General features: G+C 61.7%; 195 protein-coding genes, 2 tRNA genes, 1 pseudogene and 1 other annotated feature (2 of these 199 only partly in view). Of the genes and pseudogenes, 82 read left to right on the top strand and 116 right to left on the bottom strand.

Features of this window, described 5'->3' with window-relative positions; genetic code table 11:
- On the bottom strand, positions 1-1,513 hold part of the coding region annotated (locus tag KUW18_RS09805; RefSeq protein ID WP_222561278.1) for a retention module-containing protein (this coding region is incomplete at its 3' end). Its footprint begins 1,024 nt before the window's first position; 1,513 of 2,537 annotated nt are visible.
- A gap of 970 nt (positions 1,514-2,483) precedes the next feature.
- Between KUW18_RS09805 and KUW18_RS09800 the strand changes: the two genes are divergently transcribed.
- The 6 genes from KUW18_RS09800 to KUW18_RS09775 all read left to right on the top strand — a co-directional run bounded on the left by KUW18_RS09800 (position 2,484) and on the right by KUW18_RS09775 (position 12,167).
- A complete protein-coding gene (locus KUW18_RS09800) occupies positions 2,484-3,830 on the top strand; it encodes a UDP-glucose dehydrogenase family protein (RefSeq protein ID WP_222164288.1) in 1,347 nt (448 codons plus the stop codon).
- A gap of 10 nt (positions 3,831-3,840) precedes the next feature.
- Positions 3,841-5,430, top strand: coding sequence for a glycosyltransferase (locus tag KUW18_RS09795; RefSeq protein WP_224908328.1), 1,590 nt, complete (start codon positions 3,841-3,843; stop codon positions 5,428-5,430).
- Positions 5,431-5,535: 105 nt separating this feature from the next.
- Positions 5,536-7,101: a PilZ domain-containing protein gene (locus KUW18_RS09790; protein WP_222164289.1), complete on the top strand. Its 1,566-nt coding sequence runs from the start codon at positions 5,536-5,538 to the stop codon at positions 7,099-7,101.
- Between the two features lie 73 nt (positions 7,102-7,174).
- Complete coding sequence (locus KUW18_RS09785; RefSeq protein ID WP_206944776.1) at positions 7,175-8,026, top strand: polysaccharide lyase; 852 nt, start codon at positions 7,175-7,177, stop codon at positions 8,024-8,026.
- A gap of 38 nt (positions 8,027-8,064) precedes the next feature.
- Positions 8,065-9,339 (top strand): alginate lyase family protein, encoded by a 1,275-nt coding sequence (locus tag KUW18_RS09780; RefSeq protein WP_206944777.1) that lies wholly within the window; start codon positions 8,065-8,067, stop codon positions 9,337-9,339.
- Between the two features lie 29 nt (positions 9,340-9,368).
- Complete coding sequence (locus tag KUW18_RS09775; protein WP_261396595.1) at positions 9,369-12,167, top strand: SEL1-like repeat protein; 2,799 nt, start codon at positions 9,369-9,371, stop codon at positions 12,165-12,167.
- A 123-nt stretch (positions 12,168-12,290) separates the two neighbouring features.
- On the opposite strand, the gene KUW18_RS09770 is transcribed toward KUW18_RS09775, so the two are convergent.
- Entirely contained in the window at positions 12,291-13,172 is an 882-nt protein-coding gene (locus tag KUW18_RS09770; protein WP_222561277.1) for a LysR family transcriptional regulator, read from the bottom strand.
- A gap of 313 nt (positions 13,173-13,485) precedes the next feature.
- On the opposite strand from KUW18_RS09770, the gene mgrA reads away from it, so the two are divergent.
- The 5 genes from mgrA (at position 13,486) to KUW18_RS09745 (ending at position 18,831) form a co-directional block, all read left to right on the top strand.
- Positions 13,486-14,514 carry an L-glyceraldehyde 3-phosphate reductase gene (gene mgrA / locus KUW18_RS09765; RefSeq protein WP_222561276.1) on the top strand — a complete coding sequence of 343 codons (1,029 nt, stop codon included), beginning with the start codon at positions 13,486-13,488 and terminating at the stop codon, positions 14,512-14,514.
- Positions 14,515-14,743: 229 nt separating this feature from the next.
- Positions 14,744-15,043: a hypothetical protein gene (locus KUW18_RS09760; protein ID WP_222164292.1), complete on the top strand. Its 300-nt coding sequence runs from the start codon at positions 14,744-14,746 to the stop codon at positions 15,041-15,043.
- A 216-nt stretch (positions 15,044-15,259) separates the two neighbouring features.
- Positions 15,260-16,678, top strand: coding sequence for a DUF1800 family protein (locus tag KUW18_RS09755; protein ID WP_222561275.1), 1,419 nt, complete (start codon positions 15,260-15,262; stop codon positions 16,676-16,678).
- 96 nt (positions 16,679-16,774) lie between these two features.
- A complete protein-coding gene (locus KUW18_RS09750) occupies positions 16,775-17,920 on the top strand; it encodes a DUF1501 domain-containing protein (RefSeq protein WP_222561274.1) in 1,146 nt (381 codons plus the stop codon).
- A gap of 182 nt (positions 17,921-18,102) precedes the next feature.
- Positions 18,103-18,831, top strand: a complete 729-nt coding sequence (locus tag KUW18_RS09745) for a DUF1826 domain-containing protein (protein ID WP_222561273.1) — start codon at positions 18,103-18,105, stop codon at positions 18,829-18,831.
- A gap of 12 nt (positions 18,832-18,843) precedes the next feature.
- On the opposite strand, the gene KUW18_RS09740 is transcribed toward KUW18_RS09745, so the two are convergent.
- Positions 18,844-20,115: an NAD(P)/FAD-dependent oxidoreductase gene (locus tag KUW18_RS09740; protein WP_222561272.1), complete on the bottom strand. Its 1,272-nt coding sequence runs from the start codon at positions 20,113-20,115 to the stop codon at positions 18,844-18,846.
- A gap of 279 nt (positions 20,116-20,394) precedes the next feature.
- Between KUW18_RS09740 and KUW18_RS09735 the strand changes: the two genes are divergently transcribed.
- From KUW18_RS09735 to KUW18_RS09720, 4 genes are all read left to right on the top strand, one after another.
- Complete coding sequence (locus tag KUW18_RS09735; protein WP_206944785.1) at positions 20,395-22,524, top strand: putative bifunctional diguanylate cyclase/phosphodiesterase; 2,130 nt, start codon at positions 20,395-20,397, stop codon at positions 22,522-22,524.
- Between the two features lie 83 nt (positions 22,525-22,607).
- On the top strand, positions 22,608-23,204 hold the full coding sequence (locus tag KUW18_RS09730; RefSeq protein WP_222561271.1) for a sigma-70 family RNA polymerase sigma factor: 597 nt from the start codon (positions 22,608-22,610) through the stop codon (positions 23,202-23,204).
- Positions 23,201-23,941, top strand: a complete 741-nt coding sequence (locus KUW18_RS09725) for an anti-sigma factor domain-containing protein (RefSeq protein WP_222561270.1) — start codon at positions 23,201-23,203, stop codon at positions 23,939-23,941. The genes KUW18_RS09730 and KUW18_RS09725 overlap by 4 nt, the downstream gene beginning before the upstream one ends.
- Positions 23,942-24,535: 594 nt before the next feature.
- Entirely contained in the window at positions 24,536-24,976 is a 441-nt protein-coding gene (locus tag KUW18_RS09720) for a hypothetical protein (protein ID WP_206944788.1), read from the top strand.
- A 226-nt stretch (positions 24,977-25,202) separates the two neighbouring features.
- Here the strand turns inward: KUW18_RS09720 and KUW18_RS09715 are convergent, their stop codons facing one another.
- The 8 genes from KUW18_RS09715 to KUW18_RS09680 form a co-directional block, all read right to left on the bottom strand.
- A complete protein-coding gene (locus KUW18_RS09715) occupies positions 25,203-26,546 on the bottom strand; it encodes a YjiH family protein (protein WP_222561269.1) in 1,344 nt (447 codons plus the stop codon).
- Between the two features lie 116 nt (positions 26,547-26,662).
- Positions 26,663-27,622, bottom strand: a complete 960-nt coding sequence (locus KUW18_RS09710; protein ID WP_222561268.1) for an electron transfer flavoprotein subunit alpha/FixB family protein — start codon at positions 27,620-27,622, stop codon at positions 26,663-26,665.
- Positions 27,619-28,371, bottom strand: a complete 753-nt coding sequence (locus tag KUW18_RS09705; protein WP_222164302.1) for an electron transfer flavoprotein subunit beta/FixA family protein — start codon at positions 28,369-28,371, stop codon at positions 27,619-27,621. The genes KUW18_RS09710 and KUW18_RS09705 overlap by 4 nt, the downstream gene beginning before the upstream one ends.
- A 23-nt stretch (positions 28,372-28,394) precedes the next feature.
- A complete protein-coding gene (locus KUW18_RS09700) occupies positions 28,395-29,528 on the bottom strand; it encodes an acyl-CoA dehydrogenase family protein (protein ID WP_222561267.1) in 1,134 nt (377 codons plus the stop codon).
- Complete coding sequence (locus KUW18_RS09695; RefSeq protein WP_222561266.1) at positions 29,525-30,652, bottom strand: CaiB/BaiF CoA transferase family protein; 1,128 nt, start codon at positions 30,650-30,652, stop codon at positions 29,525-29,527. The genes KUW18_RS09700 and KUW18_RS09695 overlap by 4 nt, the downstream gene beginning before the upstream one ends.
- Before the next feature lie 398 nt (positions 30,653-31,050).
- Entirely contained in the window at positions 31,051-31,758 is a 708-nt protein-coding gene (hutC, locus tag KUW18_RS09690) for a histidine utilization repressor (RefSeq protein ID WP_222239443.1), read from the bottom strand.
- Between the two features lie 112 nt (positions 31,759-31,870).
- Positions 31,871-32,437, bottom strand: a complete 567-nt coding sequence (locus tag KUW18_RS09685; RefSeq protein WP_222561265.1) for a hypothetical protein — start codon at positions 32,435-32,437, stop codon at positions 31,871-31,873.
- A gap of 229 nt (positions 32,438-32,666) precedes the next feature.
- Positions 32,667-33,521, bottom strand: a complete 855-nt coding sequence (locus tag KUW18_RS09680) for an alpha/beta hydrolase fold domain-containing protein (protein ID WP_222561264.1) — start codon at positions 33,519-33,521, stop codon at positions 32,667-32,669.
- Between the two features lie 162 nt (positions 33,522-33,683).
- Here KUW18_RS09680 and KUW18_RS09675 point away from each other — a divergent pair, with 162 nt between their 5' ends.
- Together KUW18_RS09675 and KUW18_RS09670 are read left to right on the top strand one after the other, a co-directional pair.
- A complete protein-coding gene (locus tag KUW18_RS09675; RefSeq protein ID WP_222239445.1) occupies positions 33,684-34,580 on the top strand; it encodes a glycine betaine ABC transporter substrate-binding protein in 897 nt (298 codons plus the stop codon).
- Positions 34,581-34,793: 213 nt separating this feature from the next.
- Positions 34,794-35,807 carry a zinc-binding alcohol dehydrogenase family protein gene (locus tag KUW18_RS09670; RefSeq protein ID WP_222561263.1) on the top strand — a complete coding sequence of 338 codons (1,014 nt, stop codon included), beginning with the start codon at positions 34,794-34,796 and terminating at the stop codon, positions 35,805-35,807.
- 209 nt (positions 35,808-36,016) lie between these two features.
- Here the strand turns inward: KUW18_RS09670 and nspC are convergent, their stop codons facing one another.
- Both nspC and KUW18_RS09660 read right to left on the bottom strand, forming a co-directional pair.
- Positions 36,017-37,192: a carboxynorspermidine decarboxylase gene (gene nspC / locus KUW18_RS09665; RefSeq protein WP_315900659.1), complete on the bottom strand. Its 1,176-nt coding sequence runs from the start codon at positions 37,190-37,192 to the stop codon at positions 36,017-36,019.
- 3 nt (positions 37,193-37,195) lie between these two features.
- Positions 37,196-38,416: a saccharopine dehydrogenase family protein gene (locus KUW18_RS09660; RefSeq protein ID WP_222561262.1), complete on the bottom strand. Its 1,221-nt coding sequence runs from the start codon at positions 38,414-38,416 to the stop codon at positions 37,196-37,198.
- 729 nt (positions 38,417-39,145) lie between these two features.
- Here KUW18_RS09660 and KUW18_RS09655 point away from each other — a divergent pair.
- The 8 genes from KUW18_RS09655 (at position 39,146) to KUW18_RS09620 (ending at position 46,346) form a co-directional block, all read left to right on the top strand.
- The gene (locus KUW18_RS09655) at positions 39,146-40,138 is read left to right on the top strand and encodes a DctP family TRAP transporter solute-binding subunit (protein ID WP_222561261.1); all 993 of its coding nucleotides are present in this window, start codon (positions 39,146-39,148) and stop codon (positions 40,136-40,138) included.
- A gap of 59 nt (positions 40,139-40,197) precedes the next feature.
- The gene (locus KUW18_RS09650; protein ID WP_222164311.1) at positions 40,198-40,710 is read left to right on the top strand and encodes a TRAP transporter small permease; all 513 of its coding nucleotides are present in this window, start codon (positions 40,198-40,200) and stop codon (positions 40,708-40,710) included.
- Between the two features lie 2 nt (positions 40,711-40,712).
- On the top strand, positions 40,713-41,981 hold the full coding sequence (locus KUW18_RS09645) for a TRAP transporter large permease (protein WP_222164312.1): 1,269 nt from the start codon (positions 40,713-40,715) through the stop codon (positions 41,979-41,981).
- A gap of 19 nt (positions 41,982-42,000) precedes the next feature.
- Positions 42,001-42,774, top strand: a complete 774-nt coding sequence (locus KUW18_RS09640) for an SDR family oxidoreductase (RefSeq protein ID WP_222561260.1) — start codon at positions 42,001-42,003, stop codon at positions 42,772-42,774.
- Positions 42,775-42,789: 15 nt separating this feature from the next.
- Positions 42,790-43,725 carry a 3-hydroxyacyl-CoA dehydrogenase gene (locus KUW18_RS09635; RefSeq protein ID WP_222164313.1) on the top strand — a complete coding sequence of 312 codons (936 nt, stop codon included), beginning with the start codon at positions 42,790-42,792 and terminating at the stop codon, positions 43,723-43,725.
- Positions 43,726-43,789: 64 nt separating this feature from the next.
- Complete coding sequence (locus tag KUW18_RS09630; protein ID WP_222164314.1) at positions 43,790-44,722, top strand: 3-keto-5-aminohexanoate cleavage protein; 933 nt, start codon at positions 43,790-43,792, stop codon at positions 44,720-44,722.
- Between the two features lie 54 nt (positions 44,723-44,776).
- Positions 44,777-45,304 carry a gamma carbonic anhydrase family protein gene (locus KUW18_RS09625; RefSeq protein ID WP_206944806.1) on the top strand — a complete coding sequence of 176 codons (528 nt, stop codon included), beginning with the start codon at positions 44,777-44,779 and terminating at the stop codon, positions 45,302-45,304.
- Between the two features lie 37 nt (positions 45,305-45,341).
- Positions 45,342-46,346, top strand: a complete 1,005-nt coding sequence (locus KUW18_RS09620) for a LacI family DNA-binding transcriptional regulator (protein ID WP_222164315.1) — start codon at positions 45,342-45,344, stop codon at positions 46,344-46,346.
- 31 nt (positions 46,347-46,377) lie between these two features.
- Here the strand turns inward: KUW18_RS09620 and KUW18_RS09615 are convergent, their stop codons facing one another.
- Positions 46,378-46,842 carry an Lrp/AsnC family transcriptional regulator gene (locus KUW18_RS09615; RefSeq protein WP_222561259.1) on the bottom strand — a complete coding sequence of 155 codons (465 nt, stop codon included), beginning with the start codon at positions 46,840-46,842 and terminating at the stop codon, positions 46,378-46,380.
- 136 nt (positions 46,843-46,978) lie between these two features.
- Between KUW18_RS09615 and KUW18_RS09610 the strand changes: the two genes are divergently transcribed.
- From KUW18_RS09610 to KUW18_RS09600, 3 genes are all read left to right on the top strand, one after another.
- Positions 46,979-48,019 carry a zinc-dependent alcohol dehydrogenase family protein gene (locus tag KUW18_RS09610; protein ID WP_222239449.1) on the top strand — a complete coding sequence of 347 codons (1,041 nt, stop codon included), beginning with the start codon at positions 46,979-46,981 and terminating at the stop codon, positions 48,017-48,019.
- Between the two features lie 136 nt (positions 48,020-48,155).
- Positions 48,156-49,310 carry a M20 family metallopeptidase gene (locus KUW18_RS09605; protein ID WP_222239450.1) on the top strand — a complete coding sequence of 385 codons (1,155 nt, stop codon included), beginning with the start codon at positions 48,156-48,158 and terminating at the stop codon, positions 49,308-49,310.
- Positions 49,311-49,420: 110 nt separating this feature from the next.
- The gene (locus KUW18_RS09600) at positions 49,421-50,926 is read left to right on the top strand and encodes an AbgT family transporter (RefSeq protein ID WP_222239451.1); all 1,506 of its coding nucleotides are present in this window, start codon (positions 49,421-49,423) and stop codon (positions 50,924-50,926) included.
- On the opposite strand, the gene KUW18_RS09595 is transcribed toward KUW18_RS09600, so the two are convergent.
- The 5 genes from KUW18_RS09595 to KUW18_RS09575 all read right to left on the bottom strand — a co-directional run bounded on the left by KUW18_RS09595 (position 50,927) and on the right by KUW18_RS09575 (position 56,084).
- Positions 50,927-51,823 (bottom strand): LysR family transcriptional regulator, encoded by an 897-nt coding sequence (locus tag KUW18_RS09595; protein WP_222239452.1) that lies wholly within the window; start codon positions 51,821-51,823, stop codon positions 50,927-50,929.
- Between the two features lie 203 nt (positions 51,824-52,026).
- A complete protein-coding gene (locus KUW18_RS09590) occupies positions 52,027-53,061 on the bottom strand; it encodes an Ldh family oxidoreductase (protein ID WP_315857951.1) in 1,035 nt (344 codons plus the stop codon).
- A 28-nt stretch (positions 53,062-53,089) separates the two neighbouring features.
- Positions 53,090-54,421, bottom strand: coding sequence for a TRAP transporter large permease subunit (locus KUW18_RS09585; RefSeq protein ID WP_222164318.1), 1,332 nt, complete (start codon positions 54,419-54,421; stop codon positions 53,090-53,092).
- Positions 54,418-54,933 carry a TRAP transporter small permease subunit gene (locus KUW18_RS09580; RefSeq protein ID WP_222239453.1) on the bottom strand — a complete coding sequence of 172 codons (516 nt, stop codon included), beginning with the start codon at positions 54,931-54,933 and terminating at the stop codon, positions 54,418-54,420. Before KUW18_RS09580 ends, KUW18_RS09585 begins: the two co-directional genes overlap by 4 nt.
- Before the next feature lie 86 nt (positions 54,934-55,019).
- Positions 55,020-56,084, bottom strand: a complete 1,065-nt coding sequence (locus tag KUW18_RS09575; RefSeq protein WP_206944814.1) for a C4-dicarboxylate ABC transporter substrate-binding protein — start codon at positions 56,082-56,084, stop codon at positions 55,020-55,022.
- Positions 56,085-56,295: 211 nt separating this feature from the next.
- Between KUW18_RS09575 and KUW18_RS19890 the strand changes: the two genes are divergently transcribed.
- Positions 56,296-56,895, top strand: coding sequence for a helix-turn-helix domain-containing protein (locus KUW18_RS19890; protein ID WP_222239454.1), 600 nt, complete (start codon positions 56,296-56,298; stop codon positions 56,893-56,895).
- Positions 56,896-57,037: 142 nt separating this feature from the next.
- Here KUW18_RS19890 and KUW18_RS09565 read toward each other — a convergent pair whose 3' ends face one another.
- The 5 genes from KUW18_RS09565 to KUW18_RS09545 form a co-directional block, all read right to left on the bottom strand.
- Positions 57,038-58,342, bottom strand: coding sequence for an amidase (locus KUW18_RS09565; RefSeq protein WP_222561258.1), 1,305 nt, complete (start codon positions 58,340-58,342; stop codon positions 57,038-57,040).
- Positions 58,343-58,380: 38 nt separating this feature from the next.
- Positions 58,381-59,169 (bottom strand): sulfite exporter TauE/SafE family protein, encoded by a 789-nt coding sequence (locus tag KUW18_RS09560; protein ID WP_222561257.1) that lies wholly within the window; start codon positions 59,167-59,169, stop codon positions 58,381-58,383.
- Between the two features lie 72 nt (positions 59,170-59,241).
- Entirely contained in the window at positions 59,242-60,135 is an 894-nt protein-coding gene (locus KUW18_RS09555; RefSeq protein ID WP_224851999.1) for an ABC transporter substrate-binding protein, read from the bottom strand.
- A 161-nt stretch (positions 60,136-60,296) separates the two neighbouring features.
- Positions 60,297-61,130 carry an ABC transporter permease gene (locus tag KUW18_RS09550; RefSeq protein WP_206944818.1) on the bottom strand — a complete coding sequence of 278 codons (834 nt, stop codon included), beginning with the start codon at positions 61,128-61,130 and terminating at the stop codon, positions 60,297-60,299.
- Positions 61,127-61,969 (bottom strand): ABC transporter ATP-binding protein, encoded by an 843-nt coding sequence (locus tag KUW18_RS09545; protein ID WP_206944819.1) that lies wholly within the window; start codon positions 61,967-61,969, stop codon positions 61,127-61,129. The genes KUW18_RS09550 and KUW18_RS09545 overlap by 4 nt, the downstream gene beginning before the upstream one ends.
- Positions 61,970-62,347: 378 nt before the next feature.
- On the opposite strand from KUW18_RS09545, the gene KUW18_RS09540 reads away from it, so the two are divergent.
- From KUW18_RS09540 to KUW18_RS09520, 5 genes are all read left to right on the top strand, one after another.
- Positions 62,348-63,058, top strand: coding sequence for an IclR family transcriptional regulator (locus KUW18_RS09540; protein WP_206944820.1), 711 nt, complete (start codon positions 62,348-62,350; stop codon positions 63,056-63,058).
- The gene (gene hutG / locus KUW18_RS09535; RefSeq protein ID WP_222164322.1) at positions 63,055-64,005 is read left to right on the top strand and encodes a formimidoylglutamase; all 951 of its coding nucleotides are present in this window, start codon (positions 63,055-63,057) and stop codon (positions 64,003-64,005) included. Before KUW18_RS09540 ends, hutG begins: the two co-directional genes overlap by 4 nt.
- A gap of 174 nt (positions 64,006-64,179) precedes the next feature.
- Complete coding sequence (gene gltS, locus KUW18_RS09530) at positions 64,180-65,385, top strand: sodium/glutamate symporter (RefSeq protein ID WP_206944822.1); 1,206 nt, start codon at positions 64,180-64,182, stop codon at positions 65,383-65,385.
- 208 nt (positions 65,386-65,593) lie between these two features.
- Positions 65,594-65,785 (top strand): hypothetical protein, encoded by a 192-nt coding sequence (locus KUW18_RS09525; protein WP_206944823.1) that lies wholly within the window; start codon positions 65,594-65,596, stop codon positions 65,783-65,785.
- A gap of 226 nt (positions 65,786-66,011) precedes the next feature.
- Positions 66,012-66,977 carry an AEC family transporter gene (locus KUW18_RS09520; protein WP_261396564.1) on the top strand — a complete coding sequence of 322 codons (966 nt, stop codon included), beginning with the start codon at positions 66,012-66,014 and terminating at the stop codon, positions 66,975-66,977.
- Between the two features lie 247 nt (positions 66,978-67,224).
- Here the strand turns inward: KUW18_RS09520 and KUW18_RS09515 are convergent, their stop codons facing one another.
- The 7 genes from KUW18_RS09515 to kdgD all read right to left on the bottom strand — a co-directional run bounded on the left by KUW18_RS09515 (position 67,225) and on the right by kdgD (position 75,990).
- Complete coding sequence (locus KUW18_RS09515) at positions 67,225-68,802, bottom strand: aldehyde dehydrogenase (NADP(+)) (RefSeq protein WP_222561255.1); 1,578 nt, start codon at positions 68,800-68,802, stop codon at positions 67,225-67,227.
- A gap of 79 nt (positions 68,803-68,881) precedes the next feature.
- Positions 68,882-70,207 (bottom strand): enolase C-terminal domain-like protein, encoded by a 1,326-nt coding sequence (locus KUW18_RS09510; RefSeq protein ID WP_222485013.1) that lies wholly within the window; start codon positions 70,205-70,207, stop codon positions 68,882-68,884.
- A 45-nt stretch (positions 70,208-70,252) separates the two neighbouring features.
- Entirely contained in the window at positions 70,253-71,845 is a 1,593-nt protein-coding gene (garD, locus tag KUW18_RS09505) for a galactarate dehydratase (protein ID WP_222561254.1), read from the bottom strand.
- Positions 71,835-73,382: a tripartite tricarboxylate transporter permease gene (locus KUW18_RS09500; RefSeq protein WP_222561253.1), complete on the bottom strand. Its 1,548-nt coding sequence runs from the start codon at positions 73,380-73,382 to the stop codon at positions 71,835-71,837. Before KUW18_RS09500 ends, garD begins: the two co-directional genes overlap by 11 nt.
- Before the next feature lie 14 nt (positions 73,383-73,396).
- The gene (locus KUW18_RS09495; protein WP_222162874.1) at positions 73,397-73,831 is read right to left on the bottom strand and encodes a tripartite tricarboxylate transporter TctB family protein; all 435 of its coding nucleotides are present in this window, start codon (positions 73,829-73,831) and stop codon (positions 73,397-73,399) included.
- A 101-nt stretch (positions 73,832-73,932) separates the two neighbouring features.
- Positions 73,933-74,988 carry an ABC transporter substrate-binding protein gene (locus tag KUW18_RS09490; RefSeq protein ID WP_222162873.1) on the bottom strand — a complete coding sequence of 352 codons (1,056 nt, stop codon included), beginning with the start codon at positions 74,986-74,988 and terminating at the stop codon, positions 73,933-73,935.
- An 84-nt stretch (positions 74,989-75,072) separates the two neighbouring features.
- Positions 75,073-75,990 (bottom strand): 5-dehydro-4-deoxyglucarate dehydratase, encoded by a 918-nt coding sequence (kdgD, locus tag KUW18_RS09485; protein ID WP_206940901.1) that lies wholly within the window; start codon positions 75,988-75,990, stop codon positions 75,073-75,075.
- Between the two features lie 252 nt (positions 75,991-76,242).
- On the opposite strand from kdgD, the gene KUW18_RS09480 reads away from it, so the two are divergent.
- A complete protein-coding gene (locus tag KUW18_RS09480; protein WP_222162872.1) occupies positions 76,243-77,205 on the top strand; it encodes an AEC family transporter in 963 nt (320 codons plus the stop codon).
- Between the two features lie 25 nt (positions 77,206-77,230).
- Here KUW18_RS09480 and KUW18_RS09475 read toward each other — a convergent pair whose 3' ends face one another.
- The 12 genes from KUW18_RS09475 to KUW18_RS09420 all read right to left on the bottom strand — a co-directional run bounded on the left by KUW18_RS09475 (position 77,231) and on the right by KUW18_RS09420 (position 89,368).
- Positions 77,231-77,545 (bottom strand): antibiotic biosynthesis monooxygenase family protein, encoded by a 315-nt coding sequence (locus tag KUW18_RS09475; protein WP_222561252.1) that lies wholly within the window; start codon positions 77,543-77,545, stop codon positions 77,231-77,233.
- Positions 77,546-77,602: 57 nt separating this feature from the next.
- Entirely contained in the window at positions 77,603-78,088 is a 486-nt protein-coding gene (gene sixA / locus KUW18_RS09470) for a phosphohistidine phosphatase SixA (protein WP_222561251.1), read from the bottom strand.
- The gene (locus KUW18_RS09465) at positions 78,081-79,148 is read right to left on the bottom strand and encodes an NAD(P)H-dependent glycerol-3-phosphate dehydrogenase (RefSeq protein WP_222162869.1); all 1,068 of its coding nucleotides are present in this window, start codon (positions 79,146-79,148) and stop codon (positions 78,081-78,083) included. Before KUW18_RS09465 ends, sixA begins: the two co-directional genes overlap by 8 nt.
- Positions 79,149-79,421: 273 nt before the next feature.
- Positions 79,422-80,864: an NAD(P)(+) transhydrogenase (Re/Si-specific) subunit beta gene (locus KUW18_RS09460; protein ID WP_206940911.1), complete on the bottom strand. Its 1,443-nt coding sequence runs from the start codon at positions 80,862-80,864 to the stop codon at positions 79,422-79,424.
- A gap of 16 nt (positions 80,865-80,880) precedes the next feature.
- Positions 80,881-82,452, bottom strand: coding sequence for a Re/Si-specific NAD(P)(+) transhydrogenase subunit alpha (locus KUW18_RS09455; RefSeq protein ID WP_222162868.1), 1,572 nt, complete (start codon positions 82,450-82,452; stop codon positions 80,881-80,883).
- 336 nt (positions 82,453-82,788) lie between these two features.
- Positions 82,789-83,775, bottom strand: a complete 987-nt coding sequence (locus tag KUW18_RS09450; RefSeq protein WP_222561250.1) for an alcohol dehydrogenase catalytic domain-containing protein — start codon at positions 83,773-83,775, stop codon at positions 82,789-82,791.
- Between the two features lie 15 nt (positions 83,776-83,790).
- A complete protein-coding gene (locus KUW18_RS09445; RefSeq protein ID WP_206940917.1) occupies positions 83,791-84,558 on the bottom strand; it encodes an SDR family NAD(P)-dependent oxidoreductase in 768 nt (255 codons plus the stop codon).
- Positions 84,555-85,868 carry a histidinol dehydrogenase gene (hisD, locus tag KUW18_RS09440; protein ID WP_222561249.1) on the bottom strand — a complete coding sequence of 438 codons (1,314 nt, stop codon included), beginning with the start codon at positions 85,866-85,868 and terminating at the stop codon, positions 84,555-84,557. The genes KUW18_RS09445 and hisD overlap by 4 nt, the downstream gene beginning before the upstream one ends.
- A 228-nt stretch (positions 85,869-86,096) precedes the next feature.
- Positions 86,097-87,407, bottom strand: a complete 1,311-nt coding sequence (locus KUW18_RS09435; RefSeq protein ID WP_222561248.1) for a TRAP transporter large permease — start codon at positions 87,405-87,407, stop codon at positions 86,097-86,099.
- Between the two features lie 11 nt (positions 87,408-87,418).
- Positions 87,419-87,982 (bottom strand): TRAP transporter small permease, encoded by a 564-nt coding sequence (locus tag KUW18_RS09430; RefSeq protein ID WP_222162865.1) that lies wholly within the window; start codon positions 87,980-87,982, stop codon positions 87,419-87,421.
- Positions 87,954-89,126 carry a TRAP transporter substrate-binding protein gene (locus KUW18_RS09425; RefSeq protein WP_222561247.1) on the bottom strand — a complete coding sequence of 391 codons (1,173 nt, stop codon included), beginning with the start codon at positions 89,124-89,126 and terminating at the stop codon, positions 87,954-87,956. Before KUW18_RS09425 ends, KUW18_RS09430 begins: the two co-directional genes overlap by 29 nt.
- Positions 89,127-89,128: 2 nt before the next feature.
- Positions 89,129-89,368: a hypothetical protein gene (locus KUW18_RS09420; RefSeq protein WP_222561246.1), complete on the bottom strand. Its 240-nt coding sequence runs from the start codon at positions 89,366-89,368 to the stop codon at positions 89,129-89,131.
- Between the two features lie 225 nt (positions 89,369-89,593).
- Here KUW18_RS09420 and KUW18_RS09415 point away from each other — a divergent pair, with 225 nt between their 5' ends.
- Positions 89,594-90,610, top strand: a complete 1,017-nt coding sequence (locus KUW18_RS09415; RefSeq protein ID WP_222561245.1) for a LacI family DNA-binding transcriptional regulator — start codon at positions 89,594-89,596, stop codon at positions 90,608-90,610.
- 7 nt (positions 90,611-90,617) lie between these two features.
- Here the strand turns inward: KUW18_RS09415 and KUW18_RS09410 are convergent, their stop codons facing one another.
- The 7 genes from KUW18_RS09410 to KUW18_RS09380 all read right to left on the bottom strand — a co-directional run bounded on the left by KUW18_RS09410 (position 90,618) and on the right by KUW18_RS09380 (position 97,273).
- Complete coding sequence (locus tag KUW18_RS09410) at positions 90,618-91,664, bottom strand: Ldh family oxidoreductase (RefSeq protein WP_222561244.1); 1,047 nt, start codon at positions 91,662-91,664, stop codon at positions 90,618-90,620.
- Complete coding sequence (locus KUW18_RS09405; protein ID WP_222561243.1) at positions 91,661-92,596, bottom strand: hydroxyacid dehydrogenase; 936 nt, start codon at positions 92,594-92,596, stop codon at positions 91,661-91,663. Before KUW18_RS09405 ends, KUW18_RS09410 begins: the two co-directional genes overlap by 4 nt.
- Positions 92,597-92,676: 80 nt before the next feature.
- The gene (locus KUW18_RS09400; RefSeq protein ID WP_206940934.1) at positions 92,677-93,168 is read right to left on the bottom strand and encodes a tripartite tricarboxylate transporter TctB family protein; all 492 of its coding nucleotides are present in this window, start codon (positions 93,166-93,168) and stop codon (positions 92,677-92,679) included.
- Positions 93,165-94,691: a tripartite tricarboxylate transporter permease gene (locus KUW18_RS09395; RefSeq protein WP_222561242.1), complete on the bottom strand. Its 1,527-nt coding sequence runs from the start codon at positions 94,689-94,691 to the stop codon at positions 93,165-93,167. Before KUW18_RS09395 ends, KUW18_RS09400 begins: the two co-directional genes overlap by 4 nt.
- 10 nt (positions 94,692-94,701) lie before the next feature.
- Complete coding sequence (locus tag KUW18_RS09390; protein WP_222561241.1) at positions 94,702-95,667, bottom strand: tripartite tricarboxylate transporter substrate binding protein; 966 nt, start codon at positions 95,665-95,667, stop codon at positions 94,702-94,704.
- A 149-nt stretch (positions 95,668-95,816) separates the two neighbouring features.
- The gene (locus KUW18_RS09385) at positions 95,817-96,986 is read right to left on the bottom strand and encodes a UxaA family hydrolase (protein WP_206940942.1); all 1,170 of its coding nucleotides are present in this window, start codon (positions 96,984-96,986) and stop codon (positions 95,817-95,819) included.
- Between the two features lie 2 nt (positions 96,987-96,988).
- Entirely contained in the window at positions 96,989-97,273 is a 285-nt protein-coding gene (locus KUW18_RS09380) for a UxaA family hydrolase (protein WP_206940944.1), read from the bottom strand.
- A gap of 213 nt (positions 97,274-97,486) precedes the next feature.
- On the opposite strand from KUW18_RS09380, the gene KUW18_RS09375 reads away from it, so the two are divergent.
- Positions 97,487-98,209: a GntR family transcriptional regulator gene (locus KUW18_RS09375; RefSeq protein WP_222561240.1), complete on the top strand. Its 723-nt coding sequence runs from the start codon at positions 97,487-97,489 to the stop codon at positions 98,207-98,209.
- Between the two features lie 79 nt (positions 98,210-98,288).
- On the opposite strand, the gene KUW18_RS09370 is transcribed toward KUW18_RS09375, so the two are convergent.
- From KUW18_RS09370 to KUW18_RS09320, 11 genes are all read right to left on the bottom strand, one after another.
- Positions 98,289-99,584, bottom strand: coding sequence for an adenylosuccinate synthase (locus KUW18_RS09370; RefSeq protein ID WP_206940948.1), 1,296 nt, complete (start codon positions 99,582-99,584; stop codon positions 98,289-98,291).
- A 158-nt stretch (positions 99,585-99,742) separates the two neighbouring features.
- The gene (locus KUW18_RS09365) at positions 99,743-100,924 is read right to left on the bottom strand and encodes an ATP phosphoribosyltransferase regulatory subunit (RefSeq protein ID WP_222237500.1); all 1,182 of its coding nucleotides are present in this window, start codon (positions 100,922-100,924) and stop codon (positions 99,743-99,745) included.
- 271 nt (positions 100,925-101,195) lie between these two features.
- A complete protein-coding gene (gene hflC, locus KUW18_RS09360) occupies positions 101,196-102,101 on the bottom strand; it encodes a protease modulator HflC (protein ID WP_222237501.1) in 906 nt (301 codons plus the stop codon).
- Entirely contained in the window at positions 102,102-103,355 is a 1,254-nt protein-coding gene (gene hflK, locus KUW18_RS09355; RefSeq protein WP_222561239.1) for an FtsH protease activity modulator HflK, read from the bottom strand.
- Positions 103,356-103,511: 156 nt separating this feature from the next.
- Complete coding sequence (hflX, locus tag KUW18_RS09350) at positions 103,512-104,828, bottom strand: ribosome rescue GTPase HflX (RefSeq protein WP_206940964.1); 1,317 nt, start codon at positions 104,826-104,828, stop codon at positions 103,512-103,514.
- Between the two features lie 18 nt (positions 104,829-104,846).
- A complete protein-coding gene (gene hfq / locus KUW18_RS09345; RefSeq protein ID WP_045993095.1) occupies positions 104,847-105,092 on the bottom strand; it encodes an RNA chaperone Hfq in 246 nt (81 codons plus the stop codon).
- Positions 105,093-105,218: 126 nt separating this feature from the next.
- Positions 105,219-106,190: a tRNA (adenosine(37)-N6)-dimethylallyltransferase MiaA gene (miaA, locus tag KUW18_RS09340; protein WP_261396550.1), complete on the bottom strand. Its 972-nt coding sequence runs from the start codon at positions 106,188-106,190 to the stop codon at positions 105,219-105,221.
- Complete coding sequence (gene mutL, locus KUW18_RS09335; RefSeq protein ID WP_222561238.1) at positions 106,190-108,325, bottom strand: DNA mismatch repair endonuclease MutL; 2,136 nt, start codon at positions 108,323-108,325, stop codon at positions 106,190-106,192. The genes miaA and mutL overlap by 1 nt, the downstream gene beginning before the upstream one ends.
- Positions 108,322-109,758, bottom strand: a complete 1,437-nt coding sequence (locus tag KUW18_RS09330) for an N-acetylmuramoyl-L-alanine amidase (RefSeq protein ID WP_409995516.1) — start codon at positions 109,756-109,758, stop codon at positions 108,322-108,324. Before KUW18_RS09330 ends, mutL begins: the two co-directional genes overlap by 4 nt.
- A complete protein-coding gene (gene tsaE / locus KUW18_RS09325; RefSeq protein WP_222561237.1) occupies positions 109,758-110,264 on the bottom strand; it encodes a tRNA (adenosine(37)-N6)-threonylcarbamoyltransferase complex ATPase subunit type 1 TsaE in 507 nt (168 codons plus the stop codon). The genes KUW18_RS09330 and tsaE overlap by 1 nt, the downstream gene beginning before the upstream one ends.
- The gene (locus KUW18_RS09320; protein ID WP_222561236.1) at positions 110,245-111,795 is read right to left on the bottom strand and encodes an NAD(P)H-hydrate dehydratase; all 1,551 of its coding nucleotides are present in this window, start codon (positions 111,793-111,795) and stop codon (positions 110,245-110,247) included. The genes tsaE and KUW18_RS09320 overlap by 20 nt, the downstream gene beginning before the upstream one ends.
- A 123-nt stretch (positions 111,796-111,918) precedes the next feature.
- On the opposite strand from KUW18_RS09320, the gene queG reads away from it, so the two are divergent.
- Positions 111,919-113,019, top strand: a complete 1,101-nt coding sequence (gene queG, locus KUW18_RS09315; protein ID WP_222237503.1) for a tRNA epoxyqueuosine(34) reductase QueG — start codon at positions 111,919-111,921, stop codon at positions 113,017-113,019.
- Positions 113,020-113,099: 80 nt separating this feature from the next.
- On the opposite strand, the gene orn is transcribed toward queG, so the two are convergent.
- The gene (orn, locus tag KUW18_RS09310) at positions 113,100-113,687 is read right to left on the bottom strand and encodes an oligoribonuclease (RefSeq protein ID WP_222237504.1); all 588 of its coding nucleotides are present in this window, start codon (positions 113,685-113,687) and stop codon (positions 113,100-113,102) included.
- Between the two features lie 93 nt (positions 113,688-113,780).
- On the opposite strand from orn, the gene rsgA reads away from it, so the two are divergent.
- The 3 genes from rsgA to asd all read left to right on the top strand — a co-directional run bounded on the left by rsgA (position 113,781) and on the right by asd (position 116,726).
- The gene (rsgA, locus tag KUW18_RS09305; RefSeq protein ID WP_206940990.1) at positions 113,781-114,815 is read left to right on the top strand and encodes a small ribosomal subunit biogenesis GTPase RsgA; all 1,035 of its coding nucleotides are present in this window, start codon (positions 113,781-113,783) and stop codon (positions 114,813-114,815) included.
- Between the two features lie 43 nt (positions 114,816-114,858).
- Positions 114,859-115,689 (top strand): sulfurtransferase, encoded by an 831-nt coding sequence (locus KUW18_RS09300; protein WP_222483929.1) that lies wholly within the window; start codon positions 114,859-114,861, stop codon positions 115,687-115,689.
- A 107-nt stretch (positions 115,690-115,796) separates the two neighbouring features.
- Entirely contained in the window at positions 115,797-116,726 is a 930-nt protein-coding gene (asd, locus tag KUW18_RS09295) for an archaetidylserine decarboxylase (RefSeq protein ID WP_222561235.1), read from the top strand.
- 27 nt (positions 116,727-116,753) lie between these two features.
- Here asd and epmA read toward each other — a convergent pair whose 3' ends face one another.
- Positions 116,754-117,725, bottom strand: coding sequence for an EF-P lysine aminoacylase EpmA (gene epmA / locus KUW18_RS09290; protein WP_222561234.1), 972 nt, complete (start codon positions 117,723-117,725; stop codon positions 116,754-116,756).
- Between the two features lie 123 nt (positions 117,726-117,848).
- On the bottom strand, positions 117,849-118,415 hold the full coding sequence (efp, locus tag KUW18_RS09285) for an elongation factor P (RefSeq protein ID WP_206940998.1): 567 nt from the start codon (positions 118,413-118,415) through the stop codon (positions 117,849-117,851).
- A gap of 105 nt (positions 118,416-118,520) precedes the next feature.
- Here efp and epmB point away from each other — a divergent pair, with 105 nt between their 5' ends.
- Positions 118,521-119,558 (top strand): EF-P beta-lysylation protein EpmB, encoded by a 1,038-nt coding sequence (gene epmB / locus KUW18_RS09280; RefSeq protein WP_222561233.1) that lies wholly within the window; start codon positions 118,521-118,523, stop codon positions 119,556-119,558.
- A gap of 199 nt (positions 119,559-119,757) precedes the next feature.
- Here the strand turns inward: epmB and leuA are convergent, their stop codons facing one another.
- On the bottom strand, positions 119,758-121,464 hold the full coding sequence (gene leuA / locus KUW18_RS09275) for a 2-isopropylmalate synthase (protein WP_222162845.1): 1,707 nt from the start codon (positions 121,462-121,464) through the stop codon (positions 119,758-119,760).
- Positions 121,465-122,446: 982 nt separating this feature from the next.
- Here leuA and KUW18_RS09270 point away from each other — a divergent pair.
- The gene (locus tag KUW18_RS09270) at positions 122,447-123,721 is read left to right on the top strand and encodes a glycerophosphodiester phosphodiesterase family protein (RefSeq protein ID WP_261396532.1); all 1,275 of its coding nucleotides are present in this window, start codon (positions 122,447-122,449) and stop codon (positions 123,719-123,721) included.
- A 247-nt stretch (positions 123,722-123,968) separates the two neighbouring features.
- On the opposite strand, the gene arcC is transcribed toward KUW18_RS09270, so the two are convergent.
- From arcC to pgi, 9 genes are all read right to left on the bottom strand, one after another.
- Entirely contained in the window at positions 123,969-124,898 is a 930-nt protein-coding gene (arcC, locus tag KUW18_RS09265; RefSeq protein WP_222561232.1) for a carbamate kinase, read from the bottom strand.
- Between the two features lie 77 nt (positions 124,899-124,975).
- Entirely contained in the window at positions 124,976-125,986 is a 1,011-nt protein-coding gene (locus KUW18_RS09260; protein WP_206941006.1) for an ornithine carbamoyltransferase, read from the bottom strand.
- Between the two features lie 98 nt (positions 125,987-126,084).
- On the bottom strand, positions 126,085-127,341 hold the full coding sequence (gene arcA / locus KUW18_RS09255) for an arginine deiminase (protein WP_222162843.1): 1,257 nt from the start codon (positions 127,339-127,341) through the stop codon (positions 126,085-126,087).
- An 87-nt stretch (positions 127,342-127,428) separates the two neighbouring features.
- Entirely contained in the window at positions 127,429-129,060 is a 1,632-nt protein-coding gene (arcD, locus tag KUW18_RS09250) for an arginine-ornithine antiporter (RefSeq protein WP_315900658.1), read from the bottom strand.
- Positions 129,061-129,371: 311 nt separating this feature from the next.
- Positions 129,372-130,580 (bottom strand): phosphoserine phosphatase SerB, encoded by a 1,209-nt coding sequence (gene serB / locus KUW18_RS09245; RefSeq protein ID WP_222162841.1) that lies wholly within the window; start codon positions 130,578-130,580, stop codon positions 129,372-129,374.
- Positions 130,581-130,644: 64 nt separating this feature from the next.
- On the bottom strand, positions 130,645-132,906 hold the full coding sequence (gene parC, locus KUW18_RS09240; protein ID WP_222561231.1) for a DNA topoisomerase IV subunit A: 2,262 nt from the start codon (positions 132,904-132,906) through the stop codon (positions 130,645-130,647).
- 86 nt (positions 132,907-132,992) lie between these two features.
- Positions 132,993-134,873: a DNA topoisomerase IV subunit B gene (gene parE, locus KUW18_RS09235; RefSeq protein ID WP_206941016.1), complete on the bottom strand. Its 1,881-nt coding sequence runs from the start codon at positions 134,871-134,873 to the stop codon at positions 132,993-132,995.
- A 70-nt stretch (positions 134,874-134,943) separates the two neighbouring features.
- Positions 134,944-135,579, bottom strand: coding sequence for a YqiA/YcfP family alpha/beta fold hydrolase (locus tag KUW18_RS09230; RefSeq protein ID WP_222483947.1), 636 nt, complete (start codon positions 135,577-135,579; stop codon positions 134,944-134,946).
- Between the two features lie 93 nt (positions 135,580-135,672).
- Positions 135,673-137,343: a glucose-6-phosphate isomerase gene (gene pgi, locus KUW18_RS09225; protein ID WP_222484962.1), complete on the bottom strand. Its 1,671-nt coding sequence runs from the start codon at positions 137,341-137,343 to the stop codon at positions 135,673-135,675.
- A gap of 178 nt (positions 137,344-137,521) precedes the next feature.
- Here pgi and cmoA point away from each other — a divergent pair, with 178 nt between their 5' ends.
- Positions 137,522-138,265 carry a carboxy-S-adenosyl-L-methionine synthase CmoA gene (gene cmoA, locus KUW18_RS09220; protein WP_206941022.1) on the top strand — a complete coding sequence of 248 codons (744 nt, stop codon included), beginning with the start codon at positions 137,522-137,524 and terminating at the stop codon, positions 138,263-138,265.
- Positions 138,266-139,270, top strand: a complete 1,005-nt coding sequence (cmoB, locus tag KUW18_RS09215; RefSeq protein ID WP_222561230.1) for a tRNA 5-methoxyuridine(34)/uridine 5-oxyacetic acid(34) synthase CmoB — start codon at positions 138,266-138,268, stop codon at positions 139,268-139,270.
- Between the two features lie 72 nt (positions 139,271-139,342).
- Here cmoB and KUW18_RS09210 read toward each other — a convergent pair whose 3' ends face one another.
- From KUW18_RS09210 to KUW18_RS09180, 7 genes are all read right to left on the bottom strand, one after another.
- On the bottom strand, positions 139,343-139,594 hold the full coding sequence (locus tag KUW18_RS09210; RefSeq protein WP_224851996.1) for a Rho-binding antiterminator: 252 nt from the start codon (positions 139,592-139,594) through the stop codon (positions 139,343-139,345).
- A 414-nt stretch (positions 139,595-140,008) separates the two neighbouring features.
- The gene (cysN, locus tag KUW18_RS09205) at positions 140,009-141,436 is read right to left on the bottom strand and encodes a sulfate adenylyltransferase subunit CysN (RefSeq protein ID WP_206941025.1); all 1,428 of its coding nucleotides are present in this window, start codon (positions 141,434-141,436) and stop codon (positions 140,009-140,011) included.
- Between the two features lie 126 nt (positions 141,437-141,562).
- A complete protein-coding gene (gene cysD / locus KUW18_RS09200; RefSeq protein ID WP_206941027.1) occupies positions 141,563-142,519 on the bottom strand; it encodes a sulfate adenylyltransferase subunit CysD in 957 nt (318 codons plus the stop codon).
- Positions 142,520-142,726: 207 nt separating this feature from the next.
- Positions 142,727-143,464 (bottom strand): metallophosphoesterase, encoded by a 738-nt coding sequence (locus KUW18_RS09195; RefSeq protein WP_206941029.1) that lies wholly within the window; start codon positions 143,462-143,464, stop codon positions 142,727-142,729.
- Between the two features lie 124 nt (positions 143,465-143,588).
- Positions 143,589-144,038, bottom strand: a complete 450-nt coding sequence (locus KUW18_RS09190) for a DUF1249 domain-containing protein (protein ID WP_206941031.1) — start codon at positions 144,036-144,038, stop codon at positions 143,589-143,591.
- Between the two features lies 1 nt (position 144,039).
- Entirely contained in the window at positions 144,040-144,666 is a 627-nt protein-coding gene (locus tag KUW18_RS09185; RefSeq protein WP_206941033.1) for an NUDIX domain-containing protein, read from the bottom strand.
- Positions 144,667-144,780: 114 nt separating this feature from the next.
- On the bottom strand, positions 144,781-145,479 hold the full coding sequence (locus KUW18_RS09180) for a hypothetical protein (RefSeq protein ID WP_261396531.1): 699 nt from the start codon (positions 145,477-145,479) through the stop codon (positions 144,781-144,783).
- Positions 145,480-145,837: 358 nt separating this feature from the next.
- Here KUW18_RS09180 and greB point away from each other — a divergent pair, with 358 nt between their 5' ends.
- Positions 145,838-146,389: a transcription elongation factor GreB gene (gene greB / locus KUW18_RS09175; protein WP_206941035.1), complete on the top strand. Its 552-nt coding sequence runs from the start codon at positions 145,838-145,840 to the stop codon at positions 146,387-146,389.
- Positions 146,390-146,407: 18 nt separating this feature from the next.
- Here greB and KUW18_RS09170 read toward each other — a convergent pair whose 3' ends face one another.
- Together KUW18_RS09170 and KUW18_RS09165 are read right to left on the bottom strand one after the other, a co-directional pair.
- The gene (locus tag KUW18_RS09170; protein WP_222484954.1) at positions 146,408-147,394 is read right to left on the bottom strand and encodes a methyltransferase; all 987 of its coding nucleotides are present in this window, start codon (positions 147,392-147,394) and stop codon (positions 146,408-146,410) included.
- Complete coding sequence (locus KUW18_RS09165) at positions 147,391-148,305, bottom strand: methyltransferase domain-containing protein (RefSeq protein ID WP_222561229.1); 915 nt, start codon at positions 148,303-148,305, stop codon at positions 147,391-147,393. The genes KUW18_RS09170 and KUW18_RS09165 overlap by 4 nt, the downstream gene beginning before the upstream one ends.
- 133 nt (positions 148,306-148,438) lie before the next feature.
- Between KUW18_RS09165 and KUW18_RS09160 the strand changes: the two genes are divergently transcribed.
- Together KUW18_RS09160 and KUW18_RS09155 are read left to right on the top strand one after the other, a co-directional pair.
- Positions 148,439-148,515 (top strand) — tRNA-Arg (locus tag KUW18_RS09160).
- A 164-nt stretch (positions 148,516-148,679) separates the two neighbouring features.
- The gene (locus tag KUW18_RS09155) at positions 148,680-149,861 is read left to right on the top strand and encodes a tyrosine-type recombinase/integrase (protein ID WP_222561228.1); all 1,182 of its coding nucleotides are present in this window, start codon (positions 148,680-148,682) and stop codon (positions 149,859-149,861) included.
- Here the strand turns inward: KUW18_RS09155 and KUW18_RS09150 are convergent.
- The gene (locus KUW18_RS09150; RefSeq protein ID WP_222561227.1) at positions 149,847-150,599 is read right to left on the bottom strand and encodes a hypothetical protein; all 753 of its coding nucleotides are present in this window, start codon (positions 150,597-150,599) and stop codon (positions 149,847-149,849) included. The genes KUW18_RS09155 and KUW18_RS09150 overlap by 15 nt on opposite strands.
- A 553-nt stretch (positions 150,600-151,152) precedes the next feature.
- On the opposite strand from KUW18_RS09150, the gene KUW18_RS09145 reads away from it, so the two are divergent.
- From KUW18_RS09145 to KUW18_RS09095, 11 genes and pseudogenes are all read left to right on the top strand, one after another.
- The gene (locus tag KUW18_RS09145) at positions 151,153-151,446 is read left to right on the top strand and encodes a helix-turn-helix transcriptional regulator (protein ID WP_222484951.1); all 294 of its coding nucleotides are present in this window, start codon (positions 151,153-151,155) and stop codon (positions 151,444-151,446) included.
- Positions 151,443-151,664 carry a hypothetical protein gene (locus tag KUW18_RS09140; RefSeq protein ID WP_222561226.1) on the top strand — a complete coding sequence of 74 codons (222 nt, stop codon included), beginning with the start codon at positions 151,443-151,445 and terminating at the stop codon, positions 151,662-151,664. Before KUW18_RS09145 ends, KUW18_RS09140 begins: the two co-directional genes overlap by 4 nt.
- A 444-nt stretch (positions 151,665-152,108) precedes the next feature.
- Positions 152,109-152,282 (top strand): hypothetical protein, encoded by a 174-nt coding sequence (locus KUW18_RS09135; protein ID WP_222561225.1) that lies wholly within the window; start codon positions 152,109-152,111, stop codon positions 152,280-152,282.
- Complete coding sequence (locus KUW18_RS09130; protein WP_222561224.1) at positions 152,275-152,574, top strand: hypothetical protein; 300 nt, start codon at positions 152,275-152,277, stop codon at positions 152,572-152,574. Before KUW18_RS09135 ends, KUW18_RS09130 begins: the two co-directional genes overlap by 8 nt.
- Entirely contained in the window at positions 152,567-153,589 is a 1,023-nt protein-coding gene (locus KUW18_RS09125) for a toprim domain-containing protein (RefSeq protein WP_222561223.1), read from the top strand. The genes KUW18_RS09130 and KUW18_RS09125 overlap by 8 nt, the downstream gene beginning before the upstream one ends.
- On the top strand, positions 153,582-155,360 hold the full coding sequence (locus KUW18_RS09120; protein WP_222561222.1) for a DUF927 domain-containing protein: 1,779 nt from the start codon (positions 153,582-153,584) through the stop codon (positions 155,358-155,360). The genes KUW18_RS09125 and KUW18_RS09120 overlap by 8 nt, the downstream gene beginning before the upstream one ends.
- Positions 155,357-155,770: a hypothetical protein gene (locus KUW18_RS09115; RefSeq protein WP_222561221.1), complete on the top strand. Its 414-nt coding sequence runs from the start codon at positions 155,357-155,359 to the stop codon at positions 155,768-155,770. The genes KUW18_RS09120 and KUW18_RS09115 overlap by 4 nt, the downstream gene beginning before the upstream one ends.
- 70 nt (positions 155,771-155,840) lie before the next feature.
- Positions 155,841-156,707 (top strand): hypothetical protein, encoded by an 867-nt coding sequence (locus tag KUW18_RS09110; RefSeq protein WP_222561220.1) that lies wholly within the window; start codon positions 155,841-155,843, stop codon positions 156,705-156,707.
- A gap of 603 nt (positions 156,708-157,310) precedes the next feature.
- Positions 157,311-158,648: a cyclic GMP-AMP synthase DncV-like nucleotidyltransferase gene (locus KUW18_RS19885; protein WP_222561219.1), complete on the top strand. Its 1,338-nt coding sequence runs from the start codon at positions 157,311-157,313 to the stop codon at positions 158,646-158,648.
- A 2-nt stretch (positions 158,649-158,650) separates the two neighbouring features.
- Positions 158,651-159,229: a hypothetical protein gene (locus tag KUW18_RS09100; RefSeq protein WP_222561218.1), complete on the top strand. Its 579-nt coding sequence runs from the start codon at positions 158,651-158,653 to the stop codon at positions 159,227-159,229.
- A 239-nt stretch (positions 159,230-159,468) separates the two neighbouring features.
- Positions 159,469-160,302, top strand: a pseudogene (locus KUW18_RS09095) (IS3 family transposase); the annotation flags it as partial.
- Positions 159,742-159,848 (top strand) — a sequence feature (AL1L pseudoknot). It overlaps the preceding pseudogene by 107 nt.
- Before the next feature lie 1,468 nt (positions 160,303-161,770).
- Here the strand turns inward: KUW18_RS09095 and KUW18_RS09090 are convergent.
- Positions 161,771-162,763, bottom strand: coding sequence for a GlxA family transcriptional regulator (locus KUW18_RS09090; protein ID WP_222561217.1), 993 nt, complete (start codon positions 162,761-162,763; stop codon positions 161,771-161,773).
- A 117-nt stretch (positions 162,764-162,880) separates the two neighbouring features.
- Here KUW18_RS09090 and KUW18_RS09085 point away from each other — a divergent pair, with 117 nt between their 5' ends.
- Positions 162,881-163,603: an enoyl-CoA hydratase/isomerase family protein gene (locus KUW18_RS09085; RefSeq protein ID WP_222561216.1), complete on the top strand. Its 723-nt coding sequence runs from the start codon at positions 162,881-162,883 to the stop codon at positions 163,601-163,603.
- 229 nt (positions 163,604-163,832) lie between these two features.
- Here the strand turns inward: KUW18_RS09085 and KUW18_RS09080 are convergent, their stop codons facing one another.
- The gene (locus KUW18_RS09080) at positions 163,833-164,255 is read right to left on the bottom strand and encodes a DUF3617 domain-containing protein (RefSeq protein ID WP_222162823.1); all 423 of its coding nucleotides are present in this window, start codon (positions 164,253-164,255) and stop codon (positions 163,833-163,835) included.
- 359 nt (positions 164,256-164,614) lie between these two features.
- On the bottom strand, positions 164,615-165,328 hold the full coding sequence (locus KUW18_RS09075) for an enoyl-CoA hydratase/isomerase family protein (protein WP_222561215.1): 714 nt from the start codon (positions 165,326-165,328) through the stop codon (positions 164,615-164,617).
- Between the two features lie 218 nt (positions 165,329-165,546).
- On the opposite strand from KUW18_RS09075, the gene KUW18_RS09070 reads away from it, so the two are divergent.
- Positions 165,547-166,455: a LysR family transcriptional regulator gene (locus tag KUW18_RS09070; protein ID WP_206941053.1), complete on the top strand. Its 909-nt coding sequence runs from the start codon at positions 165,547-165,549 to the stop codon at positions 166,453-166,455.
- A 135-nt stretch (positions 166,456-166,590) separates the two neighbouring features.
- Positions 166,591-167,658, top strand: coding sequence for a zinc-dependent alcohol dehydrogenase family protein (locus tag KUW18_RS09065; RefSeq protein WP_261396522.1), 1,068 nt, complete (start codon positions 166,591-166,593; stop codon positions 167,656-167,658).
- Positions 167,659-167,838: 180 nt separating this feature from the next.
- On the opposite strand, the gene KUW18_RS09060 is transcribed toward KUW18_RS09065, so the two are convergent.
- Entirely contained in the window at positions 167,839-168,210 is a 372-nt protein-coding gene (locus KUW18_RS09060; protein ID WP_222561214.1) for a YkvA family protein, read from the bottom strand.
- A 447-nt stretch (positions 168,211-168,657) separates the two neighbouring features.
- On the opposite strand from KUW18_RS09060, the gene KUW18_RS09055 reads away from it, so the two are divergent.
- A complete protein-coding gene (locus KUW18_RS09055) occupies positions 168,658-169,629 on the top strand; it encodes a TIGR03571 family LLM class oxidoreductase (RefSeq protein WP_222484934.1) in 972 nt (323 codons plus the stop codon).
- Positions 169,616-170,587 carry an alcohol dehydrogenase catalytic domain-containing protein gene (locus tag KUW18_RS09050; RefSeq protein ID WP_222561213.1) on the top strand — a complete coding sequence of 324 codons (972 nt, stop codon included), beginning with the start codon at positions 169,616-169,618 and terminating at the stop codon, positions 170,585-170,587. The genes KUW18_RS09055 and KUW18_RS09050 overlap by 14 nt, the downstream gene beginning before the upstream one ends.
- Before the next feature lie 93 nt (positions 170,588-170,680).
- Here the strand turns inward: KUW18_RS09050 and KUW18_RS09045 are convergent, their stop codons facing one another.
- A complete protein-coding gene (locus KUW18_RS09045; protein ID WP_222561212.1) occupies positions 170,681-171,661 on the bottom strand; it encodes a LysR family transcriptional regulator in 981 nt (326 codons plus the stop codon).
- 215 nt (positions 171,662-171,876) lie between these two features.
- On the opposite strand from KUW18_RS09045, the gene KUW18_RS09040 reads away from it, so the two are divergent.
- Both KUW18_RS09040 and KUW18_RS09035 read left to right on the top strand, forming a co-directional pair.
- Positions 171,877-173,259, top strand: a complete 1,383-nt coding sequence (locus tag KUW18_RS09040) for an efflux RND transporter periplasmic adaptor subunit (RefSeq protein ID WP_222483978.1) — start codon at positions 171,877-171,879, stop codon at positions 173,257-173,259.
- A complete protein-coding gene (locus KUW18_RS09035; protein ID WP_222561211.1) occupies positions 173,256-176,444 on the top strand; it encodes an efflux RND transporter permease subunit in 3,189 nt (1,062 codons plus the stop codon). Before KUW18_RS09040 ends, KUW18_RS09035 begins: the two co-directional genes overlap by 4 nt.
- Positions 176,445-176,708: 264 nt before the next feature.
- Here KUW18_RS09035 and KUW18_RS09030 read toward each other — a convergent pair whose 3' ends face one another.
- Positions 176,709-177,314 (bottom strand): TetR/AcrR family transcriptional regulator, encoded by a 606-nt coding sequence (locus KUW18_RS09030; RefSeq protein WP_206941066.1) that lies wholly within the window; start codon positions 177,312-177,314, stop codon positions 176,709-176,711.
- Between the two features lie 236 nt (positions 177,315-177,550).
- Between KUW18_RS09030 and KUW18_RS09025 the strand changes: the two genes are divergently transcribed.
- The 12 genes from KUW18_RS09025 to KUW18_RS08970 all read left to right on the top strand — a co-directional run bounded on the left by KUW18_RS09025 (position 177,551) and on the right by KUW18_RS08970 (position 192,953).
- Positions 177,551-178,105, top strand: coding sequence for a carboxymuconolactone decarboxylase family protein (locus tag KUW18_RS09025; RefSeq protein ID WP_222561210.1), 555 nt, complete (start codon positions 177,551-177,553; stop codon positions 178,103-178,105).
- 194 nt (positions 178,106-178,299) lie between these two features.
- On the top strand, positions 178,300-178,983 hold the full coding sequence (locus KUW18_RS09020; RefSeq protein WP_222561209.1) for a haloacid dehalogenase type II: 684 nt from the start codon (positions 178,300-178,302) through the stop codon (positions 178,981-178,983).
- 900 nt (positions 178,984-179,883) lie between these two features.
- Positions 179,884-181,509: an arylsulfatase gene (locus tag KUW18_RS09015; RefSeq protein WP_222483991.1), complete on the top strand. Its 1,626-nt coding sequence runs from the start codon at positions 179,884-179,886 to the stop codon at positions 181,507-181,509.
- Between the two features lie 101 nt (positions 181,510-181,610).
- Positions 181,611-182,591: an HAD family hydrolase gene (locus KUW18_RS09010; protein WP_222561208.1), complete on the top strand. Its 981-nt coding sequence runs from the start codon at positions 181,611-181,613 to the stop codon at positions 182,589-182,591.
- A gap of 144 nt (positions 182,592-182,735) precedes the next feature.
- Positions 182,736-182,812 (top strand) — tRNA-Arg (locus KUW18_RS09005).
- Positions 182,813-183,726: 914 nt separating this feature from the next.
- Positions 183,727-184,728, top strand: a complete 1,002-nt coding sequence (locus tag KUW18_RS09000) for an AAA family ATPase (RefSeq protein ID WP_222561207.1) — start codon at positions 183,727-183,729, stop codon at positions 184,726-184,728.
- A gap of 20 nt (positions 184,729-184,748) precedes the next feature.
- Positions 184,749-185,750 carry a DUF58 domain-containing protein gene (locus KUW18_RS08995; protein ID WP_222561206.1) on the top strand — a complete coding sequence of 334 codons (1,002 nt, stop codon included), beginning with the start codon at positions 184,749-184,751 and terminating at the stop codon, positions 185,748-185,750.
- The gene (locus KUW18_RS08990; RefSeq protein WP_222561205.1) at positions 185,747-186,286 is read left to right on the top strand and encodes a DUF4381 domain-containing protein; all 540 of its coding nucleotides are present in this window, start codon (positions 185,747-185,749) and stop codon (positions 186,284-186,286) included. The genes KUW18_RS08995 and KUW18_RS08990 overlap by 4 nt, the downstream gene beginning before the upstream one ends.
- Positions 186,283-187,290 (top strand): vWA domain-containing protein, encoded by a 1,008-nt coding sequence (locus KUW18_RS08985; protein WP_222561204.1) that lies wholly within the window; start codon positions 186,283-186,285, stop codon positions 187,288-187,290. Before KUW18_RS08990 ends, KUW18_RS08985 begins: the two co-directional genes overlap by 4 nt.
- Complete coding sequence (locus tag KUW18_RS08980; RefSeq protein ID WP_222561203.1) at positions 187,287-188,954, top strand: VWA domain-containing protein; 1,668 nt, start codon at positions 187,287-187,289, stop codon at positions 188,952-188,954. Before KUW18_RS08985 ends, KUW18_RS08980 begins: the two co-directional genes overlap by 4 nt.
- Positions 188,951-190,555, top strand: coding sequence for a BatD family protein (locus tag KUW18_RS08975; protein ID WP_222561202.1), 1,605 nt, complete (start codon positions 188,951-188,953; stop codon positions 190,553-190,555). The genes KUW18_RS08980 and KUW18_RS08975 overlap by 4 nt, the downstream gene beginning before the upstream one ends.
- On the top strand, positions 190,548-192,953 hold the full coding sequence (locus tag KUW18_RS08970; RefSeq protein ID WP_222561201.1) for a tetratricopeptide repeat protein: 2,406 nt from the start codon (positions 190,548-190,550) through the stop codon (positions 192,951-192,953). Before KUW18_RS08975 ends, KUW18_RS08970 begins: the two co-directional genes overlap by 8 nt.
- A gap of 101 nt (positions 192,954-193,054) precedes the next feature.
- On the opposite strand, the gene KUW18_RS08965 is transcribed toward KUW18_RS08970, so the two are convergent.
- The gene (locus KUW18_RS08965) at positions 193,055-195,043 is read right to left on the bottom strand and encodes a diguanylate cyclase domain-containing protein (RefSeq protein WP_315900657.1); all 1,989 of its coding nucleotides are present in this window, start codon (positions 195,041-195,043) and stop codon (positions 193,055-193,057) included.
- 176 nt (positions 195,044-195,219) lie between these two features.
- Here KUW18_RS08965 and KUW18_RS08960 point away from each other — a divergent pair, with 176 nt between their 5' ends.
- Positions 195,220-196,665, top strand: a complete 1,446-nt coding sequence (locus tag KUW18_RS08960; RefSeq protein WP_222561200.1) for a catalase — start codon at positions 195,220-195,222, stop codon at positions 196,663-196,665.
- 93 nt (positions 196,666-196,758) lie between these two features.
- On the opposite strand, the gene KUW18_RS08955 is transcribed toward KUW18_RS08960, so the two are convergent.
- The 8 genes from KUW18_RS08955 to KUW18_RS08920 form a co-directional block, all read right to left on the bottom strand.
- The gene (locus KUW18_RS08955) at positions 196,759-197,871 is read right to left on the bottom strand and encodes a hypothetical protein (protein WP_222561199.1); all 1,113 of its coding nucleotides are present in this window, start codon (positions 197,869-197,871) and stop codon (positions 196,759-196,761) included.
- A 101-nt stretch (positions 197,872-197,972) separates the two neighbouring features.
- Entirely contained in the window at positions 197,973-199,130 is a 1,158-nt protein-coding gene (locus KUW18_RS08950) for a porin (RefSeq protein WP_222162803.1), read from the bottom strand.
- Positions 199,131-199,708: 578 nt separating this feature from the next.
- Positions 199,709-201,205 (bottom strand): ProQ/FINO family protein, encoded by a 1,497-nt coding sequence (locus tag KUW18_RS19880; protein WP_315900655.1) that lies wholly within the window; start codon positions 201,203-201,205, stop codon positions 199,709-199,711.
- A 158-nt stretch (positions 201,206-201,363) separates the two neighbouring features.
- Complete coding sequence (locus tag KUW18_RS08940; RefSeq protein ID WP_261396606.1) at positions 201,364-201,945, bottom strand: dihydrofolate reductase; 582 nt, start codon at positions 201,943-201,945, stop codon at positions 201,364-201,366.
- Positions 201,946-201,956: 11 nt separating this feature from the next.
- On the bottom strand, positions 201,957-202,793 hold the full coding sequence (locus tag KUW18_RS08935; protein WP_206941097.1) for a thymidylate synthase: 837 nt from the start codon (positions 202,791-202,793) through the stop codon (positions 201,957-201,959).
- Between the two features lie 137 nt (positions 202,794-202,930).
- The gene (lgt, locus tag KUW18_RS08930) at positions 202,931-203,734 is read right to left on the bottom strand and encodes a prolipoprotein diacylglyceryl transferase (protein ID WP_206941099.1); all 804 of its coding nucleotides are present in this window, start codon (positions 203,732-203,734) and stop codon (positions 202,931-202,933) included.
- 83 nt (positions 203,735-203,817) lie between these two features.
- Positions 203,818-204,606 carry a sulfite exporter TauE/SafE family protein gene (locus KUW18_RS08925; RefSeq protein ID WP_206941101.1) on the bottom strand — a complete coding sequence of 263 codons (789 nt, stop codon included), beginning with the start codon at positions 204,604-204,606 and terminating at the stop codon, positions 203,818-203,820.
- The gene (locus KUW18_RS08920; RefSeq protein ID WP_222237550.1) at positions 204,606-205,802 is read right to left on the bottom strand and encodes a response regulator; all 1,197 of its coding nucleotides are present in this window, start codon (positions 205,800-205,802) and stop codon (positions 204,606-204,608) included. Before KUW18_RS08920 ends, KUW18_RS08925 begins: the two co-directional genes overlap by 1 nt.
- A 131-nt stretch (positions 205,803-205,933) precedes the next feature.
- Here KUW18_RS08920 and KUW18_RS08915 point away from each other — a divergent pair, with 131 nt between their 5' ends.
- Positions 205,934-206,752, top strand: a complete 819-nt coding sequence (locus KUW18_RS08915; protein WP_222561197.1) for an NRDE family protein — start codon at positions 205,934-205,936, stop codon at positions 206,750-206,752.
- Positions 206,753-206,812: 60 nt separating this feature from the next.
- On the opposite strand, the gene ptsP is transcribed toward KUW18_RS08915, so the two are convergent.
- Together ptsP and KUW18_RS08905 are read right to left on the bottom strand one after the other, a co-directional pair.
- On the bottom strand, positions 206,813-209,074 hold the full coding sequence (gene ptsP / locus KUW18_RS08910) for a phosphoenolpyruvate--protein phosphotransferase (protein WP_206941114.1): 2,262 nt from the start codon (positions 209,072-209,074) through the stop codon (positions 206,813-206,815).
- Between the two features lie 115 nt (positions 209,075-209,189).
- On the bottom strand, positions 209,190-209,681 hold the full coding sequence (locus KUW18_RS08905) for an RNA pyrophosphohydrolase (protein ID WP_206941116.1): 492 nt from the start codon (positions 209,679-209,681) through the stop codon (positions 209,190-209,192).
- Positions 209,682-209,903: 222 nt separating this feature from the next.
- Here KUW18_RS08905 and KUW18_RS08900 point away from each other — a divergent pair, with 222 nt between their 5' ends.
- Positions 209,904-210,560: an HAD family hydrolase gene (locus KUW18_RS08900; protein ID WP_206941118.1), complete on the top strand. Its 657-nt coding sequence runs from the start codon at positions 209,904-209,906 to the stop codon at positions 210,558-210,560.
- A gap of 215 nt (positions 210,561-210,775) precedes the next feature.
- Here KUW18_RS08900 and KUW18_RS08895 read toward each other — a convergent pair whose 3' ends face one another.
- The 10 genes from KUW18_RS08895 to yrfG all read right to left on the bottom strand — a co-directional run bounded on the left by KUW18_RS08895 (position 210,776) and on the right by yrfG (position 222,111).
- Positions 210,776-211,750, bottom strand: a complete 975-nt coding sequence (locus tag KUW18_RS08895; RefSeq protein ID WP_206941120.1) for a malate dehydrogenase — start codon at positions 211,748-211,750, stop codon at positions 210,776-210,778.
- A 274-nt stretch (positions 211,751-212,024) separates the two neighbouring features.
- Positions 212,025-212,507 (bottom strand): sigma D regulator, encoded by a 483-nt coding sequence (gene rsd, locus KUW18_RS08890; RefSeq protein ID WP_206941122.1) that lies wholly within the window; start codon positions 212,505-212,507, stop codon positions 212,025-212,027.
- Positions 212,508-212,683: 176 nt separating this feature from the next.
- Positions 212,684-213,208 carry a disulfide bond formation protein B gene (locus KUW18_RS08885; RefSeq protein WP_222561196.1) on the bottom strand — a complete coding sequence of 175 codons (525 nt, stop codon included), beginning with the start codon at positions 213,206-213,208 and terminating at the stop codon, positions 212,684-212,686.
- On the bottom strand, positions 213,205-214,851 hold the full coding sequence (gene gshA / locus KUW18_RS08880) for a glutamate--cysteine ligase (RefSeq protein WP_409995826.1): 1,647 nt from the start codon (positions 214,849-214,851) through the stop codon (positions 213,205-213,207). Before gshA ends, KUW18_RS08885 begins: the two co-directional genes overlap by 4 nt.
- A 109-nt stretch (positions 214,852-214,960) precedes the next feature.
- The gene (locus tag KUW18_RS08875; RefSeq protein ID WP_222561194.1) at positions 214,961-217,327 is read right to left on the bottom strand and encodes a Tex family protein; all 2,367 of its coding nucleotides are present in this window, start codon (positions 217,325-217,327) and stop codon (positions 214,961-214,963) included.
- 191 nt (positions 217,328-217,518) lie between these two features.
- Complete coding sequence (gene msrB / locus KUW18_RS08870; protein WP_206941131.1) at positions 217,519-218,016, bottom strand: peptide-methionine (R)-S-oxide reductase MsrB; 498 nt, start codon at positions 218,014-218,016, stop codon at positions 217,519-217,521.
- Positions 218,017-218,209: 193 nt separating this feature from the next.
- Positions 218,210-219,766, bottom strand: a complete 1,557-nt coding sequence (locus KUW18_RS08865; protein WP_206941133.1) for a phosphoenolpyruvate carboxykinase — start codon at positions 219,764-219,766, stop codon at positions 218,210-218,212.
- A gap of 316 nt (positions 219,767-220,082) precedes the next feature.
- Complete coding sequence (gene hslO, locus KUW18_RS08860; protein ID WP_222561193.1) at positions 220,083-220,958, bottom strand: Hsp33 family molecular chaperone HslO; 876 nt, start codon at positions 220,956-220,958, stop codon at positions 220,083-220,085.
- 99 nt (positions 220,959-221,057) lie between these two features.
- Complete coding sequence (locus tag KUW18_RS08855; protein ID WP_206941138.1) at positions 221,058-221,444, bottom strand: RNA-binding S4 domain-containing protein; 387 nt, start codon at positions 221,442-221,444, stop codon at positions 221,058-221,060.
- On the bottom strand, positions 221,437-222,111 hold the full coding sequence (gene yrfG, locus KUW18_RS08850) for a GMP/IMP nucleotidase (RefSeq protein ID WP_222162794.1): 675 nt from the start codon (positions 222,109-222,111) through the stop codon (positions 221,437-221,439). Before yrfG ends, KUW18_RS08855 begins: the two co-directional genes overlap by 8 nt.
- 239 nt (positions 222,112-222,350) lie before the next feature.
- Here yrfG and nudE point away from each other — a divergent pair, with 239 nt between their 5' ends.
- Entirely contained in the window at positions 222,351-222,935 is a 585-nt protein-coding gene (gene nudE, locus KUW18_RS08845) for an ADP compounds hydrolase NudE (RefSeq protein ID WP_222162793.1), read from the top strand.
- Between the two features lie 18 nt (positions 222,936-222,953).
- On the opposite strand, the gene KUW18_RS08840 is transcribed toward nudE, so the two are convergent.
- The 5 genes from KUW18_RS08840 to KUW18_RS08820 all read right to left on the bottom strand — a co-directional run.
- On the bottom strand, positions 222,954-224,045 hold the full coding sequence (locus KUW18_RS08840; protein ID WP_222561192.1) for an oxidoreductase: 1,092 nt from the start codon (positions 224,043-224,045) through the stop codon (positions 222,954-222,956).
- Positions 224,046-224,293: 248 nt separating this feature from the next.
- Positions 224,294-226,141 (bottom strand): dihydroxy-acid dehydratase, encoded by a 1,848-nt coding sequence (gene ilvD / locus KUW18_RS08835; RefSeq protein ID WP_206941146.1) that lies wholly within the window; start codon positions 226,139-226,141, stop codon positions 224,294-224,296.
- A 272-nt stretch (positions 226,142-226,413) separates the two neighbouring features.
- The gene (gene lon, locus KUW18_RS08830; RefSeq protein WP_206941148.1) at positions 226,414-228,861 is read right to left on the bottom strand and encodes an endopeptidase La; all 2,448 of its coding nucleotides are present in this window, start codon (positions 228,859-228,861) and stop codon (positions 226,414-226,416) included.
- Positions 228,862-229,002: 141 nt separating this feature from the next.
- Complete coding sequence (locus tag KUW18_RS08825; RefSeq protein WP_206941150.1) at positions 229,003-230,259, bottom strand: DUF945 family protein; 1,257 nt, start codon at positions 230,257-230,259, stop codon at positions 229,003-229,005.
- 48 nt (positions 230,260-230,307) lie between these two features.
- Positions 230,308-230,686 carry the 3' portion of a phosphatidylglycerophosphatase A gene (locus KUW18_RS08820; protein ID WP_206941153.1) on the bottom strand. Its footprint extends 95 nt past the window's final position, so only the last 379 of its 474 coding nucleotides appear in the window; the start codon falls outside the window, past its right edge — the gene reads right to left on this strand; it ends in the stop codon at positions 230,308-230,310.

Here is a 230,686-nt window from a genome sequence, read left to right as displayed (position 1 = left end):
CCTCAACAACCACCCGCCAGGTGGCCTGGCTGGTGTCGCCGTCATTGTCGGTAAGGGTGTAGCGGATCTCAGCGGTGCCTTCGAATCCAGGGGCTGGGGTATAGGTAATAGTGCCATCGGCATTGAACACCAGACTGCCGGCATCGGCGTCGACCAGCTCGGCCGCGGTGAGGCTGGCGCCATCGGCCCCGAGGGTATCGGCACCGGTGGCATTGGTGACAACGTTGAGCGTGACCGCAGCATCGTCTGTCGTTTCGACAGTGGCATCGTCCACCGCAACAGGCGCATCATCGATGATCAGAATATCCAGTGAACCACCGGCACTACTGCCATCGACGTCCACTGCGCGAACCGCCAGGCTGTCCAGGAAGCCACCGTCTGTGGCACCCGCTTCGGCATCGTTATCCACGTTATTGGTCAACTGATAGGTGTAGCTGACCGTGCCACCGGCTGCGCTACCGGAAAAACCGGTCAACGTAAGAAGCCCGTGCTTGGTAACGATAGTGACCGGCGAGGTTCCCAGCGCACTCAGCTGAGCAAAGGTGAGCGTAACAGAGCCAACGGACAGCGTTGACAAGCCATCTGGAGAGGTAAAGCCAAAGGAACCGCTGCGAATCAGCTGCGTGCTATCTCCGCGGGTGCCGCCACTCAGGTCGGCCTCGTAGAGGACCTGTTCTGCGCTGGACGCGCCCACCGGCAGATCGCCGGATCCCCCGGGGGTCCCGGGACCGCCAGGCCCTCCCGGGTTACCGGGACTGCCAGGGCCTCCCGGATTACCGGGGCCACCAGATCCCGGCGTGCCGCCGTCTCCAGGGCCATCGAGCCCTGTCAGTGTCACACCTTCGTCATCGTCACCAGGATCGACGGCATCGACGCCGGTGAAGTCACGGTCGATGAGCTCGTCACGTCCACCAAGATCAAACTGGAACGCCAGAGGGTCCACCAGCTCCACGATGCGCAGCAGACGGACAAAATTGCTACCTTCATCATCGCCGCCGCCAGCGCCACCGGCAGCCGGATCTTCGAGGTTATCAAAAAGATCACCATCTCCAGCATCGATCGCCGCGAGCAGGTCATTGAGCTCTGCGTCCCCCAACACGTTATCGGCCTGATCAGCAAGCTCAGCGAGTTCGGCAAGCTCCTCACCCTCACCCGTGGAAGCCGCCTGTGTACCGTCGGGTACAGGGGCGTCAATCAAGGCAGCACTGCCTGCGGCAAGCGGAACACCGAGTGACTCCAGCGCACCGTCGTCCGCACTGTCTCCGGCTTCAGTGGTGTGCAGCACCGCATCGACGGCCCCCTGGGGGGATTGCCAAAGGCTTACCTGCCCGCTCCCCGTCAGCGCCTGAGGAGCACCGGTACCGCCAGGAGCAATGGACACCTCACCACCCTGGGATGTCACCAGTCTCTCGCCGTCTTGGATCTGGTCTCCAGGACGAAGCTCTCGAAGCGTCCCGTCTTCGCTTTGAATCCACGCTTGCCCTTGAACCGCCACCACTGTCGCTGTGCTCATTATCGAGTCCCTGCCCCTGTCTCGCGGTGTGCCTCGCCGTCCCGGGTACCGTGGCCACAATGACCCCGCCAAGACTCAGCGCATCCCGCTAGTTATCTCCAGATAGCTGTCGGTGCGTTCCGTTGTTGCACATATCTGCAGTCTGCAAACAACCCGCACATCCAGCACAATTTGGAAGCAGTATTAGCGAAGCACCTTATGTCTCGGCATTGGACTCAAGTACAGGCACAAAGAGCATTCCGTTGCAGAACGCTCAGTTTGGTCAATTTTATAAGCATCAATCTTAGATTAGAGATGCATTTTCACACATCAAAATCATATAGAACTCACATTACCTAAGATTAAAATACTGGTACTCACTGCCGTGACCATATCTATCTGAGGCACACCTTCTAACACTAGTTATCTAGTAATTTTCTGCTAACTCGTTAAATCATCTATCTTTTGTGGTCCTGCTTCCGAGAGGGCGACGCCCAAGACGTGCCTCACTCTTTTGGGAGGCACGCCGGACAGCCGGCTCCCACCGTCTCTTCTCCTCCCCCCAGGCATGACGTTGCTAAGTCGTCAAAAACCGTCTTTAGCACCAGCGCGCCGTTCGCAGCGCCGGGGAGCATTCGTCACGCCTTCCTGGTTTATAAAAAAACCTATTATTTTCAATAATTTATAACAGAAAAAACACAAGGCGTATCTAATGAGCAACATCTAGGGTGTTGATTTTTAAGGACTTATACAAAGGTCACACACATACGTCTCTTTAGAGAGACACTTTTGTCTTTCACCGAGCCCGAACGGCTAGGCACGCCAAAGACGAAACGCTATAGGTATCTGTTTTTTCTACAAACCACTGAAACATGGCCCAAACTTTGCGCACCAGAACACCCAGTACAAGGCTTGACCCGCGCCACAGCACCACAGCGTGAGTGCACCAGGGCAGCCGCCACTACCACAGACGTTCGCAAGGAGAGGGTTCATGAAGATCACCATTCACGGTTCTGGTTACGTGGGTCTCGTCACCGGCGCCTGCCTCGCTGACGTAGGACACGATGTCATGTGTGTGGACGTCGACCAGGTCAAGGTCGCCCGACTCAAGCGAGGCGAAGTCCCTATCTACGAACCAGGATTGGAAGAGCTGATCCGCCACAACATGGATGACGGTCGTTTGCGCTTTTCCGACAGCCCACAAGAGGGTGTCGCGCATGGTCTGCTTCAGTTCATCGCGGTCGGAACTCCGCCTGACGAAGATGGCAGTGCTGACCTGACCCATGTGCTGGGTGTGGCGCAGACCATTGGCCAGTACATGGATGACTATCGAGTGGTGATCAACAAGTCCACCGTGCCGGTGGGTACAGCCGACAAGGTCACTCAAGCCGTTGCCAACGCACTGGAAGGTCGTCAGCTGGATGTCGATTTCGATGTCTGCTCAAACCCGGAATTCCTGAAGGAAGGGGCCGCCATCGAGGACTTCTCGCGTGGTGCTCGTATCGTGGTAGGAACCGACAGCGATCGAGTACGCCGCCTGATGCGCGAATGCTATGCGCCCTATAGCCGCCAGCGCGACAAGCTGATGTTCATGGAAGTCCGTAGTGCCGAACTGACCAAGTACGCAGCGAACGCCATGCTTGCGACAAAAATTAGCTTCATCAATGAAATCGCCAACCTGGCAGAGCATCTGGGAGCGGATGTCGAACAGGTGAGGCACGGTATCGGCAGTGATCCTCGCATCGGCTATCACTTCATCTACCCGGGATGTGGCTACGGTGGCTCCTGCTTCCCCAAGGACGTCAAGGCACTGGCGCGCACGGCCAGTGAAGTGGGAGCACCAGCGCGCATGCTTCAGGCGGTGGAAACCGTCAACAACAACCAGAAGACGCGACTGTTCGACAAGCTGGAACTTGCGCTGCATGGCAACCTGGAAGGACGCACCATCGCCATCTGGGGCCTGGCATTCAAGCCCAACACCGACGACATGCGCGAAGCCCCCAGTCGCGTGCTGATGGAGCAACTGTGGCAAGCCGGCGCACGGGTCCAGGCCTTCGACCCCGAAGCCGCTGCCGAGTGTCATCGCATCTACGGTGAGCGCCCGGACCTGTGCCTGTCAAAACAGCGCGATGCCGCCCTCGAAGGCGCCGACGCGCTGGTCATCTGCACCGAATGGAAAGCCTTCCGCACGGTGGACTTCGACAAGATCGCTCGCACGCTTAACCATCCGTTGGTCATCGATGGCCGCAACCTCTATTCCCCCGAGGATGTGGAACAAGCTGGGCTCGAGTACTACGCCATGGGCCGTGGAGCGTCTCTCCAGCAACCCAGGGTGTGAGGGCTCGACCATGTCATCACTTCCCAAGCACACCTCCGTGGCCAGCAAGGCCACGGAGTTGACCACCCTGGCTCTGCTGCTCGCCCTGCTCGTCGTGCTGGTCAGTGAACTCCCATCAGAGGTGTTCTCTCCGGCGTCGAAGAGCTTCTTTTTTGCCATCGGTGCCGTGGGTGCCTGGCGCTACTCCTGGTGGTTCGTCCAGGCCCTGCGCTCGGTGTGGTACAACCGCCGCATCTTCCCGCGGATGCGGGCACAGGCCGATGCCTTGGGTGACGCCGGCAGGCCGTCGGAGCTGTACGTGCTGTGCACCTCGTTTCGGATCGATCCGGACGTCTGCTATCGCGTCTACGATGCGCTGATCCGTGAAACCCGCAGCTACGGCGTGCCGACGACGGTGTTCGCCTCGGTGTCGGACCAGACCGACGTGGACATCATCTCCCACGTCCTGCAGGAGCATGGCTGGCCCGGGCATATCGAAGTCAGATACATGTTCCAGAAGGGCGACGGCAAGCGCTCCGCCATGGCCGAGGTGCTACGTGCGATCTCCCGTCGTGCACCGGCACCGGACGCGCTATTGGTGTCCATGGACGGTGACATTCTGCTGGAACCCGGCACCCTGGAGCGCTCGCTGTCGTTCTTTGCGCTGCGTGATGACCTTGGCGCTTTGACGACCAACAACAGTGCGATCGTCACTGGCAACGATGCCACCAAGGAGTGGTACGACCTGCGCTACGCGCAACGCCACCTGGTGATGAGTTCGATGTCTGTGTCAGAGCGCCTGCTGGTGCTCACTGGGCGCTACAGTGCCTTTCGTGCAGACCTCGCTACCCACCCTGACTTCATTGACATGGTCGAGAACGACCACGTGGATCACTGGCGCTTCGGCACCTTCAAGTTCCTGTCCGGCGACGACAAGTCGACCTGGTACTGGCTGCTGAAAAATGGCTGGAAGATGCTCTACCTGCCGGACGTCTACGTCTCTGGCTTCGAGGAGCTACCTGATCGCACGCGCTTTTTCGCCTCTACCACCGATCTGATGCGCCGCTGGTACGGCAACATGCTGCGCACCAGTGGCCGAGCCATCGCCCTGGGACCGCGCCCTATGGGGCTATTCACCTGGTGGAGCCTGATCGACCAGCGTCTCTCCATGTGGACGACCCTGATCGGGCCGACGGTGGCGATACTGGTGTCCTTGTTCGTGCGCCCGTCGTTCATCTTCGCCTATGCCCTGTGGATTCTGTTCACCAGGGGCATCTCGACGTTGATTCTTGCCTGGCAGCGCGGTCGCTTCAGCCTGCTGTGGATTCCGCTGATCTACTACAACCAGGTCTACGGCGCCCTGCTCAAGACCTACGTGAGCTTTCGCTTCAATCGGCAGAAGTGGTCGCGCCAGGGAATCTCTGCGGGTGAACCGGACAACCCCAAGGCGGTTCGTCGACAGCGGCGGATGGGGCATCTGCTGCATGCCTTCCACGTCTGCCTGATGCTGTTCGTGCTGACCCTGGCAACCGGTGTGCTGAAGATCCCGGACGCCACATCCCTCGACATTCTTGGTCAGTCAGGAGCCGCCGCTAGCCCCGCCACTGTTGCGCCTCCCTAGGGGCTCTACGCCGCGCCATTCAAGCGTCCCACGATACCCGATCGATACGCACGACCAGATACGTCCCGACACGGCCAACTTCGACACAGGATCTCAGATACCGCCATGAGCGATTACTTCGACCACCACGATCAAGAGACACCTTCGTCACGTCCTGCCTCTTCGCCCTCTCAACAGCGGGCAGAGCCTAGCCTCGGGCAGGCTGGCCATGACGCCAGTACCAGCAACGGTGACAGCCGCCCAGGCCTCGCCCACGAGCGACGCGATGAACGCCGCTATATCCGCGTCACGCCGACCTTTGAAGTGCGCTTCGAGGATGGCAACCGTTTTCGCGGCGTCGACCTGTCACAGGGTGGGTTCGCGATCGAAAGCCCGAAAGCCATGCGCAAGGATGCGCGCATTCGCGGCGAGATCGCCATCCAGACCGCCAGCGGGGAACTGCTGGTGCCGGTCGGCGCCAGCTGCCGCCACAGCCTCGCACAGGAGGGGCGCGCCGGTACGCATCACGCTGGCTTCGAGATTACCGACATTTCCCCCTCCCACCTGGAGCTGCTGCGCCAGGTCGTGCGAGCCCATCTGGCAGGACGGCCGCTGAACGTCGAACAGCTGTTGCAGGGTGAAGACAGCCAGACTCCCCGCAAGCGACGTGGAGCGGGCAGTGCACCGCAACCGGCGGCGCGTCCCCCCAAGCCCTTGGGTCGTTACGTGGCGCTGTTCATGGGCTTTGCGGTTCTGGCCATCGTGGCGGCGGCCACGGCCTACCGCAACTTCATGCTGATTGAACCCAGCTTTGCCGCAGTCACCGCACCACGCATCGATATCCGAGCCCCTAGCCCCGGTATCTTGATGGCCCATGAGCTGGAAGCCGGCGATCGCGTCACCCGCGACGAAGCACTCACGCGGGTCAAGGACGTAGACCTGGAGTCCGACCTCATTCTGGCCGAGGCGGCTCAGCGCTATAACAGCCAACTGATCGAGAATCTTCAGGAAAGCCTGGATAGCGCCAACGGCGGTCAGGTCAGCCTGGCCAACTCCGCTGAGCCGGGCAACGGCGAAGCCGTCAGCTTCGAGACGGTGTCACCCGCCATTGCCGAGGCCCGGATCGACCAGTTCGAGACGGCCAGGGACTTCCAGGCGTCCCGCGTCACCGCACTGCAGGCACGCCAGTCCCAGAACGAGATTTACAGCCCCTGCGACTGCCTGGTCGCCTGGGCCCTGTCCAGTTCTGACGGCACCTACATCAATGAAAGCGAAAAGATCATGACCTTGATGCGCACCGGTCAGGACGAGGTCATGGTCGAAGCTCTGGTCCATATGGACGACATCGACCGCATCGAGCCGGATCAGTTGGCCTACCTATCACTGCCCAATGCCTCAGGCACGATCAGCGCCAGGGTGCGCAGTGTGGCTCTCGACATCGAGCGCCAGCCCCGCGCGGGCTTCCCCAGCTGGGTGCGCCAGCAGCAGAACGTCGCCAGCGTGCTGCTGGTACCGGAAAAGCCGTTGCCCGTCGAAAGCGTCGGCACCCCGGTGGACGTGCGCTTCACCGAACAGGCGCTGCTGGGCGCCACCGCCGAGTGGATCTGGCAGAGCGGCCGCGGCATCTACCAGCAGGCCAGTCGACTGTTTTCTTCCGCCGAGGAAAGCCCTGAGGCCAACCAGGCAGGCTGATGCCCTCGCCATCGACGCGTCAGGGGAGCGCCTCCCCTGAGCGCTGCATGACAGTGATCAAGGAGAACACGCCATGACCAACACGACGCGCCTGACCGCTTCTGTCCTCGCCGTACTGGCCGCACAACCGCTGCTGGTCCAGGCCGCTGACGAGCCAGGACGGCCCGATGTTGCTGCCTGCTCCACCCGCCTTCCGCTGGTAGCGTCTCCGGCGCCGATGCTTGGCGAGTCGAGCGCTCACGATGCGATTCGAGAGGGCTTTGACACCACCCGAACCTGGGGCACCGAGGAAAACGTCGAACTGCTCGCCGGACACGCCGAGACGCCCGCCCTGCGCGTGCATTATCCGCAAGGAACGTCCTCACCGGGAGACACCGACGTCGGTGGTGCCGGCTTCTACGCCGAGCCCGCCGAACTGTCAGGCAGCGACCACGCCTGCCTCAGCTATCGGGTCCGTTTCGAACAGGGTTTCGACTTCGTCAAGGGCGGCAAGCTGCCGGGTCTGTTCGGCGGTGAAGCCCCCAGTGGCGGCGATGACGTCACCGGCGAAAACGGTTTTTCGATGCGCTACATGTGGCGCGAGAACGGTCAAGGCGAGCTCTACGAATACGTGGTGGGCGGTGACAACGACTACGGTGACTCCATTGCCCGGGGGCGCTTCAGCTTTCCATCCGGACAGTGGGTCACGCTGGAACAGGAAATCATCCTCAATGATCCCGGCCAGGCCAATGGCGTCGCTCGCGTCTGGGTCAATGGCCAGCCGCTGATCGAGCAGACCGATATCACCTATCGCACCAGCGACAGCGTTCACATCGACGGCCTCATGTTCTCCACCTTCTTTGGTGGACATGGCAAGGACTGGCGCACGCCGCGGGACCAGCACGTCGACTTCGCCGACTTTCACTTCTACGCACCACGTTCATGAGTGTGACGGCCCACGGGCCGTCAACAAGGAGACCCTGCATGCCTGACTTGCGCGGATCATCGCCTCGCATCATCGCCTCGGCCTGGACAGCGCTACCTGCCGTGCTGGCGGGCAGCCTTGCACTGGCCGCCGTATCGACAGCGGCCCAGGCCATGACCCTGGAAGAGCGAGCCGAACTCGACCTCAGCGACTACCGCGTGACGCGACCTGACGCTTCCTACTTCGATGTGGACAGCCGCATGCAGATGCTGGCAAGCACCGATAACTCCATCTTGCTGCAGGAAATCGACCAGCTCTCCAACGGGCCGAGCTGCCAGCAGCTGCTGGCACAGGAACCGATCACGACCCGGCTGCGTATTCCAGGCTACTACCCCAGCCCCAAGGAGTGGGAGCTGGCCTCCCAGCCGCTGTTCGACTTTGAAGACAGCGTATCGATGCTGGCTGGCTCCTTCGTCGCCACAGCCGACGACTACTATGCACAGTGCCTGGTGTCGTTCCTTGATCAATGGGCGCAGCACGATGCCTTGACCGACTTCCACTACGATCCCATGGAGCCCCAGGCGTGGTTCGCCACCGAATCGATGATCTTTGCCGCCGGCATGGCCTATTCGGTGGTGCGGCCCGAGGTCGAGGGCCACACCCAGGCCAAGCAACGCATCGAAGAGTGGCTGAACCGGCTGGCGCACAAGCACGCCAAGATTCCCGGGCAGCCCGGTAACAGCTGCTGCAACAACCACTTCTACCGGCGAGCCCTCTACGCCAGCGTGATCGGGGTGGTGACCGAGGATGACGAACTGTTTCGCTTCGGTGTCAGCGCCATCTATTCGGCACTGTCCGACATGACCGATCAGGGCGCCTTCCCGCTGGAAATCGACCGGGGTCGTCGCGCCACTCACTACCAGAACTATGCCCTGCTCTACCTGATCACCAACATGCAGGTCATCGCCCGTCAGGGCTACGACATCTTCGATCTCGAGATAGACGGCCACAGCATCCACGATGCGGTGGACTTCGCCCTGACCATCTTCAATAACCCGGAAGCTCTTGGAGACCTTGCTCCTCGCGAGCAGTACACCGGTTTTCTCAAGGACAACCAGTATTTTGCCTGGATGGAGATCTACCAGAACCACTTCGATGATCCCCGCATCGAGGAATTTCTGACTCAGGTCCGTCCGGTCTACAACCGCAGCGCCGGCGGCTACCAGACGCTCTACTTCATGTCACCGCAGGCGCAACAGCACCTGGTCATCGACGAAAGCCGGCGCGAGACGACCGCCTTCGAAGGCCTTGCCGATGACGCTGTGTCGCAGTGACCGATAAAAAAGCCCCAGGAGGCCTGCCCATGATGCTCCCCCACTTTCGCTCCTTTACTCCTCAAGGCCTGCGCTGGTCGAAGGCCTTTCCGCTGACCGCATCCGCCGCCATGGCCCTGTGGCTGGGCGGCTGCGCCGCGCCGGGTTCCCAGTTCCAGTCGACCGGGGTCGACCCGTTGCCGGCGCAGTACCAGGACTTCTTTGATGGCGAACAGCCGCGCAATCCCGAATGGATGCATGACAACGCGCTCGACAAAGCCGAGCAGCTGGTCGCCGCGGGACAGACCCGCGAGGCGATCCTCGAACTGAAGGCCGTGGCGGCCCAGGACATACCCAAGGCGTACTACGAACTGGGCAAGATCTGGGACCAGGGTAAAGGCATCCAGGCAGACCCCGCCAAGGCGGCCACCTACTATGAAGACGCCGTGCGCACCCCTTCCTACATACTGGGCCACGCATCGCTGAATCTGGCCAAGCTGAGCCTTGAGCAGGAAGGTGCCCCCTACCGCCCGGTACTCGCCTACTACCTGCTCGAACAGGCCATGGAGGAGCAGATTGGCCGTGACGAGGGGGTGGTCATGGCATCGCTACTGGCTCGCGGTGCCGACGGCGTTGCCGCCGACCCTCAGCGTGCCCTGGCGCTTTACCGTCAAGCGGCTGACACCGGCAATGCCGATGCCACTCTGGCCTTGGCCCAGGCTTACGCTGAAGGCGGCTGGCTGGACAACGACCCCGAGCGCTCACGCCAGTATGCGCAGCGCTATGCCGAAGGCCTGCGCGAGCGAGCCGGTGGCGGCGACGTCAAGGCCATGACCGAGCTGGCCGAGCTGTACGCCGCGGATGGCCTGCTTGCCGGCAACGATGAGCAGCGCCTGCATTGGCTGAGTCAGGCTGCCCAGGCGGGTGATCCTGGCGCTGTCGCCAAGGCCGGCCGTGAGATGCTCGAAAGCGGCCGCGCCGATCAGGGCGCTGAGCTGCTGAGTGAGGCGGCCAAGACGGGCGATGTCGATGCCATGGAGCGCCTGGGCAAACTGCTGCTCGAGGGAGACGGGCTCAGAGCGCGTCCCATGGAAGCCCGCTCATGGCTTGAAAAGGCCATCGCCGAAGACTCCGTGACGGCGCGTGTCACGCTGGGCCGTGCCCTGCTGGAAGGGGATGCATTGCCGGCCGAGCCGCAGCGAGGCATTCGCCTGCTCGAGGAAGCGGCCAACCGCGATGACGCTCTGGCCCTCGCGGTTCTCGGCCAGGTCTACCTGTCTGACGACCGGGTGCCGTCACAGCCGATCATGGCCGCTCGCTATCTTGAGCGTGGCCATGAACTGGGGCACCCCTTCGCCACCGAGCAGCTGGGACAGCTGTATCTCGAAGGCCGTGGCGTAGCCGCCAACCCGGCCCGCGCCGAACGCCTGCTGCGCGAGGCCATCGAGCAGGGCCAGACCGGCGCCTTGCGGGTACTGGGTGAGGCCTACCTGCAGCAGGACGGCCCGCTGGCCTACCAGCCCAATGAAGCAGAGCGCCTGCTGTCCCAGGCCGTCGAGGCGGGCGACACCAGCGCGGCCACTCGCTTGGGTGAAGCCTACCTGACTGGCGACCTGGCCGGTGGTCAAGGCCTCCAGCAGGCCTCTGTACCCTTACAGCCGCAGACGCCAGCCGCGTCCTCGACCATGTCATCAACCACGTCATCAACCAGGCTTCCCACCCCATCGGCGCAGCCGGAGGTCAGCCCCAGAGTCGAGGCGGGTCGTCGTCTGCTGACAGAAGCTGCCGAGCAGGGCGACGCCTATGCCATGGTGGTGCTGGGCCGAGCCTATCGCGATGGTACCGGTGTCGAGCGCGACCTGACCGCGGCGACAGACTGGCTTGAACGGGCCGAGCAAGCGGGCCACCCCTCCGCGGCTGAAGCCCTGCTGCGCACCCAACGGGATCGCGGCAAGGCCGGCGATATCCAGGCCCTGATCGCTTCTGCGCGCCAGGGAAACGTCAACTCCATGGCGGATCTCGGTCGCGCCTATCGTGATGGTCAGGGCATTGGCCAGAACAACGCCGAGGCCAGTCGCTGGCTGGAACAGGCCGCTCGTCAGGGTCACCCTGGCGCCGCCGCCGCCCTGGGCCGGATGTACCTGGACGGTGATGGGGTCAGCAGGGATCCCGCCAAGGGCGCCGAATTGCTTAAGATGGCGGTGGCGGGAGGCCACGCCGGCGCGCGAGCAGACCTTGGCGAGCTGCTGCTGAGCGGTAATGGGGTCGACGCTGACCCTGAGCGAGGCCGTCAGCTGCTGCAACAGGCTGCAGAAGCAGGCAACCAGTACGCTGCCCAGACTCTGGGTGAGGCCTATCTGGATGGCCAGGGTGTCACCGCCGATGGAGAGCAGGCCGAACGCTGGCTCAGCCAGGCCAGCGAGGCCGGCAACCTGTCGGCTCGCTCCGCCCTGGGCACGGCGCTGATTCGCGGCGACCAGCAACTGGCCCAGGACGTACAGCGAGGAGAGCAGCTTTTGACCAGCGCAGCCGACCAGGGGCATGCCGGCGCCCAGGCCAACCTTGGACGCGAATATCTGCGCGGTGACAACCTGGAGCGTGATACTCGGCAGGGAGCCGACTATCTGCTGCAAGCCGCTCGCCAAGGGCACGAGACCGCGCGGCTGGCCCTGGCCAAGGCCTACCTTGCCGCCAACGGCCTGGAAAACGCCAACCGGGAACAAGCGCTGGTATGGCTGGATGGAGTGATGGACGGCAACTCGCAGCTGGCCTCCCAGACCCTGCATGACCTGCTGTCTGACGAAGCCACCCTGGCCGCCATGCCCGCTGCCATGGAGGCAGACAGCTAATGTCCTGGCCGGCCGGGGCCCACGCCCTGGCCGACCCAGCCATCTCTCCCACCCTATCTCTCCCCCCTATCTCTCCCCCTCTATCTCTCCATCCCCGCCAGTGTCGCGAGAGCGCGGCGCTGGCTAGCTCTCTAGACGCTCACTCAGGGCCTCGATAAAGGCACGCAGCTTGGCCGACTGGCGAAGTCTGGGCGGGTAGATCATCTGAATGGTACGCGTGCGCTCAGCATACGTCGGCAACACCTCCACCAGCTCCCCCCTGGCCAGATCGTCGGCCACCAGATAGTCTGCCACTCGCACGATTCCCCGACCTGCCAACGCCTGCTGACGCAGCAGTCGATGATCATTGATGCTCAAGCATCCCTCCAGGGTGACGTCCTCCGCATCGAACGACCACAGCTGTTGCTGGGTGAAGGTCAGGCAACGATGCTCGCGCAATTCCGCCGTGGATTGGGGCTGACCATGGCGCGCCAGATAGGAAGGTGCCGCGCAGCAAACCGCGCGGTAGCGCATCAGCGGACGCGCGATCATGCGCTCCGGTGGAACCAGGGTCGAGCGAAACGCCAGATCAAAGCGCTCTCGTGTCAGGTCATGGTTGCGATAGCTGACGTCCAGGCGCAGGCGAAGTTCGGGATGGGTGCGCTGAAAGTCGTCACAGATGTCCATCAGATAGTGCTCGGCAAACAGCACCGGCGCCGTAATGCGCAGCTCGCCCGATAATCGCCCGCCAGCGTGCTCGAGCTCTCTTCCCAGCTCTATCAGGCTATCCTGCACCTGGTCCATGCGCCGCAGCACGCGCTCACCATCTTCAGTGAGCCGCACGCTCCGGGTCGAACGAATCAACAGACTGACGTTGAGGTCACGCTCCAGGCGCCGGACCTGCTCGGACAAATAGCTTTTCGACACACCGGATTGTTCGGCAGCACGGGTAAAACTCAGCGTGCGGGCGACATCGGCGAACAGTGCCATCCGCTCCAATGTCTTGTGATCAGGACTTGCCATCATCAGATTCCTGCCAATAAAGGACGGTCCGCACCACGAATGACGCCGTGATTGCAGTAAAACTCTACCCTTGCTGAATGATCGGTGACAGGCCTTACTGTTCACCTAAACGAACAATGTTTTCTCGCTACTGACTTCTAGCGAACGCTAGCGCTAGCTAGAGTGTGGGCAGCCAGAGTGAGGTCGGCCAGGGTGAGGGCAGCCAGAGTGTAGCTTCCCGGCACGCGTCATCACCCAGGAACCCTGGGCATGCTCCAGGTCCTGGCGCTCCCCCCTTGGCCCCTCATGTCCGCCCCTTGTCACGGAGGAAATCAGCATGACCTACCATCCTGCAGCAGACCGCTATGAACGTATGCGCTACCAGCGCTGTGGTCGAAGTGGTCTGAAGCTACCTTCACTGTCGCTCGGCCTGTGGCACAACTTCGGCCACAACGCCGACGAGCACAACGCACGCGACATCTGCCGCACGGCGTTCGATCACGGCATCACCCACTTTGACCTGGCCAACAATTATGGCCCGCCCCCCGGCAGTGCCGAACAGATGTTTGGACGCATTCTGCACTCGGATTTTGCCGGCCATCGCGATGAGCTGGTGATTTCCACCAAGGCGGGCTACCACATGTGGCCTGGGCCCTACGGTGAATGGGGTAGCCGCAAGTACCTGCTGTCGAGCCTCGATCAGAGCCTTGCGCGAATGGGCATCGACTACGTCGACATCTTCTATTCCCACCGCTTCGACCCCGAGACGCCGCTGGAAGAAACCATGGGAGCGCTCGACCACGCCGTGCGCTCCGGCAAGGCGCTCTATGCCGGCATTTCCTCTTACAGCCCAGAACGCACTCGCGAGGCCGCCAGACTGCTGCGCGACATGGGCACACCATGCCTCATCCATCAGCCCAGCTACTCGATGATCAATCGCTGGATCGAAGATGACGGCTTGCTCGACGTTCTCGACGAGGAAGGCATCGGCTCAATCGTCTTCTCGCCCCTCGCCCAGGGACTGTTGACCAGCAAGTATCTCGATGGTGTGCCCCAGGACAGCCGTCTGGCCAAGGGCGGCGCCATCCGCGAGGACCACCTGTCGGACGACAACCTGAGGCGGGTAAGGGCGCTCAACGATATCGCCGCGCAACGGGGCCAGACCTTGGCCCAAATGGCGATTGCCTGGGTCCTGCGCCAGGGCCGAGTTACCACCGCATTGATTGGCGCCAGCCGGTCGGAACAGGTCGTCGACTGCGTCAGAGCACTGGACAACCCAGAATTCAGCGACGCAGAGCTCGCAGAGATCGACCGCTACGCGGTGGATGGCGGCATCAATCTTTGGGCGCAGTCATCCAAGGCCTGAAAGCACGCGCCTCGTCATGAGGCGCATGTGCCAATACTGCTGCGTCAGCACGATTCCATGGTAACGCTCGGCCGCATGCCGCGTAGCGCTGCTCGGCTTTGCGGCTCTGTGCCTCCACCCTGCCGTCAACTGAGGTCATGGCAGCTGCAAAAAGAATTTGAGTGATTGCTCAAGATGCGTTTGAATAGCCTCCTAAATACCGGCTGGACAGCCAATGAGGAGCATCACCATGGCACGCGTCATCAACCGCACCCTGCTGGACTGGGGGCGACTGACCGCCAATCTGGTCACCTACCCGGAGGGTCATAGCGTCTATCGTCATAATGACCCCATGGGCGGCGGCCGGTACTTCAAGCTGAACATGATTCTCAAGGCGCCCAAGGCAGGAGGCGTGTTCGAGACGGAGCGAGTGATCTTCAACCTGTTCGACCGGGTCATCCTGTTCCGGCCTGACCTTTACCAGCACAGCGTGTCGCGGATCGAGAAAGGCCAACGGGTGCTGCTGAGCCTGGCCCTGCATACCCCGTAGCAAGCGACTATCAGAGAAGCGTTCACCAACGTTTCTCGCCGGCCCTCTCGCTCTTCTCTCGCTCTTCTCTCGCCCTTCTCTCACCCTTCTCTCCACCCCGCCGCACGCGAAAACCTCGATACCTTGCCGAATCAGCCGCCACTCAAGGGATAAGGGAACCTGGCGCCTCCTCCCCGGCCAAAGCCAGCATGGCCTTCGTCTTCAGGAGTCGCTGTGGTGTCTGATGCTCTGGTATTGGCGGAAATCGCTGCCAGTCGGTTCGGCCTGGGTCCCCGGCCAGGTGAGCTCGAGCAGATTGCTCACGATCCCCAAGGCTGGGTGCTGGCCCAGCTGGAAGCGCCCCAAGAGGCCCTGCTAGGCCCCGGAGGGACGCCACTGCCCTCCACGCTCGACTATCTGGAGCGCTTCGCCCAGTTTCAGCGCGACCATGCCGAGGCACGGCGACGCATGGCCCGGCAGACGGCAGCTGGCGGGGCCTCGCTACCGCGCCTGTCCCAGCGCTTTGGTCGCGATATGCAGGCGGAACGACAAGCTCGGGCACGACAGCAGTGCCTGACGGGTGCCCCGGTGCTGGAACGCTGGGTGATGTTCTGGAGCAACCACTTCTGTGTTTCCGCTGATCGCGGCAAGGTCGTGATGCTACCCGGTGCCTACGAGCGCGAGGCCATCCGCCCCAACATCACCTCCCGCTTCAGCGACCTGCTGCTGGCAGTGGAGCAGCACCCGACCATGCTGCTGTACCTGGAAAACGCAGACTCTGTCGGTCCTTCCTCGGCCGTTGCTCGCGCCGCTCGCCGACGGGCCTCACCCCAATCTCTGGGGCTCAACGAAAACCTGGCCCGGGAAATCCTCGAGCTTCACACCCTGAGCGTCGACGGGCCATACGACCAAGCTGATGTCGTCGCCCTGGCCCAGGCGCTTACCGGCTGGCGCACCCCGCTGGAGATTCCGCCGGCCGCGACCCCACCTGAACTGGGCTCCCATGGCAGTGTCTTTCACGAAGCGGCCCATGAACCAGGTCCACGAACCCTGCTGGGGCAACGTTTCTCTGCAGATGGCGCCGGTCAGGGTCAAGCCATGCTGCGCCTGCTGGCACAGCATGAATCGACAGCTACCTTCATCGCGCGCAAGCTTGCCCGCCATTTCGTGGCAGACCATCCTCGGGCAGAGCTGGTCAGCGCCTTGGCCAGGAGCTTTCGCGACCATGACGGCGACCTTGCCGAACTCTACCGTACCCTCTTCCGTCATCCTCTTGCCTGGCAGCCCGGGGCACACAAATTTCGCCGGCCAGAGGAGTTCCTGGTGGCCCTTTATCGCGCCTTGGACAAGACCCCACCTGCGACCGGCAACCAGTGGGAGCAGGAGCTGCGCCTACTCGGCCAGCGCCCCTTCTGGCCGGGCTCTCCCGCCGGCTGGAGTGACGACAGCCGTGACTGGATCGGCGCGGATGCGCTGTATCGACGCGTTGCACTGGCACGCCGCCATGGACGCGACAGTACGGTGGAACCGCTGGCTCTGGCGGAGCACTGCCTGGGACCCAGGTTACGCGAGGAGACTGCCGTCGCGATCAGCCAGCAGCCCCCTGGGATGGGCCGAGCCATGGTGCTGGCAAGCCCGGAATTCCAGTGGCGCTAGTCCCCCGACATCCTCCTTTTCGACCTTCTCATTTTCGACCTTCTCATTCCCGACACTCTCGATCCTGAACCCTGGGGATTCGCTACGGAGGCTGCCATGCTGAATCGACGTGATTTTCTCGGACGCCTGGCGCTGGGATGCAGCATGTGGCTATGGCCACCCCTCGCCAGGGCCGAGACACTCCAGACGCGTCCTCGTCTGGTGGTGGTATTGCTGCGTGGTGCCCTCGATGGTCTGACGGCACTTCCTTGCCCCGGTGATCCGGCATACGCCAGCTTGCGCGGAGACCTTGCGGCGGCACTGCAGTCGTCAGCCCCTATGCTGAATGACACCTTTGCGCTGCATCCTGCGCTGTCATTCTGTCATCAACGCTTCCTGGCCGGTGACATGGCCGCCATACACGCCTGCGGCCAGGCCTATCGGGGGCGCTCACACTTCAGTGCCCAGGACTGCCTGGAGAACGGCACCGACCATCCGGGTGGCAGTCGCACCGGCTGGCTAAATCGAGCCGTTGGCGAACAGGCTCACACCCAAGGCGTCAGCCTCACGGATGACCGCCCTTTGATGATTCGAGGGCCCGCCCCCATCACCAGTTGGGTCCCCGCCCCCACCTCGGACGCTACCCGAGTGCTGGCCGCCAGAATGAACGCGCTCTATCGACACGACGAGCGGCTGGGTCCGGCCTTCGCCAGAGCCCTGGAGATGCAGCGCATCGTTTCTGATGACGTGGTGGGCGGTTCCCGCCTGGAGGACATCATGCCGGCGGCGGGACGCTTTCTGGCACCTGCCGAGGGAGCCAGTGTGGCGCTGATCGATGACCAGGGCTGGGATACGCATGCGCGCCAGAACGCCGTACTGGCGCGCAAACTTGCCGACCTGGATCACGGCCTGTCAGCGCTGCATCGGCAGCTCGGCGCTAGCTGGCGGCATACAGCCGTGGTGGTAATGACCGAGTTCGGTCGCACCGTTCGCGTCAACGGCAGCGGTGGCACCGACCACGGCACCGCCAGCTGCGTGCTGCTGGCTGGCGGCGCCATCCGAGGGGGCAAGGTCCACGGCGACTGGCCGGGGCTCGCTCGCCTTCGCGACAATAGAGACCTTGTCGCCGCGCAGGATATTCGCAGCGTGCTGAAGGGAGTGCTGCGAGATCATCTGGGGCTGCAGCGTGCCGCACTGGATACCACCGTCTTCCCGGACAGCAGGACCATCGCCCCTTTTGAAGGGCTGATCAGAGCCACCTGACACCGTCGTCTCTCCCCCAATACTCGCTCAGGGTTCCTCACTCAGGGACCACGTCACCGCTGGGTGCTTATATCAGAGACGAGATCCTGTCGGCTGCGCCAATGCAGGGGGATAAGGGGGGGCTTTCATCAGGCATATTGTTACGATATAACATATAAAAATCTCCCAGGAGCCTTCCTTCCATGTCGCTTTCTCAGCCGCGCTCCGTCGCGCCCTCCCTCTCTCTTGGCTCAAGCAGCGCGCTGGTCGACTCTTCCCTGGCCGCCGCAGCGCCCCTGCAGGCTCACAGCAGCGTGCCACACTGGGCGATGGGTACCGAGGCCAGCGTGTTGCCCCGAATTTATGAAGACACTATCACCATCTCCGTGCTCCAACGGGCCCTGCCTGCCGTTCTGGCAAGCAGCGCTCAAGCCCAATGCCACAGCGAGCGACTGTGGAGCTTTCAGTGGCTGGGTCCCGCCAATACGGACATGAAGCAGGCCCTGCTGCGCAGCTTGCCTGCGGCTGAGCAAGCGACAGCACTGATCGACGACGTCCTGCTGCTGACGGAGGCCATGGGAATGCTGTTCGACACTGACAGCCTGGGGGTCAGACTGCGCCTGATGAATGCCGCGATGTGCCCACGCTTCCATTGTGACAAGCTGCCTGTGCGCATGGTCACGACCTATGTCGGCGCAGGCAGCGAATGGCTTCCGGAGTTTGCCGTCAATCGTCAGGGACTGGGCGCTCCGACCCCGGACAAGCCCGACGTGCTGCGCGAGCCAAGCGCGATTCGGGAGCTGGCACCAGGGGACCTGGCGCTGTTGAAGGGAGATGGCTGGGCCGGCAATGAAGGGCGGGGCCTGGTCCATCGCAGCCCCGCCATGGCGTCGGGCGGTCGACGCCTGCTGCTGACGATTGATCCGGCCTGAGCCGGCTTGGGCTCAGTGGACCTTGAGACGGGGGCCTACTGAGCGACCGAAGGCATCGCTCACCGCTTCGGCAGCGCCCTTCCAGGGGCCCAGCAAGAGGAACTGATGCTGTCGCTGCAGGCCCTGATACGCGGCTCGGGCCAGGCGCCCGCGCAGCGTGATGTCATCAGCAAAGACGCCGCGCAGGGTACCCACGCTGCCCGCCTCGCCCAAGGACAGCAGGGTCCCCTTGTCCTCGTAGCGGAAGGGGGCCGGGTCATCTCCTGCCAGAAAACGCGGCAGTTCTCGGGCCAGGTGTTCGGCCTGCTCGCTGGCGGCCTGAGCGGTAGGAGGCACCGGGCTTTCCTCGATCCAGGAGCAATCCCCCAGTGCAAACACCGCGTCATTGTCCATGGCCTGGAGGCTCGGCCTAACGATCCACTGGCGCTTGTCATTGACCGCAAGCCCCTTCATTCGACTCGCCAGCGATGGGCCAACCCGTCCGGCCGCCCAGATGGTCATGTCGGCGGGGAAGGACTGACCACCCTCGGTGGTGACACGCTGGGCGCTGACCGCGTTGACCTGCTGCGCGGTATGGATGTCGACCCCGGCCTCCTGCAGACGAGCCTGCACGACGTGCCGTACTTCGTCGTCCATGCCAGGCATAAAGGTGTCGGTTGCCTCCAGCAAGGTGACCTTGACCTCGGGCTGGATCTCCTTGGGCGCCATGCTGGATGCCCTGGCCTCGGTAGCCAGCAGGCCAGCCAGTTCGACGCCGGTCGCCCCTGTTCCCACGATGGCGACATGATAGGGATCGCTGCACCCTTGGGAGCGGCGCGCCAGCAGACCGGCCGAGAAATGGCGATACAGTCGTTCTGCGTCTCGCTCGCTATCGAGCAGGAAGGCATTGTCGAGAACGCCGTCGACCCCCATGTCCGGGGTCACGCCCCCCAGTGCCAGCACCAGTGCGTCAAACGACAGCTGTCGCTCGGCGACCAGTACACGCCCGTTGTCGTCCTTCCATGGCGCCAGGGTAAGACGCTTGTGGCCAGCGTCCACGTCAACCAATTCGCCCTGTTCGAAACGAAATCCCCACTGCTGCGCCAAACCAGCGTAATCCAGCTCATCAACGCTTGCCCGGGTGAAACCCGCCGCCAGCTCGTGCAGACGAGGCTTCCACACATGGGTCGCATCGCGATCCATCAGCAACACGTCCTTGTGCCCGGCCTTGGCCAAACGAATGGCCAGTTCCAGGCCGCCGGCTCCACCACCAACAATCACGATGCCTTCACTGCGAGTGTTCATGGGACCTCCTGTCGATGGCCTCCCGGACGATCCGGCAGGCCTTGGATCAGGACTACCCTAACATCGCTCACTGATGCTTGCGCCCTGATACGTCGGTCGCCACGGCCTCCGACATGTACAAAGGCAGTTAGAGCATTACCGCTATACCGCTGACATACCGAAGAAAAATAAGAAACAGAAGACATGAAGTTAAGTTAAACCAGCGCGGAGTTTCTTCTAAAGGTATGGTAGGTGCCTTTACGGCCAACACCGCTATCACTCCTTGAGGATCTCTCCTGCATGGACCATACCGTTGCGTCCTATCATCCCGCGCTCGTCGTGTTGAGTCTCGCTATCGCCGCCATTGCCTCATTGACCGCGCTGGACCTGGCAGGCCGGGTCAAGTCCAGTCGCGGACTGGCTCGGCAGCTTTGGCTAGCCGGAGGCGCCTTTGCCATGGGCACCGGCATCTGGTCGATGCACTTTGTCGGCATGCTGGCCATGGATACGGCTTCCCGTTCCGCCTACAACATCCCGCTGACGCTTGTCTCACTGCTGGCCGCCCTGCTCGCCTCGGCGCTGGCCCTGGCGACCGTGCAGGGAGGCCGGCTCACCTGGCCCAGGCTGACATCCGGTGCCATCATCATGGGCACTGGCGTGTGCCTGATGCACTACATCGGCATGGAAGCCATGCTGTCGATCACCGAGCTGCGCTATCGCATCGATCTGTTTCTGGCCTCGGTCGCCGTTGCCGTTGTCGCCTCAGCCCTCGCCCTCACCCTGGCCTTTCGACTGAACCGTGAAGGCATACGATCTCCGCTATGGCAGCGGGGTCTTGCTGCGCTGATCATGGCCGTCGGCATCGCTGGCATGCACTACACCGGCATGGCTGCTACCAGCTATCAGCGCGTGCCCATGGCCGTCGATGCCGGCGGCCTGGGCAACGGTCAGCTCGCCTTCCTTGTGGCATTGGCATCGATCTTCATCATGGTGACGGCGCTGCTCATTTCCATCTACGACGCCCACCTGTCGTCGCGCAATGCGCTGCTGGCCGACTCGCTGCAACGCGCCAATCAAGAGTTGAAGGATCTGGTCCACCAGGACGCGCTGACGCAGCTTCCCAACCGGCTCAAGCTCGAAGAGCACCTGGACGCGATGATTGCCACCGAGTCTGCGAGCTTCGCGGTATTTTTCGTCGACCTGGATCGCTTCAAGCAGGTCAACGATTCGCTGGGACACCATGCCGGTGACGAACTGATCAAGGGAGCCGCCGCCCGGTTGAAGTCTGCGGTGCGCGATGGCGACCTGGTCGCCCGGGTCGGTGGCGACGAGTTCATGATCGTGGCGGGCCCCAACATCACACATGGCGATGCAGAGGCCATGGCGCGCCGAATTCTCAGCGCGCTGGACAAGCCCTTCCAGATTCACAAGAGCATGGTGAAGGTTTCCACCAGCCTGGGGATCAGCCTGCACCCGGAACACGGCAGGTCCCGCCACGACTTGATGGTGCATGCCGACGCCGCCATGTACAGCGCCAAGCAGAACGGCCGCAACACCTACCAGTTTTTTGCGCCTGACATGACCCACGCGGCGGACCGCCGCAGCATCCTCGAACAGCGCCTACGCCATGCCCTCGACAACGACGGTCTGACCCTGGCCTACCAACCCAAGATCAATGTGCACAGCGGCCAGGTGGCGGGAGTAGAAGCCCTCTTGCGCTGGCACGATGAGGAGCTCGGCCAGATTGCCCCCGATGAAGCGATTCCTCTGGCGGAAGACTGCGGGCTGATACTGCCACTGGGTGAATGGGTCCTGCGCACGGCCTGTCGCTTTTCCTGTCAGTGGATGGAGGAAACCGGCCAGGCCCTGCCGGTAGCCGTCAATATCTCGGCAATTCAGCTGAACCACCGAGGTTTCGTCGACACCATCAAGACCGTGCTCACCGATACCGGCCTTCCGCCCAACCTGCTGGAACTTGAGTTGACCGAGACCTGCCTGGTGCAGAACCCGGATCGCGCCATGGAAGTCCTGGGCACCCTGCGGGAGCTTGGGGTACTGATGTCCATTGACGATTTCGGTACCGGATACTCGAACCTTACCCAGTTGAAGAACCTGCCCGTCGATCGCCTGAAGATCGATCGCAGCTTCATGGAAGACATCGCCAACAACAGCCAGGACGCGGCGATCGTCCGGGCCGTCATCTCACTGGCCCGAAGCCTTGGGCTGCATATCATCGCCGAGGGGATCGAGAACTCGGAGCAGCTGGCGTTTATCAGCAAGCTTCAAGGGCATGAGTACCAGGGATACCTGTTCAGCAAGCCCGTCCCTGCAGCCGAATTAAGGCGCCTTCTGGAGGAACGTGCCACGCAGGTGCTGGTCGATCAGCCGCTACGCGCTCACGGCATCCCGCCAGACCAGCTACCGGCCTGAATCGCCCCGTCCTGTGCCACTTGACCCGAACCGGCCGGCCGCGTCACGCTGCCCAACACGCCCCCGTCACAGAGATCCCATGAATGACGCATGTCCAACGCCTGGAAACTGACACGTCCGCGCCGAGTGATGCGCAGTCTCCTCAAGACAGGCTGGTGATGCTGTTGGCTCGAGTGGAAAAGGGCGACCGAGAGGCATTTGCCGAACTGTACCAGGCAACCTCGGCGAAACTTTTCGGCACCGTGCTGCGTATCCTCAAGGACACAACGTGGGCAGACGATGTCATTCAGGACGTTTACGTGACCATTTGGCAAAAGGCAGATCGCTTCGATCAACAGCGCGGCTCCGTCATCGGCTGGATGGCGACCATCGCCCGCAATGCGGCCATCGATGACCTGCGCAGAGCACCCCGCCACCAGAGTGAGGACGACAGTCACCTGGAGAACGCCGCAGCTACCCAGGCCTCGGCCTTCGAGCAGCGAGACCAGGACGAGTCCTCCGACCGCCTGTCGCAGTGCCTGGAGGAACTGGAGGAGACACGCAGCCAGATGGTCCGGCTGGCCTATCTGGACGGCTGGTCGAGGGCCGACCTGGCCACCCATTTCGGGCAGCCCGTCAACACCGTCAAGACCTGGTTGCATCGCGCTCTCAAGCAATTGAAAGGATGCTTGTCGACATGAGCGATCTTACTGACAAGGACCTCCTTGCCGCCGAGTTTGTACTCGGCACACTCGACGATTCCGAGCGCCAGCAGGTCCACCGGCAACGCCAGCAAGATGGCGAGCTTGAGCAGCTGATCCAGGCCTGGGAGGCACGGCTCGCGCCCCTCGGTGATGAGGTCAAGTCCATTGCTCCTGGCCCTCACCTGCTGGCGCGTATCGAGCGACGTATCGACGCTGTCGAAGCTCGGGCCGCGTTGCAGCATAGCGATGATCGGGTTACCCGGCTGCGCCGTCGTATAACCATCTGGCGAGGGATGGCTGGGGTCTCTTCTGCCGCAGCGTTGATACTGGCGGCCTTGCTGGTGGGTGCACCGACGTCATCTCCCGACCAGTCCCAGTTTGTCGCGGTGTTCCAGCAGGACGACCAGCAACCCGCCTTCATGTTGAGCGTCAATCTTGAACAGCGCCGCCTGCACGTCATGCCCGTTACCGCCAAGCCGATGGAAGATCGCTCTTACCAGCTATGGATCAAGGAAGCCTCCCTTGGGCCGACGCCACAGTCGGTGGGGGTCCTGGACGACGACCTGAGCATCGACCAGAGCGCTCTGCAGCAGTACTCGCCCGAGCTGCTGAAACGGGCCACCTTTGGTATCAGTGTCGAGCCTTCAGGAGGCTCACCCACCGGCCAGCCCACGGGCCCCGCCATTCATGGGTATCTGTATCCCACCCAGGCCCCCGGCAACCAGCGTCTCTAGCCATGACCGCAGAGAGGAGGCCTTCCTCTCTGCCGCGTCGGCTTTGTCAGCACCAGCTCAGGCCCCGTGGATTCCTCTGATCTATTGCCAAGGGGTCCTGCGAAGTGCCTCCTTCAGCGTTCTCCCAACGTCAGTCGCCGGGACAGCAGCGCCTTAAGCGAACTTCAACAGTGCGCTGTTTTCCCAGTCTCTGACTGAAACCTTTGTCGTTCATGAAACCTTTGCCTTTCATGACACGTATCTGTTGCTGGCGAGCGAGCAGCCAACGGCATACCAGCGTGCCCCCGCTGCAGTGCCCCACGCCATAGGGCGCGGTCATAGTGGCGCGACCATAGCGGCGCGAGGGCGTCTTCCGCGAGGGTGAGCGTTGCATGCCTGCCACCTGTTCGCCTCACCACTTCCCTGCTTGGCCGCCCTCCCGGCGGCCTTTTTTATCAAAGGTACAACGATCAAAGGCACAGCGATCAAAGGCACAGCGATCAAAAAAACCTCGCCACTGAAACTTTGTGCCCAGAGGCTACGTATCTGACAGTGACTCGGCGCCACACCACGGGCCCGAGAGCCAAAGCCAGTCAACTGCACCAGGAGAGAATGATGTTCAAACAACTGACAGCAAGCATCCTCGTCAGCTCAGCAGTTTTCCTCACCGCTGGCGCCCATGCCGACCATCATGCGGACATGGAAGGATCCCATGATCTTGGCGTGTGGGCAGACGACCAGTCCGTTGCCGAGGGCACCGTGACGGCAGAACGCATCGTTGCCGAAAACAACGGCTGGATGGTCGTTCACCGCACCGATGACAGCCACAAGCCGGGTCCGGTAGTCGGCTACGCTCCGCTCAAGGCTGGCGAGAACACTGACATTGCCGCGATCCTGACAGAGGAAGTGGCCAATGGTGACATGCTGATGCTGATGCTCCACGGCGAAGATGGCGGCAACCAGACCGGCGTCTTCGAGTACACCCTTGGCGCCAGCGAAGATGGCCCGGTCAAGGTAGATGGCAACCTGGTGATGGCCGTCATCACGGCTCAGTAAGCCATCTCGCCAAGGTTCTTGCCCCTACGTAACGCAAGTGTTGGCTTGAACCTGACAACGACGTGCATCAGCCAGCGCCCCGCTCTTGTCGAGCGGGGCGCTGGCGTGTTGTGCCAGGCAGGCGCAACGGAAAAAAGGCACCACGGTGATCACCCGTGATGCCAATGGGCACAGCCTATGAGGAGTGACCAAGGTCCAGCGAGACGCCGGACCTCGAAGACCAGGCTTAGAACAACAGGTGAGTGGCCAGCGCCACCATCGGCAAGGCCACCAGGGTACGCAACAGAAACACGACGACCAGATCCAGCACCGTCAGCGGAATCTTGGACTCGAGCATGGCATTGGCACTTTCGGTGAAGAAGATGATCTGCACCGTCGACAGCGTGCAGACAAAGAACACCGCCATGGGGTCGACCTCTGCCCCAGAGATGATGATGGCCGGCAGAGCAATCTCGGCGATCGCCACCAGTACGGTAGGCGCAATGGCGCTGGCATCTGGCAGTTGCAGCGCTGAAATCAGCGGCTCAACCACGCTGCCAAGCATGTCGAAGACAGGCGTATAGGTGGCCAGTAGCAGCGCCAGTGTGGCGATGGCCAGAATGTAGGCGACGATTTTCTGGGCGAAGGTAATGGCTTCCCAAAACCCCTTGTAGAACACATCCAGACGGGTCTGTGCGGCGCGCTCGGCTGCCGCGGCACAGGCACGAGCGATAATAGGGGTGTCACTGGTGCTCTGAAGATCTTCAGCCGTCTGCGGGTTACCCGCGAAGTAGACATCGCGCTTGCGCGACAGCGGCGGAATCCTGACCATCAACGCCGCCACGGTGAAGTTGATGACAAAGGACACCAGGATCATGTGGGGCAGATACGCCATGATGCCGCCAATGGAGGCCAGCAAGGCAAAGAAGCCCAGGCTGCAGATGCTGAAGTTGGTGGCAATGGCCGCAGATTCACGCTCGGTATAGTGGCCTTCCATGTACAGCTTGTTGGTGATGAAGATGCCCACCGCGGGTGCCGCCACGAAAGACGCCACCGCATCCACCGCAGACTTTCCAGGCAAGCGATAGAGGGGGCGCATCAAGGGTTCCATCAGCGTGCCGACGAACTCCAGAAAACCGAACTCAGTCAGGAAGATGACAAAGAAGCCGGCGATGGTCACAGTCAGGAAGACGCTGCCGCCAAGGTACAAGGCAAGCCCGCCGACGTCCTCATGCAAAAGCCACTGTGGGCCGACCCCAAACGCCAGCAGCCCAGCGAACACCGCCGCCAGCAGGAAGGTGATGCCGGTCATGGTGCCGTCCTGACGATGATAACGCCGGAGTCCTTCATGCCCGGAAATACGTGACATCAGCCATGTCACACACAGCAGTACGATCAGTCCGAGCGTGATGAAATTCAGCGCTCCCCCCAGGGTCTGCTTCAGCAGGTTGATCATGATGACCAGGGGGATGGTCATCTGTCCGTCACCGTCAGGAAGCGGTAGAAAGAAGATGCCCAGACCGATCAAGCTGCCTGCCAGCGAGATCAGTCCAGCGCTAGATGATGTGGATGCCACCTTGGGATTATTCATGTTGTGTCTCCAGTGGAGGCTGGCAATCAAAAGGTGTCACGGTATGCGCCCGTGACAGGGCCGGACGACCATGCTCCGGCCCGTCGCTTGGTGTCTGCGTCGTCTGCGCAGGCTGTCTAGCGGTGTTGCAAAGCGCTCTCCAACTCCGGCAAGGCCTGGAACAGATCGGCTACCAGGCCGTAGTCGGCCACCTGGAAGATCGGCGCCTCCTCGTCCTTGTTGATGGCCACGATGACCTTGGAATCCTTCATTCCCGCCAGGTGCTGGATCGCCCCACTGATGCCGACGGCGATATAGAGCTCGGGCGCGACGATCTTGCCGGTCTGCCCCACCTGCAGGTCGTTGGCCACATAGCCGGCGTCGACCGCGGCCCGCGAAGCACCAATGGCCCCGCCAAGGGCGTCGGCGATACCGTCGAGCAGAGCGAAGTTGTCGCCACTTCCCATTCCACGACCGCCGGAAATGACGACCCTGGCCGAGCCCAGCTCCGGCCGGTCACTGGCGGCCTGGGACTCACTGACAAAGAGCGAGTGCTCGTTATGAGCCGTGACAGGCAGCACCGATACTGGAGCGGTCTGGTCGCGATTGCCCGCTGCCTCAAAGGCGGTGACCCTGACGGTGATGACCTTGATGGGGTCTAGGCTCTGGACAGTGGCAATGGCATTGCCTGCATAGATCGGCCGCTTGAACGTGTCCTCGTCTATCACCGCCACGATCTCTGAAAGCTGTGCCACGTCCTTGAGCGCCGCCAAACGCGGCAACACGTTCTTGCCCGTGGTCGAGGCCGCTGCCAGCACGTGGGTGTAGCCGTCGGCAAGGGTGACAAGTAGCTCGCCCATAGGCTCGGCGAGTTGATGGTCAAGGACGGATGAATCTGCCAACAGGACCCGACTCACGCCCTCGATGCCGGCAGCGCCTTGCGCCACTTCAGTGACCTGAAGGCCTGCTACCAGAACGTCGATCTCGACGTTGGCGTCCTGCTGGCAGTCCGCGATCTGCCTGGCGGCACCCACCACCTTGGCAGTGGCCGCAGCGAGTTGTCCCTGATGATGTTCGGCCAGTACGAGTAGCTTCATGAGATCACCTTGGCGTCGTTTCTGAGTCGCTCCACGAGCTCGCTGACCGAGCTCACCTTGATGCCTCCCTGTCGCTCGGCGGGGGGCTCTACCTTGAGCAGCCGCTGGTGAGCCGTCACGACGACCTCCAGCTCCTCCGGCGTCCAGCGATCCAGCGGCTTCTTCTTGGCCTTCATGATGTCCGGAAGCTTGGCGTAGCGTGGCTCATTCAGGCGCAGATCCGCAGTGATGACCGCCGGCAGCGTCAGCTCCAGTGTCTCAAGCCCACCATCGATCTCGCGGGTGACCCGCAGCGCATCACCCTCAACGCTCAGCTGGGAGGCAAAGGTGCCCTGGGGTACGCCCATCAGCGCAGCCAGCATCTGCCCGGTCTGATTGTTGTCTGAGTCGATCGCTTGCTTGCCCAGCAGCACCAGCCCAGGTTTTTCCGCTGCGACCACCGCCTGCAGCAGCTTGGCGATGACCAACGCATCAAGCGCCGCCGGGGCATCGACGTGGATGGCTCTGTCGGCTCCCAGCGCCAGTGCGGTACGTAACTGCTCCTGGACGGCCTGGGGGCCAATGCTTGCCACCACGACCTCACTGGCGACTCCCGCTTCCTTGAGACGAACGGCCTCTTCCACCGCAATTTCACAGAAGGGATTCAAGGCCATCTTGACGTTGCTGAGGTCAACATCGGAGTGGTCCGGTTTGACCCGGATCTTGACGTTGTAATCGATGACGCGTTTCACCGCGACGAGGATTTTCATGGTGATATCTCCTTGTTCGGGTGTTACGCCGTGATGGCTCGACCGATGATGATCTTCTGGATTTCCGAGGTGCCCTCGAAGATCCGCGTGATGCGCGCATCGCGGTAATAGCGCTCGATCGGCAGATCGCTGATGTAGCCATACCCGCCATGTACCTGCACCGCGGCATCGGTCACCTTGGCCGCAGCCTCGGACGCCACCAGTTTGGCTACCGCGGACTCTAGGCTGAAGCGCTGCCCGGAATCACGTGCATCCGCCGCCTTGTAGGTGACCAGCCGTGCCGCCTCTAACTGGGCATGCATCTCGGCCAACATCCACTGAATGCCCTGGTGTCGGCCCAGCGGCTTGCCTGCGATGATGCGTTCCTTCGACCAGGCGATGGAGGCGTCATAGGCAGCTCGGGCAATCCCCACGCTCATCGCCGCCACTTCGACACGTCCTCGGTCCAGCACTTCCATGGCGGTCGCGAACCCCGCGCCCTCCTCCCCCATCAGGGCGTCATCGGGAAGCACACAGTCAAAGCCGATCTCGTAGATGTGGCTGCCACGCAGACCAAGGGTCTTTTCTGGGCTGGAGAAGCTGATCCCGGGCGTATGACGATCCACCAGGAAGGCCGAGATACCGCGATGTCCCTGGTCAGGGTCGGTCTTGGCGTAGACCACCAGGAAGTCGGCGAAGGCGCCATTGGTGATGTAGTGCTTGGTGCCAGTCAGATGCCAGCCGTCAGCGGCGCGCACCGCGCGGGTTCGCATCTCGGCAGGGTTGGAACCGGCACCAGGTTCGGTCAGCGCGAAAGCGCCGAGTTTCTCACCGCTTGCGCACAGCGGCAGCAGCGCCTGCCGCTGTGCCTCGGTGGCACCGATCAGTACCGAGTCGGTGGCGAGAAAGTGCGCCGTCAGCGACGAGCAGGTCGCCGCACAGTGGTAGGCAATTTCTTCCACTGCCAGGGACATGCCAATACTGGAGATATCGACACCACCGTACTCGGAAGGCAGGTTCATGCTCCAGAAGCCCAGCTCGCCCAGGGCACGCAGGCTCTCCTGGCAGAATTCCCGGGTCTCGTCGTAATGGGCTGCATGGGTCTTCAGCACATCGGCGCAGACGCGATGGGCGGCATCCTGAAACGCGATATCGTCTTCATTGAAGGTAAAGTTCATGCGTCAATCTCCTGATCGAGGTCCACGGTGTGCTGACCGAGCGTCGGCGCGGGGCGATGGCAGACGACCCGCTGACCATTGAAGAAAACCGGCTGGGCGGGGGACTTCCACTGCCCCATGTCGAGTAACAGCTGGCGATCCTCGGCATGCTGTGATTCGGCAAGCTGGGCAATGTCCCAGATGGGGGAAGCGGGAACCCCTGCTTCATCTAGACGCGAACAGACGTCTTTCACCGAGTAGTGACGTGTCCAGCGTTCGATCTCGGCCTTGAGTGCGGCCTGATGGATGCAACGCTGCTCGTCATTGGCAAAGCGCGGATCGGTCAACAGCTCAGGGGCTTCCATGCACTCGGCAAGGCGGGCAAACAGCGGGTTATTGATGACGGCGATAATCACCTGGCCATCGCTGGCCTCGAAGCTATCGAACGGAGCGGACAGCGGATGACGGTTGCCGATAGGCGCAGGCGTGGGGCCACCAGCGATGAACTGCGCCAGATTGGTGACCTGCATGGCGAACAGACAATCGAGCATCGACACGTCAAGGTGACAGCCAGGGCGCTCTCCATCCCGCTCCCGTGCAAACAGGGCGGCACAGATTGACCAGCTCGCAAACATGCCAGCACAGACATCTCCCAGCGATTCGCCAATCCGCGTGGGGTGCCCTCCCTCGGGACCGGTGGCAGCCATCAGTCCCGACAGTGCTTGCGCAATGATGTCGTAGGCGGGCTTTGACCGCATGCTGCCCGTCTGACCAAAGCCCGAGATCGAGCAGTAGATCAGCGACGGAAAGCGCTCACCCAGGCTCTTCTCGTCAATACCCAGGCGCTCGGTCACGCCCGGACGGAAGTTTTCCACCAGTACGTCCGCCCCTTCGCACAGAGTGAAGAAACGCTCGCGATCGGTGGCATCCTTGAGGTCCAGACATACACTCTTCTTGCCGCGATTGAGCATCGAGAAGTACAGGCTTTCCCCCTGGACATAAGGTGCAATGTGGCGACTGTCATCACCATGGTCCGACTCGACCTTGATGACGTCCGCCCCCAGGTCCGCCAGCATCGCGGTGCAATAGGGCCCCGCCAGCACCCTCGACAGATCAAGAATGGTGACCCCTTCCAATGGCTTCATCGTGCCAGTCCTCCAGCGTCTTGTTATTGAGACGTGGCACGACGATCTCGACGAGCCACACAATATGTATATACATATCTTGGTCGTCATAAAAGCCTGAGGCAAAGCGACAATATTTTGCTCATTCGAAAAAAATCACAGAAACCCTTGTTTTACTAACCAAACTGATATTCAGGCAGGAGCAAAAAGTAGACTAAAGTCAAAGGAAGAACAGGCGAAGATGGCTTGGCGGGCATAAATTGGTATATACATCTTGATGTGCCGACCCATCCTGCACCGAGACGCCATCACCTGGACGCTACCCATGAAGGGCGAGCGTGAAACGAGCGCGTGGCGGGACAACCGGCACGGCGGATGAGGACGCAGCGCAGAGCAGCATCAAAGGTTTGGCCGTGCCATCAACCGTGGCGGGAGGTGTTCAGCTTGTAGCGATGTCCAGGATGGAGAAGCTGGGTATAGCTGATAAGAAGCTCTCCTGACCAGGTACGACGCACGACCAGCAGGCAGGCCTGATGAGGCGGGATCTCGAGTAGACGCGTTTCTTCAGCCGTCGGATTGATCGCTTCGACGCTGTTTTCCACGTCGGTGACGGGGTAGCGCGCGACCAGGATGGCGTTTGGGGTCTGCCGCGTGAAATCGTGCTTGAGGTAGTCCGGTGCCAGTCGAGGATTGACGTGGCGTCGCTCGAGCTGAATGGCCACGCCATCTTCCCGATGCAGAATCTCGGAGTAGAACACCATGGTCCCGGTCTTCACGCCAAGGAAGACCGCCACCTCCTCAGACGCCTCCACCTCCTCGAGCGCGATGATGTCACTGGAGTGCTCGCCACCTCGCGAGCGAATCTCGTCAGCAATATTGCGAATATCGAACAAGGACGACTCGGACTTGCGCTGGCTGACATAGGTGCCAGAGCCGACGCGCCTGACCAGCAGACCGCTCTGCACCAGGTCCCTGATGGCCTTGTTGGCGGTCATCCGGCTGACACCGAACTCCCGAGCGAGCGCATTTTCGGCGGGAATGCGATCGCCAGCAGAAAAGGTCCCTTCTTCGATATGAGATAGCAAATGCTCCTTGATTCTGGCGTAACCAGGCCGCTTGCTGACCATGAGGGATCCTTTTACTGGCACAAGGGCCCAAGTGTAGCCACGGCCCGTACCCCAGGGAAGCAGGTAAACGACACCTCACTCGATAAAGCCCGCCACGGCACCGAGAATTCCGTTACAGCATCGCCCCGCGTTCGGTGGCCTCTTCGGCATCGGCCGGCTCCGATCTCGTCGATGGCGGACAGGTATCGACGATAACGTCGATTCCGGCCCACACCCCTTGCCAGGAGTATGTCATGACGCCCTGATACCCCGTCGTACCATCGCAAAAACGGATATCAAAATCGGCGATGTGCTGCTCGACATATAGCCTGAGCTGTTCCGAGCCAAAGCTTCCGGAATCGTCATGATTCTCTAGAAAATAGGCGGTTCCAGCACCGCCAAACAGCGACAACACGCCATTGTCCGTGTACTCGTAGAAGAGCAGGGAATAGGGGCTACTGCGGTAAGCGTGCTCGTTGCCGACAAACTCGACCGACATCCTTTCCATGGCCTTGTGGCGCACACTTTGATAGAGCGCCTGCCGGTCGCTGACCGGATGTCTGACCAGGTAGAGATTGGGAGTGACCTTGGACTGGACAAAGGTCATCGGACGAACGGTATCGACCGCCCTCGGGCCCACTACCGCCAGCACGCCCAGTCCGACCAGGCCAGCGACCAACCACAGTCTTGTCCTCTTCACGCGGCACTTACCTCGACATCACCAGAGCGACAAGCTCGAATTAGAAGAAAGGTCTGTCGAAGCGATGTTGCGCACCTTGCCTTGCGCTCGAGCGCTTCTCATAGGCACCCGTTCAACCCTACACCCATTTCGCCCTATGTCTCTTCCATCCTACCCCCATTCAAACCCGCGGCGGATACCCGCCCGGACGAGGCTTCCGCCGGAGTTGTCGCGCTCCCGCGCGCGCTCCTTACCGGCCGCTCCCGTCGGCCTCGATGGATTCACCGAGCCTGGAGCAGAAACGCCCCCAGACCAGCTGCAGGGACGGCAGCCAGGGAAGGCCATGCAACGCGCTGTGCACCATGCCGTCAGCGACTTCCAGCGATACCTGCGCCGAGCTGCGGGACCATTGCGCTACGGCGTCTTCAATCATTGCCGTCAGCGGATCATGCTCGGCCGCCAGCACATGCATATGCTGCGATGGCGGCAGGTACCCATCATGGGCGGGAACCGTTGCCGCGACCGTCGCCCACAATGCCAGGACGTCATCGCGGCTCAGCAGCGGCGCGTCTGCCCCCAACAGCGACGCCTGCGGCGTGCCGACCACCGGATAGATCAACCCCAGCGGCGGCACGCCAGTGCCCTCCCGAGCCAGCATCGCCGCCGCATCCAGAACCAGCCGACCTCCAGCGCTGTCCCCCACCGCGGCGACAGGATCACAGGCCTGCCACACGCCGAGCACGTCCGATAGAGCGTCACTGTAGGACGACTCGGGCAACAGGCGGTAGTCAACGCTGACCACTTCCCGGCTCAGGGCCTGCACCAGGGCTTCAGCGACGCCACGGTGGCTGCGGCTGGACCCCAGCGTCCAGCCGCCACCATGGGCGTACACTACGACGCCACCGCCCTGGCGCGGGCCGTCCCGTGGCCATAGCCTGGTCACCGGCACCCCGGCAATGGTGGTGGCCTCGTCGGCGATGGTGGCACTGTTCAGCTGAAAGCTCTGGCACAGACGCTCGTAGCCGCGCCGGGCGTCAACGGGAGTCATCCCTTCGAGTCCGTGGAGTCCCTGCCGATAGCGGTTGATGAACGCTTCAATTTCCATAAGGCCTTCCGTAGGCAGATGTGCCACATCATGGTAGCGATGTCTCGGCGCGCCAGGCATTTACATCGGCAATCGCCCCCATTGCGAAGACTCGTACCCAGTCCCTTGGCAGCCTGTCGACTTGGGCTAGAATCAAGGCTCAATTTCCAGCCGGACGTCAGAATGCCGTTACAACACTTCGCTAAAACAACAATTACCACGGGCCTGTTCGCCCTCCTGACCGCCACCGCCCAGGCCGACGATGAGATCGTGGTCGGCGGCAAGAACTTCACCGAACAGCAGATCATCTCGAGCATGACCGCCCAGTACCTGGAGCATCTGGGTTACGACGTGGACAAACGCGCCGGCATGGGATCCGCGGTGCTGCGGCAGGCACAGGAAAACGGCCAGGTGGACGTCTACTGGGAGTACACCGGCACCTCGCTGATCGTCTTCAATGGCGTTGACGAAAAGCTGGACGCCCAGGCGACCTATGATCGCGTCAAGGCCCTGGACGCCGACAAGGGGCTGGCCTGGCTTGAGCCTTCCGGCGTCAACAACACCTATGCCATCGCCATGCGTGAGGCCGATGCCGAGGCCATGGACATCACCAGCATTTCGGACATGGCGTCGGCGATCAACGCCGGCGAAGAGCTGCTGTTTGCCTCCAATGCCGAATTCTATGCGCGCCCCGATGGACTGCGTCCGATGCAGGACATCTACGGCTTTCAGTTCGACCGCTCCGATATCAAGCGCATGGATACGGGCCTGACCTATACCGCCCTCAGAGACGACCAGGTCGACATCGCCATGGTCACGACTACCGATGGACGAGTGTCGGCCTTCGACCTGCGCATTCTCGAAGACGACAAGGGCTTCTTCCCGCCCTACGCCATGACCCCCGTGGTGCGCCAGGAGGCGCTGGACACCCACCCAGAGCTGGCGGCCCAGCTGAATGCACTTGCCGCCACGCTAGACGATGACGTCATGACGCGGCTCAACGAGCAGGTGGACGTCAACCGCGACGTCGTGGAAACCGTCGCCGAGCAGTTTCTCGCCGACCAGGGGTTGATCGACTGATCGCATCTCCCGGCCACCGTGCCGATCGGGGCCGCCGCACTGCCAAGATGCCCCCTGCTTCTCACGTCGTGAAGCAGGGGGCACCGCCAGACTGTCGTTGCGTCGATTGTCCTGACATCCCGAAAAGAGTGTTTAGCGTTTGACGGTGTTCGGAATATCCATAGCAGGCTAAGGTGTTGCTCATATCCCAATCGCCACTGCCATGGAGATCCCATGAAAGCTATCGGTTACTACGCCCCAGGTCCCATCGATCGCGACGACGCCCTGGTGGATCTCGCGCAAGAGGTGCCTCAGGCCAGCGGACACGACGTGCTGGTCAAGGTCGAGGCCGTTTCGGTCAATCCCGTCGACGTCAAAATCCGCCAGTCACGAGCGCCCGAGCAAGGCCTGGCCGCGGTGATCGGCTGGGATGCCGTCGGAGAGGTGGAGGCTGTCGGCGACAGGGCAACCTCTGCCCAAGTGGGCGACCGAGTGTGGTACGCCGGGGATATTTCTCGCCCGGGCACGAACAGTGAGTACCATCTGGTAGACGCACGCATCGTCAGCAAGGCACCCGGCTCCATCGACAACGCGGCCGCCGCCGCCCTGCCCCTCACCGCTCTGACCGCCTTTGAAATGCTGTTTGATCGGCTCAAGATCAACGACCCGGTCCCCGGCGCCGCTCGCGCAGTGCTGGTCATCGGCGGGGGCGGCGGCGTCGGCTCGATCACTATCCAGCTGCTGCGCGCACTGACCGACTACACCGTCATTGCCACGGCGTCACGGCCAGAGACCCAGGAGTGGGTGAAGGAGCTGGGGGCCCACCATGTCATCGATCACCATCAACCGCTGCCGGCACAGATCGATGCCCTTGGCCTCGGTGCTCCCGCTTTTGTGTTCTCGACCAATGCCTCAGAGGGCTACGCGCCCCAGATAGCAGAACTGATTGCGCCCCAGGGTCGCTTTGGCTTGATCGACGATCCGGCCTCCCTCGACGTGGTGCCGTTCAAGCCCAAGGCGGTGTCCATCCACTGGGAGCTGATGTTCACCCGCCCGCTGTTTTCCACGGCCGACATCGCCCGCCAGGGAGAAATTCTCGCCAAGGTGGCGCACCTGATCGATACCGGGCACCTTCGCTCCACCGCTACTGAGTCCTTTGGCACCATCAACGCCGCCAACCTCAAACGTGCCCATGCCCTGATCGAGAGCGGCCGGGCCAAGGGCAAGGTCGTGCTCGAAGGTTTCTAGGCGGTCCCTCTAGATAGCCACCCTGGCCTAGCTGCCCTGACCTAGCCGCCCTGGCCTAGCTGGCCATCAAGGCGCCAACAGAAAACGCCCGCCCCGCTCGGTCTTGCCGAACGGGGCGGGCGTCATGTGGGGCGACGACGCTGCGATCGAGACGGCGCAGCTTACGTCGTCAACTCAGCATCGCCAGCTCAGCCTTTCCTGTTTGAACCTCAGGACAGGCGTTCGCGGAAGTCCTGGTAGCCAAACTCGCGGATGACCTGCAGGGCTCCGGTGTCCGAGTTCCACACTGCGATGGCCGGCAGACGCGTGCCATTGAAGGTGGTGGTCTTGACCATGGTGTAGTGCGCCATGTCCTTGAACACCAGCTTCTGCCCTATCTCGAGAGGGGCATCGAAGCTGTAGTCACCGATCACATCACCGGCCAGGCAGGTCAAGCCTCCCAAACGATAGGTGTGAGCCCGCTCACCAGGTTCCCCTGCCCCCAGCAGACCAGGCCGATAGGGCATTTCCAGCACGTCCGGCATGTGACAGGTGGCAGAGGTATCGAGAATCGCCTGATCGAGAGTATTGAAGGTGGTATCCAGTACCGTGGTGACCAGCACGCCGGACCCAATCGCCACCGCTTCGCCTGGCTCAAGGTACACCTGAACCTGATGACGCTCTGCGAATGAGCGAATGCAGCGCACCAGGTCGTCGCGCTGGTAGTCGGGCCGGGTGATGTGGTGGCCACCACCGAAGTTCACCCACTCCATGCGACCAAGCAGGTGGCCGAAGCGCTCTTCCACCGCCGCCAGCGTTCGCTCAAGCGGCGGGAAATCCTGCTCGCACAGGGTGTGAAAATGCAGACCGGTGATGCCATCCAGGGTCGCTTCATCCAGCTCCGACAGCACAATACCCAGACGCGAGCCGGGAGCGCAGGGATCATAGATCGGCACATCGCCCTCGGAGTGCTCCGGGTTGATGCGCAAGCCGAACTTGATCCCAGGCCGCTGCTCCAGCGCTGCCTGCACCAGCGGCTGCGCGCGCTGCCACTGCGCGCAGCTGTTGAACACCACATGATCAGCGATCTTCAGGATCTCGATCAGATCGGCCTCGCTGTAGGCAGCACCAAAGACATGCACTTCGCCTTCGTAGTGCTCATGGCCCAGCAGGGCTTCATGCAGACCACTGGCACAGGTGCCGCTCAGGTAGCGCGACACCAGCGGCGCGAAATGCCACATGCTGAAGGCCTTGAGCGCTGACAGCACCTTGGCCCCGCTGGCGTCGGCCACCTCGGCGAGAATCCGCAGGTTGCGCTCCACCGCCACCTCATCCACCACATAGCAGGGAGATGGCAGCGCGCGGGTATCGAGCCGCGAGATATCCGTGAACTGAAGGATCTCCACGCCTTACAGGTCCTCGCCCTTCTGTACGTCAAGACGGAAGGAGGGATCCAGCTCGACCACTTTCCACGGCAGACCGTAGGCATTCATGTCGGCCATGAACGGATCGGGATCGCACTGTTCCATGTTCCACACACCGGGACGCTTCCAGTGACCCTCGAGGATCATCTTGGCGCCAATCATCGCGGGCACGCCGGTGGTGTAGGAAATGGCCTGGGACTGGACTTCGGCATAGCATGCCTCGTGGTCACAGATGTTATACAGGTACATGACCTTTTCCTGGCCGTCCTTCTTGCCGCGGACGACGGTGCCGATGCAGGTCTTGCCTTTGGTGCGCGGTCCCAGGGTGGAAGGGTCGGGCAGCAGCTTGGCAAGGAACTGGATAGGCACAATTTCCTGGCCGTTATAGTCGACCGGCTCGATCCCCGTCATACCGACGTTCTTCAGCACTTCAAGGTGCTTGAGATAGCTGTCACCAAAGCTCATCCAGAACTGAGCCCGCTTGAGGCTCGGGAAGTGCTTCGAGAGCGACTCAAGCTCCTCGTGATAGAGACGGTAGATGTTGTAGTCACCGACCTCTTCAGGGCAGCTGAAACGCGCCATCTTGGACATCGGCGGGGTAGTGACGAACTCGCCATTCTCATAGTGACGACACTCGGCACTGACCTCCCGGATGTTGATCTCCGGGTTGAAGTTGGTGGCGAAGGGATAACCATGATCGCCGCCATTGACATCGATGATGTCCAGCTCTTCGATCTCGTCGAAATAGTGCTTGGCGAGATAGGCGGTGAACATGTTGGTGGCGCCCGGATCGAAGCCGCTGCCCAGCAGAGCCGTCAGCCCCGCCTGCTGGAAGTGCTCCTGGTAGGCCCACTGCCACTTGTACTCGAACTTGGCGGTATCAAGGGGTTCGTAATTGGCCGTGTCGAGGTAGTGAACACCCGCTGCCAGGCAGGCATCCATGATGCTCAGGTCCTGATAAGGCAGGGCGACATTGATGACCAGCTCGGGCTTTTCTGCCTCGAGCAACGCCGTCAGTTCAGCCACGTTGTCGGCATCGACCTGGGCCGTGCGAATGGGGCGCGGCAGCTGCTCGGCGATAGCCTTGCACTTGGACTCGGTGCGACTGGCCAACAGGATATCGGTAAACACCGAGTCCAGCTGGGCACACTTGTGGGCGACGACACTGCCGACACCGCCGGCACCAATGATGATCACTTTCGACATGTTGATACGCTCCCGCCTGAATACAACGATCCATCCACAGACAATAGAGAGGATGGATAGACCTGTTGAGCAGCCCTTCTCGACAGACTCCCTGACTCGCTCCTCCGAGCAAGCCAGCGGGCCCGACCCGTGACGTGGACTCGCTTAATGGGCCCGGTTGAGGTGCTTGGCGCCTCGCCCACAGGGCACGTCCTCGAGACATGCCCCTACCCTACTACCGGACGGCGCATGCTAACCACATTTGCCAGCTCATGCCACGGCTTTTCGCACCGAAAAGTGCCCCCCGCCAGGGCCGTCCTCAGTGTAGTCAATCAGCACCACATGACAGCTTGACGGTGGCTTCGCATTTCCCTTCTTCCACCACCCCGAACCGCCCCTTGCCAGCGCCTGTCTATCCCCCGGTCTGATCGGCCGGACTGACCGCCCTGACTGACCATCCTGGGCGACCGTCATCGGCCCCTTCCATAGCCCACACCCAATGCCTTCATCCGCGACATTCGCATCTTGATTCCGAATAATTAAAGACTACGTATTCACTCGACACTACTAAAGTATATTTACTTTATTTTCATATGCTTAAAAACAAAAAACAAAGGCATAAAAACTTTAATGTTGAATACGTATTCCCAAGCCTTTAAAAGTGATTCCCCTTGCTGCCCGTCACACAGACACGCCTCCCGGCAGCGGCCGCCCCACCCCAGGGCATCACAACGATAACAGGAGAGCATCATGCGCCAATTCAACTCCCTTCCTTTCCGCCTCACCGTCCTGACCGCCGCCATCGGGCTGTCCAGCGCAGCCTTCGCCCAGCAGGAGCGGACCATCGATGTCAGCCTGCCGCTGGGACCCGACTCCCAGCAGGGCATCGGCGTGCTCAAGTTCGGAGAGGAGCTGGAGCGTCTGTCGGAAGGCCGGCTGACCATCGAGCCCCACTATGACAATGCGCTGGGGGCCGAGCGTGAAGTCATCGAAGGGATGGGGCTTGGCATCATCGATGCAGGCATCGCGTCGACCGGCCCCATGGGCGGCTTTGTCGATGAATTCCTGCTGTTCGACCTGCCCTACATCTTTGAGGATCACGGGCATGCTTATGCCTTCCTCGACAGCGAATACGGTGGCCAGCTGGCCCAACTCGCCGAAGACCAGATGAACGTCAAGTTCCTAGCGTGGATGGAGAATGGCTTCCGTCACAACACCAATTCCGTGCGCGCGCTGGAGCAGCCCAGCGACCTGGAAGGTATCAACCACCGCACGCAGGAAAGCCGCGTGCAGGTTGATACCTGGGAAGCGCTGGGCGCCAACGCCACGCCAATGGCGTGGACCGAGGTCTACACAGCGCTGCAACAGGGCGTCATGGACAGCCAGGAAAACCCTCTGGCCACCATCTACGACGTCAATTTCTACGAGGTTCAGGATTACCTGAACATCACCCAGCACGTCTATTCACCGGCGCCGCTGATGATGAGCCTGGACCTGTTCAACTCCTTCAGCGAAGACGACCAGGCCCTGATTCTGGAGGCCGCTCAAATCGCACTGCCGGTTCAGCGGGAAGCCAGCCAGGAGCTGGAACAACGCTACAAGGGCGAGTTGGCTGACCTGGGCATGACGGTCACCGAACCTGACCTGGCGCCCTTCCGCGAGGCCGTGCGTCCGGTTATCGCCAAGTGGGGCCCGACCGTCGGCGAAGACCTGGTCGACGCGGCCATCAACTTCGAGCACTGAGTACCCGGCCCCCTGTCCAGCCAGCTGGTCAGGGGGCACTGCATTCTGCGAGGCCCTTCATGCACTCCTTTCTGCGTGTCGCCAACACGGCGATCTGGCACTTCAATCGGTTGATCGGCTGGGGGCTCGCCCTGCTTTTGCTGATCATGACCGTACTGATCTTTTGGCAGGTGTTCGCTCGCTTCGTGGTGGGCAGCCCGCTGTTCTTCTCCGATGAAATCGCTCGCTTTTCGATGCTCTGGCTAACCTTTATCGGTGCCGGCTATGCCTATCGTCATGGCGCCCTGATCTCCGTCGACATCGTGCTCGAATATGCAGGAGAGCGCCTGGCTCGGCTTTTGCGGATCGTGATCGTGCTGTGCTCGGCACTGTTTGCGTTCGTCATGATCAAGTATGGCCTCGAGCTGGTCGGCCGAGTGGCCAGCCAGACGGCGCCAAGCACGCGCATTTCCATGATGTGGCCATACCTGGCCATTCCTGCCGGCGGCGTCGTGATTCTGATCAATAGCCTGGGGCTGTTGATTGATGAAGCCCTCGGACAACCCGTCCAGCGACTGCAGGAGGTCAGCTGATCATGGCCCTCATGCTGTTCTTGACCCTTATCTCTCTTTTCGTGGTGGGTGTTCCCATTGCCTTCTCGCTGGGACTGGCGTCTGCCCTGACGGTGTGGCAAGGCGACCTGATGCCGATGCTGATCGTGGCACAACAGCTGATTGCCTCGGTCAACTCCTTCCCGCTGATGGCGATTCCGTTCTTCATCCTCGCAGGCTACCTGATGCAGGGCGGCGGCATCTCGAAGCGCCTGGTCGATTTCTCCAATACCCTGGTCGGCAGCATGACGGGCGGGCTGGCCATGGTCGCCATCGTCACGTCGCTGTTCTTTGCTGCGATTTCCGGATCCGGGGCAGCCACCACGGCGGCCATCGGCTCTATCCTGATTCCCGCGATGCTGGCCAAGGGCTATCCCGGTGGCTATGCGGCGGCCAATCAGGCGGCGTCGGGCGCTCTGGGGGTCATTATCCCTCCCAGTATTCCCTTGATCCTCTATGCCATCGCGGCCAACGTGTCCGTTGGCGACATGTTCATTGCCGGCATCCTGCCTGGCATTCTGGTTACCCTGACCCTCCTGGTCTTTGCCTACTTCTTTGCCCGCGCCAACGGTCTTGGCGGTGGCGAGAAAAGCTCACTGAGCGACGTCTGGCGCGCCGGCAAGAAAGCCATCCTCGCCATCCTCATGCCGGTCATCATCCTTGGCGGCATCTACGGTGGGGTGTTTACACCGACCGAGGCAGCGGTGATCGCGGTGGCCTATTCCTTTGTCATCGGCACGGTGATCTATCGAGAGATCAAGCTCGACAGTCTGGTGGGCATTCTGCGTCAATCCGCAGTAACCACAGCGGTGGTTCTCAGCATCATCGCTGCCGCCGGACTGTATGGACGCATTCTGCAAAGCCTCAGAGTGCCGGACATGATCTCCGACTTCGTGATCTCGGCCATCGACAGCCCGCTGCTGTTTATCCTGCTGGCCAACCTGCTGCTGTTGCTCGCCGGCATGTTCATCGAGGCGGCGGCCGCCATCCTGATCTTCGTGCCCATCCTGCTGCCCATTGCCGTGAGCTACGGCTTCGACCCGATTCACTTCGGCATCATCATGGTGGTCAACCTGGCCATGGGCATGTTTACCCCACCGGTCGGGCTCAACCTGTTCGTGGCCTCTCAGATCACCAATATCGGCATTGCGCGGCTGACCTGGGCCGTCATGCCCTTCGTCGCCATCGTGCTGATCAACCTACTCATCATCAGTCTGCTGCCGGCCCTGTCGACCTGGCTGCCGTCGCTGTAACCCTACAAGGAGAGACCCCATGAGTGTTGTAGAAAGCCTTCGCCCCCGCCAGGGACTGCGCGTACTGGTGACCGCCGGCGCGTCGGGCATTGGCCTTGCCATTGCTACCGCCTTTGCCGAAGCCGGTGCTCGGGTTCACGTCTGCGACATCGATGACAAGGCGCTGGATGCCCTGCCGCCACACATCACACGCACCCATTGCGATGTCAGCAACGACGAGGATGTCGCTCGCCTGTTCGACGATGCATCGGCCCTGGGGGGCCTGGACGTGGTCGTCAATAACGCCGGTATTGCTGGCCCGACGGCAGGCATCGAGGACATCGACCACGCCAGCTGGACCCAGACCATCGATATCAACCTCAACGGACAGTACCGGGTCGCACATCGTGCAGCGCCCTTGCTGCGTGATAGTCAGGGACTGCTGGTCAATCTGGCCTCCGTGGCTGGCCGCCTGGGGTTCGCCTATCGCACCCCCTATGCCGCCAGCAAATGGGCCGTGGTCGGCCTGACCAAGAGCCTGGCCTGCGAGCTTGGTCCGGAAGGCGTGCGTGTGAATGCCATTCTTCCGGGCATCGTGCGCGGCCCACGGATCACCAAGGTCATTGAGGATCGAGCGGCCAAGCGTGGGATCAGCTACGAGGAGATGGAGACCGAGAACCTCTCAAAGATATCGATGCGCCGCATGGTAGACCCGACGGATATCGCCGCCATGGCGCTGTTCCTCGCTGCACCAGGCGGATCCAACATCTCGGGGCAGGCGCTCAGTGTCTGTGCCAACGTCGAATCCCTCTGACCTCAGGACGCTCTCATGACGACTTCCATCGGTGTGGTCGGCGCAGGACTCATTGGTCGCGCCTGGGCCATCGTATTCGCTCGAGCAGAGCTGCCCGTCACCTTGTTTGATGTAGATGCAGATGCCCTGGACAGGGCATCTGCAGCGATCCAGCAGTCGCTGACGGACCTGGCTGACGCCGGGCTGATCGATGATCCAGTCGCGATCATGGCCAGAATTCGTTTTGACAGCCACCTCGTCTCGGCCATGCAGGATGCCATCTACATCCAGGAGTGCGGGCCGGAGGACGTGACCGCGAAACGTCAGATCTACCGCGATCTGGAGGCGGTGGTCAGCAGTGACTGCGTGCTGGCCAGCTCCACCTCGGGGATCGCCGCCTCGCGCTTTACCGATCACCTGGAGCACCCTCAGCGCTGCCTCGTGGCACATCCGGTCAACCCGCCCTACCTGATTCCTCTGGTAGAGGTGGTACCGACGCCAGCCACCAGTGAACAGAGTGTTCAGCGGGCCATGGCCCTGATGGAACAAGCGCGCCAGGTCCCGATTCTGGTCCACCAGGAGGTGGCAGGCTTTGTCCTCAACCGCCTGCAAGGGGCGCTGCTCAACGAAGCCCTGCGGCTGTTCCGGGATGGCGTGGTGTCCGCCGAGGACCTCGACAAGACCATGAAACACGGGCTTGGCCTGCGCTGGTCCTTCATGGGCCCCTTCGAGACCATCGACCTCAATGCGCCTGCGGGCATTGCCGACTACGGCAAGCGCTACGGCCCGCTGTATCGCGATATCGATCGCGAGCGCGGACAGGAAGACCCCTGGCTCGACGCCACCCTGGAGGCACTGGACGAGCAGCGCCGCGCCTTGCTCCCCACACACGAACTGGGTGAACGCCAGGCCTGGCGTGATCGCCGCTTGATGGCACTGCTCGCCCATCAGCAGGCTACGACACCACGCTAAACCGCACACGTCATGCGGCAACGTTCACGCCGCTGTGCTCACTTTGCTAAAGGACTTCACGGAAATGGCTACAAAACGCAAGGTCATCATCACCTGCGCCGTCACCGGCGCCATTCACACCCCGTCCATGTCTCGCTACCTTCCCGTCACCCCCGAGGAGATTGCCGAGGCAGGTATCGCCGCCGCCGAGGCTGGCGCTTCGGTGCTTCATTTGCATGCCCGGGACCCCAAGGATGGCAGGCCGACCCAGGATCCGGCGATGTTCGAGCGCTTCCTGCCGCGGATCAAGAGCTCCTGCGACGCGGTGATCAATCTGACCACCGGCGGCAGCCCCCATATGACGGTGGAAGAACGTATGCGCCCCGCCATGGAGTTCAAGCCTGAGCTGGCGTCCATGAACATGGGATCGATCAACTTCGGCCTGTTCCCGATGCTGGATCGCTACAACGAGCTGACCCATCAGTGGGAGCGCGATCACCTGGCCAATAGCCGTGACCTGGTGTTCAAGAACACCTTCGCTGATATCGAAAAAGCCATGACGCTTGGCGATGCCAATGGCACCCGCTTTGAATGCGAGTGCTACGACATCGGCCACCTGTATTCGCTGCGCAATCTACTCGACCGTGGTGTCGCCAAGGGCCGCGTCTTCGTCCAGAGCGTGTTCGGTATCCTGGGTGGCATCGGGCCGCATCCTGAAGACGTCATGCACATGCGCCGCACCGCAGACCGCCTGTTCGGCGATGACTATGAATGGTCTGTGCTGGGGGCCGGCAGCAGCCAGATGCGCATTGCAGCGCAAGCCGCTGCCATGGGTGGACACGTGCGCGTCGGTCTCGAGGACTCGCTGTGGCTTGGGCCGGGCAAGCTGGCCGAGACCAATGCAAGCCAGGTGACCAAGGTCCGCGAGATCCTGGAAGGCCTGTCTCTCGAGGTGGCCACACCCGACGAGGCGCGCCAGATGCTTGGACTAAAGGGCGGGGATCAGGTCGGGTTCTAGGCTTGGCCCGCCGTTAATTGCGACAGTATCAGCACCCGCATAAGGAGATGGGTTGTGACGCTTTATCGACTCGGGGGCGCGTCCCCCGATATCGCCGCCGACGCCATGGTGATGGACGAGGCGACCCTGATCGGTGACGTGCAGCTGGGAGCAGACGTGAGTGTCTGGCCAGGCGCCGTCCTGCGTGGCGACAATGCCCCCATCCTGGTAGGCGCCGGCAGCAACCTGCAGGATGGCTGCGTGGTCCACACAGACCCCGGTGAGCCGGTGACCATTGGCCAGCGTGTCACCATTGGTCACCTGGCCATGTTGCACGGCTGCCGAATTGGCGACGAGGTGCTGGTCGGCATGAATGCTACCATCCTCAACGCAGCGGTGATCGGGGAGCAGAGTATCGTTGGCGCCGGAGCCCTGATTACCTCCGGCAAACGTTTTCCCCCACGATCGCTCATCCTCGGCAGTCCCGCCAAACGCGTGCGTGAGCTGACCGAGGAAGAGGTCGAGTCGGTGAAGACCAATGCTCAGGTCTATATCGACAAGATCGCCACCTATGCTTCTCTGGAGCGTATTGAGCCGGCGTGAGCGCCGGCAATACAGTCACCCGACAAGATATGCCTCGATGAAAAAGAAATCCGTCACCTCCCGCGATGTTGCCCGCCTGGCCGGTGTCTCGCAGTCTGCCGTCAGTCGCACCTTCTCTCCCGAGGCGAAGGTATCGGAAAAGACGCGCCGGAAGGTCATGGAAGCCGCTCGAGAGCTCGGCTATCGCCCCAATACCATCGCGCGCTCACTGATCACTCGCTCCAGCAGGACCATCGCCGTCGTGGTGTATAGCCTGGAGAATCCGTTCTACAGCTTTATGCTCGAACAGGCATCACGGTTCTTTCGGCAGCAGGGCTATCACCTGCTGCTGTTTTCTGCCCCCGCCAGCGATGGCTTCGATGCCGTGCTGGAAGACATTCTGCGCAGTCAGGTGGAAGGCATTCTCATGCTTGCCATCACCATGACGGAGGAGCAAGCCGCCGTGGTGTCCGACTACGAAATCCCCGTGGTCATCATCAACCGTACCGTGGACTATGCCGGCATCAGTCAGGTGGCCTGCGACAACTATCAAGGGGGCTACTGGGCGGGCCGACACCTCGCTTCACAAGGCCACCGTCGCGTGGCGTACCTGGCGGGTCTTCCCGCCACGTCTACCAGCTGCCAACGGCAGGCGGGACTGGAAGAGGGTCTGGCAGCGGCAGGCCAGACACTGCATGCCTGCGACGTGGGCAACTATCAGTACGCTGACGCCTGTCAGGCGACTCGCCGCCTGTTTACCCACCCCACTCCGCCCGACGCCCTGTTTGCCGCCAACGACCTGATGGCCATCGCTGCCATGGAGGTGCTGCAGAGCGAATTTCAGCTGCGCATCCCACAGGACGTATCGATCATCGGCTTCGATGATGTGCCCATGGCCGCCTGGCCCAGTCACTCTCTGACCACTCTGCAGCAACCGGTACAGACCATGATCATGCGCGCCACCGAACTCCTGATGGCCCAGATCGATCACCCGGACACCCCTCCGCAGCAGCTGACCCTGCCGGTGACGCCGATGCTCCGCAGCAGCGTCCGGCGCGCATGACGCGCCCGGTCGCCAGTGCACTCCGCCGTGTCTAGCCCAGCGGCAGCCGGTTGGTGGACTTGATTTCCCGCAGGGACAGACTGGAGCGAATGTTGGTGACGCCCGGCAAGCGCCGCAACACGCGCTCGATGAAGTCACTGTAGTCCTCCAGATCTCGAGCGACGACCATCAGCAGGAAGTCATCATCTCCGGTCGTATTGTGGCATGACAGAATATTCGGGCTGTCGATCACCACCTTCTCGAACGCCGCCACCGTGGTGGCGTCATGGGCCATGCAATTGAGTTGAACGAACGCCATCACCCCTAGCCCGAGACGCTTGCGATCAAGCGTTGCCTGATAGCCTGAGATAACGCCGTCCTGCTCAAGACGCTTCAACCGTCGCCAGCATGGTGTCTCGCTCAATGACAGCGCCTCGGCAAGACGCGCATTGGAGATTCGACCGTCCTGCTGCAACAGATCAAGCAGCTGTAGATTTTTCCTGTCCAGCCCACTCACGCAATGTCCTCCCAATAAACATCGTGAAAATAAAAGATACTTTCCACATTGCGGGCTCTCAAGAAAATATAGCAAAGCAATTCCTGGCCAACGCTCTAGCATGGAACGACACATTCAGCCTTTGCGAGAGTCGATCATGCGTGCCGTTGTCATTGAAAAGTTCCAGCAGTTACCCAGTGTTCGGGTGGTGAAGGATCCTGCACCAGAGCCCCACGGCGTGGTCGTCAAGGTCGAAGCGGCTGGGCTATGTCGCAGTGACTGGCATGGCTGGATGGGCCACGATGCGGATATCACCCTCCCCCATGTCCCCGGCCACGAGATGGCGGGTGTCGTGGTCGCCGCCGGCAAGGACGTCACGCAATGGAAAGAGGGCGACCGTGTCACAGTGCCCTTCGTCAGCGGCTGCGGACGCTGCCACGAGTGTCGTGCAGGCCATCAGCAAGTCTGCCACTCGCAGTTTCAACCGGGCTTCACTCACTGGGGGGCCTTTGCCGAATACACCAGCCTGCATCACGCCGACCTCAACCTCGTTGCGCTGCCAGAGGACATGTCATTTTCCACCGCCGCCAGTCTCGGCTGCCGTTTTGCCACAGCCTTCCGCGCAGTGGTGGATCAGGGGCGCGTGTCTGCCGGTGCGTGGGTCAGCGTGCATGGCTGTGGTGGCGTCGGCCTGTCTGCGATCATGATCGCCTCGGCGCTTGGCGCCCGAGTCATCGCCATCGACATCACGGACGGCGCACTGGCGATGGCCAAGAAACTGGGCGCCGTTGCCACGATCAATGCCTCGCAAAGATCGGATGTGGTGGAAGCGATTCAAGACATCAGTGCCGGCGGCGCTCACCTTTCCTTTGATGCCCTGGGCACTCAGGTCACCTGCAGCAACTCGATCATGGGACTACGTACCCGAGGCCGGCACGTACAGATTGGGCTGCTGGCTGGGGAGCACCGGGCACCGGCGATCCCCATGCACAAGGTGATCGCCGAGGAGCTTGAACTTGTCGGCAGCCACGGCATGCAGGCTCACCGCTATGACGCCATGCTGGGGATGATCCAGCAGGGGCAGCTGAATCCATCGCTGCTGGTGGGTGATCGCATTACGCTGGATGACACTCCCGCCCGGCTCACCAGCATGGATCAGTTCAAGGGGGTGGGCGCTACGGTGATTGATCGTTTCTGACACGCCACAACTGTTGACCACCAAGCAACAATTGCATGCCTGTTGACCGCTGCATCCGTGACGCTGATTCCCCTACCTTGGCACTGCTCAGCGACGTCAAGCGTCCATGGATCATCGTCAACAACAAGGACCCAGCATGTTCACCGCGCAACAGGTCAACGAGAGTGTGGCACTGCGACAGGATCTGCATCGCCATCCCGAGCTCAAGTTCGAGGAGCACCGCACCGCCGCGATCGTGGCATCGCGACTCAAGGAGCTCGGCTACACGGTCACCGAGAACATCGCCGGGACGGGCGTCCTGGCGGAACTGGATACCGGGCGCATCGGGCCAGTGATCGCCTTTCGGGCCGACATGGATGCACTGCCCATCCAGGAGGCCAACACCTTTGACCACGGTTCACGCCATCCGGGCCTCATGCATGCCTGCGGCCATGACGGCCACACCGCCGCCCTGCTGCTGGCGGCCGAAGCCATCATCCAGCGTCGAGACGCTCTGTGCGGCCACCTCAAGCTGATCTTTCAGCCGGCCGAGGAAGGTGGCAATGGTGCCGCGCGCATGATCGAGGAAGGAGTCCTCGACAATCCCCGCGTGTCCGCCATCTTCGGCTATCACAATCGCCCCGGCTTCCCCGCTGGCCAAGTCTTCGTCAAGCCAGGACCGGCGATGGGGGGCAATGACACCTTCCGCGTGACCATCAAGGGACGTTTCGGGCATGCCGCCATGCCGCACCTCGCAGTGGACCCGATCTACGTCGGCGCCAGTGTTGTCCAGCAGCTGCAGGGCCTGGTGGGACGTCACAAGTCTCCGCTCGAGGCCGGGGTCATCACCGTCGCGGCCTTTCATGCTGGAGAGGCCGCCAATGTGATTCCCGGCGAAGCCGAACTGGTCGTCAATATCCGCAGCGATCGCGCCTCATCCCGCGAGGCCTTGGCCGGACAGCTCGAACGGGTGGTCGACGGAGTCTGCAGCGCCCACGGCGCCAGCTTCAAGATGTTCCACGAGCACCAGATTCCGCCGTTGGTCAATGACCCGGAATGGGCTGAGAAGGTTCTTACTGCGGCAAAGGAAGCGCAGGTCAGTGACGACATTCAGCAACTGGACTACATGCCTACCATGGGGGCAGAGGACTTTGCGTTCTATCTCCAGCAGGTCCCTGGCTGCTTCTTCTTTGTCGGTAACGGTGACAGTGCCTACCTGCACAACGAGCACTACGACTTCAACGACCAGATCCTGCCGGTCGCAGGCGGCACCTTCGTGGCGTTGGCGCAACACCTGATGCAAGCGAACTGACGGCGGCCCCTACCGGTGCCGGCGGTAGCAGAACAGACACCATCGACAACATTCTGTTGCTGTGTCCGCGAGTGAACGTTTCAGACAACCTCATAACAAGGTCAAGAGCCATGCAAGCCGTCCTCAGCTCCATTGAGCGTGTAGGCAACAAACTGCCTCATCCCTTCATTCTGTTCACCATCCTGGCTGCCGTGGTGGTGGTGGTTTCTGCCATTCTCGCCACCTTGGGCGTGTCGGCGGTCAACCCGCAGACGGATGCCGTGGTCCACGTGCGAAGCCTGATCTCTGCAGATGGACTGGAGTTCATGCTGACCAGCGTCGTCAGCAACTTTGTCAACTTCCCGCCCCTGGGCCTGATCCTGGTGGTGATGTTCGGTATCGGTCTCGCCGACAAGGTGGGCTTGATGTCCACCCTGATGCAGGTCAGCGTGGCCAAGGCGCCGCCGTCGCTGCTCACCTTCTGCGTGTTTCTGGCGGGCATCTGCGGCAGCATCGCCTCGGATGCCAACTACCTGATCCTGATTCCCCTGGCCGCCATGGTCTACTACTCCGTCGGTCGGCATCCGATTGCCGGTGCGGCCGCCGCCTATGCAGCGGCTGGGGCGGGCTTCGACGCCAGCCTCTTCATCACGGTCGGGGATGCGCTGTTCGCCGGTATTACCACCGATGCGGCGAGACTGGTGGATCCACAGGCGTACATCTCTCCAGTGGACAACTACTACTTCGTGGCCTGCTCCGTGTTCGTACTTGCCACGGTAGGCACCTTGGTGATCGACAAGGTGATCGAACCGCGGCTGCAACGGACCCTGCCGCTTGGCAAGGACTTTACCGCTGAGGTGGAGACCCACGAACTGAGCGCCGACGAGAAGCGCGGTCTCAAGCGTGTGGGACTGACGACGCTGGTCTATCTGGCCTTGGTACTGCTGGCCGTGCTGCCAGAGGCATCGCCTCTGCGCAACGATGAGGGAGGACTGATCCCGTCACCGTTCTTGAAGTCTCTGGTACCACTGATGTTCGGCTACTTCGTCGCCATCGGTCTGGTCTACGGCATCGCGGTGGGCAAGATCAAGACCAGCCGTGACGTCCCGCAGCGCATGGCCGAGGCGGCCAGCGAGCTGGCCCCCACACTGGTGCTGTTCTTCGCCATCTCGCAGTTCATTGCCTACTTCAAGTGGTCAGAGCTGGGGCAGTTCATTGCCATTGAAGGCTCCAACATCCTGCAGAGCACAGGCTTCACCGGCCTGCCTCTGGTTGGCGCCTTCATCCTGATGAGTGCCGTGCTCAACGTCTTCATGACCAGCGGCTCGGCCCAGTGGGCACTGATGGCACCGGTGTTCGTGCCGATGCTGATGATGATCGACTTTGACCCGGCCTTCGTGCTGGCGATGTTCCGGATTGGCGACTCAAGCACCAACATCATCTCGCCGATGAGTCCCTACTTTTCGGTCGCCCTGGTCTACATGCAGCGCTACAAACCGGATATGGGGCTGGGAACCCTGATTGCCACGATGTTGCCCATGGCGATCACCTTCCTGCTGACCTGGAGCGCCTTCCTGATGTTCTGGCTGACCATGGGCTGGCCGATCGGACCGGGGGTCTACATGATGGCAAGCTGATCACTGCATCGCCAACATCACCTTCCACAGATAGCTGGCAGCCGGCGACAGCCGCCTGCCGGCTCTGCGCACCAGATTCCCCTGACTCGCCCTGGCCATGGGGTGGTCAATGGGAATGGCGACCAGCTCTCCCGCTCGCACTTCTCGGCCTGCTGCCGCAGCGGTCATGAATGCGACACCAATCCCGGCACAGGCCAGGCGTCGAGAGATCGAATGCAGATTGCAGCGGTATGAGGGCGTGGCCAGCAATCCTGACGCACGAAAAATCGCATCGACAAAACGCTGGGACCCGGACTCGTCCGGCAGGAAGATCAACTTGTGCTGAAGCAGCTGTGTGACGCTGACAGCATCGTACTGCGCCAGCGCATGCTTTGGAGCCACCAGGGCGCACAACGCCCCTCGCTCGAAAGAGTGCACCACAAGCCTGGGGTCGGATACCGGCCCATAGGTGACCGCAATGTCGACTTCATCATTGGCGACCATTTCATGTGGTTCTCGGGGGTAGTAGATGCCCGTGCGAATATCGATCAACACATCGGGAAACTGCGCCGCCACCCGCTGCATGACATGGCGAATGAAGCTATCGACGAAGCCATCTCCCACCGACACCACCACCTTGCCACGCTGAAGGTTGCGCAGCCGGGACAGCGTATCACCGAGTTCCGAATGCAGCCGACGCTGGGCCAGGTAGCTCTCTTCCACAAGCTTGCCGGCCTCTGTCGGCACCACGTGGCGGCCCTGCTTTTCCAGCAGGGCCATGCCTAACTCCTGCTCGAGGCTTCGCACCTGGCGGCTGATCACAGAAGGATTGACATGCAGATGCTCAGCCGCTGCGCGAATACCCCCGCAACTGCAGACCTCGTGCAGATATAGCGCTCGCTTGTCCAGTAGATTCATAGGTGTCAGTCGGAAGGTGGGCAGGCATGCGGGCTACCGCATGCCTGGTGGCTTAGGCTTTGTCCGAACAGTCGACGAGCGAAGGTTAGACAAGGCAAAAATCGGTGAGAAAGCGCAGTTTACGAGGTGTAAATGAGCACTTTGAGCCGATTTTTAACGCCGTATCACCAAGCGCAGGCACTTTTCGTACAAGCCCTAGTTCATCAAGAGTTCATCAAGGCATGGATATCGTCGAGCAGTGCCTGGGACACCCAAGCACCGCGTTGGGCGCTGCGTGCACGCTCCTGATAGCGGCGCTGGGCAGGCAACCGAGCCCCCTGTCCCAACATCTGCTCGAACAGTTGCTCTGCCCTGCCCATGTCAGCGGCTCCCGCTCCTGTTCGGGCCGGATCAATGGCGATGATCAACTCCCCGTGGAAGGGCAACCCACCACGCCCATCGTCGTGATCCGTTGACTCAAGGCTCATCAAGTCACCAATCATCGGCCCGGCGATCAGCTCGACCATCAGTGCCAGCGCCGACCCCTTGTGGCCACCGAAGGGCAGCATCGCACCATGATCCAGCACTTCCGCCGGATCGGTACATGGCTGGCCATGCCGGTCTACGCCCCAGCCTTCCGGAATCGTATCGCCGGAGCGACGGTGAAGCTCAATGTCCCCCCGGGCAATGGCACTGGTGGCAAAGTCGAAGATCAGCGGTGGCTGCCCCTGCCGCGGCCAGCCAAACGCCAGCGGGTTGGTGCCGAACAGGGGACGCTTGCCTCCATGGGGAGCCATGTACGCCTGGGTCGGGTTGCAGGCAATGGCCACCAGCCCTGCCTCGGTCAGTTGCTCGAGCTCTACCCACAGGGCGGTGGCATGGACGCAACGCTGAATGGCCATTACCGCGATGCCACCCTGCCTGGCCTTGTCGATCAGAGGCGGCAGACCCAGGTTGAAGGCTGCCGGCGAAAATCCACCGTCAGCATCCACCCTGACTACCGCCGGGGCCAGGTCCTCGACACGCGGCTGTGCATCCGCGACAGCTGCGCCTTCACGTACCGTCGCGGCGATGCCGAGCAAGCGGTAAAGCCCATGGGACTGGCAAGCGTCCCATTGCGCCGCGACCAGAGTGGCCCCCAAGGCCTCGGCCTGGGCGGCGCTGAAGCCATGCTGGGCCAACACGCTGCGACATAGCGACATCATGGCCTCCCGCGTCAGGTAGGTCCCCTCTGAACTGGCGGCGTTAGTGTCCTGCATCAGCGACTCTCCTTGGAACATGATCGGCCTACTTCCATGACGGCCCACTCAGCTGATCAGGCAACCACAGCGCCAAGGAAGGGAAGGCCAGAACCAGCGCCAACACGATCAACTGTACAACGATAAAAGGAATGACCCCGGTGTACATATGCTTGAGCGTAACCTCGGGTGGCGTGATCGCCCTGAGATAAAAGATGGAAGGAGCCAGAGGCGGCGTCAGGTAACTTGTCTGCATGACCACCAGGAAGGCAACACAGAACCATATCTCATCGAACCCCAGTGCCCGCACGATCGGCATGGCCACCGGTATCACGATCAGTACCACTGAGATCATGTCCAGCACGAACCCTGCCAGGAAGGCGATCAGCAGAATCATGCCGAGGATCATCCAGGGGCTCAGCCCGGTATCCATCAGCAGCGACTGCACCGTGGCCATGCCACCGGCGGCGAAGAACACACCGGCGAACATGTTGCCCCCCAGCACGATCAGCAGAATCATCGCCGAAATATTCAAGGTCCGCTTGGCCGAGTTCCACAGCACGTCCAGGGTCAGGTTGCGATAGGCCAGCGCCAGCACCACCGAACCCAGCGCGCCACAGGCTGCCGCTTCGGTGGGGGTCGCGATACCCAGCAGGATCGTGCCAAGCACAGTCACGATCAGTGCCATCGTCGGCAGCAGCGCGCCAAAGGTGACCTTGAGCTTCTCTCCCAGGGTCGCGCTCTCACCCTCTGTTGCCGACATGCGAGGCGCCATTTCTGGCTTGAGGTACGCCACCAGCACGATGTACAGCAGGAACAGCAATGCCATCAGGAATCCGGGAAACATCAGCCCACTGAACAGTGATCCCACCGACACGCTGGCCACAGGCCCCAGTACCACCACAGTGATGGAGGGAGGGATCGCGGTGCCCAGGGAGCCACTGGCGCAGATGGTGCCCGACATCAGCGATTTGCTGTACTGATGCTTGAGCATCACCGGGATGGCCAGCAGGCCGATCACCGCCTCGGTCGCGCCCACTACCCCACTCGCTGCTGCAAACAGCGTGCCCATGATGACCGCGCCCACGCCGAGTCCGCCAGGCAGGCGCCGGGTCCAGAAATGAATGGCGGTGAACAGCCGCTCCGCGATGCCTGAACGCTCGAGCATCGCACCCATGAAGATAAACAGCGGGACCGCTGCGAGAATCGAGTTGGACGCCGTGTCTTCGATCTTGGTCAACAGCTGGTAGGCAGCAGCATCGCCAAACTGCATTACCCCGAACAGCGTCGCTACCACAATCATCGAGAAGGCAATCGGGAAGCCGGCAATGATGAAGCCAATCAGCGCCGGAAACATCACCAGGGCAAGATAATCACTCATTGGGCGCCCTCACTCTCGGTTGCCTGACCTTTCCATGCAGCAATCGCCTTGAACACTTCGGCCACGACCTGCAGCGCCAGCAGCAGAAAGCCGAGCCACCAGGTCAGGAACACCGGCCAGATCACCGGGTTCCAGGCCGACCTGCCTGAGCGTTCATTGGATAAAAGCGCTTCGTGAGCGTATTGGCCAAGCTCCCACACCAGCCAGGCCAGAACCGGCAAGAACACGGCATAGCCGATCAGTTGCACCAGGGCATTGGTGCGCCTCGACCAACGCAGCGTCATCAGATCAACGCTGACGTGCTGCCCCTGTCGCAGCGTATCGGCCATGCCCAGCATGAAGATGGCCCCCATGACCATGTAGCTGACCTCGAAGGCCCACAAGGTAGGTTGTCCCAACACATAGCGGCTGAAGACCTCGTAGACCAGCGCCGCTATCAGCGGAAAGGTCAGCAGAGCACCCAGCCCTCCTGCCCAGCGCGTCAGCCGCTCGATCGCGTGAATAAGCGTCATCTTGAATTGCCCGAAAGTAGGAAGTCAGAACAGGAAACGGCCCGGAGGAAGGGACCATCCCCTCCTCCGGGCCGCCAGCAACGATGTCAGTCCCGAGCCATGGCACCGATCGGCAGACGGTACTGCTGCCAGTTGGTCATGCTGGCCTTGAACTCACGCTGAGATTCAAGCACTCGAGCAAACCATTCGTTGCTCTCGGCGTACTCATCTTCCCACTTGCGGGTCTCCGCGTAGATGGCGTCGATAAAGTCTTGATCCAGCTGCACGATCTCGTTCGGACCGTCCACCAGTTCCTGGTAGGCCTCCAGGTCTGCATAGGAGCTCGCGAGCCAGGAGTCGAACACACTGAGCTTGCCGGCCAGACGCAGCAGCTCCTGCTGTTCGGCGCTCAGCGCGTCCCACGCCTCCTGGTTTACCTGACATTCCAGGAAGCCACCAGACTGGTGAACGCCCGGCAGCACCACGTACTGAGCCACATCCTGGAAGCCCGTTGGCTTGTTCATTTCCGGACTGCCCCACTCGGCAGCATCAATCACGCCGCGATCCAGGGCGTTGTAGATCTCACTGCCGGCCATGACCACCGTCGAGGCACCCAGGCGTGAGGCGATCTCAGCCCAGGCCCCTGACGTGCGCAGGCGCAGGCCCTGGAAATCCTCCAGCGTTTCGACCTTCTTGTTGGAGTGAAGGAAGATCTCGGTGCCAAGAATGGAGCACGGGAAGGCCACCACATCGAAGACATCACGGCGAAACTCTTCATAGAGTTCCACGCCGCCGCCCTCGTACATCCACATCATGAATTCTTCCGGCGTGAGGCCGCTGGAGTGACCGGCCAACAACGCCGCCGTCGGATCTGTGCCGTAGTCATAGTTGACGTAATTATGGCTGACCTCGGCGACCCCGGCCTTGACGGTATTGGTCACCCGCAGCGCGCCACCCAGGGTGCCACCAGGAAACACCTCGATGGAAACATCACCCGCCGTCAGCTGATTGACATAGTCGGCGAAGGTCTGGGCGTCCCGCTCCAACCACGGCCCGCCACCCCATGGGGTGGCCATTTTCCACTCCATCGGTTCGGCAGTCGCAGACAGGGAGACACTCGCGAGGGCGGCGGCAACAGTCACGCTGCCAGCCAGTCGGTTCAACTTATACATTGTTATCCTCGTTGGATTTCTTATAGGCGTACAGGAGCGCAAGGCAATGCCCAGCCGGCGTTGTTATCGATCGGCAGACACTGCGTATTAAGCATCACTATCGTGATTGAGCATTGCATATACGCAATTTTCAGTCAAAATAAATGAAAAAGACCAACAATCAACGCTCCTCCCCCATCATCAAGGACGGCAGGAGCCGCCGGAGACCTGCATGAGCGAGACCTCCACGCCACCCCGGCCCCATGAGAAAGCGCGCAAGGCCGGATCCATCGGTGACAACCTGAAAGCCCTGCGCGGCGAACGCCAGCTGACCATCGCTCAGATGGCCCAGGTATCCGGCACATCCGCCGCCAGCATCTCGCGGATCGAGAACGGCAGGCTTTCGCCCACCTACGAAGTCATCGTCAAGCTGGCCAATGCACTAAATGTGGATGTCGGCGAACTCTTCTACTACCGCGAGCGCCGTGCGCTCAGTGGCTGGCGTACGCTGACTCGCTCAGGCCAGGGAGACATTGTCGAGACTCCCAACTATCGTTTTGAATTGCTTTGCAGCGACATGGTGTCGAAGGACTTTCTGGTGTTCTCGACCACGGTGTTGAACACCAGCATTGATGAGTTTGGTGAGCTTCAACGCCACGCCGGGCATGAACAGATCGTGGTCCAGGAAGGCGAGGTCGAGGTGTGGACCGAACACTACGCCCCGGCACGCCTCAAACCAGGAGACAGCATGTCCTTTGATAGCCAGATGGGACACGCCGTCATCTCGACAAGCCCCGCCCCCGCCCGCATCCTGTGGATCTGCAGCACCTGACCCAAGGCATCGTCCGTTCGGCGCATCGCGGGGCAAGCGTTTTTCTCCCGTTGCGATAACGGCCTGGCAGACATGTACCCGCTGACAATGTCCGCCAGAGAGACGGCCGCTGTGGTAAAGCCGTTGACCTCGTCAGCCACCGTCAGACTGGCGCGATGCCCTCAAGCGCATGGGGCTGACCCGCACTGGCTTGCGCTACCAACGCACCAGCCATGGCCAGCAGCTTCTCATCCGCCCAGCGGTCCGTGATCAACTGCACCCCGATCGGCATGCCCTGGCTACCCTGTCCGATGGGCAGGTTCAGGCAAGGGACGCCCAATAGCGTCCAGGCGCGGCAGTAAAGGGGGTCCCCTGTCGCGTCGATGCCCAACGGCGCTTCGCCTGTAGCACTGGCTGCCAAAATGCCGTCGACCTGAGTCGTCAACACCCGCGACAATGACTGGCGAGCCGCAGCCGCGCGGCGCATGGCATCACGGTAGCGCGACCAGCCGATAGCTCGGCCTTCCTCGATCAATTCGACCAGCTTGGGCCCCATCTGGTCCGCAAAGGCGGCATACTCACTTGCCAGCGTCCTGGCTGACTCGTAAGCCATCACCACCTTCTGCTCCTCCACCAAGCATTCGATATCGCTGCCCAGCGCCAGAGGAACGATCTCTGCCCCTGCGTGCCTCGCCATGGCTTCTGCCTCAGCGAGTACCCGCTGAACATCCGTGCTCATGGTCGTGGCCGAGGGCAAACTGAACACCCCGAGGCGCAGCCCCTTCAGGCTGCTCGCCGGGCGGATGCTGTCCGCTCCCGTCAAACTCGAGAACACCGTGCTGACATCCTCGACGCTACGCGCGAACCAGCCGATGGTGTCCAAAGATGGCGCGAAGCCGCGGACACCGGCGGTGCTGAGCGTGTTGAAGGTGGGCTTGAAGCCGTAGACACCGCAATAACTCGCAGGTCGAATCATGCTGCCAGCCGTCTGTGTACCAAACGCGACGGGCACCATACCGGCGGCCACCGCCGCTGCCGAGCCACTGGAAGACCCTCCTGGCGTGCGCGAGGTGTCATGGGGATTGCGTGTCTTGCCCGGGGTGAAATACGCGAATTCGGTAGACACTGTCTTGCCCATGATCAGCGCACCCTGCTGCTTGAGCAGCGACACCAGAGACGCGTCAACCAGCGATTCAGACGAACGAAGATACCCCCCCGTGCCCCATGCCGTAGGGTGGTCCCTCGTATCAATGATGTCCTTGATGCCCACCGGGACACCGAACAAAGGCCGGTCAGACAGCGTAGGGTCGAGTGTGGGAGGTTCTGTGGCCAGCGCCTCCCAGGCCCTTACCTCGGGCTCGACACGCTCAATCTGCGCTACGCACTGATGCCACCAGTCCAGTCCGCTCGCCGCAGCTCCCCGGTGGTTCTGGTGAAACGCGGTAATGCTCTTCGGTGCAGTCGGCATCCGATATTCCTTAGTGTAAGTCACTCGTTGAGGCATGGTCAGAGCACCAGGGTGATCCCCACCACCACCATGGCCAGGGCAAATAGCGTTCGCAGTCGCTCAGGCGACAGGTAATGCGCCAGCTTGGCGCCGCACCTGGCGGCCGGCACACTGAACATGGCAACTCCTGCAAAGGCAGGCCAATAGAGATAGCCGAGACTTCCTTCGGGTAGGCCAGCATGGCCAAGACCCGTCATCATGAAGGTCAAGGCGCCGACGAGGGCAATGGGCAGCCCGCAGGCGGCCGAGGTACCAATCGCATGGGTCAGCCCTGCGCCATTGCGGGCAAGCCAAGGCACACTCAGGACACCGCCACCCACGCCAAACAGTGCGGAGAAGGTACCGATGGTGGTGCCGGCAGCAAACATTGCCGGCCTCCCCGAGACATGGGCTTTCTCGCTTACCCTCTTGGAAAGCAGCATGTGCGCTGCAAGCAGGAGCATGAATACACCGAAAAAGCGCTCCAGCTGACGACCATCCAAGTGATCGGCGACCAAACCGCCAAGTACCGCACCGCACATCAGCCCAGGTAGCATCAGCACCAGCAGGTCCCGCGACACAGCTCCTTTTTTCCAGTGTCCAAACGCTGAAGAGGCACCAGTCACCACGATGATGGCCAGCGATGTGCCAATCGCGAGATGCATGATGAGAGCCTCATCAACGCCCTTGAACGCCAGTGCCGAGGCAAGTGCAGGCACGATGATGACGCCTCCACCGATGCCAAAGAGTCCCGCGGCAAGCCCAGCAACCCCACCCACTGCACAGAAGAACAACAAGGCCGCCAGCATGATGTCACCCTCCTCTGTCTCAGCGCGGGTCGCAGCGCGGGCTTTTGCGATCCGCGCTGCGACACGCTGGTCCTAGTTCACGACCTTGGCGGCGAAGGAGTCATCCACGATATCTTCGTAGTACATCTCGCCTTCGATGTTGCCAACGAACTGCTGCATCTCGATGGCGTTGGTAAAGGCGTCTTCGGTAATCGTCACGCTTTCCGGATAGACGTTGTTGTCGATCATGCGCTGCACCGCCGCGTCGACCACCTCGCCGGACAGGTCACCGAACTCCTCGCGCGCCACGGCCTTGGCCACGTCAGCGTCGGTATGAATCAAGGCCAGCGAATCATTGATCGCATTGACGAAGCGCAAGACAAGATCTGGATTATCATCAATCATTTCCTGGGAGGTATTGATGGTCGAGAACGCATACTCGGGATAGTCATCAGTGAAGGCATGGATAATCTCCAGTCCCTGGGAAATACCCTGCTCGACCTGGGGCTGGTACGCCACGGCGATGTCGCCGCGTCCGGACAGCACCGGCCCAAGCTCAGAGCCATTCTGTACTTCTGTTATCTGGACCTCGCCGTCCACCCCGGCATCTTCGATCAGACGCTTGATGAGCGTATTCGACGTACCTGGCGCCAACCCGACCACGACCTCCTTGCCGGCCAAGTCTGCGGGCGAGCTATAGTCGAGGTCGGGACTTGCCAGTACCCACACCGGTGCACTGTTGGCTACCGCACTGATGGCTTTGCCGCTCCCTCCCTGTTCCTGGGCAAAGCCAACATGCTCTGGACCGTGAACAGAAAACTGAGACTCCCCCGCCAGTACCGATGCCAATGCCGCTGGCCCCGATCCGGCTGAGCGCACGACAGGCACGTCAATGTTGTACTCATTGAAAAGTCCTTCGTGCTTGGCCACATATACCGGCAAGTAGAGTAGGGAGTGGAAGGCTTCGTTGATGAGGATTGTGTCCATCTCCTGAGCGTGTGCCTGGAAAGAGGACATACCAGCAACAAGACCGAGACCCACCATCATTTTCTTGGAGCAGAAGAAAGCATTCATACTGATTTCATTCCTTGTCGTTATTTTTTCAACAGTATCACTGCAGCATCAACGACCTGCGTCGTTATCACACCTCACCTCGCGTGGTCCCAGGGAAGCAACCGCTTTTCCACTTTGGACACCACCACATAAAGAGCAATGGCGACCATCATGAGCACGATAACGCCTACCCAGACCACGTTGAGATTAAAGAGATTTCCCGCTACAAAAATCATTCGACCCAATCCACGGTCCGATGAGATAAACTCACCACCAATCTCGGCGATTAGGGCAAAACCAATATTCAAGCGGAAGGCAGAGATGATCCACGGCAACGTTGCCGGAGCCACGACTTTCGTGAACACTTCCCGCCGGGAACCTCCTAGCGATCTCATCAGATTAATCATATTTCCATCAATCTGATGGGTTCCCTGATAAGCGGACAGCAGAGCCACGACAAAGGTGGCTACGAATGCCAGCATGATCTTTGAAAACATGCCGGAGCCAAACCAGATGATGATCATCGGGGCCAAGGCGATTTTAGGCAGCCCATTCAGCGCAACCATAAACGGGTCAATGATTCGGGCAGTGGTACGCGAGAACCAGAGCAACAAGCCACAGATCGAGCCAAGCACGCTACCCAGCAAGAACCCCGCAATCGTGGCAGACACGGTCGCCAGGGTATCGTCCAGTAGCTGACCTGACTGAAGCAGACGAAGCGCTTCTTCGGCAATCCCGGATGGCGACCCCATCAAGAAGGGATTGATCCAGCCAACGCTGACTCCCACTTGCCACAGCGCAACGAGCAGAGCTATCCCTGCACCACGCCATAGATTGTCCGTCAGCAGCACCGATCTCTTCGATGCTTCACTGATGTCTTTGTTGCTACCTGCCTGAATCCTATGGGTAAAGGTCTGAGCATCGCTCATGCGGCACCTCCCGCGACCTGGATGTCCAAATCCTCCCAGATCTGATCGAAAAGGGTCTGGTATCGAACATCACTGCGAGCCTTGAGGCACGAGCCAAGCTCACGGGACAACCCAACGTCATACACCTTTTTTACGGATGTTGGGCGCTTGGTCATCACTGCGACGCGGTCCGACATGGCGATAGCTTCGCCAATATCATGGGTAATCAGGACCACGGTTTTCTTGTGTTCCTTTAGAATCGATACGATCTCTTCCTCCAGAACAAGCCGCGTCTGGTAGTCGAGTGCCGAAAAGGGTTCATCCAGAAGAATGAGGTCAGGCTCGGTAATGAGCGTGCGGATCAACGCCACCCTCTGACGCATCCCCCCAGAAAGCGTACCCGGATATTGATCAGCAAAGTCCGCCAGACCATAACGAGACAAGTGATCCTTGGCCATTTCATAGCGACGCGACTTTGACACTCCGCGAACTTCCAATCCAAGACATACGTTATCGATGATAGTTCGCCATGGAAACAGAAGATCACGTTGCAGCATGTAGCCGATTCGTGCGCCACAATGAGGGTCTCGCCCACTGAGTTCAATGACACCATCCGTGGGCTCAAGCAGGCTGGATATAATATTGAACATCGTGCTTTTCCCACACCCACTCGGGCCCACGATGCTGACAAACTCCTCCTTTTTTATATCCAGAGTAATATCTCGGATCACTTCGACAGCGCCACCGTCAGAGCTGTGAAATGTCTTCCTCACACCTTGAAGGGAAATCACACTTTCTCGACTTGGCGGGGTCGACTCAAGGTCTTCCGTAGAAAAAGCACGCACAGCTGGGGCGTTCATCTACTACCTCCTGAGCAAGGGCAGAGTCTTGAATTATGTATTTCTTATTAGGCATTTACGGTGCCACCCGGAAATTTTCCTTTTTCAATCAAAGCAATAATTAGCATCAGGGCACAGCAAATGTCAGACAAAGCAGGTGAAATGTTCACCTGTGGTGCACTGCAGCGCTGGCATTGCACCAGATCTGCCAATACCGGTGGCGACACCTCGCGCTCCTCTTCGTTGCGCTGCGTCGCTGCTCCTAGAAGGCGTTTCGCCTCGCTCCTGCACGCCCTAAGTCAAACTAAAGTCTAGGGCTTGTCATTCTCATAAATTGATAACAGTGTTTCTTCAGTAATCCTTTTGCCATATACCATTTATCAAAATACGAGGTACGCCATGACTCCTTCCGACCGCATGCTGGCACTGCTTTGCTGCCTCGCCAATCAAGGCGGTGCCATGACGGTGAAGGCGCTAGCCGCTCAAACTCAGCAACCCACGTCCACCGCTTATCGTCACCTGCGTCAGTTGCTGGCCTGGGGAATGGTCAGTGAGCGGGAAGGTGGGACCTATGCCCCAGGCCCGCAGGCTGTGCGGCTGCAGCAAGGCTTTGAGCGCAGCAACGACTTGCTCAAGTGGGCGCGTCCCGTGCTGATGGAGCTGACCGACCTGACTGAGGAAGGGTCGGCCCTGCTGGTGCCCGTGCGCGATCACGCGCTGTGCGTCGACATGATCGACAGCTCACAGCCATTGCGCTGCTGCTACCACCGCGGCCAGGTTCAGCCCCTGCTGAAAGGCGCCAGTGCCCGTGCACTGCTTGCGTTCATGAGTGACGAGGAAAGAGCCATGGCGCTGGCGTTACGAACGCCAAAGGAACAGAGCGACGCGCTCACAGGACTCGAGCAGATACGTGCCCAGGGGGTCGCCACCAGCCTAGGTGAGATCGACGGAGGCATCTGGGGTGCCAGCGCCCCAGTCTTCTCCGCTCGCGGCAAGCTCAAGGCTGTCGTCAGTCTGATGGCACCAGAGGCTCGAGTTCGCCATAAGACCGCCTGGTTGGCAGACCAGGCCCGCAATAGTGCGCTTCGACTAGGAGAACTACTGGAGTGACGAGTAGCAGCAAGTGTTCACAGGCCCCATGGTCATGGCATGGGCGAATCGACAGCGAAGAGATTGGCCAGTCACTACGCTGGCATCAAGTCGTGCGTCCCGTCGCCGAGGCCTCAGCACCTGGCCGAGTACTGGTGGGCTTCTGCTCGGATGCGGGAGTTGCCCGCAACAAGGGTCGCACTGGAGCAAGTGAGGGCCCCCTGGCCATCCGGCGTCAGCTGTCCAACCTGGCCTTTCATCTCCACACTCCGGTGTACGATGCGGGCGACATCAGCTGCCACGGTGATGAACTGGAACATGCCCAGCGGGCCTTCGCTGATCAAGTGACGGAGTTGCTGGACCAAGGGCATCGGGTCATTGGCCTCGGCGGAGGACACGAAATCGCCTTTGCCAGCTTTTCCGGACTCCTGCAGCATGCCCAACAGCGTCAGTCCCCCCCGTGGATCGGCATCGTCAACCTGGACGCACACCTCGACTTGCGCCAGTCCAGCGTCGCCAGCTCCGGTACGCCGTTTCGACAGTGCGCAGAGCTATGTGCCGAGCAGGGCGTCGAGTTCCGCTATACCTGCCTGGGAGTGAGCCGTGCGAGCAACACTCAGGCGCTGTTTGATCGTGCCGAGGCGCTGGGCGTCGATTGGGTCCTGGATGAGGACTGCCGTTCTATCAGTAGCCCTAGCGTCATGGACGCACTGGATCGACTGCTGGCCCAGGTAGACATGGTCTATCTGACCATTTGTCTGGACGCTCTTCCCGCCTGGGTCGCTCCTGGCGTCAGCGCGCCATCCGCCAGAGGTATCGAACTGTCCTTCATCGAGGACGTCATCGATCACCTGTCGTCCCGCACTGAGCTGCCGGTCGTGGATGTCGCCGAAATGAACCCGAGCCTGGATAACGACTCCCGCACCGCTCGAGTCGCCGCGCGGTTGATCGAGCGACTGGCCCGCTGATCTCAGCGCCGATCCTGCATGGCGCAACGACGCCATACCGAAACGACAAACGACAAGACAACACCCTGCCATGGTGGACGTCCTGCCAGCCGCCCCGGCAGACGCTGACAAGGGAACGCCACCGGCCTTCACTCCGCTGCCTCGAAGCAGCACAAAAACCGCTGGAGCACACTCATGCACATTACTCTCGATGCTGTGGCCACCACAGCATTGGCCTTGCTGTTACTTGCCACAGGCGCTGGGCTGAAGCGTCGTCTGAACTGGCTAGAGCATTTTTGCGTTCCCACGCCGGTCATCGGTGGCTTTGGCTTCGCCCTTCTCGCGTGGCTGCTGCGTGACATGGGGATCGTCACCTTCGAGCTCGATACCGCCATGCAGAGCCCACTGATGATTGCCTTTTTCACCACCGTAGGACTGGGCGGCAGCCTTGCGCTACTGAAAAAGGGGGGCAAGGCGCTAGGTGTCTATCTGGTGGCTTGCTGGCTACTGGCGCTGATGCAAAATGGGGTGGGTATTGGCATGGCCAGCCTGCTCGGCCTGGACCCTCTGATCGGGCTTATGGCCGGCGCCACTTCGCTTGAGGGCGGGTTCGGTGCTGCCGCTGCCTTCGGTCCCGAAGCCGAAGCCCTGGGTGCACAGGGCGCTGCCACTGCGGCGATTGTGTCGGCGACCTTCGGGATGATCGTCGGTGGCGTGATCGGCGCCCCTATCGCCCGCTGGATCATTGACCGTCGCCAACTGCCGCTGGTCAGCGAAGACGTCCATGACCTCGAGCGTCTTGCCGAAGCTGAGCGCCCGACCCAGGGACAGCTTGACGGCCGTGTCCTGTTGAACGTGCTGGCCGTGGTCGTACCGGTCATGGTGCTGGGAGTCTGGTTCAAGGGTCTGCTGTCCAGTCAGCTCGGTATCATCTTGCCAAGCTACGTCGGCGCCATGTTTGTGGCGATCCTGCTGCGTAACCTCAACGATCGCTTTCAATGGATCAGCCTCCCGGACAATGCCCTGTCCAGCGTAGGGGACGTCGCACTGGGCATTTTCCTGACCATGGCGATGATGAACCTGAAAATCTGGCAGCTGCAGGAGATGGGCGGGCCGTTGCTGCTGATACTTCTGGTCCAGACGCTGGCCATTGTCATGCTGGCGATCTTTGTCCTGTTCCGCCTGCTTGGACGCAACTATGACGCGGCCGTGCTGACGGCAGGCTTCATCGGTCATGGCCTCGGGGCCACCCCAAACGCGGTCGCCAACATGAGCGCCGTCTGCGATCACTATCGCGTCATTTCCCATAAGGCCTTCATCATCGTTCCCTTATGCGGAGCGGTACTGATCGATATCGTGGCCATTCCGGCCATCACCTGGTGCCTGAATGCCTTTGCCTGATCAGCTACAGCAGGCGCCTGGGCTGACCATGTCGAACAGGGGCTGGCCAACGGCCCCGTAAGACCAAGGCACCCAAGGGATCAAGAGGCTCAAGGGGCTGAAGAGGTTTAAGAGAGCCGAGAGACCAGGAGAGCTAGAGATAGCAGCAGCGATGGCGGCCAAAGTCGTGTTAAATTTACCTTATATGGTTTCTCAGGACTGACGCCCCATGTTCAAGCCCCTTCTGATCTGCTTCACGGCGCTGTTTGCACAACTTGCCCTGCTCCACTGGGTCGACGTGCGAACCACCCAGGCTCCGCCAGCAGCCACCCCGGTGGCGACGGTAACCACCGTCACCACCCGGGATGATGACCTCAGCGAAAAAAGTGACGAAAAAGCGACTGACACCCACGACGCTTGAAGCGCCTTGATCCGGCCTGCCAGGCACCTTATCTGGATGCCTCGGCGGGCTCCTGCCAGCGGCTTGACGCTCGCCCTGGCGACCCGCTCTCATGGGACGCCCAAACAATCAGCCCGCTCTAACGACACGCCCTAACGACCACCCTGCCCTGCAAGGTCTCCAGAAGACTCAGGACGATATCCTCTTTTCCCGAGACAATTAATCATACATAGTATCTAAAAGCACTTTGTCGACGAGGAGTCCTGTCATCGATCTGCCACTACTGTCCAGCACCCTCGGCGTCAGTCTTCCGGTCTTTACCATGGTATTCATCGGCGCAGCCCTCAGGCGCCTGGGTTGGATCGACCAATCCTTCGTGAACACCGCGTCAAGCCTGGTATTTCGGGTCACCATGCCGACCCTGCTGTTCCTGAGTCTGTTGCGGGCCACCCCGGGGGATGACCTCAAGCTCGGGCTGGTAGCGTTTTATCTGGGCATCTCTGCGGTCATCTTCTTTATCATCTGGGCCTGGGCCCTGTGGCGCTGCCCCAGGGAGGACCGCGGGGTCTATGTACAAGGCGCCTTTCGCGGCAACTGCGGTATCGTCGGTCTTGCCCTGTCGGCCAACATGTACGGCAGCACCGGCCTATCACTGGGCAGCATCATGGCCGGCGGCATCATTATCGTAAACCTGGTCATGTCAGCTATCGTGCTGTCCGTCTACAGCCCCGTCGTCAGCTCGCGTCCGCTGGATATCCTCAAGGACGTCGCCACCAATCCGCTGATCATCGGTATCGCCGCAGCTCTGCCGCTGACCTACCTGCACGTCGATCTGCCAAGCTGGCTGATGACGTCAGGCGACTACCTGGCCTCTCTATCGCTGCCGCTGGCCTTGATCTGCATTGGCGGAAGCCTGAGCATCAAGGCCGCCAGGGAAAGCGGAGCCCTGGCCCTATCCGCAAGCCTGTGGAAACTTGTACTGATGCCAGCCATCGGCGTTGGCCTGGCCTTGGCAGCAGGCTATCGAGATACCGAACTTGGCATGCTGTTCCTGTTTCTGGGCAGTCCTACCGCCGCCGTTGCCTATGTGATGGCTCGCGGCGCGGGTGCCAATGAACACCTCGCTGCCAATATCATCATGCTCAGCACCCTATTGAGCATCGTCACCATCAGCCTGGGGTTGCTGCTGCTGAGTGTTTGGCGCTTGATCTAGACGCTCAGCACATGCCAGTGGCACGCAATTGGTCGCTCGCGATGAATTGACGCCACACTTGCCATAAGAAGGGGCACCAGAAGAGCCGCAATCTGGTGCACGACACCCCAGGCAACCTCACTGAATGAGACACTTCTGGCGCTTCACAAGATGGCTCCTATGCCAAGGCCATGAAAAAGCCCGGTGATAGTATCACCGGGCCTTGGTTACCTCTTGAGGGATAGGGATAGTGCCAGCTAGATCCGCATCAGGACTCGCGCTTGCCATCCACCAGACGACGGAGCTTGAGCGGATTGCCGTCTTTCAGCGCGTCAGGCAGCAGGCTGTCGGGCAGGTTCTGGTAGCACACCGGACGCAGGAAGCGGTGAATGGCAGCGCTGCCTACAGAGGTGGTACGCGAGTCCGAGGTCGCCGGGTAAGGGCCACCGTGAACCATGGCGTGGCATACCTCGACACCGGTCGGCCAGCCGTTGGCCATCACTCGGCCAGCACAACGCTCGAGGATCGGCAGCAGACCACGGGCGGCGTCGACGTCGCCATCGTCCATCTGCAGGGTGGCGGTCAGCTGGCCTTCCAGACCCTCGGCCAGGGCCTTGACCTCATCGAGGTCGGCACACTGCACCACCAGGGAGGTGGAGCCAAACACTTCCGCCTGCAGGGCGTCATCCTTGAGGAAGTCCTGGGCGTCGGCCACGAACAGCCCTGCCTGACACTGGTTGGGACCGTCGCCTGCCGGGCCGCGCGCCACTTCCCGGGCACTCTGGCTATCCGCCAGGGTCTTCACGCCCTGGGTGTAGGCGTCATGAATGCCGGGGGTCAGCATGGTCTGGGCGGACGCCGACCGGATCGTCTCGGCGGCGGCCTCGACGAAGCCGTCCAGCGCCTCGCCCTTGACCGCAATGACCAGGCCCGGATTGGTGCAGAACTGGCCGGCGCCCATGGTCAGTGAACCGATAAAGGCCTCGCCCAGCTCCCGGCCACGGGCCTTGAGGGCCTCGGGCAGCAGGAATACCGGATTGATCGAGCTCATCTCGGCGTAGACGGGAATCGGCTCGGGGCGTGCCTGCGCGGTCTGCATCAGCGCGGTACCGCCACTGCGGGAACCGGTGAAGCCCACGGCCTTGATCCGCGGATCGCTGACCAGGCCCTGACCCACTTCACGACCGGAGCCATAGAGCAGCGAGAACACGCCTTCGGGCAGCTCGCAGCGGGCCACCGCCTTTTGCACCGCGCGACCGACCAGCTCGGAGGTGCCGGGGTGGGCCGAGTGGGCCTTGACGATGACCGGGCAGCCGGCGGCCAGGGCCGAGGCGGTATCACCACCGGCCACCGAGAAGGCCAGGGGGAAGTTGGAGGCGCCGAATACTGCCACCGGCCCCAGCGGGATCTGACGTTGACGCAGGTCGACCCGGGGCAGCGGCTGACGCTCGGGCAGGGCCGGATCATGGCGCACGTCCAGCCATTCGCCGGCACGCACGACGGAGGCGAACAGCCTGAGCTGGCCGCAGGTGCGTCCGCGCTCGCCGTTCAGGCGCGCCTGGGGCAGGCCGGACTCCTGCATGGCGCGTTCGATCAGGGCATCGCCGAGGGCTTCGATTTCATCGGCGACGGTCTCGAGGAAGGTCGCACGGGCCTCGAGGCTGGTCTCGCGATAGCGATCGAAGGCGGCCCAGGCCAGCTCGCAGGCCTGGTCGACTTCGGCCTTAGAGCCGGCGGCGTAGCCGGGCTCCAGGGTCTCGCCGGTGGCCGGATTGATGGCATGGATGGCCTTGCCGCTGGCCGCCACGGCCTGGCTGCCAATGAGTTGCTTGCCTTGCAGAGTCATGAAAAGGTCTCCTGTGATGGGTCGCGTGCGCGCTGACAGCGGACTATCAACGTGCTGTCAGCGCGCTATCAACGCGCTATCAGCGGACTAAGGCCGGGCGCTTGGGATCAAACTCCCAGCCGTCGATCAGATACTGCATGGCCATGGCATCGTTACGGCTGGTGACATCCAGACGCTGGTACTTTTGGTGGGCTTCCATCAGCTTGTCATCATCAATCTCGACGCCAAGGCCAGGGGTGGTCGGGACCTTCAGCTTGCCGCCCTCGATCTTGAACGGTTCCCTGGTGATACGCTGCCCGTCCTGCCAGATCCAGTGTGTATCAATGGCCGTGATGTTGCCGGGGCACGCCGCCGCAACGTGGGTCATCATGGCCAGCGAGATATCGAAATGGTTGTTGCTGTGGGAGCCCCAGGTCATGCCCCACTCATGGCACAGCTCACCCACCGCCACCGCTCCCTGCATGGTCCAGAAGTGGCAGTCCGCCAGCGGAATGTCGACCGCGTTCAGCTGCACCGCCAGCTTCAATTGGCGATAGTCGGTGGCGATCATGTTGGTCGCGGTGGCAAGGCCGGTACGACGCTTGAACTCGGCCATGGTCTCGCGCCCGGAGTAGCTGCCTTCCTGACCGCAGGGGTCTTCAGCATAGCTCAGGATATCCTTGATCGGCTCAAGCACGCGTACCGCCTCCTCCAGCGACCAGGCACCGTTGGGGTCCAGGGTCAGACGTGCGTCAGGGAAGGCCTCGTGCAGGGCTCGGATGCAGTCGGCCTCTTCTTCGCCGCGCAGTACCCCGCCCTTCAGCTTGAAGTCCTTGAAGCCGTAGCGGTCGTAAGCCGCCTTGGCCAGATTCGCCACCGCCTCAGGGGTCATCGCCTTCTGATAGCGCACCTCATCCCAGGCGTCTACCGGGTCAGCCACCTTGGGATAGGGCAAGTCGGTCTTGTCTGGGTCCCCCAGCAGGAACAGATAGCCCAGTGCCTCGACCTCATCACGCTGGCGTCCGTACTGGCCCAGCAGATCCGCGACCGGCATCCCGAGTGCCTGACCGAACAGGTCATAGAGCGCCGACTCGATGGCGGTGATCACATGCACTGCCACCCGCAGATCGAAGGTCTGGCGACCGCGCTCTTCCGGGCCATTGCGTGACAGCACCTGGCGAGCCTGGCTCAGTACCTGCTTGACCTCGTTGACTCGGGCCCCTTCCACCAGGGAGCGACACTGCTCGAGCCCCTTGAGGATACCGTCGCTGGAGGGAATCTCCCCCACCCCGCGATTGCCTGAGGCGTCTTCCAGCACCAGCACGCAGCGAATGAACCAGGGCGCATGTCCGCCGCTCAGGTTCAGCAAAAAACCGTCTTCACCGGCAACCGGCACGATGTTCATCTTGGTGATCTTGGGGAACATGAATACATGGCCTCTTGGTCGTTCGAATCGAAAAGGATGAAGCGCTCAGGTCACCGGCGCAGGGTTGAACAGCACCAGGTCGTTGTAGAGTCCCAGGCGGTCAGCGGCGACCTGGTGGCGGCCGCTGGCGACCTCGAGGATCAACTCGAACAGCTCCCAGCCGATGTCCTCGATGCTGGCCTCGCCGGTGGCAATGCGCCCGGCATCCAGGTCAATCAGGTCGTGCCAGCGCCGTCCCAGCGTGGAGTTGGTGGACACCTTGATCACCGGCGTCATCGCCAGGTTGTAGGGCGTTCCACGCCCGGTGGTGAACACCTGAAGATTCATGCCTGCCGCCGCCTGCAGGGTGCCGCAGATAAAATCGCTGGCGGGAGTGGCGGCAAAGGTCAGGCCGCGCTTGCGCAGGCGCTCGCCTGGGCCGATGACGTCCACAATGGGGGAGTTTCCGGACTTGATCACCGATCCCAGCGCCTTCTCGACGATGTTACTGAGCCCACCTTTCTTGTTGCCCGGTGATGGGTTGGCGCTGCGGTCTGCCTGGCCTTGGGCGAGATAGTCGTCGTACCAAGCCATCTGGTCGATCAGCGCCTGGCCAACCTGGCGGTCGACGGCTCTCGGCGTCAACAGGTGGATGGCATCACGCACCTCGGTTACTTCGGAGAACATCACACTACCGCCGGCCCTTACGATCAGGTCCGTGGCAAAGCCTACCGCCGGATTGGCGGTCACCCCGGAAAACGCATCACTGCCGCCACACTGCATGCCCACCGTCAGCTCGGACACCGGGCAGGTTTCGCGACGACGCCGGTTCAAGCGTTCAAGGTGGCGCTCGGCCATTTCCATGATGCCTTCGACCATCTCGCCGAAGCCCTCGAAGGACTCGTGCTGCAGGCTAAGCACATTGGCATCGTCGTTGGTCTCGTCGTGCGTCAAGGCATCGGCGCTGCGCTCGAAGATCTTGACCGGCGCATCGTCGATCAGGGTCGAGGGCTGAAGCTTCTCGCAGCCCAGGCCGATGACCATCACCTCGCCACCAAAATTGGGGTTGCGCGCCAGGTTCTTGAGCGTGCGAATCGGCACTATCGCGGCAGGCGCGCCAATGGCAACGCCACAGCCGTAGCTGTGGTTAAGCCCGACCACGTCATCGACATGGGGAAAGCGCGGCAACAGTTCGCGCTTGATCCTGGCCACCACGTGATCCACCGTTCCCGCCACGCACTGCACGCTGGTGGTGATTCCCAGCACATTGCGTGTGCCGACGCTGCCATCGGGATTGCGAAACCCTTCGAAGGTATAGCCTTCCAGGGGCTCCACAGGGGGCGCTTCACGGGTCGCCAGCGGCAGTTCGTCAAGGGTTGGCGGGATCGGCAGGCGGACGTTGTTCTCGTTGACATGGCCACCACGAGCAATGGCGGACAGCGCCGTGCCGATGACCTCGTTGTAGCGAATGATCCGCTCGCCCTCGCCGATGTCGGTCAGCGCCACCTTGTGGCCCTGGGGGATATCCACCCCCAGCACCACTCCGTCGTCCAGCCGCGTACCGGCAGGCAAGCCGCCCTGGCCGACCACAATCGCTACGTTATCGCTGGGATGGACGCGGATGACACGGCTTTGATTCGCCTGGTTGTTAGCCGTCATGGCGATCTCCTTGCTGGGTGCTGCCGGTGACCTGGCTCAGCTCCATCTTCTGGCGCGCACGACTCTTCAGTCCGAGCACGATGGAGAAGCCAATCGACGCCGCGATCAACAGCCACAGCACGACCGCAATGGGGCTCTTGGTAAAGAAGATGGAGTAGGTGCCGAAGGACTCGAGGCTCTTGACGAAGTAGACCTCGGCGGAGCTACCCAGGATAAAGCCGATGATCAGCGGCGCGACCTCCAGTCCAATCTTCTCGATCAGATAGCCAAAGATGCCGAAGATCAGCAGCGTCCAGACATCGAACATGATGCCGTAGTTGATCGCGTAAGCGCCCACCACACACATCATCACGATAATGGGATACAGGATGTACTTGGGCACCAGTACCACCCTGGCGATGTACTTGATGGCGTAGAACATCAGGAAAAACATGACGACGTTGGCAAACACCAGCGCGATCATCATCACCGTCCAGGTATCCTGGTTTTCAGGAATGAACAGCGGCCCGACCTGGATCCCCTGAAGGGTGAAGGCACCAATCAGCACCGCCGTAGTGGAGTCACCGGGAATCCCCAGGGACAACAGCGGTATCAGTGCGCCACCAGTGAGTGCATTGTTGGCCGACTCCGAGGCAATCAACCCTTGGGGCGCCCCCTTGCCCATCTCGCTCGAGTCCCGAGACAGGTTCTTTTCCTGGGTGTAGGCCAGTACCGAAGCAGCGCTGCCGCCGACTCCCGGCAGCATGCCAACGAAGGTGCCGATAAACGATGAGCGTGTCAGGTTGGTAAGGCGCCCCTTGAACAGCCCAAAGGAAAAACCACCGCCTTTGCCCATGTCGAGCTTGGCGCCGGACAGGCCGCTTTTCACGCCCTTTTCCGCTTCCAGCAGGATCGTCGAGATACCAAAGATCCCGATCAATACCGGCAGCAGCGAGAAGCCATCCACCAGGTAGGGCTCAAGAGCATCAAACATCAAGCGGGTCTTGCCGTTGCCGCCATCAGACAGGCTGTAGGTACCGATCAGACTGAGCCAGATACCGATAACGCCGCTGAAGATGCCAATCAGCATGTTGCTCGACATCGACGCAATCACCGTCAGCGCCAGCAAGATAATCAGAAACTTCTCGACATAGGAGAACTTGATCGAGAATTCCGCCAGCAGCGGGGCAAAGAAGAACAGCACCATCGCACTGATCAGCCCCCCCACCAGGGAAGACACCACGCAGACGCGCAACGCCATTTCCCCCAGCCCCTTCTGGGCCATGGGATAACCATCGAACGTCGTGGTGATGGAGGACGGCGTTCCCGGAATATTGAGCAGCACGGCAGGTACCATGCCGCCGGAAATGCCGCCGACATAGAGACCAAGCAACAGCGCCAGGCCGTGCTCCAGTCCGAGGGCATAGGTCAGTGGCAGGCACACCGCCACCGCCATGGTCGCGGTCATGCCGGGTATGGCGCCGAAGATGATACCAATCAGCGTGCCGATCGATGCTAGCAAGAAAAAGGTGATATCGAGGTAGGACAGGATTTCCATGGGTCAACGCTCCCCTACGGCAAGGTGATGTAGAACAGCTTGGCGAAGATCAGCCAGGCCAGGGATGGCGCCACCACGGCATTGATGGCAGCGGTGATCACCTTGCGGCGGGTTCGGGTATGCATGTACATCATCGACATCAAAAACAGAAAGACGATGGACACGAACAAGAAGCCATAGCCGGTGTAGGGAAACAGGTTGCCCACCACTGACATCAGCGCGAAATAGCCGACAATCAGCACCAGCGTGCCGAAGAAACGAACTCCATCCATGGACTCGCCGATGATCGGCAGCGTCTTTTCTCCGCGCTTGACCGCGGCGAGAAAGGGCACAAGACGAAACACCACGACCAGGGCAAACAGCAGTGCCAGCGCCCAATGAATGATCGTGGGAAAAAACAGATGAGACGAGTCGAAGTCGATCGACACACTCAGCGGGGAGGTTTCCATAGCGGCTCCGTGAAGGCCTGTCGGGAGAGCCTTGCAAGATGAGGTGACAGTGAAGGCGCCGGCGACGGGTCGCCGCCGGCCCTTCTCGATCGGTCAGCAGATCACGGCTTGATGCTGTCGATGATCTCGGCGTAACGATCTGCCTTTTCGCGCAGGTGAGCCTGGGCTTCGTCGGACGGCATGAAGTCGGGGATAAAGAACGACTGCTTTTGGGTTTCCTGGATCTCGCCCTCGGCGTAGATCTCGGCCAGGGTGGCGTCGATCTGCTCGACGATCTCGGGATTCATGTCCTTGTTGTAAAGGAAGAAGAATTCCTTATCGAAGGCGAAGTTCCCGGCGTCGCCCATGGTCACTTCGACGTTGGGCTCGACGAACTGAAGCAGGGTCTCGCGATCGGTCTGACCCAGTCCCTCTTCATGGGCTTGCTGCAGCGTGTCGTGACGCGCCGTCAGCCAGACAAAGCGCATCGCCTTCTGGTCATCTTCTGGCAGGCGGGTGTACTGCTCGTTGGCCTGCACCGAGCCATTGATCAGGTCAGCCTGGTCATCAAACAACAGCTGGTTCTTGTCTGCCTGGGAGCCGGTGTTCACCGCTACCAGGTTCTCCTCACTGCCAGGGTGCTCGATGCGAATCGCATTCTTCAGCGCGGTGTAGCCGATCTCCGAGACGCCACCCGGTTGAATGGCCACACGTACCGTCTCGCCGCTGCCTACCGCCTCGATGATGTCGTCCAGGCTTTGGTACGGCGAATCCTTCGGTACCAGATAGGCGTTGCCGGGATTGATGGCGATGGTCGGCCCGATGATGTAGTTCTCGAACGGATCCTTGTAGCCCTCGACACCATATTGATTACCCAGATAGGCCTGATCGTGGAAGATCATCAGGGTATTGCCACGGGGGTCACGATCCAGGGCTCGATAGGCGGCGCTGACACCCACCGCGTCAACCTTCATGTTCAGGTCCAGCGCCTCGGACAGCTGGTCGACCACGATGGCGGAATTCTGGTAGGTATCGCCCCCGGTGGAGCTCGAGCCGATGACCACGCGAATGTTGCCGCGCAGCGGGCCGTCAGCGGCCAGTGCCACGCTGCTCGACAGGGCCATAGAGGCCGCCAGAGCGGTGGTGGCCAGGGTAATGGAGAGTCTTGGCATGCTCATGGAGTCACCTGATTGAAATGGTTGTGGGTGGCTTCGTGCTTGGCCCTGCAAGCAGGGCCGGGGGCGGATATTCCGCCAGGAGAATCAGAAGGAACGGGCGCGCTCGATCAGCTGTTCGAGCTGCTTGCGCTCGTCCGCCGTCGGCATCTCGAGCGGCGCACGCACAGAGCCGGACGAACGGCCGATCAGGTCGGTGCCGGCCTTGATCAGGCTGACCGCGTAGCCAGCCTTGTTGTCACGCAGGGCAACGAATGGCAGGAAGAACTCGCGGGAGATCTTGCGCACGGTGTCGGTATCACCGCCGCGCAGTGCCTTGTAGAAGGTCACCGCCATGTCCGGCACGAAGTTGAACACCGCACTGGAATAGGTATTCACCCCCATGGCCAGGTAAGACTCGGCGATGATCTCGGCAGTCGGCACTCCGCCCACGTAGGCCAGGCGTTCGCCGACGGTCTTGATCACCCGGTTGAGCGCCTGCATGTCGCCCTTGCCGTCCTTGAGCCCTACCAGATTGGGATGGGCATCGGCCAGACGCTTCACCGACTGAGGGTTCAGCACCCCATTGCCACGGTTGTAGTAGATCACGCTGATGCTGGTAGACGCACAAATCTGTCCGGCATACTCCACCAGGCCGTCCTGGGGACACTCGGTCAGGTAAGGAGGCATCAGCAGAATGCCGTCGGCTCCCTCTTCTTCTGCAATGCGGGCGAATTCACTCCCGGTCGCCACGCTGAGGCCTGCGCTGGCAATCACCGGCAGCTTGCCGTCAACCACTTCCACTGCCAGACGCACAATCTCACGAAACTCCTGGATCGAGAGATTGAAGAACTCTCCCGTGCCGCCAGCCACGAATACCGCCGAAATCTCATGGCTGATAAACCACTCAAGGCGCTGACGATAGCTGTCGGCATCAAAGCGGCCCTGGTCATCAAAATCGGTGACGGGAAATGACAGCAGACCATCGCTGATCGCCTGCTTGACCTGTGCATGGGTAAATTTCACCGGGACGTCCTCCTGTCTTCATGTCGTTGCGTCTTCGCAACACCTGTCGCATCACACTTCACATGGCGAGACGTGAGGGTCTCGACGCCCTCAAGTCATACATCATACAAAGTACAAGCTAGACACTTGCGTCCTGACTGACAAGAGGCGTTATGGTAGATTGAGACCAAAGTTCAAGGCGCGCACCTAGCTCCGTCGTGGGACATCTCATGGACGAATCAGCGCCTGACACGGAGGCTTTCAAGCGCACCCATGACCCTGCTCGACGTCTTTGTCTCGACGCTGAACATCAGCCTGCCGGTATTCGCCATGGTGTTTATCGGTATCGGCCTGAAGCGCCTGGGCTGGATCGACCAGTCCTTCGTCAACACCGCCTCTCGGCTGGTCTTCCGCGGCACCCTGCCGGTCATGCTGTTTCTCAGCCTGATTCATACCGACATCGCCCAGACCCTCAACCCCTGGATGCTGCTCTATTTCGGCCTGGCCACCTTGGCGAGCTTCATCCTCAGCTGGGGCTATGCCGCGCTCAAGGTCAAGCGCCATCGGCGTGGCGTCTACGTGCAAGGCGCCTTCCGCGGCAACTGCGGGGTAGTGGGGCTCGCGCTTGCCGCCGGCATGTACGGTGATGTCGGGCTGTCGTTGGGCAGCTTGCTGCTGAGCGTGGTGATCTTGAGCTACAACATCCTGTCGGTCGTGGTACTGGCTGCCTACCAGCTGGATGAGCATGGCGAGCGTCGGGCCATCGACTGGAAAAGCATCCTCCGCCACATCCTGACCAACCCACTGATCCTGGCCGTGGTGGCGGCATTACCGCTGGCGGCCCTGGGCATTCAATTGCCCGCCTGGCTCGAAACCAGCGGTGACTACTTTGCTTCCTTGACGCTGCCCCTGGCCCTGATCTGTATCGGCGCCACCATCTCGACCCGAGCGCTGAAAAACAGTTACCGCACCGCCGTCAGCGCGAGCCTGGCGAAGATGGTGGTGATTCCGCTCTTGGCAACTCTGGGGGCCATGGCGGCAGGGTTTCGCGGGCCAGAGCTCGGCGTGCTGTTTCTGTACTTCGCCAGCCCCACCGCCGCCGCCGCCTTCGTCATGGCCAAGGCCATGGGCGGCGACGAGACGCTGACCGCCAACATCATTGCCTTGACCACTCTGATGGCCAGCATCAGCGTGACGCTAGGCGTGTTTATCCTGCGGATCAATGGGCTGATCTAATTCAGAGGCTGGCTCAGGGGCTGGCTTAGCGGCTGGCCTGCGTGCCCTCGACCACCTCGAACTGCTCGATGCCGCCGCCCTCGCGGGTCGCTTCTGCGGGCAGCGGATTGGCGTGGGCGCGCTTGAAGTCATCGCTGCCGACCCAGGCACGAAAGGCGGCCTGGCTTTCCCACTCGGTTTCTACCACGTATGGCGCCTGGTTACCGAGTGGGCGCAGCACACGCATGGCAATGAAGCCTGGCTGCGCGTCGATCTCACCGGCTCGACGGCGAAAGCGCTCTTCAAACTCCACCTCGAAACCCTCGTTGACATAGATACGATTGTTGACGATAAAACTCATGGTCATTCCTGTGGCGAGAAAGTGAGCCGCCCAAGGCGGCAGACGTACGCAAGGACATCAGGCAAGCGAAGCCGGGTGGGTCATGGACACCAAGCGCGCACAGCCCGCGGCATAGATATCCGCCTCCAGCTCCGCTATGGCGGCAGTGGCAAAGCCCACTCCGGCCTGCTCTCGACCCTCGACCAGCAGCCCCGTCAGGCATGCCACCAGCGGCATATGGCTGACCAGCAACAGCGGCGCCTCACCGGCATTGAGGGTCAGCCAGTCCACCGCTGCCTCGGGCGGATCATCCGGCGTGATGATCTCCAGGGTATCCATGCTGATGTTGCCCGGTAGCATCTCCATCACCAGCGCCGCCGTCTGCTGGGCGCGGACGAACGGGCTCGCCAGGATCCGCAGGTTCGCCACATCGATATCGCTGCGGTCAGCCAGCCAGCGACCCATGGCACGTGCTTCATCTTCTCCGCGCTCGGTCAGACGTCGCTCGTTATCAGGATAGCCAGGGGCGGCCTCACCGTGACGCATGATCAACAGCTCAGCCATGACGAGCCTCCGTGTCACGACGGTCCTGCTTGACGTCTTCCCGCGGAAGCACAAACTCGACGTCGCTGCTCTGCTCGTTGCGCATCAAGAGCTTGGCCATGTCTCTGGCCGGGACACCGCGGAACAACACCTGGTACAGGCCCTCCGCCAACGGCATGTAGACCCCTTCGGCATCGGCCTTGTCACGTACCAGCTTCACGGTATTGACGCCTTCGGCCACCTGGCCAAGGGATGCCACCGCATCATCGAGGGACTGCCCCTTGCCCAGGGCAAAGCCGACGCGATAGTTGCGCGACAGCTCCGATGAACAGGTCACGATCAGGTCACCCACTCCAGCGAGTCCCAGGAACGTCATGGGATTAGCCCCCTGAGACACCGCGAAGCGGCTCATCTCGGCCAGCGCCCGGGTCATCAGCATGCTGCGGGTGTTTTCCCCCATGCCCAGCGCCGCGGCCATGCCGGCGGCGATGGCATAGATGTTTTTCAGCGCGCCGCCAAGCTCCACCCCATAGCGATCATTGCTGGCATAGACACGGAAGTAGTCGCAGCCAAGCACCGCTTGAACACGGGCACGGGTCTCGGCGTCGTGGCTGGCAATCACGGTGGCGGTCAGCTGTTTCTGAGCCACCTCCGATGCCAGATTGGGTCCAGACAGGACGCCTACATGGGTAAAGCCGGTCTCATCCTCGAGAATCTGGCTCATCAGCTTGAAGCCTTCTTCCTGGATGCCCTTGGTGGTGCTGACCAGGATCTGCTCCGGCGTCAGAAAGGTGCGAGCTTGTCTCACGACGTCGGCAAACGCCTTGGAAGGAATCGCTACCAGCACCAGGGAGGCCCCCTCCAGCACCCACTCAAGCTGCGTGGACGCCTCTACCCGAGGATTGATGGCATAGTCGGGCAAGTAGCGGGGATTGCGATGATCGCGGTTGATGCTGTCTACCAGCGAGGCATCCCTAAGCCACTGGCGCACCTGACAGCCGTTGTCGGCCGCGATACTGGCCAGCGCCGTGCCAAAACTGCCCCCTCCCAGCACCGCTACCCGGGTGTCCTTGTCGGTCATGCTCGCTCCGCAGTCGATGAGTCCACAAGGATTGTACCGAATAATAGACCCGCAGCGAGACGCATCATCCAGACCTTGCCTACCCCATACCGAAAAACGACAACGCCCCTTCAACAGGGGCGTCGGCGGGCCCCTCAAACAAAGAGGGGCGGCATCGGGCCCCTCAAACAAACAGGGGCGGCAGCGGGCCCCTCAAACAAAGAGGGGCGGCAGCGGGCCCCTCAAACAAACAGGGGCGTCGGCGGGCCCCTGAAGCAGCAGGGGCCTCTCAGATCAATCGATCAACGGTACCAGCGAATCAATGCTGGCTCGTGCATCGCCGTAGAACATCCGCGTGTTTTCCTTGTAGAACAGCGGATTCTCGATACCGGAATAGCCGGTACCCTGGCCACGCTTGCACACGAACACCTGCTTGGCTTCCCACACCCTGAGTACCGGCATGCCGGCAATGGGGCTATTGGGATCTTCCTGAGCCGCCGGGTTCACGATGTCGTTGGAGCCAATGATGATCACCACATCGGTAGAAGCGAAGTCGTCATTGATTTCGTCCATCTCCAGCACGATGTCGTAAGGCACCTTGGCCTCGGCCAGCAGCACGTTCATGTGGCCAGGCAGACGTCCGGCTACCGGGTGGATGCCAAAGCGCACTTCCTTGCCGGCAGCACGCAGCTTGCGCACCAACTCGCTGACAGCATTCTGCGCCTGGGCCACCGCCATGCCGTAGCCCGGCACGATGATGACGCTGTCGGCATCATTGAGGGCACTACCCACGCCGCCCGCATCAATGGCGATCTGCTCGCCCTCGATCTCCTGAGCCGGCCCCTGAGTGCCACCGAAGCCACCCAGAATGACGCTGACGAAGTTGCGGTTCATCGCCTTGCACATGATGTACGAGAGGATGGCACCGGAAGAGCCGACCAGGGCACCGGTAACGATCAGCAGATCATTGGACAGGGTGAAGCCGATGGCGGCCGCGGCCCAGCCCGAGTAGCTGTTGAGCATCGACACCACCACCGGCATGTCCGCACCGCCGATCCCGAGGATCAGGTGCCAGCCGATGAAGAACGCCAGGGCAGCGATCAGCAGCAGCGTCCAGAAGCCCGCACCATTGAGGTAGGCAATGGCCAGTACCAGCGAGAGTGCAGCAGCACCGGCGTTAAGCGCATGGCCGCCGGGGTACTTCTTGGGCTTGCCGTCGATCTTGCCGGACAGCTTGCCAAAGGCGATCACCGAGCCGGTAAAGGTTACCGCACCGATAAACACCCCCAGCACCACCTCAACCTGGAGGAAGGTCAGCTCCGCCGCGGTCTTGTGGGCCAGGGTGGCAGCAAAGGCGGACAGACCGTCGAGGGACTCGCCTGCGGCCTTGAGATCCAGCACCCGGGCGCGCTCCATTTCGGCGTTCCAGCCGACGAACACCGCCGCCAGACCGACGAAGGAGTGAAGAGCCGCCACCAGCTGCGGCATCTGTGTCATCTCGACCCGCTTGGCCACCAGCGTGCCGACGACGGCACCGATGATCATCATCGGAATCATCAGCCAATAGTTGCCGATGTTCGGGCCCAGCATGACCGAAAACACGGCCAGCGCCATGCCGACGATGCCATACCACACCGCGCGCTTGGCCTTCTCCTGGTTGCTGAGTCCCCCCAGCGAAAGGATAAACAGCACACTCGCCGCGATCGCCGCGGCGGTTACGAATTGTTGTCCTAGCATTTCGTCTCTCCGCGGTTCAGGACTTCTGGAACATGGCCAGCATCCGGCGTGTCACCAGAAAGCCACCCACGACGTTGATGGAAGCGATCAATACCGAGATGGCTGCCAGCAGGGCGACCAGCCAGCTGCCGGATCCCACCTGAAGCACGGCGCCGAGAATGATGATCCCGGAGATCGCGTTGGTCACCGCCATCAGCGGCGTGTGCAGAGAATGACTGACGTTCCAGATCACCTGGAAACCGACGAAACACGACAGCGCGAAGACGATGAAGTGCTGCATGAAAGAGGCCGGTGCCACCAGACCCAGCAAGCCCATGATGACGCCGCCGACCACCAGCATGGTGACCTGGCTCTTGGTCTGCTTCATGAAGGCAGCGTGCTCAGCAGCCTTGCGCTCTTCCGGAGTCGGCTCCTTTTCCTTCGGCTTGGGCTTGGCCGCAGCAATCGCCTTGACCTTGGGCGGCGGCGGCGGAAAGGTGACCTCGCCCTGGTGGGTCACGGTGGCCCCACGGATGACATCATCTTCCATGTCATGAACGATCTGCCCGTCCTTCTCCGGGGTCAGGTCGGTCAGCATGTGGCGGATGTTGGTGGCGTACAGCAGCGATGACTGGGTGGCCATGCGCGACGGGAAGTCGGTATAACCGACCACGATAACGCCGTTATCGGTGACAACGCGCTCGTCGGCCACGGTCAGGTCACAGTTGCCCCCCTTCTCGGCGGCCAGATCGACCACCACCGAGCCGGGCTTCATGGCCTTGACCATATCCTCGAGCCACAGCTTGGGCGCTGGGCGTCCAGGAATCAGGGCGGTGGTGATGACGATGTCCACCTCGGGTGCCTGCGCCCGGAACAGCTCCAGCTGCTTCTCGCGGAACTCGGGGCTCGAGGGGGCAGCGTAGCCACCGCTTTCGGAGCCATCCTGGGAGTCCTCGAAGTCGAGAAACAGGAATTCCGCGCCCATGGACTCGATCTGCTCGGACACTTCCGGACGGACGTCGAACGCGCGCACCACGGCACCCAGGCTGGTAGCGGTACCGATGGCAGCAAGACCCGCGACACCGGCACCGATGATCAGCACCTTGGCCGGCGGCACCTTGCCGGCGGCGGTCACCTGGCCGGTAAAGAAGCGGCCAAACTGATTGCCCGCCTCGATCACTGCGCGATAACCCGCGATGTTGGCCGTGGAAGACAGGGCATCCATCTTCTGGGCGCGGGAAATCCGCGGCACCATGTCCATGGCAATGACGCTGGCGCCCTTGTCCTTGCAGGTGTTCAGCATGTCTTCGTTCTGGGCCGGCCAGAAGAAGCTGATCAGCGTCTGGCCAGAGCGCAGCAGATCGGATTCCTGCTGCTGAGGCTCCCTCACCTTGACGACCACATCGGCCTGCTCGAACACCGCCTCCATGCTGTCGACGATGGTGACGCCAGCCGCTTCATAGGCCGCATCATTGAATCCGGCCAGCTCACCCGCGCCTGTCTCGATCAGGCATTCGTGCCCCAGCTTCTGAATGTGTCCGGCGCTTTCGGGCGTCAGCGCTACCCGCGCCTCGCCCTTGTGCCGTTCCCTCGGTGCTCCAATCTTCACAATGGATCTCCCATGTGGCCAACGTTATAGCGATTGCTTGTTATGGGTTCTTGTTATTGTCGTTTGCACCAGTGTTACCTCTACTGGCCGGTCTGCACAAGAGGGCAACGACAGTAAATTGTGCAGTGCAGCGTTAAAGCAAGCACCTGAATCCATTAAGAGAACCGGCGGCATGCGGGGTGTAAGCTTATGCCCTGCCGAGCGTCGAAGCCCGCCCTGTTCGGCGGCGTGGCGTGATCACACCACCTGTTGCGACAGTGCCTGCTACCCCGCGGGAGGTACCCTCATCACCACGATGCGACTTTCGTCGCATGCCCCGCACCGAGTCGGAACGGCTCAGGGATGCAGGATGATCTTGGCGGCACCGGTGCGCCCATTGGCCAGTGCATGGAAGGCGTCGCCCCCCTCGCTGAGGGACCGATGCTCCACCCAGCTCAGCTCTCCCAGCGCCGACGCGTTCAACAGCGCTACCGCAGCATGCAGATCCTCGAGGCTATAGGTGTAGGCGCCCAGAAAGCTGAGTTCCTTCAGGGTGATGGCACGGGTGTCGGTGACGCCTGCGTTATCCTGAAGCCCCAGGTGCATGATCGCTCCGCCAGGACGGGTACAGGCCACCGCCATCTGGCGAGTCGGCCCCGCCCCCACGCAGTCGAAGACGGCCTCCACAGAGTTTTCGCCTGGCGCGGCTGAGAGTGGATCTAGCGCCTCGAGCCCCGCTCTTTCCGCCGTCTCGCGCCGCAGCGGGTTGAGGTCAGCGATGCGCAGGGAGCGCACCCCACGTCCGCGCAGTACCAGTGCGGTGATCAGCCCGATGGCTCCGGCACCGATGACCAGTACGCTGGACTCGGCCAACGGCCGATCGAGCACTCGCTCAAGACGGTGAATGCCGTGCAATGCCGTTGCCACGGGCTCGGTCATGGCCGCCACCTCGGCACTCAAGGTGGCAGGCAGCTCGATCAGGCTGCTGTCGGCAATAGTGACCGACTCGGCAAAGCTTCCCGGCCGGTTCATGCCAATCATGCTGCGGTTCTCGCACAGATTCTGGCGCCCAGAGCGACAGTAGCGACAATGTCCGCACACGATCAGCGGATTCATGGTAACTCGTCGCCCCTTCCAGGCACCTTCGACCACCCTTCCGGCCGCCTCGTGGCCCAGAATCATCGGCGGAACACGGCGCGGATCATGGCCATGGTAAGCATGCAGGTCCGACCCGCAGATACCGGTTGCTTCAACCTGCACCCGTGACTCGCCCGGCGCCAGGGGCTGAGGTTCCGCCTGCTGCAGCGCCATGCGCTCATGCCCGGTATAGAACAAGGCTTGCATCCTGTTTCTCCTGGTTTACTTGGCGGTGAAACCGCCGTCGACATGCAAGATCTGCCCGGTGACATAGGCCGATGCCGGTGATGCCAGAAAGACTGCCGGCCCCGCGATGTCCTCGAGCCGCCCGTTGCGTCCAATGGCGGTCTGGCGTGCCAACGCCTCGGATCGTTCAGCGTCGCCGAATACCGGCGAGGTGAGTTCGGTGGGGAAGAAGCCAGGCGCCAGCGCGTTGGCGTTGACCCCATGCCGCGACCAGGCCTCCGCCATGGCGCGCGTCAGCTGGGCAATTCCCCCCTTGGCCGCGCCATAGGGGGCGCTGTCGGGAAAGGCGCGACTCGACTGCAACGAGGCCAGATTGATGATGCGGCCGTAGCCTGCCCGGCGCATGCCAGGCACCAGGGCTCGGGACAGGAAGAACGGGGTTCCCAGGTGCAACTGCAGCGTCAGTTCCCAGGCGGCAAGATCGACCTCGCCCATCGGCTGGCGCAGATTGACCCCTGCCGCATTGACCAGAATGGTGGGCTCGCCGAAGGGTTCAGCGGCACGCCGCGCCACCTCGTCAAGCCCATGCGGGTCGGCCAGATCGGCAGCAAGAGCGGCCGCCTGGCCGCCCTCCCGACAGATCACATCAACGCCGTCGGCCAGCGCCTCTGCTCGCCTGGCCGTCAACACGACCCGAGCACCACTCGCCGCCAGTGCTTCACCGATGGCGCGCCCCAGACCACTGCTGCCCCCAGTGACCAGCGCCACCCGACCGGCTAGATGAAAGTCAGGACGCATGCTCATACCTCGTCTTCTACCGCCAGCTGGAAAGTCTCGTCGGGATAGTACTTGGCCAGACGGATGTCGCCGGTACGCGCGTGCCCCTCCATGCCCTCACAGCGGGAAAGTCGCGCGGCGGTGGCGGCAACGGTACGCGTGGCCTCACGGCTCTGACGCTGGTAGGTCACGATCTTGAGGAACTTCTGGGCGCACAGCCCGCCGGTGTAGCGCGCAGCACCCTTCGTCGGCAGGATGTGGTTGGTGCCAGAACACTTGTCACCAAAGGCCACCGACGCTTCCTCCCCCACGAACAGCGACCCGTAGCTGTTCAACCTCGCCATCCACCAGTCCAGGTCCTCGACCTGCAGCTCCAGGTGCTCGGAGGCATAGCGATCGCTGACCTCGACCGCCTCTTCACGGCTGTCGCATATGATGATTTCGCCGTAGTCGCGCCAGGCGGCGTCCGCGGCCTTGCGTTGGGTGTCAGGCAATGCATCGATACGTGTCTGGATCCGCGCATCCACCGCTTCGGCCAGACGTCGGGACGTCGTGAACAGCCAGGCGGGGGAATCCGGGCCATGCTCTGCCTGGCCCACCAGGTCCTCCACCACGATGTCGGGGTCGGCGCTGTCATCGGCGATGATGCCGATCTCGGTAGGCCCGGCAAACATGTCGATGCCACAGCGGCCAAACAGCTGGCGCTTGGACTCTGCCACGAAGCGATTGCCGGGACCGACAAGGATGTCGGCAGGCTTGCAAGTGAACAGACCAAAGGCCATGGAGGCAATGCCTTGAACGCCCCCCATCTGCAGAATGACGTCCGCCCCGGCCAGATCCATGGCATACAGAATCGCCGGATGAATGCCGTTCTCGTCACGAGGCACCGAACAGGCCACCACATTCTTGACGCCAGCCACCTTGGCCGTCGCCACGCTCATGATCGCCGAGGCGATATGGGCGTAACGTCCCCCGGGTACGTAGCAACCGGCCGTTTCCATGGGAATCAGCTTCTGGCCGGCAAACAAGCCGGGCGACAACTCGGTCTCGAACCCTTGAATGCTGTCACGCTGGGCAGCGGCGAAGCGGCTGACTCGCTCGTAGGCGAAGTGAATATCCTGCTTGAGCTGTTCTGGCACCTTTTCCTTGGCTGCTTCGATCTGGTCACGGCCGACGATCACATCACCGCTCCAACCATCCAGTTCGCGACAGTACTCCCGCGCCTTGTCCTCTCCTCCCGCTTCAATCTCGGCGAGCATGCGCGACACCACCTCACGGGTCTGGTCGTCGTTGCTGGAGGCATTCTTGTCGGCTTGCTTGTAGTAATGAATTGCCATGATGTTTCTCCTAGAGGTGATCGGCCAATGTGGATCACCGCGCCTGCCTGGGCACGCGCAGCTCCAAGTAGGTGCCACCGGCTCGGCCGTCTAAGCCAGTGGCGTTGCTCACGTTGTGACGCATCAAGTCGTTGCGCTGCGCTACGTTGCATCCAATGTAAGCGCTTACAAATGACGCCTTAAAAGAGGGAGGCACAGGCGTCCTCCCTCGTCCATTTCGCTGTACCGTTATCCCAGCGCCCAGGTGGACAGCCACGGCAGATAGGCAATCATCAACACGACGATCAACATGCCGAGCACGAAGGGCACCGCGTAACGGGCAATCGCCAGCACCGAGCAGCGGGTCAGTCCTGACACCACGAACAGGTTGAGCCCCAGCGGTGGCGTGATAAAGCCAAGCCCCAGGGTGGTGACCATCAAGATGGCAAAGTGGAAGTCGTTCATACCGGCCTCCTGAGCGACCGGCAACAGCAGCGGCGCCAGGATGACGATGTTGGGAGTGGTCTCCATGACGCATCCCGCCAGTACCAGAATGCCGATCATCAGCAGGATCATCAGCCATGGTGCATCGGTGAGTCCGCTGATGCCGCTTACCAGCGTCTGGGGAATATCGAGGCTGGCCAGGCTCTGCGCCAGCGGCAGCGATACCGCGATGATGGGCACGATGACGCCGCACACCCTGGCCGAGCTTTCCAGCATGCGCGGGATATCTCCCAGCGTCAGCCGTCCCTGGCGCAGACCGATGATGACCACTACCACCACGGCCACCGCGGCCGCTTCGGTAGGGGTGAAGATACCGGTATAGATGCCGCCCAGAATCACCACCGGCACAAACAGTGCCCAACGGGCATCCCATACGGTGTCGAGCCAGCGCTTCCAGGAAAATCGCTCTCGATCGCCTTCGAAGCCATAGCGCCGATTGAGCACCATATTGGCCGCCATGACCGAGATCATGACCATAACCCCGGGAATGGCCGCAGCCAGAAACAGCGTCGACGCCGACATGCCAAGTACCAGCCCCATGACGATGTAGGCAATCGAGGGAGGAATCAAAATGCCGGTACAGGCTCCCGAGGCGACCAGCGCACAGGCCGCCGGGAGCGGGTAGCCCCGCTCCACCAGGCGAGGAATGGTCATGCGGCCAACCGCCGCCGCGCCTGCCGCATCGGAGCCTGAGATACAGGCGAAAAAGCCGCAGCCCAGGGTGGTGGAGTTGCCAAGGCCCGTCTTGAGCCCTCCGACACTGGCCTCCGCCACATCGAGCAGCTTGCCGGACAGCCCTGAGCGCACCAAGGCGTCACCGGTGAGGATAAACAGCGGCACCGCAATCAGCGCGAAGGCATTGATCCCCTCGAACAGTGACTCACCGAAGACGGACAGTGGCAATGCCTCGGTGAAGGTCAACATGCCAAGCGTCCCGAGCCCTATGGCCACCCAGATGGGCACGCCAACCAGAATCATCACGACCAGGGCGGTCAGCGGAGCGTAGAAGGTCCAGTCAAGCGAGGCCGCAGCCTGCTGAAGTTCCATGAATTCCATGACGCATCACCTCAGTCGAAGAGCTTCTGGCCATCGAACACGGGATCACCGCGCTGCATCCGACGGACATCGGCCAGCATGCACTGGATCACCCGCCAGGCGATCAGCAGAAAGCCCATGGGAATGGCGGCGAGAAACAGCGCCTGGGACACCCGCAGGCCCGGCGTCACCGATCCGAAATGGATGGACGTCAGGACCGGTGCGACAGACAGGTAGAGCGCCCATACGGCCAGTACCAGCGTGCACACGTCGGTGATCCACCATCCCAATCGCTTCATCCTTGGGCCGCCCAGGTTGATCAAGACGTCGATGCGAATATGGGCACGGTCACGCACCGCCGCCGCTGCGGCCAGCCAAGCAAGATAGATGAAGGCATAGCGGGCCAGCTCTTCGCCCCACACCGAGGAGTAGTTGAGGACGAAGCGGCGGATGACTTCCACCGCGATGGTCAGGATGATCAGCGCATAAAAGGTCAGCAGCAGCCAGCGCTCAGTGCGCCGATCGACAGCATCCCAGCGCAGTCTGAGCGCGTGCCAGCGGTTGTCCTTAGGCGTTGCTGTCGACGTAATAGCCATTTGACACCTCCGCAGCTTCCAGCAATGAATCAAAGGCCTCCAGTGAACCGGCCAGCTCGCGCTTGGTCGCATCCCAGGCCGCCAGCTGGTGGCCACACTTCTCCTTCCACTGGCTGCGCTCATCCTCATCCGGGATATAGACCTCTACTCCCGCCTGGCGCATCTGGTCGTAGGCATAGGCTCGCGCCGCCGGCACCTTTGCCAGATTCTCGCGGAAGGTCACATCGGCTGCCGCCAGCACGCTTTCCTGCAGTGCCGCATCCAGCCCATCGAACCAGGCCTTGTTGCAGGTGTAGACCTGGGCGTCGGGTACCGACTGAATAGTGGAGATGCTCGACAGCACATCGGTAAACCCGAATACCAGCAATGCCTGCACACTGGGATCCAGGGCATCGGCCACGCCCTGCTTGATGGCAGAGGAAGTTTCGCCCCAGGCCACTGGCGTGGGGTTGGCACCGGCCAGACGATAGACCTGCTGAAGAATCTGGGAAGACGGCACGCGGAACTTGATACCGGCAATGTCGTCGGGTACGCGCACGGGACCCTCGAGCAAGCCCTCACGCACGGCAACGGTGCGCGGGTCGATACAGATGTACGACAGCACCTTGAAACCGCGCGCCTCCACCTTGTGATGGACCACCTCACGCCATGCATCAGAAGTGACCAGGTTGACCAGCCGCTGGTTGTCACCGCACCAGTAGGGGATATTGATCAGGTCGACCTCGGGGGCAAAGGCGGAGAGGTTGGACAGCGAATGCTGGGCCATGGCGATGGTGCCATTCTGGACCTTGGTGATCAGACCTCCCCCGGCGCCCAGCTGACCACCTGGCGCCAACTTCACGTACAGGCGACCGCCGGAGAAGTTCTGCAGGTTCTCCTTGAGGTTGAGTTGCATGATGGGATATGCCCGGGATGCCCCCAGCGTGTAGCCGGTGGCCATGACCAGGGTCATCTCCGCGGCAGACTCACGCTCGGACTCTTCCTTGGCGGTGGCCGCCATGGCGCGCTCGGAGAACAGCGTTCCTCCCACCGCGCCGACAATGGCAGCAGTGAAGCCGAAACGCGCAACGCTGCCGAGGAAGTGGCGTCGTTCCGGCTGGCTGGGCGCTCCGTCGGCCGTGGTGTCGAAGTGGCGTGCAAGCATGATTATTGTCCTTGTTGTGCGGTAGACGTCGCCTCCGCCTCCGCCTTCATGCCAGCCTCGAACTTGAGGCAGGCCGAGACGAAGGTGGCGGTGGCAGCAGCGAGCAGAATGCCCTCCTCCGCCGCCCCCATGGTCCATAGGCCCGGCAGATAGCGTTGGATGGCAACGTTGATGAAGAACGCGGCGAATAAAAGAATGGCTAGCCAAAGCAGTGGCTTGGCAGCAGATGACGACCTGGACATAAGAGGCGGCTCCGGTCTTTCGTTGGCATTGTGTCGAGTGTTGGCCAGCGCTCCAAACGACGTCAGCAGGCATGGACACTCGGTGCTACACTTTGATCAGATTATTTTTGTAAGCGCTTACAAAGCGTACTACTCAAGGTAGATTCCTCTATAGGACCTGTCCAGAAAAAAGTCCTCTATAGGACTAAAGGCCAAACCGGCTGTACCACCGAGCGAGGACACCAGATGAGTGAGCGCCAGCGAAGAACCCTATTGGAAGACGTCGCCCGGGAAGCCGGCGTGTCCACCGCGTCGGTATCGCGCGTGCTCAACCAGGCCCCCCACGTCAGCGAGCGACTCAAGGCCAAGGTCGAGTCCGCAGTGGCTCGGCTGGGTTACGTGCCGGATGGCTCGGCCCGGGCGCTGGCATCGCGGCGCATAGGGGCAATCGGCGCGCTGGTGCCCACGCTCGACAACCCGATCTTCGGCACCATGGCCGACAACCTCGAGCGCCAGCTCAAGGGACATGACTGTCGCCTGCTGCTGGCGACCTATCGTTACGACCTGGATGACGAGCTGCAGGCACTGCGCACGCTGGTCCAGCATGGGGTCGACGGCATTGTGCTGATTGGCCACGAGCATCACGATCAGACATATGCACTGCTACAGCAACGACAGCTGCCCTTCGTGACCTCCTGGCAGACCTCAAGCACGGCCCAGGGGCCGTGTATCGGCTTTGACAATGCCGCAGCCGCCCGCCAGCTGGTCCAGCATCTGCTTGGCCTGGGCCACCGACGCTTTGGCATTATCACGGCCCCCTTCGGCCAGAACGACCGCGCCAGGGCACGTCTTCAGGGGTTTACCGACACCCTGACCGCCGCGGGATGCCCGGCACCTCAGATAGAGGTCGTGGACTATGGCATTGCTGAGGGCGCGGCGGCCTGCGCGCGTTTGCTGACGTCCGACCGCCCACCCAGCGCCCTGCTGTGTGGCAACGACACCCTGGCGTTAGGGGCCTTGCTGGAAGCACAGCGCCGTGGTGTCAGGGTGCCCAATGCCTTCTCCGTCACCGGCTTTGATGACCTGCCCCAGGCGGCGTTCATGACGCCCGCCTTGACCACCGTCTCGGTTCCCGCCAAGGACATCGGCATCCAGGCGGCCGATGCGCTGATGGGGTGGATACGCCACGGACATCGACCAGCGGATATCACCCTGGAGGCGCAGGTGAAGCTGCGCCAATCCACGGGGCCTGTTCCTGACTAGTACATCCCTAGCCCCCGGAGAAGCTCCTGGCGATGTCTGAAAGCTCTGCCACCAACCCGGCGGGCAAGGAAATGCGGTCTCCACCCTGCTGCCGAAGCTGGCGGCGGCGGTCACCTGGCAAGCGCACCCCCGGCTGGTCGAGCATCGCCGCAAACAGGGTTTCACAACGCGACAGCACGTTGGGCGCAAAGCGAGCCGCATCGAACAGCAGGATCAGGTGGCCCACTTCGGGGGGCTCACCTTCGGCTTCAAAGAACGACCCCGCCTCAAACCCGAAGCGACTGCCGGATAGGCCCGCGCAGAGCAGTTCGACCATCATCGCCAGGGCTGCACCCTTGGCATCTCCGGCGGGCACCATGCTGCCCTGAATGGCCAGGTCCGGGTCCGTGGTCGGCAGGCCATCGGGCCCGACCGCCCAGCCCTCGGGGATAGGTTGCCCGGCCTTGCGGGCCAGCATGACCTTGCCTCTGGCCACCTTGGACAGGGACAGGTCGAGCACCATCGGTGGGCCAGAGCATCGCGGACAGGCGAAGGCAATCGGGTTGGTGCCAAACAGTGGCTTGTGACCGCCCCAGGGCGCCATGGCCGAAGGTGCGTTGCTGAAGGCCAGTGCCATGAAGCCGTCCATGGCAGCGCTCTCCACCGGAGCGCCAGCGACGCCGAAATGGTGTGAGCGTCCGACGGAGACAGCGCAGACCCCCAACTCGGCAGCCACCTTCTGGCCTGCTTCAAGGCCGCGAGCCACCGCAGGAAAGGCGAGCCCCTGATCAGCATCTACCCGCACGACGGCTCCGTCTCGCGTCACCCGGGGCACCGCCCTGGCATTGACCTTGCCGGTGGCGGCTTGATCGAGATAGAACGGCAGTCGCGACAGGCCGTGAGACGGCAAGCCATCGCGCTCAGCGTCCAGCAATGCTGTTACCGTCAGCGTCGCCTCGCGCTCGGCGAAGCCCCTGGCCAGCATTGCCTGCATGGCGAGGTGGCCGGCCTGCTCCCGGCTCAGCGCGGTGGTCTGCGGCAGCGCTCCCTCGCTGGGTTGTTCAGCTTGCTTCATGACACCTCCTCAGACGTCAGCATGATGGCCACGTTCTCTGCCGTCATCTGACTGATACGCTGATTGGATTCCTCCGTCACTCCGGCAATGTGCGGTGTCAGGATCAGGTTGGGCGCCCCCTCCAGCACCGATCCCGCCGCCAGAGGTTCCTGTTCGAAGACGTCCAGCATGGCGCCCGCCAGATGACCGCTCGTCAGCGCTTCCGCCAGGGCCGCTTCGTCGACCACGCCACCCCGCGCCGCATTGATCAGCACGGACTGGGGTTTCATGCAGAAAAGCCGCTCGCGATCCAGCAGGTGGCGCGTCTGATCCACCAGCGGTACATGCAGACTGAGCACATCGGCACGCCCGAGCAGATCGTTCAGCGTGTCGCACCGATCTATCGTCTGCCACACGGGGTCACTGGCCGGCACATGCGGATCGTAAGCCTGTACCTGCATGCCCAATCCCATGGCGAGTCGCGCGGTCGCCCGGGCAATCACTCCAAGCCCGACCAACCCCAGTACCGCGCCCTTCACCTCGCAGCCCATCAGTGCCTGACGGGGCCACTGTCCTTGCAGCATCGCCTCAGTGGACGCGTACGCCCGGCGTCTCAACATCAAGGCGCCGGTCACCACGTACTCGGCCACCGAATCGGCGTTTCCGCCCTGGGCGGGCTTGACCTCGATCCCGCGCCTTGCGCACTCGTCCAGGGCGATGTTGTCGAGTCCCACCCCGAGGCGTCCCACCACCTTGAGATGGGGGGCTGCCGCCAGCAGCGCACTATCCACCTGGGTGCGGTTGCGAACGATCAGCGCCTTGCACTGGCTGACGGCTTCCCGCAGTCGCTCGGGCTGATCGACCAGCTGAGGGTCCATCACCACGTCATGCTGTTGAGCGAGCCAGGCCACCGCCCGCTCGTCCATGAACTCCGAAATCACGATCCTGGCCATGACGATCTTCTCCTTGTTGCCTGCCCACCCCTGCTGCGGACATCTCGCCCGCCACAGGGGACGACAGGGTGTGGGTGGGGTCATGCCGCAAGCCAGCGTCCCGTAGGTAGCGGCACGTTGAGTACCACGGCGAAGAGCACGTAGAAGAACGCCACCAGCAGACAGCCGGCCAACAGGTGTCCGGCCAAGCGCTTGCGCGTCCATTGCTGATACTGCGCTACCGCCATCAAGGCCACGAAGCTGCCAAGGCCGGTCAGCACAAACCCGAGCCATGGCAGAGCCAGGGCCCACACCGACATGACCCCGACCAGCGCCAGGCGTCGAGGCCTGGAACCTCCCCCCGCCGGGCTTCCCGCGATCACCCCGCGCAGCAGTAGCTGCGCCAGCCGCAGTGCTGCGGCTACCATCACCCCTGCGGAGATGACCGCAGGAAACACTGCGCCCAACTGGCTCATCTGGCGGGTTTCCCACAGGCAAAGGCCAGCGCCCACCATAAACAGCACGGGCAACAGCACCTCACTGGCGCGAGAGCGGGCGGCCGGTACGGCACGCATCGACTTGTCAGCCGTCATGACGACACCTCCTCGTTAAGGCTGTTGTTGCCCTGCCGCTTGGCGACGCGGCGCGCCTTGACCAACGGGTAGAAGACGCTCAACAGCGATAGCGCGATGATGGTCAGGCTGATCGGCCCTCCGAAGAAGGTGCCGACCACGGAGCCGCTGGCACGTCCCATCAAGAACCCCTGGACGAAACCCTGCTCGGCGATGGGGCCCAGAATCAGTCCCAGCACAATGGGTGAGGGCCGAAAGCCATAGCGGTTCAGCACCCACCCCACCACGCCCAGGGAAAGCATGATCATGACGTCGCTGGCGCTGTTGCGTATGGCGTAGGTCCCGATCACCGTCATGAAGGCAATCGTAGGTACCAGCAGCGCCTTGGGAATGGCGATGATCGACTTGAAGGCGTAGCGCCCGATCAACAGGCCCAATGGCAGCAACAGGCAGGTCGCCAGGAACAGCCCCGCCACAAAGGTGTAGGTGATGCCGGCGTTGGTGGTGAACAGCTCCGGCCCGGTGCGAAATCCCTGCACCAGCAAGGCCCCCAGGATCACCGCATCCGGCGGCGTGCCGGGAATGCCCAGGACCAGCGTAGGAATGAACCCTCCGCCCACGGTGGCATTGTTGGCAGACTCGGTCGCCAGCACGCCCTGTGGGTTGCCCTTGCCGAAGGAGCCTGGGTCCCTGGCCACGCGACGCGCCTCGGAGTAGGACACCAGACTGGCGATGGAGCCGCCGGCACCAGGCAGGATCGCCACGCCGGTGCCGATGGTCGCAGAGCGCAGCAGGTTCCACTTGCCCCTGATCGCCTCACCCAGGCCCTCGCGGAAGCGTACGCCGCGGGATGCGTCGTCGACTTTGAGGTGAGCGGCTGGGGTCGCCACCAGGTCGATCAGTACCGGAATACAGTAGAGTCCGATCAGCGCCGACACGGTCTCAATGCCGCCGAGCAACACTGGCATCCCGTAGGTGTAGCGGATATCACCACCAATCACCGCGACGCCGACCGTGGACAGCAATAGTCCCAGGCCAGCGCCCATGAAGCCCTTCAGGGTCGAGTCCTCGGACAGCGCAGAGATCAGGGTGAGCCCGAAGATCGCCAGCCAGAAGTACTCGACCGGGCCAAAGCTGAGAGCCACCTGGGCCAGCAAGGGGGCCAGCAGCAATAGCGCCAGCACCCCCACCAGCCCCCCCACCACCGAGGCAATGGTCGACAGGGTGACGGCCAGATCGCCATCACCCCGCTGCGCCATGGGATAGCCGTCGAAAGTGGTGGCAATCGCCGAGGGTGTCCCAGGCGTGTTCACCAGAATGGCGGAATAGGAGCCGCCGTAGATGGCGCCGGTATAGATGGCACCGAGCATGATCAGCGCAGACTCCGGCGCCATGCCGAAGGTGACAGGGACCAGCACGGCCACCGCCATGGTGGCAGATAGCCCTGGCAGCGCGCCGATCACGATGCCGGCGGTGACGCCCAGCAAGGCCAGCGCAAGATTCAGCGGCGACAGCGCGCCGAGAGCATGAGTGATGAGCTCCATGATCGTAACCTCAATCGATCAAGCCGAGTTCTCGTGCACTGGTCTCGTACTGGGCGCTCTGTTCCACCAGAAAATCCGCTACCTCATCATTGCCGACATCCAGCAGGACGAACCCCAGATCCTCCATTTCCTGGCGGAACTGCGGGTTCTGATTGATCTCGCCGAAGATCTGCGACAGCTTGGCCGTGACCGCGTCGGGGGTGCCAGCAGGCACCGCCATGCCACGGTAGGCACCGCTTACCATGTCGTAGCCCAGTTCCTTAAAGGTCGGAACATCGGGGAACAGCGGATGCCGCTCGTCAGCCGCGACCGCCAGCATGCGCACCTTGTCCTGATGATTTGCGGCGACCGTGGTGTAGCCCCACTCCGCCTGAACCTGGCCACCGAGCAGCGCGGTGACGGCAGCGCCGGTGCCCTTGAAGGGAATATAGGTGGTGGTCACGTCCGCCAGCTGCTGAAAACGCGTATTGGCCACGTCATTGGCGCTGTAGGTGCCGCTGCCCGAAAAGGTCACGGCGCCAGGGGCCTGGCGCGCCGCTTCGACCAGCTCTTCAAGGGTCTGATAAGGGCTGTCGGCATTGACCAGAATGGCATCCGGTGAATAGTGGAAGAAGGTGAAGTTATGGATGTCCTGGGTAGCGAATCCAGCATCCTTGCCCATGGGTTTGAGCACAATATGGGGCAGGTTGGTCCCCATGATGGTATAGCCATCGGCAGACATGTCATTGAGCTGCGACCAGCCGACCGCTCCGCCGCCTCCGGGCATGTACTGGATGACCAGTTGCTCGCCGGTCAGCTCCTGAAAGTACTTTTGCTGCAGGCGGGCGCTGATATCGGACTCGCCCCCGGGACCAAAGGGAATGACATACTGGATATCCTTCGACGGAAAGTCCTCGGCTTCCGCCATCGCCAGCGGAGCGACAAGGGAGGATGCTGCCAGCATCGCAGTCAGTGTGAAGGTAGTGGAAAGGCGCATGACGTGACTCCTGATATTGTCGTTATGGGGTGGTCAGGATCTGAGTGGCGAGCCCACATCGCTCGCCGTTCTTGCACAACTTTCTTTTCCAAACGCGTCGAACCTCCCGACCACTGCCGGGAGGACCTTGCACTAGCAGTGTCGCGGTCTCAGGCGCTTTCGTAGAGACGCGTCAACACGAACTCCCGATGACCCAGCGCTTCGGCGGCGGTATGTCGGCCGTTGGCCGTGCGCACCATCATCTCGAGCAGCTGATCACCCGCTTCTTCCATGTTGATCTCGCGCTTGAGGATGGAGGACACATCCACGTCGATATGCTCGCTCATGGTGCGCACCGTGCGCGGATTGGCGCAGATCTTGACGACCGGCAGGATGGGATTGCCGATCACGTTGCCCTGGCCGGTCGGGAAGAAGTGCACCACATAACCGGCAGCCGCGCACAGCGTGACCATTTCGGCAGCCGCGGACGAAGAATCCATGAACCATAGCCCTGGCTTGTCCGGGGTCTCGGCCTTGTCGAGCACGCCATCGACCTTGCAGCGACGACCGATCTTCTGAATGTTGCCCAGCGCCTTCTCTTCGATAGTGGTCAGGCCGCCCTCGATGTTGCCCTTGGTCGGCTGGGACTCAGACAGGTCACTGGTCTTGTGACGATCAATCATGGCGCTGTAGCGATCGAACATGGCCTGGAACTGCTGGCGTACTTCCGGCGTTGCGCAGCGCTCGGCCACCAGGTGTTCACCACCAGTCAGCTCTGACGTTTCACCGAACACCAAGGTGCAGCCCGCGTCATACAGCTTGTCGAACGCATCACCGACGGTAGGGTTGGCACCGCAGCCGGAGGTGGTGTCCGATTCGCCGCACTTGGTGGACACCCACAGCTCGCTGATGTCGCACTCTTCACGCTGGATCTCGCTGGCGTACTGGACGAATTCCTTGGCCTTCTTGGAGGCGGCGCAGATGGTGTTGTGATCGCCATTCTGTTCGATCCAGAAGCCCTCGACCGGCTTGCCGGTGGTCTTGATGCCATCCACCACCTTGTTGGTCCAGCCCGGCTCAATGCCGATGACGATCACCGCTGCCACGTTGGGGTTACAGCCTGTACCAATCAGCGTGCGAAAGTGGAGATCCAGATCAGCACCGAACTGCAGTCGGCCATAAGGGTGCGGCAGCGCCAGCGCGCCCTTGATGTTATTGGCCACGGCCTCGGCGGCAGCGTTGGAAATATCATCCACCGGCAGCACGATCACGTGGTTACGTACGCCCACCCGGCCATTCTCGCGACGATATCCCTGAAACTTGCGTCCCTTGATTTCCATGCTTACCACCTCTTGGTTTTGACGTTGTGGACGTGAAGGTGCTCACCCTGCTTGATCGGCTTGACCACCCGACCGATGTCCACCCCGTACTTGATCACGGTGTCGCCCTCGGCCAGATCTCGCGTGGCCAGCTTGTGGCCAATTGGAATGTCATTGCTGACGGCAAAGGTCACGGTCTGGTCCTGGTGCATCACCCAGCCGGTCAGGGTTTGCCCTGCCTTGATTCCCTCCACCACCACGACCCCGACGCTGTCGTCGGCATCGTGAACCACAAAATCGATGCTCATGCTGTGCTCTCCTGAACGAATGTTATTGACGTTGTGATATCGCCAGCTGACCGAACGGCCTGATCATGGCCGGGTGGTCTCGGGCGACGCTTGCCGCCCTCGCAACTCATGTATAGGACATAGGATATAGTACAGTCAAGTATCATCTACAGGTGGCCACCGCTATACTGTCCAGCAATCACCGGACCTCGCGGAACGAAGAAAGGACATCCGATGGAACAACCCAACCTCAGCTATCGCCCGCTATATCAGCAGATCAAGGACGTCCTGCTGCAACGCATCGTGTCCGGCGAATGGGCGCCCGGCACGTTTATTCCCAGCGAATCCGCGCTCGCCAACGAGTACAAGGTCAGCGTGGGCACACTACGCAAGGCACTGGACTCCCTGGCCAGCGACAATGTGGTCATTCGCTATCAGGGCAAGGGAACCGTGGTCGCCACCCACGATCAGGACAGCTCGCTATTTCGCTTCTTCCACCTCACACGACTGGACGGCACGCGATCCCTACCGACGTCGCGAATCCTGGTCAGAACGAAGCGCCAGGCAAGCGAACAAGAACGTGAGGCACTGGCACTCGCCCATGGCGCTGAGGTCATTCACATTCAACGGGTACGAGAGCTCGAAGGCACCCCCGCACTGCTTGAGGATGTGGTGGTATGTGCCGAGCGATTTGCCACGCTGGACAGCCATCCAGAAACCCTGCCCAACACGCTGTACCAGCTGTATCAGCAGCGCTTTGGCAGCAACGTAAGCCACGCCGAGGAGCGCCTGTTTGCGGTGGCGGCAAGCAAGGATGAGCAGACCCATCTGGGCATTGCGGAAGGAACACCGATTCTGGAGATTCGGCGCATTGCCAAGGATATTCAGGACCAGGCACTGGAATACCGCGTATCCCGTTGCGAGACACGCCAGCATTGTTACTTCAATGAGTTGTAAAGTGGCTGACGGCAGCTAATGGGCGGGTCAGAAACAAAAAAAGGCCGGCATCATTGCCGGCCTTTTACGGTCTTGCTGCTTATGCCCCGAAAGGATTACGCAGGACGATGGTCTCGTTGCGATCCGGGCCGGTGGAGATGATGTCGATAGAGGTACCGACCTGCTCCTCAAGGAAGCTGATGTAAGCACGAGCAGCACTGGGCAGGTCTTCGACGCGCTTGACGCCGAGGGTGGACTCGCTCCAGCCGGGCAGGTCCTGGTAGACCGGTTCGACGGCCTCGTAGCCCTCGGAGTCCACCGGGTTGTCGAGCACGTCGCCGTCCTTGCTGCGGTAGCCGACGCAGACACGGATGTTCTCGAGGCCATCGAGCACGTCCAGCTTGGTCAGGCAGATGCCGGAGACGGAGTTGATCTGTACCGCATGGCGCAGGGCCACGGCGTCAAACCAGCCGCAACGACGGGCACGACCGGTGGTCGCACCAAACTCGTGGCCCTTCTCGGCCAGGTGACGGCCATGCTCATCGAACAGCTCGGTCGGGAAGGGACCGGAACCCACGCGAGTCGTGTAGGCCTTGGTGATACCCAGCACGTAGTCCAGGTACAGCGGACCAACGCCGGAGCCGGTGGCCGTTCCACCCGCGGTGGTGTTGGAGCTGGTGACGTAGGGGTAGGTGCCGTGGTCGATGTCCAGCAGCGAGCCCTGGGCGCCCTCGAACAGGATGTTTTCGCCATCCTTGCGCAGGTCGTGCACCAGGCTGACGGTGTCGGCCACCATCGGACGCAGCTCTTCAGCCATCTGCATGGCGCTCTCGAGCGTCGCCTGGAAGTCCACCGGCTCTTCACCGTGATACTTGGTCAGCACGAAGTTGTGATAGTCCAGCACTTCGCCCAGCTTGGAGGCAAACCGCTCGCGGTGCAGCATATCACCCAGGCGCAGACCGCGACGGGCAACCTTGTCTTCGTAGGCCGGACCAATACCGCGACCGGTGGTGCCGATCTTGGCGATGCCGCGCGCTTTCTCGCGGGCCTGGTCAAGACGCACATGGTAGTCGAGGATCAGCGGACAGGCTGGCGACAGGCGCAGACGCTCGCGCACGGGCACGCCCTTGCTCTCGAGCTCACGGATTTCCTTGATCAGCGCTTCAGGAGACAGCACCACGCCGTTGCCGATGACGCAGGTCTTGTCTTCGCGCAGAACGCCGGACGGAATCAGGTGGAGGACCGTTTTCTCACCGTCGATCACCAGCGTATGGCCAGCATTGTGACCGCCTTGAAAACGCACCACGGCGGAGGCAGATTCGGTCAGCAGGTCAACGACCTTGCCCTTGCCCTCATCGCCCCATTGGGTACCCAGTACGACTACGTTCTTGCCCATTGCTCTTCTCGTCTCTCTTGGTTGCGCCTTGGGGAAACACTGCACAGCTCGCGAATCGCGACTGGAGACAGCGTTTGCGTGGCGCCACTGTCGGTGTCAGCGCCAGACCCCGGCGCCCCGATTCGGCCTTCGTGAGAAGGCATCACCTTACTCTGGCGTTACGTGGTGAGGGGTTCTAGCACCCACTCCTGTCCTCTAGCGACCAGCTGCTCGCTGCAGTCGTGCCCTGGAGCACGCTGTCCCGGCAGGCCCTGGATCACGCGGCGGCCCTGTCGCCTAAGCTTCTGTACCGCCTCGTCGAGCCCTGGAGCGCCCTCATCAGCAGGCGCCCACACGCTATCTCCGGCCGGATCCTTGGTGGCCAGGGTAGCCAGCAGCTTGAGGTCCATGGAGAAGCCTGTCGCCGGACGGGCGCGGCCAAAGGCACGACCGGTATCGTCATAGCGACCGCCCTTGGCCAGTGCCTGACCATATCCCGGCACATACGCGGCAAACATCATGCCCGTGTGGTACTGATAGCCACGCAGCTCAGCCAGATCAAAGTAGCAGTCTACCTCGGGATGCTCGCGCTGCACGCCCTGGTACAGGTCATAGAGCTTGTCGAGGGCATCATTGACGGCCTGTGGAGCCTCGGCAAAGGCTTCGCGGGCCTGGTCGAGGACCTCGGGGCCGCCGTGCAATTCGCCGAGGGTACGAAACATGGTGGCCAGCGCCGGATCGCTGACGGTGCGCGCGACCTCGGCCTCCAGCTGACCGGGTGACTTGAGCGCCAAGGCCGCGGAAATCGCATACTCCGCCTCCGCATCCAAGCCAGCCACTTCCACTAGATTACGGTAGATACCCACATGGCCCAGCGCCAGGTGAACTTCACCGGCACCCGAGGCCTCCAGGCTTTCCAGCGCCAGGCGCAGAATCTCGAGGTCAGCGGCCAGGCTGGCACTGCCGAACAGCTCGACACCGACCTGCACCGGGCTACGTCCGCCCTGATGCTTGTCGGCCTTGGCGCGCAGCACATTGGTGCAATAGCAAAGGCGTACCGGCCCCTCGCGTTTCAGCGAGTGCGCGTCGATCCGCGCGACCTGTGGCGTGACGTCCGCCGTCACCCCCATCATGCGGCCGGTGAGCTGGTCGGTAAGCTTGAAGGTCTGGAGATCCAGGTCCGTGCCGGTACCCGTCAACAGGGAGTCGAGAAACTCCACGGGAGGCGGCATCACCTGGTCGTAGCCCCAGAGATGAAAGAGGTCGAGCAGCGCCCGGCGCAGCTCCTCCATCCGGCTGGCCTGAGGAGGAAGCACCTCGTCCATGCCGTCGGGCAGAAGCCAGCGGTCAGCGATGGTCATGTCGATATCCTGCCTGGTCGATATCTTGCTGTGACGTTTTGCTTGTCCCGCACGCACGCCAAACCTCGCGCACAGGTGAATTCCGGTGATTCGTCTTGGGACAAGAATCAAGGACTTCGGCGTGCAGGCGAACGCGTTGAACTCAGCGATGTCGGGGAATGTCGGCCACAAAAAAACCGGGCCACGCCCGGTTGACGGATTCTATCACGTTTGGCCGCCAGTTGAACCCCGCAGGGGCGTCTTTCGCCCCTGCGAGTAGCAGTCATCTGATCTAGTTCACCACCCGAGGCGTACTGCCAGCATCGGGATTGGCGCTTTTCAGGTAACGGAAGAAGTCACTGGACGGGTCCAGCACCATCATGTTGCCCTCGCCTTCCGCGAAGGAATCACGGTAGGCATTGAGGCTGCGCCAGAAGCGGTAGAACTCGGTGTCGCCCTGATATGCCTGGGAGTAGATCGCGGCGGCTTCAGCGTCACCTTCACCGCGCAGTGTCTCGGCACGCTCGTTGGCCTGGGCCAGCAGCACCTGACGGCGACGATCGGCGTTGGCGCGAATACGCTCGGACTCTTCCTGACCCTGAGCGCGCCATTCCCGCGCCTCGCGCTCACGCTCGGAGCGCATGCGATCGTACACCGCGGAAGACACATCCTCCGGCAGATCGATACGCTTCACGCGAACGTCGAGAATGGCAACACCCAGCTCGTCCTGCATCAGGGTATCGAGCTCTTCGGTGGGGCCAGACATCAGCTCATCACGCTTTTCAGAGATGATCTGCTGCAGATTCAGCTGACCGAATTCGTTACGCAGGCTCTCGTCGACACGGGGCTGAATCAGGCGCACCGCCATCAGCTCATCCCCTGCCGTCGCCTCGTAGTAGCGGGTGGGGTTGACCACCTGCCACTTCACGTAGGAATCCACGATCACCGCCTTCTGTTCCTGGGTCAGATAGCGGCTGGCATCCGTATCCAGCGTCAGCACCCGGGTATCGAACTTACGGATGGTCTGGGTGATCGGCACCTTGAAGTGCAGACCCGGCTGAATGTTTTCCTCGATGACTTCACCGAAGCGCAGCTTGACCGCACGTTCGGTCTCGTCGACCACGTACAGGCTGTTGCTGGCTAGCCAGGCCACGGCGGCCAGGCCACCGACGATGAGCAGGGATCGGTTATTGATCATTTAGCGACCCTCCCGCTGAATACCACTGTCGCGGCCGCTGCGACTGGAACTTGAATTGGCGCTCGAAGAGCCGCTCTCGGCGCGAAGGCGCTCCAGCACCTGCGGATCGAGCGAGCTGGCGCTTTCGGATGAGGACTGGCTGCTGCCGCCACGACCAAGGCGGTCCATCGGCAGTACCATCAACGGACTGTTCTGATCGACGTCCACCAGTACCTTGCTGGTCTGGCCGAGCACCTCGGAGATGGTGTCGAGATACAGGCGCTCACGCATGATCTCTGGTGCATCACGATATTGGGTCAGCAATGCCGTGAAACGGTTGGCCTGACCGCGGGCCTCGGCAACCACCGACTCACGATAGCCCTGGCCCTGCTCCACGATACGCTGCGCCTGACCCTGTGCTTCCGGGATGATGGCATTGGCGTAGGCCATGGCCTGGTTGATCGTACGCTGACGATCCTCACGCGCCCGGATAACGTCATCGAAGGCATCCTGAACCGCATCGGGGGGCGAGGTGGACTCGACGTTCAAGGTCACCAGACGGATGCCCGTACCATAATTGTCCAGGTAGGTCTGAAGACGACTGGCCACGGCGCTGCCGAGAATCTCACGACCGGAGGTCAGGATGTCGATCATGTCGGTGCCGCCGACCACATGACGCAGGGCCGAGTCGAGGGCATTTTCCAGCGACAGCTCCGGATCACGCACGTTCAGCACGTAATCGCGGGGATCTGCGACCTGGTACTGGGCCGACATTTCCACGGACACGATGTTTTCGTCTTGTGTCAGCATGGACTGGGTCTGGCTGACAGAGCGCACGCGGGTCACGTTGACCATGCGCACATCGTCGATCAACGGCGGATTCCACTGCAGACCCGGCGTCACGACTTCCTGGAACTTGCCGAAGCGCAGAACCACGCCACGCTCGGACTGGTCTACCAGATAGAAGCCACTGGCCGCCCAGACAGCCAGACCGATAACGATCAGCAGGCCCGGCAGCGCAAAGGTGTTGCGCGGACGATTGCCGCCGCTCTTGCCACCGCTGCCACCGCCACGCTTGCCGCCTCGGCCACCCAGCATGCCATTGAGCTTGTCCTGAAACTTCTTCAGGGCTTCATCCAGATCAGGTGGTCCCTGGTTATCGCCGCCACGGTTGTCACCGCCGCGGTTACCGCCACCATTGCCGCCTCGACGCCCCCCGCCACTCCAGGGATCGTGCTGGTTGCCGTTGCCGCCACCAGGCTCATTCCAGGCCATACGTCGTCTCCACTCTGTGCCCCCGCGTCACGAGGCGCATCGATTGCGATCCTTGGGTCACGCTGCACAGACCTCTGCGCTCGACGTCCATCCAGCGTTTCCCTTGTGGCGTCGCCATCCGGGCGACGCTCTAGCCGACCCGTCTGACGGATCGGTTCACGCTTCCCAGACGTCACGCTCCTTGAGTGCGTCGGGAAGGTAATCATTAACACGCTCACCCAGGCGAGCCATCAACTGATTGAAATCGCGCCGCGGCAAGCGAATCTCCAGCTGAGTCCTGCCCTGTTCATCGAAGGACTCTTCCCGCACCGCGTTCACCTCGTGCAAGGCGGCGCGCAGCTTGCCCTGCTCTGGCGTCAGGGTCAGGGAAAAGTCGATGATGTCCTCAGCCAATCGCTCGGTCAGGGCCTGCGTCAACAGGTCCAGCCCCAACCCCTTCTGGGCAGACAGCCATACGGTCTGAGGCACACCATGCTCATCACGCTCGATGCGCGGCGAGCTGTCGAACAGGTCAATCTTGTTCATCACCTTCAGTGACGGCACGTCCAGCGCACCAATCTCGTCGAGCACGGCGTCCACCTGGGTGACGTTGAGCTCGCGATCTGGGTCCGCCGAGTCGATGACATGCACCAGCAGGCTGGCCTCGGCGGCCTCCTGCAGGGTGGCCTGGAAGGCTTCCACCAGCTTGTGCGGCAGGTGCCGGATAAAGCCGACCGTGTCCGCCAGTACCACCGGCCCCACGTCCTCGACGTTCAAGCGCCGCAGCGTAGGGTCGAGAGTAGCGAACAGCTGGTCCGCCGCATAGACCTCAGACGCCGTCAAGCTGTTGAAAAGCGTTGATTTACCGGCGTTGGTATAACCCACAAGCGAGACGCTCGGGATTTCCGCACGAGAACGTGCCCGCCGATTTTGCGTGCGCTGACTGCGCACCTTGTCCAGCCGCTTGTGAATCGACTTGATCCGTGCCCGCAACAGGCGACGGTCAGTCTCGAGCTGGGTCTCACCCGGGCCACGCAGGCCGATACCCCCTTTCTGACGCTCAAGGTGCGTCCAGCCTCGCACCAGGCGCGTGGACATGTACTCCAGCTGGGCCAGCTCCACCTGCAGCTTGCCTTCATGGGTACGCGCGCGCTGAGCGAAGATATCAAGGATCAGGCCCGTGCGATCGAGCACCCGGCACTTGAGTGCCTGCTCGACGTTACGCTCCTGAGAGGGGCTGAGCGCGTGATTGAAGATCACCAGTTCCGCCTTGTGCACTGCCAAGGCCTCGCCGATCTCCTCCAGCTTGCCCGACCCCACGAAACTCTTGGGGTCAGGACGCTTCCGCGAGCCGGTGACGAGCGTCGCGGGCTCGGCACCCGCAGACCTCACCAGCTCGTGGAACTCACCGGGATCTTCGCGCTCCTTCTCGTCCTGGAAATCAATATGGACGAGTACCGCCGTTTCACCGGCGTCGGGACGTTCAAAAAACAATCAATACCTCACGAAATATCAGCTCTCCGGCTGCGCCGCAGGATCCTGGGCCGGCAGACGCACGTTGCGTGACGGCACCACCGTGGAGATAGCGTGCTTGTACACCATCTGGCTGACGGTGTTGCGCAGCAGGATGACAAATTGGTCAAAGGATTCGATCTGGCCCTGGAGCTTGATGCCGTTGACCAGGAAAATCGATACCGGAATGCGCTCCTTGCGCAGAATGTTCAGGTACGGGTCTTGAAGGGACTGCCCTTTGGACATGTTGCTCTCCCTGAAGGTGTCTTAGGGTTTTAGGTTATGGTGGCGCCCGCTCCTGCCTTCAAGGCGACGGACATCACAGTATTCTGCGGGACCCTGAAAGCGGCCACACGAAATCGTTATCTTACGCTAAGTCCCAGCGCTGCGCACGAGTTTCAGGAGCCGCTCGGCGGGCTTGCCCGCCAGCGGATCCACCCATGTCAGTTCAGGCCAACTCCGCAGCCAGGTCAATTGACGCTTGGCCAATTGACGGGTGGCGACGACGCCCCGGTGGACGAAGGTGTCACGATCAAATTCGCCATCCAGGTACTGCCAGGCCTGACGGTAGCCGACGCTCTTCATCGAAGGCATCGACAGCGACAGGTCTCCTCGTGCCTTCAAGGCGGCGACTTCGTCGAGGAAGCCCGCATCCAGCATGAGCGAAAAACGGCGCTCGATTCGCTGGTGCAGCACCGAACGGTCGGCAGGAGCGAGACCTATGGACAACAGCCGAAAAGGAAAGGTTTCACGGCGCTGTTCACGCCACAGCTCACTCATTGGCCGACCCGCCAACGCGTAGACCTCCAGGGCACGCATCAAACGCTGGGGGTCGTTGGGATGGATCCGCGCCGCCGAGGCCGGGTCCACCTCAGCCAGACGCCGATGCAACGCCTCCAGCCCCTCACGCTCAGCGTCTTGCTGCAGCTGGCGTCGCACGTCGTCGTCCGCCGCCGGCAAGTTGGCCACGCCCTCGACCAGGCGCTTGTAATACATCATGGTGCCACCCACCAGCAGCGGCAGCTTGCCGTGGGCCGCGATATCGTGCATTTCGGCCAGGGCATCGTCGCGAAACTGCGCCGCGGAGTAAGACTCGGCAGGGTCACAGATGTCGATCAGGCGGTGGGGCGCCCGCGCCAGCTCCTGTGCAGACGGCTTGGCCGACCCGATATCCATGTCGCGGTAGATCATGGCCGAATCGACGCTGATGATCTCTCCGTCGAGACGCTCGCGAATATCGATGGCCAGGTCGGTCTTGCCCGCCGCGGTGGGGCCCATCAGCAGCACTGCCAGCGGCCGCTGGTCCACTGTCGCGGCCGCTTCTGCGGCCATGTCCTTGCTCATCATTGGCCTCGCAGGAACAGCTTGTCCAGATCCTTGAGGCTCATCTGGGTCCAGGTGGGACGGCCGTGATTGCACTGACCGCTGCGCTCAGTGCGCTCCATGTCCCGCAGCAGCGCATTCATCTCGGCGACGGTGAGCTGACGATTGGCGCGCACGCTACCGTGGCAGGCCATGGTCGAGAGCATTTCGTTGATATGCGCCTCGATCCTGTCCGAGCGGCCATAGCGCTCCAGGTCAGACAGCATTTCACGCACCAGCGGCTCGACATCCGCATCGGCCAGCAGCGCCGGCACCTGGCGTACCAGCAGGGTCTCAGGACCGGCGGCATCCAGCTCCACCCCCAGTCGCACAAAGGCATCACGCTCTCGCTCCGCGGTCTCCGCCTCGGCCCCGCTGACCGCCAGTGACACCGGCACCAGCAGTGGCTGGGCATCCAGCGCCCCACCGTGTACCTGGGTCTTCATGCGTTCGTAGACAATCCGCTCATGGGCGGCGTGCATGTCCACCAGCACCAGACCTTGGGCATTCTGCGCCAGAATGTAGATACCGTGCAGCTGCGCCATGGCATAGCCCAGCGGCGGCGCCTGGGTGGCGTCTTCCTCGGGCATTTGCGGGGCGTTCATCCCTTCCTGTCCGGCGACCTGGACATCGCGAGGCATGCTGATCGGTTCAGGCCTGCGCCTTTCGGCCAGCGCTGTCTCGGCGGCCATCCCCCCTGCGCCTGGGGCACCAGGCTGCGGGTTCAACAGGCTCTCTTCATGCTCGGGATGGAGCTTGCGATAACCGTCCATGAACGCCCGCACCCGATCCGGGGTCACGTTCGACTCTCCCTCTTCCCTGCGCGGATGCAGCGCCATGGGCTGCTGCTGCCAGGAGGGCGACGCCTCGGCTGACCTGGCCTGGGAGGATGCCGCAGCTGGTTCGCGAATCTCGCCGGTCTCCGGGTCAACGTCCAGGCCATCATCGCGCTTGGCGTAGCCCTGGTCGTGTCCCTCGACGCCTCCTTCGCGCTGGCCAGCACGAGCTTCTCCCAGCGCGCGATGCAGGCTCGAGAACAGAAAATCGTGCACCATGCGACCGTCGCGAAAACGCACTTCGTGCTTGGTCGGGTGAACATTGACGTCCACCACGGTCGGGTCGACGTCGAGATACAGCACGAACACCGGATGACGGCCATTGAACAGCACGTCGCGGTAGGCCTGGCGAATGGCGTGAGCCACCAGACGGTCTCGCACCACACGTCCATTGACGAAGAAGTACTGCTGATCCGCCTGGGCCCGCGAATGGGTCGGCAAGCCAACCCAGCCCCACAGCCTGAGACTGCCGGTGGCAATATCAAGCGTCAGGGCGTTGTCCAGGAAGTTCTTGCCCAATAGCGAGGACAGGCGTCGCTCCACCGAGTGATCGTCCCGTGCCACCGGCAACTGGTGGATCGTCTTCTGGTTGTGGCGAAGCGTCCAGCCGATATCAAAGCGCGATAACGCCTGACGCCGAAACGCCTCTTCCACATGATTGAATTCGGTTTTCTCGGTGCGCAGGAACTTGCGCCGGGCCGGCGTATTGAAGAACAGATCCCGCACCGCGACCGAGGTGCCCCTGGGGTGCGGCGCCGGTGTCACGCGGGGTTCCATGCGCCGGCCCTCAGCCACCACACGCCAGCCACCCTGGGGGTCGTCCTGTACATTCGAGGTCAGCTCGAGCCGTGACACCGAGCTGATCGATGCCAGCGCCTCCCCCCTGAAGCCGAGGCTGGCCACGCCTTCCAGCTCTTCCAGCGAAAGAATCTTGCTGGTGGCATGCCGCGACAGCGCCAGCGGCAGATCGTCTTCCCCGATGCCGGAACCATTGTCGCGAATGCGGATCAGCCGCGCACCGCCCGACTCGATATCCACTTCGATACGCGAGCTTCCCGCATCGATGGCGTTCTCGATCAGTTCCTTGACCACGGAAGCTGGCCGCTCGACCACCTCACCGGCGGCAATCTGGTTCGCCAGGCGCGGATCGAGGATCTGGATACGCCGGCGGGCATCCTGCTGTGCCTCCGGGTCGCTCAAGCGATGCCCAGCGCCTGGGGTCTCGTCCTGGGCACCACGGCGGCAGCCATCGTTGCTGGATACGTGCTGGGGATCATTCATGAACTGGGAATCCTCAATACCTGCCCCACACGAATCACGTCGCCAGACAACTCATTGACCTGCTTGAGCGCATTCAACGCCACGCCATGACGCGAGGCGATGGCCGACAGAGTGTCGCCGGGCTGAATACGGTACTCGTTGGACGCCGTCGAGCGCCCCTGGTCACGCTGCCAGGCCAGCAGGCTGGCCGGCGGCGGGTTACGCTCGAAGTGCGCGCGAATCCCGCCGAAGACAGCGCTCATCATGCGCTGCTGGTAGGCGCCATCCCGCAGTCGCCGCTCTTCTTCCGGGTTGGAGATGAAGCCTGTCTCCACCAGCAGCGAGGGAATGTCCGGCGACTTCAGCACCACGAAGCCAGCCTGCTCGACGCGAGGCTTGTGAAGGTCGTTGATGCGACCAATACGGCTAAGCACCTCATCGCCGATCGTCAGCGAATCATTCAGCGTCGCTGTCATGGTCAGGTCCAGCAGCACCCCGCGCAGCACCTGGTCCTTGTCATCCAGCGACAGGCTGCCATCGACACCGCCGATGAGGTCGGACCGGTTCTCGGCAGCGGCCAGCCACTTCGCCGTCTCCGACGTCGCGCCACTCTGGGACAGCGCAAACACCGAGCTGCCGTGGGGCCTGGGGCTATTGAAGGCATCGGCATGAATCGACACAAAGAAGTCCGCTTTCTGCTCCCGGGCGATCAAGGTGCGCTGGCGCAGCCCGACGTAGTAATCGCCGTCACGAATCATCACCGCCTTGAAGCCGGGAGTGTCGTTGAACTGGCGGGCCAGGCGATCCGCCATCTGCAGCACGACATCCTTCTCGCGGGTGCCACTGGGGCCCATCGCGCCAGGATCCTCGCCGCCGTGGCCTGCGTCCACCGCGATGATAATGTCACGCTTGGGGTGGGGCTGGGCGGCATCCACCACCGGCGCAGCGGCCACCGGATCGCGCCCTTCCGCCACCGCTACGGTCTTGGCACGTTCTGCGGCGATTTCCTGCTCACGGATCATCGACTCGATCGGGTCGATGGGGTCTTCCACCGCACTTTCGCCCGGATATTCGAGATCCACCACCAGGCGGTGGCCATACTGATTGTTCGGCGCCAGCGAGAAGTGACGCGGCTCGATGGCGCGGCTCAATTCAAGCACCACGCGCAGATCGTTGCCTTCGCGCACGCCCGTGCGCACAGCGCTGATCGCGCTGTTCGACAGGTCCATGCTGTTGGGATCGGCCGCCAGGCTGGTATCCCCCAGGTCGATGACCAGCCGGCGCGGGTTGTCGAGCTCGAATACATTGGCGGTGGCCGCGGCAGACAGGTCAAACACCAGACGCGAATGGTCCGGCGCCGCCCATAGACGCATGTTATCGACGCTGGCGGCATGGGTCGCCGCGCAGACCACGGCAAGCCCCAGCCCCCCGACCAGAGTCAACAGCTGACGCATCATGCCTTGCCCCCTGCCAACCGCACGTCACCGCTGATCTGCTGCGCCAGGCGTTCGAGCACCTCGCTGCCATAGGCGGTCAGCGCGCTGATGTGGGCCCGGCGCCCCCGGGGCTCCGCGTGGCTCAACGCCACCTCCAAGTCCGGCGGGGTCAGCCAGCCTTCACCGCGCTCGGCCCATTCGACCAGGCACAGGTTGCCCTCGGCGAACAGATCCCTGCCACCAATGAATTCCAGCTCTTCAGGATCGCCAAGGCGATACAGATCGAAGTGATAGAGGGTAAGAGGCTCGTCCCCGAGCGCCAGCTCGTAGGGTTCTACCAGCGTGTAGGTCGGACTCTTCACCGCGCCTTGATGGCCGTATGCGCGCAGCACGCCACGTGCCAGCGTGGTCTTGCCGGCGCCAAGCTCTCCCGACAGGTGGACGCGCCCACGCCCATCCAGAGCCCGTCCCAGGCATTCCCCCAGTGCGACCTGGCGGTCTTCATCATCGAGTCGCAGCTGCATCTTCCTCGCCCATCGTCGGATTGACTAATTTTCGTGCACAGGATGCCAGATCGCTGGCCAACAGACCACGCTCGCCGCCCTCTCGCGCTGCCATATCCCCGGCCAGGGCATGCACCAGCACTCCCACTCTCGCGGCACGCTCGAGTGACCAATCGAGCGAGGGACCCTGGGCAACCAGGCCAGCGATGATGCCGGTCAGCGTGTCGCCCATGCCGCCACTGGCCATGCCGGGGTTGCCGAAGGGACACAGCGCGAGTCCCTGGGGACCAGCGATCAGGGTGCCGGCCCCCTTGAGCACGACCACCCCGCCCCAGCGTTCACGCAGGGCCCGTGCGGCACCCGGGCGATCCGCTTCAATCTCGGCCACGCTGCACCCGAGCAGGCGTGCTGCCTCCCCCGGATGCGGCGTCAATATCCAGTCATCGCGGCGCTGACCGGAGAAGCGCGAGACCAGCAGATTAAGCGCATCGGCATCCAGGACCAGCGGAATGGAGCGCCCCAGCGCGGTCTGCAGCACCGACTGGCCCCAGCTGCCCTGGCCAAGCCCAGGACCTACCGCCAGCACCGTCAAGCGCTCCAACAGTTCGTCCAGTTCACTGGCATGGGTCACACCCCGCGCCATCACCTCAGGACAGCGCACCAGACTGGCACCGACATGCTCGGGAGCTGTCGCCAGCAGCACTCTCCCCGCTCCGACACGGGCACAGCACTGTGCCGCCAGCAGCGCAGCACCGCCCAGGCCGGGCGCACCGCCGAAGATGCCGGCGAAGCCCGCAGCGCCCTTGTGCATGTCACGCTCTCTCGGCGGCAGCGCCGACTCGATCAGGCTGGACTGCAGTCGCCAGGCGGCCGGCTCTATGTCGTCATGAGCCAACGCATCGACACCAAGGGGCTCCACGACCACCTCGCCGGCCAACGCCGCGCCGCGGCCAGTGTGCAGGCCCAGCTTGTCGCCGATAAAGGTGACGGTCATCACTGCCTTGACGGCGAGACTCGGCTCGGCACCACCATCGGCGGTAATTCCCGACGGAATATCCACCGCCAGCACCGGCCGCCCACTGGCATTGATCGAGGCAATGCAAGCGGCGTAGTCGGCCCTGAGCTGTCCGGTAAAGCCGGTGCCCAACAGCGCATCGACCACTACCTCACCGTCCACCACGAGCTCATCACTCCATTCAACAAAGGCCACGCCGGCATCATCTGCCATTTGCGCCGCACGCAAGGCGTCTCCTTTCAGCTGCCCACGTGGACACATCGACACCCGCTGCACTTGGCGCCCCTCGGTGGCCGCCAAGGCTGCCAGTACATGACCATCGCCACCGTTGTTACCGCCGCCACACAGCACGCTCAGCGACTTGGTGGCTGGCCAGCGCGCCTTCAACCAGCGCCAGGCGACACCGGAGGCGCGATGCATCAAGGCAAAGCCGTCGGTTTCTCCGGCAATCGCACGCCGGTCGAGCTCACGTACCTGTTCGGCGGTGTACAGCGGCGTCTGACCTGGCTCAGGCGTGCCGACGTCGACGTTATCCATGCGGTTCTCCCTACGATCCGGATGCTTTACCATGGCGACCCTTCTTCCAGTCTAAGCGGTTCCCGTGCTGAGCAAAGCTCGGTGGCCCGCCGCTACGCCATCTTGCCAGGGTTGTCCTCATTCATGTCCGCATCGTCTCCGCGCGCCGACGTCGATTTTCACGAGCTGGCAGCCCGCATCCGCACCTGGGGGCGCGAGCTGGGATTTCAGCAGCTCGGTATCACCGATGTGGACCTCAGCGAAGACGAGGCCTATCTGGAGCGCTGGCTGGCGGCTGGCTACCACGGCGAAATGGGCTTCATGGCCAAGCACGGTACCAAGCGTACCCGGCCTGCGGAACTGGAGCCCGGAACCATCCGCGTCATCAGTGTACGCCTGGACTATCTGCCGCCGGAGGTCGAGACCACCAAGGTGCTTGGCCAGCCTGACCGAGCCTACGTGTCACGCTATGCGACTGGGCGCGACTACCACAAGCTGATGCGCAAGCGCCTGCAGCGCCTGGCGAAGATGATCGAAGCAGAAGTCGGCACCTTCGGTTATCGCGCCTTTGTCGACTCAGCCCCGGTGATGGAGCGTGCCCTGGCCCGCAAGGCAGGTCTGGGCTGGTTCGGCAAGAACGCCATGCTGCTCAACCCCAAGGCGGGGTCGATGTTCTTTCTGGGCGAGCTGTATACCGACCTGCCGCTACCGCTGGACGCGCCCTTCGAGCAGGAGCACTGTGGCAGCTGCAGCGCCTGCCGTAGCGCCTGTCCCACTGGCGCCATCGTCGACGACAAGGTGGTCGACGCCCGAGCCTGTATTTCCTACCTGACCATCGAGCTTCACGGTGCCATTCCTGAACGCTTTCGGGCCGATATGGGCAACCGGGTGTTTGGCTGCGATGACTGCCAGCTGGTCTGTCCGTTCACCCGCTTCACCCGAGTCAGCCACGAAACGGACTTCGCCCCGCGCCATGACCTCGACAGGGTCTCGCTACTGAGCCTGTTCGGCTGGAGCGAGGAGCAGTTTCTCGAGCGTACCGCCGGCAGCCCGATTCGCCGCATCGGCTACGAACGCTGGCTGCGCAACCTGGCCGTGGGGCTTGGCAATGCGCCATGGAGTTCCGCCATCGAAAGTGCGCTACTGGTGCGCCTGGCCTACCCCTCCGAGCTGGTGCGCGAGCATGTGCGCTGGGCGCTGGAACGTCAGCGCCGTCAACGCCCAGCGCTGATTCCGACCCAGTAACCCGTGCCGCTGGCACGCCCTTGTGGTTGGCCGAGCACACCAGCGAATCACGACGGCGTCGTCAAAGCCCCCTGAGCAATTCAGTCGTTGACGTTCGCCTTGAGGAAGGTCTTGCGATAGTGCGCAAGCTCCGCGATGGATTCCTTGATGTCATCCATGGCCAGGTGCACGTTGCGCTTGGAGAATCCTTCAAGAGCCTCGGGATTCCAGCGCTTGGCCAGTTCCTTGAGGGTCGAGACATCCAGGTTGCGGTAGTGGAAAAAGGCCCAGAGTTCGGGCATTTCACGCTCCAGAAATCGCCGATCCTGGTGGATCGAATTGCCGCACATGGGCGAGCTGCCCGGGGCGACATGGGCCGCCAGAAAGGCCAGCGTCTGGCGTTCGGCCTCGGCGGTGTCGACGGTGCTCTTGCGCACGCGCTCCACCAGCCCGGACTCACCGTGGGTGCGGGTATTCCAATCGTCCATGCCGGCCAGCAGCGCCTCACTCTGGTTGACCGCGATGACAGGCCCCTCAGCGATGACATTGAGATCGCCATCGGTGATCAGCGTCGCCACCTCGATGATCCGCTCTCGCTGCGGATCCAATCCGGTCATTTCCAGGTCAATCCAGATCAGCAGATCGCTTCGCGGTGTGGTGGGAGCCTGTGCGGCAGATGCATCAGCCATGATCGTTTCCTTGCGTCGTAGGGCGCCCGCTGTCGGGACAGGGGGCGTCCGGGTAGGTACAATGCCGCCCATTGTACCGACCATCAGGTGCTCATGAGCAAACGCAAGTTGAGCCGTCAGCAACGCTGGCGCATCGAGAAGATCCAGGCCGAACGTGCCGAGCGAGCCGCCAAGAAGGCTGGGCGGGACGACGAGAAGTTGGCGGCTGGCGAATACGGCGCGGAACGCGACGGCCGAGTGATTGCTCACTTCGGACGCACGCTGGATGTCGCTGAGCGGGCCGGTGATACCCCGACTCGCTGCCATCTGCGAGCCAACCTCGAGGGGTTGGTCACCGGAGATCGTGTCATCTGGCGCGCCGGCGAGGACGGTAGCGGTGTGGTGGTCGCCAGGGGCGAGCGCGACAATGTGCTTGAGCGCCCGGACATGCGCGGGCTGCTGAAGCCGGTGGCCGCCAACATCGACCAGATCCTGATCGTCTTCGCGGTAGAGCCCGAGCCCCACGCCGGACTCATCGACCGCTACCTGGTCGCCGCCGAAGCCACCGGCATTACGCCGGTGCTGGTTCTCAACAAGACCGATCTGCTGCCCGAGCAAGGCGGTGAGCTGCGCGCGCTGCTCGACCGCTACCGCCATATTGGCTATCAGGTGGTCGCCACGACCACCGCTCACGCGGGTGGACTGGACGATCTGTATGCTCAGCTCGCCGACCGCACCTCCGTATTTGTCGGGCAAAGCGGGGTTGGCAAGTCCTCGCTGATCGATCGGCTGCTACCGGATGAGGAGCTGCGTATCGGCGCCCTCTCCGAGGACTCTCGCAAGGGCCGGCACACCACCACAACGGCCCAGCTCTATCGCCTTCCGCCACCCAGCGACAGCCTTGCCGCGGGAGAGCTGATCGACTCCCCCGGTATTCGCGAGTTTGGCTTGACGCACCTGGACGAGCGCCAGGTGACCGAGGGCTTTATCGAGTTCGCACCCTACCTCGGCCTGTGTCGCTTCCGCGATTGTCGCCACCGGCAGGAACCGGGCTGTGCGCTGCTCGATGCTGTCGATGCTGGCGCTATTCACCCCGATCGCTTTGCCAGTTATCGTCGCATCGTCGATAGTCTGGATAGCCCGACCTAAATCCGCCGCCGCTATCGTCAGGATGATCCAGAAGGAGACCCCCATGAGCTCAGAAGACAATCTGCTGCCCCTGATCGCCGAGCCAGAGGACCTGGCGGGCGTGCTGGATCACGAGGATATCCTGGTGATCGACGTACCGCTCAAGGCCGACAGCTACGCCCAGGGCCATGTCCCAGGGGCGATCTTCCTGGACCACCGCCGACTGCTGAAAGGCAGTGGCGACGTGCCCAACGACGTACCCGACGTTGAGGCCTTGTCAGCCCTGTTCTCGTCGCTCGGGCTGACCCGCGACACCCACGTGGTGGCCTACGACGACGAAGGGGGTGGCTGGGCCGGGCGCCTGCTGTGGACGCTTGAGCTGATCGGCCATCGCCGCTACTCCTATCTCAATGGCGGGATTCATGCCTGGCGAGCCGAGGGGCTGCCCCAGTCCACCGAGGAGCACGCCGCCACCGCCTCCGACTACCAGGCCGAGATCCTTAACCCCGAGGTCGCCATTGACCGGCTCGAGCTGCAGGAGCGACTGGGCAGCGACCACTTCGCTATCTGGGATGCCCGCTCCGTGGGCGAGTTCGAGGGCACCAAAGGCGACAACAAGCGCCGTGGTCACCTGCCCGGTGCGGTCAACATGGAGTGGACGGATGCCATGGATCGTGAGCGTTCACTTCGTCTGCGCGACTATGCGGAGCTGATCACCGAGTTGGACGCCATGGGCATCACCCCAGACATGGAAGTGGTCACTCACTGTCAGAGCCATCACCGCAGCGGCTTTACCTGGCTGGTGGCCAAGGCACTGGGCTTCGAGCGCATCCGCGCCTATCCCGGCTCTTGGAAGGAATGGGGCAACCGCGACGATACGCCGATCGAGGGCTGACGCCGCCGCCTCATTGCGCCAGAGCCACCCACACGTCTCACACGCTCAGGCCCACCGCCACGGTGGCCTGAGCCTGTTCCAACCCGTTTATCCGGAGCCGTCATTTCGTGACCCTCGCCAAGCTGTTTGCCCTGATCCAGTACCCGATCCCCCAGCACCTACTGTCCAGGCTGGTGGGTCGTCTCGCCGACTGCCGTATCGGCTGGCTCAAGAACCTGTTGATCCGTGCCTTCATCAAGCGCTTCAACGTCGACATGAGCCAGGCCGTCGAAAGCGATCCTGGTGTCTACCCAAGCTTCAACGCCTTCTTCACCCGAGCGCTGACCGCCGACGCTCGCCCGCTGGAGAACGGACTGCTGTGTCCCGCCGACGGCACGCTGTCACAGTGGGGCGCCATTGATCGTGGTCGCCTGGTGCAGGCCAAGGGGCATCGCTTCAGCGTCTCCGAGCTGCTGGGGGGCGATCCGCTGTCCGCAGCGCGCTATCAGGACGGTAGCTTCGCCACCGTGTATCTGTCTCCCAAGGACTACCATCGCGTGCACATGCCGCTGGCGGGCACCCTGACCGAGATGGTCTACGTCCCCGGACGGCTGTTCTCGGTCAATGACGCTACCACCCGCCACGTGCCTGGCCTGTTTGCACGCAACGAGCGCCTGGTTTGTCATTTCGATACCGAGCAGGGGCCGATGGTGATGGTCCTGGTCGGGGCGATGATCGTCGCCGCCATCGAGACCGTCTGGGCAGGCCAGGTCACGCCTCAGTCCGGCCGAGTCGAACGCATACGCTTCGACCGCCCGGTACATCTGGAAAAAGGTGCGGAAATGGGGCGTTTCAAGCTGGGCTCCACGGTGGTGATGGCCTTTGCCGAAAAGGTCGACTTCGACGCCCTGCACGGCAAAGGGGGCAACGCCGTAGCGGTTCGCATGGGTCAGCGCCTGGGGGCACACCCCGGCCAGCAGGCAATTCCAGCAGCGGAAGACGCCAGCGAGGCGAAGGCAGAGGACCAGCCCGGCGCGGCAACAGACGGCGCTGAATGATACTAAGGGAAGTGGCAGTGGCCCCGGTCAGCACCGGGGCGTGGCAAAGGCCATGACCTCATCAATACGCGACTTGCCGAGCGCCAGCTGAATCAGCCGGTCGAGGCCCAGGGCTACACCGCTGCCCTCGGGCATACCGGCCTCCAGGGCCGCCAACAGGCGCTGGTCGACATCCACCTCCGGCAAGCCCGCCTGGGCTCGAGCGCGATTGTCTTCGGCAAAGCGCGCTCGCTGCTCCTGAGCATCAGTCAGCTCATCGTAGCCGTTGGCCAGTTCGAGTCCCTGCAGGTACACCTCGAAGCGTGAGGCGACCCAGGCGCCATCCTCGGGATCCCGATGGCGCCTGGCCAGGGCTGCCTGGCTCGCCGGATAGTCCAGCACCACATCGATGCCGTCGCGGCCAAGCGTCGGCTCGATGACCAGGCTCATCAGCAGGTCCAGGCAGTCATCGCGCTCCGCCGTGCTCATGTCCAGTCCGCCGGTCGCGGAGGCCAGCCTGCGCAGTGCATCCAGCTCGACCGCGAAGGGATCGATCGACAGCTCACGTGCAAACAGCGCTCGGTATCGATGACGCTGGGTAGGGCCAGGATCGTCTGGTAGCAGGGTGCGAATCAGCTGCTGGGTCTCCTCGATCAGTTGATCCAGTGACCAGCCAGGGCGATACCACTCGAGCATGCTGAATTCGATGTTATGACGCCGCCCGACTTCACCGTCACGGAAGCTGCGGGCAATCTGGAAGACAGGGCCTGCCCCTGCCGCCAGCAAACGCTTCATATGGAATTCTGGTGATGTCTGCAGCCACAGCGTTTCAGCACCCGCGGGAGTGCGGGCCTGGCAGGACAGCGAGGCCAGGTGCACATCGGTACTGCCAGCATGCCCCAGGATAGGCGTCTCCACTTCCAGCACATCACGCTCGGTAAAGAACGCACGCACCCTTGCCAGCAGAGCCGCACGGCGCCGCAGCGTGTCCAGCGTGGCGGAAGGTTGCCAATCGTTCATGCTTGCCTACCTTGGGTAAAAGACGAAGGGCCACGCGATCGCGTGGCCCTCGTTTAGCTATCGATCACAGCTATCGATCACTGCAATCGATCGCTGCTGTCGATCGACGGCGTTCGCCCCGCCTCAGGCGCGGGAGACGTACTCGCCCTTGCGGGTATCGATCTTCAGCACTTCGCCCTGGTTGATGAACAGCGGCACGCGGACCACCGCACCAGAGGACAGCGTCGCCGGCTTGGAACCGCCCTGGGCCGTATCGCCCTTCAGGCCCGGATCGGTCTCGACCACTTCCAGCTCGATGAAGTTGGGCGGGGTAACGGAGATGGCGTTGTCGTTCCACAGGGTGATGGTGTAAACCACCTGCTCCTTGAGCCACTTGTCGCTGTCACCCAGTGCCTTCTTCTCCACCGCATACTGCTCGAAGGAACCATCGGTCTTCATGAAGTGCCACATGTCACCGTCGGTGTACAGGTACTCCATGTCCAGATCCATGACATCGGCGCTTTCCAGGGAGTCGCCGGACTTGAAGGTACGCTCCCACACGCGGCCAGTCATCAGGTTGCGCAGCTTGACGCGGTTGAAGGCCTGGCCCTTGCCGGGCTTCACGTATTCGTTCTCGACGATGGCGCAGGGGTCGCCGTCGAGCATCACCTTCAGACCGCCCTTGAATTCGTTGGTAGAATAGTTCGCCATGAAATCTGTTCCCTTTTGGTGCCCGTCCCGGCCATCGGCCCCGGTCGGCACACGACTGACATTCCACGAGGGCCAGCCCCTCGCGCCTATCGATGGATGGCCCGCATGATAACCCGAAGCCCGTCGCTTTTGCATTGCTCTGCCCCGGATGAGCCGGACCTTCCCGCCCCCGGTGGCTGGCAGCGCCAGCTGGCCGGAGCCATTCGCGACCCTGCCGAGCTATGCCGCCGCCTTGGCCTGGATGCCAGCCTGGTGCCTGGCGCCGAGGCCGGCCACGCCCTGTTCGAGGTGCGCGTGCCCGAGGCCTTTGCCGCCAGAATGCGTCACGCTGACCCGCAGGACCCCCTGTTGCGGCAGGTACTGCCCCTGTCCGACGAACAGTCGACGCCATCAGGCTACGTCACGGACCCGCTGCAGGAGGCGCAGCACACCGCCAGACGCGGACTGATCCACAAGTACGCTGGCCGGGTACTGCTGATCACCAGTCCCGCCTGCGCGGTCAACTGCCGCTACTGCTTCCGTCGCCATTTTCCCTATCAGGACAATGCGCCTTCGCGCTCTCAGTGGGACGATACCCTCGACTACCTGCGCGACGATGTCAGCCTGCGGGAGGCCATTCTGTCCGGCGGCGATCCCCTGGCCGCCAGTGACCGCCAACTGTCCTGGCTGGTCGAACGGCTGGACGCCATCAGCCATCTCAAGCGCCTCCGGATGCACACCCGCCTGCCGGTAGTGATCCCCGATCGGGTCGACGGACCGCTGCTCGACTGGCTTGGCAAGACGCGCCTGCAGAAGGTGATGGTGCTGCATATCAACCACGCCAACGAGATCGACGACGCGGTGATTCGCGCCTGCCAGCGACTGGCTCGAAGCGGCGTCACCCTGCTCAACCAGAGCGTGATCCTGAAGGGCGTGAACGACTCGGTCGATGCCCTGGAGGCCTTGTCAGAACGGCTGTTCGAGGCGGGTATCCTGCCCTACTACCTGCATGCCTTCGATCCCGTGGTCGGCGCCGCCCATTTCGATGTCAGTGACCCGCGGGCCGATGCCCTGGTCGATGAGCTACGCACCCGACTCCCTGGCTTCCTCATGCCGACGCTGGTGCGTGAGATACCCGGCGAGGCCAGCAAGACACCTATGTAATAACGACAGAAAAAGCGAACGGAAATGAAAGAGAAAAAAGCGAGAAGGGAAAACAGCAAGAGCTAGGAATGGGGATCGGTGACACCAGGGCGCCAGCGCCCAGGCCAAGGAAAAGGCCCCCGCCGCAGGGAAGCAGCGGCGGGGGCCTCGTCATCGCGCCTGGCGGCGCTTAGGCTTAGGCTTAGGCTTAGGCTTAGGCTTAGGCCACGCTATCGGCGGTGACGTTGGGTGCCACCTCCTCGGTAGACAGGCAGCGGTTCACCGCGCTCATCACCCCCTTGATCGAGGCACTGGTGATGCTCTCGTCGGTACCAACACCAAACACGGCTTCTCCCTTCACCCGAACTTCAACGTAGGCGATGGCTTCTGCGTCGGCGCCCTGGCCACGGGAGTGCTCGTGGTAATCGATGATTTCGATGTCATGGCCCTCACCGCGCAATGCCTTGACGAAGGCCGCCAGGGGGCCATTGCCCTCACCGCTGATGGTGTGGCGCTGACCGTCCTTGGCGATGCAGGCCTCAAGCATGACCGTCGGGCTGTCCGGCTCGGACGACAGACGGTGGCTGACCAGGCTGTAGGGCTCGGTCTTGGCCAGGTACTCGTCGACGAAGGTCTGGTAGATCATCGCCGAGGTAATCTCCTTGCCGACCCGATCGGCCACCTCCTGCACCACCAGGCTGAACTCCATGGACAGCCGGCGCGGCAGTTCGATGCCGTGCTCCTGCTCGAGCAGGTAGCTGACGCCGCCCTTGCCGGACTGGCTGTTGACGCGGATCACCGCCTCGTAGCTGCGGCCCACGTCGAGCGGATCGATGGGCAGGTAAGGTACCGCCCAGACGCTGTCCGGATCTTCCTTGCGCAGCGCCATGCCCTTCTTGATGGCGTCCTGGTGAGAGCCGGAGAAGGCCGTGAACACCAGATCACCCACGTAGGGGTGGCGCGGATGCACCGGCAGCTGGTTGCAGTGCTCGACCTCGCGCATGATCGGGGTGATGTTCGAGAAATCGAGCCCCGGATGCACACCCTGGGTGTAGAGGTTCATCGCCAGGGTGACGATGTCGACGTTACCGGTACGCTCGCCGTTGCCGAACAGGGTGCCCTCGACCCGGTCAGCGCCGGCCATCACCGTCAGTTCAGCGGCGGCCACGCCGGTACCCCGGTCATTGTGGGGATGCACGCTGACGATCAGGTGATCACGGTGCTCGACATTGCGGCAGAACCACTCGATCTGGTCGGCATAGTTATTGGGGGTCGCGCACTCCACCGTCGCCGGCAGGTTGACGATCATCTTGTTGTCGGCGCTTGCACCGTAGGTCTCGCGCACCGCATTGACGACTTCAACAGCAAAGTCCATCTCGGTGGTGGTGAACAGCTCCGGTGAATACTGGAAGGTCCACTGGGTGTCGGGCGCCGCCTTCATCAGGTCGCGAATCTGGGTGGTGGCGTCAACCGCAATCTGGATGCACTCGGCCTTGTTGACGTTGAACACCACACGACGGAACACCGGATCCGTGGCGTTGTACACGTGCACGATAGCCTTCTTGGCGCCCTTCAGAGCCTCGAAGGTGCGCTCGATCAAGTGCGGACGTGCCTGAGTCAGCACCTGAATGGTCACATCGTCCGGCACCTTGTTGTCTTCGATCAGGCTGCGCACGAAGTCGAAGTCAGTCTGGGACGCTGACGGGAAACCCACTTCGATTTCCTTGAAGCCAATCTTCAGCAGCAGGTCAAAGAAACGCTGCTTGCGTTCCTGGTCCATCGGATCGATCAAGGCCTGATTACCGTCGCGCAGGTCGACGCTGCACCACTTCGGCGCGGCCTCGATACGCTGGTTGGGCCACTGCCGATCAGGCAGGTCCACGGCGACGAAGGGACGGTACTTGCTGGAAGGATCGTTGAGCATCATGGCGAATTCTCCGGATACGGGCTGTGTCTAGCGATCGTTGGTACGATCTTGCTCGCGGTATTGGCGAGCTATTGTTGGCAGGCCTGACGTGCGCCTTATGGGCTGTGGCCAGGCATAAACGGCGACGCCCCGCTCACCAAAGGAGAGCGGGGCGTCATAAGTCGTAGCGCAGTGACATCAATATCGGCACCCACACATACCGTGACGATCCTCGGCTCATGACGAGTACAGGCACCTGAGCGAGCAGGGGCATGCTGATCCATCACAGGACGTTCCATCCCAACGCTGTCAAGGGCTGGGCGGTCGGTGCCGGGGCGATTCGTGGAGGGGTAAGAGACACTGACTAACATGGTTCAACCTCGATTCGACTAACTCTTGGCAACAAGCTCCAGGCGATGAAGGCGGCTCGGGAAGAGCCAGGGCAGGCGCCATCGCCACGCGCATTTACACGCGTAGTAGTAGTCGTAGGTCGAGGAGTCGAAGTGTCATGTTCATGCGCCTAGAAAATCAGTCTTGGCTGCCCTTGTCAACCATTCCCCTGCATGACCCCGCCCGCAACGCAGCGGCCAAGCCCCCTGTCATCCCTCGCAGAAGCGTCGCCAGCGGTACGCGCGAACGACGCTTTTCTGCTGATTTGCTGACCTACCTCGCTGTCACGCATTTGTCCTCTACCCCGTCTAGAGTAAGTGTCAGGTCACAGGCCCCGATACGCCCGCAAGCCATGGACAAGGCGGCACGCCACCGGTTGTCTCCCGGCCGCGGCTTTACGGTCCCTACACCCTATCTCGACGATGTCGGGACGCCACGCCTCGCACCCAAGGCCATTCAATCCCCCACGTCATTCCTACACTGCTGGAGACACAAGATGGTTGCGCTGAACCACAGCACCCCACTTGCTATTACGCGATATCGCACACCAACCGCCCCCCAGGACCGCAGTCCCCACAGGCCCCGTCACGCCGTTTTGGGCACAGCCCTGTGCTTGAGCGTTGGCATCAGCCTGCTGACGATGGCCCTGTCTTCCTCGGCGGTGGCAGCATCCGATCCCACCAGCGCATCGAACTCTCTACCGGTCAGCGTCGGCCCGCGGCCCTACTTCCTGATCGACGACATGGATGAGGACAACGCTCAGTCCGCCGAGCTCAAGGCCACACTTCAGCAGTGTGCGTCGTCCCTGGACCAGCTTGAGCCCAGCGACTTTTCGATTGGCCATCGCGGTGCGCCTCTCATGTTCCCGGAGCACACGAAAGAGTCCTACCTGGCGGCGGCAAGAATGGGTGCCGGGGTGCTCGAGTGTGACGTAGCCTTCACCGAAGACAAGGAGCTGGTGTGCCGCCACTCCCAGTGTGACCTGCATGGCACCACCAACATTCTGGAAACCGAACTGGCCAGCCAGTGCAGCGTGCCGCCAGCCTTCAATGCCGACGGCACCCTGAGCAACGCCAGCGACATCCAGTGTTGTACCAGCGATATCACCCTGGCCGAGTTCAAGACCCTGGAAGGACGCATGGATGGCGTCGACACCAGTGCCGACACCCTGGAGGCCTATCTGGCCGGCAACCCCCGCTGGCGCACAGAGCTCTACGCCGATCGCGGCACCCTGATGAGCCATGCCGAAAGCATCGCGCTGTTCCAGCAGCTCGGGGTCAAGATGACGCCGGAGCTGAAGACGCCTAGCGTGGAGATGCCCTTCGACGGCATGAGCCAGCAGGACTACGCGCAGAAGCTGCTCGATGAGTACGCCGAGGCAGGCGTGGCGCCAGCCGACGTCTTTCCGCAGTCATTCCTGCTGGACGACGTGCGCTACTGGGTCGACAACACCGAGTTTGGAGATACCGCCGTCTATCTGGACGACCGCTATGACGTGGAAGGCTTTGACGTGACCGACCCCAGCACCTGGCAACCGTCCATGCAGGAGCTGGCGGATATGGGCGTCAAGATTCTGGCCCCGCCGATGTGGATGCTGCTGGCCGCCGGCGACGACCCTGACAAGCCCATCGTGCCATCGGTCTACGCCGAAGAGGCCAAGCAGGCGGGACTTGAACTGGTCGCCTGGTCCTTTGAGCGCTCGGCACCCTTGACCCGGGATGGCGCCTGGTACCACCAGACCATTGATGACGTGGTAGACAACGATGGCGACAAGATGGTCGCGCTGGACGTCATGGCCAGGGATATCGGCGTCAAGGCAGTGTTCTCGGACTGGCCCGCGGCGGTCACCCTGTACGCCAACTGCATGGCGGACGAGCTGGCGCCCTAGGCTCTCGGCTAGAAGATTAGCGCCCACCACGTAAAAACGGCCGGGTGGCAAGCCACCCGGCCAGAACGCCTTCCGTGGCGTTGGCGCCCCTAACGCCATTCCGAGGGTTCCATCCTAACGACCCTGCCTGGCTGCGGCGCTCCCCCATCGGCGGTACCCAGCCCCCCTCAGACGAGGGGACCACCAGCGGCACTGCCATCTCGCCAAGTCCGTCACCAGCCAGGGGCACTCCCTTGCGGCAAGCCATTCAGGCGAAGGACAAGCCCTGCGCCTCAGCAGTAATGCGGGTGCCGGCACGTCCCGCCACGATGGCCTCGATATCAGCGAGTGCTCCGATCACCGCCGTCTTGCCGCTGGCTCGCACAAACTCACAGGCCGCCTGCACCTTGGGGCCCATGGACCCGCTAGCGAAGTCGAGCGCTTCCAAGCTGTCAGGGTCGGCCTCCGCCACCCGCCGGCTCTGGGGCGTTCCCCAATCCAGATAGACACCGTCAACATCCGTGGCGATGATCAGCTGATCACTGGCGAGCTCTCGAGACAGCAGCGACGAGCACATGTCCTTGTCGATGACAGCCTCGATGCCCTGAAGCTTGCCGTCCTCAGCGTACACCGTGGGGATCCCACCGCCGCCGGCACAGATCACCACAGTGCCCCGCTCAAGAAGCCAGCGCAGTGGGCGAATCTCGAAGATCCTTTTGGGCCTGGGACTCGGCACCACCCGGCGATAATGATCACCGTCCTTGGCCATGGCCCAGCCCTTGAGCTCCGCCAGACGACTGGCCTCTTCCTTCGAGTAGATGGGACCGATCGGCTTGGTAGGGTGAGCAAAGGCCGGGTCAGCGGCATCGACTTCCACCTGGGTCAACAGCGAGGCGAACGGCACCTCGCCAGGCAACAGATTGCCCAGCTCCTGCTCGATCATGTAGCCGATCATGCCCTCGGTCTCGGCCCCCAGCACATCCAGCGGGAAGGCATTGTCCTCGTCATAGGCCGCCCCCTGCAGCGCCAGCAGGCCTACCTGGGGCCCGTTGCCGTGGGCAATCACCAGCTCATTGCCCGATGCGATTCGCGCGATCTGCTCACAGGCGATACGAATGTTGGCGCGCTGGGCGTCCCCATTCATGACTTCGCCTCGTCGCAGCAGTGCATTACCGCCAAGCGCTATGGTGATACGCATACGCTACTCTCCCGGTTCAGGTTGGCGAGCGGCACCAGGCCACTCGCCAGGTTCAGCCCAACATCGACGCCAGCGACTCACACATCTCCCAGCGTCGACACCATTACCGCCTTGATGGTGTGCATGCGGTTTTCCGCCTGCTCGAAGGCAATGCAGGCCGGGGATTCGAACACCTCCTCGGTGACTTCAATACCGTTCTTGAGGACCGGATACTGCTCGGCGACCTGACGCCCCACCTTGGTGTCGCAGTTGTGAAAGGCGGGCAGACAGTGCATGAACTTGACCCGAGGGTTGCCCGACGCCGCCAGCAAGGCCTGGTTGACCTGATAGGGCAGCAGCTGGTCGATGCGCTCGGCCCAGGCCTCCACCGGCTCACCCATGGAGACCCACACATCGGTGTGAATGAAGTCGACGCCCTTGACCGCTTCCTGGGGATCTTCGGTCAGGCAGAGTCGTGCCCCACTCTGCTCGGCAAAGCGACGACAGTTAGCCAGGTGCTCTTCATCCGGCCAGAGCGCCCTTGGCGCGGCGATACGCACGTCCATGCCCAGCTTGGCGCCGATCAGCAGCAGCGAGTTGCCCATGTTGTTGCGCGCATCGCCCAGATAGGCGAAGGAGATCTCGTGCAGCGGCTTCTCCGCGTGCTCACGCATGGTCAACACGTCAGCGATCATCTGGGTCGGGTGGTACTCATCGGTCAGCCCGTTGTACACCGGCACCCCAGAGAAGGCCGCCAGCTCCTCCACCACCTCCTGGCTGAAGCCGCGATACTCGATGGCGTCATACATGCGTCCCAGGACCCGAGCGGTATCACGCATGGACTCCTTGTGACCGATCTGGGACGAGGTCGGGTCGATGTAGGTCACATTGGCGCCCTGGTCATAGGCGGCCACTTCAAACGCACAGCGGGTGCGGGTGGAGGTCTTCTCGAAGATAAGCGCAATGTTCTTGCCCTTCAGCCGCTGGGTCTCGCAGCCGCTGTACTTGGCGCGCTTGAGATCACGAGACAGGTCCAGCAGGTAGCGCAGCTCGCGCTCGGAGTGATGCATCAGTGACAGCAGGTGACGATGGTGGATGTTGAACGCCATGAGTGTCTCCTTGACGGCTGCCTGGCAGCCGTCGATGGGAAGCCAAAAGAGAAAAAGACGGTTCCGCTGACGTCAGCGATCGACGTCACAAGCCGGTATCAGTAGTCGACGGCATCGCGGGAAATGGGGCAGGTCATGCAGTGACCGCCACCACGTCCGCGCCCCAGTTCGCTGGCACTGATGGTGATGACCTCAACGCCCGCCTTGCGCAGCAAGGTGTTGGTGTAGGTATTACGGTCATAGCCGACCACCACACCGGGCTCGAGGGCGACCACATTGTTGCCGTCATCCCACTGCTCGCGCTCGGCCTCGTAGCTGTCGCCGCCGGTCTCCACCACACGCAGCCTGGGCAGACCAAGGGCCTCGGCCACGACCTCGATGAAGCCTTGATTCTCGCGTCGCACGTCGATGCCACTGGGCTTGCTCTCGTCCGGGCGCAGGCTGAACGGCACGATATCCTTGACCACCTCCGGGAAGACCGTGACCAGATCGCGATCACAGAAGCTGAACACCGTATCCAGATGCATCGCGGCACGAGAACGCGGCAAGCCCGCCACGATGACCCGTTCGGCTTCACCCGCCCGGAACAAGGCGCTGGCCACCTGGCCGATGGCCTGATGCGAGGTACGCTCCCCCATACCGATCAACACGACGCCGTTGCCCACCGGCATAACATCGCCACCTTCCAGCGTTGCAGCACCGTGGTCCTGATCAGGGTTGCCGTACCACACCTTGAAGTCGGCGCCGACAAACCTCGGGTTGAAGCGATAGATGGCTGACGTCAGCAAGGTTTCCTGACGTCTGGCCGGCCAGTACATGGGGTTGAGGGTGACACCACCGTAAATCCAGCAGGTGGTATCGCGAGTGAACAGGGTGTTGGGCAACGGCGGCAGCACAAAGCTCGAGCGCCCCAGATAGTCACGGAAGGTCTTGAGGGTCTCGCCACCATGACTCTCGGTGATATCCGCCCAGGACACCCCGCCGATCAGAAAGTCGGCGAGACGCCGAGGCTCAAGGTCGGTCAGCCAGGCGCGAACTTCATCCGCGAGACCATGGCCGACCAGGTTGGAGGTGATCTTGCGGTCCAGAATCCAGCGCACCGCGTCACGATTTTCCAGTGTTTCGGTCAGCAGATTGTGCATCTCGAGCACTTCGACATCACGCTCACGCATCTTGGTCACGAAGTCGAAGTGATCACGCTTCGCCTGATTGGTCCAGAGCACATCATCGAATAACAGCTCGTCGCAATTACTGGGCGTCAGCCTGAGGTGAGCAAGCCCCGGTGAACACACCATGACCTTGCGAAGCTTACCCACTTCCGAGTACACACCCAATCGAGAACCGCCTGTCTTCATCGCTTTTCTCCTTCCCCTATAAACAAGGGAATTCGTATCAGAAAGTCACTCTCCAGAACCTCTTTCACCTACTCTATTCGACTCCCCCTAGAGGCTTAACCACCCTTGATAAAGACCTGCCACTGCCAAGGCAAAAGCACCGACAGTCGCCATAAAAATGATCATCTCGTAGCGCTTGAAAACAGCCTCACCGCGCTCACGCTTAGCCCAGATAAACAGGATCGCGCCTGGCGCGTAGAGAAGCGCCGAGAGCAGCAGATACTGGATACCTCCCGCATACAGAAGCCAAAGGGCATACAGCGTGGCCAAGCCACTGATGCAAGCATCCTTCAGGCGATCTTCCGGGGAGCCCTCGTACCCCTCGCCCTTCAACGTCAGCATGAGGGCATAGGCAGCGGACCAGAGGTAAGGCACCAGAATCATCGAGCTGGCGAGATACAAGAGACTGAGATAGGTCGACTCGCTGAGCAGCGTGAGCAGAAGAAACACCTGGATCAGGCCATTGGATAGCCATAGCGCCTTGACCGGCACCTTGTTGACGTTTTCCCTGCTCAAGGCCGCGGGCATGGTGCCGTCACTGGAAGCGGCACGAAGTATCTCGGCGCACAGTAGCGTCCACGACAGCAAGGCTCCCAATAGCGAGATCGCCAAGCCTGCGCTGATCAGGTATCCCCCCCAGGGACCCACCACATGGCTGAGTACCAGCGCCATGGAAGGGTTTTTAAGACCCGCGAGTTCAGGCTGGGACATGATGCCCATGGACAGGACGTTGACCATGACCAACAGCAGCAGTACACCGAGAAAGCCGAGCACAGTGGCCCGCCCCACATCGCGACGTTCCCGAGCCTTCGAGGAATAGATGCTCGCGCCCTCGACGCCGATGAACACCCACACCGTCACCAGCATCATGTTGCGCACCTGATCCATCACGTTGCCAAGATCAGGGTTAGCCTGCCCCCAGATATCCAGAGTAAAGACGTCCAGCCGAAACCCAATCGACGCCAGCACGATGAACATCACCAGCGGAACCACCTTGGCGACGGTGGTCACGATATTGATATATGCCGCCTGCTGAATGCCCCTCGAGACAAGCCAGTGAACGCTCCATAGCAGCATTGAGGCGCACAGCACCGCGAGCGGCGTATTGCCATCACCGAAAGCGGGAAAGAAGAAACCGAGGGTACTGAAAAGAAGAACGAAATAACTGACATTTCCGAGCCAGGCGCTGATCCAGTAGCCCCAGGCAGAAGAGAAACCAAGGTAGTCGCCGAACCCCGCCTTGGCGTAGGCATAGATACCGGCATCCAGTTCCGGCTTTCGATTTGCCAGCGTCTGAAAGACGAACACCAGCGCCAACATGCCGACCGCCGTAATACTCCATCCGATCAGCATCGCTCCGGGAGACGCACTTGCCGCCATGTTCTGCGGCAGTGAAAAGATTCCTCCACCAATCATCGAACCAACGACCAGCGCAAGCAGTGCACAAAGCCCGAGCTTATGTCTGGGTGTTTCCATGGAGGCTTCCTCGCAGGAACAAAAAGTTTGCCGATTCAGCCTACGCTCTTTTTTCTCCGCGATAACGCCCCAAACCGAGGTATTCCCTTCTTCGGTGACTCGTATCAACAGCGTGAAGTAAGACGAATTTATTCGACATCGATCATGAAATGCGGCTCCACAACACATCATTGATCTGCATGCCTGGACGGCAACGATAGCCACCTCATGTGACCACCACTTGGGTCAAGCATTGGGCACTTTCACGAACGTCCACTCCTCTTCCTCAGGACGCCATAAAAGAGACACCTGCACCAGAAAGCCGCCCAAAAGACGTTGTGAACAGAACAACACACAGCATGAGAGAACGCGCAGAGAATACGAGAACGCGCCGAGACACGGCGAACACGCAGGGAGAAAGCACAGGACAAACGAAAAAGAGGAGTCCGAAGACTCCCCTTTCGAGTGTGCTGGCATGGTGCCCCATCCAGCGTGATGTCCTTTCCGATCAGTCTTGGCCGATCAGTCTTGGCCGGTCAGTCTTGCGCCAAATCCGCCTGACGATAGCCGATCAGGTACAACACGGCATCAAGACCAAGGGTCGAGATACTCTGTCTCGCCTGGGCTCTGACCATGGGCTTGGCCCTGAAGGCAATTCCCAGGCCGGCTGCCGCCAGCATCTTGAGGTCGTTGGCACCATCTCCCACGGCGATGGTCTGCTCCATGGAGATGCCCTCGCGCTGGGCGATCTCGCGCAGCAGCAGCGCCTTGCGATCGGCATCCACAATCGGCTCACGCACCTCACCGGTGACCTTGCCGTCCTCGATAACCAGCTCATTGGCGTGGATTTCATCGAAGCCGAGGCGTTGCTGGAGATAGCGCGCGAAGTAGGTAAAGCCACCGGACAGGATAGCGGTGCGATAGCCCAACCGCTTGAGCTGAGCCATCAGTGTCTCGACGCCGTCCATTAACGGCAGCTCAGCGGCGATCTCGGCCAGCACGGACTCATCCAGCCCCTTGAGCTTGGACATGCGCTCGCGGAAGCTCTCCTGGAAGTCCAGCTCACCGCGCATGGCCCGCTCGGTGACCTCCGCCACTTCGTCATAGACACCGTGACGCCTGGCCAGCTCATCGATGACCTCGGCCTTGATCAGGGTCGAATCCATGTCGAAACACACCAGACGACGGTGAGTACGCCAGATCGAGTCTTCCTGCAGCGCGATATCCACCCCGTGGGCCGCGCCCAGGGCCAGGGCCTTCTCGCGCAGCGACTCGAGATCGATCTGTTCGCCGCGTAGCCAGCATTCGACGCAGCTGCCCTGGGCCGGTGCCTCGCCGTCCAGCGGCTCGCGTCCGGACAGGCGATGCATCAACTCCACCGTCAGGCCATGCTCTGCCGTCAGCGCGCCCACTTCGGCCAGGATGCCGGCAGGCAGTCGCGGCGCCAGCAAGGTCATGATCCAGCGCGGCTGACCCGCGGTCTGGCTCCAGCGATGGTACTCCTCGGCGCTGATCTGGATCGCCTGCACATCGAGCCCGAGCTCGTCGCCGGTGTGGGCCAGCGCACCTTCCAGGTCCGCCTCGTGATCCAGCGCCACCAGGGCCTCCAGCGAGACGATGCCAAAGGTCACGCTTTGGTTGATATCGAGAAGTCTTGCCCCGCTGCGGGCCAGCGCCTTGCCAAGTCCGGCCAGCTGGCCAGGACGAGCCTGGCCGGTGGCACGCATCAAGATTCTTCTGGTCATGTAGTCTGTCCTGTAACCTCACCGCCTTGTATGGGGTGGCGACAACGTGAACCCCCACCGAGGATCAGGCCTCGACGCGCTCCAGCCGATCAACCTTTTGCAGACCGCGCGGCAGCTTGCTGCCCCGACGCCCGCGTTCGCCGCGATAGTAGTCGAGTTCGCCATTCTTGAGCGATAGCTTACGTTTGCCAGCATGGACCACCAGGGTATCTCCCGGGGCCAACACGACCAGTCCACGCACGAATTCTTCACGCCGGGCGGCCCGGGCGCCAGGAATGTCGAGCATCTTGTTGCCCTTGCCCTTGGACATCTCCGGCAACTGCTCCAGCGGGAACAGCAGCAGCCGCCCCTCGTTGGATACCGTGGCCACGGTCAGCTCTTCGGCCGCCGGCAGCTCCACCGGGGGCAGCACGTTGCAGCCCTTGGGCAGTGACAGCACCGCCTTGCCGGAGCGATTCTTGCCGGTTAGGTCCTCGAGTCGCGCAACAAAGCCATAGCCGCCGTCGGAGGCCAGCAGGTAGCGGGAGTCGCCGGGAGCCAGCATGACCCCGGCCATATGCGCACCGGCCACCACGTTGACCTTGCCGGTCACCGGTTCGCCCTGGCCACGGGCGCTGGGCAACTGATGGGCCGGCAAGGTGTAGGCACGGCCGGTATCGTCCAGCAGTACCAGCGGCTGGTTGGTCTTGCCCCGGGCGGCCAGATGGAAGGCATCTCCCGCCTTGTAGGACAAGCCAGCCGGATCGATATCGTGGCCCTTGGCCGCGCGAATCCAGCCCTTCTCGGACAGCACCACGGTGACCGGGTCGGCACCGACCAGCTCGACTTCGGACAGCGCCTTGGCTTCGCCACGCTCGACGATGGGCGAGCGACGCTCATCGCCGTGTTCTTCCGCCGCCTGTCTGAGCTCCTGCTCGATCAGATCGGTCATGGCCTCGTCGCTGCCCAGCAGCTCCTCGAGCCGCTTGCGCTCCGCCTCGAGCTCACTCTGCTCGGTGCGGATCTTCATTTCCTCCAGCTTGGCCAGATGACGCAGGCGCAGCTCCAGGATGGCCTCGGCCTGACGATCGCTGAGACCGAAAGCCTCGATCAGGGCGCTCTTGGGCTCATCCTCTTCACGGATGATCCGGATCACCTCATCGATATTGAGGTAGGCGATCAACAGACCTTCCAGCAGGTGCAGGCGATCGTTGACCTTGCCCAGCCGATGCTCCAACCGCCGACGTACCGTGGTACGGCGGAAATCGAGCCATTCGCCCAAAAGCTCCGGCAGCGGCATCACCCGCGGACGGCCGTCGAGAGCGATCACGTTGAGGTTGACCCTGACGTTCTTCTCGAGGTCGGTGGTGGCAAACAGGTGCGCCATCATCGCCTCGATGTCGACCCGATTGGAGCGGGGCTCGATCACCAGACGGGTCGGCTCCTCATGGGTGGACTCATCGCGCAGGTCGGCCACCATCGGCAGCTTCTTGGCTTGCATCTGGGCAGCGATCTGCTCGAGCACCTTGGCCCCGCTGACCTGATACGGCAGCGCGGTGATGATGACCTGGCTTTCTTCCTTGTCGAACTCGTAGCGGGCGCGCATCTTGACGCTGCCACGGCCACTTTCATAGATCTTTCTGAGATCGGCGCGGGGAGTGATGATCTCCGCCTGGGTGGGAAAATCCGGTCCCGGCAGGTGCGCCATCAGATCCGCCGTCGTCACCGAGGGGTTACGCAGCACCTGGCAGGTGGCCTCGACCACCTCGCGCACGTTATGGGGCGGAATATCCGTGGCCATACCCACGGCAATCCCGGTGCCGCCATTGAGCAGCACGTGGGGCAGCCGTGCCGGGAGCACCACTGGCTCATTCATGGTGCCATCGAAGTTGGGCGCCCAGTCCACGGTGCCCTGACCCAGCTCACTGAGCAGCACCTCGGCAAACTTCGACAGCCTGGCTTCGGTGTAGCGCATCGCCGCGAAGGACTTGGGATCGTCGGGGCTGCCCCAGTTGCCCTGGCCATCGACCAGCGGATAGCGATAGCTGAACGGCTGCGCCATCAGCACCATGGCTTCATAGCAGGCGCTATCGCCATGGGGATGAAACTTACCCAGCACGTCACCGACGGTACGCGCAGACTTCTTGTACTTGGCATTGGCGTTCAGCGACAGTTCACGCATGGCGTAGACGATGCGCCGCTGTACCGGCTTCATGCCGTCGCCAATATGGGGCAATGCCCGGTCGAGAATGACGTACATCGAATAGTCGAGGTAGGCCTTCTCGGTGTATTCGCGCAGGGACAGTCGCTCGACGTCGCCCTCCGCCACCTCAATGTCCAGAGTCATGTTCCCTCGTTCTCATCCTGGTCGCCGCAAGCGACGACATGGTATTCACAGGCGCAACCGGCGCCGCCCGCTCTGCCTCGGCCGGATCAGACGTCGATATCGGCCAGGTTGCCGTAATCTTCAAGCCAGCTCTTGCGGTCCGAGGCGCGCTTCTTGGCCAGCAGCATGTCCATCATCTCCAGCGTGCCGTCGCCATCTTCCCGGGTCAGCTGCACCAGGCGGCGCGTCTCTGGCGCCATGGTCGTCTCGCGCAGCTGCAGCGGACTCATCTCACCCAGGCCCTTGAAGCGCTGAACATTGGGTGTCCCGCGCTTGCCTTCCAGAGAACGCAGAATGGCGGCCTTCTCGCTCTCGTCCAGGGCGTAGAAGACCTCCTTGCCCAGATCGATGCGGTACAGCGGCGGCATGGCGACAAACACATGGCCGGCGTCGACCAGCGAGGGGAAGTGGCGCACGAACAGCGCGCACAGCAGCGTGGCGATGTGCAGCCCGTCAGAGTCAGCGTCGGCGAGGATGCAGATCTTGTGATAGCGCAGCTTGGACAGGTCGGCGCTGGCCGGGTCGGCACCGATGGCCACGGCAATGTCGTGGACCTCCTGGGAGCCGTAGATATCATGGGAGTCGACCTCCCAGGTATTGAGGATCTTGCCGCGCAACGGCAGGATCGCCTGGGTCTCGCGGTTGCGTGCCTGCTTGGCGCTGCCGCCGGCGCTGTCGCCCTCGACCAGGAATAGCTCGCTCATGGCAGGGTCCTGACCGCTGCAGTCGGCCAGTTTGCCGGGCAGTGCAGGACCAGAGGTTACCTTCTTGCGGGCCACCTTCTTGGAGCTCTTCTGGCGCCGCTGAGCCGCGCTGATGACCAGCTCGGCCAAGGCCTCTGCCTGATCCACATGGTGGTTGAGCCACAGCGAGAAGGCGTCCTTGACCACCCCGGACACGAAGCCCGCCACGGTGCGCGACGACAGCCGCTCCTTGGTCTGTCCGGCGAACTGCGGATCCAGCATCTTCACCGACAGCACGTAGGCGACGCGCTCCCACAGGTCTTCGGCGGTCAGCTTGACGCCACGGGGCAGCAGGCTGCGGTACTCGCAGAATTCCTTGAGCGCGTCGAGCAGGCCGGAGCGCAACCCATTCACATGGGTGCCCCCCTGGGCGGTGGGGATCAGGTTGACGTAGCTTTCCATCAACGAGTCGCCGCCTTCGGGAAGCCACTGGATCGCCCAGTCCACCGCCTGCTCGTCGTCGGCAAAGTGACCGACGAAGGGCGAGCTTGGCAGGACCTCGTAGCCGTCGGTGGTCTGGGCCAGGTAGTCGCGCAGACCGTCCTCGAATTGCCAGGTGGTGGCGGTGCCATCGGCCTCGACCAGCTCCACCTTGAGCCCGGGGCACAGCACTGCCTTGGCGCGCAGCAGGTGCTTGAGGCGGCCCACGGCCAGATTGGGACTGTCGAAATAGCTGACGTCCGGCCAGAATCGCACCACCGTGCCCTTGGCCCGCTTGGCCGCAGTACCGATGACGTGCAGATCCTCGACCTTGTCGCCGTGCTCGAAGGCCATGGCGTGGCGCTCGCCATCGCGCAGCACTTCCACTTCCAGGCGCCTGGACAGGGCGTTGACCACGGATACCCCTACACCGTGAAGACCGCCGGAAAAGCGATAGCTCGATGAGGAGAACTTACCGCCTGCGTGCAGGCGCGTCATGATCAGCTCGATCCCCGACACTCCGTGCTCGGGGTGCACGTCGATGGGCATGCCACGACCGTTGTCCGACACCTCGATGCCGCCATCATCGCGCACCACCACGCGAATCTCGTTGGCGTGCTCGGCGAGGGCCTCGTCGACACTGTTGTCGATGACCTCCTGCACCAGGTGATTCGGGCGGGAGGTGTCGGTGTACATGCCGGGGCGCTTGCGAACGGGCTCCAGCCCGGAAAGCACCTCGATCGAACTGGCACTGTATTGGGTCATGCGTGGTCCATCATCAGGATGACTGGAATCGTCTCTTTTCTGCCTTGGCGCCAGTCGCGAGGGTCTGCGCCTAGTCCATCACCGGCGCCATCACGCCTGGTTCAAGGCGATGCCCGGCGTGGGCGAACACCGCTGGCAGGTAATCGGCCAGGGCATTGAAGCCGTGCTCCCCTCCGGGATGCAGCACCGCTCTGGCGCCGCGATAGGCCTCGAACGCATCGTGACTGTTCAATGTCTCGTCCTGGGTCACCAGCAGCAGCAGGTAACGCCATGGGGTCACGCTCTCGGGCGTCAGCTGGGCCACCTGGTCACGATGCCCCTGCTCGACCACGAAGCGTTCTCCGGTGTAGGCGTTCACAAAGCTCTGGCCCAGCATAGTATCGACCAGCCGCGCCGGGCGCACCGCCGGATTGACCAATACCGCCTTGAGCCCGTGTCGCTCGGCCAATACCGTGGCCAGAAAGCCACCCATGGAACTGCCCATGACCAGCGGCTGCGGCCCGAGACGCGACATCAAGGACTCGCCCAGTGCCAGCGCATCGACGGCGCGTGACGGCAGATCCGGGGTCTCGCAGGGCAGGTCCAGTGCGTCGCAGGCGGCCTTGACCAGGCGTGCCTTTGGCGACGCCCCGGCGCTATTGAACCCGTGCAGGTACAAGATGCCGGTGGCGACTGGCGACGTCTGAGGCGTCATGGGGCTCAGCATAACGGAAAACCTGTATAAATGGCCAGTTTATTGACAGGGCCGCCCCGCTGACCCACTGCGGGAGGCAGGGAGCCAGCGGGAACTGTCATCGCTTCAGCGCTCCCGCGAGGCCTGCCAGGTTGCCTCGATCAGGCCTCGGGTGGAATCGTCCATATCATCAAGACCCTGACGCCCTTCAATGATGTCACGGGTCTCGTTGGCGATCTTCTTGCCCAGTTCAACGCCCCACTGGTCGAAGGGATTGATGCCCCAGATGGTCGCCTGCACAAACACCTTGTGCTCGTATAGCGCAATCAAGGCGCCCAGGGTCTCCGGCGTCAACCGCTCCAGCAGCAAGGTGGTCGAGGGCTGATTGCCACGATAACGCTTGTGCTCGGGCCGTGGGCCGTCCTCGGCAATGGCGTCATCACCCAGCATCAACACGCGCGACTGGGCAAAGCAGTTGGCCAGAGTCAGGCGGTGCTGACCCATCAGGTGCTCACGGGTGGCCGGATCCTCGACATCCTCGTAGCGCGCCAGGGGCGCAATGAAGTCACACTCCACCGCCTGGGTGCCCTGGTGCAGCAACTGGTAGAACGCATGCTGGGCGTTGGGACCGAGCTGTCCCCACAGCACCGGGCAGGTGGAATAGTCCACCGTGTCACCGTCATTGGTGACCGACTTGCCGTTGGACTCCATCTCAAGCTGTTCGAGATAGGCGGCGAAGTACTCCAGTCGGCCGTCGTAGGGCAAGATCGAGTGGGCGCGGATGTCCAGGAAGTTGTTGTTCCAGATACCGGCCAGGGCCAGCAGCACCGGCAAATTGTCGGCCAAGGGTGCCTTCTGGAAATGCACGTCCATGGTATGGGCACCGGCCAACAGCGCACGGAAGCCCTCCATCCCGATCACCAGTGCGATGGGCAGGCCAATGCCCCCCCACAGCGAGTAGCGCCCGCCGACCCACTCCCAGAACTCGAGCTGGTGGTCACAGGCGATGCCCCACTCGGCCATCTTCTCGGGACTGGCGGATACACCGATGAAGTGTTGACGCAGTACCAGCTCATGGTCGACGCCTTCCTGGCGCGAGCCTACCAGCCGGGACAGCAGCCAGTCCCGCGCCGTATTGGCGTTGGACAGGGTGTCGATCGTGGTGAACGATTTTGACGACAGCACGAATAGCGTGGTTTCAGGATCGAAGCGGGTCAGGTAGTCGACCAGCTGCGAGCCGTCCATGGTCGAGGCGAAATGGACCTCCACCGGATGAGTCCCCTGAGGACGATAGTCGGCCAGGGCGTGGGTCACCATCAGCGGCCCGAGGTCGGAGCCGCCCACCCCCAGGTTGACCACATCACGAATCGGCTTGCCGGTGGCGCCGCGCCACTGTCCCGAGTGGAAACGCTCGACCATGGTGGCCATCTTGTCCAGGGTGGCATGCACCGCCGGCACCAGGTCTTCCCCCTCGACCACCAGCGACGCATCGGCGGGCAGGCGCAAGGCGGTATGCAAGGCAGGCCGATCCTCGCTGATATTGACCTTCTCGCCGGCCAGCAGACGCTGAGTGGCTGCCGGCACCCCCGCCTCCTCGGCCAGGTGCAGCAAATCCGCGAGGGTATCCTGATCCCAACGCTGCTTTGACAGGTCCAGCTTGAGGCCAGCCGCTTCCCGGCTGAAGGTGGCGAAACGCCCCTGGTCCTGACGGAACATGTCGCACAGGTGGCGCTGTCCTACCTGTTGGGCCTTGTCCTGCAGGGACCGCCAGGCCTGGGTTTGGTCGATCGTCGGCATCTATCCTCTCCTTGGGCATAGTCTGGGGAGCGGCAGCCTGGGCTGCATCCATGTCACGTCTGCGACGGTTCCCCAGGTCAAAGGTGTAACGGGTCAGCGACGGCAGCTGCCTCATCGTGCAGCGCGGGCCCAGGACGCGTACAATCACAGCCCCCGAGCCCGACAACACTGGCAATCCATGAGTGACGCATCTTACCGTGACGCCATCTTTTCCACACCCCTGGACAAGGTAGCGCGCTTTTCGTTCGACGAGCGTGTCGTCGCCTGCTTCCCCGACATGATCCGCAGGTCCGTTCCCGGCTACGGCCAGATCCTTGGCATGCTGGGCGTGCTGGCCGAGCGCCATCTGCGCCACGGCGCCCACGTCTACGACCTTGGCTGCTCGCTGGGCGCCGTAGGCCTGGCGCTGGCCGGCCAGCTTCCGCGGGACGCCTTCACCCTGACCGGCATCGACCTGTCCCCGGCCATGGTGGAACGGGCACGTCAGACCCTGGCAGAGGAGTGTCCCGAGCACGCCATCGAGGTCATCGAAGGGGACATCCGTCACATCGATTACCGCCCCAGCGGCATGATCGTGCTCAATTTCACGCTGCAGTTCCTGGCACCGGAAGATCGCAACGACCTGCTGGCACGGCTGTATCAGGCGCTGGAGCCCGGCGGCGTGCTGGTGCTGTCGGAAAAGATCAAGTCCGGCGACGAGCAGGACAACGCCTGGCTGGTGGAGCGCTACCATGATTTCAAGCGGGCCAACGGCTACAGCGACATGGAAATCAGCCAGAAACGCAACGCCCTCGAGAACGTGCTGATTCCCGATACCCTTGAGCAGCATCATCAGCGCCTGGCGGATGCCGGCTTCGGCCGCTCGCTGACCTGGTTTCAGTACCTGAACTTCGCCTCCATGATTGCCTTCAAGGAGGCTTGAGTGATCCCCGAGCATCAGCGTGATCTGTATCGCGCCTTCCTTGAACACTCCTTTCGCCATGCCGGCATGGGCACCTGGCTTGCCAGACTGCCCGAACAGTTTGCCAGCGGTCTGGACCGTCAGCGGCATGGTGACCTTCCCGCCTGGGAAAAGGCCGTGGCCAAGCTCCCGGCGCTACCCGACAAGCGCCATGTCCACCTTGACCAGGACACCGTCGAGGTATCGCTTGAGCTGGATGAGAGCCGTAAGCGTCAAAGCGAGAACCTGCTTCGGGCGCTGATCCCTTGGCGCAAGGGGCCCTACCGGCTGGCTGGCATCACCATCGATACCGAATGGCGCTCGGACTGGAAATGGCAGCGCCTGGCGCCGCACCTGGCGCCGCTGCGGGGCCGCAAGGTGCTCGACGTCGGTGGAGGCAATGGCTACCACGCCTGGCGCATGGCCGGGGCCGGGGCCGACTTCGTGCTGGTCATTGATCCATCGCCGCGCTTCTACTGGCAGTTCCAGGCCGTCAAGCACTTCGTCGGCGAGGCCGATGGCGGACGCACCCATTTCCTGCCGGTCGGTATCGAAGACGTCCCTGATCGGCTCGGCTTCTTCGACACGGTGTTTTCCATGGGCGTGCTGTACCACCGTCCATCACCGCTGGAGCACTTGATACAGCTACGGGACGCCCTGCGTCGCGGTGGCGAGCTGGTGCTGGAAACCCTGGTGGTCGAGGGCGATGCAACCCGCGTGCTGGTGCCGGGAGACCGCTACGCCGCGATGCCCAACGTCTACTTCCTGCCGTCGTCCAAGGCCTTGGTTGGCTGGCTTGAAAAGGTCGGATTCTGTGACGTGCGCGTTGTCGATGAGGGCCCCACCAGCCTGGACGAACAGCGCGCGACGGACTGGATGACCTTTCAATCACTGAATGATTTTCTTGATCCAGAGAACCCCCAACTCACCCGAGAGGGACATCCGGCACCACGGCGTGCGGTGATCATCGCCACCCGGCCAGCATGACCGACGGCAAGACGCCCTGCCGAGTCTATCGGCAGGGCGTCGTCATTCAGAACGCCATCGCGGCTGCAGGTGTCAGACGAAGTCCAGCACCATGAAATGAGGGTTGTCGACCAGCACCTCCATGCGGGTGATGTCATCGAGCACCACCAGCCGGTCACCTCCTTCGGTGCGCAGCGACAAGCACTCCTCATGGTCCTCGTTGAACGAGGTGTCTACCGCTTCGCCCTGTTTTTCGACCCCACCCTTCAAGGAAAGCTTGACCGGAAAATGGTACAAGCAAGCAAGTTCAATATTATCGTAGAGATGGCAAGCCACCATGCTCATGCCCTCCCCTGTTGATCAACTCACCTGGGTATCAACTCACCCAAGTGTTAACTCACATATGTATTAACTTACTCGTGTCGAGATCTGTGGATCACGTTGAGATTGCCGATATGCGTCGCCCTGTCGATGCCGTGACATGTGACATATCTCACATGCGAGGCATCCTGCCTTTGGTCTAGCCCAGATACCAGCGCGGCACCATTTGGCTGCACAAACCGCGTTAGTTTCACCGAAAAGCACGAGCCTTGCCGCTCAGAAAGAGCGCTGGTATTGCGCCAATTCGAGCTACTATTCCTGATCCAGCGGATGCTTCCATCGGCTATCCAGAACGGGCATCCAGAACGGCCATCCCCCCACATAACAAAGGCTCCTGCGTCAGCACGCAGGAGCCTTGTTCACACTGCCTTGACGGCGTCAGCGGTTCAGCAGGTCACGTACATCCTTGGCTTCCCAGTGGGGGAAGTACTTGCGAACCAGGGCGTTAAGCTCCAGCTCGAAACCTGCCCAGTCGACTTCCCCGACAGACGCACCCTCGGCACTGGCGGCACCCCGAATCATGCCGGCGCCGACGGTGACGTTGGTCAGACGATCGATGACGATAAAGCTGCCGGTGCCGGCAATCTTCGCATAGTCATCGATGGGCACTTCGGCTGTCAGCGCTACCCGGCAGCGAGCGATGGCATTGAGCTCAAGCTGCTGCGCCTGGTGACGCTCCAAGGTGTTGACGTCGACCTGGTAGTGAATCGCCTCGACCTGTCCGGACACGGCACGCCCGGCCATGCGGATATCGTATTGGCGACCAGGCACCAGCGCGTCGTCATGCATCCACACGATATCGGCGTCGAAGGCACTCGACAGGGTGATGTCGGCATCGGCTGCCACCAGCCAGTCGCCACGAGAGATATCGATCTCGTCTTCCAGGGTCACGGTGATCGCCTGTCCCGGATAGGCATCGTCCAGGTCGCCGTCGAAGGTCACGATGCGCTCGACCTTGCTGAGTTTGTTGGACGGCAACACCTTGACCGACTGGCCAGGGCGCAGGATGCCCGCCTCCAGGGTGCCCGCATACCCCCGGAAATCGAGATTCGGACGATTGACGTACTGCACCGGGAAGCGCAGGTCACTGAGGTTCTGGTCGCGGCTGACTTCCACCGTTTCCAGCAGTTCGAGCAGGGCCGGGCCCTGGTACCAGTTCAGGTTGTCGCCGCGCTCGACCACGTTGTCGCCCTTGAGGGCAGACAGCGGTACGAAACGAATGTCCGACGCCGACAGCTGCTCGGCAAAGGCGCGATACTCGGCGACGATCTCGTCGAAGCGCTCCTCGGCGTAGTCGACCAGGTCCATCTTGTTGACCGCGATGACCAGGTGCTGGATGCCCAGCAGGTCAGCGATAAAGCTGTGGCGACGGGTCTGGGTCTGCACGCCGTAACGGGCGTCGATCAGAATCACCGCCAGGCCCGCGGTGGATGCGCCGGTGGCCATGTTGCGGGTGTACTGCTCGTGCCCCGGGGTGTCGGCAATGATGAACTTGCGCTTGTCGGTGGAAAAGAAGCGATAGGCCACATCGATGGTGATGCCCTGTTCGCGCTCCGACTGCAGACCATCGACCAGCAGCGCCAGATCCACCTCCTCGCCGGTGGTGCCCTTGGTCTTGGAGGCCTGGGTGATGGCCGCCAACTGGTCATCGAAGATCATTTTGGAATCGTGCAGCAGGCGACCGATCAGGGTCGACTTGCCGTCATCGACGCTGCCGCAGGTGATGAACCTGAGCAGGTCCTTGTTTTCGTGCTCGTGCAGATACTGCTCGATGTTGTCAGCAATCAGACTGGACTGGTGAGACATGCTGTACCCCTATGGGTGACCCGACGTCGCGCTGGACGTCCGGCCCTTGATCTGTCATCTGCGTCCTTGTCCCCGGTCACTGTCGGCCGGGGCAAGGCGCGTGGCTGCGTGCGGTCGGTGCCGTCGTCAGAAGTAGCCTTCGCGCTTCTTCTTCTCCATGGAGCCGGCCTGATCGTGGTCGATGGCGCGGCCGGAGCGCTCGCTGGTACGGGTCAGCAGCATCTCCTGGATGATCTCAGGCAGTGTCTGGGCCTTCGACTCCACCGCACCGGTCAGCGGGTAGCAGCCCAGGGTCCTGAAGCGCACCCACTTTTCCTCGGGCTGCTCGCCCTCGGCCAGGGGCATGCGCTCGTCGTCAACCATGATCTGCATGCCGTCACGCTCGACCACCGGACGCGGGGCCGAAAAGTACAGCGGCACGATGTCGATGTTTTCGAGATAGATGTACTGCCAGATGTCCAGCTCGGTCCAGTTGGACAGCGGGAAAGCGCGAATCGACTCGCCCTTGTTGATGCGAGCGTTGTACAGGTTCCAAAGCTCGGGGCGCTGATTCTTGGGGTCCCAGCGGTGGTGCTTGTCACGGAACGAGAACACGCGCTCCTTGGCCCGGCTGGCCTCTTCATCACGGCGGGCGCCACCGAAGGCAGCGTCGAACCCGTACTTGTCCAGCGCCTGCTTCAGCGCCTGGGTCTTCATCACGTCGGTGTAACCGCTGGACCCATGGTCGAACGGGTTGATCCCGGCAGCCTTGCCTTCCTGGTTGGTATGGACGATCAGCTCCATGCCCGCCTCTTCGGCCATGCGGTCGCGGAAGGCGATCATCTCGCGGAACTTCCAGGTGGTGTCCACGTGCATCAACGGAAACGGCGGCGGCCCCGGATAGAAGGCCTTGCGCGCCAGGTGCAGCATCACCGAAGAATCCTTGCCGATCGAGTACAGCATCACCGGGTTGGAAAACTCGGCGGCCACCTCACGGATAATGTGGATGGACTCGGCCTCAAGCTGCTTGAGGTGAGTCAGTCGCTTCGGCGTAAGAGAAGCCTGAGCGGCTCTCTCGCGGGCTGGTGCGGAAAGGCTGGTCATGACCGGGACACCTCGCATGACGGAAATAAGGAAGATGCCAGCGAGGATACTGCGAAGGGAATAATAACGTAAAAGAATTAATAACTATCTTTTTAGAACCATAAGAACTTTTGCCCGTACGCGCTCAACGACCAAATGCGCCCGACGACCATCAATGCCCAAGCAGGCGACACTGGACATGGGCGCAGGTATGTCAGCAGCGCTTGGCTACAGCTCGACCCGTTCCACCCAGGTCAGCCACTCCCCCCCTCGCTTCAGGTCCACCACGCGATAGCCTGGCCGGGACGCCTCATCCACGGCGAACTCATCGCTGCCAGGCAGAAACTGATCCGAGGTAGCCGGACAGGCATACACCTCCACCTGACCATCAGGCAGTGCCCTGGTGCCATGGAAGGCCTGGTGCACATGACCGCACAGGACCATCTTTACCTGCGGATATCGTCCCACCACGTCCCAGAAGTCATCGGCATCCTCAAGCCCCAGGGCGTCGATCCAGGCACTGCCCACGACCATGGGGGGATGGTGCATGACGATCACGGTGGGACGAAGCTCCTGGCCTAGACGCTGATCGAGCGCAGCCAGGGCATCCTCGCCCACCCGGCCGCTGGCCTCGCCCGGTATCTGGGTATTGAGCTTGAGCACTCGCCAGGCTCCCGCGTCGACCTCTGCCAGTACCTCTCGCTCTGCACTCATCAGCGCCAGATCATCATGATTGCCGGGCAGCCAGAACCACGGACAGTCCAGCGCTGCCAGACGCTCTGTGGCCAGGCGGTACGCGCCTTCGGATTCATCCTGAGCGATGTCACCGGTCACCATCACCAGGTCTGGCCGGTCCAGATCCACCGCGGCGATGACCGCCTCGAGCTGGCGAGCGGGCAGGCCCCGTCGGGAGCGAGCCATGGGATCGGCATACAGGTGGCAATCGCTAAGCTGGATCAAACGCATGGCAATGTCTCGACAGCCCAAACCAAGGGAAGCCCTCCGCCAGGAGGACCAGCGCAGGGTCAGGGTATCGCAGACAGCGTCGAGCGCAAGCGATCGAGATCAGAGGTTGGGCCCGGAGCTGTGGTCAGGGCAGCTGGGGAAGGTCCAGGGAGTGGCCATGGGCCAGGCCGTGATCCAGCCATTCGCCGAGGAAGCGATTGATCTGCAGCTTTTCATCCGGCTGATGCATGTGCGCGTTGGGGTAGCGATAGCGCCCATCGAAATGCCGCCGACGCTGAAAGTCGGTGACTTCTGCCATGCGCACGTCGTGGTACAGGTGCACTCGCATGCGCGGGCTATCGATGACGCTGTCGAGAACGCCTTCCTGGGTCACGCGAACAATGGTGGTGTAAGGAGCCAACTCTTCGACGTGCAGACGCAGCGCGCCCAGGCGCCGCTCACCATTGCGCAGCTCGACGTCGCGAATCTCGCCCTCCTCCAGGTCACCCAGAAGCCGAGACAGACGGATGTAATTGGCGGTGCACTCGCTTTGCAGGGTGCGCAAGTCCGTTACATAAGCGCTGCGATGGGTCACGTTACCTCCTTGCTCTCAACGATGCGCGTTCGGCAGCCAACCAATGGAAACCGATCAGGCACATGGCGTTATCGAGTCGTCCCTGGCCGAGAAGTTCCCAGGCCCGCTGGAAGGGCAACACATGCACGCGAATATCTTCATGCTCTTCATCAAGGCCATGCACCCCGCCCAGCCCACGGGTGTCGACCAGCCCGCAGAACAGCGTCACGCGTTCGTCGCAGGCACCAGGACTAGGATAGTAGCTATGCAGCAGGATGAGGTCACCGACCTCGCAGCCCGCCTCTTCCAACGCTTCGCGACGAGCCACATCTTCCAGCGACTCATCCTTGTCAACCAGCCCGGCCACGCATTCCAGCTTCCACGGGGTATGGGGGTCTTGCAGCGCTCCCGCGCGAATCTGCTCCACCAGCACGACGCTGTCGCGCTCGGGATCATAAAGCATGACGCCCACCGCATCGTGACGACTGTGGACTTCCCTCACCACGGGCTCGCTCCAGCCGCCTTCGAACTTGCGATGGCGGTAGGTCAGCTTGTCCAGGCGAAAGAATCCCTGGTACAGGCAGTCCCGTGACACCAGCTCGACATCCTGAACGGTGAAGGGGGCATCAATGTGGCTCGTTTCCGGCATGGGGGCCTCCGCTGACAGATCGGACCATTATCCGGATCGGTCATGGGCCCCACAAGGCGAGTCCAGGTGGGGCCTCCTGTCAAGGCGGAAAACAACAGGGAAGTCGGCGGGGGTTCAGAGCTCGTTGAGCAGTGCGCGCGCCTCGGCCTTGAGCGCCTGGTCCGAGGCCTCGCGACCGGCGCGAACCGCGCCATTGATGGCCTTCTCCGCGTGCTGGCGGGCCTCGGCGTCGCGGCCTTCATCGGCCAGGTAAGCGGCATAGTAGTAGTTGACGTCCACCCCACCCGGGCGAATCGCCAGCGCGCGCTTGAACATCTCCTCGGCCTTGTCGTCATCGCCAAAGGCGACCGGCCAGCCCGGCGCGCGGTCGTACAGTGCTCCCAGGGTCACGTAGGCCGAGCCTTGGAGGCCGTTGGCATCCAGTGCGATGGCCCGCTCCAGCGCGCGGCGCGCTGCCTTGGCGTTGTCCAGCGCGCCGAGTCCGCCCTTGGCCTTGGCCAGCGACGCCTCGATGATGCCCTCCCACACCAGCAGTTCGCTGACGTTGGGATTGGCCGAACTCAACGCCCGGGCCTCGGCGGCCAGCGCCGTCAACGGGGCTTCCTGGGCCGACAGGGCGCTCGAGGTGGTAACGCTCTCCCAGCGATTCTTGATCTGGTCGAGCTCACCCTGCCAGGCCAGCGCCACACCACTGGCGAGGCAAGCGGACAGGGTGACAAGCGTCAGCGCCGTTGTGGCCAGCAGCCGACGCGGACGTTGGCGCAAGGACACGGATGGAACATCAGGCGAGGTGGAAAACAGAGTTCGTGACATTTGGCGGCTCCGGATACTGTTATTGTGATGCACCCTGATGCTGGGTGGTCATGGTGGGCGGCCGAACTGAGCGATCAGGCCCAGCATTCAGACCCAGCAATCAGGCCGAGCAATCAGGCCAAGCAATGCCGGGTACTGACCGGCCGGGGTGTAGCCCGATACGAGAAACCACATCGCGTTCTGGCGCCCTCCTCGAAATGTAACGAACGTTTGATTTATTCGCCAGTCGCATTCTGGCTGAACGATCACTGCATCGCTCCCCCGGCCTTTCCCCCACCACCCAAGGCGCTTGCGCAGCGGCCCAAGTCGCGGCACCCTCGTGGACCTTGTCTGTTTCAACGACTCACCGAGGATCGCCATGAAAGGCCGCAACATGACACGTTGGCGTGACCCGGCCAAGGACCCGCGCCAGGAACCCAAGAGCAACCTGATCACTCAGGAAGGCGCTGATCGCCTCAGGGGAATCCTTGACCACCTCAGCCGGGTCAAGCGACCACAGCTGTCGGCCAAGGTGGGGGAAGCGGCAGCGCTGGGGGACCGCAGCGAAAACGCCGACTACACCTATAACAAGAAGGAGTTGAACCGCGTCATCGGGCGCATTCGCTACCTGACCAAGCGCCTGGACGAGCTGCAGGTCATCGACCGACTTCCCGCCGACACCGACCGAGTGTTCTTCGGTGCCTTCGTCACCCTGGAGGACGAAGACGGCGAAGAGATGTCGCTGCGCATCGTCGGCCACGACGAGACCGATACCAGCAAGCGCTGGATCAGCGTAGATGCGCCCTTGGCCAAGGCCCTGCTGGGCAAGTCACTGGATGACGAGGTGACGGTGGCCGCGCCGGGCGGCGAGACCACCTGGTTGATCACCGAGATTCACTACCGCACGCCAGGCAAGACCGCAGGCCGCTGAGCGAAGCTCACAGGCGCTTCAGCGACGCACCGCGCGGTACACGCGAAAACGCCCGTTGTCGGCCAGGATCTCGAAGCTACCGAAGGCCCGCTCAAGAGGGTCGGCATAGGGCAAGAAGGCGTTGGCCACGAGGATTAGCTGGCCGCCAGCATCGAGATGGTCCGGCGCCTGCTGAATCAACCGGGCCGCCGGGCCGTAGTCGATGGACCGCTCCTGGTGAAAGGGCGGGTTACTGACAATCGCTGTGAAGCGCTGGCCGTCCAGCGCCGAATAGACATCGCTTTCCAGCACCTCCCCCGTCAGCCCGTTGGCCTTGAGCGTGCGCCGCGTGGCTTCTGCCGCAAAAGCACTGACATCCACCGCCGTGACATCACGCCCCAGCTGCGCCATCCAGGCCGCCAGAATGCCGTCACCGCAGCCCATATCCAGCACCTTGCCCTGGGGTAGCTGCTGCTCCAGCTGTTCGATCAGCAGTTGCGTGCCCTCATCAAACTTGCCGTGGCCAAACACCCCCGGATGACTCGACAGCTGCAGGCCCGCCGCCTCGAACGAGGTCCAGACTGCTTCAGGGTCCAGCGCCAGTGCGCTGGTGCGCGTCTCGAACAGCGAGCAGCGGCGTGCACTGTCGAGCTTGCGACAGCCCATGCCCAGCGCCGCCAGGACCTTGAGCACTCGCTTGATGCCCCCCTGGTGCTCCCCCACCAGCTGCAGCGGCGTGCCCTCGGGCAGGGTCCGGCACAACCACAGCAGCCACCATTCTCCCAAGGCATGCGCCTTAGGCCAGAACAGTACCGCCCCCGGGGGTGACGCAGGCCCCGTGCTGAAGGGCGACAGCGCCGAACGCTGGCGCGCTTCCCAGGCGGCCCGCACCGAGACGTCAGCGCTGACCAGACAGCCCTCCCCGGCCTCCAGCCAGCTATCTCGCGGCGGCGCGACCCACCACCAGCCGCGATAGTCCGCGTCTTGACGCTCAAGCAGCTGGCATACAGCGGTATCGGCACTCATGGTGTTATCTCCTGACGCTTGGCGTCTGCCGGCAAGGGGCGGCGAAAGGTGTAGAGCAGATAGCGCCCCAGGCGCCAGTGTGGATCCATCTGGCAATAGCGGTGTTCCAGCGCCACCAGCTTTCCCAGCTCTCGATCGTCCTGCGGGGGGCGACGTAGATAGTCGTGGAACACCCGGATACCGGCCACGTCCTGACAGACAAGCCCTTCCTGCTCGGCCCAGTCGGTGACCTGCGCATGGGTCAGGGGAGAAATCGGCGTCAGCCGCTGGCGTTGGCCCTTACCTTCCAGGCGATCTTCCAGCGCCTTGTCTAGGTTGCCCTTGACCACATTGGACAGCCTCAGCGCGTCGCGATTGAACACCATCAGTGACAGCTGGCCGCCAGGGGCTAACAACGAGGCCAGGTGAGAGATCGCCTCGCGAGGGTTGCCCAACCATTCCAGCACCGCGTGACATACCACCAGGGGCCAGGGACCCGGCACCTCGCTGACCAGCTCCTGCAGCGGCAGCGGCAGATAGCTCGCCTTGTCGGCCGCCAGCTCGCGACCGGCTGCGGCCTGCTCGATTCCCGCCTGGGCCCGCTCCAACATCTCGGCAGAGGGCTCAGCCAGCGTTACCTGATGGCCCCGTTGCAGGAACCACTGCGCCTGCTGGCCAAGGCCAGCCCCGACGTCTAGCACCGGCTGCTGCGCCAACTCGAGCATCTCGGGCAGCAGACGATCCAGCAGGGACAGGCGAAGCTCACCGCGCAGGTGGCCGTAAAGTGAGGCCGAGAACTTGTCGGCCAGACCATCGAAATGGCGGTCGCCACGGGGCGACAGCGAAGAGGACGCTGCGGGCGTATCGACCGCTGGCGACGAGCAGGTCGCCTCGGAAAGCGAAGCAGCGGGGCCGTGTGACGGTTGGGACATCGACAGAAACCAGTGAGATCGCACAAAAGGCGCATTCTACCGAGCATGGCAAGCGCTGGCACCCACCCACGCCCTTCACCGGGCAACTGCGGGTTTATCTTGTGGAGTCAGCCGCTTATAATGCCGCCCCAACGCCCTCTTAGCTCAGCAGGATAGAGCAGCCGCCTCCTAAGCGGCAGGTCGCAGGTTCGAATCCTGCAGAGGGCGCCATTTAGAGTCCCGAGCGTTCCTCACGATTCCAAAAACCTCTGAAAAACCCCTGAAATTCAGCTATTTTTCTTCCCCCATCTTCCTGACACGTCCTTCCCAATCCGGCACCACAGTGGTATAGAACATGGTATATCCCCCTGTTCGAAGATGCTCGCTATACCATCATGCCGCTAACCATCAGAAAAATCGAAACAACTAAGCCGGGCAGCAAGGAAGTAACGCTGTCTGACGGTTTGGGACTCGAACTCAGGATCTCCCCTAAAGGGCGTAAAGGCTGGCGACTCCGCTATACCCGTCCGAACGGCAAACGTAACATGATGAGTCTGGGCAGCTACCCCGAAGTCAGCCTTGCCGAAGCCCGTGAGAAGCGCACTGACGCGAGACGCTTGCTGGACAAGGGTATTGATCCGGTGGAGCAGCGCAAACAGGAAAAGAGAGAGCTGCGATACGCCTCCGAGAACACCTTCAGGGCGCTGGCCGTTGAATGGCACGCCACCATGGTCAAGCGCTGGAAAGCCACGTCTAAGCGTGCCCCTCAGAGCTGGAGTGCCCTGGAGAGCCATATCTTCCCCTTCGTCGGTGACTTGGCCATCGATAGCATCAAGCCACTTGAGTGGCTGGAAGTCTTGCGTCGCCTAGAGACCGCAGGCAAGTTCGAGCAGCGTCGTAAACTCCACTCGTTCTGCCGAGACATCTATCGCTTCGCCATCATCACTGGTCGCGCCTCGTACAATCCCCTCTCTGACCTTGGCGCCGCCCTGGAGCGGCAGCAACGTCGGCACTTTCATCATATCGAGCAATCCGAGCTGCCAGAGCTCGTAGAAGCAATCGAGGGCTACGACAAGAGCCCATTGGTCCGAATCGGACTCAAGCTACTGCTTTTGACAGCGGTGCGGCCAGGTGAGCTGCGACAGGCCAGATGGAAGGAATTCGACCTCGAGGCCGGCATCTGGAAGATCCCCGCCGAGCGGATGAAGATGGGCAGAGCGCATCAGGTCCCATTACCGACGCAGGCTCTTGATATCCTGAACGAGCTCATCGCTATGACGGGGAGGTACGTGCTGCTATTCCCTGGACGCAATGATCCTCGCAAGCCCATCTCAGATGCCGCCTTTGGCATGGCGCTCAAACGCATGGGGTTCGAGGGGCGACATGTCCCCCATGGGACCCGCCACGTCGTGGCCACCGGCCTGAAGGAGATGGGCTATCCCAGGGAGTGGATCGAAGTTCAGCTCTCGCACAAGCTTCCCGGCATCGAGGGCGTCTATACACACGCGGAACACATGGCCCCCGAGCAGCGCCCAGCCATGATGCAGACGTGGGCAGATCACTTAAATTTCACATGAATTGCTTAGAGGCTCTGCAATGATAATTACAGCCCCATCCCCATCCTGATCTGCATAACTGACAAAACCACCAGGGTGAATGACAGATTTTTTATTCCTTTCGATACAAGGCACGTTATCGTGGATAGTGTAATCAAGATTATAGGCCATTTCCTTCACCACTCCTTCTCGCCAAGAAAACAGCTCACCAATATTTACCGAGGCAAAAGCGGTAACAGAAAATAGAACAAGTACTGTCACATACCCTCCAACAAAAGGTGAGATATCTCCCTTTGATCTCTTAAAAAAACTTGGCAACATGGAGTAAAATAGAGAGCCAAATAATGAGTAAAAAACGAGAGGAATCGAAACAATCCCACAAATCAAAGAAAGCGCTCCAAAAAACATAAGCGGCGAGTAAACCAAATAGTGAACACCAAATAAAGCACTCATTGTTGAAGGAAAATCGTCAGCAGGCAGCCCCAAAGACAATACAACGAGCTCTCTTGAATCTAGGTAGGAAAAAAAACCTCCAGCAATGAGAGCCCCCCTAAATCCCCAGATAAAAAACAACCTCATCTTTTGTTTTCGTCCATCAGAAAGCTGCCTGTAATCCCATAATGTACCTAACATAAAAAATATCGAAACAGTTGCGAAAAAGAGCCCACCTTTCAGCGAAAAAAAACTTTCAACATCAAGTATAAAGAAAGCCAAAACCGCCAAAACACTTCCTATATTAAAAAGCCATCTTGAGCTCATAGCATCCTCCAATGTGATAGCAAAAAACCGTCCGAAAAAACTCTCTGCTCTCGATAAACGTCTTGTACCGACACTCTGGTACAACGCCCCCTCATGGCGTCCCTTGCATTTTCACCTCAACCTAATAGCGACTTCGGGCAGCTAGCCCGGCAATCACACCACCACCAGTCGCTACAGGAACGAAAATGTCCAGCCTACGTATTGAAAAACCGCCTTCCTTTGCCCTTCTGAGCCAGGGTGACACCAGTAGTCCAACGCCGAGAGCAGGAGACAAGCCCGGTGGAAGCTCATGCCCTCTAACCCGAAAAGCTTGCAAAAGTAACTGCCGCGCCCCTGTCAATAGCCTCAAACCACTTTTTTTCGGACTTTTGGTTGTGGGAGAAGTCTCCCACACCGTGTGCTACTCGTTTTCCTCACTTGATCTCGTCAAGCTGAGTATGTCCTGGGCAGCAGGTACGGACCGAGACGTTTCACCGACAGTCCTACCCAGCAACCAGCATGACAAAACGGCACCGTCCGACGACCAAATAGCAGCTTGCAAGAGGAATGCGGTATGACCGTTCGAACTACGGAATCCACATCGCGGTTTACTCCGGTGGAGCACCTTCACCTCGGCAATCGCCTTCTGCGACGGCGAGATGTTGAGCTCAAAACCGGAAAGAGTCGATCCGCCATCTATGCGGGAATCAGCAATGGCACTTTCCCTGCGCCGGTCCCTATCGGAGACAAAAGCGTCGCTTGGCTTGAGGAAGAGGTAGATGCCTGGATCGCCGCACGCATCCAGGAGCGCAATCAGAGCCTAGGCCAAGCCCAAGGCTTCAACCACCAACTGGAGGTATCCGCATGAGCCACTACGTCATCTCCTTGAACGGCAAATCCCTGGCTTTCACTGAGGGCGATATTCCGGCGATCAAGGAGGCACTGGACAATGCCTCGACCAACCATTGTTCGACACAACGGTTCGCCCAAAGCGGATTGGTGAAGGTGACGCGGAGCTTTGCCACGGTCTCATCTTCGCTCGACCAACTTGGCGCTGATAGCCCGGTCATCCAGACCGACTGCTAGCACTTTCTAACTCAACAGCAAGAACGATGCTGCTCGGCGCAAGCCGAGTGGGTATGGGGGGCCTTTGCGCCCGAAAAACAGAAAACCCTTGCTGCGCGGCCACGCGGCAAGGGTTCAAGAGACATAGCTCATGACTAACGATACCACATATCTCGCCTGCAGCACGGGCAATCACTTGCACATGTATGGAAAGGCTGGCTATGATGCGGTCACCACTGCAAATTCAGTGGTCGACCTTGGCCGGTCGAAAGAATACAGGCGCACAAGCGCCCCTCTGCTAGCAGGCGCTTTTTTTGTGCCCGCAGCATGTTATGGCGGCTGTGCGTGGGACACCTTCGGGTGTGCCGGGTTCCTGTATCTCCGGTCGGCCAACCCGCGTACAGTCGCCCCCATCCGCTGCTTGGCCGCAGCCGGGGACGACTCCACAGATACAGGAGTCACCCTATGGCATCTCGCCTGTTCCCTACCCGCAATCCGTCTGCAAAGGCCTGCGCCCATCGCGCCATGGCCCGTGCGGCGCTCTTCTCAAACTCCAGCACCCGTACACGACTCAAGCGCTACAACCACCATATGCAGCAGGCCCGCCGCCTCGAGGCACTGGAGGTGCACCATGGCTAAGCACCTCGAGAATGAGCTGTGTCTGACAGAGACTGAATGCCTACTGATTGACCCTTCATCCGATCCCGAAATCCTTTACGACTCAGCAGAGCAACGCCTGGATGCCGTTAAGGATCTGATGTTCACACTGAGCTCGCTAGATGGTCGCCACGGGGCCCTGGAAGTCACCGACATTGCCAATCTCGCCGGTGTATCCCGGATTTTGCTGGCCGATGCGTCAGACCTTCTGGTGGCAGCACGCCGACAGGCAATGAAGAAGTCCCCTCGCCGTGCAGGGGGTGGCCATGTCTGAAGTCATCGTCAAGATCCAGCGAGTGGCAGAAGCTGCTTTGGCCTATGCCGATACCCTAACCAGTGAGTGGCTGCCGGAGGGCAGCCGCCAGGGGAGCGAATGGGTCGCCCGAAACATGACACGCGGTGATCGCTCGTGCGGCTCCTTTGGTGTTTCCCTAGCCACCGGCAAGTGGAATGACTTTGCCGACCGCAGCGCTCATGGCGGAGATCTGGTTTCCCTTTACAGCTACCTGAACGGTTGCCGCCAGGTGGATGCGGCCATGGCCATCGACCGTCGCCTAGGATTGGGTGTCTTTCGCTGGCACGGACATGCCGGCAATCCTGACAAGACCCTGACGCACCACCAGCACAACGTGGCCGAGAGTCAGCGACAGCGACGAGAAGCACAGGAAACTGCAAGGGCACTTGCTCGTCAGGAAGCGATAGGACGCGCCAAGTCGGCATGGGAAAGAGCACTCCCAGCCAGCCCTCATCATCCCTACCTTGCCAGTCGCCAGGTCCCGCCCTTCGATCTACGACAGTGCCGTCGTGGTTCTCTGCTCATCCCCCTGTATGCCGGTGGCGAGATGGTCAATCTCCAACGCATCCTGCCCGACGGCACCAAGCGGTTTCTCAAGGGTGGCCAGGTCCAGGACGCCTATGCGCTGCTCGGCAGGCCAGTTCCTGGTGGCCGACTGTTCATCTGTGAGGGATGGGCTACGGGTGCAACCCTGCATCACCTAACGGGAGATCCAGTCGTCTGTGCCATGCATGCCGGCAACCTACTGGCGGTGGCAAAATCCATGCGTACCGTCCTGAACGGCTCCCTCGATCTGGTAATAGCGGGGGACGATGATCGCCAGACCTCAGGCAACCCAGGCCGCCAGGCGGCCAATGACGCAGCCCTCGCGGTCGGGGCGCTGGTGCTCTACCCCGAGTGGCCGGACGACTGCCCGGATGACCTGACCGACTTCAACGACCTCTACCGCTGGTATCAGGTACAGCGGCGTGACGCAGGGGGTGGCCATGACTGAGAGCCAGTCCCCACTGCGCCTGGTCGGTCAACCGGCCGCGCCGCAGATTGAGCGTCTGGAGCGCCCTTCCTATGCAGTCTATGACGGCCCGGTCAGTGTCGGTGGCAAGGTGTTTCGTGCCGGCACCTGGTTCCACGGCATCAAGCATTCCCACGGTGACGTGGCTGGCCAGCCCTTTGACTTGTGGATCTGCGCCCCACTGCATGTTGACGCTGAGACCATCAACAGTGATGACAGCAGCGTCGGACGACTATTGCGCTTCAAGTACCGCCACCGGGAGGTGGAGCACGTCATGCCGATGGAGGCGCTTGCCGGTAAAGGTGAAGAGGTCCTTAAAGCGCTGATGCGTCAGGGTCTGGAGGTCGACTACACCCATCGTCGCTACGTTCCTGCCTACATCGCCAGCCACCATGGCCTGGAGCGGGTACTGGCTACCACCACTCGACCAGGCTGGCATGACGCCAGCGGTGCCTTCGTGCTACCCGGTCGCATCATCGGCAGCGCAGACGTTCGCTATCAGGACAGCGGCAAGGGTGCGCTGTTGTTTACCGAACGAGGCACGCTGACCGGCTGGCAGACCGAACTGGCGCACTATTGTCAGGGCAATCCGGTTCTGATCCTGTCGGTCTGCTGTGCACTAGCAGGGCCTCTATTGGCCAAAGTGGGCGTCAATGGTGGTGGTGTTCACCTGGTCGGTGATTCCTCCAGCGGCAAGTCGCTGGCCCAAGCCATGGCAGCGTCGGTCTGGGGCAACCCTGGTGTGTTCGCCGCGTCCTGGGATATGTCCAAGGGCGGCATCGAGATCGAGGCCGCATCGCGCAACGATACGGTATTGATCCTGGACGAGATCAAGCGAGCCGACCCCAAACGGGTACAGGAGATGGCCTATGCCATCGCCAACGGAACCGGCAAGGGCACCATGACTCGCGAGCGCGAAGGACGGCCCAAGCTCTACTGGCGTGTGCTGGCCCTGTCCAGCGGAGAACGCTCGCTTTCTGAGCATGCCGCCATCTCGGGCAATACCGCCCATGCCGGCGCCGAACTACGCATGGTGGATGTCAATGCGGGCACTCGGACCTACCGCGCCTTCGACAACGTTCATGACATGACCGGAGCTGTCTTTCATCGTCGCCTTACCACCGCGGCTTATCAGCACTTCGGGCATGTCGGTCCAGCATTTGTCGAGCGGCTGGTGCAGGAGAAGGACCAAGAGCAGGTCTATCACCGCTTCACCGAGATCCGAGGACTTTTCGAGGCGAGCAGCCCACAGGCCGGCCGCGTCGCTGACCGCTTTGCCATCATCGGTCTAGCAGGCGAACTGGCCATCACCTATGGGCTATTGCCCTGGCCGGTGCAGACTGCCGCCCATGCCTGCCGGCAACTCTTTCAGGAGTGGCTAGCCAGTGTGGGGGATGGAAATGCCGAGGATCGTCTGATTCTCACGGCCATCGCGGACTTTATCGCCCTGCACGGCGACAGCCGCTTCTCCGACATATCGGCAGAGTTGCCCAACCCGAATGTCCGACAGCGCGCAGGCTACTACGAGATCGAGGACCGAAAGCGGTTCTATCTGTTCAACCGCGCTTCGTTGGTCGAGGCCTCCAACGGCTATGGGCGCGAACGCATCATTCGCACACTGGAAACCTACGGTGTGCTGGCCAAGACCGACGCGGGGCGGCGGCAGAAAAACTATCGCCTGCCAGGAGGAGGAAGTACCCGCTTTTTCGTGGTTGACCCCGACAGACTCGATACGGAAAGGAGTAGCGCATGAGCCAAGGCAATTCTTCACAGGAACCTGATTTTCATGGCAACACCGGCAACGGGGCAACAACCCAGCAACCATGCGGCTTACAGGCGTTGCCTATAGATAAGAGAGGTGGCAACAACGGCAACACATCTCTTTCTATACCAATACCTCTCCCTATTTCTGTTGCCGATTCAAAAACACCGGCTACAGGTTGCCATTTTCAATCCATTGAAAATAAAGCGTTTTACCTCTGTTGCCACGTTGCCACCAATTTTCAAAACCAGACAGAGGAATATAAGGAAGGTGCAACGCAATCAATAGGCATTCGCAACTCTGTCCCGCTTGGCGGCCATGCACCCTCTCTGGCAGGCGAATCGTCAGTCCTGTGCCAGGGCACCCCACTTTCAGTTTCCTCCTACGCCGGCAACCACTGATCGAGAAGACACAATGACCACGACAAAAGCGAAACGCACCTCCACCTCAGCTACTCAGGACGACGACACCATGACAACCACAGACCAACAGCAACACCTAGCGGATACGGTTGATCACCTCTCGTCCATCAAGCAATTTCCAATCCCGGTGAGCGTCAAGGTACTCAACCAGGAAAAGGCATCCGCACGTCTAGACCAGGCCATCACCGACTACCGCGAAAAGCGAGACGAGCTTGCCAAAGCCAACGAGACCCTGGAGAAGTTACGCAAGACGCATCGAGCTCTTGTAGAACAGAGCAAGGCTGCTGAGAAGGCATGGAAGCAGGACTTCATGTCGAGCCATGGCAAGCAAAGCAAAAGCGTCCTCGAGCAGCAAAAGCAACAAGCTGATTCACGTATTCAGGCAGAGCAACACGAGGACATGATCCGCCTGCTCGAGCCCAAGGTCGAACAGCTGCAACTGCTAACCGCATTCACTCGTCAGACATATGAGTCAGCGGCTCAAGCAGCAAAAGAAGTTCATGCCTACAGCACGCTGCTAGAGAAAATGCAGGAGCTGGCCACCGTAGAGCCGGCACAAGCCGTGCGTGACTGCCTTGAACCGATGTTCGAACACGTCGCTATCGAGACCTACAACGACCCGCTGTACATGGCCCAATTCGGCGTCGATACCAGCAAGCAGCTCGGTAGAGGATTCCTCAGCCATCTCAACCGAGAAGAGACCCAGCAGATCAAGCATGACATTGAGCAGAGACAGTTGGCTGCTATCGGTGCTCTCTTCCTCAAGCTGGTACCGCTACCTCATACCAGCGATAAGCAGCAAACAGTAATCCCACCGCTGAGCTGTGAAATACCGAGAGAAGCCATCCAAAACAAAATGGCGACCGTAAGACGACTGAAGGAGCTGGAGGCCGCTCTGGCAAGCGTTTCAGCCTAAGGGCAGTTACTACAAGCTCCCTACCCATCAACCCCGCCATACGGCGGGGTTGATCCGTTTCGGGCCCTATCAAAAGCGCTGCCCTGGGCGTCCTTGAGTAACCAGCTCTCCTGGCTCACCAGCGCCCAGTTGCCACCATCCCCCTCCTCACCCGTCCGCCACCCTGGCGCGCTGTCGACACCCCTCCCCGCCCGCGCGCTAAACCTGCCAGTTTTTGTGCACTCATGCACTTGAGGCTAGGCCGCGCCACTACTGGGCTTCACTGAGTGCTGAGGGCCCACAAGATCATGCGAAATCATGCGAATTTATGCAGAGTGAACTGGGCGTTGGAGTAGCGTCAGTGGCGGAAAGAGTGATTCTATGGCAAGTTCGAAACAAGAAGAATCTTAGGAGAGCCGGACTGTTCTTGAGGTGGCTTGATGTCTAAAATCAATATATAGGTAGGGGGAACCATGCTCCGTGCTGTTATAATGCGTATTCTTATTTATTTTATTTGAGCTCTTGGCTTAAAATTAATTGTAACGATGATTTTTTAAAATATCAGTAGACTATTTGATTAGCACTTATTATTTTGTTAGAAAAATAACCCTTGAGGAGTACATAGTGAATTGTGGTGAGCTTTTTTATTGTTCTTATGACAAGGCGGCTGAAACCCTCCATAATAGGACTCAGCTATCTGAGATAGTACTTTCTAAAGGCATTTCAAAGAAAGATGAGTTGATAGATTTCTTAAGAGAAGAGTTAAAGCATGCATTCGAGTGTGATGTAAGGTTTTGGTTACAAGGTTCGTATAAAAGCCATACATTGATAAAGCCTGTTGATAAATTTTCTTCGTATGACATCGATGTTGGAATTTACCTGTTTATCGATGCCGAAGAAGAGGAGGTTGAGTCAAATGATGTTAAAGAGACGTTAAAAGAAGCTCTTTCTTCATATTGTAATATTAACAACGAGGCTAAACTTCAGGAATCAAAAAATGCCTGCGAAGGATTGAAGTTCACAACATTTCTGACCATTGATACTCCTATTTATTTTAAAACAGACAATAACATAAAATTAGCGACAAATGAAGGCTGGGTTGATAGCGACCCAAAATCTATCCAAGAATGGCTTACCAATGGATATAGCGATAATTCAAGTAGAGCCTTGATGAAGCGATTGGTTCGATACTTCAAGGCTTGGATAAATGTGAAATGGCAAGGTTCTGGTCATAAGAAGATACCGTCATTAGCTGTAAATGTATTGGTGGCTCAATATATGCAAAAAAGAGACCGAGAAGATGAAAGTTTTATACATACAGCGCTGAGTATCTGTGACGCTTTGGAGTCAACGCTCATCGTAAATAACCCTTTAAATGGTAGTAATTTAGTTGCAATGTCTCAAGATTCCGCAACCTTTGCTCACCAGAAATTTGATGAACTAAAACAAGTATGTCTTCAGTGTGTAGATTCAAGTGACTTTCAGAGAGCAATCAGCTTTTCAAATCTTTTTCAGCATTATTTTCCGCAAATTACCTTAAATACTGATGAAGGTAGTACCGGCTTGCCAGCAGTAGTTACTGTGCCTGAAATATCAATTTGCAGATTTGACAAGAATGGTGATCATGTTGAAAACGTAACAGCGGACAAATTATCTGTTACCAAAGGTGATTCACTGACATTTACAATATGCAATCAAAATGCTTTCCATGTTCACGCAAGTGCACACTGGACAGTCAGAAATGTTGGGGTTCAAGCAAATGACGCTAATGATATTGGGCACAAAGTTACAGGTAGACTCAATGAGAACCATAGAAGAGAAACCTCTTACACAGGGTCTCATACGATGGAGTGTATGATTACATACAACGGTGTTGTTAAAGGCTTTAAGGCCATACATGTACAAGTTAAGCCTACGCGAACTTTAAAAAAGAAAAGAGTTTACAAGGGTAGGAGACGCTAATAATGTGGAGTCTTTTTCCATTAAAAATAAGATATGGGGTGCCAGCAGTAGTCGCTATAGCTGTTTTCCTTGCTTTTAACGAGCTTCTTGACAAGCCGTTATTAAACTCTATTTCTTATACAGTTACAGCAATAACATTCCTAGCATGGCTGTTTGGAAAGCATCTGTGGAGATATGTTTATATAGATTATTTAAAAAATCGCTTCTGCCCCGACTTTAATGGAAAGTGGGTAGGGAAAGTAGAGTCAAATTTCGGTGGAGGGAAAAGGATAGAATTCCCAGTGGAAATTGAGGCAGATTTCTTTTCTATAAAAATGAAAGGAAAGACAACGGTAGGTAGGACATATGCAAACTACTGCAAAGTAGTTAGAGCTGAAGACGGCTGCTTTGAGCTTGAATATATGTTTAAAGGCTTCAATGACACCCCTTCAGAAACTGATGATAGCTATTACGAAGGAGCGGCTAGGTTACGTGTTATGGACATATCAACAATGCATATGACAGGGGTTTTTTGGACTAATCGTTGTTGGCAGAATGGCAGAAATACTGCGGGAGTGATTGAACTTTTTAAAGAGGTTTAGGCATGCGTGGCCTCACTTTGATAAAAGCCAGGTGCAAGGGGCGCTGAGGTTTCTTCAAAGGTGCTTCTGTCCTCATACCCAAGCGTTAAGCCGGAGCTGGCGAGGGTGTTCAAAACTCTGTCTCAGCCGGGTCGTCATAGGTTGATATGATATCCTTGGCGGTTCGGGAAATGTATCGCCAATTGTTACTGAACCCGCCTGGGACTCCCGGAAACTCCATTTCTTGGGAGGATGGAGTGATGACGAAATCGAAGAAGTACTCACCTGAAATCAAGGAACGGGCATTCGCATGGTGCGTGAACACCAGAGTAGAGTCCCCCTCGCAATGCCATTGAGTCCATTGCCGACAAGTTCGGCTGCGCTCCGCAGACATTGTGCAATTGGGTTCGGCAGGCCGAGCGTGATACGGGAGAACGGTCAGGGCTGGCCGCCGAGGAGCGGACACGCATGAAAGCGCTAGAGCGCCAAGTGTGTGAACTTCGTCAGGCTAACGAGATCCTGCGCAAGGCCTCGGCGTATTTTGCCCAGGCGGAGCTCAACCGCTGACCCATGTCATGACGGCCTTCATTGACGAACATCGCACGGTTCATGGAGTCGAGCCGATTTGCCGATTGCTCCATCAACCTACTATGCCTATGTGCAGCGCCGTCATCACCCAGAACGTCGCTCTGTTCGGGAGCAACGTGATGTGTGGCTGTGTGAGGAAATTCAACGTGTCTGGGAGAACAATTTTCGTGTCTATGGCGCTCGCAAGGTCTGACGTTAGTTGAATCGCGAGAGAATCGAGACTGCGCTGTACTGTCGAACGTCTGGTGCGTCGTCTGGGGTTGCAGGGTGTCAGATGCGGTAAATCAGTCAAGACCACCATCAGCGACAAGGCTTGCCCATGTACCTTGGGCAAGGTCCATCGGAAGTTTCGCGCAGATCAGCCCAACGCGTTGTGGGTCTCGGACTTCACATACATCCACATATGTCAGGGCTTTGCCTATGAGGCCTTCATCATAGATGTCTTTGCCCGTCGTCTTATCGTCGGCTGGCGAGTGTCCAGTACCGCTAGTACCGACTTAGTTCTGCGGTGAAACTGGCTACTCTGGAGTAGGTCGATTGGTTCAATCATCGACGGCTTTTGACCCTATCGGTAATAAGTCACCTGCCGAGGCAGAAATCGACAACTGACAGAGTCAGCCGAAGCGGCATGATTCAAACGTGGAAGTCTCCGAGATAGCCGTGGCGGTTCAGAGGAATAGCATGAAAATAACGTATAGTTCAGTCAAAAAGCCGAGATGGACGAATCATGAGAGGACGGCTATAGATTGTCTTGTATTCTTCGATAACCTGAGATCTGAGGTTACGTTTACGGCCTCTGCAACTGACCCAGATCCACATGGGCGAGAGATATTTGAGCGTTGTTGCCAGGGCGAATTTGGGATCATTTCACCACCGAAAACCGATAGCCATATCCGTGAAGAAGTTGAAAGTCTCCAGCTTCCCGCCGCATGGCCTGATGCCACGGAGTTTCTTAATTAAGCGAATCGCGAGAACGCAAGTGGAACTGAGCGTGGCCTAGTTCTCGTATGGGCTGCAATGCTGGACGAGATGCTGTGTCGATTGTTAGAGAAGTACTTGGTTGAGGATAGAGTGACAGAAGAGGTCTTGCGCAGAGGGCCTGACGGCCCACTCAAGTCATTCTCTTCACGGGCCAAGGTGGCTTTCTCATTAGGGCTGATCGCGAAAGATGAGATGAAGGCTATTGATAAAATATGAGCAATAAGAAACGACTTTGCACATGAAGTGCGGATTTCCTTGGAAGATAAGGGTTTGCGTGACAAGTGCGAAGTCTTTATAGGAAAACTGTTGGCGATGCTGCCATATTTGAACCGAGTCATTTTTATTCAGCGGGTTGTGCTCGCCTATTAATGATCCTAACCAATCGGATTATGGAAATTGAAGGCGAGCGCTTCCAAGTGAGAAAAGAATCTAAGCCACTCCAATCACGACAGTTTGTGGGGAGATAACTCCTCAACAAACAGAAGCTGCTACTGGACTGGGGCAGCCTTTTCATCGCAGAGAAGCAATAAATCTTCCCAAATCCCAAAAGCTGAGGCTATATCAAGGCTGTGCCTAAGGTCCTCTCTAGGTGAGCGTTGGCATAAAGCCCTCAGTGGGGAAGCATGGTATAGCTACTGGTATATAGAGATTCTCCTCATTTTTTAAATCCAAGAAAAATCAAAACCTTGTCTTTTTTTATCGAATCCTGCAGAGGCCGCCATCAACGCATCCCACGCCATCACCTACTTCTTGAATACCCAGCATCACTTCACGGCCCACGCTCACTAGCGATCCTCCTATCACGTGTTGATGTTTCGCCAACCACACTGCTCAGACAGTTGTGCTCTGGGCTGTCATACGGCATTCGAGTGCTCTGTGCGATGTCAGAGACAGCGAGCTTGACGTCTTACCGCGTTCATGGCGCAACATTGTGCGGAGGTGTATTGAATCGTCTCGAGTCACTTCCTGCTACGGCGCGCATTGTCTACAGCTTCACCCCTCTGTTTTCATATGAAAGCGCTCTCGATAGACCCCAGGGCTAAGTCCTACTCGTTGGCGAAACAGCCTCGTAAATGAGCTCACGTCGCTATAGCCAACTTGAACCACAATTTCTTCAACACTATGGGAGCTGCTATCGAGGAGCGCGCGGGCTGTTTCCAGTCGCAACTCCTGCAGGTAGACCAGCGGTGTCTGGTTCATGACGGCGCGAAAGCGCCTGATCAGCGTTCTATCGCTGACAGCAAGTGCTTTTGCAAGATCCGTCATCCGCACACGTTTCGACATATGGCGTTGCAGCCACTGCTGAGCCCGGCTTACCAGAGCATCTGAGTGCTGCTTCCTCGCCAGCAAGGGGAGATAAGGAACCTGGCTCACCTGACTCACATCTATCAGCATGGTCTTCGCACATTGCGATGCGATAACAGGTCCGGCACAGCGCTCGATAACACGTATCGTCTGAATCAAGTACGACGCTGAGGCGCCTGCGCACATCAGGCGATCTTCTTCCGTCACTACGGACTGAAGCTGAAGGTCCACCTCTGGGAACCTCTCACGAAACTGGCGCTCAAGCCACCATGTGGTAGTGGCCACTCGCTCATTCAGCAGGCCTGTTTGTGCAAGAACAAACGTACCGGTGCAATTGGCTGCCACCCAGGCCCCTGCTTTCCATTGCTGCAACAGCCACTCACTTGCCCCCGCTTGCTGTGCGAGGAAGTGATCGAACTCACGCGAACCGCCGTAAAAAACGCTAGGCACGAACACCAGATCATAATGCTGCCGTGTGTCCAGCGGATACGTTTGCAAAGGCAGGCCATTGCTCGCGGTGACGGGGCCTCCCGCAGCTGAGACAAAGTCCCATTGAAAGTAAGCCGACACCGGCGCCTGAGCGAGACGCAGATGGGAATTTGCCACATTCAGGATGTCGGCAAAGCCCGCCGCAGTCGATGCATAGCACTGATCAAGAGTGAGAATGGCTGCGTGGGGCATAGGATGTCGTAAATCGCATATTTTATGTCATTTTACACACTGTATGTGGATGCCATAGGCCTGTCCAATGTCGATGACCACCGTCGTATCCCATCTACCGGAACAGGACCCTTCCTCATGGAGCGAAGCGAAGCCATTCAGTGCAGTGTCCAGGACAGCATCATGCACATACGTATTAACCGGCCTGAAAAACGCAATGCGATCACCATGCCGATGTTCATTTCACTTACCGCAGCCCTGAACGACGCCGAACAACGGGATGATGTGCTCTGCATTGTGGTAACAGGCAATGGTGAGAGCTTCTGCGCAGGACATGACCTGAAAGCCTTCGAGGAGTGGCCTCAACAGCCCGAGGACCCGGTGCCATGCTTTTTGCATGCAATCGCCAACGTGCGCAAGCCGCTAGTCATCGCTGCGCATGGCTCTGCTGCGGGAATAGGCGTCACCTGGCTTCTGCATGCTGACTGGGTCGTCACAAGCGCTGAAACGACGTTCAAGCTACCCTTTGTCGCCCTGGGCATCGCTCCCGAGGCGGCAAGCTCTATGCTGCTTCAGCGCGCCATAGGGCTTCCGCGGGCCAAGCGCTTGATCTTCGGTGGAGAGGCCTTCACAGGTGAAGAGGCATATCAGTGGGGGCTCGTCGCAGAGCTATCACCGCCTGAAGAGCTGCAAGAACGGGCATTTGAGCGCGCAAGAGACTTCGCATCAAAGGACCCCATCATACTTCGGCGCATAAAGGACTGGTTGCATCCCGGCGATGAGTATCACCAGCGCATTGACCAGGAAGTGGAAGAAATCAATGCGGCGGTGGTTCGCAGGAGGGCATCCAAAGAGCATTAGGGAATCAGACACCCAACACTAAGGCGGACAATCCCCTCCCCTGGGCTATCTCTTCGATATGGGGAGAGCCCGGGTCCAAGGATGTGATGGACACCTGGCAGTCAATCGAGCGGGACTACCGTCGAGATAACTCCCGCACTACGTCCAAGCAAACGATAAAGGCGCGCCCCTCGGCACGCCTTTCACTGCGATTCTTCTAAGAATTCAGGTGATCAACGCTTAGCGCAAATCAGCCTTCGCAGCTTTCGCCCAACCAGCGGCCTTCCTGATGGATGGTGACCTGCTGGCCGTTATCCATGTCGATCACGCTGGCGAAGTGCTCGTCGCTGTGGAGGGTGATGTCCGCATCGAAGCTGGTGCTGCGTGCACCGGCGGTGCATGAGGCCTGGGCGTCGATGGCGTTGCCATCACGGTCGATGGTGATGCCCTCACAGCCAGATTCGGTCCAGTCCTTGCGCATGGTGGCGGCCAGGTCATCGGACTCTTCTGCGGTCATGCACTGGGTAGTGGTTCTTTCTTCGGTCATCTCGGCGGGCAGCTGTGCGCCTTCCATGCTCTGAGTGATCTCCCACTGGCCCGGCTTGAGATCTGCAGCCAGGGCTGTGGATGATACGGCAACGAGCAGTGTCGCAAGCAGAAGGTGACGTGACATGGATCCATCCTGTCGATAAGTGAAGCTCAGTATCCTATCAACGCCAAGGACACACTGCATAACTTACGGCGCTCGACATCTCGACTGCTGGGGGGTGCTCAAGATCCTTATTTTACCGCATGTAAACTCCGGTCTTTCCGCTCCGGCAGCGATCGACCTGTCATCGCTCGAAACATTTATTCAGCGTTTCCCTAATACACTGTGAACACCGTGTTCGGCAGATCACACTGCTAGCTCGACCGCGCCTTCTCTGGGCCTTCTCTGGGCCTTCTCTGGGCCTTCTCTGGGCCTTCTCTGGGCCTTCTCTGGGCCTTCTCTGGGCCTTGTCAGGGCCTGCTCAGGGCCTGCTCAGGGCCTGCTTATGCCAGGCTGACGGCGGCGGCACCTGCTGGAGAGATGACGTGGCTCAGCATGGAGGCCACCTTGGCGGAGTGGGACTGCGCCATGCGTGTCGCGGTTTCCTCGACGTAGGGTCCCATCTCGTGCGGGTCCAGCGCACGCTGCACCATTCCCAGGTACTCGGCCTGATCGGCACCATAGTCACGGTTGCCCAGGGCTACCTGGCCGACGCCATAGTCACGGCCGAAGGCGCCGAAATAGATCGATGCCAATGAGTCGCGCGCGTCACTCTGTTGGAGACCCGCCATGGCGGTTTCCATCGGCATGAAGCGGGCTTTGCCTCGGGCAGCGATACAACTGTCACAGGCCATGGCCAGCTCGTGACCACCGTAACGGGCAATCCCTTCTACCCGGGCGATGGTCACCTGGGGCAGTTGACCAATACGGGTCAACAGTGCCTTGAAGTCCTGATAGGCGTATTCATTGCGGACGTTGAACTTTCCATCCAGCTGCTGGCAGCTGCTGCCACCAATCTGGGCGTTGAAAATATCGGGATGACGCGACTGAAACACCACGACGCTGATAGTGACGTCCAGTTCCAGCTGCTGTACCACTGTGGTCAACTCTTCCAGTGCCAGCTCACTGGAGTGTTCGGTGGGCGCGTCGCTGAAGCTGATCCAGGCGATGGCGTCGTCGATCTGAACATCTAGGGTGGCAAGCTTCTGGTAGCGCATGGGGTGTCTCCGCTGGCATGGTCGCTTGGTGATGTTGGCTTAGCGATACTGTTCTGTTGTCGTCGTTATCTAAGCCAACTTAGCGCGCCGTTGGACCAAGCAGAATAGCTACTTTCCGCTTTCAGAATTTAGGTTTTCTATATAATGCCAGAGCACTTGATGTAAACGCTTGAAGCCGCGCGATAATACCCTCCCCCTCATCTTTCAGGAGTCAGCGCATGGATACCGACGGCTTGCGCCTGTTTGTCCTGGCGGCAGAAACGCTGAATATCAGCGCAGCCGGACGTCAGCTGGGAATCGCCCCCGCCGTAGCCAGTGCTCGACTGTCGAAGCTGGAAACCCAGGTGGGGGCCGACCTGCTGCACCGCTCGACCCGCAAGGTCTCGCTCTCACCGGAAGGTGCCGCCTTTCTGCCTTTTGCCAGGGAAATGCTGGCCCAGGCAGATGCCGGGCTTGCGGTGCTTGGCAAGGACAGCGAAGACGTGGTCGGCCGACTGCGTTTTGCCGCATCCAGCACCTTCGCCCAGCAGTACATTGCTCCTATCCTCCCGGAGTTTCTGGAACGTTATCCGGGCATCAGCGTCGATCTCCGGCTCTCCGATACCCAGATGAACCTGATCGAGGGCGGTTATGACCTGGCCCTGCGCAACTACCCCATCGAGGACAGCAGTCTCAAGGCACGCAAGCTGGCCGACGATCGCCGTATTCTGTGCGCCTCCCCCGGTTATCTGGAGCGCTACGGGATTCCCACGTCCCCCCAGCAACTGGCCGAACATAGCCTATTGGTGTTCCAGGACGGGGCGCCCCGCGCGCTGGCCAAGCATGGCGTCAGAACCCCTCACACCTTTCCCCCCGCCGGGATCAAGCCGCGGGTGTACTGCGATGACGGCGCCAGCATGAGATACGCCGCGGTGGCGGGAGTCGGCATCACCATGCATGCGCTCTGGAGCGTTCGTCACAACCTCGACCAGGGCAACCTCATTCGCGTGCTGCCGGACTACGAAGTGGACGATCGATCGGCAATTTGGCTGGTCTACCCAAAGTCCAGCGTGGTCACGGCCAAGGTCCGGGTGTTTATCGATTTTCTGCTGGAAAAGATCGGCGACCCGCCAGTCTGGGAGCGCTAACGACGGCGCGGGCTATATCGTCACGGGCCAGCTTCGCGAAATGGAAGAAACTGATTCCGGCCTCATGGCGTTTTTCTGCCGTGGCGATTCGGACATCCTGAGCAGCAACTCAACCCCTGACTCAGGAGTCGCACCATGCCCGCAACTACTCTCTCTGCCAGCACCCTCTCCGCCAGCACCCTCTCCACCAGCACCATGCACGCCATGGTCCTCAACAGCTACGGCCCCGACGCACCCTTTGAGCCGGCGACCCTGCCGCGCCCCACGGTGACACCGGGTCACGTGCTGGTGCGCGTCAGCGCCACCAGCGTCAACACTATCGACACCATGATCCGGCAGCTCGGCCAGGAAGAGCTGCCCATCGCGCCGGCCCTTCCCGCCGTGCTCGGCATGGACTTCGCCGGTACCGTGGTCGAGGTCGGCGAAGGCGTCACCGACGTTGCACCGGGGGATGAGGTCTACGGCTGCGCTGGCGGCCTGGGTGATCTGCAAGGCACCCTGGCGGACTACATGCTGGCAGATGCTCGGCTGATTGCCCGCAAGCCTGATCGCCTGTCCATGCGCCAGGCAGCAGCACTGCCGTTGGTGGCGATCACTGCCTACGAGGGTCTGACGCGGTCAGGCGCAGGTAACGGCCACAAGGTGCTGGTCCATGGCGGCGCCGGTGGCGTTGGGCATGTGGCAGTGCAACTGGCCAAGCACTTCGGCTGCGAGGTCTTCGCCACCGGGTCTGGCGCCGCCCAGCTGGCCCAGATCGAGTCCTTCGGCGCGACCGCCATCGACTTCAAGGAACAGTCCGTCGATGACTACGTGCAGCGTTACACCGACGGCGCTGGTTTCGATGTCATCTTCGATACTGTCGGGGGGAGCAACCTGCTCAACTCCTTCAATGCCGTAGCGCTGAATGGCCAGGTGACCACTACCCTGTCTCTGGCAGAACTGGACATGTCGGCGGCACACTTCAAGGGCGCATCGCTGCACGTGATCTTCATGCTGATTCCGATGATTCACAATGTCGGCCGCGAGGTTCATGGCACGATCCTGGCGCGCCTGGCAGAGATCATCGATGCCGGTGCACTGACCCCATTGGTCGATGACCACCGCTTTGGCCTCGGCGATGTCGGCCAGGCGTATGCTCATCTCACCTCCGGCAAGGCCGTGGGCAAGGTGGTGGTAGAGCTGGACGCTGAAAGCGACGCCTGATCGCCTCGCCAGGTGCCCCGGCCATCCATGCCTGGCCACGGCGCGATTATTGCGTCCTGAAAGACACAGGGCTCGCCATCAGGCGAGCCCTTTGTCTATGGCAAACGCGAGTGGCGACCTGTGCAGCATACGCAGGGGCCAACCCCGGCTCCTGTCCTGTCACCGCTCCACTCTCTTGCTCTAGGAAAACCACCGCGCCAGCTTGACCCGCGCCAGTTGTCGATGCTCTTCCTTGACGTAGGAGGCCACGGTGATCAAAGCCACCGCCAGCATACCCATGTCGTCGGTGTAGCCAATCAGCGGGGTCAGATCCGGCAGCGCGTCGATGGGAGAAATAAAGTAGCCAAGCGCCCCGTAGATGGTGGTCTTGGCCCACACCGGGGTGTCCTTGTCGCGAGCGGCGTAGTACAGCGTCAGCGCCCGTGACAGGGTGACCTCGCCAGCGGCCTTGGCATAACGCCTGACCTTGGCCCAGAAGCGTTCGTCCGAATAGTGTTCCGCGTGATCTGGTTCATCGGCCAGAATCACTTCTTGCCTGGTGTTGTCATTCATCTCATCAACCTCCTGATCAGCTACCGGCAGCCTGGCCTCATTCCGTGAGCCAAGCCCGCACTGCGTCAATGCCTGCCTGGACGAGTCGCTGGATGGCACGCCATTGCATGCCTTACCTGTACCGCATGGGCTGTGGGGTCTGCCCCGCGGGCGCCGGGCACCGCTCGGCAGAGGTATGCAGCGCTTGCTTAGTGAAGCAGGACTGCCGCGGCGACTTCAATGGGTCTGCTGGGCGGGCACTGGCATCGATCTGCGTCCGCCCAGGGCTCATCCATTACCTGGGGTCCAGTATGACGCCAGCATAGCGCGATCTTCCTTAACCCCGGATAGATTGTTGTCGCAAACGAAAAAGTGTTTCGGCTCCAGGTGCCTTTTTCCCGTCAGCTTGCGACAGCACACTCGTGCCATGACCCTTCTGTTGATGCCTTACATAAGGCAGGAGCCACAATGAGCTTGCAACGTTTGACCCAGGGGCCTCTCACCATTGGTCTTGAGCTCCCCCTGGATAACGACTGGAGCCAGCCGGGCGAGGCGTCGAGACGACGGGACGGTCGCCCCTTCGGCGTACCGGATCTGAGCGCTCACCTGGAGCGCGCCCAGCTGGCGGACCAACTCGGCTTTCGCGCGCTGTGGCTGCGCGATGTTCCCCTCTACGACCCCAGCTTCGGTGACGCCGGCCAGGTGTTCGAGCTGTTCACGTACCTGGGGTACCTCGCGGCATCTACCCGGCAGACCCTGCTGGGTACCGCGGCAGCCGTGTTGCCGCTGCGCATGCCGTGGCTGGTAAGAAAGGCCGCTGCCAGCGTGCAACACCTCAGCCACAACCGCCTGCTGCTGGGCGTCGCCAGCGGAGACCGCCCGGTGGAATACCCCTTGTTCGGTGTGCCGTTCGAGCAGCGAGGTGAGGCCTTTCGCGATGCGGTAGCGGTGCTCAAGGGCGATGCCGACCAGCGCCTTGACGCGGGACAGGCCCTGCTGCCGGAGGCAGAGCAGCCACCATTGCTGGTCGCCGGTCTGGCTCAGCAGCGCCCCGACTGGGTCGGGCAGCACATGGACGGCTGGCTGGCCTACCCAGGCACCCCCGACGACCACGTTCGAAGAGTCGACCTGTGGCGCAGGGTGGCCGGCGACAAGCCCTACGTCAGCTTCATCCACCTGGACCTGGCCGAGAACCCTGAGGAACCGCCACGCCGACATCGCTTTGGCCTGCGGGTCGGCAGCCAGGGCCTGATTCAAGAGCTGACGGCCATGCAGGCTGCAGGTGTCAACCACATCGGGCTTAACCTGCGGCGCACCCAGGCCCCGATCGAGGATACCCTGCAGCGCCTGGCTGCCGAGGTACTGCCCACCTTTCACCACGACGCTGAGGCGTCGTCGTCTTCTACAACGCAACAGGATGTTACCCATGCCCCAGCATGACACCTTCAAGGCCTGGACGTGGCACGAGCCGGGGGAGCCGCTGTCCCTCACCCTGGAAGATCACGAGATGCGCCCCGCCGAGGCCGGTGAGGTCATCGTCGATACCAGGGCCATCGGCCTGAACCCGGTCGACTGGAAATTCATCGCCATGGAAAGTCGCCTGTGGCAGCCCGGTCAGATTCCCGGTGTCGATGCGGCCGGCGTGGTGATTGACGCCGGCCCTGGCGTCGACCACCTGGCACCCGGCGACCGTATTGCGGTACACACCTCACTGGCCGGGCCCGGCACCTTTGCCACCCGACTCAGGCTGCCCGCCCGTGCGGTCATGCGGCTTCCGGATGGTATCGACTTCATCACCGCGGCGGCGTTCCCGTGCCCGGTGTTGACCGCCTGGCAGGCCATCGAAAAGCTGCCCGACACGACCGGTGCGCAGCTGCTGGTGTCCGGCGGCTCAGGCAGTGTGGGGCGTATCATCGTGCAGCTGGCCAAGGCGCGTGGCTTCCACGTGATCGCCATGTCCTCTCCCGAACGCCATGAACTGCTGTACGCCCTGGGGGCCGACGAGGCCATCAGCTCACCCCATCAGCTGACGGCACCGCTCTTCGCCGTCATCGATACCGTGAACGGCGAGCACGCCCGCCAACTGTCACAGCATCTGGGCGCCAATGGCCATGTCGTATGTGTACAGGACCGCTTGGACGGCCCAGTGGCGCCGCCGTTCGAGCGCGCCCTGTCCCAGCATGAGGTGGCGTTGGGCGCGTTGCACATGACCGGCACCGACCAGGACTGGCAGGCGCTGGTCAACGCTGGAGAGACGCTGCTGAACCAGGTGGCCGAAGGCGCCCTGTCGCTGTCCGATGTGGCGGTGGATGAGTTTGATGCGCTGCCGACCCGCCTGAGCGAGCTCAAGCACGGCCCGCGGCAGGCAGGCAAGCTGGTCATCCGCGTAGACCGCTAGGCGGTAGACGGCTTAGCGGCGCAAGGGCTGGCGACAGAGCGTCGCCCGCCCCTGTCAGATGGTGCAATCAGACGGAGCGGTCAGACAGAGCGGTCAGGCAGAGCGGTCCGCCACTGGGCCAAGGGGTCCGGCCGCCTTGCCGTACATCTCGGCAAAGCCTGGGATATACGCCTCCCACTTGGGGGGCGTGCCGACCATCTCGCGCAGAATCTCGATAAAGCGCCGGGTCCTCAGCGGCATCTCGCGATGGGGATACAGCAGGGTGATGATGCCAAAGGCCGGTAGCGGCAGGTCGGTCATCAGCGGCACGATCTTGCCCTCCTTGACCTCATCTCTTATGGCAAAGGCTGGCAGCACGCCAATGCCCATCCCAGCCATCACGCCCCGTTTCACCACTTCCGCCTCACTGGTACGCATCTGGCTGTTGAGCGGCAGCTTCTGCTCTCGTCCCTGTTCGTCCAGATAGGGCAGGTAGTCCACCTGAAACTCGAGGGAGCTGAAGGTCAACGCGGGCAGCCGCGACAGTGTGGCGAGATCGCGGGGCTCTCCATGGCGCTCGATAAATTCCGGGCTTGCACCAATCAGCAGATGGTTCGGTGCCAGCGGCGAGGATACCAGCGTCGAGTCCTGAATATCCCCCACCCGCAGGACCAGGTCGTAGCCCTCCCCGATCACATCGACCCGACGCTCCTCCAGCTGCAGATCCACTTCGACGTCAGGATAGTGTTCGCGAAAGCGACGCATGGCCTCGAAGCCCAGGCAGCGACCAAGAATGCCGGGAGCACTGATCTTCAACCTGCCGCTGGGTGCCTGCTGCAGGTTCTCTGCCAGCGCCTGAGTGTTATACATCCATTCCCGCAGCTCGCGGCCCTGCTGAACCATGGCGAAGCCCGCCTGGGTCAGCGACAGCGAGCGGGTAGAACGATTGAGCAGGCGGACGCCCAGCTCCTGCTCGAGCCTCGCGATATGCTTGGACACGACGGACCGATCCAGCTCACGCCGCTTTGCCGCCTCAGAGAAACTGCCAAGTTCCGCTACGTCTACCAGCAGCAGCAGTCGGCTGGGTTGGTCCATCGTGTCTTTCCTCGTGTGGGGGTTGGGAGCAGGGGTCCCGGGGCTGAGGTCCCGGCGCTGGGATCTCGGGGCTGGGATCTCGGCCTGAGACTGTGGGGGCGATTGATTCAGCATAAAACCGTGCATATGTGGCAACAATAATGTGCGACCAACCGGTCTAATACAACCCCCAATCAACGATTACACTGGCCAACCTTTTTTCGAGGAGTCGCCAGATGTCACATCTCAGCCCCCCGCGCGACCCCCAGGTGGCGTCGCAATCTCCCTCTCGCACCCTGCCCAGTGCCAGCATTCCCTCTGCTGGCCGTCTGCTTCTCGGGGTGCTGGGGATGGCCAGCCTTGGCCTGTTGCTGGCGGCTTGCCAGCCCAGCGAGGGCCAGTCGAACCAGAATGCCTCAGGCGCGGCCAGCGAGGCCCCCGCCGTCGAGGTCGTCGAGGCCGTGCGCCAGCCGGTCTCGAACTGGTATCGCTACACCACGCGCCTCGAGGCACCGGAGCGGGTCACCCTGCGTCCCCGGGTGACCGGCCAGGTCGCCGACATTCTGTTCGAGGAAGGCAGCCTGGTCGAACAGGGACAGCCCTTGGTGCGCCTGGACCTGGCCCCCTTCGAGGCACGTGTACGTGAGCTGGAAGCCCAGCTCGCCCGAGGCAAGGCAGAGCAGGCCCGGGCCAACGGCGAGGCCAATCGCGCCAATCAGCTGGTTGGCCGCAACCTGATGGCCCGCGAGGAAGCCGAGGCACGCCGGGCAGGCGCCCAGGCCCAGGGTGCGCAGGTCGCGTCCCTGCAGGCCCAGCTCGACAGCGCGCGCCTGGACCTGGCACACGCCGAGGTCACCGCGCCGATCAGTGGGCGCGTCTCGCGTGCCGACCTGACCGTGGGCAACGTGGTCAGCGCCGGGCAAAGCGTGTTGACCACGATTGTCAGCACCGACCAGGTCGACGCTTACTTCGATATCGATGAACGCACCTGGAATCGCGACTTCGCGGCGGTGACAGCCGACCAGGGCTGGCCGGTGGAGCTGCAGCTCGCTGGCCAGGATGAGTTTGCCTTCGAGGGCCAGCTCGACTTCATCGACAACCAAGTGGATGAAGCCACCGGCACCCTGCGAGTGCGTGCCCGCTTCGATGCGGCGCATCCGTCCCTGCGTCCCGGCGCCTTTGCCAGGGTGAGACTCGCCGCTGCACGTGACCGCGAGGGTGTTCTGGTGCCCGACCGTGCCATCGGCACCGACCTGGACGCCAACTTTGTGCTGGTGGCTGGCGATGACGGCACCCTTGCCTACCGCAAGGTGACCACCGGTGCGCGTTTCGGCGCTTGGCGCGAGATCACCGAAGGCCTGGAGGGTGGCGAGCCGGTGGTCGCGGCAGGACCGTCGAAGTTTGGCCCCGGCATGGCGGTGTCTCCCCAGGTCATCGACGGGCCGGACCGCTCCACGCTGGAACAGCTGCGCCAGCGCACCGAACGCCTGGCCCAGCGGCTGGGCGGTTCGTCCGGCGAGATTGCGGACACACAGCCAGCGCCGAGCGCCAAGGGCCCTGCTGACGCGCTTGCCGCGGACAGTGCCGCGGGCGGCGACGAAGCACAGGAGCGTTCATGAATCTGTCGAGTTTCTTCATTCGCCGTCCGGTGTTCGCGGCGGTCCTGTCGATACTGATCGTGGTGGCCGGAAGCCTGGCGCTGGTCAAGCTGCCGATCTCGGAGTATCCCGAGGTGGTGCCGCCCACGGTCGTGGTCAAGGCCAACTACCCAGGCGCCAACCCTGAAGTCATCGCCAAGACCGTGGCGACGCCCCTGGAGCAGGAGATCACCGGGGTGGAGGGAATGCTGTACATGGATTCCCAGTCCACCGCCGATGGCAACCTGACGCTGACCGTGACCTTCGCTCTCGGCACCGACCTGGACCAGGCCCAGGTCAACGTCCAGAACCGTGTTGCCCGCGCCACTCCCCGCCTGCCCCAGGAGGTTCAGGCCCTGGGCGTGACGACCGAGAAGTCGTCTCCCAACCTGACGATGGTGGTCCACCTGACCTCACCCGACGGTCGCTACGATCAGCTGTGGCTGTCGAACTTCGCACGGCTGAACCTGCAGGACGATATTGCTCGCCTCGATGGTGTCGGTGATGTGCAGCTGTTCGGCGCCGGCGAATATGCCATGCGGGTGTGGCTGGATCCTGACGCGGTGGCTTCCCGTGGCCTCAGCGCCAGTGATGTGGTGGCCGCCCTGCGCGAGCAGAACCAGCAGGTTGCGGCGGGTAGCCTGGGCGCACAACCGGCGCCCAGCGAGAGCCAGTTCCAGCGCCTGCTCAACGTCAAGGGACGGCTGTCGTCGCCCGAGGAATTTCGCGACATCGTGATCCGCGTGGACGACGATGGCCGTATTACGCGCCTGGGTGACGTGGCGCGGGTCGAGCTGGGGGCTGACCAGTATGCCCTGCGCGCTCAGCTCGATGGCAAGGACGCGGTCGCCATGCCGGTCTTCCAGCGCCCCGGCTCCAATGCCATTGCGCTGTCCGATGGCGTGCGCGACTACATGTCCGAGGCGGCCAAGGCCTTCCCCGATGGCGTGGGTTACGACATCGTCTATGACCCCACCGTCTTCGTGCGCGGCTCCATCGAGGCGGTGGTCCACACCCTGCTCGAGGCGGTGCTGCTGGTGGTGGTCGTGGTCGTGCTGTTCCTGCAGACCTGGCGCGCCTCCCTGATCCCGTTGATCGCGGTACCGGTCTCGCTGATCGGCACCTTTGCGGTGATGCAGTTGATCGGGGTATCGATCAATACCCTGTCGCTGTTCGGACTGGTGCTTGCCATTGGCATCGTGGTGGATGACGCCATCGTCGTGGTGGAGAACGTGGAGCGTAACATCGAGCTCGGCCACTCCCCCTACGAGGCGACCCAGATCGCCATGCGTGAAGTGACCGGTCCGATCATTGCCATCGCCCTGGTACTGACCGCCGTGTTCGTGCCGACCGCGTTCATCAGTGGACTGACGGGCCAGTTCTACCAGCAGTTCGCCCTGACCATCACCATCTCGACGCTGATCTCGGCCTTCAACTCGTTGACCCTGTCACCGGCGCTGTCGGCCCTGTTGCTCAAGCCGCATGGGGCGAAGCCGGACTGGCTGACCCGGGTGATCGATGGTCTGTTCGGACGCTGGCTGTTCGCCCCGTTCAACCGTGCCTTTGCCGCCATGTCGCGGGGCTATACAGGTCTGATTCGCCGCCTGCTGCGCTTCGGTCTGATCGTCGGCCTCGGTTATCTGGCGCTGCTCGGTCTGACCGGCAAACTGTTCCAGGAAGTGCCGGGCGGCTTTATCCCCTCCCAGGACAAGCAGTATCTGGTGGCGATGGCCCAGCTGCCTGACGCGGCAAGCCTTGAGCGCACCAGTGAGGTCATCAGCGAAATGCAGGAGATTACGCTGTCGACCCCGGGTGTCGCCCATACCGTGGCCTTCCCTGGGCTATCGGTGAACGGCTTCGTCAATGCCTCGAATTCGGGCATCGTGTTCACCCCGCTGGATGCGTTCGAGGATCGCCAGTCGCCGGAGCTGTCTGCCAGCGCCATTGCGGCTCGCTTGAACGCCCAGTTCAGCCAGATCGACGAGGCCTATGTGGCGGTCTTCCCGCCGCCGCCGATTCTGGGACTTGGCACCACAGGTGGCTTCAAGTTGCAGCTGCAGGACCGCGGCAACGTGGGATTCACCGGCCTGTTCGACGCTACCCAGGCGGTCGTGGCAGCGGCCAACCAGGATCCGCGCTTGGCCGGCGTGTACTCCAGCTATCGGATACAGGTGCCGCAATTTGACGTGGAGGTGGACCGCGAGCAGGCGTTGGTGATGAATGTCTCGCTGGATGCGGTATTCGACACCCTGCAGATCTATCTGGGCTCGCTCTACGTCAATGACATCAACCGCTTTGGCCGCACCTATCAGGTACGCGCCCAGGCCGATGCCGAATATCGCCTGGATGCCGAGGCCATTCGTCAGCTCAAGGTGCGCAGCAACGACGGTCGGATGATCCCGCTGGGCAGCTTCGTCGACGTCAGCCCCACCACGGGACCTGACCGGGTGATGCACTACAACACCTTCGTCAGCGCTGATATCAACGGCTCACCCGCGCCCGGCATGTCCAGCGATCAGGCCAAGCAGGCCATCGAGGAAGTGCTGGCCGACACCTTGCCTTCCGGTGTGGACTACGAGTGGACCGAGGTGACCTATCAGCAGGTGCTGGCAGGTAACACCATGATCTACGTCTTCCCGCTGGTGGTGCTGCTGGTGTTCCTGGTGCTGGCGGCCCAGTACGAGAGCTGGTCACTGCCCTTCTCGATCATCCTGATCGTGCCGATGACACTGCTGTCTGCCATGGCTGGGGTGTGGCTGACCGGGGGAGACAACAACATCTTCACCCGTATCGGACTCATCGTGCTGGTGGCGCTGGCCTGCAAGAACGCGATTTTGCTGGTGGAGTTTGCCAGGGAACAGCAGGACCAGGGGCAGTCGCGCCTCGACGCCGTACTGACCGCTTGCCGTCTTCGCCTTCGTCCGATCCTGATGACCTCGGTGGCCTTCACCGCGGGTGTTATCCCGCTGATGCTGGCTAGCGGCGCCGGCAGCGAGATGCGTCAGGCCATGGGCGTGGCGGTGTTCTACGGGATGATTGGCGTCACCGTCTTCGGCCTGCTGCTGACTCCGCTGTTCTACGTTGGCGTGCGCCGCATGGTGGAACGCAAGCGCGCCAACGCTAGCCCCAGCGCTCCCGCACTGGAGGGCGATGCCCCTCATCAGTGACCGCGCGCAGTGCGCGAGCACTGCAACGAGTTCCAATGCTGTTTCGATGACAGCCCTCTTGCCCCGGCCTACCCCAGCCGGGGCTTTTTTGGTCCATCGCCGACAACGGTAAACAGGTAAGGCTTGGGACAAGGGGAACACAGAACTGGCGGCGCGCCCACGAAAGCCCATGCCGGCCACCTCGGCGAGGCGGCCCACAAAGGATGAATCAGCAAGGATGTATGAGGAAGACCGGCTCAGGAAGACTGAATCAGGAAGGATAGATCAGTGCGGACGATCCTGGCGCAGGGCTTCAATGGCATCGGCCATATCCTCGGCGAGGGCGTGCACCGCAGCGCTGTCGACATCACGCTGAGCAAAGGCCCGCAGTCCCATCACTTCGGCCTGCATCCGGCGGCCGAGGCGCACCGGATCAGCCCCAGCGGGAAGCTCCTGGGCATCACGCGCTGCTTCAAAACGTTCGACAAAGCGCTGCTCCATCGCCACCAGCAGGGTCTCCGCCTTGGACAGCGCCACCTGTTCACGCTCGCCCAGCTCCAGCAGACTCTTCATCAACATGCAGGCGCGGCTGGGCACTTCGCTGTCACGCAGGCCTCCCAGCTTGCGCAAATAGGCGGCAAGCCCGGACAGCGGTGACGGGTGCTCGGCCATGATGCGTTCCAGCTCTACCAGGGCCAGACGGGCATAGCGTTCAAGGGCTTCCTGAAACAGCGCATCCTTGCTGCCAAAGGTGGCGTAGATGCTGCCAGGACGCATGTCGAGCACCCGTTCCAGATCCTTGAGCGAAGTCGCATGAAAGCCTTTCTGCCAGAACAGGTGCAGCGCTCGTTCCAGTGAGTCCTGGCGATTATGCAGTGTGGCTCGCGGCATGGTGAATCCGATGTTCCCGGTCAGTGGCTGACCTTCAGAAAATTGAGTGTTCGCTCAAATTTTATCTTGAGTGATCGCTCAGGTATAGCTAGAGTATGCCGGAACGGCTTTCAGCACGGTCTGCTGGCGGCCAATTTTGAGCAATCGCTCAACAAAACGGACTCAATGGCGGGTGCAACGCTTTAGGCTGCCACGGCCTGCGCCCTGACCACAGACGCCATCACACAGGAGGCAACATGACTCGCTTCACTCTCCATGACAAGCAAAGTGCCCCAGCCGACAGCCAGGCACTGCTCGACAACTCCGTCAAGGCGTTCGGCATGGTCCCCAACCTGCATGCGGTCATGGCCGAGGCGCCGGGCCTGCTGGAAGGCTACCAGCAGCTGCACCAGCTGTTCCTGGACTCCAGTTTCGATGCGGACGAAACCACCGTGGTGTGGCAAACCATCAACGTGGAGCACAACTGCCACTACTGTGTGCCGGCACACACCGCCATCGCCAAGCAAATGGGCGTGGACGACGCGGTCAGCGATGCCCTGCGCAACGAAACCCCGCTGCCCAACGAGCGCCTCGAAGCCCTTCGCAACTTCACCCTGAGCATGGTACGCGAGCGCGGTTTCGTGGATGCCGATGCGGTCCAGGCCTTCCTGGATGCCGGCTACACTAAGCGCCAGGTACTCGAGGTCGTGCTGGCACTGTCACAGAAGGTGATGAGCAACTACACCAACCACATGGCCGACACTCCAGTAGACGAACCCTTCGCCAAGTTTGACTGGCACAAGGCAAAGTAAGTCGTGACTAGGCAACGGGCCACCCTGCAATGCCCCCGTGGCCCGTTGCCCATCACACTGCCCTCCTCGCCATCTGTGCTGCTCTCAAGCACCGATCGTCCATGATGCAGATCGCGCCTGAAACCGATAGCGTAGGTGCGAGACAGCTAAGGAATAGCGAGTCAAGGCAAGCTCGTCCATTGCAAGGAGGTGATATGAGTGATCACGCAATTCCCAAGGTGCTGGTCTTCGACGTCAACGAGACGCTGCTCGACCTGACCCACCTTGAGCCACTGTTCGAGCGGCTGTTCGGCGACCCTGGAATGCTGAGGGAGTGGTTTGCCCAGCTGATCCTTTACTCACAGACCATGACCCTGTCGGGGCTCTACACCCCGTTTGGACAGCTCGGCGCTGGCGCGCTGCGGATGACAGCCGATATCCATGACATCGCCGTTGAGCAAAGCGATATCGATGAGCTGGCATCTCGCATCGGCTCCATGCCCGCACATCCGGATGTGGCCCCGGCGCTTGAACGGCTGAAGGCAGCAGGCTTCCGCCTGGTGACCCTGACCAACTCTGCCCCGGGCGCCTCACCGTCGCCACTGGAAAGGGCCGGGCTGAGCGACTATTTCGAGCGCAGCTTCAGTGTCGAGCCGGTCAGGCAATTCAAGCCCGCCGCATCCACCTATGCTCAAGTCGCCCAGGAGATGCAGGCCGAAGGGGATGAACTGTGCCTGATTGCGTGCCATTTGTGGGACACCATTGGCGCCCAGGCATGCGGCTGGCAAGGGGCACTGGTCCTGCGTCCCTACAACGCTCTGCTACCGGCGCAGAACGTCCCGATGCCTGACTATATCACCGACAACCTGTCACAACTGGCAGATCAATTGATTACTTAACCCTATGTTATATCTTGGTTTTTAAATTCCAAGCAGTAACAGGACAGGGCGGTCTCAATGAGTAAGTGCAATAGTCACTACACCGACGATTTGCTCCACCGCACGTTACGCGAACGATGCATCTGTAGCTGAAAAGACTTAAGGGTTTGCGCTGGCGTCGCCCGACGACTTCAGCTCTTCTCTTATTCAGCGCTTCTCTAGGCACCAGCGATAATCTGGCGAATTGATAGACGGCTATCGACAGGTGGCTATCAACAGAGCGGTCAGGCCATATGTGACAATTGTCACCTCAAGATACCGAGACTGACTTTTTCTTTTGCCTGGTGTTGCCAGATCTTCACGCTTTTCATCTCTCTCGTTTTTTCTTGCCCTGTTGCCCCCTGTTGCCCCCCTCTTTCTCTCTCCCCCTCTTTCTCTCCCGTGACGCCTCTTAAAGCGCCTCGCTTCTCCGACATCTGGTCTCCAAGATGCTCCCAACCTAAGGTGTCCTTAGGGGCATTACGGCTTGTACGAAAAGTGCCTGCGCTTGGTGATACGGCGTTAAAAATCAGCTCAAAATGCTCATTTACACCTCGTAAACTGCGCTTTCTCACCGATTTTTGCCTTGTCTAACCTTCGCTCGTCGAATTTTCGGACAAAGCCTAGGAGCATTAGCGGCATTTACAATAAACCTACAAAGTGACAATGCCGTCGATCTCGTCAGTAAATACCGGGAAATAATAGGGTTAATCAACGAATCGGAGTCATTCTCACCTGTTGCCGTAGCGGAGATCTGGCTCAGCCGAGGTTTTCAGCACATAAACTCAGCGAACGTTATCTATACTCGGCCTGGGAACAAATAAGAACCCATCGCTAGATTTCGTGATTCAGAGCAAGCGCTATCGTCAGGGAGACGTCAAGGTGTTCAAAAATCCTAAGTTGCCAACAGGCTCGGCCCACTGGTGCCACTGGCTGACGGCCAGTCTGGCGCTGTCCATGTCGGCCTCTGCCCTCGCCCAGGACGACAGTGCGTCACAGGAACAGGACTCCGAGAGTTCGGGCAAGCCGAACATTCTGGTGCTGTGGGGTGACGACATTGGCCAGTCCAACATTTCCGCCTTTACCCACGGACTGGTGGGCTACCAGACCCCCAACATCGACCGCATTGCCGACGAAGGCATGATGTTCACCGACTACTACGGTGAGCAGTCCTGTACCGCCGGCCGCTCCTCGTTCATCACCGGGCAAAGTGTGTTCCGCACGGGTCTGTCCAAGGTGGGCCTGCCGGGTGCCGAACAGGGTATCAGCGAAGAAGATCCGACCATCGCTGCCATGCTCAAGGCAGAAGGCTATGCCACCGGTCAGTTCGGCAAGAACCACCTGGGTGATCGCGACGAGCACCTGCCCACCAACCACGGCTTTGATGAGTTCTTCGGCAACCTCTACCACCTGAATGCCGAGGAAGAGCCGGAACACCCCGACTATCCTGGCGATCTGGAAATGGCAGACGGTCGCACCTTCCGTGAGACCTATGGTCCCCGCGGCGTGATCAAGTCCACCGCCGATGGTCAGATCGAAGACACTGGTCCGCTGACCAAACAGCGCATGGAAACCGTCGACGACGAGACCTCCGCTGCGGCACTGGACTTCATCGAGCGCAAGACCGCTGAAGGCACCCCGTGGTTCGTCTGGTGGAATGCCACGCGCATGCACTTCCGTACCCACGTCAAGGACGAGCTGCGCGGCGTCTCCGGCCAGAACGAATACGCCGACGGCATGGTCGAGCACGACATGCATATCGGCCAGTTCCTCGAAAAACTGGACGAGCTGGACATCGCCGACAACACCATCGTGTTCTACTCCACCGACAACGGGCCGCACATGAACACCTGGCCTGATGCGGGCATGACCCCGTTCCGTGGTGAGAAGAACACCAACTGGGAAGGCGGCTGGCGTGTTCCGGCCATGGTGCGCTGGCCGGGCCACATCGAGGAAGGCGCGATTTCCAATGAAATCATGCACCACATGGACTGGATGCCCACCCTGCTGGCGGCCGTCGGCAACGACACCGTCAAGGAAGACCTGATGGAAGGTGGCGTCGAAGCCATCGGCCGGGAGTACAACGTTCACCTGGACGGCTACAACTTCCTGCCGCTGCTGACCGGCGAGACAGAAGAAGGTCCACGTAACGAGGTGTTCTACTTCTCGGACGACGGTGACCTGACCGCCCTGCGCTACGACGACTGGAAGCTGGTGTTCATGGAGCAGCGTGTTGAGGGCACCTTCGAAGTCTGGGCCAACCCCTTCACACCGCTGCGCGTGCCGCTGATGTTCAACCTGCGCCGCGATCCCTATGAGCGTTCACAGCTGACGTCCAACACCTACTATGACTGGCTGCTGGAGCACTCCTTCCTGCTGGTGCCGGCCCAGGCCTACGTGGGTACCTTCCTCGAGACCTTCAAGGACTTCCCGCCCCGCATGAAGGCGGCAAGCTTCAGTCTCGACCAGGTCATGGAGGCCCTCGAGCAACCCGCCAGCGTTCAGTAACGCTGCATTGCCAGGATACAGGCCGCTCCCCAGGGAGCGGCCTGTTGCGTCATGACGACCGATCGCACCAGCGACCTGCCCTTCATCGAGGATGCTTCGCCATGAAAAGCTTCATTACCACACGCGTGCTGCCTGCCTTGCTGGTGGCCGCCCTTCCTTCCCTCGCTCAGGCGGATCCGCTGCCGTCCTGGAATGCGGGTCACAACAAGAGCGCTATCGTCGACTTTGTCGAGGCCGTCAGCGATCCCACCAGCGACGACTTCGTGCCACAACAGCAGCGCATCGCGGTATTCGATAACGACGGCACCCTATGGGGCGAACAGCCCGCCTACTTTCAGCTGATGTACGCGCTGGATCGCGCCAGCGAGGCAGAGCCGGAGCAGCTGACCAGCGAGCTGCACCAGGCCGCAGCCGAGGGCGATATCGAGACCGTTCTGGAAGCCGGCGAAGAAGGCATTCAAGCGCTGCTGTCCTTGTCCCACCAGGACGTCTCCCTCGACGAGTTCGAAGAAGATGTGTCCGACTGGCTGGCCAACGCCACCCACCCGGACACAGGTCGCTTCTACGCCGACATGATCTACCAGCCCATGCTGGAACTGTTGAGCTACCTGCGTGACAGCGGCTTCTCCACCTATATCGTCTCCGGCGGCGGACTCCACTTCATCCGCACCTTCGCCGAGGACGTCTACGGCGTCCCCCCGCAGAATGTCATCGGCAGCACAGGGGGCCTGGAAGTCAAGGATCTGGACAGCGACCCCAGCCTGTACAAGCAAGAGGGTGATACCTGGATCAACGATGGTCCTCTGAAAATCGTGTCGATCGAGCGTCATATCGGCCAGCGTCCGATCATGGCGGTGGGCAACTCCGACGGCGACGTGCCGATGCTGATCTGGACGACCCAGGGAGATGGTCCGCGTATGGGCGTGCTGGTCCACCACACCGACGCCGAGCGCGAAGTGGCTTACGACAGGGACAGCCATATCGGTCGCCTGGCCGACGGCCTGGACCAGGCAGAAGACCGCGGCTGGCAGCTCATCGATATGGCCAGTGACTGGCAGCGGGTCTACCCGCAAGCGCCCTGAGCGCCAGTTCCACGATTAAACACGTCATCCGTCGGTTCAACCAAACGACGGATGACGTGATGCACAGTCCCTATGTCTTGCGCCGTCAACCACTTTGCTCTAACATGCGCCCCCTCTTGACGTCACCACTCGTGTGACGACTGTGCGCCCGTAGCTCAGCTGGATAGAGTACCTGACTACGAATCAGGTGGTCGGAGGTTCGAATCCTCCCGGGCGCGCCACTTTTTTACTTCTCCCTTGTTTACTGCCCCCTTATCCCTCCTGCCATCTGCTCCGTCCCCTGCGTCTTTTCTCCTGCACCTTTTCCCGAACCGTTCTCCTGCACCTTTCTCTTAACCGTTATCCTGCTTGTGTCTCGTGCCTCCACGGGAACCGAGACAACACCGAGAGGAAGCCGAGAAAACTCGGAAACGTCGCGCCAATATTGATGTACATCATTTGAGCCTCAAGTCCGACCCGTGGCAGCAAGAAAACTTACATTTTGCTACCAAAAAAGACATTCCCATTATTTACCGCTATCGAAGATAACCACGGCGAACGTGTCGATAAACATGCGACAACGTGCGACATGTCGAAAACTCCCTCAGCAAGAGCCACGGATAACTCTCCCCTCTGACGTAATGACGTCAGCTCGGACCCTCTTATACTGCGACAGGCAGTCGACAGGATATGACGCGCCATAGTAGTTACCAGGGTAAATATAGTCCCGACAATAGTCCCGACACGAGGCATACTGAATCATTCTTCAGGTCGCGATGCTTCGCTCACCGGGATCAATAACGACGATAAAACGAGATGTTAGCGACACACCTGAACAGTAGCCTCAAGCTCGCTGATAACGCACTTTCTGACGTGCGGTAATCATCGCCACGCGAGGCCAAGCGGTGTCGGCATCCACGGTGGCCATATCGATGTGGTCGCGGAACGTGACCACTGTCTCAAGGATACGAGCACATGGGCGCAGCCAGTTACCTGCGGCAGGACCCTCTTCATACAAGCGCAGACGGTGATATCGCCTGCGCTCGGCAAAGCCTGTTCGGGCATCACTACAACATGGTCTCGACGAGGCCGCTGCACGCCATTGGCAAGTGGTCGACATGGCCACGGACTGGCAAACCATCTACCCGGAGGTTCCATGAGTCTGCTTGAGGATATTCGGGGGCTCGAAGCCGCCGTGGGAGAGTCCATCGTTGGCCAGCGCGAGGTGATCCGACGCCTGCTGATCGGTCTGCTGGCGGGAGGCAACCTGCTGATCGAGGGACTGCCGGGCCTGGCCAAGACCCGCGCGGTCAAGGCCATGGCGCGCAACCTGGAGGCTGACTTCAGCCGTATTCAGTTCACGCCAGACCTGTTGCCCTCCGACGTGACCGGCAGCGAGATCTATCACCAGAGCGAGCAGGGCTCGGTGTTCCGCTTCCAGCCGGGGCCACTGTTCGCCAACCTGGTGCTGGCCGATGAGATCAACCGGGCCCCAGCCAAGGTGCAGTCCGCCCTGCTGGAAGCCATGGAAGAGCGGCAGGTGACGGTGGCGGGCAAGACGCACCTGATGCCGGAGCTGTTCATGGTGCTGGCGACCCAGAACCCGATCGAACAGGAAGGCACCTACCCGCTGCCCGAAGCGCAGATGGATCGCTTCATGATGCACGTGCGGGTGGACTACCCGAGCCGCGAGGAGGAAGTCGACGTCATCCGGCTGGTGCGCCAGGAAGAGCAGGCCAAGGCCACCAGGGATGCCGCAGCGGAAGGTGATCGCCCCGTGGCGGCGACTCCGGCGCCGCTGGCCCAGTCAGCCATCTTCGCCGCGCGCCGCGAGATCGCCATGCTGCATGTGGCCGATGCCATGGAGCAGTACATGGCGACGCTGGTAGATGCCACCCGCCATCCCGCCGATTTCAGCGAGGAACTGGGCCGCGCCATTGAACTGGGTGCGAGTCCACGCGCGTCACTTGCCCTCGATCGCTGCGCGCGCACCCACGCCTGGCTCGAGGGGCGCGACTATGTGGATCCCCAGGACGTGCAGCAGGTGGCTCCCGATGTGCTGCGCCATCGAATTGCACTGAGCTTCGAGGCGCAAGGACAGGGCATGACCAGCGATGACGCCATCGCCACCCTGCTGGGCTGCGTCGCGCTGCCCTGAACCGTCCAAGGAAGGTCACCATGCGCAACCCACACACCGCCAGGAAGGCTGACCCTCGCACCGGCTCTGACCGGCGCGTGCACGTCGACCTGCAGCATCTGGCAGGCCTGGAGCCCCACGGCAACCGCCTGGCACTGCTGCCGCGGCAACCCGCGCGCAGTGTGCTCAATGGCCGCCACGGCTCACGCCTGCGCGGTCGCGGCCTGGACTTCCTCGAGCTGCGTGACTACCAGCCGTCAGACGACGTGCGCAGCATCGACTGGCGCGTCACCGCTCGCACCGGCTCCCCCTACGTTCGGGTGTTTACCGAGGAGCGTGATCGTCCTGCCCTGCTGGTGGTGGATCAGCGCATGTCGATGTTCTTCGGCAGCCGCCATGCGATGAAGTCGGTGGTCGCCGCCGAAGCCGCCGCTCTGCTCAGCTTCGCGGTGCTGCACCAGGGAGATCGACTGGGAGGCATCGTGGTGACCGATGACGGTGTCGAGGAGTTCAGGCCGCGCCGCTCGCGTGCTCAGGTCATGCGCTTTTTGACCTCTTTGGCGAATGCCAACCAGCGCCTGGAAGCCCGTCGTCCGGCGCCCTCGCCCACTTCTCTCGATCAGGTGCTGGTCTCGGCGTCACGCCTGGCGAGCCGCGATCACCTAGTCATTGTATTGAGCGACTTTGACGTGCCAGGGCCGCGCACCGAGGCCATGCTCAGCGCGCTGCGGCGCCATAACGATGTCATCCTGGTCGCGGTCAGCGACCCGCTGGCCGATGCCCTGCCAGACGACATGAGCTGTCTGGCCACCGACGGGCGCCAGCACGCGCGCCTGGACACCGCAGAAGCGGCCCAGCGTGAGGCGCTGGAAGGTGTCGCCCACAGGCGCCGAGCCGCACTGGACGCCTGGTCGCGCAAGTTCGCCATCAGCCTTGTGTCACTGTCCGCCGGTGCGCCGACGCTGCCCCAACTGCGCCGCCTATTGGGGCTCGCTCCGACCCAGGACGACAGCCAGACCTCGGGCAAGGAGAGGCGGACATGACGCCGAGCGCTGACGTAAACGACATTACCCTGCTGTCGGATTTGATCGATCAGCTGTCACCGGCGCCGGAACCGGCGCCGATTGCCTGGATCCCTCAGACCTGGGGCTGGGCTTTGCTGGCCGTGCTGCTGCTGGCCCTGCTGCTGTTTATCGGAGTGCGCCGGAGGCGTCACTGGCAGGCCAATGCCTATCGCCGAGACGCGCTGCGGGAGCTGGATCTTCGCCTCTCCCAGGAAGGCACCTCCGTCTTGGCGGAGGTGCTCAAGCGAACCGCCCTGAGCGCCTATCCCCGGGAGCGGGTCGCCGGGCTCAGCGGGGCCCGCTGGTGGCAGTTCCTGGACCAGACGCTGCCGACGACGCCCTCGCCCGCCTCTCGGCGTTTTGATGGTCCGCTGGGGCATGAGCTGTCGGCAGGAGCCTATCGCGACAGCGCCGCTTCGCCGTCCGCGGCACTGACGCAGCTTGCCCGTCAATGGATACGCAAGCACCGCACGGATGCCCCGACGCCGCATGACGACCAGGGAGCCGACCAATGATGGAGCTGGCCAATCCCTGGGCCTTCGCCCTGCTGCCCCTGCTATGGCTGGTCCGCTGGTTACCCGCCTATCGCCGCCCCTTGGCCGCCCTGCGTCTGCCCTTCTTTGATCAGCTGGTGGAGGCGGCGGGCAGCACAAAGGCGGGCGAACAGCGTCGCTCTCCCTTGAGCCGTCTTTTGCAGCTCACGATCTGGGTGCTGATCGTGGTGGCGCTGGCGCGCCCGGAAAAACTCAGCGAGCCCATTGTCTGGCAGAGTGCCGCCCGCGACCTGATTCTGGCGGTGGATATCTCCGGCAGCATGGACGAACGTGACCTGGTCGACAGTGAAGACCAGCCGCGCCAGCGCCTGGCGGCGGTCAAGGACGTCATCCGCGACTTTGTTGCTGACCGCGAGGGCGAGCGTCTGGCGCTGATCGTGTTCGGCACCCGCGCCTACGTTCAGGCCCCGCTGACCGAGGATCTTGACACCCTCACGGCGCTGCTCGACCAGACCGAGGTGGGCATGGCCGGCCCCCACACCGCCTTGGGCGATGCCATGGGTCTGGCGATTCGGCAATTCGAGGCCAGCGAGGTGGAACAGCGCCTGTTGGTATTGCTCTCTGATGGTGCCGACACCGGCAGCAGGATGAGCCCGATCAATGCCGCCAACATCGCCGCCCAGCGTGACGTTCGGGTGGTCACCATTGCGATCGGTGACCCTGACGGCAGCGGCGAGAATCGGGTCGATACCGACACCCTCAAGGCCATCGCCGACACCACCGATGGTGCCTTCTTCACCGCCGCGGACCAGCAGGCCCTGGCCGCGGTGTACCAGCGCATCGATGAACTGGCGCCGCGCAAGGTGGCGACCCATAGCTACCGCGAACACCGCTCACTCAGTCACTGGCCGCTGGCGCTTGCCGGCCTGCTGGCGCTGCTGATGCTGACCCTGGATCGTCGTTCGCACGCGCCTGCTACGACCCCGCAACCCGCGTCGGCAAGACCAGAGGAGGACGCCGCATGAACGATTGGATGGCGGGTCTCGCTGACTTCCACCTGCTGCGTCCGCTTTGGTGTCTGCTGTTGCCGGTGGTCGCCGCGCTGTGGTGGTGGCGCCGTCGCATACCGGCCGACCAGCTGGGTGGCGGCCATGTTGCACCACACCTGGCCGACGCGCTGCGCACCGACGGTAACCGCCGCAAGCGCCTGTCACCGGTGGATACCCTGGCACTGCTGGCCTGCCTGCTGATCCTGGCGGCCGCGGGTCCTTCCTGGACCCGCCTGCCAAATCCGCTGGTGGCCCATAGCGCTCCCCTGGTGGTGGTGCAGAAGGTGACGTCGAGCATGGAGGCCACCGATGTCCCGCCCAGCCGCCTGGAGCGCGCCAAGCACAAGATTCAGGACCTGCTGAAGCGCAGGGATGGTGCCCGCACTGCCCTGGTGGCCTACGCAGGCAGCGTCCACCAGGTCGTGCCCTTGACCGACGACCCCACCTTGATGGCGCCCTACCTGGAAGGGTTATCAACAGATGTCATGCCGAGCGGTGGCGGCGATGCGGGCGCTGATGCATTGGCCCTTGCCAGTGATATCCTCGCCAAGGCCCAGCAGAGCGACGGCAGCACGGCGGGTTCGGTGTTGCTGGTGACCGATACGCTTCCTGACGCGCCCAGCGCGGCCAGGTCCACGTCTTCGCCAGACTCGCTGAACCAACTGATCACCCTCGCCGTTCAGCCTAGCGGTGCGCCGTCCCTTGGCGACATGACGCCGGGCCCACTGTTCGCCGATGTGCAAAGCGTCAACCTGAGCACCGACGACAGCGATCTGGACCAGATCGTGGCCAGCCTGGATGCAACGTACCAGCAGGCGCTCAACAATGACGAGCGACTGTCCTGGGAAGATCGCGGCGTGTGGCTGGCCTGGCCGGCGGCACTGCTGGCCTTGCTCGGGTTCCGGCGTGGCTGGCACCTGACGCTGGCCGGCCTGGTGCTACTGCCGAGCCTGTGGTTGGGTCCCGTCCCGCAGGCCTTCGCCCAGGAGGCCTCCCGCGCGGTGGACCAGCATGTGGCGACGCCGCTGGAGCGCGCGGCGCAATCTGTCGCCAATGCGTTTCTGACGCCGGACCAGCAGGGCCGCTGGTGGGCAGATCGTGGCGACTATGGGCGCGCCGCCGAACACTTCCGGGATCCCGCATGGAAGGGCTATGCGCTCTATCGCGACGGCCAGTACGACGCTGCTGCCGAGTGGCTGGGACGCCAGGACAGCGCCGACGCCGCCTTTACCCAGGGTCTTGCGCTGATCAAGAATCGTCAGTATCGCCCCGCCATCACCGCCTTCGAGACCGTGCTCGAACGAGATCCCGACTACCCAGAGGGTGAGCGCAACCTGGCCCTCGCCAGGGAAATTCTCGAGTACGTCGAAAAGACCCGGGAACAGTCTGACACCGGCGAGGATCAGGGAATCGGCGCTGACGACGTGGTCTTCGACAACAAAGAAGCCCGCGGTGAAGAAACCCAGACGCCCGTCGATGAGCCCAGCGGCCAGATCAGTGCCGAGCAGTGGATCGAGACCCTCGACAGCGACACCAGCGACTACCTGCGCCAGCGCTTCGCTATTGAGGCGTTGCAGGATGGCCAGGCGATGATGTCGAGCGATACTCCCTTTCTGGACCTGGCAAGGACGACGCCATGACTGCCACGCAACGCTCAAGCGTGTCCTCCGCCCTGCTGCTGACGCTACTGCTCACCTCTGGCAGCCTGGCCATGACCGCCCTGGCGGCGCCTGAGCCTTCTGCAGACCCAGTGGCGGCATCAGCGGCAGCGGACAGCGCGGACGCCAGCCAGACAGCCGCTACACAGCCCCGCGTTGAGGCGAGTCTGTCCGAGGACAGCCTAGCCCCCGGGGAAGATTCAGCGGCGGCATCAGCGAGCCCTGACGCCGCAGCGGACAGCGCGGACGCCAACCAGACAGCCACTACACAGCCCCGCGTTGAGGCGAGCCTGTCCGAGGACAGCCTCGCCCCCGGGGAAAGCAGCGAGCTGCGCATTACCGTGCTGGTGCCCACCTGGATGCCAACACCGGTCGAATTCCCCACCCTCGACCAGCCTGGCCTGCGGGTGACCCTGGGCGAGCGCTCGACCACGCCCGTCAGCCAACAGGTCAACGGCAAGACCTGGTCTGGCGTATCGCGCCGCTATCAGCTGACGCCGCTGAGTGCGGGACGCTTTGAGCTCGGCGGTGGCACGCTGGATGTCAGCGTTGCCACCCCAGGCAGCCAGCAGGCCAAGGTTCAGCAGATGGTCCTGCCGCCTATCAGCCTCACCGCGAGCCTGCCCGAGGCCGCCCGTGGGCTGGAGCCCTACCTGGCGGCGACGCGCATCGACCTGAAGCAATCCCTCGAGATCACCCGTGCCGATGGCGATAGTGAGACGCTGGATGAGATTGACTCGGACACCCCCCTCGAGCTTGCCCCCGGGGACAGCATCCGCCGCACGGTAAGCGCCACCCTGGAAGGGGGCAGCGCCCTGTTGTTGCCCTCTCTGCTGGAGGCACCAGACAGCAATGATTCAGCCAGCTTCGCTAACCTGGGCGTCTATCCCCAGGCGCCGCGCCTGGAAGAAAGCCGAGGCGGCGGTCGCCGCACCGACACCCTGACCTATGTCGCCGAAGCCGGGGGACAGACAGAGCTGCCGGGCGTCACGCTTCGCTGGTATAACCCGATAGAGCAAGAGCTCGATAGCACCAGCCTGGCATCGGTCCCGGTGAGCGTTTCAGGTTCCGCCGCGATCGGCAGCCAGCTCAAGAACCGTGCCCCCCTCCTGATCGGCCTGAGCCTGCTGGCAGCGGTGCTGCTTGGACTTGCCGTCTGGCTCTATCGCCGTCTGGGACCCCGCGGACGCCTGTTGCTGGAGCAGCGCCGTCGCCGTCAGCAGGCACACAGGGAAGCCAACGGTCATGCCGACCATGAACGACTCAAGCAGGCCATCGCTGGCCGCGACCTGGTCGCCTGCCGGCGCCACTGGCAAGCCCTTGGCAGCAAGTTGCCGGTCGACAGTCGCGCCCACCAGCAGGTGAATGATGCGCTGGATCGCCTGTGCAGACGAAAGCTGGGCCCGGATACCACGGCGTCGTCAGACCCTGACCCAGGCGTGGCTGAGGACTGGCAACGTCTTGAGCAGGCGCTCCCTCCCGTGCGCGAGCTGGCACGGCACACGCAGGGAGCCTCCCCCTTTTCCCCTGCTTCCATGAAGCCCTTGAACCCGATGGCAGAAGTGACTCGACGTAATGCATAGACCCCGTGGCTATTTCTCGACGCGCCAGCCCCTCATTGTCGCTCTGCTCGGCTGGAAACAGCGCTCTATCGGCCTGCTGGTGGGGCTGACGGTACTGGTGGCAATGTCAGGACTGGGATTTCCCCCCACGGCTGCGGCCAGTCAACCCCAGGGGACCTTGCCCACCCTCGCCAGTGCCACCCAGGGCTATGCCCCGGAAGGCAGCTGCGCCTCCTGTCACGAGGCAGAGACCCAGGCGTGGCAGGACTCGGACCACGGTTGGGCCATGCGCGAGGCCACTCCGGCCAATGTGCTTGGCGACTTTGATGATGCGGTATTCGAGGATGGCGAGGTAAAAGCGCGCTTTACACGTGACGGCGAGACCTTTCTGGCGACCCTGGAAGGTCCCGGTGATCCCGCCGAGACCTTCGAGATTCTCTACACCTTTGGCTTCTCCCCACTGCAACAGTACCTGGTGGCTCAACCAGGAGGACGCTTGCAGGGGCTGACCATCGCCTGGGACTCACGCCCCGAGAGCGAAGGCGGGCAGCGCTGGTTCTCGCTCTACCCCGGCCAGGCCTTCACCCCGGACGACCCATTGCACTGGCGCGGGCGCTATCAGAACTGGAATGCCATGTGCGCCGACTGCCATTCCACCAACCTGGAAAAGCACTACGATCTGGAGAGCGACAGCTTCGCCACGACCTGGCACGAGCAGAGTGTGGGCTGCCAGAGCTGCCATGGGCCCGCCCAGTCACACCTGGATTGGGCCGAGCAGTGGAGCGCGGAGGACAACGCACTGGATGCACCTCAAGCATCGGCGAATGACGGCGACAAGGGCCTGCCGCTATCACTGAGTGAGATGCCTGGGCCTGAGCTGGTCGAGCAATGCGCACGCTGTCACAGCCGTCGCCAGATGCTCGGCGCCGGGCCGGTTCACGGGGCCCCGTTGACCGATGCCGCCCTACCCAGCCTGCTGAGCGACGGCATGTACCACGCCGATGGCCAGATCGAGGGAGAGGTCTATGTCTACGGCTCCTTCACCCAAAGCCGTATGTATCAGGAAGGGGTCAGCTGCGTCGACTGCCATGACCCACACACCAACAAGGTCAGGGTCGAGGGCAACGGTCTGTGCATGCAGTGCCACAACCCGTCACCACCGCCGCGCTTTCCGACGATGAAGGCCGCTCACTACGATACGCCGGAACATCACCATCACGAACCCGGCAGCCCCGGCGCTCAGTGCGTCAGCTGCCACATGCCGGAAACCACCTACATGGTGGTGGACCCCAGGCGCGATCACAGCTTCCGGGTACCGCGCCCGGACCTGGCCGCCGCCACGGACAGTCCCGATGCCTGTAGCCGCTGCCATGAGGACCTTTCCCCGGAACAGGCAGCCGACCAGATTCGCGACTGGTTCGGTGACCAGCGTCGGGCCGCCAGCGAATCCCACTATGGCGTGGCGCTGCAATCGGCCCGCCAGGGGCGTCCCGAAGCCCCGGACTACCTCAAGGCGCTGATAGATGACAGCGATACCCCTGACATTGTCAGGGCCACCGCCGTCGACGAACTGGCGCCATTTGCCAGCGAAGCGCTGCCCACCCTTGAACAAGCACTCAGCGATGACAGTGCTCAGGTCCGGGCTGCCGCCATCCCGGTCTTCGCCCAGGCGCCAGAACATGCTCGGGTCGAACTGCTGCTGCCGCTGGTCGACGACCCCCGCCTGGCGGTTCGCGATGAAGCCGTCAAGGCCCTGGCAGGGACCTCGTTGATGGTCATGCCCGAAGACCGGCGCGACGCCTTCCTCGAGGCGCGACGGGACTATGAGCGACGCCTGCGCGAAAACGCGGACCTGCCCGGCAATCGCCTCAACCTGGCGGTGCTGCTGGCACGTACCGCCCGTGAAGACGAGGCCGAAGCGCAGTATCGGGCGGCGCTGGAGATGGACCCCTACTTCCTGCCGGCCCGTGCCAATCTGGTGACTCAGCTCAGCGCTGAGGGCCGGCGAGAGGACGCCCAGGCGGTGCTGCGCGATGGCATCGATAGAGACGCCATGCCCGCGCCGGACCGTGGTCATCTGGCCTACCTGCTGGCCCTGTCGTTGTCGGAGAGCGGCAATATGGAAGAGGCGGTGGAGTGGCTGGAGAAAGCCGCCGAATGGCGCCCGGGACACGCCAGAACCCACTACAACCGCGGCCTTATGCTGGACCGTCTGGGCAGGAAGGACGAGGCCCGGGATGCGCTGATGCAAGGGCTTCGCCAGGCTCCCGGCGATGCCGACCTGCTGTACGCGCTGGTCTACGTCAACGCTACCAGCGGCCGAATCCCCGAGGCCTTGGCCGCACTGGCGGAGTTGCGAAGGCTGCGACCTGACGACCCCCGGCTTGGCCAGCTGGAGCGCCAGCTAAGGGCCAACTGACGGTCAGGCGTCGACAGACCTCATGAGCGAACAAAGCGAGCGAACAGGGTGAGCGAAAAAGGCGAGCGGAGACGACATACTCCGCCGCCTTGGCACGCGCCTCAGGCGCTGCTGGCATCGACCACCAGTCGGTTGCGGCCTTCCCGCTTGGCGGTATAGCTGGCCGCATCGGCTCGCTCGACCAGCGCCGCGACATCGACATCACCAGGGCGAAACTCGGTGATACCGAGACTGGACGTCACCCGATACTCGTGGCCTTCATGCACCACACAGGTCCCGTGAATGGCAGAAAGGATAGCCTCGCCGATGCGTCTGGCCTGAGCCAGGGAACAGCTTGGCAGAAGCACCGCGAACTCGTCTCCCCCCTGACGGGCAACATGATCACTGCTGCGCACACAGCCCGACACTTCCCTGGCGATACGCTTGAGCATCTCGTCGCCCAGGGGGTGGCCGCCTTCATCGTTGATCGGCTTGAAGCGATCCAGGTCGAACAGGATCAGCGCAGAGGGCGTCGACGTCTTGCGCCAGTCCACCATGGCCTCCTCCAGGCGCCGCTCGAAGCCACGCCGATTGAGTAGTCCGGTCAGCGGGTCATGCTCGGCCTCCCATTGACTCATGGCCTCCTGCTGGCGGCGAGCCGTGATGTCCTTGACGGTACCCACGAAACCGAAGATATCGTCGTCAATCGCCACCTGGCTGGCATGCACCTCAAGCCACAGCAGCTCTCCGTCTTCACGCCAGTAGCGATACTGACGCAGGAAGGTCTGACCAGACATCAGGCTGTAGCGCCACAGCTCGATGGCGGACTCGCGATCTTCTGCGTGGATGGCCTGAACCCAGGCCGAACGGTCCATGTCATCCGGCGAACGCCCGGTCAGCTGCACCAGGGCATCGTTCACATAGGTGATACGACCCTGGGTATCGGTCACGAACATGCCGATGGGGGAAGACGCCAATACCCCGTCCAGAAAGGCTTCACGACCGCGCAGGTCGGCCAGCGCCTTTTCGCGTTCCACCTCGACGGCATTGAAGGCCGAGGCCAGCTGGACCAGTTCCTTCATCTGGGTATCCAGCACCACGCGACCGCGGGTGCCCTTGCCCACCTGGGCGATCTGCGACTGCAACTGGTACAGCGGTCGCAGCAGCAGCCAGACCATCCATCCCAGCAACGGCAGCAGTAGCAAGGCAATCCCGATGCCCACCGCTCCCAAGCGCTCGAGTAGTCCTCGTAGCGGCGCGAGTACCTGGTTTTCCGGCAGGAAGACTCCCACCACCCAGTTGGCAGGCCACACCTGACGATAGGACTGGAAGGTCATCTCACCACTGAAAGCGGGACCGTAGCGCTCTCCCTGCCAACCATACAAAGCAAGGTCGAGGGCCGGATTATGATTGAGATCTCCCTCGCGCCCCAATTCTCCCATTACCTGGCGTTGGTCCGGGTGGTAGAGCACCTGACCGGCGGCGGAGAATACCGCAGCGTAGCCGTCATTGCCGATTCTGACTCGACTCAGGCGGCGAAAGATGCCTCCAGCGTTGACTTCCACCACCCCCGCCAGAGCGCCCTCGAAACGCCCATCGTCGGACACCAGCGGTACCATGAGCAGAACCAGCGGCAGCCCGATGACGCGTCCATAGATGGGCTCACTGACGTAGGGGCGGCGCACCTCGCGCATAAAGCTGAAGTACTCCCGGTCACTGATATCAAGGCCCTGGCGCCCCGGCGTAGGCGGCCAGTCGGCGGCTACCTTGCCGGTTGCGTCCATCACGACCAGAGCATCGAACAGCTCGAGCAGGGCCCCACTATCGCGAAGGGCCTCACTGGAGGCGTCCAGCAGAGCCCGGTTATCACGCAGCGCTGCCAGTCGACCGAGCATATCGAGCCGGGTATCGATTTCCTCGGTCACCTCATCGGCGATCAGTCGGGTTTCGTAACGCAGGTGGGAAAAGTTGACCTCGCGAACCAGATCCTTCCCGGTGTACCAGCCCCAGACCAGCAGAATCGTGATCACTACCAGCCAGGTGGCTGCTAGACCGATCAACATTCTCACTTGTAGTGACAGCGTTGCCACGACACTGAACAGCTTGGCCACGAAGGTTGGTCCTCAGGATATGTCAGCGAGTTATCACATCCGTCGTGAATAACATAAATACTACTCCTAAACACTCATTTCCTATAACCGAAATAGAAAGGAATCATTGTTCCCATGAGACATCAGTCTCTATCTTTAAGACGTAGACCGTGATCAGTGAACAATGGAGACGCCTCATGACCCGCAAGACCATGACCACCAGCGCCGGAGCTCCCATCGGCGACAACCAGAACAGCCTGACGGCCGGTCCGCGTGGGCCCTTGCTGCTTGAGGACTACCAACTGCTGGAGAAGCTCGCCCACCAGAACCGCGAGCGCATCCCCGAGCGTACCGTGCACGCCAAGGGCTGGGGCGCCCACGGCACCCTGACCATTACCGGTGACATCACTCGCTATTCCAAGGCCAAGGTCTTCACTCCGGGCAGCCAGACGCCGATGCTGGCGCGTTTCTCGACCGTTGCCGGTGAGCAAGGCGCAGCCGATGCCGAGCGCGACGTGCGCGGCTTTGCGCTCAAGTTCTACACCGAGGAAGGCAACTGGGACCTGGTCGGCAACAATACGCCGGTCTTCTTTATCCGCGACCCGTACAAGTTCCCGGACTTCATCCACACCCAGAAGCGCCATCCCCGCACCAACATGCGCTCCGCCACGGCAGCCTGGGACTTCTGGTCACTGTCGCCTGAGTCACTTCATCAGGTCACCATGCTGATGTCGGACCGCGGTCTGCCCACCGATGTGCGTCATATCAATGGTTACGGCTCGCACACCTATTCATTGATTAATGCTGACGGCGAGCGCGTGTGGTGCAAGTTCCATTTCCGCACCGCCCAGGGACACCAGCACTTTACCGATGCCGAGGCGGAGGAAGTGGTCGGCAAGAGCCGTGAAACGACTCAGGAAGATCTCTACAACGCACTCGAGAACGGTGATTACCCGCGCTGGAACGTCTTCATTCAGGTGATGACAGAAGACGAGGCCAAGCGCTGCCCCTTCAACCCGTTCGACCTGACCAAGGTATGGCCCCACGGCGACTATCCGCTGATCGAGGTGGGTCACTTCGAGCTCAACCGCAACGCCGATAACTACTTCGCCGAAATCGAGCAGGCCGCCTTCTCACCGTCCAACAAGGTGCCGGGCATCGGCTTCTCACCGGACAAGATGCTGCAGGCCAGGGTCTTCTCCTATGCAGACGCCCACCGCTATCGCCTCGGCACCCACTACGAGGCGCTGCCGGTGAATCAGCCGAAATGCCCGGTCCACCACTATCACAAGGATGGCCCGATGCGCTTCTTCGCCAATGGCGAGGAAAACCCCGACGCCTACTACGAGCCCAACTCTTTCGGAGGCCCGCAGGAAGACCCCAGCGTGGTCGAGCCGCCGCTGCCGCTGGAGGGTGACGCCTGGCGCCACAACCATCGTGACGGCAACGACGACTACAGCCAGCCGCGAGCCCTGTTCGAGCTGATGAGCGACGACCAGAAGCAGCGTCTGTTTGGCAACATCGCCCGTCATATGCAGGGGGTTCCAAGCGAGATCAAGGAACGCCAGCTGGGCCACTTCGAGAAGTGTCACCCAGAGTATGCTGCTGGCGTACGCGAGGCTATTGGCAGAATCGGGGACTGATTAACAGTCCTGACGACGCATTCACCACTAAAAGGACGGGCCCCGAGGGGCCCGTCCTTTTATTACTCTTTGCCACAACCGGCCCATCGGGGCTTAGTTGTCGAGCACAACCTTCAGCTCGTAGTTGTTGGGGCCATCCATCGAACTGCCGAACTTCTGTCCAGTGACGCGGATGTGGTAGGTGCCCGGATCCAGCTGGGTGGACAGGTCCACGTTACCGTTAAAGCCTTCACCAGCGCCTTCGGCAACAATGCGACCGGAGCCATCTGCCACTTCCATGGTCAGACGATAGGTGTCTTCATCTCCCGGCGGGAAGGTGGAGGTCGTGATGCGCACCTGGCTTGGCTCGGCCACGTTGAAGGACAGCACCTCACCACGGGCACGAATCTTGACGTCGGTCTTGACACTCTGTACCTGACGTTCGTCAGGGTCATCACTGCGTGCTTCACTGCCGCTGACGCTTTCGGAGGCCCCGGCAACCGCCGCCGTACCGGCCACCGCAGCACCGCCGGCCGCTGCACTGGTGGCTCCAGCACTGGAGGCAGCCGCACTGGAAGCCGTCGCGCTTGACGATGCAGCCGCCGCACCGCTCGCCGTCGCGGAGGCAGAAGTCGCAGCGGCAGATTCGCCACCCAAGGTCACCACGGCGTCACGGCTGGTGACAAAGGCGCTCTGATTGCCGTCACGATCAGCCCCCACGAACTGCAGCCCGACTCCATCATCGACTTCGATCCGGTTACCCTGGCTATCCAGGCCCACCACAGCAATGCTGTAGCCATCGCCGGCGCGGCCGCGACGGCCAAAGCGGGTGCCCTTGACCTGCAGTTCATACTTGCCAGGGGTCAGGCGGCTTTCGAGCTGCAGCCCGCCTTCCTGGCCGTAGCCCTGACCACGAGCGATCACATTACCGGCATCGTCTTGCAGTACGGCTTCAATCTGGTAGGTATCCTCGTAGCCGGCGCTGACGCGGCTTTCGAAACGGTAGACACCCTCTTCCTCTACCTCGAAATCATGCGCGTGAGGAGTTCCGAACAGAAAGGTCTGGCTGCGCGCGTCGCTTTCCGGCTTGAAGAAGCCGGTCAGGTCGAGCTGACGATTCTCCTCGCGGAAGCGCTCGGTCATGACGCTATCGGATGCCTGGACGGTGGAGCTGGCCAGAGCAACGCCAAGCGCCAGCAGCGCCGCGGGTAGGGTGACGTCTTTCATGGATCCTCACATGCTTGCGGTAGAGTGCAGAAAAAAGCCGATCCCGGAGGATCGGCTTTCGTTTATAGCGTCACAACGCTAGGGGGGTCAAACCTGTTGGATTAGAACAGGTAGGTCAGACCCACGGCGTAGCCGTCACCCTGGTCGTTGTCACGGTCACGCCAGGCGCCTTCCACGTAGGTGTACATGGCGTCGGAGATGTTGTAAGTCACGCCGCCAACCACTTCGTTGAAGTTGTCGTCGTCGTTCTCGTCATCGTTGGCGCTGGCCAGGTCGCTGAAGCCGCTGCCGCCGAAGTCGATGTACTGGTAGGCGCCGTAGACATCGCCCATGCCGTTGCCGTAGCCGTAGCGGGCACCGATGGCGTAGTAGTCAGCGTCCTTCAGGAAGTCGTTGTCAGACTCGAAACGCTCGTACTTGAGGGCAACGCGCAGGCTGTCCCACTGGTACTGCATGGTCACACCGTACTGGTCGCCCAGATCTTCGTCATCGATGGTGACGGTGTTCTGAGTGGTAGTGACGGTGTTGTCAGCTGCAACAGTAGTAGTGTTGTAGGTGACGGTCTGGTCTTCGATGTCGTAGATGCCCAGATCGTCGTACACACCAGCGATAGAGAAGCCACCGTAGGTGTACTTCAGACCACCGAAGAAGGAAGCTTCGCCGCCGTCAGACAGGTTTTCGTTCTCGGCGTCGCCCTTGTACTGGCTACCGACCGCGAACTGGAAACCGCCCCAGACCGGAGAGGTGTAGGTGATCTTGTCGCCTTCGGGATCGCCAGCAACAACGTCGGCGTCGTCAGCATCTTCACCCGGAGCACCCTTGAAGGTGTTGGAGTCAGAAGCGTCGAAGTATTCGTTGTTGGTGATCGGATCCTGGATCCAGTCATCCAGCAGGGAGTCGTAGGAACCGACGCGAGCGTCACCGAAGTTGCCCTTCAAGCCGATGTAGGCGGTGTCGCCTGCATCACGGCCAGCAACTTTCATCTCGTCGGCCTTGAAGTCGTCGATTTCGATCTTGGCGTAACCGATCAGACCGTTGTAGATGACGTGCTCAGCGGCGAAACCGAAGGTAGAACCGTTGTCGGCGATTTCGTCACGAGTCTCGCCGTCTTCGTCTTTAACGCCGGCGTAAACCAGCTGGACGTTACCGTAGATGTCGAGCTTGGTGCCGTCTTGGTTGTAGACGGTAGCAGCCTGGGCGCCAACGGCGGTGAAGGCAGCAGCACCAGCGATGGCAGTCGCTAACAGTGTCTTTTTCATTGCTGAGTTCCTTTTGACTAGCTTGCTGTTTCGATCGTTGCTGCGCTTGGCAGCCTTGGCTTGCCGGTCATTGCCGGCTCGTATTTCTGTCCTGACGGGTTCCTGGCAGGGAACCTGAACAGCGAGCCTGACAGCGGCGAAGCCTTGTTATAGTCCAATGCTCGCAAGGGCAACCATATACCGGGTTTCTCAGGAGCGCAACAAGAAAAAAACACTGTTTTCGTTCCAGCTGCCCATCGCTTCGACACCGATCCCTGCGAAAATGCTACCCGAGCAGAAACTGCAAAAGGCAGTTAACGAACAATGTTCGCCAACTGTTTACCGATTCTGCATAGAAAGCTGCATCGGGCGTAGCGCTAACATCATGCCCCGCTGATGTGACGCTTTCAAGTCAATGAGAGAGCAAACGGGTTGAACAGCCGGTCCTGCTATCAACGGCATTGGGCTACCATCGCAGCGACGCCAGCACCGGCGCGTCACTGCGTTGCGTTGTGTTGTGCTGTGTTAGTGCTTCACGGATAGGCTGGTGCTGGGCGGCAGGGGTCAGGCATTGCTCGACGGCTGCCGTCAGCGCTTCTTTAGCGGCTGCTGTTGTGACGCGCCAGCAGTTCATCCAGCTTTCGCTGAAGGCGCGTTTCCTCGCCATCCCCCTGACGATCCGGAGTGACGGCAGGTATATCGCTGTCTGCAGGACGAGCGGGCTTGGCGCTCACACTGTCAGTGTCCCGGTGGCCAGCGTGAGTCGACGCCTTGGCGGATGCGGAGGTGTCGCTGTTGCCGGTGCCTGAAGGCTTGCCGGAATCGGAACCCTTGTCGGAGTCTGAGTGGTTGTCGGAGCCTGAGGGCTTGTCGTTGCCGTGCCCCTTGTTGCGCCGACGGCGCGACATTGTGCCGCGCCCACGCTGCTCCGCCTGCAGTCGGTCCAGCTTGCGTTTGGCATGCTCCGCCGCCTGGGCATCGACCTGGCCGACCAGTTCGCCGTCCAGGCCAATCCGCTCCGCCCCTTCACGCACGGACTTGAGGTAGCGAGGCAGGTTCACATAGCAGGCCAAGGCCCGGCGGACGAGCTTTTCCGGCCAGGGTTCCCGGACGGCCAGCTCCTCGTGGATGCCCACCTTAAGCGGCCGGGTGTGGCCCTTGAAGAAGGTCTGGTCATAACGACGATACCAATCCCCCAGCAGCGCCTGGGGGGATGGCGCCTTGTCAAAAGCGAGGTCGCCCTGCACTCCCACCTCTGTATCAGGCTTTTCTGCGACCTGGTCATCGCTGTGACTGGACAGCGCAGCCGTGTCGGCCGTCGCCGTTGGGGGGTTCTCGGTAGCAGTCACCTCGGCAGCAGTCGACTCCTGTGCCCTTTCATCTTTCACCGGCTCGCTACCATGGCCCGAAGAGGCCGGGCTGTCCTGGTCGGGCTGTGACGCGATCGTCGGCGCGCTGGACGAAGCGCCCTGCTCTCCTTCATCGCTGGCAGGGCTATCTATGGCAGGGCTATCTATGGCAGGGCTATCGATAACGGGGCTATCGCCGACAGGACGTGGACGATGCTGCATCAGGGCAGCCAACCCCTGGGCTCGGCGCTGGGGGGGACGGAAGGCAGCGATGTCAGGTTCGTGATCCGGGTGCTCGACGCGGTCACGCAGTCGGGCATTGTGCGCCTCAAGCTCGCGATTCTGCTCATCGAGCTCGCGATTTTCTTCCTTGAGCTCGCTATTTTCCTCGAACAGCGCGGTGCGCTCTTGGGTCAACGACGTGCGTTCCTCAATCAGCGACGCGCGCTCCTCGATCAACGACGTGCGCTCCTCAAGCAGCGACTCACGCTGGGACGCCAGGGCACGATGCTCGGTTTCCAGGGTCTGCTGCGCTTGCCGCAGGGCGTCGAGCTGTGCTTCCAGATCACCCAGGCGCTCCCGTGCAGCGTTCAATTCGCTGGCCAGGCGCTGCTTGTCATCCAGCAGCTGGCGCTGCTCGCTGGACAGCTGCCGCTCGCGTAGGCGACCTTCACGCAGTCCGTCCAACAGCGACGCCGTTCGTTGCTCAAGCGCCTCCAACGGGTGTTCTGCGCGTGTCTCGCTCACGTCGACTCCTCCAGGCTCACCAGGTTACTGCGATGACGGGGCCGCTAATGTCAGCGCCCGCTATTGTCGGGATTATCGACACAGTCTGTGCCAGGCCCGGCGATGTGGCAATTGTCGCCTGTCTGCGACGATCGGCACCCACTCTATTTACCGCGCGTTCAGGCTGACATGCCGTCTTGCGAGCGGGACCGCTCGTAGCGCACAAAACGATAGTGGGGCTGGCCTTCGGCGGGCGTACCGGCGTCACTTGCCTGTTCGGTCCAATCGTCATCAAGAGCCGGGAAGAAGGCATCCCCCTCGATCTCGATATCGACCTCGGTCAGATACAGTCGCGACGCCAGCGGCATGGCCTGGGCATAAATCTGAGCGCCCCCCATCACCATGATTTCCTCAGCGGCCTCGATGGTGGCCTGCTGGTCTGCCAAGGCAATGGCGCTGGCCAGATCGTGACATACCCTGACGCCGTCATGGGCGAAGGTCTTGTCCCGCGTCACCACGATGTTGAGACGATTGGGCAGCGGGCGGCCAATGGACTCGAAGGTCTTGCGCCCCATCACCAGGGGCTTGGCCTGAGTCATGCGCTTGAAGAACTTGAGATCCTCCGGCAGGTACCAGGGCAGCTGGTTATCCACACCGATCACTCGGTTGCGCGACATGGCGGCGATCATGGCCACCGGCACAAAGGTGTCGAGCTCCGCGATCCGCTGGACATCACTGTCAGGATGAGACTGTTCCGTCATCGGCGCCTGGGTCATACCGCCACCTCTGCCTTGATATGGGGATGTGGTTCATAGTCTTCGATGGCAATGTGTTCGAAGCGGAAATCGAACAGGTTGTCGACGCTCGGGTCCAGCACCAGCCTGGGTGCGGACGTCGGCTGTCGACTCAGCTGCAGCTCGGCCTGCTCCAGATGATTGAGGTAAAGGTGGGCATCTCCCAGGGTATGCACAAAGTCGCCGGGCTTGAGCCCAACCACCTGGGCAATCATCTGCGTCAGTAGCGCATAGCTGGCGATATTGAACGGCACGCCCAGAAAGATATCGGCGCTGCGCTGGTAGAGCTGGCACGACAGCTTGCCGTCAGCCACATAGAACTGGAACAGGCAGTGGCAAGGAGGCAGCGCCATCTCATCCACCAGGGCAGGGTTCCAGGCAGAGACAATCAGGCGACGGGATCCGGGATTCGTGGCGATCTGTTCTAGCAGCGTTTCGATCTGGTCCACATGGCCGCCCCGCGGGTCGGGCCAGCTGCGCCACTGATAGCCATACACAGGCCCGAGGTCGCCATCCTCATCCGCCCACTCATCCCAGATACGGACACCGTGTTCCTTCAGGTAGGCAATATTGGTATCACCCTTCAGAAACCACAGCAGCTCGTGGATGATCGAGCGCAGGTGAAGTTTCTTGGTCGTCACCAGCGGAAAACCACGGGACAGGTCAAAACGCATCTGGTGACCAAAGATCGAGCGGGTGCCCACGCCGGTGCGGTCTTCCCGCTCGACGCCGTTGTCCAGCACGGCGCGCATCAGATCCAGGTACGGCTGTTCCAAGGCGGGCAGAGAGGCGGTTTCAGGGGCGACGACAGACATGGGCAATCACTCGTTGGAACGTTTCAAGACGAAGCTGGCCGGTCATTCTACTGACCGGCCAGCCGTGATACCAGAAGCGGCAGCGCTCATCCCGAAAGCGCTTCGTCAGCGCAGATCGTCAAGCAACAGGCGCGCCCTCATCCGGCGCTCGGGCTAAGCCTGGCATCCACTGGCTGACGACGGGACCAGGCCACCAGCAGCACACCAAAAACGATCATCGGCAGACTGAGCAGCATGCCCATGGTGACCCAGTCGAAGGCAATGAAGCCTAGCTGAGGGTCGGGTCTGCGCACGAACTCCACCGAGAAGCGGAAGGCGCCGTAGCCCAGCAGGAACAGACCCGATACCAGGCCTCGACGTCTGGGCGTGGCCGACACCCACCACAGCACCACAAACAGCACCACGCCTTCCAACAAGGCTTCGTACAGCGACGATGGATGACGCGGTTCAGGGCCATAGCCGGGAAACGGCATGCCCCAGGGCAGGTCAGTGACGCGCCCCGGCAGCTCGTGATTGATGAAGTTACCGATACGTCCTGCCCCAAGGCCGATCGGCACCAGCGGCGCGACGAAGTCGGTCAGCGTGAAAAACGCCAGCTGCTTGCGGCGGGCGAACAGCAAGGCTGCCAGCAGCACCCCGATCAGGCCGCCGTGGAAGCTCATGCCGCCATCCCACACCTTGACGATCCACAGCGGATCCGCCAGCCACTGGTCCAGTCCGTAAAACAGCGCGTACCCCAGTCGTCCCCCTGCCACGACACCAATGGCGGCGTAGAACAGCAGGTCGCCCACATCGTCACGGGTCAAACCGATCCGATGCGCTCGGCGACAGCCCAGCCACCATGCCGCGACAAAGCCGACGACATACATCAGTCCATACCAGTGGACCTTGAAGGGACCCAGCGCGATGGCCACCGGGTCGATTTGAGGGTATGACAGCATGCTCGGTTATGTCCCTGATCAGTAAGAGAGTGAAATCGATATGGCGGAAGACTCATGTGACCGCGAAACCCTGGTCAGGTTCGCTACAGCAGGAAGCCGAGTCCGACTACCGTCAGCAGCAGTGCGAATGACAGCTTGAGCACCCGTGCCGGCAGCCGGTGGGCCAGGCGCACACCCAGCCTGGCGCAGGGGACGCTGGTCAGGGCGATGCCGAACAGGGCAGGCAGCATGAGAAAGCCTACCGCCCCCTGAGGTAGCCGAGGATCGCCCCAGCCCACCGCGACAAAGGTCAGGGCCCCGACCAGCGCAATCGGCAGGCCACAGGCAGCCGAGGTGCCCACCGCCTGGGTCATGGTGGCGCCACACCGAATCAGCCAGGGTACGCTCAGAGTGCCCCCGCCGATACCGAACAGTGCAGAAATCCCCCCGATGACGCCGCCAGCGACGATCATGCTGCGCCGCCCCGGCGCGCTGCTGCCGGCCTTGGGTGAGCGCCCCAGTACCAGCTTCAGGGCAACCAGCAGCAGGAACACCCCAAACAGCGTTCCCAGCATGCCGCCGGACAGGGCTCCCGCCACGAAGACCCCTGCGATGGCCCCCAGCACCAGCCCTGGAAGCAGGGCTACCAGCCAGTCGCGGCGAATGCTGCCGCGCCGATAGTGTCCCAGGGCCGAGGAAGAACCGGTGATGACGATACTTGCCAGGGAGGTGCCTACGGCCAGGTGCATGGAAATCTCCACAGGCACTTGCTGCAGTGCAAACACGGCCATCAGGCTGGGAACGATGATCAGTCCTCCGCCCACGCCATACAAGCCGGCAAGCGCCCCAGCGACCGCCCCGAGCGCCAGATAGGACATGATGGCCATGAGCATCAGGACAGCCTCGCGGATTGAGGCAGCCAGGTGTCGAGCAATTCGAGCAATGCCTGGGGACGATACGGCTTGGCCAGGAAGGCATCCATGCCGACCTCCTTGAAGCGCTGTTGGTCTTCATCGCTGGCATTGGCCGTCAGCGCGATCACTACCGCACGAGGGCGTTCCGGGTGAGCGGCCTCGACAGCGCGCAAGCGACGAGAAGTCTCGATACCGTCGATATCAGGCAGCACGATATCCATCAGCACCAGGTCCACCACATGGGCATCTAGCCACTCCAGGGCCTCTTCGCCGCGGGTTGCGGTAACCACGTCCACCCCACGGCGTTCCAGCACTTCGCGTGCCAGCATCAAATTGACCGGGCCATCGTCGACGATCAGAACTTTCGGTGCCTGGTGTCGCGGGGATGAATCCCGAGCGGCGCTTCTCTCTTCCTCGTCGCCCGCCTCCAGATTGTCCAGCAGCAGGCGTATATCGCCCAAGCGGCGCAGCAGCTCGCCGGAGGGCCTTGCCACGCCATCGACGGTCTCAGTGTCGGCTGCCCGACGGCTTTCCTGCTGACTGTCGGCCTGCGCCTGCGGTGAAGGGGTGCCATCTGCTTGCATCAGTGATTCCAGCTCGACCACCAGCGGCGCCAATGCCTTGCTCAGGTGGCTCAGATAGCTCGACTTCAAGCGCGATTCCTCGCGAGCACGGGATAGTGCAGCTTCCAGCCGGCGACTTTCCTGCTGCCAATTGCTGACTTGATCGGCATGAATGATCGGCCCCAGGCCAACCATAGGGGGCGGAGCTTCCGCCACGGGAGGAGCGCTGGACTCGAAGGCATCGAGCAGCGTTTCGACTCGGTCAACGGGAGCGCCGGCAGCCTCAGCGGGCTTTCCTGTCCTCGTCTTGAGTACCTGATGCAGGCATGCCTCGACTCTGTCGAGCAGCCCGCCAAGATCCCGCTCCACCTCGGCTAGTCGATGCTTGAGCAGCACCAGGAACACCATGATATTGAGCGCGGTGCCCACCAGCAGCCCCGTGATCATCCACAGCGTCGTGCTCCAGCTGGATGCCGCCGGCATCAGCCAGTGCAGCGATAGCGCCAGCACCAGGCATAGCGCCAGCAGTACCCCCTGGGCAGCTGCCACTGGCCACAGGATGGGAATGACCAGCCTGCGCCACAAGCGTTCCTTGCCGTCGTCGCCTAGCATCATCCCTACCGTTATGTGAAGGAACCACGAGTTTACGTCGCCAGCTGCCGACTGTCATGGTGGCACAGACGACGACATAAACGCTGTCCTCGCGGATTCCCATCGGCGACATATGCCGCTACCCTGCATCGATGTGTCTTATCGCCCTGCACCACGCCCCAGCTGACAGCGCCCCCGACAGTCGGCACGCTGTTGTTCTCATCGCCAATCGCGATGAGCTGCACGCTCGCCCGACCGCCCCGCTGGCGGCCTGGGACGATGCTCCCAGTCTGGTCGCAGGACGTGATCTCGAGGCCGGAGGCACCTGGCTTGGGGTCCACCGCCGCGGGCGCTTTGCCGCCATCACCAACGTCCGCGACCCCGACTTTATCCCCGAGCCTCCGGTGGCGAGCCGCGGCCTACTGGTGCGACAAGCACTGGAAACCGACGACCTAGAGCACTGGCTGCACCGTCAACAGTGCGACCATGCCCTGGCATATGCCGGTTTCAACCTGCTGGTCGGTGATGGGGAACATCTCTGGCATCTGCGCCGGGATCGTCATGGCGCTACCCTTGACCGGGTCACGCCAGGTACCCACGGGCTGTCCAATGCGTCACTGGATACGCCATGGCCAAAACTCGAGAAAGTGACGCAGGCCCTGACTGACGATGTCATCCACCAACGGGTCGAGACACTTCCTCAGGCCCGTCGAGGGTTCAGTGACCAGCGGCGCCCGGAGGACGAGCGCCTGCCCGACACCGGCGTCGGGCTCGACCTTGAGCGCTTCCTGTCACCTGCCTTTATCGTCGGCGATGACTACGGCACCAGGGCGACCACCAGCGTGGTGCTCGTGCGGGGCGATGTGAACAACGGCGTCGATGAGCACTTTGTCATCCACGAACAACGTTTTGGCCCTGGTGGCAGCTTCCTCGGGGAAACGCGGCTGACATTGCCCATCAGCCGCCGCTAACCCAGCGCAAGCCAGCAGGTACCTGGCACTGCGCCTGAGCATCTCGATCCCATGGAGGCCTCAATCCCGTGGCGGCAGCAGATGGGCCAGCTGCCAATCTTCCATTCGCTGCGTCAGGTGGGCACGCACCTGGGCCGGGGTATCCAAGGCCAGCGTCTGCGTGACCAGCTCTGCCGCGTCCTGACGGGTCACGCGACGGATGGCAGCACGCACCCTGGGCAGGTTCGGGCCGTTCATGGACAGCACCCTGAAGCCCATTCCCATCAGCAGCAGTGCTCCCGCAGGATCACCGGCCAACTCACCGCACACCGATGTTGGCACACCCAGCTCGTCACTTTCTGCTGCCAGACGATACAGTGCCGACAGTACCGCCGGATGGCAGGAGTCATAGAGATCCGCCACGCGTGGATTGTTGCGATCCACCGCCAGCAGGTACTGGGTCAGGTCGTTGCTGCCCACCGAGAAGAAGTCGACCCGAGCTGCCAGTGCCTTGAGCTGATACAGGGTCGCCGGCACTTCCAGCATCACTCCCAGGCGCGGACGACGCACATCGACGCCTTCCTCGCCCAGCTCGACGATGGCACGCTCGATCAACCTCAGGGTGTCGTCCACCTCGTTGACGTTGGTCACCATCGGCAGCAGCAGCTCCAGGTTGTCGAGGCCCTGTGAGGCTCTCAACATGGCCCGCAGCTGCACCATCAACACTTCGGGGTGATCCAGGGTCACGCGGATACCGCGCCAGCCCAGGAACGGATTGGCTTCCTCGATCGGGAAATAGGGCAGATCCTTGTCGCCACCGATGTCCAGCGTGCGCATGACCACGGGCAGAGGGGAAAAGCTCTCCAACTGCTCGCGGTAGAGGCGTGTCTGTTCCTGTTCGCCGGGGAAGCGCTCGGTGATCATGAAAGGCACTTCCGTGCGATACAGCCCCACCCCGCCGATGCGCGTCTTCAATGACGCCACGGTATCGACCGTCAGGCCGGTGTTGACCATCAGGGTCATGGCGTGGGCATCCGGCGTCACGCTGGGCAGGTCCTGCTCGTGCTCGAGCATGGCCGCCAGGGCCTTCTCCTCATTGATCAGGCTCTGATAATGGGCCACCAGCTCTGGCCCGGGCCGCACGAATACGCGCCCGCGGTGGCCGTCCATGACCAAGGGGGCACCGTCCAGGCGAGGCAGCGGCAGGTCGACCATCCCCGACACCAGCGGAATACCCATTGCTCGGGCAATGATGGCCACATGGGAGTTGCTGGAACCCCGCACCGAAATCAACCCACCGAGGCGCTCCCGCGGGACCTCGCCCAGCAGGGCAACGCTGATCTCGTCACCGATAAGAATGGCGCCCTTGGGATAGTGCTCCGGCAGGCGTGGGGATTCCTCCTGGAGGTGCGCCAGCACGCGCCGCCCCAGGTCACGCACGTCCGCCGCGCGCTCCCGCAGGTAGTCGTCATCCACGCGCTCCAGGTACTGCACGTGACGGCGGACCACGTCGGCCAGCGCCCCGGGCGCCCATTGCCCCTCTCGGATGCGCTTTTCGACTTCCTGGGATAGCGCCGCCTCTCCCAGCATCTGCTGGTACACATCGAACAGCGCCAGCTCCTGGGTAGAGATACGATTGGCGAGGCGCTCGCCTGCCGCGCGAATCTCGTCACGCACCCGCGCGATGGCCTCCTTGAGGCGAGCGATCTCGTACTCCACATCGGTGGGAATCAGGTCAGGCACGCTATCCAGATCCGCCGGGGGTGACAGCACCACCGCTTCACCGATGGCCATTCCCGGGGATGCCGCCACCCCGACAAAGGTTGCCTGGACACCGGGAAAGGCCGGACAGGTCAGACCACCGGTGGCCAGCGCATGGGCCAGCACACCCGCCAGCTGAGCGCCCATGGTGACCAGAAAGGCCTCATCGGATTCGTCATAGCGTCGTCGTTCGGTCTGCTGCACCACCAGTACGCCGAGCATGCGCCGCTGGTGAATGATGGGAACGCCAAGGAAACTGGAATAGCGCTCTTCGCCGGTGGCCTCGAAATAGCGGAAGCTGGGATGCGCCTGGGCATCTTCCAGGTTGAGAGGCTCTTCCCTGCGTGCAACGGTACCCACCAGCCCCTCGCCCACCGGAAGCGCCACCTGGCCCACAGCCTGGGTACGCAGGCCGATGGTCTCCATCAGGACCAGGGCTTCACGTTCGCTGTCGTAGAGATAGAACGAGCAGACGTCGGTCTGCATCGCCTTGCGCGTGCGCCGAACGAGGGTCGCCAGCGCAGCGTCCAGGCTGCGCGCGCTGTTGACCTCTTGAATGATGCGTTGAAGGACCTTGAGCATGAAAGGCCTCACCCCTGTTCTTGTACTGGTCCGGTCAAGGGGCGACCGAACAATGATTGGGGACCATCTTGCCAGGTCAGCGGGCTCGCCGGACAAGATCGCCACACGCGCCGGATCATCCTTTCTCCAGCACCAGGCTCTGGGCACGGGGTAACAGTTCCCGTAACGCCCTGCGGTAGACCTCCCTCTTGAACGGCACTACCTGTCCTAGCGGATACCAGTAGCTGACCCAACGCCAGCCGTCGAACTCCGGCTTGGCGGTGCCATCTACACAGATGCGGTTTTCCTGACAGCGGATACGCAACAGGAACCACTTCTGCTTCTGTCCAATGCACACTGGGCGCGAGTGTGTGCGAACCATGCGTCGCGGCAGGCGGTAGCGCAGCCACCCCCTGGTGCAGGCCAGAATCTCCACGTCCTCGGCGGTCAGGCCGATCTCTTCATGAAGCTCTCTGAACAAGGCCTGCTGTGGCGTCTCATCAGACTTGATGCCTCCCTGGGGAAATTGCCACGCGTTCTGCCCTACCCGACGCGCCCAAAGCAGCTGCCCCAGGTCGTTGACGATGATGATGCCAACGTTGGGGCGAAAGCCGTCTGCGTCGATCACGGGCTTCACCTTTTTAATCGGTATTGACTGCATTCTTCCACAATGGCTTGAAGCGCATCAATACGACATCTCGAACCCCTGGCGACCTTCTGACATAATCGCCCCTTTTGCGGCCTCCCCGAACCACACGGCCATGGGTCCCTTGAGCGCTATCGTCGCGGGCGGATCCACCCACAATGCCGGGGCAGGAGGCCATGTCACGCATGCGCTGGGAGACACCGAGTGAGTCTGGCGATCTTCGATTTGGATAATACCCTGCTGTCGATCGACAGCGATCATGCCTGGGGCGAGTTTCTGCTCGAACAGGGCGCCGTGGACCCGGTGGCTTACCGCGAGGCAAATGATCGCTTCAAGGCGGACTACGATGCCGGACGCCTGGACATGATGGCGTTTCTCGAGGTGGCACTGAAGCCACTGGCGGACAATTCCATGGAGCAGCTGGCCGCCTGGCACCAGCAGTTCATGGTCAGCAAGATCGAGCCCAACATCCTGCCCCTGGCGGAGGAGCTGATCGCCCGTCATCGCACCCGCGGTGACACTCTGTTGATCATCACCGCCACCAATCGCTTCATCACGGCTCCCATCGCCGAGCGCCTTGGCATCGACGAGCTGATCGCCGTCGAGCCAGAAATCCAGGATGGCCGCTACACCGGGCGGGTCAGCGGCACGCCCAGCTTTCAGCAAGGCAAGGTCACCCGGTTGCAGCAGTGGCTCGATACCCGCGACGACACCCTGGACGGTGCCTGGTTCTACAGCGACTCCCACAATGACCTGCCGCTGCTGGAAATGATCGACCATCCTGTGGCGGTGGACCCGGATCCGGCCCTGCGCGAAGTCGCCGAGGCCCGCGGCTGGAAGATCATCAGCCTGAGAGACTGAACCGACCGGGCCTTTATCTCAGGGGGGCTGTCTCAGGGGTTCTGTCTCAGAAGCCCTGTCTGAAGGGCCCTGTCTCCGCCCCCTGCCGCTCTGGTTTCCGCCGACAGGCACGCCCTTCAGGCAAAAAAAAGCCCCATCGCGATGCGATGGGGCTTTTGCGTATCAGACAGTGCATCCAAGACAGTGCATGGCTGACGGGCACCGCCTGGGGCTGATCAGCCCAGCAGGTGCTCGACAGCAGCGCGCTCTTCGCGCAGCTCGTCTTCGGTAGCCTTCATCTTGCCACGGCTGAACTCGTCGACTTCCAGACCCTGGACGATCTCGTACTTGCCGTCCTTGCACACCACCGGGTAGGAATACATGATGCCCGGCTCGACGCCGTAGCTGCCGTCAGCGGGGATACCCATGCTGACGATGCCGTCGCTGCCCAGCGCCCAGTCGCGCATGTGGTCGATGGCGGCAGAAGCTGCAGAGGCAGCAGAAGACGCGCCACGGGCCTTGATGATGGCCGCACCGCGCTGCTGTACGGTGGGAATGAAGTCGTTCTCGTACCAGTCACGCTCGACCAGATCGAATGCCGGCTTGCCGTCCACCTTGCAGTGGGACAGGTCGGGATACTGAGTGGCGCTGTGGTTGCCCCACACGATCATGCTGTCGACGTCGGTGACGTGCTTGCCCGCTTTCTGGGCCAGCTGGGTCTTGGCACGGTTGTGATCAAGACGCATCATCGCGGTGAACTGACCCGGATCGAGGTCCGGTGCGTTGCAGGATGCGATCAGTGCGTTGGTGTTGGCCGGGTTGCCCACCACCAGCACGCGGATGTCACGGCTGGCGCTGTCATTGATGGCCTTGCCCTGGGCCGAGAAGATGGCCGCGTTGGCTTCGAGCAGATCCTTGCGCTCCATGCCCGGTCCGCGCGGACGAGCGCCGACCAGCAGAGCAAAATCAGCGTCCTTGAAGGCCACGTTGGCATCGTCGGTGGCAACGATGTCCTGAACCAGCGGGAAGGCACAGTCATTGAGCTCCATCACGACGCCATTCAGCGCTTCCATGGCCGGGGTGATCTCGAGCAGCTGCAGGATGACCGGCTGATCCGGGCCGAGCATGTCGCCGGCGGCAATACGGAAAGCGAGAGAGTAGCTGATCTGACCGGCGGCGCCGGTGATGGCAATACGGACGGGGTCTTTCATTTTGGCTCCTTGGGATTGTCGCCGTGGAAGGCCCGGGATCGGCAGGGACATCCTCGGCCGTCACCGGCGGCAAAGGCTGCTGACGGTCACTGCGATAGATGCCCTGACTGCCCAGGCGGCGTTCAGGACGCGGAAAATCTTATGCCTGCAGTGCACAAAACTCAATCGACCCGGTACGAATGGACCACAAACACCCCGACTTGACCGGCAGCATGACGCCGCCAATGGCAGCGGGGCGTGACCGGCGGCCACGCCATGGCCACGCTTCATGGGGTCAGGAAACACCCTCGGCAGGCGCGTGAGCGTCGTGCAGGCGCGATATCAACTGATCTTCCAGGCCAAAGCGCTCGGACAGGCCCTTCTTCAGGCGCTCGAGCCAGGCCGGCAGGCGCGGCAGGAACCGCTGACAGCGCACCGGGGTAGAGTAATCCTCGTCAAACGACAGCACCAGTTCGGTGGACATTTCGAGCCGTTCCAGCAGACGATCCGCGAGATTGAGGGCAGCGGTGTCATCGAAGGCACGGGCCTCTTCCCGCAACTGCGGATAGACCTCGAAATGCCCCGCGCTGATGTAGTCCATCAACGTCTCGCTGAAACTGTCGATACGCTCCTTGGTGATGGTCTCGAGATCTGCATCACAGGACTGTTCGAGCTCGCTTAGCACCTCCAGCAGATGCTCGCGCTGCTCAAGCCAGCGATCGATCAGCTGATGGACTCCTCCCCAGCGTTCGCTGGCAGACTTGCAATCTTCCAACATGGCGGCCTCCCTAGCGCTGCCTCACCACGAAAATGCGCGGATCAACAGACTCACTCCAGAAGACCGCCCTGTCAACGCATGCATGCCAAGTACCTGATTGGCCGTTGCCGATTCCCCCTGCTCGGCACAACAGCACCGCTCAACTTGTCCGCAAGGGGACCGGGCGACGAGCGCTGTCAACCGTTCCAGCGATAGCCGGTAGAGCTTCTGCGAAGGGTCGTCAGCATGGCAATCGGCACCACCAGCAATACGACAAAGCCGATCAGCGTCCACCCGGGCAGCGACAAGCCCAGCAGCCGCCCACCCACTTCAGCGCACTCACCAGAACCGGTCAGGACCATGGACACCACCTGGGAAAGCGGCAGGATATCCACCATGTAATCGAGGCCAGGCCCACAGCTGGGCACCTGGTCAGCAGGCAACGATTGCAGCCACAGATGGCGCATGGCCAGCCCCGCCCCCGCAAGTACCGCGATGGCCGCCACGATGCTGTAGACAGCCCCAGCAAGACGCCCCTCGGGCCCATGCATCGCAGCAATGGCAAACACGACCCCCGCCGCGATGACCGCCACTCGCTGGAACACACACAGCGGACACGGCTCGAGCCCCACCACGTGCTCCAGCACCAGCGCTACCGCCATCATCAACACGCAGAAACCCAGCCCCACAAGGCTCCACTGCCGCAGACTCCATTCGCTCATTTAAGACGTTCTCCAGTCGGTGGCGTCATGTCCATCGGGGTCAGGGCACGGGTTTCTCGAGCCCGTGCAAAGTAATCTTCCAGAAAATCGGCAAAGGCCGTGCTGTCGTCCGCCTCGATGTCACGCTGCTGTTGATGCGAGGTCTCGACCAGCTCGTCCAGCATTCCCTGGCGCGAGCGATTGAGCGGTGTGCTCGCCAGCGTCTCGGCCTGCTCTCGAGCGATCGCCAGCATGGCATCGACGAACTCCTCGCCGGTCTCTTCCAGACGGGCCAGCAGGCGCGCCGACGGCGTCAGCGAAGGGTCGTCAATGCGCGGTGCAAAGGCATCGACGGCGTCCAGGTGAGGACTGCCCTCCTCCAGCTGGTCGAGCAGCCTGGCGACCTCACGCATGTCGGCGATGATCCCATGGCTCCACTCGGCCATTTCTCGGACCTGCCCTCGGTCATTGAGTTCAAGTCCCGGCTTGCGCCCCTGCTCCACCACCAGACGACGATTGTCATCCAGGTGATCGCACTCCTCATCCGAAATCCACGGGCTGTCCGACACCAGGCACCAGACCAGGAAGGTATCGAGGAAGCGCGTCTGTTGCGCATCGATTCCCAGGGTCGCGAAGGGATCGATATCCAGGCAGCGCACCTCGATGTACTCGACGCCCCTGGCCTCGAGCGCCTGACTCGGGGTTTCGTCGTGGCGCGTCACCCGCTTGGGTCGAATATCGCTGTAATACTCGTTTTCGATCTGCAGGATATTGGCGTTCAGCTGGTTCCAGCGTTCCCCGTCACGAACACCAAGGGCGGCGTAGTCTGGCCAGGCGGTGGAGATCGCGTGGCGCAGCGTGTTGACGTAGTTCGACAGCGAGTTGAAGCAGATCTTCAGCTGATCCTGGACCTTGTTCTGATAGCCCAGATCCGACATCCGCAGGCTGGTGGCATAGCGCGATACCAGGGTATTCTCACCCAGTCGCTCTAGACCTTTCGGCACGCTGCCATCGGGCAGGAAACTGGTATCGAGCGCCGGCGAGGCCCCAAACAGGTACAGCAGCAACCAGCTATGGCGGCGGAAATTACGAATCAGACCGAAATAGCGCGCCGAACGGTACTCGCCCATCGACATGGCTTCCTGCTCGTCCAGCGTCTTGAGCAGAGTCCACAGGTCATCCGGCAGGGACACATTGTAGTGAATCCCGGCGATCGACTGCATGATGCGTCCATAGCGGGCGTCCAGGCCACGCCGGTAGACGTGCTTCATGGTGCCGACATTGGACGTGCCGTAGTCAGCGATCGGCACGCTGTCATTGCCCTCCAGCCGGGACGGCATGCTGGCAGGCCAGATCCACTCCCCATCGAGCTGGCGATAGGTATAGCGATGGAGGTCGGCCAGAAATTCCAGGGCCTCATCCGGACGGCTATAGACCGGCGTGATGTACTCCAGCAGCGATTCGGAGTAATCCGTGGTGATATGCGGATGGGTCAGTTTCGAACCCAGCGCCCGTGGGTGGAAGGTCGCCGCGATACGACCGCGGTCATCGACCCTTAGCCCCTCTTTTTCGATGCCTCGGCGCAGACGGCCGAAGCGTCGCGCAGCCGCGGGGCCGCGCAGTCGTTCGAGGAGCGAGGAAAGCTGAGTGGACAAGGTGAACACCCCGTGTCATGGAAGGGCCCGGGGGCCTGCTTCGTGTGGCGGCGACGGCAGCGGGCGCTACTGCGCCCGCCCTTGTGGTCGCCAGATTATGGCGATCCGTCGACAGGATTCAAGAACGCCCCTGCTTGGCCTTGAGCAAGGCGGCCCCCAGTGCGCCCATCGGCGCAGCGGAAGCGTCCTCCTTGCCGCCACCGTTGCCCCGCTGGCGGCGCCCCTGTCCAGGGTGGCTCTTGCCACCGCCTTCGCGACGACGAGGTGCCTGCCTGGAGTCGCCTGCCTCGGCGTCCGGGGTGTCATCCAGGCGCATCGACAGTCCAATGCGAGCGCGCGGCAGGTCGACGTTCATCACCTTGACCTTGACGATATCCCCGGCCTTGACCACGCTGCGGGGATCTTCGACGAAGCGGTCGGACAGTGCCGAAATGTGCACAAGGCCGTCCTGATGGACGCCGATGTCGACAAAGGCCCCGAAGTGGGTGACGTTGGTCACGGTGCCTTCCAGCACCATGCCTGGCTCCAGATCCTTCAGCGTTTCGACGCCTTCACGGAACTGCGCCGCACGAAACTCCGGACGCGGGTCGCGACCCGGCTTGTCGAGTTCCGAGATGATGTCGCTGACGGTGGGCACACCGAAGCGCTCATCGGCGTAGTCGGCGGGTTTCAACGACTTCAGCGTCGCGCTGTCACCGATCAGTCCAGCCACCTCTCGACCACTGCCAGCGGCAATGCGTTCAACCAGCGGATAGGCTTCCGGGTGCACTGCGCTTGCATCCAGCGGATTGCTGCCGTTCATGATGCGCAGAAAGCCGGCACACTGCTCGAAGGTCTTGGGCCCAAGCCGGGACACCTCCAGCAGGTCGCGACGATCGCGGAAGACACCCTTGGCATTTCGCTGCAGCACGATGTTCTCGGCCAGCCCCGGATTGAGGCCCGCCACCCGTGACAGCAGCGCCGACGACGCGGTATTGAGGTCCACCCCGACCGCGTTGACGCAGTCTTCGATAACCGCTTCCAGACTGCGGGACAGCTGCACCTGGGACACGTCATGCTGGTACTGGCCGACACCGATGGATTTCGGTTCAATCTTGACCAGTTCCGCCAGCGGATCCTGCAGACGACGGGCAATCGACACCGCACCACGAATGGTCACATCGAGATCCGGCAGCTCTCTGGCGGCGTATTCCGACGCGGAATAGACCGAAGCCCCGGCCTCGGACACCATCACCTTGGACAGGCCAGGATCCTTCATCGCCTTCAGCAGATCGCCGGCCAGGCGGTCGGTCTCCCGGCTGGCGGTGCCATTGCCTACCGCGATCAACGCCACATCGTGCTTCTTGACCAGCTTCGCCAGTTCAGCCAGAGAGGCGTCCCACTGATTGCGCGGTGCGTGAGGGAAGATGGTGGCCTGCTCGAGGAACTGCCCCGTCGCATCGACCACCGCCACCTTGCAGCCGGTACGCAGGCCCGGATCGATGGCCAGGGTCGCCTTGGGCCCCGCCGGCGCGGCCAGCAGCAGGTCCTTCAGGTTGGCGGCAAAGACATCGATGGCCTCGCCTTCGGCACGTTCGCGCAGGCGCCCCATCAGCTCTGTCTCGAGGTGGGTATACAACTTTACTCGCCACGTCCAGCGCACGACTTCGGCAAGCCAGCGATCCGCCTTGCGGCCCTCATCGGTGATGCTGACATGCTTGGCGATGGCCACCTGCGCCGGATGCACCGGTGCCTCGTCCTCTCCTGGCAGGCGCAAGGACAGCGCCAGCACGCCCTCGTTGCGGCCGCGGAACATGGCCAGGGCCCGGTGAGAAGGCACCTTGGCCAGGGCTTCATCATGCTCGAAGTAATCGGAGAACTTCGCGCCTTCCTGCTCCTTGCCGGCAATCACCCTGCTGGACAGCTCGCCTTCGCTCCACAGGCGCTCACGCAGGCGACCCACCAGTTCCGGGTCCTCGGCAAAGCGCTCCATCAGGATCTGCTTGGCGCCATCCAGGGCTGCCTTGGCATCCTCGATGGCGGGCGTCTCGCCTTCCGCCGGACGCAGATAGGCCTGAGCCTCGTGCTCGGGGTCCAGGGTAGGATCCGCCAGCAGGGCGTCAGCCAGTGGCTCAAGGCCAGCCTCACGGGCAATCTGGGCCTTGGTCCGACGCTTCTTGCGATAGGGAAGGTACAAATCTTCCAGGCGCTGCTTGGTGTCGGCCGAGCGAATGCTGGCGGCCAGCTCGTCGGTCAGCTTGCCCTGCTCGTCGATGGCGGCGAGCACCGCTTCCCGGCGCTCCTCGAGCTCACGCAGGTAACCTAGCCGTTCTTCCAGCGTGCGCAGCTGAGTATCGTCCAGTCCGCCGGTGACTTCCTTGCGGTAACGTGCGATGAAAGGCACCGTCGCGCCGCCATCCAGCAGCTCGACGGTAGCAGAGATCTGAGATGCCTTGACCGCGAGCTCTTCGGCCAGGCGGGCAATGATCTTGGCGTTAGCGTCCATGAAATCCTTGGCAATACGACGTCAATGATCCCGCCAAGGTATCACAAAGCGACTGTCGACGCCGCCGCTACCCACTGCCGAGGATCAAGGACAGAAACCCTGATGAAACGGGCGCCGGGGCATGCCGCCAATGGCTATCCGGTACACCCCGGCAGCCTCCCTGGCATGCGCCCAGTCGCCTCGATGGGAGGTCAGGCGGGCACGAACTTCAGCGCGACGCCATTGTTGCACCAGCGCAGACCGGTAGGATCCGGGCCGTCCTCAAAGACGTGACCATGGTGACTACCACAACGGGCACAGTGATATTCGGTGCGCGGCCAGAGAATCTTGTAGTCCGCGCTGGTCAGCAAATGCCCTGGCACATGGTCAAAGAAGCTTGGCCAGCCGGTACCGGAGTCATACTTCATCGCACTGGTGAACAGCAGCAGGTCGCAGCCGGCACAGCGGAACTCTCCCTCACGCTTCTCGTTGTCCAGAGGGCTTGAGCCTGCAGGTTCAGTGCCCTCCTCGCGCATCACGTCGAATTGTGCAGGTGTCAGGCGCTCGCGCCATTCGTCCTCGCTCAGCTCCAGCGGCTCGATATCCGGGCTACGCGTCAAATCCAGCTCAGGGCGAGCGTTAGCCACGGCTGGCACCATACTGGCCAGGCCACCAAGCCCGATAAGCGCCAAGAAGTTGCGTCGTTTCATTGTGCTGTCTCCTGCGTCAGGGTCGCTGCTCAGTCGCACCGATATCACTCGACCTTACAGCCGCACGGTCATGCCGTTGTCATTATCGACTCACAAAAAAAGGAGAAGGCCTTCGCCTTCTCCTCTCTCGACCGCGCCGCTTACCCAAGGTTCCTCTCTGGCAAGGTTCCCGCTGGCTGCGCCGGTGCAGCGTCTAGACCAAGCTCGGCCCGGCCTTGACGATGGCGTCGCTGACGCCGTCGAACTTCTTGAAGTTCTCGACAAACTTGGCCGCCAGCTCATCGCGCTTGCGGTCGTAGGCCGCGAGGTCTTCCCAGGTCTGACGGGGATCCAGCAGACGCGACTCGACGCCGGGCACCGCCGTGGGTACAGACAGGTTGAGGCCGTCGATCTGGCGAGTTTCGACGTCGCGCAGTACGCCGGATTGAATGGCGTGGATGATGGCGCGTGTCGTGGGAATGGAGAAGCGCGAACCGCCTTCACCATAGGCACCACCGGTCCAGCCGGTGTTGACCAGGTAGACCTGGGCATCCTTCTCTTCGACGCGCTTGATCAGCAGGTCGGCATACTCGCGCGCAGGGCGCGGGAAGAACGGCGCACCGAAGCAGGTGGAGAACGTCGCCTCAAGGCCGCTGGAAGAACCCATTTCGGTCGACCCTACCTTGGCGGTATAGCCGGACAGGAAGTGATAGGCAGCAGCTTCCTTGGACAGCACGGATACCGGCGGCAGGACGCCGCTCATGTCGCAGGTCAGGAAGACGATGGCGCTTGGCTCGCCGGCACGGTTTTCCGCCACACGCTTTTCCACGTGCTCCAGCGGATACGCCGCCCGGGAATTCTGGGTCAGGCTGTCGTCGGCGTAGTTGGGCTCACGACGGTCGTTGAGCACCACGTTTTCCAGCACGGTGCCGAACTTGATGGCATTCCAGATGACCGGCTCATTCTTCTCGGACAGGTCGATGCACTTGGCGTAGCACCCGCCTTCAAAGTTGAACACGGTACCTACGCCCCAACCATGCTCGTCGTCACCGATCAGGAAACGCCCCGGATCCGCCGACAGGGTGGTCTTGCCGGTGCCGGACAGACCGAAGAACAACGTGGTCTCACCGTCCTCACCAACGTTGGCGCTGCAGTGCATCGGCAGCACGTCGAGCTCGGGCAGCAGGAAGTTCTGCACCGAGAACATGGCCTTCTTCATTTCACCGGCGTAACGCATGCCGGCGATCAACACCCGGCGCTTGGCGAAGTTGATGATCACGCAGCCGTCGGAGTTGGTGCCGTCACGGCTTGGGTCACACACAAAGTGCGGTGCGTTGAGAATGGCCCACTCGTCCTTGCGCGAAGGGTTATAGGCCTCGGGACGCACGAACATGGTACGGCCGAACAGGTTGTGCCATGCCGTTTCCGTGGTCACCCGCACCGGCAGGTAGTGAGTCGGGTCGCTGCCCACGTGCAGCTCGCTGACGTAGCTGTCCTGCTCACCCAGATAGCCTTCCACTCGCGTCCACAGGGCATCGAAGCGCTCGGCGTCGAAGGGACGGTTGACGTTGCCCCAGTCGATCTTGGCGCTAGTGGACGGCTCATCGACGATAAAGCGGTCCTTGGGCGAGCGACCAGTGCGTTCGCCGGTCTTGACCACGAGGGCTCCGTGGGAGGCCAGACGGCCCTCGCCATTGGCCACCGCGCGCTCGATGAGCTCGGCAGTACTGAGGTTGACGTGAACGACGGGAGACTGCTGGGTGGTGGTCATAGGATTCCTGGGCCTTCGGCTTCTCTCTCGTGGACTGGCACCGCCTGGTCAGAGGAGCGATGCGTTGGATCCGGCGCGTCGGCTACGCGGTTAAACCGTCTTCTGCGATGACGTGGCATCGTCCGAGCAACGACACGGGCAGGATCGGCGGCGATTATGACAAAAAACTTCAGCGCAGGAAATGCCCATTTTTCAAGACGTTATTGTAGTTTAACTACAACATCATGAAGCTTTTCGGGCATTTCCTGTCATTTGACTACACGCCCTGTTCCGCTACGAGCAGCCGTGCCCGGTGCCGCCCCCCAAGGCCACAGCCTCAGTGCACCGTGGCAGTATCCGCGTCGGGGTTCTCCAGCAGCGACTCCACATCGGCAGCAGTGAACACGTAGCGGGTGTGACAGAAGTGACATTGGGTCTCGATGTCGCCCTGCTCCGCGACGACGTGTCGCAACTCGTCTTCCCCGAGGGACAGCAGCCCCCCGGCAATACGTGCCCTTGAGCAGGTACAGCCGAAGCGCAACGCCTTGGCGTCGAAGACGCGCAGAGATTCCTCATGGAACAGCCGTGTCAGCAGCGTCGATGCCTCCAGGGACAGCAGTTCCTCGTCCTTGAGCGTCTCGCCCAGATGGCAGGCGCGATCCCAGGCGTCATCATCCTGATTCAATGATTCATCGGGCAACCGCTGCAGCAGCATACCGCTGGCGTTGACCCCGTCCGCTGCCAGCCACAGACGGGTAGGCAGCTGCTCCGACTGGGTGAAGTAGGCTTCCAGGCATCCCGCCAGGCTGGCGTGCTCAATGCCAACGATGCCCTGATAGCGGCGTCCCTCACGAGGGTCCAGGGTGATCACGATCTGGCCGTCGCCTACCAGCGAACGAAAGCCTTCCTGGTCTCCAGGCAGGGCCGCCCCCTCTGCCAGGCGAGCGATGGCCCGAAGCTCACCGCCGGGGTTGGACTCGGCCATGAGCAGGGAAACGTCACCGCTGCCACGCACTTCGATGGTCATGGTGCCGTCGAGCTTGACGGTGTCGGTCAACAGCGCGACCGCGGCCAGCAGCTCGCCGAGCTGACGATTGATGGCAGCGGGATACTCGTGCCGTGCCAGTACATCGGCGTAAGCCTGTTCCAGGCGAGTCACCTCGCCGCGCACATTGGTGTTATCGATGATGAATCGCTGAATCTGATCAATCATGTAAAGCGTCTCGGTAGGCGCGCCTCACAGGACGCGCTTAGAAAAAGAAGGATGGACCGTGCGTTCGGACATTTCGAGCTGACGCTCCACGGGGCAGGCTCAGGACCCGCCTTCACGCTGAAAGCGCTTGATGTCTCTGCGGGCGCGTTTGTCCGGCCGCTTGTGGGGATGCTGAAAGACCTCGTTGGCCTGACGGCGCTGCTCGGCCTCGCGCTCTCTGCGCTCACGGCTCTGCTCGGTCTCCTGATACAACAGCCTTGCCTCGGGTGCACCACGACGCTGCTCACTGACCTGAACCACCTCGACCTCCCAGACATCCCAGCCCTGGGGCGCACGAATGCGCATCCCGGGGCTCACCAGCTTGCTGGTCTTGGCCTTGGCCCCATCGACTTCCACCTTGCCGCCCTCGATGGCCTTCTTGGCCAGCGCGCGGGTCTTAAAGAAGCGTGCCGCCCACAGCCATTTGTCGAGTCGAACGCTATCCACGAGAAACGCCTCCCGGGACCTCAGGCATGATCTCGGCAAAACGACCAAGCGCCACGAAATCCTTGAGCGTCTTCTCGGGCCGGCGGCTGTCCGGCTGACGAATCCCCAGCAGATGACGGATGCCGTACTCACGTGCACTTTCCAACACGTGAGCGTTGTCGTCGATGAACAGCGTGCGTTGACGGTCGAAGGGTTCGATCTCGTTCAGCGCATGCCAGAAGGCTTGCTCTTCCTTGGGTTCACCAATATCGGCAGACGACACGATGGCATCAAGATACTCGTCGAGGCCAGTCAGCGGCAGCTTGAGCGCCAGACTCTCGCGGTCTGCATTGGTGGCCAGCACCACCCGCGGGTGGGCACTCTTGAGCCAGCCAAGAAAATCCAGCGCATCGCCACGCAGGCCAATGAGATGCTGAACCTCTCGCTTGAGCGCGACGATATCCACGTCAAGCTCGCGACTCCAGTAAGACAGGCTGTACCAGTTGAGCGTGCCCTGCTCGCGGATAATGCGCTCGCGCACGACGTCCTGAGTCGCTTCGTCCAGCTTGTGCAGTTCCACATAACGACGCGGCAGGTGCTCGAGCCAGAAATGGCTGTCGAAATGCAGGTCCAGCAGGGTGCCGTCCATATCCAGCAATACGGTATCGATGGTGTCCCAATCGATCATTACGTCTCTCCAGCTCGTGTGCCGCCCGGTTGCCGTGACCCGGCCGATACCGCCAGGCAAAAGGCTTCCCGGAAGACCGTCAGCGTAACGTGTTAGTGTACCTCAAAGGCATTCGGGCTCGCATGCGCTCCGGCCAAGGCCGGACCCTGTGGCCAAGGCCGGACCCTGTGGCCAAGGCCAGGACGATCGACTCGGCCAGCACGAGAGCCCCCGCCTTCCCATTGACGCCAGGAGAAGCCATGGAAGACCGTACCCGGGAGAAACCCCACATTCTGTCGCGCAAGACCGTCGCCGAAAGCCGCCTGTTTCGCGTGGAGGAGCTCGACCTGCGCTTTTCCAATGGCGCCGAACGACGCTTCGAACGACTGTTGGGTAATGGACAGGGGATAGGCGCGGTGATGATCGTGGCCATGCCCGACCCTGAACATGTCCTGCTGATTCGCGAGTACGCCGCAGGGTTCGAGGACTACGTGCTGACCCTGCCCAAGGGCGTCGTCGATCCAGGTGAGGACATCGTCACCGCGGCCAATCGGGAGCTGATGGAGGAGTGCGGCGTCGGCGCGAGACGCATCGAACCGCTGATCGAACTGTCACTGTCACCCAACTACATGCGACAGCGCATCCAGGTCATGCTGGCCAGCGACCTCTACCCCCAGCGCCTCGAGGGAGACGAACCGGAGCCGCTGATCGTCGAAACCCATGCCCTGGACAGTCTTCCCGCCCTGCTGGCCCGGGAAGACTTCCATGAGGCGCGTGCCATCGCCGCACTCTACATTGCACGGGACCGGCTGCGCGGCGATCAGCCTGACAACCGGCTCTGGTGAACGCTGCTGGAGGCAACCTCAGCGCCTGGCGTGCAGACGCCTCAAGTTGCTGTTGCCCTCTTTCAGACGTACCCAGCGCCCTTGACGATAGCTGTCGAGCCCCGCCTCAAGCAGCGTCATGACATCCACCGCCTGCTCTCCGGTGACGGGGGGCGGGTCGCCATGCAGCAGGGTCTGAGCAATGCCGGCGTAGAAAGCAGGATAGTTGCCGGGCACCGACGGACAGGATTCGCTGATCAACTCAGGCTCCTCGGCGCTGCCGCGGTTCAGCGTCAGCTGACCCGGAGAGTCGTCGACACCCCAGTTGTCGCTTGGCGCCATCCCCTGCTTCAGCCAGCCCTCCTGAGGATCCAGACCGTAGACCGAATAGCTGCCCTCGGTGCCGTGCACCACGAAGCGCGGGCTCGCCTCGGCCACCAGGGAGCTGGCCTGCAGCGTCACCCTCAAGCGGTCGTACTCGAGCAGCGCAAGAAAGTCATCATCGACCTCTGCTCCCTCTCGCGCCGTCGCCAGCTCCAGCAGGATCGCACGAGGCATTCCGAACAGCTCCCTGGCCTGGTCCAGCAGGTGGGGGCCAAGGTCGTACCAGATGCCGCCTCCCGGCTTGTGATGATCGCGCCAGCGGTTGGACACCGCCGGGCGATAGCGATCAAAGCGGGACGTGAACGACGTCACCCTCCCAAGCCGTCCTTCCTCCAGCAACTGACGCACCGTCAGAAAGTCACAGTCCCAGCGACGATTGTGAAAAACACTGAGCAGAAGTTCCGACCGGTCGGCCTGGGCCCGCAGCTGACGCGCTTCAGAAGCTGAAACGGTCACGGGCTTGTCCACTACCACGTGCTTGCCAGCCGCCAGCGCCGCCTTGGCCATGGCGTAATGCTGTTCATTGGGCGTCGCAATGACCACCAGGTCCACGTGGCGCACATCGAGCAACTCGCTGAGCTTGCCATACACCGTGACATCCGGCAGGTCGTTCAACACCTTGGACGCATCGGAGCTCACCACCGCCGTCAACTCAAGTCCAGGCGCAGCCTGGATCAAGGGCGCATGGAACGTCCGTGACGCCATCCCGTACCCCACCAGCCCCACGTTAAGCGTCTGTGTCTTCATGTTCGGCCCCTGTGCCCGCGTTGCGCCCGTCTTGTCGAGGGCTTTATTGATCCGTCGATATCTATTGCTCCCAGCATGACCAAATCCTCGGAATTAATCGAGTTCCAGCACTCACGCTAGCCCCCGGGCGAACGCATGACGCCGGTCGCCGCCCTCCAAGGCAGCCCACTGGGGTAGAAGGCTCAGTAACGTTGAAGGCCGGCATCAGCCGGCCTTCGATCACCTCGAATACTTGCCAGCGGCCTGGATCAGGCGTCCAGCTTCTCGAGGTCGCGAACCGCGCCCTTGTCGGCCGACGTCGCCAGCAGCGCGTAGGCCTTGAGTGCCGGTGTCACCTTGCGCAGTCGCGTGATACGAGGCGTCCAGGCCTCCTTGCCACGCTCATCCTGACGCTGGCGGCGGGCGGCAAGCTCCGCATCATCCAGCAGCACGTTGATGGTACGGCTGGGAATGTCGATGCGGATCAAATCGCCATTTTCAACCAGACCGATCGCGCCACCCGCCGCCGCTTCAGGCGATACGTGGCCGATCGACAGTCCCGAAGTGCCACCTGAGAAGCGGCCGTCCGTCAGCAAGGCACAGGCCTTGCCCAGCCCCTTGGACTTCAGGTACGAGGTCGGGTACAGCATTTCCTGCATGCCGGGACCGCCCTTGGGTCCTTCGTAGCGGATGACCACGACGTCGCCTTCCTTCACTTCACCGCCAAGGATGTGCTCGACCGCCTGGTCCTGGGACTCCACGACGTGGGCCGGCCCTTCAAAGACCAGAATGCTGTCGTCGACACCGGCAGTCTTCACCACACAGCCGCTTTCGGCGATGTTTCCGTGCAGCACGGCCAGACCGCCTTCCTTGGAGAAGGCATGGGCGTAGTCACGAATACAGCCGGTAGCGCGGTCGCCATCGAGACTCGGCCAGCGCGCGCTCTGGGAGAATGCCGTCTGGGTCGGGATGCCGCCGGGCCCGGCCTTGAAGAAGTTGACCACTTCCGCCGAGGGATTGCGCATGATGTCCCACTCGTCCAGTGCCTCGAGCAGGCTGTCGCCATACACGGTGGGCACGGACGTATCGAGCACGCCAGCCCGGTCAAGCTCGCCGAGAATCGCCATGATACCGCCGGCACGATGGACGTCTTCGATGTGGTACTTCTGGGTGTTGGGCGCCACCTTGCACAACTGGGGCACTTCACGGCTCAGACGATCGATATCCGGCATGTTGAAGTCGACGCCTGCTTCCTGGGCCGCGGCCAGCAGGTGCAGAATGGTGTTGGTCGAGCCGCCCATGGCGATGTCCAGGGTCATGGCATTCTTGAACGCCGCCTTGGAGCCGATGGCACGGGGCAGCAGGTGCGCCTCGTCACCTTCGTAATAGCGCTTGGCCAATTCCACGATGCGCTCGCCGGCGGTCTCGAACAGACGACGGCGATCCGCGTGGGTTGCCAGCACCGTACCGTTGCCGGGCAGCGCAAGACCCAGCGCTTCTGTCAGGCAGTTCATGGAGTTGGCGGTGAACATGCCGGAGCAGCTGCCACAGGTGGGGCAGGCGCTGCGCTCGACCTCGTTCAGGGTTTCTTCGTCCACCGAGTCGTCGGCGGCCATGACCATGGCATCGACCAGGTCGAGACCGTGATCCAGCAGCTTGGTCTTGCCGGCTTCCATCGGACCGCCGGAAACAAAGATCACCGGGATGTTGAGGCGCATGGCGGCCATCAGCATTCCCGGGGTGATCTTGTCGCAGTTGGAGATGCACACCAGCGCATCGGCGCAGTGGGCATTGACCATATACTCGACACTGTCTGCGATCAGGTCACGGCTGGGCAGTGAATACAGCATGCCGTCGTGGCCCATGGCGATGCCATCATCCACGGCGATGGTGTTGAATTCCTTGGCCACGCCGCCGGCTTTCTCGATCTCGCGGGCGACTAGCTGCCCCATGTCCTTGAGGTGCACGTGGCCCGGGACGAACTGGGTGAACGAATTGGCCACAGCGATGATCGGCTTGTGAAAGTCGTCATCCTTCATGCCGGTGGCGCGCCACAGGGCGCGGGCGCCGGCCATGTTGCGACCGGCGGTAGTGGTTCGGGAGCGATACTCTGGCATGGAATCCTCGTCATTTTTTGTCCACCTGTGGGGCCCTTGGCCGCCAGGCGGTGTCTCGTGTCCAGACCATCGATTCTGTCACGCCGGGGCAGCACTGGAAAGCCTTGCGCGGATACAACGCGTCGCCCCCGGCAAGACACCGGGGGCGAGTAGACATGCTGGAAGCAGCAAAGTGATTGACGTGCCGTTGATCGTCCTCGACACCGGACAAGCGCTGGCTACGAAGGCGCTGGGGCCTGTCAGACAGAGCCCCAGCGTCCTCGCTCAGTCCATTAACCGAACACGACCTTGGCCACGTCCTGATAGCGGCCGGCAAAGTGTACGGTCATGCCCTCCTTCAGATAGTCGGGCAGCTCGTCATAATCACGCCGATTGGCCTCGGGCAGAATGACTTCGAAGATCTCGCTGCGTCGAGCGGCGATGACCTTCTCCCGAATACCCCCCACCGGTAGCACCTGCCCCGTCAGGGTCAGTTCACCGGTCATCGCCAGATTGCGGTCAATCGGCTGCTGGCGGGCCAGCGACAGCAGCGCGGTAGTCATGGTCACCCCAGCCGAGGGACCATCCTTCGGGGTCGCCCCCTCGGGCACGTGCATGTGCACGAAGCTGGCGTCAAAGAATCCGGCATCCGCACCGTATTCGCTCAGGTGCCCCTGCACGTAGCTGTAGGCAATGTTGGCGGACTCCTTCATCACGTCCCCAAGCTGGCCGGTCAGCTTGAAGCCGCGATCCAGCCCATGCACCTTGCCCGCTTCGATGGATAGAGTGGCGCCGCCCATGGACGTCCAGGCCAGTCCCGTCACAACGCCCTGCCCCTTCATCACCTTTTCCTTACGGAACAGCGGCGCACCGAGAAATTCCTCCAGGTTCTTGAGCGATACCTTGACGGTTTCCTGGTCATTCTCGAGCAGCTTTACCGCAGCCTTGCGCACAATGCGGTGAAGCTGCTTCTCCAGCTGGCGTACTCCCGCTTCACGGGCATAGCCCTCGACCACCTGGCGCAGCGCCGCCGCTGTCAGGTTGATGCGCTTCTTCGGGATGTTGTCCCGCTTCAGCAGCTTGGGCCACAGATGATGGCGGGCAATCGCCTGCTTTTCCTCAGCGATATAGCCAGACAGCCGAATCTGCTCCATCCGGTCCAGCAGCGCCGGCGGAATCGAATCCAGCGTATTCGCGGTACACACGAACAGCACCTTGGACAGGTCGAGGCGCACGTCCAGATAGTGATCGAGGAAGTCGACGTTCTGCTCAGGGTCCAGCACCTCCAGCAGTGCCGATGCAGGGTCACCCTGGAACGACTGACCCATCTTGTCGATCTCGTCGAGCATGATCACCGGGTTCTCGACCTCGACCTCCTTGAGCGCCTGTACCAGCTTGCCCGGCATGGCCCCCACGTAGGTCCGGCGATGGCCCTTGATCTCGGCCTCGTCACGCATCCCGCCGACCGAGAAGCGGTAGAACTCGCGACCGAGTGCCTCGGCGATGGAGCGCCCGATAGAAGTCTTGCCGACCCCGGGTGGGCCGACCAGCAGCACGATAGAGCCCCCGACATCGCCCTTGAACGTACCTTCGGCAAGAAACTCCACGATCCGCTCTTTCACGTCGGTCAGACCGTCATGATCGCGGTCGAGGACCTTGCGGGCATGGGCCAGATCAAGCTGATCCTGGCTCTGCTGGCCCCAGGGCATGGCGGTCAGCCAGTCCAGATAGTTGCGCGTGGTACCGTACTCGGGGGAGCCGGTTTCCAGCACCGACAGCTTGCCCAGTTCGTCATCGATACGCTCTTGAACCCGCTCCGGCACCTCGCGCCCTTCCAGGCGAGCCCGGAAGGTATCCACATCGTTCTCGCGATCGTCCTTGGAGATGCCCAGCTCGCGCTGGATCACCTTCAACTGCTCACGCAGGAAGAACTCGCGCTGACGCTCCTGCATCTGGGCGTTAACCTGCTCACTGATCTCGCTCTGCAGTTGCGCGACTTCAATCTCCTTGCGCAACAGCGGCAGCACTTTTTGCATGCGTGGAACCACTGGCAGCGTCGCCAGCACGTCCTGCAGCTCCCCCCCCTGCGCCGAGGTAATGGCCGCCGCAAAGTCCGTCAGCGGACCAGGCTCGTGGGGGCTGAAGCGATTGAGATAGTGCTTGAGCTCTTCGCCGTAGAGGGGATTGATCGGCAGCAGCTCCTTGATGCCATTGATCAATGCCATGGCGTAGGCACGGGTTTCGTCGTCCTCGGTATCCACCGGCTCGCGGGGATACGACACCTCGACCAGAAATGGCGGCTTGCGTGACAGCCAGCGCTCGATCTTGAAGCGCCGGACGCCCTGGGCGATGAACTGGATCTGCTGATCCTCACCCTGCAGCTTGTGCGCTTTCACCGCCGTGCCGATGGTAGGGAAGTCTTCGTAGGACAGCTCTTCCACGCCCGCTTCCCCGACAAACGCAAGGCCTACGGTGTCGTGGGGGGTATTGGCCACCCTCTCGATGGTCTCGGACCAGCGCTCGCGGTTGATCACCAACGGCTGAACCTGGGCCGGAAAGAAGGGACGATTATGGATCGGCAGCAGGTACAACCGCTCCGGCAGACTCGCACTGGCAGGAATCACCGCATGGCTTTCAAGCTGGGACTGACTGTCATCGTCATCGTTCTGACCGTCGTCAGCAGCACCGCCAAGGGGAATCCAGTCCAGCTCATCAGACCGGGAATCACGATCATCGCTCATGGTCACCTCATCCTGAAGTTGGGGCCTTGCCCATATGCTACTCAGGAATGTGGGCGATCGACGCCAAGTTCAAGGCGTGGGGTGACAACCAGGCGCGTTAGTGCGTGCCGTTGCGACAACGCTGGGAGCCATCATCTGGTGTCAGCGGCCCAGCAGCGGCGGCAGCGGGCGTCCATTGATGCGCAGCTGGCCCTTGACCACATCGATGCCCAGCATCGACGTATCCAGCGGCAATCTCAGCCACAGCGCCACTACGGCAGGAGGTTCACGCCACTCGAAATCGCCGTCCAGGCGTTCCCGAAACTTAGCGCGCATCGAGGGGTCATCCAGCGCCAGGGGACTCAACTGATCCAGCTCACGCGGATCAAACACGACAACGCCATCCCCATGCAGGCTCAGCCCGAGCATGGGGCTATCCAGGTTGACGTCGACCAGGTCCAGTCGCGGGGAGTCCTTGAGCAGCTGAGCCAGCGCCCGATCCATGGCCGAATCCGCCGCGGCGTCGTCCAACGACACCGTGCCCAATGCCGTCTTGTGTCGCGCCAGCTCAACGACAGAGCGCAGCGCGTCGGCATTGATCCGGGACAGCTCGATGCTCAGCTCGCCATCCACCAGCATGTCGTTGCCGGAGCGAATTTCGCCAAGCGTCAGATTGCTCTTCAGCCTGAGTTCACTGTCATCCAACTGGGTGTCGGTCTGCAGCACGATCGAGGTGCCGTCCAGATTGACCTGCGGATGACGCAGGCTCAGCGCCTCGATGGTCAGACTGTCCTGCTGATTGAAGTGAAGCGCCCCCGGGGTGTAGGCATAGCGGCTCTGATACTGAAGCGGACCGACCTCGAGTCGGGCCTCACCATCACGCAACTGTACGGAATCAACGGTCATGCGGGTTCGCCAGTCACCGTAGATGCCATCGAAGGCGATCCGCGCACCCGAGAAATGCAGCGAGCGGGGGCCGCTGCGAGGGGGCGACTGGCTGACAATGAAGGGCGCCAGCGCCAGCTCACCCTGGAGGGTACCGCCCAGGGTGCGATAGTGGGCTTCCCAGCGCGGCGGGGCAGCGGGAATGGCATCGCCAAACAGCCGCTCGTCGGCCTCGCCGACATGCAGCTCCACGGTACCGATGACACTGGTATCGAGGACGCCGTGGCGCGCATCGTAGGGCAGCGACAGGTGCCAGGCGTGGCCGATGAGGGGGGCGATATGCAGTACGCCGGATGAGCTCAGCCAGCCTTGCCGGACATCGCTGCGCGAGATGCGCAGGTCGCCCCTGGCTTCCAGGTCGGCCAGCGCCCGCGCAAGCTCACGCTCGAACAGCAGGCTGGCGAGGTACTGAGCCACGGCCCAGGCCACCGCCAGCACCACCACTACGGGTACGATCCATCGTTCCTTGCGCATGTTCCTTCCTCTCAGCCAGCGAACGTCTTCCTCTGACGCACCGCTCGCTCAGTGCAACCAGAACCACAGGTGCATGGTGCACCAGGAGTAGACCCCCGCCAAGACGTCATCGACCATGATGCCAAAGCCGCCGGCAACACGCCGATCCGCCCAGCGAATCGGCCAGGGCTTGATGACGTCGAAGACCCGGAAGACAACAAAGCCCCACAGTGCCGCCTCCCATGAGAAGGGCACCGCCGCCATGGTCAACCAGTAGCCGACGAACTCATCCCAGACGATGCCGGAGTGGTCGTGGACACCCAGATCGCGGGAGGTCTTGTCGCATAACCAGACGCCCCACACGAAGGTGATGGCGATCATCACCAGGTACCAACCGAGGGTCAGTTCTGACAATAGCCAGTAGAACGGAATGGCCGCCAGGGTGCCG

The sequence above is a fragment of the Halomonas sp. DP5Y7-2 genome (assembly GCF_019802025.1).
Lineage (GTDB): Bacteria > Pseudomonadota > Gammaproteobacteria > Pseudomonadales > Halomonadaceae > Halomonas > Halomonas litopenaei_A.
The sequence above is the reverse complement of the archived record's forward strand: the minus strand, read 5'-3'. Positions and strand labels throughout refer to the sequence as shown.

Excerpts from the sequence above, each read along its gene's own strand:
- KUW18_RS09800 (WP_222164288.1), top strand. The coding sequence starts at position 2,484 with ATGAAGATCACCATTCACGGTTCTGGTTACGTGGGTCTCGTCACCGGC.
- KUW18_RS09795 (WP_224908328.1), top strand. The coding sequence starts at position 3,841 with ATGTCATCACTTCCCAAGCACACCTCCGTGGCCAGCAAGGCCACGGAG.
- KUW18_RS09790 (WP_222164289.1), top strand. The coding sequence starts at position 5,536 with ATGAGCGATTACTTCGACCACCACGATCAAGAGACACCTTCGTCACGT.
- KUW18_RS09785 (WP_206944776.1), top strand. The coding sequence starts at position 7,175 with ATGACCAACACGACGCGCCTGACCGCTTCTGTCCTCGCCGTACTGGCC.
- KUW18_RS09780 (WP_206944777.1), top strand. The coding sequence starts at position 8,065 with ATGCCTGACTTGCGCGGATCATCGCCTCGCATCATCGCCTCGGCCTGG.
- KUW18_RS09775 (WP_261396595.1), top strand. The coding sequence starts at position 9,369 with ATGATGCTCCCCCACTTTCGCTCCTTTACTCCTCAAGGCCTGCGCTGG.
- KUW18_RS09770 (WP_222561277.1), bottom strand. The coding sequence starts at position 13,172 with ATGATGGCAAGTCCTGATCACAAGACATTGGAGCGGATGGCACTGTTC.
- mgrA (WP_222561276.1), top strand. The coding sequence starts at position 13,486 with ATGACCTACCATCCTGCAGCAGACCGCTATGAACGTATGCGCTACCAG.
- KUW18_RS09760 (WP_222164292.1), top strand. The coding sequence starts at position 14,744 with ATGGCACGCGTCATCAACCGCACCCTGCTGGACTGGGGGCGACTGACC.
- KUW18_RS09750 (WP_222561274.1), top strand. The coding sequence starts at position 16,775 with ATGCTGAATCGACGTGATTTTCTCGGACGCCTGGCGCTGGGATGCAGC.
- KUW18_RS09745 (WP_222561273.1), top strand. The coding sequence starts at position 18,103 with ATGTCGCTTTCTCAGCCGCGCTCCGTCGCGCCCTCCCTCTCTCTTGGC.
- KUW18_RS09740 (WP_222561272.1), bottom strand. The coding sequence starts at position 20,115 with ATGAACACTCGCAGTGAAGGCATCGTGATTGTTGGTGGTGGAGCCGGC.
- KUW18_RS09735 (WP_206944785.1), top strand. The coding sequence starts at position 20,395 with ATGGACCATACCGTTGCGTCCTATCATCCCGCGCTCGTCGTGTTGAGT.
- KUW18_RS09730 (WP_222561271.1), top strand. The coding sequence starts at position 22,608 with ATGACGCATGTCCAACGCCTGGAAACTGACACGTCCGCGCCGAGTGAT.
- KUW18_RS09725 (WP_222561270.1), top strand. The coding sequence starts at position 23,201 with ATGAGCGATCTTACTGACAAGGACCTCCTTGCCGCCGAGTTTGTACTC.
- KUW18_RS09720 (WP_206944788.1), top strand. The coding sequence starts at position 24,536 with ATGTTCAAACAACTGACAGCAAGCATCCTCGTCAGCTCAGCAGTTTTC.
- KUW18_RS09715 (WP_222561269.1), bottom strand. The coding sequence starts at position 26,546 with ATGAATAATCCCAAGGTGGCATCCACATCATCTAGCGCTGGACTGATC.
- KUW18_RS09710 (WP_222561268.1), bottom strand. The coding sequence starts at position 27,622 with ATGAAGCTACTCGTACTGGCCGAACATCATCAGGGACAACTCGCTGCG.
- KUW18_RS09705 (WP_222164302.1), bottom strand. The coding sequence starts at position 28,371 with ATGAAAATCCTCGTCGCGGTGAAACGCGTCATCGATTACAACGTCAAG.
- KUW18_RS09700 (WP_222561267.1), bottom strand. The coding sequence starts at position 29,528 with ATGAACTTTACCTTCAATGAAGACGATATCGCGTTTCAGGATGCCGCC.
- KUW18_RS09695 (WP_222561266.1), bottom strand. The coding sequence starts at position 30,652 with ATGAAGCCATTGGAAGGGGTCACCATTCTTGATCTGTCGAGGGTGCTG.
- hutC (WP_222239443.1), bottom strand. The coding sequence starts at position 31,758 with ATGGTCAGCAAGCGGCCTGGTTACGCCAGAATCAAGGAGCATTTGCTA.
- KUW18_RS09680 (WP_222561264.1), bottom strand. The coding sequence starts at position 33,521 with ATGGAAATTGAAGCGTTCATCAACCGCTATCGGCAGGGACTCCACGGA.
- KUW18_RS09675 (WP_222239445.1), top strand. The coding sequence starts at position 33,684 with ATGCCGTTACAACACTTCGCTAAAACAACAATTACCACGGGCCTGTTC.
- KUW18_RS09670 (WP_222561263.1), top strand. The coding sequence starts at position 34,794 with ATGAAAGCTATCGGTTACTACGCCCCAGGTCCCATCGATCGCGACGAC.
- KUW18_RS09660 (WP_222561262.1), bottom strand. The coding sequence starts at position 38,416 with ATGTCGAAAGTGATCATCATTGGTGCCGGCGGTGTCGGCAGTGTCGTC.
- KUW18_RS09655 (WP_222561261.1), top strand. The coding sequence starts at position 39,146 with ATGCGCCAATTCAACTCCCTTCCTTTCCGCCTCACCGTCCTGACCGCC.
- KUW18_RS09650 (WP_222164311.1), top strand. The coding sequence starts at position 40,198 with ATGCACTCCTTTCTGCGTGTCGCCAACACGGCGATCTGGCACTTCAAT.
- KUW18_RS09645 (WP_222164312.1), top strand. The coding sequence starts at position 40,713 with ATGGCCCTCATGCTGTTCTTGACCCTTATCTCTCTTTTCGTGGTGGGT.
- KUW18_RS09640 (WP_222561260.1), top strand. The coding sequence starts at position 42,001 with ATGAGTGTTGTAGAAAGCCTTCGCCCCCGCCAGGGACTGCGCGTACTG.
- KUW18_RS09635 (WP_222164313.1), top strand. The coding sequence starts at position 42,790 with ATGACGACTTCCATCGGTGTGGTCGGCGCAGGACTCATTGGTCGCGCC.
- KUW18_RS09630 (WP_222164314.1), top strand. The coding sequence starts at position 43,790 with ATGGCTACAAAACGCAAGGTCATCATCACCTGCGCCGTCACCGGCGCC.
- KUW18_RS09620 (WP_222164315.1), top strand. The coding sequence starts at position 45,342 with ATGAAAAAGAAATCCGTCACCTCCCGCGATGTTGCCCGCCTGGCCGGT.
- KUW18_RS09610 (WP_222239449.1), top strand. The coding sequence starts at position 46,979 with ATGCGTGCCGTTGTCATTGAAAAGTTCCAGCAGTTACCCAGTGTTCGG.
- KUW18_RS09605 (WP_222239450.1), top strand. The coding sequence starts at position 48,156 with ATGTTCACCGCGCAACAGGTCAACGAGAGTGTGGCACTGCGACAGGAT.
- KUW18_RS09600 (WP_222239451.1), top strand. The coding sequence starts at position 49,421 with ATGCAAGCCGTCCTCAGCTCCATTGAGCGTGTAGGCAACAAACTGCCT.
- KUW18_RS09595 (WP_222239452.1), bottom strand. The coding sequence starts at position 51,823 with ATGAATCTACTGGACAAGCGAGCGCTATATCTGCACGAGGTCTGCAGT.
- KUW18_RS09590 (WP_315857951.1), bottom strand. The coding sequence starts at position 53,061 with ATGCAGGACACTAACGCCGCCAGTTCAGAGGGGACCTACCTGACGCGG.
- KUW18_RS09585 (WP_222164318.1), bottom strand. The coding sequence starts at position 54,421 with ATGAGTGATTATCTTGCCCTGGTGATGTTTCCGGCGCTGATTGGCTTC.
- KUW18_RS09580 (WP_222239453.1), bottom strand. The coding sequence starts at position 54,933 with ATGACGCTTATTCACGCGATCGAGCGGCTGACGCGCTGGGCAGGAGGG.
- KUW18_RS09575 (WP_206944814.1), bottom strand. The coding sequence starts at position 56,084 with ATGTATAAGTTGAACCGACTGGCTGGCAGCGTGACTGTTGCCGCCGCC.
- KUW18_RS19890 (WP_222239454.1), top strand. The coding sequence starts at position 56,296 with ATGAGCGAGACCTCCACGCCACCCCGGCCCCATGAGAAAGCGCGCAAG.
- KUW18_RS09565 (WP_222561258.1), bottom strand. The coding sequence starts at position 58,342 with ATGCCGACTGCACCGAAGAGCATTACCGCGTTTCACCAGAACCACCGG.
- KUW18_RS09560 (WP_222561257.1), bottom strand. The coding sequence starts at position 59,169 with ATGCTGGCGGCCTTGTTGTTCTTCTGTGCAGTGGGTGGGGTTGCTGGG.
- KUW18_RS09555 (WP_224851999.1), bottom strand. The coding sequence starts at position 60,135 with ATGGACACAATCCTCATCAACGAAGCCTTCCACTCCCTACTCTACTTG.
- KUW18_RS09550 (WP_206944818.1), bottom strand. The coding sequence starts at position 61,130 with ATGAGCGATGCTCAGACCTTTACCCATAGGATTCAGGCAGGTAGCAAC.
- KUW18_RS09545 (WP_206944819.1), bottom strand. The coding sequence starts at position 61,969 with ATGAACGCCCCAGCTGTGCGTGCTTTTTCTACGGAAGACCTTGAGTCG.
- KUW18_RS09540 (WP_206944820.1), top strand. The coding sequence starts at position 62,348 with ATGACTCCTTCCGACCGCATGCTGGCACTGCTTTGCTGCCTCGCCAAT.
- gltS (WP_206944822.1), top strand. The coding sequence starts at position 64,180 with ATGCACATTACTCTCGATGCTGTGGCCACCACAGCATTGGCCTTGCTG.
- KUW18_RS09525 (WP_206944823.1), top strand. The coding sequence starts at position 65,594 with ATGTTCAAGCCCCTTCTGATCTGCTTCACGGCGCTGTTTGCACAACTT.
- KUW18_RS09515 (WP_222561255.1), bottom strand. The coding sequence starts at position 68,802 with ATGACTCTGCAAGGCAAGCAACTCATTGGCAGCCAGGCCGTGGCGGCC.
- KUW18_RS09510 (WP_222485013.1), bottom strand. The coding sequence starts at position 70,207 with ATGTTCCCCAAGATCACCAAGATGAACATCGTGCCGGTTGCCGGTGAA.
- garD (WP_222561254.1), bottom strand. The coding sequence starts at position 71,845 with ATGACGGCTAACAACCAGGCGAATCAAAGCCGTGTCATCCGCGTCCAT.
- KUW18_RS09500 (WP_222561253.1), bottom strand. The coding sequence starts at position 73,382 with ATGGAAATCCTGTCCTACCTCGATATCACCTTTTTCTTGCTAGCATCG.
- KUW18_RS09495 (WP_222162874.1), bottom strand. The coding sequence starts at position 73,831 with ATGGAAACCTCCCCGCTGAGTGTGTCGATCGACTTCGACTCGTCTCAT.
- KUW18_RS09490 (WP_222162873.1), bottom strand. The coding sequence starts at position 74,988 with ATGAGCATGCCAAGACTCTCCATTACCCTGGCCACCACCGCTCTGGCG.
- KUW18_RS09480 (WP_222162872.1), top strand. The coding sequence starts at position 76,243 with ATGACCCTGCTCGACGTCTTTGTCTCGACGCTGAACATCAGCCTGCCG.
- KUW18_RS09475 (WP_222561252.1), bottom strand. The coding sequence starts at position 77,545 with ATGAGTTTTATCGTCAACAATCGTATCTATGTCAACGAGGGTTTCGAG.
- sixA (WP_222561251.1), bottom strand. The coding sequence starts at position 78,088 with ATGGCTGAGCTGTTGATCATGCGTCACGGTGAGGCCGCCCCTGGCTAT.
- KUW18_RS09465 (WP_222162869.1), bottom strand. The coding sequence starts at position 79,148 with ATGACCGACAAGGACACCCGGGTAGCGGTGCTGGGAGGGGGCAGTTTT.
- KUW18_RS09460 (WP_206940911.1), bottom strand. The coding sequence starts at position 80,864 with ATGCTAGGACAACAATTCGTAACCGCCGCGGCGATCGCGGCGAGTGTG.
- KUW18_RS09450 (WP_222561250.1), bottom strand. The coding sequence starts at position 83,775 with ATGCAAGCCTTGTTCTATACCGGGCATGAGCGCATGGCGCTGCAGCAG.
- KUW18_RS09445 (WP_206940917.1), bottom strand. The coding sequence starts at position 84,558 with ATGAGCATGCGTCCTGACTTTCATCTAGCCGGTCGGGTGGCGCTGGTC.
- hisD (WP_222561249.1), bottom strand. The coding sequence starts at position 85,868 with ATGGCAATTCATTACTACAAGCAAGCCGACAAGAATGCCTCCAGCAAC.
- KUW18_RS09435 (WP_222561248.1), bottom strand. The coding sequence starts at position 87,407 with ATGGAATTCATGGAACTTCAGCAGGCTGCGGCCTCGCTTGACTGGACC.
- KUW18_RS09430 (WP_222162865.1), bottom strand. The coding sequence starts at position 87,982 with ATGGCTATTACGTCGACAGCAACGCCTAAGGACAACCGCTGGCACGCG.
- KUW18_RS09425 (WP_222561247.1), bottom strand. The coding sequence starts at position 89,126 with ATGCTTGCACGCCACTTCGACACCACGGCCGACGGAGCGCCCAGCCAG.
- KUW18_RS09420 (WP_222561246.1), bottom strand. The coding sequence starts at position 89,368 with ATGTCCAGGTCGTCATCTGCTGCCAAGCCACTGCTTTGGCTAGCCATT.
- KUW18_RS09415 (WP_222561245.1), top strand. The coding sequence starts at position 89,594 with ATGAGTGAGCGCCAGCGAAGAACCCTATTGGAAGACGTCGCCCGGGAA.
- KUW18_RS09410 (WP_222561244.1), bottom strand. The coding sequence starts at position 91,664 with ATGAAGCAAGCTGAACAACCCAGCGAGGGAGCGCTGCCGCAGACCACC.
- KUW18_RS09405 (WP_222561243.1), bottom strand. The coding sequence starts at position 92,596 with ATGGCCAGGATCGTGATTTCGGAGTTCATGGACGAGCGGGCGGTGGCC.
- KUW18_RS09400 (WP_206940934.1), bottom strand. The coding sequence starts at position 93,168 with ATGACGGCTGACAAGTCGATGCGTGCCGTACCGGCCGCCCGCTCTCGC.
- KUW18_RS09395 (WP_222561242.1), bottom strand. The coding sequence starts at position 94,691 with ATGGAGCTCATCACTCATGCTCTCGGCGCGCTGTCGCCGCTGAATCTT.
- KUW18_RS09390 (WP_222561241.1), bottom strand. The coding sequence starts at position 95,667 with ATGCGCCTTTCCACTACCTTCACACTGACTGCGATGCTGGCAGCATCC.
- KUW18_RS09385 (WP_206940942.1), bottom strand. The coding sequence starts at position 96,986 with ATGGAAATCAAGGGACGCAAGTTTCAGGGATATCGTCGCGAGAATGGC.
- KUW18_RS09380 (WP_206940944.1), bottom strand. The coding sequence starts at position 97,273 with ATGAGCATCGATTTTGTGGTTCACGATGCCGACGACAGCGTCGGGGTC.
- KUW18_RS09375 (WP_222561240.1), top strand. The coding sequence starts at position 97,487 with ATGGAACAACCCAACCTCAGCTATCGCCCGCTATATCAGCAGATCAAG.
- KUW18_RS09370 (WP_206940948.1), bottom strand. The coding sequence starts at position 99,584 with ATGGGCAAGAACGTAGTCGTACTGGGTACCCAATGGGGCGATGAGGGC.
- KUW18_RS09365 (WP_222237500.1), bottom strand. The coding sequence starts at position 100,924 with ATGACCATCGCTGACCGCTGGCTTCTGCCCGACGGCATGGACGAGGTG.
- hflC (WP_222237501.1), bottom strand. The coding sequence starts at position 102,101 with ATGATCAATAACCGATCCCTGCTCATCGTCGGTGGCCTGGCCGCCGTG.
- hflK (WP_222561239.1), bottom strand. The coding sequence starts at position 103,355 with ATGGCCTGGAATGAGCCTGGTGGCGGCAACGGCAACCAGCACGATCCC.
- hfq (WP_045993095.1), bottom strand. The coding sequence starts at position 105,092 with ATGTCCAAAGGGCAGTCCCTTCAAGACCCGTACCTGAACATTCTGCGC.
- miaA (WP_261396550.1), bottom strand. The coding sequence starts at position 106,190 with ATGAGCAAGGACATGGCCGCAGAAGCGGCCGCGACAGTGGACCAGCGG.
- mutL (WP_222561238.1), bottom strand. The coding sequence starts at position 108,325 with ATGAATGATCCCCAGCACGTATCCAGCAACGATGGCTGCCGCCGTGGT.
- KUW18_RS09330 (WP_409995516.1), bottom strand. The coding sequence starts at position 109,758 with ATGCGTCAGCTGTTGACTCTGGTCGGGGGGCTGGGGCTTGCCGTGGTC.
- tsaE (WP_222561237.1), bottom strand. The coding sequence starts at position 110,264 with ATGCAGCTGCGACTCGATGATGAAGACCGCCAGGTCGCACTGGGGGAA.
- KUW18_RS09320 (WP_222561236.1), bottom strand. The coding sequence starts at position 111,795 with ATGGATAACGTCGACGTCGGCACGCCTGAGCCAGGTCAGACGCCGCTG.
- queG (WP_222237503.1), top strand. The coding sequence starts at position 111,919 with ATGTCCGCATCGTCTCCGCGCGCCGACGTCGATTTTCACGAGCTGGCA.
- orn (WP_222237504.1), bottom strand. The coding sequence starts at position 113,687 with ATGGCTGATGCATCTGCCGCACAGGCTCCCACCACACCGCGAAGCGAT.
- rsgA (WP_206940990.1), top strand. The coding sequence starts at position 113,781 with ATGAGCAAACGCAAGTTGAGCCGTCAGCAACGCTGGCGCATCGAGAAG.
- KUW18_RS09300 (WP_222483929.1), top strand. The coding sequence starts at position 114,859 with ATGAGCTCAGAAGACAATCTGCTGCCCCTGATCGCCGAGCCAGAGGAC.
- epmA (WP_222561234.1), bottom strand. The coding sequence starts at position 117,725 with ATGAACGATTGGCAACCTTCCGCCACGCTGGACACGCTGCGGCGCCGT.
- efp (WP_206940998.1), bottom strand. The coding sequence starts at position 118,415 with ATGGCGAACTATTCTACCAACGAATTCAAGGGCGGTCTGAAGGTGATG.
- epmB (WP_222561233.1), top strand. The coding sequence starts at position 118,521 with ATGATAACCCGAAGCCCGTCGCTTTTGCATTGCTCTGCCCCGGATGAG.
- leuA (WP_222162845.1), bottom strand. The coding sequence starts at position 121,464 with ATGATGCTCAACGATCCTTCCAGCAAGTACCGTCCCTTCGTCGCCGTG.
- arcC (WP_222561232.1), bottom strand. The coding sequence starts at position 124,898 with ATGCGTATCACCATAGCGCTTGGCGGTAATGCACTGCTGCGACGAGGC.
- KUW18_RS09260 (WP_206941006.1), bottom strand. The coding sequence starts at position 125,986 with ATGGCGTTCAACATCCACCATCGTCACCTGCTGTCACTGATGCATCAC.
- arcA (WP_222162843.1), bottom strand. The coding sequence starts at position 127,341 with ATGAAGACAGGCGGTTCTCGATTGGGTGTGTACTCGGAAGTGGGTAAG.
- serB (WP_222162841.1), bottom strand. The coding sequence starts at position 130,580 with ATGACCAGAAGAATCTTGATGCGTGCCACCGGCCAGGCTCGTCCTGGC.
- parC (WP_222561231.1), bottom strand. The coding sequence starts at position 132,906 with ATGACTCTGGACATTGAGGTGGCGGAGGGCGACGTCGAGCGACTGTCC.
- parE (WP_206941016.1), bottom strand. The coding sequence starts at position 134,873 with ATGACCCAATACAGTGCCAGTTCGATCGAGGTGCTTTCCGGGCTGGAG.
- KUW18_RS09230 (WP_222483947.1), bottom strand. The coding sequence starts at position 135,579 with ATGCTGAGCCCCATGACGCCTCAGACGTCGCCAGTCGCCACCGGCATC.
- pgi (WP_222484962.1), bottom strand. The coding sequence starts at position 137,343 with ATGCCGACGATCGACCAAACCCAGGCCTGGCGGTCCCTGCAGGACAAG.
- cmoA (WP_206941022.1), top strand. The coding sequence starts at position 137,522 with ATGAGTGACGCATCTTACCGTGACGCCATCTTTTCCACACCCCTGGAC.
- KUW18_RS09210 (WP_224851996.1), bottom strand. The coding sequence starts at position 139,594 with ATGAGCATGGTGGCTTGCCATCTCTACGATAATATTGAACTTGCTTGC.
- cysN (WP_206941025.1), bottom strand. The coding sequence starts at position 141,436 with ATGTCTCACCAGTCCAGTCTGATTGCTGACAACATCGAGCAGTATCTG.
- cysD (WP_206941027.1), bottom strand. The coding sequence starts at position 142,519 with ATGACCAGCCTTTCCGCACCAGCCCGCGAGAGAGCCGCTCAGGCTTCT.
- KUW18_RS09195 (WP_206941029.1), bottom strand. The coding sequence starts at position 143,464 with ATGCGTTTGATCCAGCTTAGCGATTGCCACCTGTATGCCGATCCCATG.
- KUW18_RS09185 (WP_206941033.1), bottom strand. The coding sequence starts at position 144,666 with ATGCCGGAAACGAGCCACATTGATGCCCCCTTCACCGTTCAGGATGTC.
- KUW18_RS09180 (WP_261396531.1), bottom strand. The coding sequence starts at position 145,479 with ATGTCACGAACTCTGTTTTCCACCTCGCCTGATGTTCCATCCGTGTCC.
- greB (WP_206941035.1), top strand. The coding sequence starts at position 145,838 with ATGAAAGGCCGCAACATGACACGTTGGCGTGACCCGGCCAAGGACCCG.
- KUW18_RS09170 (WP_222484954.1), bottom strand. The coding sequence starts at position 147,394 with ATGAGTGCCGATACCGCTGTATGCCAGCTGCTTGAGCGTCAAGACGCG.
- KUW18_RS09165 (WP_222561229.1), bottom strand. The coding sequence starts at position 148,305 with ATGTCCCAACCGTCACACGGCCCCGCTGCTTCGCTTTCCGAGGCGACC.
- KUW18_RS09155 (WP_222561228.1), top strand. The coding sequence starts at position 148,680 with ATGCCGCTAACCATCAGAAAAATCGAAACAACTAAGCCGGGCAGCAAG.
- KUW18_RS09150 (WP_222561227.1), bottom strand. The coding sequence starts at position 150,599 with ATGAGCTCAAGATGGCTTTTTAATATAGGAAGTGTTTTGGCGGTTTTG.
- KUW18_RS09145 (WP_222484951.1), top strand. The coding sequence starts at position 151,153 with ATGACCGTTCGAACTACGGAATCCACATCGCGGTTTACTCCGGTGGAG.
- KUW18_RS09140 (WP_222561226.1), top strand. The coding sequence starts at position 151,443 with ATGAGCCACTACGTCATCTCCTTGAACGGCAAATCCCTGGCTTTCACT.
- KUW18_RS09135 (WP_222561225.1), top strand. The coding sequence starts at position 152,109 with ATGGCATCTCGCCTGTTCCCTACCCGCAATCCGTCTGCAAAGGCCTGC.
- KUW18_RS09130 (WP_222561224.1), top strand. The coding sequence starts at position 152,275 with ATGGCTAAGCACCTCGAGAATGAGCTGTGTCTGACAGAGACTGAATGC.
- KUW18_RS09125 (WP_222561223.1), top strand. The coding sequence starts at position 152,567 with ATGTCTGAAGTCATCGTCAAGATCCAGCGAGTGGCAGAAGCTGCTTTG.
- KUW18_RS09120 (WP_222561222.1), top strand. The coding sequence starts at position 153,582 with ATGACTGAGAGCCAGTCCCCACTGCGCCTGGTCGGTCAACCGGCCGCG.
- KUW18_RS09115 (WP_222561221.1), top strand. The coding sequence starts at position 155,357 with ATGAGCCAAGGCAATTCTTCACAGGAACCTGATTTTCATGGCAACACC.
- KUW18_RS09110 (WP_222561220.1), top strand. The coding sequence starts at position 155,841 with ATGACAACCACAGACCAACAGCAACACCTAGCGGATACGGTTGATCAC.
- KUW18_RS09100 (WP_222561218.1), top strand. The coding sequence starts at position 158,651 with ATGTGGAGTCTTTTTCCATTAAAAATAAGATATGGGGTGCCAGCAGTA.
- KUW18_RS09090 (WP_222561217.1), bottom strand. The coding sequence starts at position 162,763 with ATGCCCCACGCAGCCATTCTCACTCTTGATCAGTGCTATGCATCGACT.
- KUW18_RS09085 (WP_222561216.1), top strand. The coding sequence starts at position 162,881 with ATGGAGCGAAGCGAAGCCATTCAGTGCAGTGTCCAGGACAGCATCATG.
- KUW18_RS09080 (WP_222162823.1), bottom strand. The coding sequence starts at position 164,255 with ATGTCACGTCACCTTCTGCTTGCGACACTGCTCGTTGCCGTATCATCC.
- KUW18_RS09075 (WP_222561215.1), bottom strand. The coding sequence starts at position 165,328 with ATGCGCTACCAGAAGCTTGCCACCCTAGATGTTCAGATCGACGACGCC.
- KUW18_RS09070 (WP_206941053.1), top strand. The coding sequence starts at position 165,547 with ATGGATACCGACGGCTTGCGCCTGTTTGTCCTGGCGGCAGAAACGCTG.
- KUW18_RS09065 (WP_261396522.1), top strand. The coding sequence starts at position 166,591 with ATGCCCGCAACTACTCTCTCTGCCAGCACCCTCTCCGCCAGCACCCTC.
- KUW18_RS09060 (WP_222561214.1), bottom strand. The coding sequence starts at position 168,210 with ATGAATGACAACACCAGGCAAGAAGTGATTCTGGCCGATGAACCAGAT.
- KUW18_RS09055 (WP_222484934.1), top strand. The coding sequence starts at position 168,658 with ATGAGCTTGCAACGTTTGACCCAGGGGCCTCTCACCATTGGTCTTGAG.
- KUW18_RS09050 (WP_222561213.1), top strand. The coding sequence starts at position 169,616 with ATGCCCCAGCATGACACCTTCAAGGCCTGGACGTGGCACGAGCCGGGG.
- KUW18_RS09045 (WP_222561212.1), bottom strand. The coding sequence starts at position 171,661 with ATGGACCAACCCAGCCGACTGCTGCTGCTGGTAGACGTAGCGGAACTT.
- KUW18_RS09040 (WP_222483978.1), top strand. The coding sequence starts at position 171,877 with ATGTCACATCTCAGCCCCCCGCGCGACCCCCAGGTGGCGTCGCAATCT.
- KUW18_RS09035 (WP_222561211.1), top strand. The coding sequence starts at position 173,256 with ATGAATCTGTCGAGTTTCTTCATTCGCCGTCCGGTGTTCGCGGCGGTC.
- KUW18_RS09030 (WP_206941066.1), bottom strand. The coding sequence starts at position 177,314 with ATGCCGCGAGCCACACTGCATAATCGCCAGGACTCACTGGAACGAGCG.
- KUW18_RS09025 (WP_222561210.1), top strand. The coding sequence starts at position 177,551 with ATGACTCGCTTCACTCTCCATGACAAGCAAAGTGCCCCAGCCGACAGC.
- KUW18_RS09020 (WP_222561209.1), top strand. The coding sequence starts at position 178,300 with ATGAGTGATCACGCAATTCCCAAGGTGCTGGTCTTCGACGTCAACGAG.
- KUW18_RS09010 (WP_222561208.1), top strand. The coding sequence starts at position 181,611 with ATGAAAAGCTTCATTACCACACGCGTGCTGCCTGCCTTGCTGGTGGCC.
- KUW18_RS09000 (WP_222561207.1), top strand. The coding sequence starts at position 183,727 with ATGAGTCTGCTTGAGGATATTCGGGGGCTCGAAGCCGCCGTGGGAGAG.
- KUW18_RS08995 (WP_222561206.1), top strand. The coding sequence starts at position 184,749 with ATGCGCAACCCACACACCGCCAGGAAGGCTGACCCTCGCACCGGCTCT.
- KUW18_RS08990 (WP_222561205.1), top strand. The coding sequence starts at position 185,747 with ATGACGCCGAGCGCTGACGTAAACGACATTACCCTGCTGTCGGATTTG.
- KUW18_RS08985 (WP_222561204.1), top strand. The coding sequence starts at position 186,283 with ATGATGGAGCTGGCCAATCCCTGGGCCTTCGCCCTGCTGCCCCTGCTA.
- KUW18_RS08980 (WP_222561203.1), top strand. The coding sequence starts at position 187,287 with ATGAACGATTGGATGGCGGGTCTCGCTGACTTCCACCTGCTGCGTCCG.
- KUW18_RS08975 (WP_222561202.1), top strand. The coding sequence starts at position 188,951 with ATGACTGCCACGCAACGCTCAAGCGTGTCCTCCGCCCTGCTGCTGACG.
- KUW18_RS08970 (WP_222561201.1), top strand. The coding sequence starts at position 190,548 with ATGCATAGACCCCGTGGCTATTTCTCGACGCGCCAGCCCCTCATTGTC.
- KUW18_RS08960 (WP_222561200.1), top strand. The coding sequence starts at position 195,220 with ATGACCCGCAAGACCATGACCACCAGCGCCGGAGCTCCCATCGGCGAC.
- KUW18_RS08955 (WP_222561199.1), bottom strand. The coding sequence starts at position 197,871 with ATGAAAGACGTCACCCTACCCGCGGCGCTGCTGGCGCTTGGCGTTGCT.
- KUW18_RS08950 (WP_222162803.1), bottom strand. The coding sequence starts at position 199,130 with ATGAAAAAGACACTGTTAGCGACTGCCATCGCTGGTGCTGCTGCCTTC.
- KUW18_RS08940 (WP_261396606.1), bottom strand. The coding sequence starts at position 201,945 with ATGACGGAACAGTCTCATCCTGACAGTGATGTCCAGCGGATCGCGGAG.
- KUW18_RS08935 (WP_206941097.1), bottom strand. The coding sequence starts at position 202,793 with ATGTCTGTCGTCGCCCCTGAAACCGCCTCTCTGCCCGCCTTGGAACAG.
- lgt (WP_206941099.1), bottom strand. The coding sequence starts at position 203,734 with ATGCTGTCATACCCTCAAATCGACCCGGTGGCCATCGCGCTGGGTCCC.
- KUW18_RS08925 (WP_206941101.1), bottom strand. The coding sequence starts at position 204,606 with ATGCTCATGGCCATCATGTCCTATCTGGCGCTCGGGGCGGTCGCTGGG.
- KUW18_RS08920 (WP_222237550.1), bottom strand. The coding sequence starts at position 205,802 with ATGCTAGGCGACGACGGCAAGGAACGCTTGTGGCGCAGGCTGGTCATT.
- KUW18_RS08915 (WP_222561197.1), top strand. The coding sequence starts at position 205,934 with ATGTGTCTTATCGCCCTGCACCACGCCCCAGCTGACAGCGCCCCCGAC.
- ptsP (WP_206941114.1), bottom strand. The coding sequence starts at position 209,074 with ATGCTCAAGGTCCTTCAACGCATCATTCAAGAGGTCAACAGCGCGCGC.
- KUW18_RS08895 (WP_206941120.1), bottom strand. The coding sequence starts at position 211,750 with ATGAAAGACCCCGTCCGTATTGCCATCACCGGCGCCGCCGGTCAGATC.
- rsd (WP_206941122.1), bottom strand. The coding sequence starts at position 212,507 with ATGTTGGAAGATTGCAAGTCTGCCAGCGAACGCTGGGGAGGAGTCCAT.
- KUW18_RS08885 (WP_222561196.1), bottom strand. The coding sequence starts at position 213,208 with ATGAGCGAATGGAGTCTGCGGCAGTGGAGCCTTGTGGGGCTGGGTTTC.
- KUW18_RS08875 (WP_222561194.1), bottom strand. The coding sequence starts at position 217,327 with ATGGACGCTAACGCCAAGATCATTGCCCGCCTGGCCGAAGAGCTCGCG.
- msrB (WP_206941131.1), bottom strand. The coding sequence starts at position 218,016 with ATGAAACGACGCAACTTCTTGGCGCTTATCGGGCTTGGTGGCCTGGCC.
- KUW18_RS08865 (WP_206941133.1), bottom strand. The coding sequence starts at position 219,766 with ATGACCACCACCCAGCAGTCTCCCGTCGTTCACGTCAACCTCAGTACT.
- hslO (WP_222561193.1), bottom strand. The coding sequence starts at position 220,958 with ATGATTGATCAGATTCAGCGATTCATCATCGATAACACCAATGTGCGC.
- yrfG (WP_222162794.1), bottom strand. The coding sequence starts at position 222,111 with ATGATCGATTGGGACACCATCGATACCGTATTGCTGGATATGGACGGC.
- nudE (WP_222162793.1), top strand. The coding sequence starts at position 222,351 with ATGGAAGACCGTACCCGGGAGAAACCCCACATTCTGTCGCGCAAGACC.
- KUW18_RS08840 (WP_222561192.1), bottom strand. The coding sequence starts at position 224,045 with ATGAAGACACAGACGCTTAACGTGGGGCTGGTGGGGTACGGGATGGCG.
- ilvD (WP_206941146.1), bottom strand. The coding sequence starts at position 226,141 with ATGCCAGAGTATCGCTCCCGAACCACTACCGCCGGTCGCAACATGGCC.
- lon (WP_206941148.1), bottom strand. The coding sequence starts at position 228,861 with ATGAGCGATGATCGTGATTCCCGGTCTGATGAGCTGGACTGGATTCCC.
- KUW18_RS08825 (WP_206941150.1), bottom strand. The coding sequence starts at position 230,259 with ATGCGCAAGGAACGATGGATCGTACCCGTAGTGGTGGTGCTGGCGGTG.